This window comes from Pseudomonas sp. ZS1P83 (genome assembly GCF_054897825.1).
In genome coordinates this window covers 4,050,660-4,281,345 of sequence record NZ_CM142706.1, presented here as the reverse complement: position 1 = coordinate 4,281,345, position 230,686 = coordinate 4,050,660, and the positions used below count along the sequence as shown (strand labels likewise).

The following is a 230,686-nucleotide window of genomic DNA, read 5'->3' as shown; positions in this document are numbered from 1 at the left end:
GGCACCGATCAAAACTGGATGTCGCTGGGTGTTCGCCCGGCTTATGCGATCACCGAGCAGTTCAAACTGGTGGCCGAATTGGGGCACGATCAGGTGGAGGCTACGGGCGGCACACGCAAGCTGAGCAAGTTCACCTTCGCCCCGACCTGGTCACCCAAGGGCCCTGAATTCTGGGAACGCCCCGAGGTGCGTCTGTATTACACCTATGCGAGCTGGAACGAGGCGGCCAAACGGGCCGCCAATGAACTGGCGAAGGGGGCGGCATTGTCCGACACCGGCGCCTTCGGCACGGCGCGACACGGTTCGAACGTCGGATTGCAGGTCGAGTACTGGTGGAAATAAGCGATGCTGTCGGAGCCTCGCGCTCCATCGGCACTTCAAAGAACAAAACAGCAGGTGACGTCATGGCCACACCCCAACATTTGCAACTGCTCGCGCCGCTGTCCGGCGTGCTGATGCCGCTGGATCTGGTGCCCGATCCGGTGTTTTCCAGTCGCGTGATCGGTGACGGTTTATGCATCGATCCCACTTCAAACACCTTGTGCGCGCCGCTGGCCGGGGTCGTCAGCAATGTGCAGGCCAGTGGGCACGCCGTCAGCATCACCGACAACCACGGCGTTCAGGTGTTGATGCACATCGGGCTCGACACCGTGAACCTGGCCGGCCAGGGCTTCACCCGGTTGGTGGAGGAAGGCCAGCGGGTTGAGGCGGGGGAGGCCCTGATCGAGTTCGACGCCGATTTTGTTGCATTGAATGCCCGCAGCCTGCTGACGTTGATGCTGGTGGTCAGCGGTGAGCCGTTCACTTGGCTGACACCGCAAACGGGTTGGGTAGAAAGAGCTCAGCCGCTACTGAGTTTGAATCCCGTCGAGCAGACAACTGATGAGCCGGTGCCGGAAGAGGGCGAAGCACTGTTTTCCAAACCGGTGACACTGGCCAACCCGAACGGCTTGCACGCCCGTCCTGCTGCGGTGTTTGCCCAGGCGGCGAAAGGTTTTTCGGCGAGCATTTACCTGCATAAACAGCAGGCAAGTGCGAACGCGAAATCCTTGGTGGCAATCATGGCGTTACAGACGGCTCACGGTGACGTTGTGCACGTCAGCGCGGCCGGCCCGGATGCTGAAGCGGCGATCAAGACACTGGCCCAATTGCTGACCGCCGGATGTGGCGAGACGGTAGCCGCCATGGCAGAGGTTGAGACGATTGAAGTGTCATCGCTGAACGTTTTGCGCGGAGTCTGTGCCTCGGCGGGTTCGGCGTTTGGCCAGGTTGCGCAGATCGCCGAACAAAAGCTTGAAGTGGGCGAGTTCGGCGTCGGTCCGCAGGTTGAGCGAGAGCATCTGTCTCGGGCCTTGGCCGAAGCGGTGCTGGCCTTGCAGCAGCTGCGTGACAACGCCACCGGAGATGCTCAGGCAGAGATTTTCAAGGCGCACCAGGAACTGCTTGAAGACCCGAGTCTGCTGGATCAGGCCGAGGCGCTGATCATCGAGTGCAAAAGTGCCGGGTTCGCCTGGCGCGCGGCCACCGAGTCGACGGCAACCTTGTTCAAAAGCCTGGGCAATGCCTTGCTGGCGGAGCGAGCGGCGGATCTGGCCGATGTCGGCCAGCGCGTGCTCAAGTTGATCCTCGGCATACAGGATCAGGCGATGGAGCTGCCGGAAGGGGCGATCCTGATCGCCGAACAACTGACGCCGTCACAGACCGCCGGGCTCGATACCCGCAAGGTACTGGGTTTCGCCACGGTCGGTGGTGGCGCTACCAGCCATGTCGCGATCCTCGCTCGAGCGTTCGGTTTGCCGGCGATCTGCGGGCTACCCGTTCAGGTGCTGGCGCTGGCCAACGGCACCCAGGTGTTGCTCGACGCCGACAAGGGCGAGCTGCATCTGGACCCGGATGTGGCGGCAATCGAGCAGCTGCAAGCCAAGCGTCAGCGCCAGCAGAAGCGCCATCAACATGAGCTGGCGCACGCTGCGCTGGCGGCGTGTACCCGCGATGGTCATCAATTTGAAGTGACGGCCAACATCGCCTCGCTGGCTGAAGCGGAGCAGGCCGTGGCACTGGGAGGCGAGGGCGTCGGTTTGCTGCGTTCGGAGTTTCTTTATCTGGATCGAAATCATGCGCCGAGCCATGACGAGCAAACATCAACCTACAGCGCCATCGCCAGGGCGCTTGGGCCGGCGCGTAATCTGGTGGTGCGTACACTGGATGTCGGCGGTGACAAACCCCTGGCCTATGTGTCGATGGCCAGCGAAACAAACCCTTTCCTCGGCATGCGCGGGATTCGTTTGTGTCTGGAGCGCCCGCAGCTGTTGCGCGATCAGTTCAAGGCGATCCTGAGCTGCGCCGGGCTGGCCCGCCTGCACATCATGCTGCCCATGGTCACGCAGCTGTCGGAGTTGCGACTGGCCCGGCAGCTGCTAGAGGAAGAGGCGCTGGGATTGGGCCTCACTGAGCTACCGAAACTGGGGATCATGATCGAAGTGCCGGCAGCGGCACTGATGGCCGACCTGTTTGCGCCCGAAGTGGACTTCTTCTCGATCGGCACTAACGACCTGACCCAATACACGCTGGCCATGGATCGCGATCATCCGCGCCTGGCCAGTCAGGCCGACAGCTTTCATCCGTCGGTGCTGCGGCTGATCGCCAGCACCGTGAAAGCTGCCCATGCCCATGGCAAATGGGTCGGTGTGTGCGGCGCCATGGCGTCCGAAACACTGGCGGTGCCGCTGCTGCTGGGACTTGGGGTAGATGAACTGTCGGTGAGTGTGCCGCTGATTCCGGCGATCAAAGCGGCGGTTCGCGAAGTGGATCTGCTGGACTGCCAGGCCATCGCCCAGCAAGTGCTGGGCCTGGAAAGCGCCGAGCAAGTGCGCGAGGCGTTGCGGCTGTATCACGAGGCGACGGTCGATACTTCACGGGTACTGGAGAACTGAGCATGTTCGAGAAAATGCAGCGGGCGTTCTGGAAAGCGTTGACCCCGGATCTGATAGCGGATGAGCCGAAGGTGGGTGTTCAGCCTGTTTCTGGTCTGGTCCCGGATGTTGTATCCGCGCTGGGCGGTGTGGATAACCTCAAGTCGCAGCAGCCCGTGGCGCTGACACGGGTGCGGGTGGAATTGCGGGATGTGGGGCGGATGGATCGGCAGTCGTTGACGGCGGCGGGAGTGCCGGGAGTCATGATGCTGGACGATGGGATCGTGCACCTGATCACCGGTCTCCCGCACTGATCGTTCCCACGCTCTGCGTGGGAATGCCGCCCGTGACGCTCCGCGTCACTCCCACCGGGGACGCAGAGCGTCCGTTGATGCATTCCCACGCGGAGCGTGGGAACGATCGCCTCTTGCGGCCTTCTCCTGCGGCCATCCGCCGCGCTGCCCTTACTGTTTCTCAACCGCAGGTGTATCGTATTCGCCTTTTGCGGGCCCTTGGCCTGTCGCTGATACGTGAGGTAGTTGAGTTCATGTCCTTTACCCGTCGCCAAATCCTCGGTGGCCTGGCCGGTCTTGTTGTCGTTGGTGTCGGAGCGGGGGGCGCGTCGCGGTACTGGCTGGGCAAGATGGCCGACGCCGACGCGGGCCATGACTATGAGTTGATCGCCGCACCGCTGGACGTTGAACTGGTGGCCGGGCACAAGACCGAAGCCTGGGCGTTCGGCCCGTCGGCGCCGGGCACCGAGTTGCGGGTGCGTCAGGGCGAATGGCTGCGGGTACGTTTCATCAACCACCTGCCGGTCGCCACCACCATTCACTGGCACGGCATCCGCCTGCCGCTGGAAATGGACGGCGTGCCTTACGTCTCGCAACTGCCGGTGCTGCCGGGCGAATATTTCGACTACAGGTTTCGCGTGCCCGACGCTGGCAGCTATTGGTATCACCCGCACGTGAACAGCAGCGAAGAACTCGGTCGCGGTCTGGTCGGTCCGCTGATTGTCGAAGAGCGCGAGCCCACTGGGTTCAAGTACGAGAAAACCCTGAGCCTCAAGAGCTGGCACGTGGATGAGGAAGGCGCGTTTGTCGCGTTCAGCATTCCGCGCGAAGCCGCGCGTGGCGGCACGGCGGGGCGCCTGTCGACGATCAATGGCGTCGCGCAAGCGGTGATCGACTTGCCCGCCGGGCAGATCACCCGCGTGCGCCTGCTCAATCTCGACAACACATTGACTTACCGTCTGAATATTCCCGGCGTCGAAGCGCAGATCTATGCGCTGGACGGCAACCCTATCGAGCCGCGCCCGCTCGGCAAGGAATACTGGCTCGGTCCCGGCATGCGCATCTGCCTGGCGATCAAGGCACCGCCGGCCGGTGAAGAATTGTCCCTGCGCAATGGCCCGGTACGCCTGGGCACATTCCGCTCAGTGGCCAATACCGACGCGCCGACCGAGTGGCCGCCGGCGCTGCCCGCCAACCCGGTGGCAGAACCGGACCTGGCCAAAGCCGAGAAACTCAACTTCAATTTCGAATGGGTGGGTTCGGTGTCAGTCAACGTCGACAACGGCAAGCCACCGAGCCTTTGGCAGATCAACGGCAAGGCCTGGGACATCACCGACAAGACCTGTGCCGACCGCCCGATTGCCAAGCTCGAAAAGGGCAAAAGCTACATTTTCGAATTGAAGAACATGACTCAGTATCAGCACCCGATTCACCTGCACGGCATGAGCTTCAAAGTCATCGCCTCGAACCGGCACAAGGTGATTCCGTACTTCACCGACACTTACTTGCTGGGTAAGAACGAGCGCGCGCAAGTGGCGCTGGTGGCGGATAACCCGGGGATCTGGATGTTCCACTGCCACGTGATCGATCACATGGAAACCGGCCTGATGGCCGCCATCGAGGTGGCGTGATGCGTCAGATACGCCCCGCCGCAATCATCGACCGCAGCCGTGATCGTGACTTCATGCGCGAAGCGTTGGCGCTGGCCGCCCAAGGCGCTGCGCTTGGCGAAGTGCCGGTGGGGGCGGTGCTGGTGCAGGACGGTGAAATCATCGGCCGCGGCTTCAATTGCCCGATCAGCGGCAATGACCCGAGTGCTCACGCCGAGATGGTTGCGATCCGGGCTGCCGCGTTGGCGGCCAGCAACTATCGTCTGCCCGGCAGTACGCTCTACGTGACGCTTGAACCGTGCAGCATGTGCGCCGGGCTGATTGTGCATTCGCGGATTGTGCGGGTGGTGTATGGGGCGCTGGAGCCAAAGGCCGGGATTGTGCAGAGTCAGGGGCAGTTTTTTACCCAGAGCTTTTTGAATCACCGGGTGCTCTATGAAGGCGGGGTGTTGGCCAAGGAGTGCGGGGCGGTGTTGAGCGAATTCTTCAAGGCCCGGCGGGCAACCCGTTAGATCGCTTTCGCGGGCAAGCCTCGCTCCTACAGATTTCGGTGAACCGTAGGAGCGAGGCTTGCCCGCGAAGCTTTTACTTACGAGCGACGATGACGGCGCGCATCGGCGCCGGCAATCCTTCAACCGTCTTGCTGTGATCTTCCGGATCAAGGAAATCGCTCAGCGACTGATACTTCATCCATTCCGTCCCGCGCTGTTCCTCGACCGTGGTCACGCTCACGTCCACACAGCGAACATCCGTGAACCCGGCCCGGCGCAGCCACAGCTCCAGCGCCGGTACCGACGGCAGGAACCACACGTTACGCATCTGCGCATAACGGTCTTCCGGTACCAGCACCTGCTGCTGATCGCCTTCAATCACCAGCGTCTCCAGTACCAGCTCACCGCCTTTGACCAGGCAATCCTTCAGCGCCAGCAAATGCTCGATCGGCGAGCGGCGGTGATAGAACACACCCATGGAAAACACCGTGTCGAAGCCTTCCATGTTCGGCGGCAGGTCTTCGAACGGGAACGGCAGGTGCCAGGCATTGGGCTCGGACAGGTAACGCTGCACGGCCTGGAACTGACAGAAGAACAGCCAGTTCGGGTCAACGCCAATCACGCTGTCGGCACCGGCGCCGAGCATGCGCCACATGTAGTAGCCATTGCCGCAGCCGACATCGAGGATGCGTTTGCCCTTCAGATTCAGATGCGGTGCGACCCGCGACCACTTCCAGTCCGAACGCCATTCGGTGTCGACATGCACGCCAAACAGATCGAACGGCCCTTTGCGCCACGGCGACAGACCCATCAGCGCGGTGCGCATTTGCGCGCGGGTTGCGTCGTCGCAATCGGTGTCCAGCGTCAGACCATTGAGCAGGTCGACTTCGCTGGGCTGAATCTTCGGCAAGGCGTCCAGCGCACTCTGCCAACGCTCCAGGTCGCCATGACCCTTTTCCATTTTCTTGTCGAGTTGTGCTTGCAGGGTGTTGGCCCAGTCAGCCAGCGGCGTGCCGGACAGACGGCGGGCGAGGGGGGACAGATCAATCATGGCAAGGCAATCAACGAGGCAAAGTTAAGACACTGGAACCACGGCACGACTTTCGAGAACCCGGCGGCCAACAGGCGCTCGCGGTGTTCTTCGAGGCTGTCGGGCTTCATGACGTTTTCGATGGCGCTGCGCTTCTGGGCGATTTCCAGTTCGCTGTAGCCGTTGGCGCGTTTGAACGCGACGTGCAGATCGGTGAGCAGCGCGTGTTCTTCGAGGTCGTTGAAACGCAGTTTCTCCGACAGGATCAGCGCGCCACCGGGCAACAGCGACTGGCGGATGCGCGAGAGCAACGCGGTGCGCTGCTCCGGGGCGATGAATTGCAGGGTGAAGTTCAGCGCGACCACCGAGGCTGGCTGGAATTGCAGGGCGAGGATGTCGCCTTCGATCACCTCCACCGGCAGCAGCTCCTGGAACATCGAGTCCTGACCGTTGAGGTATTCGCGGCAACGCTCGACCATCGCCGCAGAGTTATCCACAGCGATTACCCGGCAGCCGTCGGTCCGTACGTGACGGCGCAGGGCTTGAGTCACGGCGCCGAGAGACGAGCCCAGGTCGTAGAGCACGCTGTTGGGCTGGGCGAATTGCGCGGCGAGCACGCCAAGGTTTTCAACGATGGTCGGATAACCCGGCACCGAGCGCTTGATCATGTCCGGGAACACCCGCACCACGTCCTCGTTAAAGGCGAAGTCGGGCACCTGGGCCAAAGGCTGGGCGAAAAGGCGATCGGGTTCTTTGCTCACGGCGGTTCCAGCGGCTTCGGTTGAAAAGGCCGGCATTTTAGCCAAATTGACGGGGGGATGCTCGGGTTGTCTGATGTGGTGAGGGGATTTATCCCCGTTCGGCTGCGTAGCAGGCGCAAGGCTTTGATCCTGGGGTCAAAGGTTCAGGGACTGCTGCGCAGTCCAACGGGGATAAATCCCCTCACCACAGATAACCCGCCTCACCGTAGATGAGGATAAATCCCCTCACCACAAACTCAGCGCGGTTTTAGGGTGAACGCCGACCCCGTGATTCCCCACTGCCCCAGCCAGTAGCTGAGGATTATCACGTAAGGCGCGGCATGAAACGGTGCGACGAATCGATTGATGCCAATCACGCTGTCGGAAAACACAAACGCCACCGCGCCCGCCGCCGCCAGCAGCGCTGAACGTTTAGGTACATCGGTGCCCAAGCGAGCCAGCGCCCGCCAAAGCATGGCGCTGATGGCCAGGCCGTAGACGATGACCGGGATCAGCAACGGACCCAGCCCATTGGAAACCAAGATCCCCAGCAATACCGCGCCGACGCCCAAAGCGATGATCAGGGGCAACAGCGCCAACCGCCGGCAATCACTCAAGTAAGCCTTCAGATACGCCAGGTGGGCGACCAAAAAAGCCCCAAGACCCAACACAAACAAATCCCCCGGCCACGCCAGCAGCACGTCGCCGAGCAGGGAGAAAATCAGCCCGAGGCTGATCCAGCGTCGATATTCGGTGGGCGGTGCGTCGTGCAACCAACCGAGCAGGGCAAATATCGGCAGCGGTTTGACCAGCAGGCACAGCAGCGCTGCGTGCACGCTCACGCCGTAGAGAAAGGTCACCGCGCCCATCAGCGCCAGAATCAGCCAGCCCACGTTCAGTTAACCGAGATGGCGCAGTCGAAGGTTTCCACGGCCGGAACTTCCGGTGCCCATGGCTGTGAGTAGGTCAGGCGCAAACGGCCAGTACCAGCGGCGAAGGACTGGAAGCGCCAGGTCGAGATGCCGGCGCTGCCGACGATCCCCGCATCTTCCGAGTTGCTGTAGACCTCAGGGCTGAGCGCGCGCAATACGCCACCGGCCGAATCCTGGATTGCCCAGCGGTAACCCGTGGTCGGGTTGCTTGGCAGGGTCAGGATCAGGTTTTGCCCGCTGTGCAGTTTCACCGGGCATTCGCTTTGTTTTTCCACGGTCACGTTCTGTTTCGGTTGCGTGGCGCAAGCGGCCAGCAAGGAAAGGGCGAGGGGGACAAACAGGCGGGTGGGGGACATAAGGTCAGTGGCTCCGGCATTCACGACGAACGGCGAGCATAACTGAAGATGAGGCAAAGTGTGACAGGGTGGATGATCGTTCCCACGCAGAGTGGAGCGTGGGAACGATCAGGTTAGGGAGTCAGAACAATATCTTCGCAACATCCGCAAAGCGTTTGGCGAAGTGCACGGTAATCCCTTCCTTCAGATAATCCGGCAACTCTTCAAAGCTTCCACGGTTTGGCTCCGGCAAGATCAATTCGAAGATCTTCTGCCGCCGCGCAGCAATCACCTTCTCACGTACGCCACCAATCGGCAGTACATGCCCGGTCAGCGTCAGTTCGCCGGTCATGGCCACGCCTTTTTTCGGGGCCTGATTGCGCGCCAGCGAAAGTAGCGCGCTGGCCATGGTCACGCCAGCGCTCGGGCCGTCTTTCGGGGTGGCGCCTTCCGGTACGTGCAAGTGAACGAAGGCTTCGTCGAAGAACTTCGGATCACCGCCAAACGACTTCAGATTGGAACTGACGTAGCTGTACGCAATTTCCGCCGATTCTTTCATCACGTCGCCCAATTGCCCGGTGAGTTTGAAGCCCCGGTTGAGTGTGTGAATCCGCGTGGCTTCGATCGGCAGAGTCGCGCCACCCATGCTGGTCCAGGCCAGGCCGGTGATGACACCGGTGCCGGACAGTACCTGCTCGTTGCGGAATACCGGATGGCCGAGTGAGGCTTCGAGGTCTTTCGGGCCGATTTTGATCACCGCTTTTGGCTCGTCGATCAATTTCACGACGGCCTTGCGCACCAGTTTGCCCAGCTGTTTTTCCAGCTGCCGCACGCCAGCTTCACGGGCGTAACCGTCGATCAGGGCTTTCAGCGCGGTGTCGCTGATGGCCAGGCTACCTTTCGATACGCCGGCCTTTTCCAGTTGCTTCGGCCACAGATGACGCTTGGCGATGGCGATTTTTTCTTCGGTGATATAACCCGACAGGCGAATCACTTCCATCCGGTCCAGCAACGGGCCGGGAATCGAATCCAGGGTGTTGGCGGTGCAGATGAATAGCACTTTCGACAGGTCCAGACGCAAGTCCAGGTAGTGGTCGAGGAATTCGACGTTCTGTTCCGGGTCGAGGGTTTCCAGCAGCGCCGAGGCTGGGTCGCCCTGGTAGCTCTGGCCCATTTTGTCGATCTCGTCGAGCATGATCACCGGGTTCATCACTTCGACGTCTTTCAACGCCTGCACGAGTTTGCCCGGTTGCGCGCCGATGTAGGTGCGGCGATGGCCCTTGATCTCGGCTTCGTCGCGCATGCCACCGAGGCTGAAGCGGTAGAACGGCCGGCCGAGGGATTCGGCGATGGATTTGCCGACACTGGTTTTACCCACGCCCGGTGGACCGACCAACAGCACAATGGAACCGCTGATCTCGCCTTTGTAGGCACCGACCGCGAGGAACTCGAGGATGCGGGCCTTGATGTCGTCGAGGCCGGCATGGTGTTTGTCCAACACTTTGCGGGCGTGTTTGAGGTCGAGTTTGTCCTCGCCGAACACGCCCCACGGCACTGATGTCGCCCAGTCGAGGTAGTTGCGGGTGACCGCGTACTCCGGCGAACCGGTTTCGAGGATCGACAGCTTGTTCATTTCCTCTTCGATGCGTTTTTGCGCTTGAGCCGGCAGGACCTTGTCTTCCAGGCGCTGCTCGAATTGCTCGATGTCGGCGCTGCGATCGTCCTTGGTCAGCCCCAGCTCTTGTTGAATGACCTTGAGTTGTTCCTTGAGGAAGAACTCGCGTTGATGTTCGCCGATCTTGCGGTTAACTTCGGCTGAAATTTCTTTTTGTAGACGCGCGACTTCGACTTCTTTGCGCAGCATCGGCAGAACTTTTTCCATGCGCTTGAGCATCGGCACACAGTCGAGCACTGCTTGCAGCTCGTTGCCGGTGGCCGAGGTCAGGGCCGCAGCAAAGTCGGTCAGCGGTGACGGGTCGTTGGGGCTGAAGCGGTTTAGGTAATTCTTCAACTCTTCGCTGTACAGGGGATTGAGCGGCAGCAATTCTTTGATCGCGTTGATCAGCGCCATGCCGTAGGCCTTGACCTCGTCGGTCGGCTCGGTGGGCTGGTGCGGGTATTCGACTTCGACCAAATACGGAGGGCGATGGTGTTTGAGCCAGGTTTTGATTCGTACGCGGGTCAGGCCTTGAGCGACGAATTGCAGTTTGCCGTTTTCGCGACTGGCGTGATGCACCTTGACCAGAGTGCCGTAGAGCGGCAGGACCGAGGTGTCGAAATGACGCGGATCTTCCTGGGGCGTGTCCATGTAGAACAGGGCCAGGGAGTGGTGATCGGATTTGCTCACCAGGTCGAGGGTTTCAGCCCACGGTTCTTCATTGACGATGACCGGCAGCACTTGGGCCGGGAAGAACGGGCGGTTATGGATCGGGATGATGTAGACCTTGTCCGGCAGGTTCTGGCCTGGCAGGGCGAGGTCTTTGCCGGTGGAGTGGTGTTCGGCGTTCTCTGGGTCGGCGTATTCGCTCGGGTCTTCGGGGAATTCTTGCTGGTCGCTCATGGGGCACCTGCGCAATGGGGTATGGGTCTTAGATGGGGCAGGTGGGGGGTGGTTTCAATGGCTCGGGATATTTCTGGGTGTGTGTTCAGGGTTTGGACATGTTTGACTTGGCGGCCTTTGGGCCGACCAGGTTCACTTGTTCGGTGTACATATCCATTTCTGCGGTAACGGCGGCTGGCGGTTTCGTCCTTACGACGAGGCACTTTTTTCAAACGCCAAAAAAGTACCCAAAAAGGCTCGCCCCGAGCGTCCGGCCCCTCGCTTAGGCTCGGCGTTCCTTCGTTCCGGCATTCATCTGGGGGCATCGCCTCCGGTCGGCTGCGCTTCGACCTCCTCTCGATGTGTTCGACTTCGTCGAACGGCGCTGCGCGCCTGCCCCCCAGATGAACACCTCCACTCAGCCTCCCGAAGGGGCGGGTGAATCAAGATCAAGCGCTGCAGGCGAGCTAACGCTCGGCCTGTTGAGTGGTGAGAAACGGGGCGGTGTACGCTGCTCTGCTTGTTTTTTTGTAGGAGCGAGCGGTGCGGCGATCCGACTTGCCCGCGAAGGCGGCCTGACAACCGACCGATTACTTGCAGAGGTGCACCAACCTTGTGGGAGCTGGCTTGCTCGCGAAGGCTGTTTAACATTCAGCATTGAAGTTGCCTGACACACCGCTTTCGCGAGCAAGCCCGCTCCCACATTTTGTTCTGTGGTGTGGCAAAAATGGCGGCCACAAAAAAAGGCGACCCCCTCACAGGGGTCGCCTTTCCTTTAACCGCCGCTAAAACCTACTCGGACAGTTTGTACGCAATCACATAGTCACCTTGCTTGGTGCCCAGCGAACCGTGACCGCCCGCAACGACCAGCACGTATTGCTTGCCGTCCTTGCCGGTGTAGGTCATCGGCGTGGTTTGCGCGCCGGCTGGCAGGCGACCTTCCCACAATTGCTTGCCGTTTTTCACGTCGTAGGCGCGCAGGTACTGGTCGAGGGTGCCGCTCAGGAAGGCGACGCCACCGGCGGTGGTGAAGGTGCCGCCCAGGCTAGGCACGCCCATGCTCAGCGGGATCGGTACCGGCGAGCTGTCACGCACGGTGCCGTTTTTGTGTTTCCAGATAATTTTGCTGGTGGTCAGGTCGACCGCTGTCACGTAACCCCAGGCCGGTGCTTGGCATGGCAGGCCCATTGGCGACAGCAACGCTTCGAGGACGACGCCGTATGGCGCGCCTTTGTTTGGCTGCACGCCTTCGGTTTCGCTTTTGCGTGGGCCTTGGGCGGCGATTTCGGCGGCCGGGATCAGTTTCGATTTGAACGCCATGTAGTCCGGGTTCATGAAAGCGATCTGACGCACCGGGTCAACCGAGATACCGCCCCAGTCGAACACACCGAAGTTGCCTGGATAAACGATCGAACCTTGCAGCGATGGCGGGGTGAACGGGCCGTCGTAGCGCAGGGATTTGAAGTCGATCCGGCAGATCAGTTGGTCGAACGGGGTGACGCCCCACATGTCGCGTTCTTTCAACGGCGGCGGCATCAGGTTCAGGTCGGATTTCGGTTGGGTCGGCGAGGTGTGATCACCTTCGACAGCACCTTGTGGCACTGGCACTTCGTTGATCGGCACGATCGCTTGGCCGGTGCTGCGGTCCAGTACGTAGATGCTGCCCTGCTTGGTGGACGCGAGTACCGCTGGCTTCACGCCGTCAGCGGTTTTCAGGTCCATCAGGGTTGGCTGGCCGCCGACGTCCATGTCCCACAGGTCGTGGTGGGTGAACTGGAAGTGCCAGCGCACCTTGCCGGTGCCGATGTCGAGCGCGGTCAGGCCGGCGGCGTGGAGCTCCGATTCAGGTGTGCGAGCGCCACCGAACTGGTCCGGAGTCTGGTTGCCCATCGGCAGGTAGAGCATGCCGAGTTTTTCGTCGACGGCGAACATGGACCACATGTTCGGCGAGTTGCGGGTGTAGACCTTGCCTTCGGCAATCGGCGTGGTGTCGTCCGGGTTGCCGCTGTCCCAGTTCCACACCAGTTTGCCGGTGTGCACGTCGAACGCGCGGATCACGCCGCTTGGCTCGTCGGTGGAAACGTTATCGGTGACGTGGCCGCCAATCACCACTAGGTCTTTAGTGACGGCTGGAGGCGAGGTGGAGTAGTAACCACCGGCGTTGAAGCCGCCGATGTTGGCGCTCAGGTCGACCTGACCACCGTTACCGAAGTCTTCGCACATCTTGCCGGTGTCGGCGTTCAGGGCGATCAGACGGGTGTCGGCAGTCGGCAGGAAGATCCGGCGCGGGCAGACGTTGCTGACCGGCGCAGGGCTGGCAGTGCCCGTCGGGCTTTGCTTGGAAGCGTAAGCGGCGTCATCGTGATACGTCACGCCACGGCAGGTCATGTGCGCCCAACCCTTGAAGTTCGCCGCGTTTTGCGTGGAGAGCTTCGGATCGAAACGCCAGAGTTCCTTGCCGGTGTCCGGGTCCAGCGCGATCACCTGGCTGTGTGGCGTGCAGACGTAGAGCATGCCGTTGACTTTCAGCGGGGTGTTTTCGGCGGTGGTTTCGCCCGGGTCGTTCGGCCCAGGCAGATCGCCGGTGCGGAAGGTCCAGGCCGGAACGAGCTTGTTCGCGTTCTGCGGGGTGATCTGCGCCAGTGGCGAGTAACGATCGCCATGGGCGCTGCGGCCGTAGGAGTTCCAGTCACCGTCGGACATGGCCGGGGCGGTGTTGGTCATGCCCGGCACGCTGTCGCGGTCCAGTTGGCCTTTGATTTCACCTGGGTTGGTGAACTGGCTGGCCAGCGCGGCGACACCGGCAATCGCCACGGCAGCGCTCAGCGCACCCGTGCCGACCGGATTGAACTCACCGCGATGCAGCGGGCGGCGGACCCACGGCAGCAGCATGACGATACCGATGGCAAACAACATCGCCAGACGCGGTACCAGTTGCCACCAATCGAGGCCGACTTCCCACAGGGCCCAGACGGTACTGGCGAACAGCACCACTGCGTACAGGCCCAGCGCAGAACGGCGGGCAGCGATCAGCAGCCCCCCGGTCAGCGCCAGGCCGATACCGGCCAGCAGGTAATACAGCGAGCCGCCGAGCATGCTCAGCTTGATCCCCCCGGCCAGCATGGCCAGGCCCATCAGCAGAAGCAGGATGCCGAGCAGGCTCGGCAGCAGACGGCTTCGACTCAAAGCACCATCAGTGCTCATAGTGTGGTTCTCCGTGACGTTTTAATTAGTCCCGCGCAAGTTCACTGTAGAAGACGATCCTGTGCGGGCATGGTTCATATAAAAAAGGTTCGGTTGATGCAGTCCCTGTAGGAGCGAGGCTTGCCCGCGAAGGCGGCGTAACATTCAACATAGATGTTGGTTAATAGATCGCCTTCGCGGGCAAGCCTCGCTCCTACAGGGGTTTTGCGGTGTTGGTCAGAAGGACGACTGGATCTTGATACCGCCAATCAGCGCGTCATCGACCTTGTCCACGCCGCCGGGGTGGCGGATGTATTGCAGGTTCGGGCGCACGGTCAGCCAGTTCGTGACGTGCACGCCGTAATAGAGTTCGGCGCTGTATTCGGTGTCCTGCGGTGGCAGGAAGGACGGATCGTTGTAGTCGAAGACGGCGCGGGCCTGATTGGTCGCCTCGGCGTTCTTGCGATAGGCCGGGTTGACGTGGACCCGGGCGAGGGCAAACCCGATATCGTCTTTGGCGCGAGCATCGAACAGGCCTTTGTAGACGACGCCTGCCTGGACGTAGTTGTCGATGGCGTTGGTCTTTTTGTCGTGCATCGTGCCATTGGCGAACACGCTCAAGCCGCGGGAGTTGTCGCTGGCGCGGCGGGTGATTTGCTGCTGCACACCCAGCCACATGCCGTGCTTGCTCGACGCGCTGCGGTACGCCTCGCCACTCAGCGCTGCCGGCTGGCCGTTGCTGTCCTTGTAGGCATCAGTGGCCTTTGCGTTGCTGTAGTAATAACCGGCACGGTATTCACCCGGCAGGCCATTGAGCTTCGGCGACCACACCAGCTCCACCGGCAAAATCGCGCCCTGGGTGCCGCTACCGCTGAGCTTGAAGCCATTGCCGCGATCGAGGTTCGACGGGTTCTGCTCATACGCTCCGATCTGCGCATACAGCTCTGGCGTCAGGTGATATTTGACCCGCATCGCCCACTGGCTGACCGGCCAGTTGTACCAGATGCCACCGACCCAGTTGCCGACCTGCGAGCCGCAGAACGCCAGGTTCTGGAAGTCGCAGGGGAAGCTGTTGAAGTCTTCGCCTTCACCGAAGCGGCCGACTTTGATGTCGAGCTTCTGATCGAAGAATTTTTGCTGATACCACATCTGCGTCAGGCGCCAGGTCTGGCCACGGCCCCAGACTTCCTGTGCCGAGGTGAAACCGCCGACCCGTGGGTCGTTGATCCGGTCGTTGCTGATGTTATTGCCGTTGCGCTCGGTGATGGTCAACTGAAACTCGGCGTCGTCCCAGCCCAGAATTTTCTGCAAGTCCAGATGGGTGCCGAGGCCGAACTGGTCACTGTAGCGAGCGGTGCGGTCATGGTCGTAACCACCGTGCAGATTGCTGCCCATTTCGCCGGTGTAATCGACTTTGAAGTCGTAACCTTTTTCCGAAAGTTCGGTGCGCGTGCCGTCCCAGTCGCCAAGCATCCACGGCGACTCGCTATCGAAGGCCGGAGCGGCCTGGGTGCAAGTGGCGAGGCCCAACGCGGTGAATCCGCCGATCAGGTTCAGGGCTTTTCGACGAGCAATAGCGGTGCAGACAGCGCTGTCTCGCGGAGTTTCAAAATAAGGCATAGGAGAAGTAATTCTGGGTCTTTTTCTGGGAAGTGAACTGAAGCGACGGTATGACGCGGGCAGCGGAAGCGTTTCAGCTTGACGGGCGCAAGGATAATGTCCTGTTACAAATAGAGAAAGCGCTTTTAACGAGATGAATTCTTTCGTATTCGGTAACAGTGCCGGGAGGCGATCTTTGAGGGTTCACCTACATTTAACTGACAGCACACAGATCGCTTTCCACCAACGAAGCCCTCGGCTAAGGTGCGCGGCTTCTTTACCCTTTCTACGCTCGAAGGCCCGGCATGACCGAACAGAACAACAACCCACTGCACGGCGTGACGCTGGAGCAAATCCTCAACGCGCTGGTTGAACACTACGAATGGTCGGGGCTGGCCGAGCGCATCGATATCCGCTGCTTCAAGAGTGACCCGAGCATCAAGTCGAGCCTGACATTCCTGCGCAAAACCCCGTGGGCACGGGAGAAGGTCGAGCGCTTGTATGTGAAGTTGATGCGCACCAAGCGCCCGGTCTGAATATGGTCAACCCACCGACGCCAGGTTCCGTCGTGAGGCGTCGTGTTGTTGCAGTGGCTGCGGTGCTGGGCTGGGCCGGTCTGGCCATTCAGCTGTACCTGATTTTCTACTCACGCTGGACCCTGGCGGCCAGTCTGCTGGGTGGACTGGTCAGCTTCTTCAGCTATTTCACTGTGCTGACCAATACGCTGGTGGCGACCGTGCTGACCTGTGAACTGACGTCCCGCGAGTCGGCAGCGCGACGCTGGTTCTTGCAGTCGTGGGTGAGCAGCGGGATTGCCGTGAGCATCGCCTTGGTCGGCCTGGCGTACAACGTTTTGTTGCGCCATTTATGGCATCCGCAAGGCTGGCAATGGCTGGCCGATGAACTGATGCATGACGTCATGCCACTGCTGTTTCTGGCTTATTGGTGGTTCTGTGTGCCGAAAGGCACGTTGCGACTGCGGCATATCGCTGCGTGGGTGATCTATCCACTGGTGTACTTCGCGCATGCGTTATGGCGCGGGCATCTGCTGGCGGTTTATCCCTATCCTTTCATTGATGTCGCCAAGCTGGGTTATCCACAGGTGTTCGTGAATGCCGGGGGGTTATTGGTGGGGTTTGTGGTGGTTGCATTGTTGTTGATCGCTCTTGATAGATGGCACGCTCGAAAGTGAACACTCATTGTGGCGAGGGGGCTCCTGTGGCGAGGGACTTGTCCCCGTTGGAGTGCGAAGCGCTCCCAAAATCTTCGACAGCAGCCGAGGTTTTGGGGCTGCTGCGCAACCCAACGGGGACAAGTCCCCTCGCCACAGGAGCCCCCTCACCACAGGAAACCTGGCAGGCACAAAAGCTGCGGTCACTCTTCGTCGCTGCCATCCAGCCGCCAATAGCCGACGGCTTTGACGAACGGCTCGTTAAGCCCGTGCTCATCCAGTAACACCCGGCGTATCTGCCGCGACACTTTGCTCTCGGTCGCCACCCATGCATACAGATTGCCGCTCGGCACTTGCAGCTGTTTCACCGTCGTCAACAGGCTGTCCTTGCCCCCCTCGCGCAGTACCCAGATCACATTGACCTGCGCGGCGCTTTCCAGACGTTGCTGCTCGGCGCCGTTCTCCACTTCCACGATCACCAATGCCCGGCGATTGGCCGCCAGGCCTTCGAGACGACGGGCGATGGCGGGCAGGGCGGTTTCGTCGCCGATCAGCAAGTAGCTGTCGAACATGTCCGGCACGATCATCGAGCCGCGTGGCCCGCCGATGTGCAGGAACTGGCCGGGTTCGGCCTGCTCTGCCCACGTCGAGGCAGGGCCGTCGCCGTGCAGTACGAAGTCGATGTCCAGTTCCAGCGTGTTCAGGTCGTAACGGCGCGGCGTGTAGTCACGCATCGCCGGCATCGGACCGTTGTCTTTACCGGCACCGAGCACCAGGGTTTCCAAGGCTGCTTGTTCCGCCGCGGTTTGTGGGAAAAGCAGTTTGACGTGGTCGTCCGTACCGAGGCTGACGAAGCCGGCCAACTCTGGGCCGCCCAGCGTGATGCGGCGCATGCGCGGTGTCAGGTCGACCACCCGCAACACTTCCAGACGACGGCGTTTGATTTCATGCATGACACGGTGAATGGATTGCACGATCACTTCAGTCATTCGGCTTTCTCCGGTGCGGGTTGAACGACAGGACCATCGACGATGGCTTTGGCGGTGTTGTTGAGCAGGTCGCGCACCCGCAGGATTTCTTCCGGGCTCCAGCGGCCGTGATGCATCTGCAAGGCGTGACGCAAGTTGTGCACCGCCTCGTGGATCTCGGCTGGACGATCATGGCCGCGCAATGAGCGCTTGCTGACCTCGATGCGCATTCGCACGCCGTCCAGCGCAATGGCCTGATCGGTCAACGACAGACGTCCGACGTCGGTGATGCTGTAGCGCTTTTTGCCGCCCTCGGCGTCGCCCAGAATCATTTCGCTCTCTTCCAGAAACGTCAGGGTCGGGTAGATCACGCCGGGGCTGGGACTGTAGGCGCCGTCGAACATGCTTTCGATCTGGCGGATCAGGTCATAGCCGTGACACGCCTGCTCGGCGATCAGCGCCAGCAGCAACAATTTAAGATCGCCAGGGGCGAAGACACGAGGGCCGCGACCGCCGCGCTCCCGGCCGGGGCGTTTCTCGAAGCCGTCGCGACCGTCGCCGTGCTCGCGGTGGGGGGCATGGGGGTCTCTCATTTTTATGATCTCTGTCGTGTTTAGATACAACTTAAGATATATCTTAAGGCGTAGACAAGGCTTTTTTGTGGGACTCGTCTTTCAGTCGACGAGTGGCGGGTACCTTTGAACATCAGATTCTCGGATACGCCAAGCAAATTCTTTTCATAGGTAGACTGCTCGATAAATTAAAGTTATTGCTCTATTTTTAATTGAGTTTATATTCTAAAAAACTTCAAAGTCCCCTGATCACTAGTTGGAATTGCTGTATGGTTTTTTAGCTGAAACTGTATGTAGGGCGGAACTTACAGCTGCTGTTTTGTAATTTGATTTGTTGCTCTTTTTTCTTTCCAGTCATGGGGTTCTTTAACTACGTGTTTATAGGAAGTTGCCTGCTTACATTCCAGAACGAACAGTCGATCATGCCCCGGCGTTGAAAGTCCAAACCAATACAACCCTTCACCGGGACGTGTTGTTTGAACTATCAATGAACCGATCCTCTTCTAGAAAACAGGTACTGAACGATGTTCAAGAAATTCGCGATTGCTGCTCCATTGGCTGTTCTGGCACTGGGCTCCTCCATGGCTTTCGGCGCGGGCGAAGCTCGTCACTCCATCAGCCTCATCGCCCACGTACCCACCAACGGCTTCTACGTGGTGCCGACCGACCCTGACCTGGTCAACAAGGACCAGGACATGAGCTATCTGCCGAGCACCGGCAAGATGGGCGAAGTCAACGGCTTCTTCGACGTGCGCAACAACAACGGTTCGGTTTCCGCCAGCCTGGAGAGTCTACCGAAGCTGATCGCCGGTTCCACCGCGATCGATCTGCAAGTCTCGTTCAACAACAAGGTCCTGACCACGACTCCGCAAATGGTAGTGGGTCAGGCAGAGTCCGACGTCAACTTCCGCGCACCACTCAATATCAAGGCGGTGGGTACTACCTTCGAGCCGGGCGATTACACCGGTGCCGTGGCAATGATCTTCGACGCTGTCACCCCTTGATCGAACGATCAGGCATTAAGCGCTAACTTTTATAAGTAGCGTTACCCGGCGGACAACCTGAACGGCTTGTCCGCCGGACTCCAACGTGTTCGTAATCAGAGTAAGAGTTCATGTTCCCGATGACACCCATCGCGGTCGCGCTTGCGCTGTTGTTTTGTGCCAGCGCAATGGCGGCTCCTGTTTCCGCCGGTACGACACCGCGAAGTTTGTTGGCGCAGGCCAAGGGTTTGCCGGCGGATTTCGAGGAGCATTTTTTTGATGTGCCTCTGGCTGTACGGGTCGAACTCGATCAACAGCCTCTCGGGGAAGCCATGGTGGTGTTGTCCCGTGATGATCGCATCACCCTGCTCGAATTCACCGACACCAGCGAAAACCGTTACGGCCCGGCCGAGCGGGAGAAGTGGGCCAGTTATCTCAAGCCCGGCGTGCCGTTGGGTGCGTGCACCGGTTCCTGCCCTGATCAGGTGCTGGCCGTGCACTACAACCTGGAAAACTCGCTGGTCTCGATCCTCACCGAAAACGCTGAGCGCGACCTGGAGGCCAAGCGTTATTTCGAGCAACCCTTGGGCGGCAGCAGCGGCCTCATGGTACGCAACCAACTCAATCTCAATGGCGGCCAGCAACAGGATCTGGGCGGGCGCTTCGGGCTCGAAGCCAGTGGCAGCCTGGGCAACTGGAGCCAGACGTTTAACATGCAAATGGCCCGCCTCGGTGGCCCGGATGACAAGCTTTACCACGCGGTGCACGAGCTTTACACCCAGCGCGAACTGCAAGGCAGTTTCCTGCGCATGGGCTATTTCACCCCCAACTCCGAAGGGCTGACCCGCCAACCGCGCACGTTTGGCACCAGCCCCGACACGGCAGTCGGCGTCATGTACGGCAGCTCCGACAGCCTGGCGATCAACAGTCCGATGCCGAGTGTCTATCCGATCTATGTCACCGCCAATCGCCAAGGCTCGGTGGAGATCTATCGCGATGGCTTGCTGATCAACACCCAGTCGGTACCCGCCGGTTTGCAGACGCTCGACACCCGGCCGCTGTCAGGCGGAATCTATGAAGTGGAAGTGCGCTTGATCGAAGACGGCCAGATCACGTCGACCACCCGTGAGTTGGTGTACAAGCCCAACAACTGGCGCAACCTCGACGAGCGCTGGCGCTACAACCTGTTTGCCGGTGAAGAAAGCAAACTGCTCAGCAACTGGGATCAACAGGCCAGCGGCAGTGCCACGGCCGGGGCTGCGGTCAATTATCTGTTGCACCCGCGAGTGATTGTCGGCGCGTCGGCGCGACAGATTCGCGAAAAAATGCAGTACGGCACCTCCATCGACTGGACGCTGGCCAACCAGATAAGCCTGTACGCCAACGTTTACCAGACGCAGGATCATGGCACCGGCCTGGATCTGCAAAGCCTCTACAACTATGGCGCCGGCAGCCTGGTCGTCAGCCACAACCGCAGCTGGCTCGACACCACCGATATTTACGACACCCTGCCGGACGGCACCCGGGTACGGCAACGCAATGTCTTCGTCGGCGAGACCAGCAACTCATCCCTGGCGCTCAATCATCGGATCAGCAGCAAAACCTCGATCAACGGCCGTGTTTCCCACAGCGAGGGCAACACCGAAGGCGTCGGCCTGGACCTGGGCTGGAACCAGCGCACTGTGCTGTTCGGCAGCGATGCCAACTGGCGCTTGTCGCTGTTCGATCGGCCGGGCAGCTTCAGCAGCGGCGATGCGCGCAATCGCGGCGTCGACTTGAGCATCAACCTGGCGCTGGGCGCGCCGGGCCAGCAGATTACCGGCAGCATCGGCTCGCGCACCGACCGCGACGGCGGCCGCGACAACAACGCCTCCATCGGCTGGCGCAAGGATTTGAAGGATCACGTGTTGCAGAACGTCTCGGTGACAGCGCTCACCGATACCTATGGCTTGGGCATGACCAGCCTGGCCAACTTGCGCACCGACGCCATCAACGGCGACGGCTTTATCCAGCGTTCGTCCTACAACGGCAACTTCACCGGCGGCCTGAACGTGGACAGCACTCTGGTCATGGGTGGCGAGAAAATGGTGTTGACCAGCCAGCATGAAATGCGCGGTGCCGGACTGATTGTCGACGTGGAATCGGACATCGATGACATCGCCCTGCGCGCCGACGATTACAGCGGCGGCAGCGCGGCATTGCGGCCGGGGCGCAACTTCATCCCGATCACCGCCTACCAGAACAGCTCGGTGAGTTTCGACTTTGAAGGCAACCACGTGCCGGCCGCTACGATTGAACCGGCGCGCACCCGTTACCACCTGAACAAGGGCGGGGTGGAGTACCGCAAGGTCCGCGTGATGAAAACCCTGACCGTGCTCGGCCGGCTGGTCGACTCGCAAGGGCAGCCGCTCAAGGGCCATCACGTGATCAACCACGCCAGTCGCGGGGTGACGGAAGTGGACGGCTTCTTCTCGATGGAAATGAACGCCGGCTCGCCGACTTTGGAAGTGCGCCAGGGCAATCAATTGCTCTGCCAGTTCCGCCTCGATGCAAGCCGTCACCGCAGTGAAAACAACGTGTTGATGATCGGAGACTTGCGCTGCACGCCGGACACTCTGGCGGACGTCACGACCACCGAACAGAAGGCGGGTTGAGCATGAAGGGTCATGCAATCAATAGACGGAATCGAATAATGCAGAAGTATTTTTGGTGCCTGGGGCTGTTGGCGGCGCTGGGCGCCCCCTCGGCGCAGGCGGTGAATCAGGAAATCCGGGCGTTGTTTCAGCCGGATCCTTCTCAGCCGAGCAAAAATGTGTTTGTAAACAAAACGCCGAACAGTGGGTATTGCGCGATTTATCCAACAGAGTGTGCCACCAGCGGCATGTTCAGCATCCAGATCCCGGTTCGGTTCGATTCCCAGCGCGCCATGAACCCAGGCGAAACTCTTCAACTGAGGGCACCGGCCAACTGGCGACGCCTGACCGTGACCAATGCGGAAACTCAGGAAACGGAAACCGTTGAAGTGCGCATCACCGGCTTGGGCTCCGAGTACATCCTCAGTGACGATGCCACCGCTTTGACCGGTGAATCAGACAACCTTTTAGCGCATCGGGCGCTTTGGAAGGAAAGCAGCTGGGTTAATCCACCGCCGCCCTGTCAATACACCGGTGTAGGGGCCCTCGTTCCTCGCGCCTACCGGTTTTTCTGGAAAACGCCGCAAGAGGCGCTTTGCACGAAGACCACGCAGTTCCGCATTCCGGGCATTTCTTTCAACACCATCGACATCGCCTATGAAATGCGCACACCCAATCCCCTCAGTATGTCGTCGGGGCTGTACACCGGGTCGTTGACCTACACCCTCGGCCCTCAAGCGGATTTCATGTTCGGGTCGTTGATGTACCCGGATGATGCTGCTCTAACTCTGGACTTCGTACTCGACGTTCAACACACCCTGAAGGTCGACCTGCCGCCGGGCGGTGACAAGGTCTCGCTGGAACCTGCGGGCGGCTGGCAGCAGTGGATAGAGGGTGGTCGCAAGCCCGACAGAATCTTCCGCGACCAGATGTTCTACCTCTCTGCCTCGTCGCGCTTCAAGGTCATGATGCAGTGCCGCGATTCGCTCGGTGGAGAACGCTGCCGGATGTTTGGAGGAGGAAATGTCACTGACGTGACAACTCGTCTGACGCTGCCTGCCGGGATTACCTTCAGCGGTTATCCGGTGGGTCGCTTCCCGTTACAGCACAACGTCTGGATGGGGCCATTCCAGCCGAGTCACTATGTTAATCGCCAGGCCGGGACGCTGCATTTCGAAATCCCCAAGGATTCAATCGCAAGGCTGTTGCAGTCAGGCATGAGCGCCTCGCTTTATACCGACATCACCATCATCTGGGATTCGGAAGTTTGAGTTGCGAATGCCGGGTTATCTATTTTTTACAGGATTGAAGACGATGAATCGTGTGTTCTTACTGTGGGCGCTCAGCCTGTTTTGCAGCATGGTGCAGGCCGGGCCGCAGATCAATGTCGGCACTGTGTATGACTATCTGGATGCGGACAAAAGTACTTACCTGAAACGAGTGTTCAACAGCGGGGACAGCACCGCGTTCGTCAAGGTCAATGTGCTGGAAATTGTCTATGACGCCGACGGCACAACCCGGGAAATTCCGGTCGAAACCGCCACCGATGGCGCCTCGCGCAACGGCGTGATGGCCAGCCCGGCGCGGCTGATCGTGCCGGCCCAGGGCATGCAGGGCACTCGGTTGTTGTACATGGGCGAACGTGACCGCGAGCGTTACTTCCGGGTGCGCTTTGTGCCGGTGGTGCCAGAAAAGGAAGATGACTTTGTGGTAACCCAGGAAGAACGCGAAGACTACAAAAAGAGCTTGTCGGCCGGGGTTAACCTGATGACCGGTTTCGGCACGATTTTTTTCGTGCGGCCCAAGGACGCGCGATTTGAGACCGCCGTCAACGAAACCGCCAGTCGCTACGAACTGCGCAACAACGGCAACACAGTGGTGATCGTCGATGAGTTCAAAAGCTGTTCATTGGCGGAGGAAACCGATTGCGGTCCGACCACCAAGCATCATGTACTGGCCGGCAAGACGTTCGCCTTCGATAAGGAAAAGGGCCGTGAATATCGCTTCGCTCTGATCGAGGGCGGTGCGAAGAAAAATCTCACCATCGTGAGCCGATGACGACTTTTTGCGAAGCAGAGGGCAGGTAATCGATATGATCAAGCAATGTGCTTTCTTCGCGCTGACGGCAATCGCCGGGCTGATGGACTCCGTGGCGTGGGCAGCTCGGGAGCAGCACACCTTTCAGCTGTTTCTGGAAGTCCCGAACCGCTCGTTTTACATCATGCCGACGGAACCCGGCTGGATACATCAGCTGCAGCGCCTGGACTGGAACCCAGTCACCTCGGAACTGAGCACCGTGCGCAAGTATTTTGATGTGCGGCATGCATCCAGCGCCATCCAGGCGCGCCTGGAAGACTGGGCCTATCTGTCCAACGGCAGGCCAGGCGAAAACCTTAATTTACGGGTCATATTCAATGGCGTGATTTTGCTACCCGACGCTGCTCCGAAGGATGTCGTGTCGCAAGAGGATGCGGCGACCGGTGTTCGCGTTTTACTCGAGATCATTCCGCTAAAACCGTGGATGGGTTATCGGCCGGGCGATTACAGTGGCAACGTTCTGTTGATGTTCAATGCCAAAACACCGGGCGCATGAATGTCTGCATCAACGGGTACCCCTGATGCACAGGCATCAGGGGTGTTTGCGTTTGAACCTTATGACGAGGATTTTTGCAGTGCCTCGCGCGTCAGCCGCCTGCTCAGCTCTTTTTCCTGATAACCAATGTCGTTCAGCAATTGGCCATAAACCTCATCGCTCATCGCTTGCTCGACGAGCACGCTACTGTCGGCGATATCCAGTTGCCTGGCCAGGTTTTGAAGATGCCGTTTGAGGTTCTGTCTGTGCGCCGTCGACCCTCCCTTGGCGATGACCCAGGCCTGTTGGCTTTCGCGCAGTTGATCCAGTAGTTCTGACTTCTGTTCGTAGAGCCGGGTGTTGCGCGTGAATTCGTTTGGATAAGTATCACGCAGGTATTTTTCCCAGAACGGCAGCTCAATCATGTCATTGATCAAGCCATCGCCGACTTCCATCGACATCACCGTGTCGAAGGCCGTATTGAGGGTTTTGCCGCTGACGCCCGCTATCGGGCGGAACAACATCGACTCCGACTGCCAAGGTAAACCGAGGCGTTGGGCGAGGCCGGTTTCATAGGCGAGAAATACCTCCACTTCATCAGGATTGCCTTCGCGACTGGAGAAATCAGCGCGCGCGATGTCTTCCACCCGTGCGAGGCGAGCGGCGCCTTTTGCAAGAGTGGCCAAGCTGTTTTCAAGGTCCTCGGTCGACGTCGAAAAGGCATAGGCTTCGGACACCAGCACCTTGATGCCCATGTGGTTGAACACCTGCGCACCGGCATCGGCGCAGGTGGTGGGCGCCGTCGCCATTTCAAACAGGTCCTTGCACAACCCGGTGTCCAGGTCAATGGCCTCGATCATCCGCCAGACCCGACTGCTGAGCTGGTCGCGCCTTTCACCGCCGGCCCGGTAATCGGCGCCGAGTGTCTGTTTCTGGATCAGCTCAAAAAAGCCCTCGGAGCCAGGCTCGCTCATCAGGTCGTGCCAGGCTTCTTCCCGGAAGGTGCCCAGCCCGGAGACGTTGTTACTCCACCATTCGGAGTCGTCCTTCATGGGCCATTGGGCGATCGCGTCCAATGCTCCCTGGGCATAGGCTTGCTCAGGCGAAAGGCCGACAGAGCGCCGATATTCCTGGAACACAACCTTATTGGTGTCAGAGAGATCCCATTGATGCACGCGGGTGCGCGCCACGATCAAGGCATCGTGGGAGCCCGGCACCACGGTCGGGATTTCACTGATCGGGTTTTGCTGCAGATCCAGAAAAAACCCCCGGGGCCGAGGCTTGTTGAATGGCCCGAGCCCGAGGACGCCCTGGGGCCATGTGGTAGCGCCCGTGTTGCTCAAGCACAGCACTTTCAGCCTGGGCATGCGTTCAACGTTCGGAAGCAGGCCCAACGGCGGATTGTCATCGAGCCTGATGGTTTCCATGCGGGTCAGATTTTTCAGGCGCTCGACATCCGCTGCTGTCAACGTGATCTGGTTGTCGATCAGGCGCAGGGTTCGAAGGAAGTGCATCTGGCCGATGCCTTCGGGCAGTTGTTTCAACTCACAGGCCCTGGCACTCAGCTGCCGTAGATGCGGGAAGTCCTTAAGCAGGCCGGAAGCCTTTGCGGAAAAACGTGTGCGGTCCAGATTCAGGGTGTCGATCTGATCAAGGTACGGTTTGAGATTCGGCAGCTTTTTCCACCACCGCTCAAGGCTGACGGGAAGCAGCTCCACCGACAGGTCCAGCGCATACCCGCCCTCGGCAGTGATACTGCGCTCGCCGAAGACCGTCGCCTGTCGCTGGAAACACTCGATCAGTCGATCGCAAATGTGCAGTCCGCCCTTGTCGCGAAAGGACTGGCTACCCGGCCCCCAGCCTTCAGGTTGCTGGAATCGCCATTGATTGAGCAGCACCTTGAGATCATCCAGCTCGCGTTCCAGTCGTGTCAGTGTCTGATGCCCTTGTTCTTCCGGGCCGAGGGAGCGGACAAAGGTGCGGGTCTCGCGCTCGCTAAAATGCGGATACAAATCCTCCACCCGTTCAGTGAGCGTGGTCGCCGATCTGGACAGCGTCGGGCCGCGCAACAACAGCATGTCTTCGACTACCGCGATCCTGCGGATCGGCGGCTCGGCCAGCGCGGTACGGCGTGCGACGGGTGTATCGGTTTTGGCCATCACCCATTGCTTAAGAAAAATGCCCTGGCCTGGCCGGTAGCCCAATTGCACCCGTTTATCCGCGGGCACGGCCTGGAGGACCGCTTCGTAAAAGTCCTGCGCTTCACTGAGTGGGCGATTGTCGCCATCCCTTATTTCATACCGGCCCCTTTCATCCCGGATCAGCACGCGGACCGTCGACGCGTCCTGCGAACCGACACTGCACCGCAGCGGCCCGATGTCTGAGGCATCACGCACTTCGAGCCGTAGCTCATGGAAGGTATCGGAATGCAGTTTCAGCGCGTTCAGAATCAGGTTTTCCGTTTCCGGCACCCACTGCACTGCGTCCTCGAACCCGGCGTAGGCATGGTTCGTTCGTGCCTCGAAAGCGGCTTCACGGGCGCGGACTTTAATGCTTAATGGCAGCTGACGCTCCTGGGCCATGCGCTCGAGGTCAGCACCTTCGGCGCGGCTCAACAGGATTTTTGCCGCACGGGTGGGCAACTCGGGAAAGGCTTCGCGAATCAGCTGGACCTCAGGATCGGCGGTGGCCTGTGCGCCTTGATACAAGTAATTGAAGACATCTGCATTACGGCGTTGTGCTTCATCAGCCAAGCGATTGCGCAGTGCTTGGACCTGTTCGGTTCTGTCGAATGTCCCACCGAGCAAAGCCTCGAGCTGCGGGGCATCGAGAAAGTCGACCAGGCTTTGCGCAAACTGCTCGCTCAAAATGTGAGAAAGGCTGGTGGACAGGGTTTGCTCGCCGGTTGCGGTGGCATTGCCGTACTGGTGGAAAGGCCCTGTCAGATCGGCATTTTGATAAACCTTCAGTGCCTTTTCCGAAGGCCAGCCATCCAGGTAAGTCGCCATCGGGTCGAACCAGTAGGATGAGGGATCGAGCGCCTGTCCTGTTCGAATCCGTTGAATGGTTTCGCCGATCAGCCGCTGGATTTCCAGGCGTCCAACGCTGTCTTCCAGAAGCGGCGGCGGGGCCGTGTGGTCGACGTACATCTTGCGCAACGCGCCCTCTTCAGTGCCGCTGATGATGCGCGCGTTTTCCAGCTCGGCGTCGCTGAAGGCATCGACACTGTGGCCGAGGCGCCGCATCAGTGTCGGTCTATCCCAGGTCCGCGGGTTCTCCGCTTCGTGGGTCCAGGCGCCGAGACCGTTGTGTTGCAACTCGGGCCTATAGGCATTCGGGCGTTCCGGATGGGTGACGCGGTAGTCGCCGGTTTTTGCATCTTTATGCACGGCGAAATGCTTGTCGTCCAACGGTAAAACTGTTTGCCCTTCGTGGGCATGCAGGCCCAGTTTGTCGGGCCTGGAGTCGGTCGCCAGGGTCAGATCCGGCCGCTCGTAAGCCTTGAGATCGGGATGCCACAGTCGTGGCTCACCATTGGGAAGGGTCACCGGTTTCATGCCTTCGACCAGCGGCGACAGTTTCAGCCTGGCAATCTCTCCGATCTTCGCGCCTGCGGCAAACAGGGCCAATTGAACGATGTCCGTGACCACGCCGACGACATGCTCGGCGGCTTCAATCCGCAGCCCTTCGGCCAGGTCAACAATGCCTTCGATAACGTCGCTGGTGATCTGATACGCGGTGTACACCATCATCAATTCCCCCACGCCGGGGACGAACGGTGTGACGACCAGCAACGCCACATTGAAGATGTCCGAAACTATTTTCTTGAAGTTGTCCCACCACGCCCAACGTGCATTGCGATCGGTATCGGCGGTGGACACAGCGATGTGTTGGGCATCATTGAGGATTTTGTTCAGTTTTGCCTGGTACTGGTGTTCCCAAAGGTCGACTCTGATCGGCGTTGCGCTGAACTGCAGATGAACGGCGTTTTTCGGAACTTTCCTCCAGTTCGGTAGCGGGTCCGTTGTTGCTCTGTAATGCCATTTCACATCGAACAGGCGTTGTTGCAGTTCGCCGAAAAAATGCCCTCGTTGCATCTGATCAACGAACCGGCTGAAGTACTGGCGATAGCTCATGCCGGTGGAAGAGATGACGGCATTGTCGCGCAGTTGCCGGGTCAGTTCGCTCATGAAAGCGCTGGTCGAGGGGTATTCCTTGAGCGGGTGCTCCGGGTCTTGCGGCACGTAAGCGATGACTGGCACGACACCGCGATGCTGCTCCAGATCCGGGGCGATCAGCACGATGCCTGTCAGCCGGCTGTCCAGAATGTACAGTTCAGCGAATTGCATTGCCCTGCCGTTATGCAGCAGCTTGCGCTGGCCGTCGAGCATGTTGAGGATCAGGACGCGGGCGCCGAAGTCGATATCTCCGGTCATTACCGCCTGTTGAACCGCTGCCTTGAAGGCCGCTTTCTCGCTATCTGTGATCCAGCGCTGCAACACATACTGCGCAACGCCATCCCTGGGCCGCAGCTGTTCTTCCAGGTATTGGCTGTAGTGCGCGCCGATGTCCAGTTCGCGGCACAAATTCTGAAACCCGGGGATAGACATCTTGCGTTTGATCGGCAACACGGCGAAGTGCCCACGGGAATCGGGCTGGCTGATGAATTCCGAGTCTGGTTCACACGTTTCGTTTCGGGCGAAGTTGTGCAGCGCGGCATCGAGCAGCGATACGGTTCGCGTGACGAACCCGTCGTTCGAATCGATGATGTACCAAGGATTTTTTTTGGGTAGATAAAGATGCAAGTAAGTAGTTCTTACATCGACCTCAACACCGAATTGTTTCTTCAGCGCGTCGGTAAGTAACGGCTCGGCGAACTGGTAAATGTTTTGCAACTTGTCGAGGAAACGGTCGATCTTGTTGCGAGAGGACCAGAGTTCGAGGTTGGCATTTTGCAAGTGCGCGTGATCGCGGTCCGCGGCTGTCTTGATCCATGGCGCCGGCGTTGTTTTCGTTAGGGCCAGCTGTCTGACGCTTCGCAACGGAGTGTTCTTGAATGTGGGGTGAATCCGGCTCTCGATGAACGCGTAATGACGACCTTTATTGTCGGCTTGCGACAGTTCAGACGTACTTCCTTGTAAGTCAGGCATGCTGTTGATAAACCTTGGGCATTAATGGGAGTCATCAGCCTAACGCCCGAGGCTCAAAGTAAAAGTTCGAATTACAGCTGCTTAGTAAGCGTTCGTCCCCACAACGCATTGGAATTATCAATGCCGAAAATAATTAATTACCGCCCCTTTTTTATCCGCGGCGAGCTACCTCGACCGGCAGGCATTGCGTATGAGTACCCGGTTGCAGATACGGCGTCAGAATCGGCGCCATGCCCTTTAGCACCTGGACCGGCAGCGCCGAAGTGAATTTGAACGCCTCCGCCGTGCGCCCGGGTACGAACGCGGTCAAGGTGCCGAAATGGCTATCGCCGATGTAGAACACGAAGGTCGCCGTGCGGTTGATGGATTTCGAGCTGAGAATCCGTCCGCCCGAACCGATGGCTTCAATGCGGTTATCCCCGGTCCCGGTTTTACCGCCCATGGCCAGCGGTTTGCCATCTGGCGTGATGAAACTGCCAGAAACACGTTTGGCCGTACCGGCATCCACCACTTGCGACAAGGCTTCGCGCATGGCCGTGGCGACCTCGGACGGCATCACCCGTTTACCGACATCCGGGTCATTGATCAGTTTGGTTTCATACGGCGTGTTCGCCGCGAAGTGCAGGCTGTCGATACGCAGGGTCGGCATCCGCACGCCGTCATTGAGAATGGTGCCGATCAGCTCCGCCAATGCCGCCGGGCGGTCGCCGGAGCTGCCGATGGCGGTGGCCAGCGACGGCACCAGGTGGTCGAACGGATAACCGACTTTCTGCCAGCGCTGGTGAATGTCGAGGAACGCTTCGATCTCTAGCATGGTGCGAATGCGGCTGTCGCGCGCCCCTTTGTGACGGCTTTTGAACAGCCAACTGTAGACTTCCTGACGTTCGAACTGACTGGCTTTGACGATCTGGCTCCACTTGGCATCCGGGTTGTTCAGCAGGTAGCCCATCAGCCAAAGATCCAGTGGGTGAACCTTGGCGATGAAGCCCTGATCCGGCAAGTCGTAGGCGCCAGGGCTGTAATTTTCGTAGAGCCGTTGGAGGCGCTCGTCCGTCAGTTTTTCGGTGAGCTTGGCGCCTGCGAGGTGTGAACGCACGAAGGTGTTGAAGCTTTCCTGACTGGCCTGTGGCAGCAGATAACGATGCACGGCGGCCATGCGAATCGGCGTCGGGCGCATGCTGTCGAGGAAGGTTTCGAGCCGCGCCTGGGTGTCCTTGTTTTTGTACTTCTTCCAGAACTTCAGCAGGAACGACGTGCCTTCGCTGTCGGCGAAAGAGGCCAGGTATTCCTGACGCCGAGGGTCGCGATCGTCCTTGAGCAACTCGGCACTGCTGTTGGGGCCGGAGTAGGTGGTGTAGCGCACCAGATCACGCATCAGCCGAATGAATGGCAGGTTGATCGATTCGCGCAGGGCATCGCGCAGCGTTGGCAGGCGGCCGTTGTCTTCTTTGCGGAAGTTCACGAACGTGTGTAATCCACCGCCGGTAAAAAAGGCTTCGCCGGGGCTGGCGGAGTATTTGCGGTCCAGCGCGGCACCCAGCATTGCCGGCAGGTTGCGGTCTTTATTCTGGATCAGGTAATCGACGGCCCAGCGACTCAGACGGTCCTGGTCTGGGACGTCGACTTTCTTCAATTCCGGTACGGTCATCTCAGCGTACTTATCGTGCAGCTCGGCGATGATTTGCAGATAGGTCGTCAGCACGCGCATTTTTGCGGTGGAGCCCAGTTCCAGCTTGCTGCCTTCATTGATATCGAAAGGCTGATCGGTGCTGTCGGTCTGCACCCGCACCCGCGAACCGTCCGGGGTCAGTTCGAACAGGGTGAAGCTGTAGCGTACTTGCGTGGTGCTGGTGGGCGTCAGCAGGCGTTCGCCCATCAGGCCAATTTGTGTCGCAAAAACCGGGTCGGCCAAATGCTTGAGGTATTCGGTGACCTGGGTTTGCAGATCGCCCTGCAGCGTGCTGGTGGCCGAGAGATCGAGACGATCGAGATCGTACAGCGGCCGATTGAGCAACCCGCCCAATCGACTGCGCGCCACACTGATGCCTTTGTTGGTTTCGATCGGTTGAATGGTCGGCTGGGTCTGCCAGTCGCGGTAGGTCACTTTGCTGGCCAGCGCCGCTGCGGCGAGGGGCGCATCGATCACGCCGTTCTGTGCCAGCAGGCGAATGTGGCTATCGGTGAGGTCGGCCAGCTCCTCGTGACCCTTGGTCAGGTAATGGGAAGGGCGGCGCTGGGCAATCATCAACGAGAGCATTTCACGAAGCGCCAGGCCTTTTTCCGACATGCTTTGCGGATCTGTCGCGTTGCTGGCCAGCCGTTCGTTGGCCTTGTTGAAATCGGCGCCGTACCAAACGCGCAAACCTTCGGCCATACCATGCACTTCACCGTGGCCCGGTACGGCCGACAGCGGCACGCTGTTGAGGTAATCGCGAACCACGTTCTGCCGGGCTTCGAGGGTCTCCGGTCCGGCCTGATAGGCGCGCACGCTGGCAGAAATCATCTGGCGGATTTTTTCCGCGCCCGACACGGTCAAGCCATCGGGCGAATGCCGGTACTTCTCAAGTTGAGTCGCCAGGGTACTGCCGCCCGCCGACTGGCCTGGCAGGTGCAACAACTTGGCGACCTGGGACCATGCCGCCATGCCGAACCGCGGCCAATCCACCGCGGGGTTGGCCCGGGGCTGACGGGGATCGAGCAGGAAGCGGTTTTCGATGAACAGCAAACTGTTGACCACTACGGGTGGGATAGCCGCAAAGCTTGAATAAAGTTGTTGTGGGTATTTGTACTGGTAAAGCGGTGCCGCTCGGCAATCCGTGATCGACAATCCAGCCTGGATTTTCTCCGCGTAGGGCACGAAAAAGCCCTTGTCGGTGTAGTCCATCAGCCTTTGGGAAAACCGGGTTTGTGACGCAACAACGTAATCGCGCTTGATCAGACGCGGCAGGAATTCATCCAGGGAGCTGTAGCCCAGACGCAGGTCAAAAGGCCCGGCGCCGGGATAACGAATGGCGTCACTGGGGCCGCGTTGCATGTCATAGGTCAGGGAGGTGGCAAATTGGCTGACTTCCCGGGATTGAAATTTCGAGGTGCGCATTTCCTTGGCGGCAGCCAGACCCAGGACAATCAGAATAATCAGCAACAACAACCAGAAAGCCCCCCAGCCGTGTTTCGTGCGACTGCTACGAGGTTTTTCAGGTAAAGGCGCTTCATCCACACGTTCAGTCGGGACCACATTTTTACTCGAATCGGTTTGCCATAAAACGCCCATAGTCGACTGATCCATTCACGCAGATTGATCGGACTTGTCTGAAGCTTAGACGGTGGTTGGCGATGGTGAAAAAATTGTGATCCTCCAAATGTCGTGGATCCACTTTGACCTGTGGCGAGGGGATTTATCGGAACGCCGCACCGCCCCGTCCGGCTGCGCAGCAGTCGTAAATGCTTCAAATGCGGTCTTTCTGAAAGGGAAGAGGGGCTGGTTTGGGGCGGCTGCGCCACCCAACGGGGCGGTGCGGCGTTCCGATAAATCCCCTCGCCACAACGCTTCCCTCGTCACAGAAATTGAGGAGGCCTGAAAGGGTTGAAGTAGAGCCATCTCCGTGTAAATACTGGTTGGATAGGAACATGACGACGCACCATTACCGTGCAATACTCCGCGCCGTTTCAGTGACGAATAATCCTGCATAACCCAGGTAATGCCCCTCCGTAAACCGCGCTCTTCCCGAGAGTTCTCGCTGAATGTTGTGGTTTATAGAGTGAAAAGCCCTGTAGGAAGCTTTTTATACTGCACGCCCCGCTGATCTTGCAGGTTTTGTCCTACAAGACGGGTTTGCTCACGAAGCAGGCCCGGTTTCTCAGAAGCAATGGCTTACCGGTCAGCGCTTCGTTACTCGGTGGTCATATCCAATAACAAGACGAGGTTGTACCCCTATGCCAGTCGGCAATCACCTGCCCCACGGCGAGACCGCTCAAGGCGGCCCGCTCAAACGCGAACTCGGCGAACGGCATATTCGCTTGATGGCGCTGGGCGCTTGTATCGGCGTCGGCCTGTTCCTCGGTTCGGCCAAGGCCATCGAGATGGCCGGTCCGGCAATCATGCTTTCCTACATCATCGGCGGTCTGGCGATTCTGGTGATCATGCGCGCCCTCGGCGAGATGGCGGTGCACAACCCCGTGGCAGGCTCCTTCAGCCGTTATGCTCAAGACTACCTCGGCCCCTTGGCGGGCTTCCTGACCGGCTGGAACTACTGGTTCCTGTGGCTGGTGACTTGCGTTGCGGAAATCACTGCGGTGGCGGTGTACATGGGCGTCTGGTTCCCCGATGTGCCGCGCTGGATTTGGGCACTCGCCGCGTTGATCAGCATGGGTTCGATCAACCTGATTGCGGTGAAAGCCTTCGGTGAGTTCGAATTCTGGTTCGCCCTGATCAAGATCGTCACCATCATTGCCATGGTGGTCGGCGGCATCGGTGTGATCGCTTTCGGTTTCGGTAATGACGGCGTGGCGTTGGGGATTTCCAATCTCTGGGCTCATGGCGGCTTCATGCCCAACGGCGTGCAAGGCGTATTGATGTCGCTGCAGATGGTGATGTTCGCCTACCTCGGTGTCGAAATGATCGGCCTGACCGCCGGTGAAGCGAAGAATCCGCAGAAGACTATTCCCAATGCGATCGGCTCGGTGTTCTGGCGGATTCTGCTGTTTTACGTTGGTGCGCTGTTCGTGATTCTGTCGATCTACCCGTGGAACGAAATCGGCACTCAGGGCAGCCCATTCGTGATGACCTTCGAGCGCCTGGGTATCAAGACCGCCGCCGGCATCATCAACTTCGTGGTGATCACCGCCGCACTGTCGTCCTGCAACGGCGGCATTTTCAGCACCGGTCGCATGCTCTACAGTCTGGCGCAGAATGGCCAGGCCCCGGCCGGCTTTGCCAAGACCTCGAACAACGGCGTGCCGCGTCGCGCCTTGCTGCTGTCTATCGGCGTGTTGTTGTTGGGCGTATTGCTCAACTACCTGGTGCCTGAGAAAGTCTTCGTCTGGGTGACGGCGATTGCCACCTTCGGCGCGATCTGGACCTGGGTGATGATCCTGCTGGCCCAGCTCAAGTTCCGCAAAGGCCTGAGTGCCAGCGAACGTGCCGGCCTGAAATACAAGATGTGGCTGTACCCGGTCAGCTCGTATCTGGCGCTGGCGTTTTTGGTGCTGGTGGTCGGCCTTATGGCGTACTTCCCGGAAACCCGCGTAGCACTGTATGTAGGCCCGGCGTTCCTGGTATTGCTGACGGTGTTGTTCTACGTGTTCAAGCTGCAACCGACCAATGTGTCGCAAGGTGCGGTGCGTTCGGCTTCGTAAGGCGTAACGCCTGAAATGAAAAAGCCCCGGTCCATTGGCCGGGGCTTTTGCATTTCAGGCTGTCGCGGTTTGCATTGATCGATTCAGGCGTTTGTTGAAATCCAGCCACGCGCCCAGCAACGCCATCAACCCAACCCCCAGCACTGCGCTGGAGACTTGCATCACAAAGGCATCGCCGCCCAACGAATTGAGCATGTCCGCCAAGGGCGCCAACAGCACGCCGAGGCAGAAAACTTCCAGTGAGTAGCGCCCCATGCGGCAGCATTGCTGCGCCAGCCAGTTTTGCGTCCAGCCGTTGCCGGGCAAGAGCCTGGCGGTGACATAGGCCAGCGCCAGGAAGTGCAGCAGCCGGACCGGCGACAGATCGGTCTTGCTGATCGGGTACAGCAGGTTGCTCAGGCTGGCTGGCATCACGGCATCGTGTATTTCCGGCCACCGCCAGGAGATAGTAATCACGCCGGTAACCACCACGTACACCGCCGCGCTGACAAACAAGGGCTGGCGCAACAGCGGGCGAGAGTCGGGCAACCGTGGGCGCTGCCAGTGAATCGCCGCAAAGCCGCCGAGGACAAACAACAGTTGCCAGGTGACGGGGTTGAAGTACCACACACCGTCCTTGATTGCCGCAAGGTTCCAGCCAAACCGCGGTGCCAGCAGGTACACCGCCAATGATACCGCTACGACCGCCCACGGCTTGCGCACCAGCAACGGCAGGACCAGTGGCAATCCCGCCAGCAGCACGATGTACAGCGGCAGCGGGTCCATCAGGTTCGGCTTGAAGCGCAGCAGTAACTCATCCGTCAACGCTTGCTGAGGGTTGGTGATGAAGTGACGCAGGCCCATTTCTTCCACCAGGTCGCGGGTTTCCACATGGCTGTTGGCGAAGAACACGATGCCCATCAGCATGGCCAGCAGGAAAATATGGACCACGTAAAGCACCCAGGCACGCCGCAGAATCTTCACGCAGGCGATCAGGTAACCCTCGCGCGCAAGGATTTTGCCATAGGCCAGAACGGCCGCATAACCGGCCAGGAACACGAATATTTCTGCGGCGTCGCTGAAACCGACGTTGCGCAGGGTGATTTGGCCAAGGGGGTTGTGAGGCACGTGATCCCAAAAGATGAAGATCAGTGCCAGGCCGCGAAAAAAGTCGATTCGGTGATCGCGCTCAAACGTCATGACGGCGGGCTCGTGAACGGATGTTGAAATAAGGAGTAGCCGAAGGCGCCAAAAGGTTACGCGCCGCACATCGGCGGCGCGCAGGGTGGCGTGATTCGCAGGCAATTGCAAAAACCGGGGTATTACGGGATGTCTCCTGGAATGGCGGTGGCCCTACCGCTGGTCACAAATAACCGCTGGTCTGAAAGGCCATCAGACCTGTGATTTCTGACAGTAGACAGGTTCAAAATTTTATGACGTGAAACGGGAGAGTCACCATGAGGCTCTTGTGGAAAGGATTTTCCAGCTACACGGTGGTTGGTGTCGCCAACACGCTGATCCACTGGCAAATCTTTTTCCTGCTGAGTGTGGGGGCTGACTTGAGTCAGGCTGTCAGCAACCTGGCAGCCTTCTGCGTTGCCGCCTCGTTTTCCTTCTACATGAACGCGCTTTACACCTTCGATGCCAAAGCGTCGGTTGGCGGCTATCTTTTGTTTCTGGGGGCCATGGGAGGTTTGAGTCTGGGTGTCGGCCATGCAGGAGACGTGTGGAAACTTCACGGTCTGCTGACAGTGGCCATGTTTTCGGCGTTGAGCCTGGTGCTTGGCTTTCTGTTTTCAAAGTACGTGGTCTTTCGCGAGCGTAACGCATGAAAGTCTCGTTAATCGTTCCGGTATTCAATGAAGAACAGGCGATCAGCCTGTTTTATCAGGCAGTGCGTCGCGAGTTGAGGCTTGACCCAGCAGAGGTCGAGATCGTGTTCATCAACGATGGCAGTTCCGACCGCACGGCTGATGAGGTCAAGGCCCTGGCGCAAGCCGATGATCAGGTATTGCTGATCAACTTCTCGCGCAATTTCGGCAAGGAACCGGCGTTGTTCGCCGGCCTGGAATATGCCACCGGCGATGCGGTGATTCCCATGGATGTGGATTTGCAGGATCCGATCAGCGTCATCCCGCGGTTGATCGACCAATGGCAAAAAGGCGCGGATGTGGTGCTCGCCAAGCGCCGGGATCGCAGCGCCGACAGTTACCTGAAACGCCACAGCGCGTCGCTGTTCTACCGTGTGCTGAACCGTATCGCTTACACCCGGATCGAAGAAAACGTCGGGGATTTCCGGTTGATGGATCGCAAGGTAGTCGACGTTATACGTGCGCTTCCCGAGCATCAGTTGTTCATGAAGGGCGTGCTGTCATGGGCCGGGTTCACCACCGTGGTAGTGGAATACGAGCGAGCTGAGCGAGTGGCGGGCACCAGCAAGTTCAATGGCTGGAAGCTCTGGAACCTGGCACTGGAAGGCGTGACCTCATTCAGTACGGTGCCGTTGCGCTTATGGACTTACGTCGGTGGCGGTATTTCGATCTTCGCGGTGCTCTACGCGGTGTACATGGTGCTGGACAAGGTTTTCTTCGGCAACAGCGTCCCCGGTTACCCGTCGTTGATGACGGCCATTCTGTTTCTCGGCGGCGTACAGCTGATCGGCATCGGCATCCTCGGTGAGTACGTCGGCCGAATCTACATCGAAGCCAAGCATCGGCCGCGCTACATAGTCAAAGATGTCGTCGGCGGCAAAGACCGGCTCGGGTTTTAGCATGGGCAGGTTCAGCGACTTTTTCAGCAAGGAACTCGGACGCCGCCAGGTCTGGCTGTTTTTTCTGTTGGCGACCTTTGTGTATGTCGTTCCGCTCATCCTCGCGGACTATCCGTACATCGATGACAACTGGCGATCGTTGTCGGCCGGTACGGCCTGGGCGGGACAGGGGCGACTGTTCACCGAGCTGTTCTACAACCTGCTCACCTTCAGCGATGCCGCGCCGAACATTTTCCCGTTGCCGCTATTGATCGCCACGCTGGCCATGGCCGCGGCGTTGACGAGCCTAACGTTTCATTACTACCCGCAACCGACGATTGCTTGCTGCCTGGTGCCGTTGCCGCTCTGGTACAACCCGTTCTTTCTGCAAAACCTGTCCTATCAATACGACGGCCCTGCCATGGCTTTGAGCCTGGTGGCGGTCATCTACGCCATCACGTTTCGTCACCCCTCGCGCATTTTGCAGTGGCTGGTGCCGTCCTTCCTGGTTGCGTTGGCGATAGGGCTGTATCAGGTGACCTTCAATGTGTTTCTCGGGTTGTTTTGCCTGGAGGTGCTCAGGGGCGCCAATGACAAACTGGCCTGGCCGCAGTGGTGCGGTTTGATCGGCTGGAAAATCGCTCAGGCCTTCCTGGGCTGCCTGATTTACGCCGTCAGTGCTTATCCGTTCACTCAACAGAATCGTACCCTGCTGCTGAACTGGACAGCCGAGCCGTTGCTGCAACTGCACGTCAACATCGCCAGGGTGCTGGAAAAAGTCGTGCTGCTGTTTCACGGCGGATTTGCCTGGGTGTTCGCCGGATTGTTGCTGTGTGCCATTGCCGGCGCGGTTCGCCTGGGGCTCAACGTCGTGGCGCGTCAGGACAGCACAGCGAACAAAATTCTGATCGGCCTGATCTGCGTGCTGGCATTACCGGTAGTGACCTTGCTGGTGTCGGGTATGGCGCTGTTTTTCCGGGACTTCAATGAAGGGGCCAGGACGCTGATGGGCTTCGCGGTCCTATTGGTGCTGTTGTTCTACTTGAGCCATCTGGCGCTGGCACGAATCCACGAACGGCTGCCGCTGTTGCTGGTGGTTCCATTGTTGGCGATGCTTTCGCTGTCGTATGCCTATGGACGGGTGCTGACGGTGCAGAAAGCCTTCGCGTCCAGCGCACTCTTTAGTCTTGAGCACGACATCGCGTCGAATCGACAGCTGCGCGAAGCCAAGCGCATTTACATGTCGGTGACCTATTCTGACCACTGGCTGCTGGGGGCGGCGGGCTCGTTCAAGCAGATGCCGGTGTTGCACTATCTACTGAACATCGACTTTTTCATGCTGGCCGAGAACCTGCCGAAAGTGGGCATCACCAACGTGGTGGCGGAGAGAGAGCGACGTAACGCGACCAAGGTGGGTTATCAGGGTTATCCACCGGTGGTGGAGAACCCGTACTACCGGATTTACATGCTGGGTGATTACGGTTTTATCGTCATGAAAGAGCCGGCCCCGATCAAGGCGCTTCGCTGGTGAAACGCGATGACGGGGCCGCGGGGTTCAGGCCGCCGCGACTTCGTTGGGCTCAAAACTATCCGCCCGCGCCATCTGCCACATCCGCGAGTAAAACTCGCCATTCACTTCACCGGTCAGCAACTCCCCCGGTTTCAAGAACACATACAACTGCGAGAACAGTTTGATCTCGGTCGCCGACATGCGCCGTACCAAGTGCTTGGCCGATTGATCTCGCGAATGCGGTGTGTCAGCCAACATCAATGTTGAATGTAATGGCCTCTTCGCGAGCAAGCTTTGCTCCTACAGAAAAGCGGTGTGTCAGGCATTTTGCGCCTGGAGAAATATCGAAAACAGCTCGGACTGGGACTTGATCCCCAGTTTGCTGTACATGTGTTTCTTGTGGACTTTCACGGTTTCGACAGAGATTTCCAGTTTGCGGGCGATTTCTTTACTGGAGCAGCCGCTGAGCATCAAGCGCCCGACATCCAGTTCCCGCGCGGTCAATTGCGCGCCTTTGAGTTGTTGCACCGACGCTTCCAGCTGCACTCGCCAGTCGGCTTGCGGCGGTGCTGGCGCGAGGGCCACGGTTTCGTTTATTTCGTAGGGCAGGCGCTGGCGCAACAGGCCGAGCACCCAGGGCTGGATCAGTGACAGCAAGGCGATCTGCTGTCCGCTGAAACGCTGCTTGCTGCCCAGTGACAGGCACAACGTGCGGTCGCCTTCGAGCTGGCAATTGAACTGGATTTCATCGGCCACCACATTCAGACGAAAGTAGCGCTGGTAGTACTCGGTCAGCTCGAAATGCTCCGGCGCCACTTCCGACAAGCGATAGAGCCCGGTGCGCGACTGCTCGCGACAGGCGATGTAGAACGGATCGAGAAGATACAAACCGCGCAGATAGTCCTGGAACAATTGATCAGGACTGCCGTCCGCGCCCGGGCATTCGGCGAACACTTGCGGGTGCTGATCGGCGCTGAAAAGCAGCGCCACCCAGCTGTCGAAGGTCACGTACTGATCCAGCAACCGTACAAGCTGGGTCCAGAAATTGGGCTTGTCGAGGGCGTCGATCAATTGCCCGACCGAGCGGTGCCACGCGATGTCGTCTAACGAGAGTGTCATGCCTCTACCCCTATCGGGTTACCCCAGCGGCGTGATTCCCCGGCCGCTGGCTTGCTGCGCATACTGGCGCACAGACACCGACCGGGCAATCTTTCTGCCAGGCATCAAGAACAAGGAATACCCATGAAAGTCGAACTCGCCCAGTTGGCGGGCCGTGACAACGACACGGCATACAACCTCGAACGCGCTCTGAAGGCGATCGCTGCCTGTGCTGACGATACACAGCTGATTGTGTTTCCCGAAACCCACTTGATGGGCTTTCCGTCCCTCGAGGCTTTGGCCGAAACCGCCGAACCGCTGACCGGCCCGACCGTCAGCGCGGTGCTGGCTGCGGCCCGTGAACGCAACATCGCCGTGGTGATCGGCATGGCCGAGACCGACAACGGCCGCTTCTACAACACCACGTTGCTGATTACCCCCCAAGGTATCGCGCTGAAATATCGCAAGACGCACCTGTGGGCCTCGGATCGTGGTGTTTTTGAAGCCGGAGACCGTTACGCCACCTGCGAGTGGAACGGTGTGCGGGTCGGCCTGCTGATTTGCTACGACATCGAATTCCCGGAAACCGCCCGTGCCCTGGCGCAATTGGGTGCTGAACTGCTGATCGTCACCAACGGCAACATGGACCCGTACGGCCCGACTCACCGTACGGCGATCATGGCCCGCGCCCAGGAAAACCAAGCGTTTGCGCTGATGGTCAACCGGGTAGAAGAGGGCGATGGCGGGTTGGTGTTTGCTGGCGGCAGTGCGCTGGTGGATCCGCTGGGGACTTTGTTGTTCGAGGCTGGACGGGAGGAAGGACAGTTTGCGGTTGAGCTGGATCTGAATCAGCTGACGATGGCGCGGCAGGATTATCGGTATCTGGATGATCAGCGGCTGCGGTTGCCGGGGGAGATTGTTGAGCATGCCAATGGACATAGGGAGTTACTGATTCCTGCACGTTAACCGTTAACCCGATCGTTCCCACGCTCTGCGTGGGAATGCAGCCCGGGACGCTCCGCGTCCCAAGAGCGGACGCAGAGCGTCCATTGAGGCATTCCTTTGCGGCGCGTGGGAACGATCACGCAACACCCGTAATTTTTGCCGAACTCGGCTCTGCCATAAATCTAATAAATTCGGAGTAGTCGCTCATGGCTCGTTTGCAACGCACCCTGTCATTGGGTTCGGTGGTGCTGTTCGGCATCGCCTACATGACGCCGATCATTGTGCTCGGAACCTTTGGCATCCTCGCTCAATCCACCGCCGGCATGGTGCCGGCCGCTTATCTGGCGGCGCTGGTGGCGATGTTTTTCACCGCCATGAGTTACGGCCGAATGGCCTCGGCGTTTCCTGTCGCCGGTTCGGCCTATAGCTATGTACGCAAAGCGATCAGCCCGAAACTCGGTTTCATCGCCGGTTGGGCTGTGCTGCTCGATTACCTGTTCCTGCCCATGGCGATCTGGCTGATCGGCGCGGCCTACCTTAACTCCGCCTTCCCGGCCGTGCCGCAGTGGATCTGGGTGCTCGCGTTCATTGGCATCACCAGTGCGATCAACATCGTCGGTCTGAAACTGGCCAACGGCATCAACGCGTTACTGATGCTAGTGCAGTTCCTGGTGCTGATCGCCTTCGTTGCGTTGTGCGTCCATTACGTCGGTGGCGATGCGAGCACGCCATTGTGGTCGGTCAAACCGTTCTTCAACGGTGACATGCAGATGCCGCTGATCAAGAGCGGTGCAGCCATCGCCTGTTATTCATTCCTGGGGTTCGACGCGGTCAGTACCCTGACCGAAGAAACCCGCGACCCGCGCCGCACCATCCCGCGAGCAATCATGCTGATTACCCTGATCGGTGGATTGATCTTCGTCAGTGTGTCGTACTTCGTGCAGATCGCGCATCCGTCGTTCCAGTTCGACAGCGTCGACTCGGCGGCCTATGAAATTGCCCGCAACATCGGTGGTGACCTGTTCGTGTCGATCTTCCTGATCGGCCTGATCGTCGGCCAGTTCGCGTCGGGCCTGTCGGCTCAGGCCAGCGGCTCGCGACTGTTGTTCGCCATGGGCCGCGACGGCGTGCTGCCAAAATCGTTCTTCGGCACCTTGCACGAACGCTTTGGCACACCGGTCAACAGCATCCTGTTGTGCGCCGTGGTCGCTTTGCTGGCATTGAAACTGGATGTCACCACCTCGACCTCATTCATCAACTTCGGCGCGTTCCTGGCGTTCAGCCTGGTGAACCTGTCGGTGATATTTCATTACTGGATCGGCGGTGAGAACAAAGGGCTGCGTGAATTCGTGTTGTTCCTGTTGTTCCCGTTTATTGGTCTGGTGGCGGATTTGTGGCTGATGGTCAGCCTCGATCACCTGGCGATCTATCTGGGTTTGAGCTGGTTGGCGATTGGCGTGGTGTACCTGGCGGTGCTGACCGGCGGCTTCCGTCGCCAGCCACCGGAGATGGATTTCCAGGAGGCTACTTAGGCGGGAGCGGTTTGGATTGATGAATCGGCAATTCGACCCGAAAGGTTGTTCCCACGCCAACCTCACTGCGCACCGTAATATCCCCCCGGTGTTTTTTCACGATGCCATAGGACAGGGACAACCCAAGCCCTGTCCCTTGGCCCACCGGTTTGGTGGTGAAAAACGGGTCGAAGATTTTCTGCAGGCAGTCCGGCGCAATGCCGGAGCCGGTGTCTGCAACCTCGATCCACACCGTTTCAGCTTCAAGTCCGGTGCGCAGGGTGAGGGTGCCGCGTTCCGGGCCGATGGCCTGGGAGGCGTTGACGATCAGGTTCATGATCACCTGATTGATTTGCGAAGGCAGGCATTCGATGTCGGGCAGGTCCTGATATTCCTTGAGCACATCGGCCTTGTACTTGAGTTCGTTGGCGACAATGTTCAACGTCGATTCGATGCCCTGTTGCAGATTGGCCCACTGCCATTCCTGGTTGGAGTCGACCCGGGAGAAGTCTTTCAGGTCCTTGACGATCTGCCCGACCCGGTTGATGCCGTCCTTGGATTCCTTGATCAGCAGCGGAATGTCCTCGCGCAGGAACTCCAGCTCGACCCGTTCGCGCAGTTGGTTCAAACGCTCGATAAGTTCGCTTGAGCCGATCGCCTCTTCCGCATCCCGATAGGCGTCGAGCATTTCCTGTAATTGTTTGAAGTAGCCATCCAGGGTGCCGAGATTGGAGGAAATGAAGCCGATGGGGTTGTTGATTTCATGGGCGACGCCGGCCGCGAGTTGCCCCAATGAGGCGAGTTTTTCCGATTGCACCAATTGGGTTTCAAGCTGTTTGCGCTCGTCGATTTCCCGCTGCAATTCAACGCTGGCCTCTGTGTACTGCCGGGTTCGCCGTTCGACCATTTGCCCTAAATGGTCCATTTGCACGCTGGCCCGTTCGGTCATGTCCCATTTGGTCAGCAGGGTGTTGGCCATCTGCTGGACTTCAATATTGTCGAACGGCTTTTTCAGGATCAGCAGCCGGTCATGCGCCTTCAAACGGTCCAGCAGTTCATCCCAGGAATAGTCGGAAAAAGCGGTGCAAACCACCACCTGCAGGCGCGGATCTGCTTGCCACAAATATTCGATGGTTTGCGCGCCGTCCCAGCCTTCAGGCATGCGCATGTCGACAAAGGCCAGGGCGTAGGGGCGGTTTTCCTGCAAGGCCCACTTGAGTTTGCCCAGCCCCTCCTGCCCGCCGTACGCCGAATCCAGTTCGAACAGGGCGCTGGCGGATTTCACTTCGTTGCCGAACAGCGTGGCCTCCATTTCGTCCAGTTCGACGGTCTGCTCCGGCGTGGGCGTGAGAATCTTGCGGAAGTCCACGTGAATGGACGGCGTGTCGTCGATCAGCAGAATGCGTCGGTTCGAACGCTCGCTCATGCTTCCACCGGTGCGGCTTTCAGAGGGATCCGCAACGTGAACAGCGCACCCTTGCCCGGTCCGTCGCTATGGGCGGTGAGGTGGCCGTTCATTTCGATGGCGGCCAGTGCACAGCTGTGCAGGCCGAAGCCGTGACCTTCCTTGCGGGTAGTAAACCCGTGAGCAAAGATCCGCGTCATGTTTTCTTCGGCGATGCCTTCGCCGTCATCCTTGACGCTGACTTGCAGGGTTGTGTCATCGACGATTTTGACCCCCAGGGTCATTTGTCGCGGGCGGTTGCTGAGTTCGGACATGGCGTATTTGGCGTTGCTGATCAGGTTGATCAGGATCAGCAGCAAACGGTGTTTGTCGCCCATGACCTGCGGCACATCGCTGTATTCCTTGACCACCATGACGTGGTGTCGGGTCAGCGCGCCGGAGTTCATGCGCAGGGCGTCCTCCAGCAATTCGCTGATGTGCAGCGGTTCCATCAGGCTGTTGGCGCCCGCGTAGGACTGCTGGGTGGAGACGATGTCCTTGATGTGGTCCACGCTTTTGGTCAACTGGGCCAGTTCGTCGGTCATGCCTTGTTGTTCAAGGGCAATGGCCTCCACCAGTTGATTCAGGTAGCCGGGCAGCAACTTGCCTTTCGCGTCCTCGGTCAGAAAATCGCCGAGGTCGCCTTGATGTTCGTTGATCAGCTGCATGGCCTTGCCCAGGCCCTGCGCCTTGCTACCGCGCAGTTTGCGGGTCACCAGGTCGGCCGAAATGTTCACGCTGTTGAGCACGTTGCCGACGTTGTGCAGCACATTGGTGGCGATCTCGGCCATACCGGCCTGGCGCGCGGTGTCGAGCAGTTCACTCTGGGTATCCCTGAGCTCGCGGGTGCGCTCCTCAACCCGCAGTTCCAGGTCGTCATTGGCGGTGTGCAGGGCTTTGTTGACGCGATTGATCACGGTGAAACTGCGCATCAGGTGAATCGCCAGGTACACCAGCAGCAACACCAGCAGCACCGAAAACAACAGCATGTAGAAGTGATAGCGCTGGTCGACCGCATAGGTCCGCTGCTGATCGGTGTTGAGCAGGTTGGTAATATCGTCCAGGCGTTCGGCCACGGGAACGGCTTCGATGTTTTCCAGCAACCGATTGACCACGGGTTGTTCGCGCAGGATCAGCGCGATGTGGTTGCTCAGAATATCGATCGGGCTGTGGAACGGCTCCGGCAGTCGTTGTTTGTTCACCCCCAGTTTGTTCAGCCCGAGCAGGATGTCGGCGGCTTTGTCATCAGAGGTGACCTGAGCGAACTCCAGGCTGCTGAGCAGCAAGTCATACGTGTCGGTGGCGATGTTATGAAGTTGCAGTTGGTCCTCATCCACCAACCGGGCCAGCTGTTCCTGAATGTCGTCCTCGGCGGTGGGCAGGAACGCCAGCGAGTTGCGCAGCACGGCGTTGTGCGACTTGAACTGCTCCACCAACCGGGTCTTTTCCTGAATGGCGGTCAGGTAGGCATCATGGCTGGCGCGCCAGGTAGGCGATTCGTTGCGGCCGTGGTTCGACGCCATCGTGTCGAACCGCTCCCACAGGTTCGTCACCTCGGTCAGCGGTGCGACCAACGGATCGTAGTTGTGACTGATGGCGACCCTGGCCTTGAGGATTTCGGTTTCCCATTGCGCGTTCAGTTGTTTGATCTGGCCGATCAAGTCCCGGGATTCGGTGTAAGTCGTCGTCTGGTTCGAATTGGATTTGAGGTATAGGAACAGCAGCACCGAAGCCAGTATCAGGGCCACGACACTGAGCAACGCCAGGTTGCGGCGGTTAGATGTTTTCATAAGGGCTTGCCTCCCCATTCACTGGTCAGGGTCTGGAGGAATTTGATGATCAGCGTCTTGTCGTCGGCAGAGGGAATACGACCGAGCTGAAACGTGAACATCACGTCCACCGCCTCTTCGAGGGTCTTGACCGAACCATCGTGAAAGTACGGCGCGGTCACGGCGACGTTGCGCAGGCTCGGGACCTTGAACACGTTGCGGTCCTCTTCGTCCTTGGTGACCAGATAGCGGCCCAGGTCGGCTTCGGTGGGGTTGCCCCTGTTCTTGAAGTAGTCGCCCATGACCCCGAACTTCTGGAACATGTTGCCGCCGATGTTTACGCCCTGATGGCAGGCGATGCAGCCGTAATCCTTGAAGCGTTGGTAGCCGTACTTTTCATCTTTGGAGAGAATGTCGGTATCACCCAGCAGGTATTGGTCGAAACGCGAGTTGGCGCTGATCAGCGTGCGTTCGTAGGTGGCAAGGGCGTTTTGCACATTGTTCATGGTCACGCCGTCCGGGTAGGCGTTGACGAACGAGGTCTGATAAACCGGATCGGCGTTCAGCGTCTGCACCACATGCTCCCAGTTACTGCCCATTTCACTGGAGCTCTGCACCACTCCGTGGATCTGGGTTTCCAGGGTGTCGGCGCGACCGTTCCAGAATTGCCGGAAGTTCAGGCTGGCGTTGAACACGCTGGGGGTGTTGATCGTCACCGGCAGGCCGGCGAAACCGATGGAGAACGCCTTGTCGTCGGCCCCGCCGTTTTCCAGTCGGTGGCAACTGGCGCAGGACAGACTGCCGTTGACCGACAAGCGTTTCTCGTTGAATAACTGGCGGCCGAGTTCGACCCGCAGCGGATTCTGCTGTGGCACCGCCGGCAGTGGTTTGAGTGGTTCATCCAGCGGCGCGGCACCGGCGCTCAAGCAGAGTCCGAACAATGGCACCAGAAGCAGGCGGTGAAAGGAAGGCGACATCTGATGATTCCTTGGCTGGAGGCCTGTGTGTCGTTGCGCATCGTTCACATGGCTGCGGATGAAGAGGGCTTCACCGACCCCAGATACCGGACGAACGCTTCCGGCTCCACGGCTTTGCTGAAGTAGTAGCCCTGGCCTTCCTCGCATTGATGGGCCTTGAGGAAATCCAGTTGTTCGAGGGTTTCCACCCCTTCAGCAATGATGGTCAGCTTGAGGCTCCGGCCTAGGCTGATGATGGCGCTGACGAGGGCAGCGTCGTTGCTGTCGCTGCTTAAGCCGCGAATGAATGACTGATCGATTTTCAGCACATCGATGGGAAAACGCTGCAAGTAACTCAGGCTGGAATAACCGGTACCGAAGTCATCGATGGCCAGTCGCACGCCCATGGCCTTGAGCCGGGTCAGCGCGGTCACCGTGGTTTCGACGTTCTGCATCAATATGCCTTCGGTGATTTCAAGCTCCAGCAAGGCCGGTTCCAGACCTGTTTGTTTGAGTGTCTGTTCGATGCCGTCGACAAAGTCCCGCTGACGGAAGTCGATGGCCGAGATATTCACCGACATACAGATTTTCGGCAGCCCTGCGGCCTGCCAGGCGCAGGTTTGTCGGCAAGCCTCGGCGAGCACCCATTTGCTCAACGGCACGATCAAACCGCTGTCTTCGGCTACACCGATAAATTTGGACGGGTAGATCAGACCGTGCCCCGGTTTTTGCCAGCGGATCAGCGCCTCGGCACCGACCACTTGGCCGCTGCCCAGGTCCAGTTTGGGTTGGTAATGCAGGACAAATTCGTTGCGCTCCAGCGCTAGGCGAATGCCAGACTCGATGCTTTGCTGATCCCGGGCGCGCTGGTTCATGTCGTCGATAAAAAAACTGTAATCGTTCGGGCCGCTTTCCTTGACGTTGCGCATCGCGGTTTCGGCTTTCTTGATGAGCGAGATGGCATCGAGGCCGTCCTCGGGGTAGATGCTGATGCCCAGGCTGGCGGTCACGCACAGGTCGTGGCCGGCAATGTGCTGAGGCGCGCGGATGGCATTCAAGAGTTTTTCGGCGATGCCCTTGGTCTGCTGAGGGTGGCGGACATCGGCGAGGATCACCACGAATTCGTCAGAGCCGTAGCGAAATACCGAATCGGACTCGCGAATAGTCGCCACCAGATTGCGGCCTACCTGTTTGAGCATCTCGTCACCGGCCGGATGGCCCAGGGCGTTGTTGATGCGCTTGAAGCGATCGAGTCCCAAAAACATCACGGCCAGTTGCTTGTCATGACGCCGGGACAGGGCCAGAGACTGGTTCAGCCGGTCACCGAGCAACGTGCTGTTGGGCAGCTCGGTCAGTACGTCGTACTGCAACAGGTGCGAAACCTTGAGCAATTCGTGGACCCGCGCCTCGATGGTTTTCTCCAGGTTCAGGACCTTCATCGCTGCGTCCTGCGCCATCTGCCATTTCCAGGTCAGGGCACTGGCCATCTGGCGGATTTCCAGGCTGTCGAAGGGTTTTTTCAGCACCAGCAACTGGTCGCCGAACTCCAGCCGTTCGGCCATGTCTTCCCAGGTGTAATCGGAATAGGCCGTGCACAATGCGATTTGCAGGTGAGGGTCGGCCTTCCACAGTTGTTCGATGGTTTCCAGGCCGTCCCAGCCCGGTGGCATGCGCATGTCGGTGAACGCCATGGCATAGGGGCGACCTTCGGCCAGTGCGCGCGTGACCAGTTCGAGGGCTTCCTGGCCCTGGTAGGCCGAGTCGAGCTGGAACGTCAGCCGATCAAGCTGCACGGTGCCGAACAGAGCTTCTTCAGCACCAGCCAGGGTCTGTTCGCCTTCGGTCTCTGGGCCAAGAATCTTGCGAAAATCCTCATGAATCGAGGGCGTGTCGTCGATGATCAGGATGCGCCGATTGGTCCGTACGAAAGGCGTTTTCATCCTTTGTCCTCCGCGGAGCGTGGCGGGTTGTCCAGAATCTGCCCGATGTCGTGGTTGGGGGGCAAGATGCTGCCGGCCTTCAGCAGCTCGGCGGCCTGCTGGCTGCTGACCGCTTTGCTGAAGAAGTAACCCTGAGCGTTCATCGGTGAACCGGTGGCCATCAGCGAGCTGCGCTGCTCCTGGGTTTCAACGCCCTCGGCAATGATGCCGATCCCGACTTCACGGGCAAAGTTGATGATGGCGCGCAGGGTGGTCGCGCTGGCCGGATCGTGGGCGGCGGTGTCGATGAAGGCCTGAGCGAGTTTCAGGTGATTGACCTGGTAGGTCTTGAGATAGTCGAACGAGGAATACTCGGTGCCGAAGTCGTCGATGGCGATCTTCACCCCCAGCTCACGCAGTCGCGGCAGCACATCGTTGTGGGTCCATTTGGTCTGGGCCAACGTCGCTTCGGTGACGTCGAAGCGCAGGTCCCAGGGGCAGATTTCCCAGCGCGCGGTGGTGCGCAGCACGTCATAGATCAGCTCGGGACCACTTTTGAGTTGGGCCAGGGACAGTTTGATCGCAATGACCGGTGGCGCCATGCCTTCATCGCGCCATTGGCGCATTTGCTGGCAGGCGTGATCCAGCACCCAGTGACCGAGCGCGACGATGGTGCCGGTCTTCTCCGCGGCGGGCAGGAACGCCGGGCCTTCCAGTAAACCGCGCTCGGGGTGGTTCCAGCTGACCTGAGCTTCCATGCCGAGGATTTTGCCGCTGCTCAAGTCCACTTCCGGCCAGTAATGCAGTTCGAGTTCATCGTGTTCGATGGCCGCTCTCAAGTCGTTGGCGATGGTCATGCGTTCGACCACCTCCTGATTGATCTCCTCGGAGTGGAAGTGGTACTGGTTGCGGCCCTTTTCCTTGGAGCGATACAACGCCATGTCGGCCTGGGTCAGAAGGCCGTCGGCGCTGGTGCTGGCCGGGCTGTAACTGCTGATGCCGATACTGACCGAGACCCGTACATCATTGCCGGCCAGGGAGTAGGGCAATACCAGCGTATCGCGGACCTTGGCGGCCAGGGCCGCGGATTCGGTCGGGTCGCCGACGTCCTGCTGCAAGATCGCGAACTCGTCACCGCCGAGACGGGCGACCACATCGTTTTCGCGCACACAGGCCTTGATCCGGCGGGCAACCTCTTGCAGCAACAAGTCGCCCACCGGGTGGCCGAGGGTATCGTTGATGCGCTTGAAGTGATCCAGGTCCAGGTAAAACATGGCGAACGGTGCCGCCCCCCGACGAGCAGCGGCGAATGCCTGATGCAACCGTTCGATCAGCGTCGCACGGTTGGCCAGCCCGGTCAGCCCGTCGGTGCGGGCCAGCAGGGCGATTTTTTCCTCGGCCAATTTACGTTCAGTGATGTCGATAATGATGCCTTCGACTTCCAGCAAACGGCCTTCATCGCCGCGCACCGGGATGTAGCGGTTTTCGACCCAGCGCCAGTCACCGCTGCCGGTGCGCATCCGAAACTCGATGGAAGCGCCCGCCGCATGACGGTCCAGCACCCGGGCCATGGCGGTGTCGACCTTCGTTTGATCATCGGGATGGATCAGTTCCCGGGCCCAGTTGGCCGAAGCCACCAGGTTCGCTGCGACGTGGCCGTACTTGGTGATGTTGTGCGAGATATACATCAGCGGAAACGACGGCTCGCCCCGCAGCCGATACAGAATGGTCGGGCTGTTCTGCACAATGATGTTGGCATCGGACAGCTCCCGTGTGCGCTCCTCGACCGCCTGTTCCAGCAGCGACATTTTCAGCGCCGCGTCTTCGGTCATTTGCCACTTGGCGGTCAGTGCACTGGCCATCTGGCGGATTTCGATGGCATCAAAGGGTTTTTTCAGAATCAGCAGGCGATCGCCCAGTTCCAGGCGTTCGTCGATGTCTTCCCAGGAATAGTCGGAATAAGCGGTGCAGAGCGCCACTTGCAGCTTGGGATCGACCTGCCACAGCCGTTCGATGGTCTCCAGCCCGTCCCAGCCCGGCGGCATGCGCATGTCGATGAAGGCCATTGCGTAAGGCATGTCGTTGGCCAGCGCCGTCTCGACCTTGTCCAAGGCTTCGAGGCCCTGAAGCGCCGAGTCGAGTGTGAAGCTCTGCAGCGACAGCGCCGCAGGGGTGCCGAACAGGGCTTTTTCGGCGCTGATCAGGCTGTCGTCCTCAATCGAGGGTGGACTGAGGATCTTGGTGAAGTCCGCATGAATCGAAGCGGTGTCGTCGACGATAAGAATCCGTCGATTGGTCCGTGCCAGCAGCGTATTTATCGTCATACGCTGGTACCGGCAGCAGTGTGGTGCGGTTTATTCATAGGGGGCATCCTTTCCCTGATCACCTGGCCGAACGTACAGATATGGATCCGAGTCAGCTGAGCATAGTTCGCTGTCCAGCACTTCGCGCAACTCAATGAGCTGATTCATTTCCGTTGAGGGGGTGAAAATCATCTAGCCTGTAGGTCAGGCTCCGGCAATAGGGGATGTTTGCCCCGGGACCTGCCACAACGATGTGCCCGTTTTACTTGAGGTGACGCCATGGAAGAGCAACTCCCCACGACTTTGTACGATAAACCCAAGGTGCTGCTGGTCGATGATGAGGAGTCAATCCTCAACAGCCTGCGTCGTCTGTTACGCAGCCAGCCCTACGAATTGCTGCTGGCCACCAGCGGTGCCCAAGCGCTGGAGATCATGGAGCAACACGCCATTGACCTGGTGATGACCGACGCACGCATGCCCAACATGGACGGTGCCACGCTGCTGGCTCATATCCACCGGCTGTACCCGACGACCACCCGGATTCTGCTCACCGGCTACGCGGACATGCCGACGATCATCAAAGCCATCAACGAAGGGCAGATTCACCGCTACATCAGCAAACCCTGGAACGACGAGGAAATGCTCCTGACCTTGCGCCAGTCTTTGGCTCATCAACATTCCGAGCGCGAACGCCAGCGCCTGGAGCAGTTGAACCGGCAGCAGAACGCTCAGTTGAAGTCGCTCAACATCACCCTGGAAAAACACGTCGCCGCCCGTACCGCCGAACTCCAGCAGACTGCCGACATGCTCGACCTGGCCTACGAAGAGCTCAAGCGCAGCTATGTCACCGGCACCGAGGTGTTCTCGCTGCTGGCCAACTTGCGCCTGCCACCGGCCAAACAGACCAACCGCCAGATCATCGAACTGGTGCGGGTGTATTGCAAACTCCACGAACTGGACGAGGGCACGAGCCGCGACTTGGCCATGGCCGCGGCGCTCTACAACATCGGCAAGCTGAGCTGGACCGACAGCATGATCACCGCGCCCGCGGACCTGCTGCACCACAATGATCAGGAGCGTTATCGCGGTTATCCCAAGCAGAGCGAATCGCTGTTGATGACCCTCGACCCGATGAAGGACGCCGCTCGTCTGATTCTTCATCATCAGGAGCGCTGGGATGGCAGCGGTTTCCCCGACCGGCTCAAGGGCGAGGCAATTCCGTTCGGTTCGCGCCTGCTGAAACTGGCGGTGGATTTCATCGAGTTGCAGCGCGGACTGATCCTCGAGCGGCAGATGAACAGCGATGAGGCTCTGGTCTACATCCGCAGCTATGCCGGGCGGCTCTACGATCCCGAACTGGTGGAAGATTTCATCCAGGTCTGTGCCGCGTACCTGAGCGATGTCTCGTTGGCCGATCCGTCGGTCAAGGTGCTGACCACACGGGAAGTGGCGGCGGGCATGATCCTGGCGCGCAACCTCAATGCCGACAACGGCATGCTGCTGCTCAATGCCGGCAAGGTGTTGAACGGGCCGCTGGTAGAGAAGTTGATCGCCTTCGAAGCCATGGAGGGCGCGAAATACAGCATTTTTGTGAAAATGCCGGAAGAAGAGGAGACAGCGCTGCTGGAGCGCGCAACGACATAGACGTTGGCGCAGGATGTGATCTTTGCGGGGTGACGAAGCTGCGGCGGCCATGGGATCCTTGCGCTTTTTCCTCAAGGCCAATCCTGATCCATGACGCTTTCATCCGCTGCCTCGCCCCGTCTCATCCGCATCGCCGCCGCCCTGTTGATCGGCCCGGACGGTCGCATACTGTTGGTCCGCAAGCGCGGCACCGAGGCGTTCATGCAGCCAGGGGGCAAGATCGAAGCCCATGAGCAACCTGTCCACGCCCTGGCCCGTGAACTGGAAGAAGAATTGGGCTTGGTCATCGATCCGGCACACGCCACCTACCTCGGACAATTCTCGGCACCGGCCGCCAACGAGCCGGGTTTTGTCGTCCAGGCCGAACTTTTTCAGCTGACCATCGATTCAGCGGTAGCACCTGCGGCGGAGATCGAAGAGGTGCGCTGGATCGACCCGGCCACCGACGGCGATGTCACGCTGGCGCCATTGACACGGGACCTGATCCTGCCGTTTTATCGAACCTCGTTAATGATCGCCTGATCCTTTCCCGAACGCTGATTTCATAAGAGCAAGGACTGCCCATGATCCCGCTTCAAGACTTGCTGATCTTCGCCGCTGCCGCATTGCTGATGGTGCTGACGCCGGGGCCGAACATGATCTACCTTATTTCCCGTTCGATCTGCCAGGGGCGCAAGGCCGGCGTGACCTCCTTGCTCGGTGTGGTCGCGGGATTTTTCGTGCACCTGTTCGCGGCCGCTGCCGGTTTGACCGCCGTGTTTCTGGCGGTGCCGATGGCCTACGAAGTGCTGAAGTGGGCCGGCGCACTGTACCTGGTGTGGTTGGCCTGGCAGGCCGTCAAACCGGGTGCGTGTTCACCCTTCGAGGCACAGCAGTTGCCGCCGGATTCGTCCCGCAAATTGATCACCATGGGCTTTCTGACCAGCGCCCTGAACCCGAAGATCGCCGTGTTTTATTTATCGGTGTTTCCGCAGTTCATCACCCCTGAGCACGGTGCAGTGTTCACTCAGAGCATCATTTTGGGCCTGACCCAGATCAGCGTCAGTTTCACCGTCAATCTGCTGATCGCGCTGTTCGCCGCGGGCATCGCCTCCTGGTTCGTCAACAACCCGACCTGGCTGGCGGTGCAGCGCTATTTCATGGGCTTCGTGCTGTCAGCGCTGGCGTTGCGACTGATGCTTGAACAACGACGGATGGCTTGAACATGTGGATTGAGCGGCTTGATGCCAGTCACGCCCTGGATTATCGGGCGCTGATGCTCGAAGCCTACGACCTGCACCCCCAGGCGTTTACCTCCAGCGTGCGCGAACGCTCAGTGATGCCGCTGAGTTGGTGGGAATCACGCCTGGCCAGCAAGCTGGACGTGGTGTTCGGCGCATTCGAAGACGGTGAGTTGGCGGGCATCGTCGGCCTGGCCTTCGAACCTCGGGAAAAGGCCCGGCACAAGGCGACATTGTTTGGCATGTACGTGTCCGGCAAGGTCCGGCAGCGCGGGTTCGGTTATCACCTGGTGCAAGCTGCCCTGGCTGAAGCGCAGATCCGTCAGGGCCTGCGGCTGATCCAGCTGACCGTCACCGCCGGCAATGAAGCCGCGTTCAACCTGTACCAGCGTTGCGGCTTTATCCAGTTTGGTCTCGAACCTTTGGCGGTGCGGGTGGGCGAGGACTACTTCGACAAGATCCATATGTGGCGGGAGATCTAACCCACCACGATCAGGTAACGGCGTTTCAGCGGACGGCGCTGACTCCATCCAGTGTCGAGAACGACGTGTCCTTGGCCGTCAGCAAAAAGTCCCGCATGTATGGCGCATCCAGCATGTCGGCCCGAATCCCGGCGTACAGCGTCGCAAACAAACCCTTCTCGCCCAGCCGCTTGGCCTTCACATAACCCCGTGAGCTGTATTCATGCAGCGCCCAATGGGGCATGCCGCACACGCCGCGACCGCTGGCCACCAATTGCATCATCATCACCGTCAGTTCCGACGTGCGGACCTGAGCCGGCTCGATATCGGCCGGTTCGAGGAAGCGGGTGAAAATGTCCAGCCGATCACGTTCCACTGGGTAGGTGATCAGCGTTTCGGTGAGCAAATCTTCCGGAACGATGTAGGCCTTGCTCGCCAAACGGTGCTGGTTGGCCACCGCGAGCATCGCTTCGTAGGTGAACAACGGCACGTAGGTGATCCCGGCCAGTTCCAGCGGATCGGAGGTCACTACCAAATCCAGATCGCCACGGGCCAGCGCAGGCAACGGGGCGAAGGAGAACCCTGAGGCCAGGTCCAGTTCGACTTCCGGCCAGGCATCGCGGAACTGGTCGATGGTCGGCATTAGCCACTGAAAGCAACTGTGACACTCGATCGCCATGTGCAATCGCCCAGCGGTGCCACCGGCCAGCCGTGCGATATCGCGCTCGGCACCCCGCAACAACGGCAGGGTGGCGTCGGCCAGTTGCAGCAGGCGCAAACCGGCGCTGGTGAAGCGCACCGGTTTGGTCTTGCGCACGAACAGCGGCATCCCCAGCCGTTCCTCAAGCTCCTTGAACTGATGGGACAGGGCGGACTGTGTCAGGTGCAGGCGGTCGGCCGCATCCACCAGGCTATCGGCTTCGCGCAAGGCGTGCAGGGTCTTCAGGTGACGGATTTCAAGCACCGGGGGCTCCATGAGGAAAACTTGTGATCAACACGAAAAGGTTGAGTTTGTCTCATGTTGGGTTGGCTGTCGACAATAGGGCCATGTTTTACGACATCTTTGTATTGGGAGAAACTCATCATGGCTCTGGCCCACACACTTGGTTTTCCACGCATCGGCGCGGACCGCGAACTGAAAAAAGCCCTCGAATCCTACTGGAAGGGCGATCTGGAACAGGACGCGCTGAAAAGCGTCGGCCGCCAATTGCGCGCCACCCACTGGCAATTGCAGAAAGACGCCGGCATCGACCTGCTGCCCGTGGGCGACTTCGCCTGGTACGACCAAGTCTTGACCCATTCCTTGACCTTCGGTGTGATCCCCGAGCGTTTCGACAGCGCCAAGGATTCGCGCGGCTTGCCCACCCTCGACACCCTGTTCGCCATGGCCCGTGGCGCCACGGCTGCCTGCTGCGGCGGCGAACACACTCAAGCGCAATACGCCCAGGAACTGACCAAGTGGTTCGACACCAACTACCACTACCTGGTCCCGGAGTTCACCGCTGACCAGCAGTTCAAACTGAGCTGGGAACAACTGTTCGACGAAGTCGACGAAGCCAAGGCCCTGGGTCACAACGTCAAACCGGTGATCATCGGCCCACTGACTTACTTGTGGCTGGGCAAGGCTAAAGGCAACGACTTCGACAAGCTCGATCTACTGGAGCGCCTGCTGCCGATCTATGGCGAAATCCTCGGTCGCCTCGCCGCCCAAGGCGTGGAGTGGGTGCAGATCGATGAACCGATTCTGACCCTCGACCTGCCACAGGCCTGGAAAAACGCCTTCGAACGCGCTTACCACATCCTTCAATACTCGCCGCTGAAAAAACTCGTGGCGACCTACTTCAGTGGTCTGGAAGACAACCTCGGCCTGGCTGTCAGCCTGCCGGTGCAAGGCTTGCACATCGATGCCGTGCGCGCTCCGGATCAACTCGGTCAGGTGCTGGACCGTCTGCCGACTTACAAGATTCTTTCGGTGGGTTTGGTCAACGGCCGCAACGTCTGGCGCTGCGAGCTGGAGCAAGTCCTCGCTCAATTGCAACCGGCCCAGGAACGCTTCGGCGACAACTTGTGGGTCAGCAGTTCCTGCTCGCTGCTGCACAGCCCGGTGGATCTGGATCGCGAAGACAAACTCGACCCTGAGTTGAAAAGCTGGCTGGCGTTTGCGGTGCAGAAGTGCGGTGAAATCGCCGTGCTGCGCGATGCCCTCAACGATCCGCAATCGCCCAAGGTGCAAGCCGCCCTGGCCGAAAGCCGTGCCATTCAGGCCAGTCGCACCGAATCGCCACGTATCCACAACGCTGAGGTGCAGGCGCGCATCAACGCCATCGGCGCAGCGGACAGCCAACGCCATTCGCCGTTTGCCAAACGCATCGAGCAGCAGCGCGCGCGGTTGAAACTGCCGGCATTCCCGACCACGACCATCGGCTCGTTCCCGCAGACCGGTTCGATTCGTCTGGCGCGGCAAGCGTTCAAGCAAGGCAAGCTGTCGGCCAACGACTACACCGACGCCATGCACAGCGAAATCCGTCACGCCGTGCAAGTCCAGGAACGACTGGGGCTGGACGTGTTGGTGCACGGTGAAGCCGAGCGTAACGACATGGTCGAGTACTTCGCCGAGCAACTGGACGGCTACCTGTTCACCCGTTTCGGTTGGGTGCAGAGCTACGGTTCGCGCTGCGTGAAACCGGCGATCATCTACGGCGACCTGAGCCGCCCGACCGCCATGACGGTCGACTGGATCACTTATGCACAGAGCCTGACCGACAAGGTCATGAAGGGCATGCTCACCGGCCCCGTGACCATGCTGATGTGGTCGTTCCCGCGCGAAGACGTCTCGCGCAAAATCCAGGCGCAGCAGTTGGCGCTGGCCCTGCGTGACGAAGTGGTGGACCTGGAAACCGCTGGCATCAAGATCGTGCAGATCGACGAAGCCGCCTTCCGCGAAGGCTTGCCGCTGCGCCGTGCGCAATGGCAGGAATACCTCGACTGGGCGGTAGAAGCCTTCCGCTTGAGCGCATCCGGTGTGCGTGACGAAACGCAGATCCACACCCACATGTGCTACAGCGAATTCAACGACGTGATCCAGTCCATCGCGGCCATGGACGCCGACGTGATCACCATCGAGACCTCGCGTTCAAACATGGAGTTGCTGGAGGCTTTCGAAGCGTTCGACTACCCGAACGACATCGGCCCGGGGGTCTACGACATCCACTCGCCACGGGTGCCGGACACGGCCGAGATGGTCAAGTTGATGAGCAAGGCCGTTAAACGGATTCCCGCCGAGCGGTTGTGGGTCAATCCGGATTGCGGGTTGAAGACTCGAGGCTGGCCTGAGACTGAGGCGGCGTTGGTGAACATGGTGGCGGCGGCAAGGCAGTTGCGTAGTCAGTTGGCCTGATTTGATCTGATCGTTCCCACGCAGAGTGGGAACGATCTTCTGTGCGAATACGACCGTTCAGCACTCTTCATCAAACTGTCACGCAACTGTGGCAGCGCGCTTGAACAAACTTCATCAGACTCGCGCTCTACTGGGGTTCTGCGTTTCGGTGTTTTTCATGCGTGCACGATTTTTATCCACAGCGGTTTTCCTGGCCGCGCTGTTGTTTGGCCTGCCGTCCCTGGCGGCGTCTCGTTGCGATATCAATGTTCCGACCGAGCGGGTCGATCTGGCGCAGGTGAGCCTGGCGTACCAGAGCATTGGCCGTGCGTCCGACCCAGCATTGCTGCTGGTGATGGGCCTGGGCGGTCAGTTGATTCACTGGCCGGATGAGGTGGTGATCGCGCTGTGTCAGCAGGGGTTTCGGGTGATTCGCTATGACAATCGCGATGTCGGCCTGTCGACCTGGCGGCAAGCGCCCATCGACGCCAATCTGACGTTCGAAGTGCTGCGCTACAAACTCGGTTTGCCGGTGTCGGCGCCGTACACCCTGACCGATATGGCTGATGATGCATTTGGATTGATGGATGCGTTGCACGTCGAGCAATTTCACGTATTGGGCGCGAGCATGGGCGGGATGATCGCCCAGCATATGGCGGCGATGGCGCCGCAGCGGGTCGAGAGCCTGACCTTGATCATGACCAGCTCCGGGGCCGAAGGCTTGCCGGCACCGAGTGCGGCGTTGGTGCAGTTGCTCGCGCGCCGTGGTGCGCCGAATCGCGAAGCAGCGCTGGAGCAACAAGCCGATTTGCTGGCGGCGCTGGGCAGCCCGACGGTGAGCGATGATCGGCAGGGGCTGCTGCATCAGGCAGCGCTCTCTTATGACCGTGCGTTCAACCCCGAAGGCGTAAAGCGCCAGATCATGGCGATCCTCGCCGAGCGCAGTCGTGTCGCGCTGCTTAATCAATTGCGGGTACCGACGCTGGTGGTGCATGGCACCGCCGATCCGCTGTTGCCGGTGATGCACGGCGTACACCTGGCGGCGCATATCCGCGGCAGTCAGTTGAAGCTGATTCCGGGGCTGGCGCATCGTTTCCAGGAGGCGTTCAAGGCGCCGCTGCTGGCGGCGGTGTTGCCGTACTTGCAGACCCACCGCGAGGACACCTCGCATTGGGCACAGATTGATCCGGTGGCAACCCCGAACCTTCTCTAATCCACAGGGGTAGTGGAACAGCTGCCACCTCGGCCTCGTCGGGTGTATCGTTCAAACTTTCCGGCGCAATTCAAGCCTGCGAGGTGAATGATGAGTACCCCCCTGAAGATCGATTTCGTCAGCGACGTGTCCTGCCCCTGGTGCGTTGTCGGCCTCTACGGCCTGACCCGAGCGCTGGATTTGCTGGGCGACGAGGTGCAGGCCGAGATCCGTTTCCAGCCGTTCGAACTGAACCCGAAGTTGGGGCCGGAAGGGCAGAACATCACTGAACACATCACCGAAAAGTACGGTTCGACCCCTGAGCAATCGCAGAAGAATCGCGAGATGATCCGCGCGCGTGGCGCCGAGGTCGGGTTTGCCTTTCGCACGGATGGCAACAGCCGCATCTACAACACGTTCGATGCTCATCGCTTGCTGTTCTGGGCGGGGCTCGAAGGGTTGCAGTTCAATTTGAAAGAAGCGCTGTTCAAGGCGTATTTCACTGATGGCGGTAATCCGTCCGACCCTGGTCAGTTGGCGCAGATTGCGCAAAGCGTTGGGCTGGATCGGCAGCGGGCCGAGGCGATTCTGGCGTCGGACGAGTTCGCCAAAGAGGTTCGTGAGGAAGAGCAGTTGTGGCTGTCGCGAGGCGTCAGTTCGGTGCCGACCGTGGTGTTCAACGGGCAATACGCAGTCAGTGGTGGCCAGCCGGTGGAGACCTTTGTCGGGGCGATTCGGCAAATCATGAGCGAATCAAAAGGCGGCACGGTGAACGGCTGAGATCATTCCCACGCTCCGCGTGGGAATGCCTCTAGGGACGCACCGCGTCCAGTGACGCGGAGCGTCACGGGCTGCATTCCCACGCGGAGCGTGGGAACGATCAGCTAGGCGTCAGCCGTGAAGGCGGACCCACACTGAAACCAGAACCGTCGCCGCCATCAACCAAGCCACCGCCGCCACCGCCAACGAAGCCTCCAACCGCATCCGGTCCACCATCACGTACAACGTCGCCAAGTAGATGAAGTAAGGAATAATCGACCACATCCCAAACACGATGGTGGTCTTCAAGTCCTCCACCGAACGTCCCTTGCCGACGATGTAATGAGCAATCAGCGCAAAGGTCGGAAACAGCGGCACCAATCCGGCGATGTAATAGTTTTTGGTCTTGGCCAACGCAGCCAGAATCACCACCACCGCCGCGCCCAGTGCCGCTTTGAGAATCAGGTCCATCAGTGGCTCAGCCCGTACTTCTTCACTTTGTCGAACAGCGTGGTCTTGGCCATGCCCAGTTCCAGACTCGCCTGGGTCAGGTTGCCGCCGCTGCGTTGCAAGGCATCGCTGAGCAGGTTGCGTTCGAAAGCTTCTACCGCTTCGGCGAAGGCCAGGCCCTGATTGCTACCGCTGGCGCCGGACTTCTTGAAGGCCGGCAGGCCGAGGGCAAAGCGCTCAGCGACGTTGCGCAGTTCGCGCACGTTGCCCGGCCAGTCGTGGCTCATGAGATTCGACAGGGTCTGGTTGTCCAGGTCCGGCACCGCGCGGTCGAAGCGCAAGGATGACTGCTGCAGAAAGTGTTCGAACAATTGCAGGATGTCTTCGCGTCGTTCGCGCAGTGGTGGCAGTTCGAGGGTCACCACGTTCAAGCGGTAATACAGGTCGCTGCGAAACTCGCCAGCCTTGCTCGACGCATCCAGGTCGGACTTGGTCGCCGCGATCACCCGGCAATCCACCGCCACGCTCTGGTTCGAGCCAAGACGTTCGAGGGTGCGCTCCTGCAACACCCGCAGCAGTTTGATTTGCAGCGGTAGCGGCATGCTTTCCACTTCGTCGAGGAACAGCGTGCCACCGTCGGCGTGTTCGATCTTGCCGATCCGCCGTTTGCCCGCGCCGGTGAAGGCGTTGGCTTCATGACCGAAGATTTCGCTTTCGAACAGGTTTTCCGGCAGGCCACCGCAGTTCAGCGCGACAAACTGTTTGGAGTGCCGTCGACTGAAGTCATGCAGGCAGCGCGCGACCAACTCCTTACCGGTGCCGGTCTCGCCTTCGATCAGCACGTTGGCTGACGTATCAGCGACGTTGGCGATCAATTCCCGCAGGTTTTGCATGGCGGGTGAGCGGCCGATAATCCGGCCTTCGAGGGAATCCCGTTCCGCCAGTTGCCGACGCAACGAAGAGACTTCCCGCGCGAGGCTGCGTTGCTCCAGCGCACGGCGCGCCACGTCGACCAGACGTTCGGGGGAGAAGGGTTTCTCCATGAAGTCATAGGCGCCTTTTTGCATCGCGCCGACGGCCATGGAGATGTCGCCGTGGCCGGTGATCAGTACCACCGGCAGGCTGCGGTCGCGGGCCTTGAGTCGGGTCAGCAATTCCAGGCCGTCGATGCCCGGCAGGCGGATGTCGCTGATGACGATGCCTGCAAAATTGTCGCCGACCCGCTCCAGCGCTTCTTCGGCGCTGCCGACGCCCACGCAGGGAATGTCTTCCAGGGTCAGTGCCTGTTGGCAGCCGAGCAGCACATGGGGGTCGTCTTCGACGATCAGCACACTAAGGTCGTTGTTCATATTGGCTCGGCGTGAGTGGGGCTTACCAACGGTAAACTGAGGACGAAGGTGGTACCACCGCTGGCCGGGTGTTCGACACCCAGATGACCGCCGGTGGCAGCGGCCAGGCTCGCTGACAGGGTCAGGCCGAGGCCCAGGCCCTGTTCGCCGGGTTTGGTGGTGAAGAACGGTTCGAATAGATGTTTGCGTGCTTCGGCGTCGATGCCGTGGCCGTTGTCGCGTACACGAAGGCGATATTTGCCATCGAACTCTTCGCCTTCGAGCCACAATTCTGGCAGCGGCTGCGCCTGCATGGCGTCGAGCGCATTGCCGATCAGGTTGACCAGAATCTGCTCGAGGCGGGTCTGGTCGATCTGCACTTGGAGATTGGCGAAGTTTCGGTGCAGTTGCAGATGAGCGCTTTCCACGCGACCACCGAGCAGCTGCAAGGCCGCATCCACCGCTTTGCCGAGGCTGGCCTGACCTTTGTCGTCGCCGCGGCGAGCAAACGAACGCAGGCTGGCGGTGATCCGACCCATGCGGTCGATCAGTTCGTTGATGGTCTTGAGGTTGGTGCTGGCAACGTCCAGCTGGCCACGCTCAAGGAAACGCACGGTGTTGCCGGACAACGTCCGCAACGCTGCCAGTGGCTGATTCAATTCGTGGGCGATGCTGGTGGACATTTGGCCGATGGCCGCGAGTTTTCCGGCCTGCACCAGTTCATCCTGGGCACGGCGCAAGGTCTCTTCGGCCTGACGGCGTTCGCGGATCTGACTCTTGAGCCGTTCATTGCTGGCGCGCAGATCGGTGGTGCGTTCGGTAATCCGACGCTCCAGTTGACTGTTGGCTTCCTGCAAGGCTTCCCGGGCGGCGAGGCGCGTGGCGATCACCTTGCGCCGCTCGTTCCAGGCGATCAGCAGGAATGCCACCAGAGCAAACGCCACCGCCACCAGAATCCCTTGATTGATCGCTTCACGCCGCAAATCCTGCAGGGGCGTGAGCAACGTGAAATTCCACGGGGTATCGCTCAAAGGGCGGGTTTGCGACAGGTAGCTGATGTTCTCTTCATCGGACACGAGTTCGCTGTTGGCGGGGAACGTCAGTTTTTCCTCACCTTCGGCTAGTTGTTCCCGGGCCAGCGGCTGCAGTTCGTTCAGTGGAAACCAGTAGTACTGAAGGCTGCGCGCCAGTTTTTCCTTGGTCTCGTCGCTCAATGGCACAACCGATTTCAGCCGTCGTGCCGGATCGCTCGAAAGAATGATGATGCCGTTCTCGTCGCTGACGAAAGCTTCCAGCCGCGCACGCTGCCAGCGTTCTTCCATGGCTTCGAGGCGGACTTTGACCACCGCGACGCCGATGATCTTGCCGTGTTCTTCCAGGCCATGAGCCAGGTAATAACCGGGCTCGCCGTTGGTGCTGCCGATGCCGTAAAAGCGCCCCGGCTGACCGCGCACGGCGTTTTGGAAGTAGGCGCGAAAGGACAAGTCTTCGCCCAGGTAACTGTCGACATCGCGCCAGTTACTGGTGGCCATGACGCGACCGGTGGTGTCCATCACATAGATAGCCCGACTGCGGCTGCGCCGGTTCAGGCCTTCGAGGTATTCATTGACCGTCTGCCGGTGTTCCGGTGACGGGTCGGCCAACAGCTTCGAAACACTGGATTCGAGTTCCAGCAGGCTGGGCAGGTAGGTGTATTTGCTGATCTCGCTCTCGACGGCACGTGCGTGCAATTCGAGTTGACGCTGGCCGTTCTCGCTGAGGCTGCGAATTCCGTAGTGTTCACTGACCCAGTAGCCGATGTAACCCAATCCGATCATCAGGGCGATGACCAGCGGCGGGAGGAACAGATGGCGAATCAGACGGGGTTTCACGGCGAGTGATGGCGGCGCGGCGCGATAGAGAGTGGGGTCGCATTTCATCACAGATGCCTTGGGTCAACCACAACACAAATCTCCATATACCCACGGGCCCCTTGTTGGAGCTGCTGTATGGTGATCCGTAGGAGCCAGGCTTGCCGGCGAAGGCGCTCTTAAGGACGCCTTCGCCGGCAAGCCTGGCTCCTACAAAAGCGGTTCACTCCCACAAGCCCGCTCCCACATTTGGGGCGGTGCTGTTCTTAGTGCTGCAGAATCTTGTTGAGGAAGTGCTGTGTACGCTCGGCGCGGTGGCTGATGTCGCCGAAGAAATCCTCTTTCTTGCAGTCTTCTATGATTTTGCCCTGGTCCATGAAGATCACCCGGTCCGCCACTTTGCGGGCGAAGCCCATTTCGTGGGTCACGCACATCATGGTCATGCCTTCGTGGGCCAGTTGCACCATCACGTCGAGTACTTCGTTGACCATTTCAGGGTCGAGCGCCGAGGTCGGTTCGTCGAACAGCATGACGATCGGGTCCATCGCCAGCGCGCGGGCAATCGCCACACGCTGTTGCTGTCCGCCGGAGAGCTGGCCCGGGTGCTTGTGGGCGTGGGCGGAGAGACCGACACGCTCAAGCAGTTGCAGGCCTTTCTTGGTGGCTTCTTCCTTGCTGCGACCCAACACCTTGATCTGCGCGATGGTCAGGTTTTCGGTGATGGTCAGGTGCGGGAACAGTTCGAAATGCTGGAACACCATGCCGACGCGCGAACGCAGTTTTGGCAGGTCGGTCTTCGGGTCGGCGATGGATGTGCCATCGACCACCACGTCGCCTTTCTGGAAGGGTTCCAGGGCATTAACGCATTTGATCAGGGTGGATTTGCCGGAACCGGACGGCCCGCACACCACAATCACTTCGCCTTTTTTGACCTCGGTGCTGCAGTCAGTCAGTACCTGGAAGTCGCCATACCACTTGTTGACATTCTTGATAGAGATCATACGGCAAACCTTTTTTGCAGACGCTTGACCAGCAGCGAGGCGGCAAAGCTGATTGTGAAGTACGTGAGCCCTGCGAAAATCAGGAACTCATTGGAGCGGCCGATGATGTCGCCACTGGCACGCGAGGCATTGAGGAAGTCCACCAGACCGACCGCGTAGACCAGCGAGGTGTCCTGAAACAAGATAATGCTCTGTTGCAGCAGCAGCGGGGTCATCTTGCGGAACGCTTGCGGCAGGATGATCAAACGCATCATCTGGCCATACGTCATGCCCAAGGCTTGGGCAGCACCCATCTGGCCCTTGGAAATCGACTGCACGCCGGCCCGGACGATTTCGCAGAAGTACGCCGCTTCGAACATCATGAACGCCACGATGCAGGATGCGAACGCGCCGATCGGGGTGTCTTCGCCGGTGATCCAGCGGAGTACGAATGGCACCGCCAGGTAGAACCAGGTGATGACCAGCAGCAGCGGGATCGAGCGGAAGTAATTGACGTAGGCGCCGGCAATGTTCGATAGCCATTTGCTGTGGGACAGGCGCATCAGTGCCAGGATCGTGCCGAGGATGATCCCGCCGGACACGCCCAGCGCCATCAGTTGCAGGGTCATGACCATGCCGTTCCACAGGCCCGGCAGGGACGGGATGATGCCCGAGAAGTCGAATTCCATCATTTACCCCCTACGGAGATCAGGCCCGGTACGGCAACTTTCTTCTCGACCATACGCATCAGCAGCATCAGGCCCATGTTCAGCGTGAAGTAGATCAGGGTCGCCAGGGTGAAGGCTTCGAACAGGTTGGCGGAGAATTCAGCGGTTTGTTTGGTCTGCGCGAGCAACTCCATCAGACCGATCAGCGAGGCCACGGAGGAGTTCTTGAACACGTTCAGGAATTCCGAGGTGAGCGGCGGAATGATGATCCGGTAAGCCTGGGGCAGCAGCACGTTCCAGTAGATTTGCGGCAGTTTGAAGCCCATGGCGCGAGCGGCGGCTTCCTGGCCGAGTGGCAACGCCTGGATGCCGGTACGCACTTGTTCGCAAACGCGCGCAGCGGTGAACAGGCCCAGGCAGACGACGACGCTCAGGTAGGCCGAAGTGGTCGGGTTCAGGTCCTGTTTGTACCAATCCTGCAGGTTCTGCGGCAGCAGATCGGGCACCAGGAAGTACCAGATGAACAGCTGAACCAGCAGCGGCACGTTACGGAAGAGTTCGACGTAGCAGGTCGCGATGCCCGATACGATGCGATTCGGCACGGTGCGCATGACACCCAGAACCGAGCCCAGCAGCAGGGCAATGATCCAGGCCACGACGGCGATGGCGATGGTCCAGCCCAAACCGGAGATGTACCAGTCGAGATACGTCTCGCTACCCACGCCGGTGGACTTGAAGAACACGCCCCAGTCCCAGTTGTAATTCATTAGGGTCTCCCCTCAGATCGTTCGATATACAAATGCCCGCCTGGGGAAGCTCCGTTCCCGCCCGACCAGGTGGCCTGTGTGGTCAGTTCTGTCAGCTCAACTTCGGCCCCGGAAGTCCATTTTCCGCGTTGCTGTTCCTCGCCATAGCGGGCTATGACTCGTCACAGCGCCTTGGATATGAACTTCCGGCACCGAATTTGAGCTAACGAACTGACCGTACAGGCCACTACGGTCAGGCACACACGAGCGGCTCGACAGCCACCGGTTCGAGTGTTTCCAAAAATGCCAGCAGGGAGTGACTATCCCTGAAAGGGCAGTGGCCCTCTCAGGAGATAAGGTTAGTCAGAAATCAGGACTTCTTGTCGTCAGCCGCTTTATCGGTCGGATTGGCGATCAGGGCCTTGAGCTCGTCGCTCATCGGGAACATCAGGTTCAGGTTTTTTGGCGGAATTGGCTGCATGAACCATTTTTCGTAGATCTTGTTGATCTCGCCGGACTTGTAGGTCGCAACGATCGCGTCATCCACAGCCTTCTTGAACGGCGCGTCGCCCTTGCGGACCATGCAGCCGTAGATTTCGTAGGACTGTGCAGTACCGGTTACGGCCCAGTCATCCGGCTTCTTGGCCTTGGCCATTTCACCGGCCAGCAAGGCGTCGTCCATCATGAAAGCAACGGCACGGCCCGATTCCAGCATCTGGAAAGATTCGCCGTGGTCTTTGGCGGAGATCACGTTCATGCCCATCTGCTTGTCGGCGTTCATCGACTTGAGGATGCGCTCGGACGTGGTGCCGGCGGTGGTCACGACGTTCTTGCCTTTCAGGTCGGCGAAGTCTTTGTAGGACGAATCTTTCTTGGCCAGCAGCTTGGTGCCGATTTCGAAGATGCCGACAGAGAAGTCAACTTGCTGCTGACGTTCTACGTTGTTGGTGGTGGAGCCGCACTCGACGTCCACGGTGCCGTTCTGCACCAGCGGGATACGGGTTTGCGAGGTGACCAGGTTGTATTTGACCTGGAGGTTCGGCAGGTCGAGGTCTTTTTTGATGGCTTCAACGATTTTCAGCTGGATGTCGTGGGAGTAGCCAACCGGTTTGCCGGAAGCGTCCGCGATATAGGAAAACGGAATGGAAGCGTCACGATGCCCGAGGGTGATAACGCCGGACTCTTTGATCTTCTTCAGGGTGCCGGTGAGTTCGGCGGCGAAAACTGGCGTGCTGATCAGAGCGGCAGCAATGGCTGCGCCCAGGATATGGGGAACGATGCGCATCAAATTTTCCTCGACATTGTTTTTATATGGAGCCAGTTCATCGGCCCTTCTTGTGCATCGAATGCCTGCCGGCTCCCGAAGGGTTAGCACCGTGGACATTCGTTCAAGAGTGTAGAGCATGACTCGTGCCAGGCTGGGTCAAATAGATCAAGCTATTGATTTTTAAGGGGATTAATTATTAATGGTGCAGATTTTGACGTTGGCAAATCCGGTTAACCGAATCGACTGACAGGTCGCGTTCGGAAAACCGAATGGTGTCTGGGGCTGCTAACGCCCTATCGGCTAGATTAGAGCCAGTGATACCAGAATCAGCTTTCCTGGCTTAGCGGCGTTTCATGCAGGTAGATCCATTGGGCGTTGTGGTGATGGATGGCAATGATCGCCACCGAAACCCGTGAGCTTTCGCGCTGGTTGAGGCGATGGGTTTCCTTGTAGCGGATCGCCACGCTGTCGCCTTCTTGCCAGACCGTCTGTAGGTCGCTGATGGCAATCTCCAGGCCTGGCTTGGCGCCGACCGCCCCCTTGAACATCTGTTCGACCATCGCCCGGCTGACGATGGCGGCTGAAGGGGTGACCATGGTGAAGTGCTCGGCGAATGCCGACATCAGCGGCTTGAGCGCGGCCTGCCCCTTACCGTTTGCGTCGGTGAACAGGGTATGGATCAGCTCGTGCACGTGATGAATGCTGTGGTGCGCCTGTTCAACTATTGTGTTGTGCATGACAGTCCTTTTGAGTGTTCAACTGGCTCAGTTGAAAGAGTGGGAACAGGCCCACCAGCGCGGCGATGGCGAAGGTCACGTGGTAGGCCTGGGTGGTATCGAAATGCTTCAAGAGCAGGTTGAAAACCATCAGGAAGAGGGCAGCGCCGATGCTGAATGACATCTGTCGGTTGATGTTCCAGATGACACTGGCCTTGTGGGTGTCATTGCCCTCAAAGTCCATCAACGACGTGGTTTGTGCTGTGTTGGCACCGATGCCGCCGCCGATTCCCATCAGGCTGTAGGCGATGACAATCACCAGAAGGTCTGAGGGATCGTTCACCAGTAACAGGGTGGCAATGCCGACGCTGTGCAACAACATGCCGAGGGCAAACAGCCGCTTCGCGCCCATCCGGTTATAGACCCGGCCACAGATCAGCATCGCGATGAACGCGCCGATGGCGTACAGGATCATGAACATCCCTGTCAGTCGGGCGCTGAAGTGCAGGGTGTTTTGCAGGAAGAAGATGCTCATCAAATTGACCCCCGTGAACACACCGGGAATCGCGTAATAAATAGAGATGGAGGTGCTGAGTTTTTTGCTTCTGAGCAGGCTCAGTTCAATGATCGGGTTTTTGCAGGTGCGGTAGTGCAGCCCATACAGCACGACGAAAGCAACGCCGGCCATGACGAAGAGGGCGGCCAGCCATGCCGTAGCGTCGCCGCCATACAACGACATGCCCATCAGCAGGCTGCCGAGTGCCGCGCTGACCAACAGCAAGCCCTTGATGTCGGGCCTGGGCAAACTCGTCGGCCGCGCTTCGTTGATCCAGAACCAGGACAGCAATGCCGCGATCAGCGAGAACGGGATGTTGCTGTAGAACACCCAGCGCCAGGAGCTGCTGTCGACGATGATGCCGCCGATGGTCGGTGAAATGGCGGGCGCTATCAGGGCAACGGCCATGACCAATGTGGATATTTTCGCCCGCTGCTCACCCTTGAACAGGTTGAACGTCAGCGCCTGGCCGACTGGAATCAACAGGCCACCGCCAATCCCCTGGATAAAGCGCCAGATCACCAGTTCGTTGAAACTGTTGGCCAGCCCACATATCCACACGGAGCCTGTGAACACGATCATCGAGGCGGTGAGGATTTCCCGACTACCAAAACGACCGGCCAGCCAGGTGCTGACCGGGATGATCAGCGTCAGCCCCAGAATATAAGCATTAGCCACCCAGGCAACGTCTGAAGTACTAACGTGCAACGCCGCCGATATACTCGGTAATGCGACCGCCGACATAAAGATGTTAATGCAGTCTATAAAAAAGCCGATCAGAAATATCAGTGCAACTTTGTAGCGGTAGGTCATGTTGTTTCCCCTTTGCCGCAAAGCATAGGGACGGTGGACGTGAACTGTCGATACGACTATCCTTGAAACAATGTTTGACAGGATTTAACAGTGAATCATATGGCTATGCATACTCATCTTAATAGGGTCCAGACATTTCTGGCCGTAGTCGATTTTGGTTCTTACACCAAGGCTGCCAATTATCTGAGCATCAGCAAAGCCATGGCCAGCCTGCATGTCAAGGCGCTGGAGGACGTGCTGTCAGCGACGTTGTTGATTCGAAATACCCGAAATATATCCCTCACCGAAATCGGCCAGGACTTTTATGAAGCGTTCAAAGGTATTGTCGCGGATATTGATACTGCCTTTGATAATGTATTAAAAGGGCATAATCGGGTTTCCGGTAAACTGCGCTTCAGTTCCACCAGTGAATACGGTGAGGCGTATATTCTGCCGTTGATTCCGCAATTTATAGAGCGCTATCCGGAGATAAAACTCTGTTATAACTTTAACGCGTCACTCAATGATCTGGTGGCGGAAAAGTTAGACCTGGTTATCCGTTTAGGCAACTTGTCGGACTCGGCATTCAAGAGCCGTAAGCTGGCGGATTATGAAATTGTCCTGGTGGCTACCGAGGCGTTTCTTGCGCGTCACCCGGTGCAAAATCCCCAGGACCTGAATTCGGTGCCGTGGATTGCCAATAGCAACCTGCAGGCACCGACTCAGTGGACGTTGCGTCATCCGCAATTGGGGACTGTAGAGATCAACGGGATCAATCAGTTTGAATCCAATTCCTCCACGGCCATTCGCTCCATGACGTTGTCGTCCCTTGGGGTCTCGGTGCTGCCCGCGTGGGTGGTCAAGGACGACATAGCCAGCGAGCGGCTGATCCGCCTGTTGCCCGACTATTCGCTGCCCGCGCAGTCCGTCAACGTGGTGTTTCCCAACAACCCGCATTTGCCTCACAAATCGAGGGCGTTCATTGATTTCCTGTTGCTGCATCTGGCGCAATGAGCACCTACAAAAAAGCCCCTGAATCGTGAGATTCAGGGGCTTTTTAATCGGATTCCCGATCAGGCCGCTTCGATCTTGCTGCGGTTCTGTTCGACTTTGTTCAGGTAATCCGCAAGCTTTTCCTGTTCCGCCGGGGTGGTGAACAGCCCCAGCTTGCTGCGGCGCCACAGAATGTCGTGCGCTGTGGTCGCCCACTCTTCGCTGCACAGGTAATCGACTTCGCGGGTGTAGAGACCGCCACCGAGGTGTTCGCCCAGGTCGCTGAGATTTTGCACGCCTTCAAGCATGCGCCAGGTACGGCTGCCGTAGGTAGTGGCCCAGCGGCGGGAGATTTCGGTCGGGACCCAGTCGAACTTGTCGCGGATCAGCGAGCTCAGCGCCTGCGGGGTAGTCATGTCTTCGCCGCCCGGCAGGGTAGCGCTGGCGGTCCAGCGTGGCTTGATGTCTTTGAAGTACGGAGTCAGTTGCGCCAGTGCCGACTCGGCCAGTTTGCGGTAGGTGGTCAGCTTGCCGCCGAACACCGACAGCAGCGGCGCTTCTTCGCCAGTGCCCGACAACGCCAGGGTGTAGTCGCGGGTGACGGCCGACGGGTTGTCGGATTCGTCGTTGCACAGCGGACGAACACCGGAGTAGCTGTGCAGGATATCGTCGCGGCTGATGCGTTTCTTGAAATGGGAGTTGACCACTTTCAGCAGGTAATCAGTTTCGCCTTCGGTGATTGCGACTTTCGCCGGGTCTCCGGTGTATTCGCGGTCGGTGGTGCCAATCAGGGTGAAGTGGTTCAGGTACGGAATGGTGAACACGATGCGCTGATCTTCGTTTTGCAGAATGTGCGCATGTTCGCCTTCGTACAGTTTCGGCACGATCAGGTGGCTGCCCTGGATCAGACGGATGCCGTACGGCGATTCCATCTTCAGGTCATCCCGAATGAACTTGGCGACCCATGGGCCAGCGGCGTTTACCAGTGCCTTGGCACGAATCGAAAACAGACTGCCATCGGCGCGTTCCAGGTGCAGGTGCCACAAGCCCTTGGTGCGACGAGCGCTGACGCAACGGGTCTGGGTGTGAACGTGGGCGCCTTTTTCGCGGGCGGCCATGGCGTTCAGTACCACAAGACGAGCATCGTCGACCCAGCAATCGGAGTATTCGAAGCCTTTAGTGATTTCGCTTTTCAGCGGACTGTCCGGGCCGAACTTCAGGCTTTTCGAGCCTTCGAGCTTTTCCCGCTTGCCGAGGTGGTCATAAAGGAACAGGCCGGCGCGGATCATCCAGGCCGGACGCAGGTGTGGGCGGTGCGGCAGCACGAAGCGCATCTGCTTGACGATGTGCGGGGCCTTGGCCAGCAGCACTTCGCGTTCGGCCAGGGCCTCGCGCACCAGGCGGAATTCGTAATGTTCGAGGTAGCGCAGGCCACCGTGGATCAGCTTGCTGCTGGCCGACGAGGTGTGGCTCGCCAGGTCATCCTTTTCGCAAAGAAAAACCGAAAGACCGCGACCGGCGGCATCCGCTGCTATCCCCACGCCATTGATCCCACCACCAATGACGGCGATGTCGTAGACCTCAGCGAGAGGGGGCGTAGGCAAGGTAGAAGTGGGCATCGGCTGGCCTCGGGCTTTTATGATTTTCGGTATTGGAATTCGAACATTAATGTTCATTTGCGAAAATGGTAGCCCATAAAGCCGCGCACGGCCAGTCAACTTCGATTGAAAATACTGATCGAAGGGCGGTTAAAGGAAAATTTACGAACATTTAAGGAGTTGCGAAGAGCAACTGTGGCGAGGGGATTTATCCCCGTTGGGGCGCGAAGCGCCCCTAAAACCCGCGGGCACGGTTTATCAGGTATACACCGCATGCGATGGTATACGACTGCTTCGCAGCCGAACGGGGCGGTGCGACGTTTCGATGAATCCCCTCGCCACAGGGGAGGGGTTAAACGACTTCGAGCCGGATCTTGTGCTGACTCAGCAACTGCGCCAAGGCCGGTACAGGTTGCTGATCGGTCACCAGACAATCGATCAGGCTGATAGGGCCCAGGCGAATCATGGCGTTGCGCCCGAATTTGCTGGAGTCAGCTGCGAGGATGACCTTTCGGGCATTGGCGATGATCGCCTGGGATACCCGAACTTCCTGATAGTCGAAGTCCAGCAGGCTGCCGTCTTCATCTATACCGCTGATGCCGACCAGGGCGAAATCAACCTTGAACTGGTTAATGAAGTCGACACTGGCCTGACCGACCACACCACCGTCACGCCGCACATTGCCACCGGTCAGCAGAACGTCGAAGTCGTCCTTGGCACTGAGCATCGAGGCCACGTGGAGGTTGTTGGTGATGATTTTCAGGTGATTGTGATTGAGCAACGCCCGGGCAATCGATTCGGTGGTGGTACCGATATTGATGAACAGCGAGGCATGATCGGGGATCTGCGCGGCAATGGCTTCGCCGATACGCTGTTTTTCATCGCGCATCTGGTCGGCCCGCATGGCGTAGGCGGTGTTTTCGACGCTGGAATCGTAAGCGGCGCCACCATGGTAGCGACGCAACAAATTAGCTTCCGCAAGCTGATTGATATCGCGGCGGATGGTTTGCGGTGTAACGACGAACAGCGTAGCCATCTCCTCGATGCTGACATAGCCGCGTTCGCGGACCAGTTCGAGGATTTGCTGCTGACGGGGAGGCAGATTCATGGGGCTTCCTTTGGGCTGCCGTGCAAAAATTTGCCCATGATGCCGCAGGAATCTGCTCCCTACCAGTTAGAACCCTATCTGGATCCTGTTGTTGGCTTATTCGGCGCCCTCGTGCGGTTCCCAATCTCGGGTGCGGCTGACGGCTTTTTTCCAGCCGGCATAAAGTTTTTCCTTCGCGGTTTCGTCCAGGGTCGGCTCGAATTCACGCTCGATCACAGCCTTGCCACGCAAGTCGTCCAGGCTGCCCCAGAAGCCACAGGCCAGACCGGCCAGGTAAGCCGCGCCCAGTGCGGTGGTTTCGCGCATTTGCGGACGCTCGACCTGAGTGCCGAGGATGTCGGCCTGGAACTGCATCAGGAAGTTGTTCGCCACCGCACCGCCGTCCACGCGCAGGGATTTCAAGCGTTCGCCGGAGTCCTGTTGCATGGCGTCGAGAACGTCGCGGGTCTGGTAGGCAATCGACTCCAGGGCTGCACGAATAATGTGATCCACACGTACGCCGCGGGTCAGGCCGAATAATGCACCACGGGCATACGGGTCCCAGTACGGAGCGCCCAGACCGGTAAAGGCTGGCACGAGGTACACGCCGTTGCTGTCCTTGACCTTGTTGGCGAAGTATTCAGTGTCGTGGGCGTCGTTGATGATCTTCAGTTCGTCACGCAGCCACTGAACGGTAGAACCACCATTGAACACTGCACCTTCCAGTGCGTAAGCCACTTCGCCGCGCGGGCCGCAAGCAATGGTGGTCAACATGCCGTGCTTGGATTTCACGGCTTTGTCGCCGGTGTTCATCAGCAAGAAGCAGCCGGTGCCGTAGGTGTTTTTCGCCTGGCCAGGCTCGACGCACATTTGGCCGAACAGGGCCGCTTGCTGGTCACCGGCGATACCGCCAATGGCGATGCCGCTTTTGGTGTGGCCGTAAATTTCGGACGAGGATTTAACCTGCGGCAGCATCTCGCGCGGAATATCCAGCACCTCCAGCATCTTCGCATCCCACTCCAGCGTGTGGATGTTGAAGAGCATGGTGCGCGAGGCGTTGGTGTAGTCGGTGACGTGTACTTTGCCGCCGGTAAATTTCCAGATCAGCCAGCTGTCGATGGTGCCGAACAGCAGTTCACCCTTGCGCGCACGCTCGCGGCTGCCTTCGACGTTGTCGAGGATCCACTTCAGCTTGGTGCCGGAGAAGTACGGGTCGGTGACCAGTCCAGTGGTGTCGCTGATGTATTGCTCGTGGCCATCACGCTTGAGTTGCTGGCAGATCTCGGTGCTGCGGCGGCACTGCCAGACGATCGCGTTGTAGATCGGGCGGCCGGTGGTCTTGTCCCAGACCACCGTAGTTTCGCGCTGGTTGGTGATGCCGATGGCGGCGACCTGGTCGTGATGCAGGCCGGCTTGAGCCAGGGCCTCGACCATCACGGCGCTTTGGGTGGCGAAGATTTCCATCGGGTCATGTTCAACCCAGCCAGCTTGCGGGTAATGCTGTGCGAATTCGCGCTGGGCGGTGCAGACCACGTTCGCGTCGCGGTCGAAAATGATCGCGCGGGAGCTGGTCGTACCCTGATCGAGGGCAATGATGTAGTTCTTATTCTGAGTGTCGGTCATGTCGATTGCCTTGGACGAAAAAAGGGAGTGAGGTCCGGCGCGCGCTCTTATGGGCAGGATCGCGCGCCAACGGTATCAAGAAGTTCTTGGTTTGCCGTCAATGGCCGGTGCTGCTTCCTTTGTAGCAGGTATGGCACTGGGCAGATGACGGGCAATCAGCCCGCGATAAGCGGCAGCACCGAGGCAGGCACCGACAATCGGTGCAAAAATCGGAATCAGGAAATACGGGATATCGCGTCCCCCGGTGAAGGAAATTTCACCCCAGCCAGCGAAGAAAGTCATCAGTTTAGGACCGAAGTCACGCGCCGGGTTCATCGCAAAACCGGTCAGCGGCCCCATCGAACTGCCAATCACGGCAATCAGCAGGCCGATCAGCAGCGGAGCGAGCGGACCCTTTGGCAAGCCATTGTTGTCGTCGGTCAGGGACATGATCACGCCCATCAGGATGGCGGTGATGATCACTTCAACCAGGAAGGCCTGTGCCGTGGACAAGACCGGGTTGGGGAAGGTGGAGAATACCGATGCCAATTCAAGGCTGGCCTGAGTACCACGAACCATGTGGTGTGTTTGTTCGTAATCGAAGAGTAAATTGCTGTAAAGCGTGTAAACCAACAACGCTCCACAGAAGGCACCCGCTACTTGGGCAAGAATATAGAAAGGCAGTTTGCGCTTTTCGAAGTCAGCGAAAATGCTCAGGGCAATGCTGACGGCGGGATTGAGGTGAGCCCCGGAAACGCCGGCGGTCAGGTAGATTGCCATGCTCACGCCGATGCCCCAGATGATGCTGATTTCCCACAGGCCGAAACTGGCGCCCGCGACTTTGAGCGCGGCAACACAACCGGTACCAAAAAAGATCAGCAGTGCAGTGCCCAGGAATTCGGCCATGCATTGGCTCGAGAGTGACGGTTGTTGTAAAGCAGTTGTCATTGAAAACCTCGTTTTTGTTGTTGTCTGGCGCTTTGTCATCAGGGGCAAAGCGCGATTTTCACCGAGGCAGAATCCCCATCCTGTTCTCGGTCTGCTGCTGGGTGCTGCGGTAAGGCATTCGTACAGTATTCACATTCGAAAAAATATAGACAAGAAACGCTGCTGTCAAAGGTCGAAAGTGAACTGTCAGTCACAATCGAACTATTAGTCAGGTGAATGACCACATCGTTCACGCGGCACGCTGAACGTGGACGAACGGCGGAAGGCGCGGCCAAGCCTTTGAAATAGCGCCGTAATAGAGCCTTTTATTGATCAATGACCTAGAATTCGGTGCAGTATTTTTCTTCTGTCGCCGAGCTTGGAGCTGCCATGACCCCCGCATTGGATTTGTTGAAAAAAGTTCGTGCCGAACATCGCGTGCACAGTTACGAACATGATCCGAAGGCAGCGTCCTATGGGCTGGAGGCCGCGGAGAAACTGGGATTGGACCCGGCTCAGGTATTCAAGACCTTGCTGGCAGCCAGTGAGAAAGGTGAATTGCTGGTGGCCGTGGTGCCAGTCGTCGGAAGTCTGGACTTGAAGGGCCTGGCTCATGCTGCGGGCGTGAAAAAAGTCGAAATGGCCGATCCTGCCGCTGCGCAACGATCCACCGGTTACCTCTTGGGCGGGATAAGCCCGCTGGGACAGAAAAAGCGCTTGCGCACCTTCATTGATAATTCAGCTCAGCCTTTCGCCAGCATTTTTGTCAGCGCGGGGCGACGTGGGCTGGAAGTCGAATTGGCACCCGCGGTGCTGGCCGAACATACCCAGGCGAAGTTCGCTGATATCGGCCGCGCCTGACGAGGGCTATCGGCCCGGCGCTGTATGGTGCAAATTAACGGGCTCTGTCACTGGTGCCGCGTTGTCGGCAGCTGCATGCTTGGTGACATGACATAGGGAGAAGGTTATGCAGCTTGAATTTCACCAGGTTGATGCGTTCAGTGATCGGCCGTTCAGTGGCAACCCGGCGATGGTCTATCGCCTCGATGCCTGGCTTGCCGATGAGTTGATGCAGAAGATCGCCACCGAGCACAACCTCGCCGAAACCGCCTTCGTGGTGCGCGAAGGGCAGGGCTGGCGCATTCGCTGGTTTACCCCGACCACCGAAGTGCCGTTGTGCGGTCATGCGACCCTGGCCAGCGCTTACGTTCTGTTTGAAATCTATAAAGAGCCGGTCGAGCGACTGGACTTCGTCTGCAAGTCCGGCCCGCTCAGTGTCAGCCGAGAGGGTGAGCGCTTGTGGCTGGACTTCCCGGCCATCGTACCGTCGGAAGTGGGCGTTACCCTGGATGTCGAGCGCGCGTTGGGTGTGGAAGCGGTTGATGTGCTGGGGTCGAACGAGTTGTTCGTGGTGCTGGAATCCGAGCAGGCGGTGCTCGAATGTCAGCCGGACATGGCGGCGCTGGCGAAACTGCCGTGGCCGGGGGCAATTGTCACGGCCAGGGGCAGCAAGCATGACTTTGTGTCCCGCTACTTCGCCCCGGCGATCGGCATCAATGAAGACCCGGTGACCGGTTCCACCCATTGCAGCCTGGTTCCGTATTGGTCGAAACGCTTGGGCAAGTCGAGCCTGACGGCTTATCAGTGTTCGGCGCGGGGCGGGGAGTTGTTCTGTCGACTGGAAGGGGATCGGGTGAAAATCGGCGGGAATGCGACGCTCGTTGCGAGTGGAAAATTATTACTCGGATGATTTCTCTGTAGGAGCGAGGCTTGCCCGCGAAGGCGTCGTGTCAGTCGACATCTTCATTGGCAGGCCTGACGCCTTCGCGGGCAAGTCGGATCGCCGCACCGCTCGCTCCTACGGATTCGGGTATCAGTTAGTACTGCTGTAGCGGCGGACGCCGGACTCGACGACCGGAATCTGCGCCGCCGTACTGCCCGATGCCTGGAACAACACTAGATGTTCCGCCGCGACACGAATACCGACCTCCGAACCCACCTGATGATCAGCATGACTCGGAAATATCGACTCAAGCTGTGCGCCCGTCGGTAACTGCAAGCGATACAAGGTCGACGCACCCTGGAAAGACTTGCCGACGATCCGCGCTTTCAAGTCGTTGTCGGGTGCATAAACGATATCGTCCGGACGCAGCAACACATCCACCGCACCGCCAACCGGCCAGGTGTAGGCACGATTACCGCGTAACTCTCCCAATTCGGTTTGCACCGACTCGGGGCTGCTCAGCTGACCGCGGATGAAATAACCCTGGCCGATGAAACTGGCGACAAACGGCGTCACCGGTTCGTGATACAGGTTGTAGGGCGTGTCCCACTGCTCCAGACGACCTTCCTTGAAAACCCCCACATGATCGCTCACCGCGAAGGCTTCTTCCTGGTCATGGGTCACCAGAATCGCGCTGGTGCCACGGGCCTTGAGGATGTCGCGCACCTCATGGCTGAGCTTGCGTCGCAACTCGCCATCAAGGTTGGAGAAAGGTTCGTCGAGCAGCAGCAGTTGCGGTTCCGGTGCCAGGGCGCGGGCCAGTGCGACGCGCTGCTGTTGACCGCCGGATAGCTCATGCGGGAAGCGCTTGCCGAGGTTTTTCAGATTGACCAGCTCCAGCAACTCTTCGGTGATGCGATCTTTCTGCGGATTTTTACGGATCCCGAAGGCGATGTTCTCGGCCACGCTCAAATGCGGAAACAGTGCGTAGTCCTGGAACACCATGCCGATCCGGCGTTTCTCCGGGGCGAGGGTGAAGCCGGCGCGGGAGATCGTCTCGCCCGCCAACTGGATTTCACCTTCGTGCACCGGTTCGAAACCGGCAATGGCCCGCAGGGTGGTGGTTTTGCCGCAACCCGAAGAGCCCAGCAGGCAGCCGATGTCGCCGGCATTCAAATGCAGGTTGAGGTTCTGCACGACCCGCTGGTCTTGGTAGCCGCAGGCGAGGTTGCGCAGGTTAAGCAGTAATGGATGGCTCATGCGTGGTGGTACGCCGGTTCGACGAGAAACTCGAGCAGGGCCTTTTGTGCGTGAAGACGGTTTTCGGCTTGATCCCACGCGACGGAGCGTTTGTCATCGAGCAAGTCGACGCTGATTTCCTCGCCACGGTGGGCCGGCAGGCAGTGCATGAACAGCACGTCTTCAGCGGCCAGGTCGAGCAGGGCGCGGTTGACCTGGAACGGTGCAAACAGCTTCAGGCGTTTGGCGGTTTCCTCTTCCTGGCCCATGGAGGTCCAGACGTCGGTGCTGACCAGGTGGGCGCCGCGTACGGCATCCTTCGGATCGCGGACGATGGTGACCCGATCACCCGCCTTGGCCACGAACTCAGGGTTGGGTTCAAAGCCTTCCGGGCAAGCGATGCGCAACTGGAAGTCGAACTGCATCGCCGCTTCTATATAGCTGTTGCACATGTTGTTGCCGTCGCCGATCCAGGCCACGGTTTTGCCCTGGATCGAGCCGCGGTGTTCGAGGAACGTCTGCATGTCGGCCAGCAACTGGCACGGGTGCAGGTCATCGGACAGGCCGTTGATGACAGGCACGCGGGAGTTGGCGGCGAATTCGGTCAGGGTGCTGTGGGCAAAGGTACGGATCATCACGGCGTCGAGCATGCTCGACATCACGATCGCGCAGTCGCCGATCGGCTCGCCACGGCCCAGTTGCGTGTCACGCGGCGACAGAAAGATCGCCTGGCCACCCAGCTGGATCATGCCGGCTTCGAACGAAATACGAGTGCGGGTCGACGACTTCTCGAAAATCATCCCGAGCACGCGGTTTTTCAAAGGCTCGAACAGTACGCCGCGGTTACGCAGGTCTTTGAGCTCAATGCCTCGGCGGATCACGCTGACCAGCTCTTCGGGCGTGCAATCCATCAGGGAGAGAAAGTGCCTTGCGCTCATCATTGACTACCTTTTTGCAACAGACCGCAGATACTCAAAGCCTTGTTTAACTGAAAAACGGGCGAGACCTGCGGCGTAAGCCGCACGGGGCGACGAAATAGGGGAAGGCGCGATCTTATAATTAAATGTCGCGTCTTACCAATAGGGCTACGGTTTTTAGGGGATTTCAGAGGGGCTACGGGATGACCGCAGTAGCGCTTTTGAAGCCTGTTTCCTGACAGCAGCCCGTCATTTGTACACTGGGGTCGCGGGGCTTTGCAATCAAACGGGGTGGGAACGGCATAGCAGCGGTCGGTTTCTGACCTGTCATTCGACGCATTTGTGCTCAGGATCGATCGATGTGTCTGGTCTGAAACATTTGCTTATACAAGGTGGCGGGTTATAACTAACCCACGAACGACGCAGGAAGCCTTCGGAATGGAATCGAAAGAACAACAGTTAATGGAATTACTTGGCCTTACGGCTCGCTCACTGACCCACCTCACCGCGTCCATGACTTCGATGTCCTTCGAGTTGATGCGCAGTGAAGACGAAGTGACCAAGGCCGCCGGCCGGCGGATGATTGACCGCATGGCAACCATCAGCACCGGGCTCGACGAGCACTGGCGCCTGATTGGAGAACTCACCGGAGTTCATGTCGCTCAAGAACAGATCGAAACCGTTCAGGAGATCCAGTTGCAGAGGCCACCGAGGCTGCCGCCGGACTGATGCCCAGCGGTCATCGGCTGGCCTGATGGTCGCCGATTCACAAGACGAACGTCGCTGGCGCAGCAGTGGGTCAGGCGCCATAGTTTTGTTCCCGCGGCCGATATTGCCCGCCCAGAACAAATACAGAGACTGGCCATGACCAAGACTCTCCATCACCGTGCGTGCCACTTGTGTGAAGCCATCTGCGGCCTGACCCTCGAAACCACCGAGGTCGAAGGCGCGGTGCAGATCACTTCGATCAAGGGTGATTCTCAAGATACCTTCAGCCGCGGACACATTTGTCCCAAGGCTGTTGCCCTGCAAGATATTCAGAACGATCCGGATCGTTTGCGTCAGCCGATGCTGCGGGTCGGCAGCGAATGGCAACCCATCGAGTGGGAAGAGGCCTTCAGCCTTGTCGCCGAACGGCTGGCAGCGATTCAGGAGCGTCACGGGCAGAACGCGGTGGCGGTCTATCAAGGCAACCCCAGCGTGCACAACTATGGGCTGATGACCCACAGCAATTACTTTCTCGGTCTGTTGAAAACCCGCAACCGGTTTTCTGCGACCTCGGTTGACCAACTGCCCCATCACCTGACCAGCCATTTGATGTACGGCCATGGTTTGCTGTTGCCGATCCCGGACATCGATCACACCGATTTCATGCTGATCCTCGGCGGCAATCCACTGGCCTCCAATGGCAGCATCATGACCGTGCCGGATGTGGAGAAGCGCTTGAAGGCCATTCAGGCGCGCGGCGGCAAAGTGGTGGTGGTTGATCCGCGTCGCAGCGAAACGGCAGCGATTGCCGACCAGCATCTGTTCGTGCGCCCGGGTGGCGATGCCGCGTTGTTGTTCGGGCTGCTCAACACCTTGTTTGCTGAAGACCTGACCCGCGCCAGTCATTTGCCGGTGGAGGGTCTGGATGAGGTGCGGGAGGCGGTCGCCAGTTTCACCGCCGAGGCCATGAGCCCACTTTGCGCAGTGCCTGCCGAACAGATCCGCCAACTGGCGCGGGACTTTGCAGCGGCGCCGACGGCGGTCTGTTACGGCCGCATGGGTGTCTCGACTCAGGCGTTCGGTACGCTGTGCCATTGGGTCGTGCAGTTGATCAATCTGGTCACCGGGAACCTTGACCGGGTGGGTGGCGCGCTGTGCACCGAGCCGGCGGTGGATCTGGTGGCGTCCACTTCAGGCGGGCATTTCAATCTGTGGCAGAGCCGGGTTTCCGGGCGTCCTGAATATGCTGGAGAATTGCCGGTGTCGGCACTGGCCGAAGAGATGCTCACCGAAGGGGAAGGGCAGGTCCGCGCGCTGATTACCGTGGCGGGTAACCCGGTGCTCTCGACGCCCAATGGCCGGCAACTGGAACAGGCACTGGACGGTTTGGAGTTCATGGTCAGCATCGACCTGTACATCAATGAAACCACGCGTTATGCCGACCTGATTCTGCCGTCCACGTCGGCCCTGGAAAACGATCATTACGACACGACTTTTAATATGTTTGCGGTGCGTAACGTCAGTCGGTTCAACCGCGCGATCCTGGCCAAGCCCGAAGGAGCGTTGCATGACTGGGAGATCTTCGTGGGGCTGGCCAAGGCCTTTGCTGCGAAGACTGGCAAAGCATTGAAACCAACCGTCGCTCCGGCGCAGATGATCGATCAGGGCCTGCGGATGGGGCTGTATGGCGACGCTTCGAAACACAAGCTATCGCTGGCGACGTTGTTTGATCACCCTCATGGTGTCGATCTTGGGGCATTGAAACCCAATCTGGCTCCACGTCTGAAAACGGCTAATCTGCGAGTCCAGGCCGCGCCTGCCGTGATCCTGGCTGACCTCGCCCGCTTTGCGGCGTTGCAAGCACCGGCCGCCGATGAGTTGCTGATGATTGGCCGCCGTCATGTGCGCAGCAACAATTCGTGGATGCACAACTACCACCGCCTGGTGAAGGGCAAGCCGCGCCATCAATTGCTGATGCACCCGGATGACCTGGCCAGTCGTGGGCTCAAGGACAGGCAGCGAGTGCGGGTCAGTTCGCGAGTCGGTGTGATCGAAGTTGAAGTGCTCGGCAGTCTGGATATGATGAAAGGCGTGGTCAGCCTTCCCCACGGTTGGGGCCATGCACGGCCGGGTGTGCAGATGACAATTGCCAGTGGTCAACCGGGTTCCAGCGCCAATGACTTGACCGACGAGTGTCAACTCGATGAGTTGTCGGGCAATGCAGCGCTGAACGGTGTGCCAGTGACCGTGGCGGCGGCTTGATCAAGTCTGTCGGGGAGACCGAGCAGGGGGCTCGTGTTTCCGTTACAATGCGCCACCGTGCCGACCACTGAGTCGGAAAGTTCAGCCGAGGTGCTCCATGGATATCATCGAAACGATTAAAGAGCAGATTGCTAACAACACCATTCTGCTTTACATGAAAGGCTCGCCGAATGCCCCGCAGTGTGGCTTCTCCGCGAAAGCCGCGCAGGCCGTGATGGCGTGTGGCGAAAAGTTTGCTTACGTGGACATCCTGCAGAACCCGGAAATCCGCGCCAACCTGCCAAAGTACGCCAACTGGCCAACCTTCCCGCAGCTGTGGGTCGGTGGTGAGCTGGTCGGCGGTAGCGACATCATGACCGAGATGGCTGCAGACGGTTCGCTGCAAACCACCATCAAGGCTGCTGTCGAAGCTGCTGCTGCCAACAAGACTGAAGCCTGATCCGCTTTTTGTAGGAGCGAGGCTTGCCCGCGAAGGCGTCTTACCTGAAAGACCGCTTTCACGAGCAAGCTTCGCTCCAACAAGAACGAAGGCACAAAAAAGCCCCGCCTCTTTAAAAGAGTGCGGGGCTTTTTATTGTCTCGAGTTTAGCGGGCGCTAACTTACTCTTCGCCCATCTGCGATTGCAGATAGTTCTCAAGACCGACTTTATCGATGAGGCCCAGTTGAGTTTCCAGCCAGTCGATATGTTCTTCTTCGGATTCAAGAATATCTTCAAGCAGTTCACGGCTGCCGAAGTCGCCAACGGTTTCGCAGTGAGCGATGGCTACTTTGAGATCAGCGTGACCGGTGCGTTCGATACGCAGGTCGCACTCAAGCATTTCCTGGGTGTGTTCGCCGATCTGCAGTTTGCCCAGGTCCTGGACATTCGGCAGGCCTTCAAGGAACAGGATGCGCTTGATCAGCTTGTCCGCGTGCTTCATCTCATCGATGGATTCGTGGTACTCGTGCTTGCCAAGCTTGTTCAAACCCCAATCTTCGTACATGCGTGCATGCAGGAAGTATTGATTGATCGCGACCAGCTCATTGGCAAGGATCTTGTTGAGATGCTGGATGACTGTAATGTCGCCTTTCATGATGGGGTCCTGCCCTGTATTAGCTGTCTATAAGGCAGAGTCTGAGCCGCGTAATTAAGAGTGTCAAACCTAAGTTATTGAAACTTAAATGAAAATTAATCGGAATAAGAATGTTTGTGTTCCGCGTCTAGAGCGTAAGCGCTTGATTTTCAGGCATAAAAAAACCGGACATCAAGTCCGGTTTTTTGAATTAGGGTATTTACGCGGCAGTAAATTCTACGGGATAGGGAATCGCGGATTGAGCCGATTGCAATTTGGTCAGGGTTTCGCGGACCACATCCTTGGCAAGGCAGGCACATTTGCCGCATTGGCTGGCTACGCCGGTGGCCTGACGGACTTCTTTATAGCTGCAGCAACCTTCATAGATTGCATCGCGGATTTGACCGTCGGTGACGCCAGTGCAGAGGCAGACATACATAAGTGAAAACCGTCGCTGGTTGTGACTCAATTGCGATGGATCTTAATGTTAACGAGAATGATTGTCAAAGTGGTTTCTGAAAGCTTTTGTCGGGGCTGACGAACGGTTTCCCCCCAGCGTCGATCACACAGGAAAACCTATCGACCGCATTTCCCTTGGCAAAAAAACCGTTAAGGACAGGTCAAAAACGCAGTGTATGATGGCCGGTCCTTGCGAAGCGGGTTCGTGTCACAGGGCTGTCGCCTGAAGGTGGCAGGCTGATGCGAGCCCAGTTCTTCACGTTATTACACCAGGAGATATCCAATGAGCGTACTCGTAGGCAAACAAGCCCCTGACTTCACCGTACCGGCCGTACTCGGTAATGGCGAAATCGTAGACAGCTTCACCCTGTCGTCGGCCATCAAAGGCAAATACGGCCTGGTGTTCTTCTACCCACTGGACTTCACCTTCGTTTGCCCGTCCGAGCTGATCGCTCTGGACAACCGCATGTCCGACTTCAAGGCTCGCAACGTTGAAGTGATCGCTGTTTCGATCGACTCGCACTTCACCCACAACGCTTGGCGCAACACCCCGGTCAACAATGGTGGTATCGGTGAAGTTCGCTACACCATGGCTGCCGACCTGAAGCACGAAATCGCCAAGGCCTACGACGTTGAGTCCGAAGGCGGCGTGGCTTTCCGTGGCGCATTCCTGATCGACGACAAAGGCGTTGTCCGCTCGCAGATCATCAACGATCTGCCGCTGGGTCGTAACATTGAAGAGCTGATCCGTCTGGTCGACGCTCTGCAATTCCACGAAGAGCACGGCGAAGTTTGCCCTGCCAACTGGAAAAAAGGCGACAAAGGCATGACTGCTTCGACCGAAGGCGTCGCGGCTTACCTGACCGAGAACGCTGCTGCGCTGTAAGGCACGTTTGAGGCATAAAAAAAACCGGCCGTTGAGGCCGGTTTTTTTATGGATGGAATAATCCCGACGACGATCAGTCGTTGTAGTCTTCCCAGCCGCCCATTTGTTTCCAGCGATTGACGATGCCGCAGAACAGCTCGGCCGTCTTCTCGGTGTCGTAGCGAGCCGAGTGGGCCTCACGTCCGTCGAAGTCGATATCGGCTGCCTGGCAGGCCTTTGCCAGTACGGTTTGGCCGTAAGCCAGACCGGCCAGGGTTGCAGTATCGAAGCTCGAGAACGGATGGAACGGGTTACGTTTCATGTCCAGGCGCGCGACGGCGGCGTTGAGGAAACCCAGATCGAAGCTGCTGTTGTGTCCGACCAGAATCGCCCGTTTGCAACCATTGGCTTTAAGCGCCTTGCGGATGCCGCGGAAGATATCGGTCAGCGCTGCTTCTTCACTCACTGCCATGCGCAGCGGGTGATCGAGTTTGATCCCGGTGAATTCCAGGGCAGCCGCTTCGATGTTCGCGCCTTCAAAAGGCTCTACGCGAAAGAAGTAGGTGTGGTCAGGGTACACAAACCCTTTTTCGTCCATGCCGATGGTGGTGGCGGCAATTTCCAGCAACGCGTCAGTGGCAGAGTTGAAACCACCGGTTTCAACGTCGACAACGACTGGCAGGTATCCACGGAAGCGTTCAGCCATCGGGTTGCGCGAACCACCTCCACCGCCTTGACCTTCCTGTTCGTCGTCGAAATGGTCTTCACTCACGCGTGTTCCTCCAGCAGGCGCCAGCGCAGTTTTTCACCGGCGCGCAGCGGGATTACGGTCAGCTCGCCAAATGGCAGGCTGGTTGGGGCGGTCCACTCATCGCGGACCAGGGTGATGCGATCGGTGTTCACCGGCAGGCCGTAGAAACGCGGGCCGTTCACGCTGGCAAAGGCTTCGAGCTTGTCCAGCGCGTTGCGTTGTTCGAAGGCTTCGGCATACATCTCAATCGCTGCATAAGCGGTGTAGCAACCGGCACAGCCGCAAGCGGCTTCCTTGGCGTGCTGGGCATGGGGCGCCGAGTCGGTACCGAGGAAGAACTTGCCGCTGCCGCTGGTGGCGGCGTCGAGCAGGGCTTCCTGATGGGTGTTGCGCTTGAGGATCGGCAGGCAATAGAAGTGCGGCCGAATCCCGCCCACCAGCATGTGGTTGCGGTTGTACAGCAGATGATGCGCGGTGATGGTCGCGCCAACATTGGCCGAAGCTGCGTTGACGAACTGCACGGCGTCAGCGGTGGTGATGTGTTCGAACACCACTTTGAGCGTCGGGAAACGCTCGACCACTCGACGCATGTGCTCATCGATGAAGATTTTTTCGCGATCGAAAACGTCGACATCGCCACGGGTGACTTCACCGTGAACCAGCAAGGGCATCCCGACTTCGGCCATGGCCTCGAGTGCAGGGAAAATCTTGTCGATGCTGGTGACACCGGAGTCTGAGTTGGTGGTCGCGCCGGCCGGGTACAACTTGGCGGCGTGAATGAATCCGCAGGCCTTGGCCTCGCGGATTTCTTCGGGCTGTGTAAGGTCGGTCAGGTACAGCACCATCAACGGTTCGAAGCGACTGCCGGCCGGGCGTGCAGCGAGAATCCGCTGGCGATAGCCGTCGGCTTCAGCGGTGTTACGCACCGGAGGTACCAGGTTGGGCATGATGATAGCGCGACCAAAGGTGCGCGCGACATCCGCGACTGTATTGGTCAACACAGCACCATCGCGAAGATGAATATGCCAGTCGTCGGGACGCAGCAGGGTCAGGCGGTCGGACATGAGGGGATTCCAGGCGGGTCAAACTGAGGGGAATGCTACCGGAAAAGACTCTGTCAGGCACTCGCTATCAAGTTTTGCAGGAAGCTTCCGATATCCAACAGGTATGCCGTAAACATGTGTGTGTCGGTCTTTTTGTTGTAGAAGCCAGTGGAGCCTCCCGTGCGCCAGCGTTATTTAGCCTTGCTCAGCGTATTTGCCAGCCTTCCTGCGATGGCGCTCACTTTCCAGACCCGCCTGGAGAGCATCGAGTGGACGGTCGAAGGAGACAAGTTCGAGTGCCGCCTGACTCAGCCGATCACCGATTTTGGTTCCGGCGAGTTCGTGCGCCGCGCCGGCGAGCAAGCGACGTTTCGTCTGACGGCCTACAACGCGATGATCGGCGGCGGGTCGGCCACCTTGCTGGCGGCGGCTGCACCCTGGCAGCCGGGGCGTGGCGACATTAACCTCGGTTCTGTGCGAATCGGCAGTGGCGATGTGCTGTTCAATAGTTCGCAAGTTCAGGCCGGGCGTTTGATCAGTGGCCTGATGGATGGCCGCAGTACGGTTGTTCGACATTACTCTGGCGATGGCCGGATGTCGGAAGTGCGTCTGTTGCCGGTCAAGTTCAGCAAGGCTTTCAACGACTATCAGGGCTGCGTGGCAAAACTGCTGCCGAAGAATTTCGAGCAGGTCAAACAGTCCGAGATTGGCTTCCCCGGCGAAGGCATCGATCTTGACGCGCGGGCCAAGGCTCAGTTGCAGGTGATGCTGGATTTCATGAAGGCAGATCCGACGGTCAACCACATCGAACTCGATGGCCACTCCGACAACAGCGGCAACCGCCTGACCAACCGTGACCTGTCGCGCCGCCGGGCTCTGGCTGTCATGGACTTCTTCAAGGCCAACGGTATTCAGGAATCGCAAATCACCCTGCGCTTCCACGGCGAGCGTTATCCGTTGGCGCCCAATACCAACACCGCCAACCGGGCGAAGAACCGTCGGGTCAATGTCCACCTGGCGCGGGTTGCGCCCACCGAAAAGCCAGCCCCTCAGTCCACTGCATCGGCAAGCGCCGCGTCGACCTCCTGAACCCGCTGTATTCGTCGCCCACTCGACATAATCTGTCGCTTCGTCGTCATAAGCTGTCGCGCCTCTGTAAATTATCCTGCATGACCGGTAGACTTGACGGCTTTCCGTAGAACCCCGTGGAGTGATGGCATGGCGGACGTAAACAAGGTCGTTCTGGCGTATTCCGGCGGCCTGGACACTTCGGTGATCCTCAAGTGGCTGCAGGATACTTATAACTGTGAAGTCGTGACCTTCACCGCTGACCTGGGTCAGGGCGAAGAGGTCGAACCTGCACGCGCCAAGGCACAGGCCATGGGCGTGAAAGAGATCTACATCGACGACTTGCGCGAAGAATTCGTGCGCGATTTCGTTTTCCCGATGTTCCGCGCCAACACCGTTTACGAAGGCGAGTACCTGCTGGGTACTTCCATCGCTCGTCCGTTGATCGCCAAGCGCCTGATCGAAATCGCCAACGAAACCGGCGCAGACGCCATTTCCCACGGCGCCACCGGCAAGGGCAACGACCAGGTTCGGTTCGAACTGGGCGCCTACGCCTTGAAGCCAGGGGTGAAAGTGATTGCTCCGTGGCGCGAATGGGACCTGCTCTCCCGTGAAAAGCTGATGGATTACGCTGAAAAGCACAACATCCCGATCGAGCGTCACGGCAAGAAGAAATCCCCGTACTCGATGGATGCCAACTTGCTGCACATCTCCTATGAAGGCGGCGTGCTGGAAGACACCTGGACCGAGCACGAAGAAGACATGTGGCGTTGGACCGTCTCTCCGGAGAAAGCTCCCGACAAAGCGCAGTACCTCGAGCTGACCTACCGTAACGGCGACATCGTCGCACTGGACGGCGTCGAAATGACCCCGGCTACTGTGCTGGCGACCCTGAACCGTATCGGTGGCGAACACGGTATTGGCCGTCTCGACATCGTCGAGAACCGTTACGTGGGCATGAAGTCCCGTGGCTGCTACGAAACCCCTGGCGGCACCATCATGCTGCGCGCTCACCGTGCGATCGAATCGATCACCCTGGACCGCGAAGTGGCTCACCTCAAAGACGAGCTGATGCCGAAATACGCCAGCCTGATCTACACCGGTTACTGGTGGAGCCCTGAGCGTCTGATGCTGCAACAGATGATCGACGCGTCCCAGGCCCACGTGAGCGGCGTTGTTCGCCTGAAGCTGTACAAGGGCAATGTGATCGTCACCGGTCGCAAGTCCGACGAATCGTTGTTCGACGCCAACATCGCGACCTTCGAAGAAGACGGCGGCGCTTACAACCAGGCCGACGCGGCGGGCTTCATCAAGCTCAACGCCTTGCGCATGCGTATTGCGGCGAACAAAGGCCGGAAGCTTTTCTGAGACTTTTGAAGCCGTAGCGGAACGACCGTAGTGGAACGACGGTAGTGAAACGACGGTAATGAGAGTTGTGGCCTTGTCGGTGACAAGGCCACACATCTGAATAGGGATTCCTGCCGGACATCGTTTTACCAGCGTTCTTTTTGTTTCTGTAATACCTCCCTTCTGTTTCCTCTCTCTGAATGCTCTTCAAGCGTTACCTGCTGCGTGTCAGGTAAAAAGCGTGATCAAGAATCGTCAGGCCACGTGAATTCAAATTGTAAGCAATGCAGAGCGTTGGGCCGTTGCGGCTCTTTGTCTGTTTTGAATGCTTGATGGCGCTTTCCTTCAGCAATACCTCCGAATCGGTACAGGTGAGAAACACGATCACTTGCGCAGGGCTTCCCTGTGGGTGCAGATTTTTTTCAATCCAGGCGCCGAATTCCATTTTTTTGTTTAGCCACCGCGCATCGACGATGTGCAGGCTTTTTAGTGGCTCGATCAGGCACACGTGCTGTAGAGCCGAGAGGCTTGTCTGAATTCCGATCCGGGCGGGAGGGTCCTTCAGGTTATCGGGCCGCTGACCGCGATCAGCGTTGTCCATCACTTTTATAAAATGCTTTCCTTTCCCAAAATCGGAGGGCGCGTACAGCGACCGGTAGTTGAAGTTAAGTGTGGCGAAGAAAAGAAAAAGCAAATAAAAGGGAAAACTGATCAGGAACCAGACATAGAGCTCCCGCTCCTTGTTGTCGAGAAAGGGCAATGAGACGGCGGCCGATGTTTCAGAAATAGCGGCAAATATGGCAATAACTGTCATGGGGTTGACGATTTTTTTCTTTGGTTGGTTCATGTTTTCTGCTCATGGAAGTGTTGTCTCTTCTTGATTTGTTAAAAGTTTTTGGTTTTGATTTTAATAGCTAAGTGATTGGTATTTTTGTTTGTGTAGTGCTCCTTTAAAGTTTGGGTTTCAATGGTGTGATAGTAACGGTATTGAGTGTGGAACGGATATATCTATTCTTGATGTTTTAGGTGGTGCTGGGTTGAGTCTATTTTTGAATTGTTGCCTGGTGTGATTTTTTATTAATACTTGAAACTCAGTGTTTGTGGTATGGGTTTTCCAGTGGTAAATATCAGTTACTCTTAAGCGTAGCTCAATAGTCGGAGTTCGTCGGATCGCTTTCAATGGACCCTGTAATTTGGTTTTTTGGTTGTAAATCGAAACAATAAAACTGCGGAAAATATAAATACCTTCAGGTCGATAACGTTTTTAACCTCCGGTGTTTTTGGATATGTTGTAAGACAAATCTCTAATGTCTGTAGGGAATGTCTCTCGGTGCAGGTGGCCGAGGGGGGCGGCATGCTATGGATGAAACGACTAGGCTATTGTGCGGGCTCTAAAAATTCGAACAGCGAAAATTGGACTTGCCCATGAATAAAGTGCTGATCGTGGATGATCACCCCGTCATTCGTCTTGCGGTACGAATGCTGATGGAGCGTCATGGCTACGAAGTCATTGCAGAGACAGATAACGGCGTGGACGCGTTGCAACTTGCCCGTGAGCATATGCCGGATATTGTCATCCTGGATATTGGAATACCGAAACTTGATGGGTTGGAAGTCATCGCGCGTTTAACATCGACTGCAATGCCCATGAAAGTACTGATATTGACTTCCCAGGCACCTGGGCATTTTTCCATGCGTTGTATGCAATCGGGTGCCGCCGGGTATGTCTGCAAACAACAGGATCTCACCGAATTACTCAGTGCAATAAAGGCAGTATTGTCAGGCTACAGTTACTTTCCGAATCAAGCCTTGCATACCGTACGTTCCAGTTTAGGGAACGCCAGTGAGGCCGATATGGTGGATCGTCTGTCAGGACGGGAAATGATGGTCTTGCAACAGTTGGCCCGAGGCAAGACCAACAAGGAGATTGCCGATGGAATGTTCCTCAGCAATAAGACTGTCAGTACTTACAAGACCCGCCTGTTGTTGAAACTCAATGCTCGCTCTCTGGTCGACCTGATCGAATTGGCTCAACGCAATGGTTTGGTGTGACTGCCTCAGCGTTTGACGAGGCGCAATGAGCGGGGGCATCAGGGCTCGGCACTTAGTAAAAAGCCTCCGTTTCGGGAGGCTTTTAGGTGTCATGGATCAAAATCGTAATCGGCCAATTGCTTTTGCAGTCGGCGCTCCTCCAACAGATTGTCGATGGTACGGCGTTTGCTCAGGTTGGTCTTCGCCACTTCAACCACCGGCTCAGCGTCATCAGCCTCAACGGGGGTGAAGTCGTCTTCTACGTCCAATTGCTCTTTGCCAGTGCTCATAGTGTTACTCCAGGCTAAGACTGCCTTTGGCGCTCCTTATAGCGATAATCTCCCGGCGGGTAAAAAAGATTTTTTCAATCGATAAATCAAAAAACCTAATAGCGCCTCAATCGTCCGAAGTCTTTTGCTTGTATTCGCACAAGTCTTCGATCCGGCAACTGCCACAGCGAGGCTTGCGGGCCAGGCAAACGTAGCGTCCGTGGAGGATCAGCCAGTGATGGGAGTCGAGCAGATATTCCTTCGGCACGAATTTCATCAGTTTTTTCTCAACCTCGACCACATCTTTGCCTGGAGCGATGCCGGTACGATTGCTGACCCGGAATATATGCGTGTCAACCGCCATGGTCAGCTGACGGAATGCGGTATTGAGCACCACGTTGGCGGTCTTGCGGCCGACGCCAGGTAGCGCTTCCAGCTCTTCACGGGTTTGCGGCACTTCGCCTCCATGACGTTCCACCAGCAAGCGACAGGTCTCGATCACGTTTTTCGCTTTGCTGTTGAACAGGCCGATAGTCTTGATGTATTCCGACAGTCCCTCGCCACCCAAGGCATAAATCGCAGCCGGCGTATTGGCCACCGGATAGAGTTTGGCAGTGGCCTTATTCACGCCGACATCGGTCGACTGGGCCGAGAGAATCACAGAGATCAGCAATTCGAACGGCGAGGAATAAGCCAGTTCAGTCTTCGGTTCCGGGTTGTCTTCGTGAAATCGACGGAAAATTTCCAGACGTTTTGCGGCATTCATGGGCAGTGCATTTCCTCGAAGGCGGTCAGTGTGAGGGTGTCGAGCGGGTCCAGGCCTGACGTGCGGCGATCAGCAGTCCCAGCAGAATGAATCCGCCTGGGGCCAGGGTGGCCAGGCGCAAGCCACCGTCGGCGGTCAGTACCCAACCTTGCCAGTCCGCTTGCGCAGTGCCAGCCAGCCATGGCAGATGGCTGCCGAGTGTCCCGTTGCCGATGAGTTCGCGCAGCAAGCCAAGGCCTGCCATCAACGCGCCGAACAAGCCACACAGGCGCAGGCGATCACGCCGGGCGCTCTGGAAAAAATCGGTGTTTTCCAGCACGACGCATTGCAAGGCGATCAATCCTGCATACAGCCCCACATGTTGGTGCCATTGCAGCGACCAGAGTTGCGCGGCGAGTTCCGCGCAGCTGGTCAGCGTGGCCGCCAGCAGGACGCCGGCAAGCAGGTGTGTCACCGGGAGAAGTCGGGATCGCAAGGCGCCCATGCACACACCAAAGGCATTGATCACTACGATGAACATCAGCCACAAGCCCAAAGCGGACACCAGTGAGTCCGTGGCGCCGATCAGCGGTGCGAGCATCAGCGAGTTCTGCAGAGACGATGACTTATTCATGTGGGCGACTCCCGATCAACTGTTGCCGGCGTTCATCGAAGTAGCGCAACGCGTCATGGATGGCGTTGATCACTGCTCTTGAAGTAATGGTCGCCCCCGCCAATTGATCGAATTGCCCCTGATCCTTTTTCAAGGCCCAGCCAGCATCGGCGGGTTCGGTTCGAGATTTACCGACAAACACCTGAAACCAGGCATTAGGCCAGTCGGCAATCTTGCCACCCAGCCCCGGGGTTTCTGATTGCTTGAGCGTTTTGACGCCAAGCAACTTGCCGTTTGCGTCGATGGCGATCAGCAATTCGATGGCGCCCTCATAGCCTAAGGTCTGGCTGCGCAGCAACACGGCGCTGGGTTGGCCAGTCTTGGTCGCCAGATAGCCACCCAGCAGCGTGCTGTTGGCCAATTCAGTGTTTTCGAGGGCGAGCGGCTGTTCCAGCGGCTGATTGTCATAGTGCTCGACGGGAAGCAGATCCAGCAGGTTACGGCTGTCGATCAGGCGCTGTTCGGCCGCAATGCGCGGCGCGCTGATGTGCTGGACCAGGTACGTCACACCAATCCCTAGTCCTGCCAGTAAAACCAGGACCACAGCGCTCGATGCTCGGCTCATGGCGCACCCCGTTCCTGTCTGGAGGCGACAAACCGCTCCAGCGCCGGCACACAGAGGTTCATCAACAGCACGGCAAAGGCTACGCCGTCCGGATAACCACCCCAGGTACGAATCAGGTACGTCAGCAGCCCGACGCCCACGCCGAAAAGCAGTCGCGCGCCAGGGCTTTTTGCGCCAGACACCGGTTCCGTGACGATGAAGAATGCACCCAGCATGCTCGCGCCCGTGAGCAGATGAAACAGCGGCGAGCCATGGGAGTCGGAGCCTGAGCCGTTCCAGCACAGCAGACTGATGACGAACAGGCTGGCGAGCATGCCAACCGGCGCATGCCAGCTGAACACCCGTCGTTGCAGCAGAAACGCGCCGCCCGCCAGAAAGGCCAGGTTGACCCACTCCATGCCTCGGCCGCCGAAGTGACCGAACGCCGGGTTAGCGGCAAACAGTTCGTCCATGGTCAGGCTTTTGTTGATCCGCAGGCTGTCCAGCGCCGTCGCTTGGACCCAGGCATCCGGCGTCTGGCTGAGGCTGAGCCCAAACACCTGCTGTAAGCCGCCGAGCAGGTCCAGTCCATGGGATGACGGCCAGTGGGTCATCTGTTGGGGAAAGCTCACCATCACGAGGGCGAAGCCAAGCATTGCCGGGTTGAATGGGTTCTTTCCTACGCCGCCATACAGGTGTTTGCCGAACACCATCGCGAACACCGCGGCACAGACCGACAGCCACCACGGGCAATAGGGCGGCAAGGCCAGTGCCAACAGCGTTGCGCTGACCAGTGCGCTGCCGTCGGTCAAGGTCGGCTTGAGCGGTCGCTTGCGCAGCTGCAATACGGCCGCTTCAACGGCCAGTGCGGTAACACCCGTCAGAATCAGGTTGATCAACACTCCCCAGCCATACAGCCAGAACAACGCCAGCATCCCCGGCACGGTGGCCAGCAATACCAGCTTCATGGCCTGCTGAAGGCGCTCGTCGACCGATTCAAGGGGCGACATAGGCATCCACCTGACGCTCGGCTTCATTGACCGCGAGGTCCAGTGCTTCGATCTGCTCAGCCGGCGCTTCGCTGGCTTGGGCTTTCTTTAGTTCGGTGCGGCGCATGGCCAACTGGATCTTTGCCCGATTCAACTGCGCATTTTTCGCCGGAACGACGGGCGCCGGGGCTGGCGGTGCAGCGCTTTCCAGCTTCGCCAACGCCTGTTCGGCAGCCTCGAACTGTTGTTGCAGGACGATCAGTTGCGACTGCTGTTCGAAGGTCGGCGGGTGCCCGAACGCCTTGAGAGACTTGTTCAGTTGCGCCCGACTCATTGCCAGATCGATCTTGGCCTTTTTCAACGCCGTATCCGCATTGGCTGCCTTCTGTGCGCGGACTCGCTCAAGAGCGGCCTGAACCGGGTCGAGCGTCGCCACCTCACTGTGCTGGACGGCGCGCTGGGCTCGGGCCTGACGTTCGGCGATTTTCTGTTCTTCTTCACGACGCAGGCGAGCGTTGCGTTGTTCGAATCGGCGCCGCGCGTGATTGCGCTTGGCCGTCCGGGCGCGTTGTTCCTCAACGCTAAGCGCCAGGCCGCCGACAATCGGTAGCACCGTGGCCAGCGGCAACGGCCGCATCTCGATGCAATCCACCGGGCAGGGCGCCACGCACAGGTCGCAACCGGTGCATTCATCGACGATCACCGTGTGCATCAATTTCGCCGCACCGACAATGGCATCCACCGGGCAGGCCTGGATGCACTTGGTGCAGCCGATGCATTCGGCTTCGCGGATATAAGCGATCTGCGCCGGTGCCGAGCCGCGACTGACGTCCAGTTCCAGCACCGGCACTTTCAACAGCTCGGCCAGGGCCGCGATGGTTTCGCTGCCGCCCGGCGGGCATTTGTTGATCGGCTCGCCGCTGGCAATGCCTTCGGCGTACGGTTTGCATCCAGGATGGCCGCACTTGCCACATTGGGTCTGCGGCAAGAGGGCGTCGATGCGTTGAATCAGACTCATGTTTTGATCAGTCCACTGAATCCGAGAAAAGCCACTGCAATCAGCCCGGCGCCGATCAACTCGATCGGCAGGCCACGAAAGGGCAGGGGGATATCATTATCGAGTGTGCGTTGGCGCAAGTCGCTGAACAGGCTCAGTACCAGCCAGAAACCCAGCCCGGCACCCAGGCTCAGGGTCATGGCGTGGAAGAGTCCTTTGTCGTCTTGAGCGTTGAGCAGCGTCAGGCCGAGTACGCCAGCATTGCCCAGCAGCAAGGGCCAGAGGCCATCGAACGCAAGCTTTGGAAGTGACCGAGAAAGCACTTTAAGCAGCGGGCCAATCAGCAAAACGCTTAAAGGCAGGAATACGAAAAGGCGCAGCGATGTCAGCTCCAGCGGGATCAGCAGCCAACGGTAGGCCAAGTAGCCCAGCGTGCCGACGATCAGCATCAAGCAAGCCGTCGCAAGGCCCAGCGCGTGGACCTGCCGATGCTCGTTGCCCAACAGCGGATCGACGCCCAGCGGCCAGTGCAACACGAGGTTGTTGATCAGGGCTGCACTGATAAACGTAAGAACAATTTCGGTCATGATCGTGCCGACAAGAACGGGGCTTTTTAACAGAGCGGTTTAAAAAGCTTAGGCATTATCCGGCAAGGACGGAGGGTGGGCCAGACATGAAAAATCCCACAGTCGCGCCAGGCACGACTGTGGGATCGATTTGCTGCACAACCTTACTTGATGCGCTGACCTGGCTTGGCGCCGCTGTCAGGGCTGAGCAGGTAGATTTCTTCACCGCCAGGGCCGGCCGCCATCACCATGCCTTCGGAGATGCCGAACTTCATTTTCCGTGGCTTGAGGTTGGCGATCATCATGGTCAGACGACCATTGAGCTTGGACGGATCTGGATAAGCGCTCTTGATTCCGGAGAACACGTTGCGTTGCTCGTCACCGATGTCCAGGGTCAGGCGCAGCAGTTTGTCAGCACCTTCCACGTGTTCGGCCTTGAGGATCAGGGCGACGCGCAGGTCGACAGCGGCAAAGGCATCGAACTCGATCTCTGGCGACAGCGGATCCTTGGCCAGTTCGCCATTGCCGACAGGCGCAGTTTCACCGGTGTCGGTCTGGCTGGCGGTCAGGTCTTCTTTCGAGGCGTCGCTCATGGCTTGGACTTTCACCGGGTCGATACGGGTCATCAACGGTTTGAACTCGTTCAGCTGATGGTTACTGAGCAAGGTGGCGTGGTCGTCCCAGGTCAGCGGCGCGACGTTCAGGAACGCCTCGGCGTCGGCGGCCAACAACGGCAACACCGGCTTGAGGAAGATCACCAGCTGGCGGAACAGGTTCACGCCCAAGGCGCAGATGGCCTGGACTTCGTCCTGCTTGCCTTCTTGTTTATTCAGCGACCACGGCGCCTTGTCGGCGATCCAGGCGTTGGCACGATCCGCCAGGCCCATGATCTCGCGCATGGCACGGGCGAAGTCGCGAGCCTCGTAGGCGTCGCAGATGCTCGGCGCTGCGGCGAGGAACGCTTCGGTCAGTTCCGGCGCGGCATTACCCGCCACCAGCACACCGGCGTTGCCTTTATGGATGAAACCGGCGCAACGGCTGGCGATGTTGACGACTTTACCGACCAGGTCGGAGTTGACCTTCTGCACGAAGTCTTCGAGGTTCAGGTCGAGGTCGTCGACGCCGCGGCTCAGCTTGGCTGCGTAGTAGTAGCGCAGGTACTCCGGCGACAGGTGGTCCAGATAGGTCCGGGCCTTGATGAAGGTGCCGCGGGATTTGGACATTTTCTGACCGTTGACGGTCAGGTAGCCGTGCACGTTGATGCCGGTCGGTTTACGGAAACCGGCGCCTTCGAGCATGGCTGGCCAGAACAGGGCGTGGAAGTTGACGATGTCCTTGCCGATGAAATGGTACAGCTCGGCGGTGGAATCCTTGCCCCAGAACGCGTCGAAATCAAGTGCAGGCGTGCGGTCGCAGAGGTTCTTGAAGCTGGCCATGTAGCCGATCGGCGCGTCCAGCCAGACGTAGAAGTATTTACCCGGCTCGTCGGGGATTTCGAAGCCGAAGTACGGCGCATCGCGGGAGATGTCCCACTGTTGCAGGCCGGCGTCCAGCCATTCGGCGATTTTGTTCGCCACGGCCTCTTGCAGGGTGCCGCTGCGGGTCCAGGCTTGCAGCATTTCCTGGAAGTCCGGCAGCTTGAAGAAGAAGTGCTGGGAATCCTTGAGCACCGGAGTGGCGCCAGAGATCGCCGACTTCGGATCCTTCAGGTCAGTCGGCGCGTAGGTCGCGCCGCATTTTTCGCAGTTGTCGCCGTACTGGTCTTCGGTGCCGCATTTCGGGCAAGTGCCCTTAATGAAGCGGTCGGCCAGAAACATTTTCTTTTCCGGGTCGAAGTACTGAGTGATCGAACGCGTGGCAATGTGCCCGGCATCGCGCAGCTTGAGGTAGATCTGGCTCGACAGCTCACGGTTTTCTTCGGCGTGAGTGGAGTGGAAGTTATCGAAGTCCACCAGGAACTCGGCAAAGTCGGCGCTGTGTTCAGCCTGGACGTTGGCGATCAGTTGTTCCGGGGTGATGCCTTCCTTTTCCGCGCGCAGCATGATGGCCGAACCGTGGGCGTCGTCGGCGCAGACATAAATGCATTGATTGCCGCGGTGCTTCTGAAAGCGCACCCACATATCGGTCTGGATATATTCCAGCATGTGGCCAAGATGGATCGAACCATTGGCATAGGGCAGGGCGCTGGTGACGAGGATCTTGCGTGGCTCGGACATGGGGCTCGGCTACTTGATGAAACGGAGGTCGGCCACTATAAAGCGCCGGCGCATATTTTTCACCCCGTGACCTGAAGGCTTATTGTTGCAAAAGAGCTTTTCGTGGCGAGAGGATCTTGTGGTGAGGAAATTCTGTGGCGAGGGGATTTATCCCCGTTCGGCTGCGCAGCAGTCGTAAACCATCGCACACAATGTGCCTGATACTCCGATGTAGTCGATTTTCGGGGCGGCTTCGCCACCCAACGGGGATAAATCCCCTCGCCACAGACAGCGCTTCAGCCACAGTATTCTGTTCGCCACAAATGAGTGTCCGGCGTAGGATACCCGCCTGATTTTCCAGTCTTGCTATCGGAGTTGCCCATGAGCGTCGTCAATCGCGCAGCGGTGGAAGCCGTCCTTCGCCAATACACCGACCCCTACCTGAACCAGGACCCGGTCAGCGCCGGGTGCGTGCGCGGCATCGACATTCAGGGTGATCGCGTCAGCGTCCAGCTGGAGCTGGGTTACGCCGCAGGTCTGTTCAAGAGTGGCTGGGCGCAGTTGCTGCAAATGGCCATTGAAGGGCTGGACGGCGTGACCATCGCCCGCGTCGAGATCACCAGTGTCATTGCCGCGCACAAGGCTCAAGCGCAGATCCCGGGGCTGGCCAACGTCAAGAACGTGGTGGCCGTGGCGTCCGGCAAGGGCGGTGTGGGCAAATCAACCACCGCCGCCAACCTGGCCCTGGCCCTGGCCCGTGAAGGCGCCAAGGTCGGGATCCTCGACGCGGACATTTACGGACCGAGCCAGGGCATCATGTTCGGCATCCCCGAAGGCACCCGACCCAAGGTCAAGGATCAGAAGTGGTTTGTTCCGATCGAGTCCCACGGTGTCGAAGTCATGTCCATGGCGTTCCTGACCGACGACAACACGCCAATGGTTTGGCGCGGGCCGATGGTTTCCGGTGCCTTATTGCAACTCGTCACTCAAACCGCCTGGGGCGACCTCGATTACCTGGTTATCGACATGCCACCAGGCACCGGCGACATCCAGTTGACCCTGGCGCAGAAAGTCCCGGTGGCCGGCGCGGTGATCGTTACCACGCCGCAGGACTTGGCGCTGCTGGACGCACGCAAAGGCGTGGAAATGTTCCGCAAGGTCAACATCCCGGTGCTGGGCGTGGTGGAAAACATGGCCGTGCACATCTGCTCCAATTGCGGGCATGCCGAGCATCTTTTCGGTGAGGGCGGTGGTGTGAAACTGGCCAACCAGTACGGCGTCGAGCTGCTGGCTTCCTTGCCGCTGGCGATGGCCATTCGCGAGCAGGCCGATGGCGGCAAGCCAACGGTGATCGCCGAGCCGGACAGCCCCATTGCGATGGTTTACCAGGAACTGGCCCGCCATGTCGGCGCGCGGATCGTGTTGCAGGAAGCGGCGACACCGGCGATGCCGAATATCACAGTCAGCGACGATTAAACCGCTTTTGTAGGAGCCAGGCTTGCCGGCGAAGGCGTCTTCAAGGCCGCTTTCGCCGGCAAGCCTGGCTCCTACAAGGGCCGTGGTGTGGCTTTAGATCCGCAACCCGCCATCCAATTCCAGAATCCGACCGGTGTAGTAGTCGTTCTCGAAAATGTAGGCCGCCGAATGGGCGATCTCTTCAGTCTTGCCCATGCGCTTGAGCGGAATCGCGGACGTTATCTTCTCCAGCGCCTCAGGCTTCATGCTTAGCGTCATCTCGGTTTCGATAAAGCCCGGTGCAATGGCCGCCACACGAATACCGTAGCGTGCCAGTTCCTTGGCCCAGGTCACGGTCACTGCAGCGACACCCGCCTTGGCGGCGGAGTAGTTGGTCTGACCGACGTTGCCAGCGCGGGAGATCGACGAGATATTAATGATCGTGCCACTGTTGTTCAGCTCGACCATTTTGGCCGCGACTTCACGGGTGCACAGGAATACGCCGGTCAGATTGACGTCGATGACCGACTGCCACTGGGCCAGGCTCATCTTGGTCATCTCGCCGTCCTTGACCTTGATGAGCAGGCCGTCGCGCAGAATCCCTGCGTTGTTGATCAGGCCATGGATCGCGCCGAAGTCTTCGGCAACCTGGGCAACCATGTGGGTCACTTGCTCTTCGTTGGCGACATTGCACAAATAAGCGCGAGCATCGACACCTTTTGCCTTGCAGGCGGCGACAGTGTCGTCGAGTTTTTCCTGGTTCAGGTCCACCAGCGCCAGTTTCGCGCCCTTAGCTGCGAAATACTCAGCCATGGAACGGCCTAAACCCTGGCAACCGCCAGTGATAATGATTACTTTGTCAGTGAGTTTCATTCGCATGCCCCAATAGCAGAACAGAGGAGTGGTTTCCTTACGATAGCCTCTCAATCTGCACCTGATGGGCCTGGCTGCACATGAGAACTGCCCCGATGGCGAACTGGGACTATCCCCAGGCACCTGTCCGTGTTATCGACGGATTCTATATAAGGAGTCATAAATTGAGCGTTGAAGCGGCCAAGAATGCCCGAGAATTGCTTCTCAAGGAATACCGTGGAGTGCTCTCGACGCACTCTAAGGCGATGCCCGGTTTCCCGTTTGGCTCCGTGGTTCCGTACTGTCTGGATGAACAGGGCCGGCCGCTGATCCTTATCAGCCGTATCGCCCAGCACACGCATAACCTGCAGAAAGATCCAAAATGCTCACTGTTTGTGGGCGAGCGCGGGGCCGAAGACGTGCAAGCCGTTGGTCGCCTGACCTACCTCGCCGAAGCAGAAAAGCTCGAGGACGAGGCAGCCATCGAAGCGGCGGCTGATCGTTACTACCGCTATTTCCCGGATTCGCAGAGCTACCACAAGGCCCACGATTTCGATTTCTGGGTGCTCAAACCGGTACGCCACCGTTACATCGGTGGCTTCGGCGCGATTCACTGGGTCGATCAGTTGACCCTGGCCAACCCATTCGCCGGAAAGGTAGAAGCGAGCATGGTCGAGCACATGAATGCCGATCACGCCAAAGCCATCGCCCACTACGTCGAGTTGGCAAGCCTGCCGAAAACCGAGCCGGCACAATTGGCGGGTATCGACACTGAAGGCATGCACCTGCGCATTGGTCAGGGACTCTACTGGCTGCCGTTTCAAGCCTCGTGTAATACGCCGACACAAGTGCGCGAAGCCTTGGTTTTGCTGGCTCACGCCGAGCATTGGCCGAAAAATGAAGTGGCCGACGCTTGAATTCACGAATCGGCGACGTCATCTAGGGAACACTGGCAAGGCATTCTTGCGTTGAGGAACCATTTGATGCGCCCTTTTTTATTGCTCTTTGTACTGTTCCCGGTGTTGGAGCTGTTCGTATTCGTCAAGGTCAGCGGGGCGATCGGGTTTTTCCCGGCCCTGCTGCTGGTCATTCTCGGCTCGATGCTCGGCGTGTTCGTGCTGCGTATCGCCGGTCTGGCCACTGCGCTGCGTGCTCGTGAAAGCCTGAACCGCGGCGAGCTGCCGGCCCAGACCATGCTTGAAGGTCTGATGCTGGCGCTGGCGGGTGGTCTGTTGATCCTGCCGGGCTTCGTCACCGACGTGCTGGGTCTGATCATGTTGCTGCCGATCTCTCGTCGACTGTTGGCCAATAAAATGCGCCAGCGTGCCGAAGAGCAGGCGATCCGTCAGCGTGCGTTCGCCGATGACCTTCAGCCGCGTGGCGGTCCTGCGCCGCGTGAGCCGCTGGGCCGTGAGCCCAACGTGATCGAAGGCGAGTTCGAACATCGCGATTCCAAGTAAATCGTTTCATCTGCACGGCACCTTCGGGTGCCGTGTTCGTTTTCGGGGCATGGACGTAAAAAATTTCGATCCCCACCCTTGTAATAAGCTTATGCGCCCTTATGTAACGGTCACCGCAAGGTTTCTGGCGATTGCGCCAGACAGACTTCCGCGTCTCGCTTGTCGAGCCGCACCCGGCACCGCCGGATTTGTTAAACCCGCCGGGAATACACCGGCCGATGAAAACCACAATTAGGAGAGATCGACAATGAAGCTTCGTCCTCTGCATGACCGCGTCGTCATCCGTCGCAGCGAAGAAGAAAAGAAAACCGCTGGCGGTATCGTCCTGCCAGGTTCGGCTGCTGAAAAAGCCAACAGCGGCGAGATCCTCGCCGTCGGTACCGGCCGCGTGCTGGACAACGGTGAAGTGCGTGCACTGGCCGTGAAAGTGGGTGACAAGGTTGTGTTCGGCCCTTACTCCGGCAGCAACACCGTGAAAGTCGACGGCGAAGACCTGCTGGTAATGAGCGAGAACGAAATCCTCGCTGTTATCGAAGGCTGATTCCCCGCTCATTTTCCCGCTACTACAAAGTATTTAAGGAATATCGATCATGGCTGCTAAAGAAGTTAAATTCGGCGATTCCGCCCGCAAGAAAATGCTCGCCGGTGTCAACGTCCTGGCTGACGCAGTAAAAGCGACCCTGGGCCCTAAAGGCCGTAACGTGATCATCGAGAAGAGCTTCGGCGCTCCGACCATCACCAAGGACGGCGTGTCCGTAGCCAAAGAAATCGAGCTGAAAGATCGCTTCGAAAACATGGGCGCGCAGCTGGTCAAAGACGTTGCCTCCCGTGCCAACGATGACGCAGGCGACGGCACCACCACCGCTACCGTTCTGGCTCAATCGATCGTCAACGAAGGCCTGAAAGCCGTCGCTGCCGGCATGAACCCGATGGACCTGAAGCGCGGTATCGACAAAGCGACCATCGCCATCGTCAAAGAGCTGAAAGCCCTGTCCAAGCCTTGCGCTGACACCAAGGCAATCGCTCAGGTCGGCACCATCTCGGCCAACTCCGACAACTCCATCGGCGACATCATTGCCGAAGCCATGGAAAAAGTCGGTAAAGAAGGCGTGATCACCGTTGAAGAAGGCTCGGGCCTGGAAAACGAACTGTCGGTTGTTGAAGGCATGCAGTTCGACCGTGGTTACCTGTCCCCATACTTCGTCAACAAGCCAGAGACCATGACTGCCGAGCTCGACGGTCCGCTGATCCTGCTGGTCGACAAGAAAATCTCGAACATCCGTGAACTGCTGCCAGTACTGGAAGCTGTTGCCAAAGCAGGTCGTCCACTGTTGATCGTGAGCGAAGACGTTGAAGGCGAAGCCCTGGCGACTCTGGTTGTGAACAACATGCGCGGTATCGTCAAAGTGGTTGCCGTCAAGGCTCCAGGCTTTGGTGACCGTCGCAAGGCCATGCTGCAGGACATCGCTGTCCTGACCGGCGGTACCGTTATCTCCGAAGAGATCGGTCTGAGCCTGGAAAGCGCTACCCTGGAACACCTGGGTAATGCCAAGCGCGTAGCCGTAACCAAAGAAAACACCACCGTCATCGACGGCGCCGGCGTTGAAGCTGATATCCAGGCTCGCGTTCTGCAGATCCGTCAGCAAGTGGCTGACACTTCGTCCGACTACGACCGTGAAAAACTGCAAGAGCGTCTGGCCAAGCTGTCCGGCGGCGTTGCAGTGATCAAGGTTGGCGCTGGTTCCGAAGTTGAAATGAAAGAGAAGAAAGCCCGCGTTGAAGACGCCCTGCACGCTACTCGTGCAGCCGTTGAAGAAGGCGTGGTACCTGGCGGTGGCGTAGCGTTGATTCGCGCTCTGCAAGCCATCAGCGAACTGAAAGGCGACAACGCTGATCAGAACGTCGGTATTGCTGTACTGCGTCGCGCTATCGAATCGCCACTGCGTCAGATCGTTGCCAACTCCGGCGACGAGCCAAGCGTAGTCGTCGACAAGGTCAAGCAAGGCTCGGGTAACTTCGGTTACAACGCAGCTACCGGCGAATACGGCGACATGATCGAAATGGGCATCCTCGACCCTACCAAAGTGACTCGTTCTGCTCTGCAGGCTGCGGCGTCCATTGGTGGCTTGATGCTGACCACCGAAGCCATGATCGCTGATGCTCCGGACGACAAACCAGCTGGCGGCGGCATGCCAGACATGGGCGGTATGGGCGGCATGGGCGGCATGATGTAAGCCAGCCTTACCCTGTACGAGCTTACCCCTATAAAAAACCCCGCCTGCGATAAGCAGGCGGGGTTTTTTATTGCCCGTCATTCAAGTCAAGGATCAGGCGCTGACCGTTTCTGCCTGGGTCAGTCGATCAGCCTTGGAAGCCGGGCGATAAAGGATGTAGTAGTAAGACCCCAGACAAATCAGCCAGCAGAAAATCGCCGTCCACACATTGTGCGAAAAGAAGTGCGCGCCCTGCATCATTCGACTGATGGAAAACACCGTGCCCAACGCGAAAGCGAACACAAACGCCTTGCGTGCCAGACGCGGACGACGGTCACGCAGGGCAAAGAACAGCGCAAACAGTGTGAAACCGGTCGCCGCATGACCGCCGGGCCAGCAACGGCCAGGTTTATCGGTGTGCGGGCGAGGGCTGAGCAGTTCACTATAGGTTTCGTGACCGCCGAACTGCTCAAGGCTCCACGGGCATTGAACGGCCGTCACCGCTTTGACTGGCGTGACAAAGGAAGTCGCCAGAGCCATAGACAACACCAGGCAGCCCAGTTCCCGTTTGATCGGTTTGAGCCTGTCCATGAAAAAGGAGGCGATGAAACCGAAGATGGCCAACACCGAAAAGGCGATGACCACTTGCTTGGCGCGGTCATGCAGGATGTTTTCGAGAAAGTAACTGTGCCGTCCGATGAAGTCGCCCGCGACCGGGTCATAAAGCAGTGTGGCAAGGTCCATGTCCAGGGACGTCAGTTCGAGCAGCACCAGAATGATCGCTGCAACGGCGGGAACACCCAGGCACACCCAAAAGTTGAGTGGGCGAGAGATGGGACGGACAACGGTTGATGACATGACGGATCCTGAGCAATAGAAATAGCCCCGGGGCATCAGCCCAGGGCTACTCGGTTAATGTTGGCTGACTTGGTCGGTGCCCTCCTTGGGCGCCCTCCAGCCAAGCAGCTGTTGCTTGAAGCCATAACTGGCGGTTTGGTAATAGGTGATCGCTCGGGTGATCAGTGGATCATTGGCGGTGGCCCGTGACTCGCGGCTCTCGGTCAATGCCTCATCGTGTCGACGCAGCCCCTGGCGTGGACTCAGGATCGCCAGATTTTTGCCGTCGAACAACCCGAGATGCTGATAATTGCCAACCACCACTCGCGGGGGCAACGGATTATCTTGCAACAGGTTACGCCCGAAGAACGTCGACTGATAATCCAGATTCAGCAAGCCCAGTAAGGTGGGCGCCAAATCGATCTGGCTGGCCAGTTGCGCGGTCTCCCGGGCATCGATCAGTTTCGGTGCATAGATGAACAGCGGAATCTGATAGTTGCTGATCGGCAAGTCCTCTTTGCCTGCACTGCCCGCTGTGTGGTCAGCGACGAAGACGAAAATTGTATTGTCGAACCAGGGCTTTTTCCGCGCCTGATCGAGGAACTGGCCAATGGCGTAGTCGGTGTACTTCACCGCTCCGTCGCGTCCGTTACCGGACTTGATGTCAATCCGGTTGTCCGGATAGGTGTAAGGACGATGGTTGGAAGTCGTCATCAGTTGCAGCAGAAACGGCTGTTGCTTTGCGTAATCGGCATCGGCCAGTTTCAACGTCTGATTATAGAGATCTTCGTCGGCCATGCCCCAGGCGTTCTTGAAGTGAATCTCTGCTTCATCAACGCTGCTTTGGTCGACCACACGGTAACCGTTGCCGCTGAAGAACGCGTTCATGTTGTCGAAGTAACCGCGTCCACCATAGACGAACACGCTGTCGTAACCCACAGCGCTGAGTTGTTGGCCGAGGCTGGCAAACCCGCTTTCACGGCCCACGCGCTTGACGATCGAGCGTCCCGGCGTTGGTGGGATCGCCAGGGTAATGGCTTCCAGGCCACGATCGGTGCGAGTGCCAGTGGCGTAGAAATTATTGAAGTACAGGCTTTGCTTGCGCAGGGCATCGAGGTTCGGTGTCAGGTTGCGCTCGTCGCCGTTGCTGCCCATGTATTTGGCACTGAAGCTTTCGATGGTCACCAGCACGATATTGGGTGTTCGCGCAGTGCCGGGATTGTCGATCATCCGACGGATGTCTTGCGGGTCTTCGCCAACAAAGCGGGCATTGGGTTCGCTCAACTCGGCGCGAATCTGCTGTGCAACGACCGCGGGCGGCAGGCTGCTGTAGAACTGCGGGTAATCCAGTTCATTGTTTCGGAACGCGGCGAAGAACTGATACGGGCCATTGCTCGCCAGTTCATTCTGGTAGGCATTGCCGCCCTGAGCGCGCGGCGCATCCTGGCTGAGCAGTTGCAAACTCAGGCCGGTGACGAGCAACAGACCCAACGCATTCAACAGGCGCCCGCGCAGTGGCGGCAACGGTGCGTCCAGCGCCGCATTGAAAGGTTTGCGCAACGCAAAGCTCAAGGCCACAGCCAGCACTGCGAGCATACTCAGCAGTGTCCCGATCGGGTAAGACTCCAACAGGTTATTCAGTACCTCATCGGAATACACCAGGTAGTCGACGGCGATGAAGTTGAAACGAACACCGAATTCATCCCAGAACAGCCATTCGGCCACCGAGGTAAATAACATGGCGAACAGACTGACGGTCAGCAGCCCCTGAAGAAACCAGCGATGGCCTCGGCGACGCCACAAGGCCGGCGGGCAGAGCAGCACGTAAAGGCCCATGGGCAGTGCCGCGTAGGCAATGAAACCCAGGTCGTAGAGCAGGCCAATACCAAAAACCAAAAGAAAACCACTACCGGCCTCATCCAGATGAGTGAGCAGCAGAACCGTTCGGGTCAGAGAGAAAATGACTAGCCAGGCAATTGTAATGAGCAGCAGAAAACGCATGGGAGCAGTCTTGAAAACGTCCATTGTGATGACATTCCTTATATCAATTGCGCGAGAGTGTCGCCCGGTCACTGTAATTACGTTGTGAACCGATAGTGAAAAACATGTTAACGCCTTCATTTAGTTGAGTGAATTAATTCTTGCGTTTCCTGGCCCTAGCCCTCAGACACACTTGGCCTTAAGCTGCGCGGGCCAAGACGGCCGTTACTGTGTACGGAGTAGATACCCATGCGAATTCTATTGGTTGAAGACAACCGCGATATCCTGGCCAATCTGGCCGATTACCTGGGGCTCAAAGGCTATACCGTGGATTGCGCGCAGGACGGTTTGTCAGGCTTGCACCTGGCGGCCACCGAGCATTACGACTTGATCGTGCTCGACATCATGTTGCCTGGCATCGACGGCTACACCCTGTGCAAACGCCTGCGCGAAGACGCGCGCCGAGACACACCGGTGATCATGCTCACCGCTCGCGATCAACTGGACGACCGGCTGCAAGGCTTCAAGTCCGGCGCCGATGACTACCTGATCAAACCCTTTGCCCTGTCTGAATTGGCGGCGCGCATCGAGGCTGTCATGCGTCGCGCCCAAGGTGGCGGCCGCCGCACTTTGCAGGTCGGTGATCTGAACTATGACCTCGATACCCTGGAAGTGACGCGAGAAGGACGTCTACTGAAACTCAACCCGGTGGGCCTGAAGTTGCTGGCCGTATTGATGCAGAAAAGTCCTCACGTACTGCGCCGCGAAATTCTCGAAGAGGCGCTGTGGGGTGATGACTGCCCGGACAGCGACAGCCTGCGCAGCCACGTCCATCAATTGCGCCAGGTGATCGACAAGCCGTTCGCCAAACCGTTGCTGCAAACCGTGCACGGTGTGGGTTATCGCTTGGCCGAGGGCCGTGATGGAGTTTAAACAGAGCCTTGCTCAACGGATCATCATCGCCTTTGCACTGATGAGCGCACTGGTCGCGGGAGCCTTTGCCATGGGCATTGTGGCGACCGTGCACCTGGTGGAAGAAAAACTGATTTCGGCGGGGCTGGGCGGCGATTTACAACGTCTGTTGCTGATGGACAGTGTGTCGGACTGGAGCCACCGTCCCGAGCCGGACCAGCTGTTCTATTTCAGCGGCGGGCCTGGCGACTTCAATTTGCCCAAGGACCTGCGGCACCTGGACCCGGGCTTTCACGAAGTGTTTCGCGAGCAGCTGTCGTATCACGCGATGGTGGAAGTCGTTGACGGGCGGCGCTACGTGCTGTTGCAGGATCAGAGCGATTTCGAAGAGCGTGAACGGGTGCTGTTTGCCGTGGTGCTGGTCGGCTTCGTCCTGAGTCTGGCGTTGGCGGTGTCTCTTGGCTGGGTACTGGCGCGCAAAGTGATGGCACCGGTGGTGCGACTGGCACGTCAGGTACGTCATCGTGATCAATTATTAGGTCTGGCGCCACCGCTGGCACCGGATTACGCCGCTGATGAAGTGGGCGAGTTGGCCGTGGCCTTCGACGCCACGCTCGGGCGCTTGCGCCAGGCGTTGACCCGCGAACGGTTGTTCACCAGTGACGTCAGTCACGAGCTGCGCACACCCTTGATGGTGCTGGCCAGTTCCTGCGAGCTGCTGCTGGAAAACCCCGGCATCGATCAGCGTGGACGTGCTCAGGTCGAGCGAATCGCCCGCGCCTGTGAAGAAATGCGCGAGCTGGTGCAAACCTTCCTGATGTTGGCCCGTGCACAACGTGAAGACGCCAGCATGTCGCCCCAGCAAACCGTGAACCAGATAGCCGATGGACTGCTCCATCTGTGGCGCGAGCCGATCGAGGCCAAGGGGCTGGCGCTGATCGTTGAGCCGGGCAATCCGGCAAACACCTGCTACAACGCAACCCTGCTGCACGCGGTCATGGGCAACTTACTGCGTAACGCGCTGCATTACACCGAGCACGGGTTCATCCGCCTGACCCTGACAGCCACGGGTTTCATCGTCGAGGACAGCGGCGTGGGCATTCCAGAGGAAAAACGCGAGGCGATGTTCGAGCCCTTCGTGCGGGGCAGTGAGAAACGCGGCGAAGGTCTGGGGCTAGGGCTGTCGCTGGTGCAGAGGATCTGTGAAAACCAGGGTTGGAACGTCAGCCTGACCAACATGGAACCCAATGGATGTCGTTTTCAGGTGGAGTTGTATTCGTCGGATGTGAACTGATCGACCTATTGCACCGCAGTAGCGTGGGGCAATCATTATCGTCCTGTAAAACCTCGAGAGAATTCGAGATTTTACAAAACATTTTTTTCACAAAGGTATGACCTGACGCTGACATGGCGCTACCTATCGTGGGGGCCATCAGCGGCTCAGGAGACCTTGATGATGGACGGCCCGATCAAACTTGATTTTTCGGAAAAATACGATGATCAACACGCTCAACGATACCTGCTCAAACATAAGGAGAGCCTTGGCCGCCGTCTGTCCCACTGGCGTGAGGAGCAACTGGCACGCAAAGCGCTGTCACTGGTCGATGAGCCGGGTCTGATCCTCGATTTACCCTGTGGTGCGGGACGTTTCTGGCCATTGCTGGCGGAGAAAACCAATCGAGCCATCATCGGGGCTGACAACTCCGAGTCGATGCTGAAGGTTGCCATGCAGGCGCAACCTGCCGATGTGGTGAAACGGGTACAACCCTTGCACACGTCTGCATTCGACATTGCCCTACCTGATAACGCCGTCGACAGCATTTTCTGCATGCGTTTGCTCCATCACATCGGTGAAGCCGAGCATCGACTGACTATTTTGCGTGAGTTCGAGCGCGTCACCCGCGACAGCGTGATCCTTTCTCTGTGGGTGGACGGCAATTTCAAAGCGTGGAAACGCAAGCGCGCCGAGAAAACCCGTGGGCAGCAAGGTTACCAAAATCGATTTGTGTTACCGGCGGCTACGGTTGAAAAGGAATTCGAGCAGGTGGGTTTCCGTATCGAGGAACAACTGGACTTTTTACCGCTCTATGCCATGTGGCGGGTCTACGTATTACGCAAGAGGTAACAGAATGGCAGTGCAATGTGCAGCAGAAACGGACGTCGCTCCTCAGGTCCGCTTCGACTATTTCTGGAATCAGCGCGGTGAATGGGTAGAAGAACCCAACGTCCGTCGCGGAGGAGAAAGCGGCGTGCAGCGCGTCGTGAGCAGCAATGGACAGCTGCTTTACGTTAAACGCCAGACCGGGCATATCTATCGCAGCTGGCTGCACCCGTTCGGTCGGCCGACGGTGTTGCGCGAGCGCGATGCGCTCACTGGCATGCACCTGCTCGACGTTCGTGTTCCGGAGATCGTTTTCTGTGGTGCTCAGCGCGATCCTGTTCACAAATGGCGCGCATTGCTGGTGACCAAGTCGCTGGACGGCTTTGAGGAAATCGAGCATTGGTACGCTGGCGGCGGTCGCGAGCGTCACGGTGAGGCCGTGCATGATCGAGTGTTGAAGGATCTGGCCGAGAATCTGGCCCGGATGCACAAGGGTCGCTGGCAGCATAGCTGCCTCTACAACAAGCACGTATTCGTGCGCGTCACCGGCGAAGGCGAGGCTGCCAAAGTCGAAGTGGCGATGATCGATCTGGAGAAATGCCGGCAGCGTTTGACCGCCCGTCGCGCAGCGGTCCATGACATGAAGCAACTGCGTCGCCACTCGTCATTCAGCACGACGGACTGGCAGAAACTCGTCTATTTTTATGAGACGGCGTTTGGCAGCGCTATCAAAGGTTTATAGCAATGAAACTCGAAATTGCACGAGCTGGGTTTTTGATAGGAGCTTTGGCAGTTGCTTCACTGGCGGTGGCGGCTTGGGAGCAGCCCCGCACGCAAGTCCTCAGTTCAGTGAATGGCGACGCGCACTGTCCGTTGCCACGCGTTGCCAAGGCATCCGTGGCATCCCAACCCGATCATGATTTATTGCTGTTCATGTTCGGACTTTCTCAAGGATTGAGGCCGCAAAGTTGAACAGATTGAAGCCCAAATAAAAGGCCTCGCCAACCGCGAGGCCTTTTTTATGGCCGGCTACAAAGCTCTTATGTCTTATCGGATTTGGCCAGCACCGTGTAAACACATGGCAACACGAACAGCGTAAACAACGTCCCGATCGACATCCCCGTGGCGATCACCGTGCCGATGTCGAACCGGCTGACGGCACCGGCACCCGTAGCGATGATCAACGGCACCATACCGAACACCATCGCAGCAGTGGTCATCAACACCGGACGCAGACGAATGGCCGCCGCTTCCTCCACGGCTTCGCGCGGCGAAAGGCCTTTGTCCTTGCGTAACTGGTTGGCGAATTCGACGATCAGGATGCCGTGCTTGCTGATCAGCCCGATCAACGTCACCAGGCCGACCTGGGTGTAGATGTTCATGCTCGACCAGCCCAGGAACAGCGGGATCAACGCGCCACAGATCGATAACGGCACGGTTACCAGAATCACCAGCGGATCGCGAAAGCTTTCGAACTGGGCGGCCAGTACCAGGAAAATGATCGCCAATGCCAGGGCGAAGGTGACCCACAGCGCACTGCCTTCCTGGACGTATTGCCGTGATGCGCCGGCATAGTCGAAGGCATAACCCTGCGGTGCTTCTTCCAGAGCGATCTGGTGCACGGTGTCGATGGCTTCACCCATGCTGACCAGCGGCACCCCGGACAGGATGCCCGAATTGAGTTGCTGGAACTGGTTCAACTGCCGTGGACGCGCCCGGTCGCTCACCGTGATCAGGGTCGACAGGGCCAGCAATTCACCTTGGGTGTTCTTGACGTAATAATTGTTCAGCCAGTCGGGGTTATCCCGGAAAGGCCGTTCGACCTGAGCGATGACTTTGTAGCTGCGACCTTCAATGGTGAAACGGTTGATCTCAGCCTCACCCAGCAAGGTCGCAAGTGTCCCGCCAAGATCCTGCATGGAAACACCCATCTGTGCGGCCTTGGCGCGATCGATATCCACCACCACTTCGGGCTTGTCGAACGCCAGGTCGAGGTCGACGAAGGCGAACTTGCCGGATTCCATTGCCCGTTTTTTCACCCGGTCGGCCACTTGCAGCAGTGACTCGTAATCGTTGGCGGAATTGATGACGAACTGAAACGGCAGCCCCTCGCCGGTGCCGGGCAGGGAGGGCAGGTTGAAGCCGAAGATCTGCAGCCCGGCAATGCTCTCCAGTTTGCGCTGGACCTCGGGCAGGATTTCCATCTGAGTGCGGCTGCGTTCGTTCCACGGTTTGAGCAGGAAGCCGCCGATTCCCGATTGCACGCCGTTGAAGCCATTGATCTGGAACGACGAGTAGTACTCGGGAAACGTCTTGAAGATCGTGACGAACTCGTCGGTGTAGGTGCTCAGGTAGTCGAGGTTGGCCGGTTGCGGGGCGTTGGCGATCATGAAAATGATGCCTTGATCCTCGTCGGGCGCCAGTTCCGATTTGGTGAACGTGAGCAGCACCGGAATCAGGCACAGCACGATCACCGCGAACACCAGCACCACCGGCCGGGTGTTCAGGGTTGCGTGCAGCATGCGTTGGTAACGGCGCTTGAGGCCTTCGAATATCAGGTCCAGCCGATGGGCCAGGCCGCTGGGATTTTCGTCGTGCCGCAGCAACAAGGCGCACATCATAGGCGACAGGGTCAGGGCGACGATGCCAGAGATCACCACCGCCCCGGCCAGGGTCAGGGCGAACTCCTTGAACAGCGCCCCCGTCAGGCCCGTCAGGAAGCCGATCGGCGCATAGACCGCCGCCAGGGTGATGGTCATCGAGACCACCGGCATGGCGATTTCTCGGGCGCCTTCGATGGCCGCATCCAGCGGCGTCTTGCCTTCTTCAATGTGCCGGTGAATGTTCTCCACCACGACGATGGCGTCGTCTACCACCAGGCCGATGGCCAATACCATCGCCAGCAACGTCAACAGGTTGATCGAGTAGCCCATCATCTGCATGAAGAACATCACGCCGATCATCGACAGCGGGATGGTGACCACCGGGATCACCACCGAACGCAGCGCACCGAGGAACAGGAATACCACCACGATGACGATCAGCACCGCTTCGAACAGTGTTTTGATCACCTCGTTGATCGATGCCTGGATGAACAGCGTGGCGTCGTAGGCGATTTCACCTTTGAGGTTCGGCGGCAGTTGGGCTTCCAGGTCCGGCATGATCTTGCGCACTTCCTTGATCACGTCCAGCGGGTTGGCGCCAGGTGTGGCCTTGATGCCGATGTACACCGAAGGCGTACCGCCGAAAGAACTGATCGAGTCGTAGTTCTCCGCGCCCATTTCAACGCGCGCAACATCGCTGAGCAGCACGCGACTGTCGCCCTCGACCTTGAGCGGGATCGCGGCGAAGGCTTCAGCGGATTTGAGCTCGGTGTTGGCGTTGATGCTGGTGACGACGTACTCGCCTTTCACTTCGCCGGCGGCGGAGAGGAAGTTGTACTTGCGCACCGCATCGGTCACGTCGCTGGCACTCAGGCCGAAACCGGCCAGCTTGACCGGGTCCAGCCACAGGCGCATGGCGAACACCTGGTTGCCGAGAATCTCGGCTTCGGCCATGCCCGGCAGGGTCGCCAGTTTCGGCTGGATGACCCGCGACAGGTAGTCGGTAATCTGCGGGTTGCTCAGCTCCTTGCTGAAGAAGCTGATGTACATCAGTGCCGAGGCGTCGGCGGCTTCCTTGCTCAGTACCGGGTCTTCGGCGTCCTGGGGCAGCTGGTTTTTCACCTCGTTGGCCTTGGCCAGCAATTCGGTGAACAAGCGGTCGCTGTTGGCGCCAATGCGGGCGTAGATCGAGATCACCGAGAAGTTCTGGCGACTGACCGACGTCATGTAGTCGATACCCTCGGCGCTGGCCAGACTCTGTTGCATCGGTTGGGTGATGTAGCCCTGGATGGTCTCGGCGTTGGCCCCGGGGTAAGCGGTGGTGACCGTGATCAGGGCGTTTTCCATTTGCGGATATTGGCGCAGCGGCAACTTGCTCCAGGCCTGGAAGCCCAGCAGCACAATCAACAGGCTGACCACGGTGGCGAGCACCGGGCGGCGGATGAACGGGTCGGTAAACGCCATGGGGATTCCTTGATCAGTCAACGCGAGGCTGACTGCTCTTCTCGGCTAGTGTCTTGTCGTCGCTGATCGCGATATGTGCGCCATTGTCCAGTTTGATCTGGCCGGCCGTGACCACTTTTTCACCGTTCTGCACGCCTTTGGTAATCATCACCAGGCCATCGCGGCGCTCGCCGGTTTCAATGAAACGCCGTTCGGCGATCAGAATGGGCTCGCCCTTATCGTCCTTTTCGACGCTGCCGTCTTCGGCTTTTTTCTGCGCGACGACATAGAGCGAATTGCCGTACAGCGTGTAGGTGATCGCGCTTTCCGGCACGACGATGCGCGGCTGCGGGTCGGGCAACAACACTTGCAGGCTGGCGAACATCCCCGGCAACAATTTGCCGTCGGGGTTGGACAGGGTCGCGCGGACTTGGACGTTGCGAGTGCTGTTTTCGACTTTTGGGTTGATTGCACTGATGGTCCCGGGGAAGTTCTGCGCCGGGTAAGCCGAGACAATGATCTGCACCCGTTGGCCGATGGCGATCTTCGGCACCGACTGCTCGGGCACGAAGAAGTCGACGTAGAGACTGCTGAGGTCTTGCAGGGTGGCGATCATGGTGCCGCTGGCCACGTAGTCACCGACGTCCACCTGACGAATGCCGATGGTTCCGCTGAACGGCGCGACGATGCGTTTTTTCTCGAGCGAAGCCTTGAGCTGATTGACCGTGGCCTTGTTCTTTTTGAATACCGCCGAGAGTCGGTCGAATTCGCCTTTGGAGATCGCCTGGCTGCCCACCAGCTGGCTGCCACGGTTGTAATCCACTTGGGCCAGTCCGAGGTCGGCGAGGGCGGTTTCCAGCAGCGCGGTTTCCACGGCGCTATCGAGTTGGACGATCGGCTGACCGGTCTTGACCTTCTGCCCCGACTGGAATTGCACATCGGTGACGGTGCCGGCGATCTCCAGGCTCAGGTCGACGCCTTGCAGCGCCTTGAGGGTGCCGACGGTCGGCAGGCGGGCTTGCCACGGCCGTTCGGTGGCGGTGGCCACAGCGACACTGAGCGGCGGTTTCGGCGCAGCAAAGCCCTGAATCATCGTGTAGATGGAGAAGGCTTTGTAACCGGCCAGGACCAGCACGATCAGCAGAACAACACCCAACATGACCAGCATGCGGCGACGCAGCATATTTCCACTTCCTTGAAGAAAATCAGGTGAGACAGTCGGGCACATTACTCCGAGAGTGGCAGTGAATCCAACTGCCACTTATTACAGGATGGCGCAAAACCTGTAGGAGCGAAGCTTGCTCGCGAAAGCGGTGTGTCAGTCAACTGAAATACCGACTGATACATCGCTTCCGCCAGCAAGCTCGGCTCCTACAAGGGCAGGGCGAGATCAGATGAGATGCAGGTGGTTGTCCCAGAGCCCTGCGGGAAGCTCCAGTGGTTTTGCAACCAAATCTGTCTGGCGGCAATCGTAGTAGCGGCATCGCCCCTGACCCGAGGTCACGACAAAGCCATCGGCTACCGCACCGACCCCGGCGCAATCGGGAAGCGGCGCGTCGAGGCGCACTTCACCGCTGTCCAGGTCCCAGATGAAAAAGCGGTTGCCCCGTGGCGCGGTCAACGCGACCAGGCGCAGTTCGCTGTGCACCGCGACGCTGGCGGTGTAATGCCCCATGGCCTGCAACTGATGCTCAGGCACCGCAAAGGCCACGAATGGCTGGCCGGGCCGCTTGATCGCCAGCAGCTCCGAAGACTCGTGAGACGGCCCCATGAACTGCTGGCCGGCGACGATGGTGCCGTCGCTGGCAATCCCCAAATGACGCACGCTGTTCATCTGCTGGGCGAGGGTTTCCTTGCTCAGCAGGGTGCCGTCGCGTTGCATCAGCACCAGGCTCGGTTCCATGGCGTTGAGGTTCATTTCGACGCGGCTTTCGGCCTCGGTGCGAATGCCGCCGTTGGCGACCACCAGAGTTTCACCATCGGGCATCCACGACACCTGATGCGGACCGACGCCGTGGGTGGGGATCTCGCCGCTGTGGATAAGTCGCTCGCCTTCGAACTTATACACACCCAGCAAGCCACGACCCGGATCTGAGGTGTCGTTCTCGGTGGCGTACAGCCAGTCGCCGCTCTTGTGAATCACCGCGTGACCGTAGAAGTGCCGGTTCGGCCGTGAGACCACGGTTTGCAGCAGCGTGCCGTCGCGCAGGTGGATCAGATAACTCTCTGTACCAGGACGACGGGCGACGAACAGCGCAATCGGCAGCGTCGGGTGGTTGATGATGTCGTGACAACGCTGGCCGACCTGGGTGGCAAACACCCGGGTGCCGTCCAGCCGATACCCAACGGCATAATGTTTGCCGTCGGTATCGTCCCGCGCCGAGAGCAGCAGCGGGCTTTTGCCCTTCTGCTTGAACAGCGTCCAGCCGCCAAGTGTCACCGCACCCAGCAGCAAACTACCTAACGTCAGAGCCTGGCGTCGCAGCATGGAACTTGCCCTCATCAGTCACCGTCGTTGGCGTTGAAGCCCAGTTGGATGCCCAGCGCCTTGGCCAGTTCGCCTTCGTGCAGGCGGTGGACGACGTTTAGGCTGTCGTAGAGATCGTTGAGTTGCTGGCGACCGGCGTCATCGCCGAGCATTTCGGTCAGCGAGCGCTGGTTGCTGGCGAACAGTTTCAGGGACGCGGCGTAAGCGGCGTCGATCTTGTCGGCCAAGGGTTTTTGCTCGTTCGACAACAGACCGCGCAGGCCTTTGTTGTCGACACCGACCCAGACGGTTTGCGCCGCGGCCAGGCTGGCTTCCAGACCTTGCAGCGAGGATTTGCTGCGCCAGGCATCGGCCTGGAACGGCTGAGGAATGCCCTTGCTCTGACGGCCCATCGGCGTGCCGAGTTTTTTCTTCAGGGAGTCCAGCGCGGTGACTTGCACGCGCAGCAGGTCCGCGATCGCTTCGTGGGAGTCGGCGTAGCGCTGGTTGGGGAATTTGCTCATCTGAGCGAGCATGCCGTCGTTGGTGTTCCAGCGCGACAGGATCTCTTCGGCCAATTGCTTCTGACGCTCGCCAATGGCGCTCAGCAGCGGGCAGTACTTGGCTTTCTGGGCGCTGTCGGCCATGTCGATCTTGCTGTCGAACAGGATGTATTCATAGGCGGAGAGGCCCTGAACCACAACGCTGGACTTGGTCAGGGCGGCGGCATCGATCTGCGGCTGCGCGGTGACCAGTTGCTCGACCTGACGGCCCACGAGGTTTTTCTTGTCCGGCCAGAACTGCACCTGCCACGAACGGTTGCCCTCGGCGAGCGGGCCAATCAGCAGCGGTTGCAGCTCGGCCCAGGCTTTCTGCGCATGCAGGAAGTCGGCACGGGCGGTTTCGAGGTTTTCCTTGCCTTCGCAGAAGGCCAGGGCGCTGACCGCCAGTTGACGGTCGGCTTCTACCCAGCGGCTGTAGGTCGGCAGGATCACTTGCTTGGCGATGGCCGCCGAAGTAACGGCCTGTGGATCCTGAGGCGAACAGGCGCCCAAGGCTAGCGCGGCAAGGCTGGTGAACAACAATTTGGGACGGAACATGTCGGGCTCCCGCTATGGAATACGTATTAAAGGGAATTCAAAAACGCCAGCAACGCAGCGCGCTGCTCGGCATTGAAAGACAAAACCTGTTGCTGCGCCGCTGTTGCTTCGCCGCCATGCCAGAGCACGGCTTCGAGCAGATTGCGGGCGCGGCCATCGTGCAAAAACTGGGTGTGGCCGCTGACTGCCTGCGTCAAACCGATGCCCCACAACGGCGGGGTGCGCCAGTCGCGGCCACTGGCCTGGAATTCGCTACGGTTGTCGGCCAGACCGTCGCCCATGTCGTGCAGCAGCAGATCGCTATAAGGGCGAATCACTTGATTGGCCAGTTCAGGTTCGGCAGCGTTGACGGCGGTGGTGTATTTCGGGGTATGACAGGACTGGCACCCGGCCTGGAAAAACAGATTCTTGCCGGCCAGCACGTCGGGAGCGCTGACATCGCGGCGGGCCGGTACGGCGAGATTACGGCTGTAGAACAGCACCAGACGCAGGATGTTATCGCTGACTTCCGGCTCGCCATCCGGGCCATTGCCGTTGGGCGCCTGCTTGCAAGCAGTTTGCGTGTCGGTGCAGTCATCAACAGGTCTCAGGCTCGTGGTGAGGCCCATGTCACCGGAAAACGCATGAACATTTTGTTGATTGAGGTTCGGTTGCCCGGCCTTCCAGCCAAATCGCCCGAGGACGGTTTTTTGCTGCACGTCATCCCAGACCCGGTTCGGGCGTCCGGCGATGCCGTTTTTGTCTTTTGCCTGAGCTTGTGCATTGGCCAGGATCGCCTCGTCGGGAATCGCTTCCAGCAGGCCCAGGCCAATCATCGGCGGTGCGACGCGCGCCGAGAAACGGGTATCGGGGTGCATCGGGCCGTAGCCGAGCTGGGTGATCTGCAACGTCGGCTTGCGCAACTCGACTTCGGTGCCGTCCTTGAAACGAATCGGAACGGGCGTGTAATCGACACGTACTTTGCCTTCCGGGACAACACCGGGCACGGCCATGTCCTGGAATTGTCCGCCGTAGACCGGCTCCGGGACGACACCGAGTTGCTCGATGACGTTGGCATACGCCGGCGCATCGGGAATCGACAGGCGCACCAGCATCGACACGGCGTTCTGCGCATCAGGCGTGGGCGGATGACCGCGGCCGTCCTTGATATGGCAGTTCTGGCAAGCGTTGGTGTTGAACAATGGGCCGAGGCCATCCCGGGCGGTGGTGGTCGACGGGGCGATCACCCAGGGACTGCGGAAAAAGCTGTTGCCGACGCTGAAGTCCACGCGCCGTGACGGCGGCAGGTTGGCGGACGGCAGGGAGAATGAGTTCTGATCGGTCTTGCGCACGGTCGCGCTGCCACCGGACCGGGCTTCACCGGGTTCGGCTTTGGTAAAACGCGGGGCGTCATCGCAGGCACTCAGGCCCAGGGCCAGCAGCAGTGCGGACAAGCGAAGAGGCAGCGAGGGCATCAGACATCCTGCAAGACGAGCAAAACAAGGGCGCAAAGTCTAACAGGGCAGGGGAGTTTGAATAAGAGGAATTATCGTTTGCTTGATGTGGGGCAGGTTTTCACAGAAGACCGATGCGCGGCCATCGCGGGCAAGCTCGCTCCCACAGGGATTGTGTTCTGGTGGGCATGAAAAAGGCGACCCGAAGGTCGCCTCTTTGTCACTCAGGCAGCGTTGATCAGAATTCGTGATCAGCGTTGTCCGGGTTCAGGTCGCTGATGCCCAGTTTGCCAGCGGCTGCTTCGATCGAACCGGTTTGCTTGACCAGGGAAGCGATAGCGTCGCGCACGATCTGGTTGCCAGCCGTGTTGCCGGCGGCGATCAACTGGTCGTAGTGCTCACCCTTGTTGGCGTGATCGACCATGACTTGAAGCTTGGCTTCGGTGGCGGCCAAGTCGGCTTTCAGCGCGGTGTCGGCTACCGGGTCGGCTTTGGCGACCAGGGACGACAGGCTGGCGCCGGTCATTTTGGTGCCGTCGACGCGGGTGTATTCGCCCAGGTACACGTTACGAATGCCTTTTGCATCGTAGAAGTGCGAGTTGTGGGTGTTGTCGCTGAAACAATCCTGTTCGTCTTCCGGGGAGTTGGCTTCCAGGGAAACCTTCATGCGCTCGCCCGCCAGTTCGCCCAGGGACAGGCTGCCCATGCCGAACAGCATTTTGCGCAGACCGCTTTCGGCAGGCTCGGCTTCCAGGGTGGCGCGGTAGTTGTCGGCCACGTTCGGCTTCCAGTTACCGACCATTTCTTCCAGGTCGCTGACCAGCAGTTGGGTCACGGACTTCAGATAAGCGCGACGACGATCGTTATGACCGCCGGTTGCGCCTTTGCCTTCCAGGTAGTCGGAAGCTGGGCGGCTGCCGGCGCCAGGGCCGGTGCCGTTCAGGTCCTGGCCCCAGAGCAGGAATTCGATGGCGTGGTAGCCGGTGGCAACGTTGGCCTCGGAACCACCCAGCTCGTTCAGGCTGGCGAGTTTTGCCGGGGTGATGTCTTTCACGTCGACCTTGTCTTCGCCGACCTGAACTTGAGTGTTGGCGATGATATTGGCAGTGGCGCCCGGGTTACCCAATGCGTGCTCGTAGGATTTGTCGACGTAGTCGATCAGGCCTTCGTCCAGTGGCCAAGAGTTCACCTGACCTTCCCAGTCGTCGATGATGGTGTTGCCGAAGCGAAACACTTCGCTCTGCAGGTAAGGCACGCGGGCAGCAACCCAGGCAGCCTTGGCGGCTTTCAGGGTGTCGGCGTTCGGCTTGGCGAGGAAGGCGTCGACAGCGGTTTGCAGGGTCTTCGCGGTAGATTCGGCATCGCTGAAAACGGCGAAGACGATGTCGGCGTAATGCGCGACAACGGCTTTGGCAGCTGCTTCGTCGACTTTACCGGCAGCGGCAGGCGCAACGGCCGGGGCTGTGGTGCTGGCGGCTGGAGTCGGCGCCTGCGCAGCGGCAGCTTTGTCATTGCCTTCGCAACCGGCGAGGGAAATAGCGATGGCCAACAGACTGGCGGTAGCCAGAGGCATACGAATCATGGCGAACATCCTGCTTCGAGAGGGGGTGGAGTGGCGCAGCAAGCGCGCAAAACTGCGACATAATGCAAATCTTTCGCATTATGTGTAAAGGGTTGTGCTTGGAAATATTTCTTATTCGCGCGGGAGTTGTGTCGTAGATCTAGAGATCGCAGCCTCGTTTCACTCGACAGCTGCTACAGAGTGAAACGAGGTTGCGATCTTGTGATGTTTACAAAATGGCCGCGTTACTGCGCTGAGCCTGTTTCAGATACGCGCTCAATTCCCGCGCCGGCAGCGGCTTGCTGTAGAGATAGCCCTGACCTTCGTGACAGCCTTCGGAGATGATATAGGCCTCTTGCTCGGCGGTTTCCACGCCTTCGGCAATCACCTGCATGCCCAGGCTCTTGCCCAGCTGGATGATGGCCCGAACGATGGTCGCATCGTCGTCGTCATCGAGCAGATCCTGAACGAAGCTCTTGTCGATCTTGATCTTGTCCAGCGGCAGGCTTTTCAGATAGCTCAATGACGAGTAACCCGTGCCGAAGTCGTCGATCGCGATCAGAGCACCGGAGCGGCGCAGGCTGAGCAGGTGCTGGGCGGCCGTGCTGATGTCTTCCATCAGGCCGGTTTCGGTGACTTCCAGCTCCAGGCTGCGGGGCGGCAGGCGATACATCTGCAGCAGGTTGTTGACCACCCGTGGCAACTCGGCGTGGTGCAGCTGCACCGTGGACAGGTTCACCGCCATGCGCAGGTCGACAAAACCCTGGTCATGCCAGTCGCGCAATTGCTTGCACGCCTGATCCAGCACCCATTCACCGATGGCGATGATGGTGCCGTTCTGCTCGGCCAGGGGGATGAACAAGTCTGGCGGAACCAGCCCGTGCTCTGGATGCTGCCAGCGAATCAGCGCCTCGACACCCACCACCCGGTGATCGCGATAGCTGATCTGCGGCTGGTAGACGAGGTACAACTGGTTACGGGCCAAGGCGTCGCGCAGGTCTTTTTCCAGCTCGCGACGTCGGCGCATCTCGGTGTCGACGCTGGCGATATAGAACTGATAACGGTTGCGCGAGCGAGTTTTGGCCAGGGTCATGGTCTGCTCGGCTTTTTGCAGCAGTTTCTCGGTGCTGTCACCGTCCTCGGGGAACAAGGTGATGCCGATGGTGGCGCGCAGGCGAATCTCTTGATGGTCGAGGGCGAACGCCGCTTCCAGGTCATCGAGAATGCTTTGGGCCAGTTCGGCCGCTTCGTAGGGTTGTTCGATATCGGCCTGAACCAGGGCGAACTGGTCGCCACCAAGGCGGGCGAGGGAGCCGAGGCGTCCGCTGTGAGCTCGCAGGCGATCGGCGAGGGCTAGCAGCAGTTGGTCACCGGTCTGGTAGCTGAATTGTTCGTTGATGCCCTTGAAGTCGTCCAGGCCGACTACCAATACCGCGACCCGACGTTGCAACTTGCCGGCGTCTACCAGGATTTTGTCCAGTTGCTGCTGCAATTGCTGGCGGTTCGGCAGACCGGTGAGGAAGTCGTACTGGGCCATGCGAAGCAGGCTGTTTTCCGCTTCGTGGCGCAAATGGGTGTTGCGCTCGATGGACGCGAGCAACTGGTTGGCGGTGCTGATCCAGATCCCCAATTCGTTCTTTTCATGCCCCTTGAGCAGCGGGATTTTGTGTTCGCTGGGGCGGTCCGGATTGATTTCCGTGAGGTGCTCGATGATTCGCGACAGCGGCTTGGTCAGCAGACAGTGATAGACCAGGTACAGCACCAGCCCCATGGCCATGGCACGCAATACGCCGGAGATGAATATGATCACCGAACTGACGATGAAACCCTGGCCGTAGGTGGCGGTGTCGAGCGTAATGCTCAGGTCGCCGTAATACTCGCTGTAAGGGCCGCGACCCACCAGTTGGGTGGTGAAGGTGCGTTCCTTGCCGAGGATCAGGTCGGTCAGCCAGCGACTGTCGGAATGCTGCAACTCGCGAGACTTTTGCGCGAGCATGGCTTCGTTGGGATGGCCAATGGAGGCCTTGCGCACCGCGTCGTCTTGAAACAGGCCTTCGATCACCTGCATGCCCATCTCGCGGTCCAGGCTGTAGACGGCCTGGGTCGAGGGGTCGCGGAACATGTCGAGGATGCGTTGGGCATCGCTGGCCACGGCCTGGCGTGTTTTATAGGCATCGAAAACGATCTGCGCGCAGCTCAAGACCACGCCGACGATCAATGCCGACAGGAGCACGACCCGGAGCAACTTCACCGACAAGCTGTTCTTGAGTTCCAGCTTCAAAGAGTCATTCCTTGTTCCGTGCGGGTAGCGTCAAGTTGCCATGAGTATTGGCAATCCCGTGATGGCAGTCAAAGGGACAATCAATCACATAGGGTTTTGCCTGTGGCTTGGCCGAAATGCTTTCGTTTGGAGTATTTGCGCTATTTGTACTGTGTCGGTTGTTGAGTCCTTCAACTTGAGGGGGATTTGGACTTATTTTCCGTTTGGTTGATGTTAGACGGCTGTAGCGTTGGGGCAAGGGGCTCAACGCTGGTTTCATCGTGGGAAATTGCCCTGGTTTCTGCGGATGTACCTTGAGCCGTTGTAGGAGCTGAGCTTGCTCGCGAAGACGGCCTGACAGCCGACTATTCACTTTCTGCCAAACATCCATCCCGTGTGGGAGCGAGCTTGCTCGCGATGACGGCAGCACATTCAACATCTTTGTGACTGACAAATCGCTATCGCGAGCAAGCTCGCTCCCACAGGTCCGCTTTTATGTTTATTGAACTGTAAAAACGCCAGACCTTTCCCACGCAGTTTTCAGGTTGCCTGTCGGAAGCGGGGTCAATAACCTTTGGCTGTCGCTGAACACTCAGCGATCGGGTGTGAGAACCCGGCAACTTATGGTCATACAGAGCCCGTACACGCATAATTGCCGCCAGCTTATCCTGTCGTAAATGCGTTATGGCGGCTGTGTGCGGGCAGACTTTTGTCTGGCCCGGGTGTCCATAACCGGTTTTCTCACCCCGCACATAGCTGCCACCTCTCCACCGCGTGAGAACGGTAAGTGGTGGCCCTCAACGCGTGAGGAGTTTTTCTATGGATAAATTAATCCCAGACCCACCCTACAGTCCGAGCTCCATGTTCATGATTTCCCCGGGCATGGACACCGAATCCCTCCTGGCCCACGCCTGTGAGTCATTGGCTTCAGCCAACGTCATGGCGAGTGATTTCGCCACCTACCTGACCGGCTCCCAGCGCAGTACGGCGCTGGCCATTGCGCAGATCATCATGCTGGCGGACTTGGCGGTGAATCGCGCGTTGGATAACATTGATCCGCAGGAATAGGCATTCAGTCAGTTCTACTGCGTCATCGTTCTTCGTGAGCAGGCCTGACAGGCAACACATTTCCAGCGCCCAAAAAAAACCCGGCAAAAGCCGGGTTTTTTTGACTGGCGTCGATCTTAAGCGGTGAAGGTTTTACCTTCGAACTGCTCAGCCACGAATTTCCAGTTGACCAGGTTCCAGAACGCTTCGACGTATTTTGGACGAAGGTTGCGGTAGTCGATGTAGTAAGCGTGTTCCCAGACATCGCAGGTCAGCAGCGGGGTGTCGCCGTTGGTCAGCGGGTTGCCGGCGCCGATGGTGCTGGCCAGGGCCAGGGAACCGTCAGCCTTTTTCACCAGCCAGCCCCAACCGGAACCGAAGGTGCCGATGGAAGTCTTGCTGAACTCTTCCTTGAACTTGTCGAACGAACCGAAGGCTGCGTTGATCGCGTCGCCAAGTGCGCCGGTTGGTTGACCGCCGGCGTTTGGCGCCAGGCAGTTCCAGTAGAAAGTGTGGTTCCAGACCTGAGCGGCGTTGTTGAAGATGCCACCCGAGGAAGACTTGACGATTTCTTCCAGAGTCTTGCCTTCGAACTCGGTGCCTGGCACCAGGTTGTTCAGGTTCACGACGTAGGTGTTGTGGTGCTTGTCGTGGTGGTATTCCAGAGTTTCCTTGGAAATGTGCGGCTGCAAGGCATCGTGTGCGTAAGGCAGCGGCGGCAATTCGAAAGCCATGATGATTCTCCTAATCAGGTCAGTTGCGGTGAGCGCAAGGCCGATCACGGGCGGCCAGACAAGCGCCGGGGAGTTTGTACTCTTTGCGGCGCATCGGATCGGATCATAGCACCGGGGGTGCGGCATAACCACGCAACAACTGTGTGGGATAGAGGTTCCAGAGCCTTTTGGAATAATCAGGAGGTGACGATTAATTGAAAGGCCACTGTGAACATCATGACCGCCACCAACAGATCAAGGATTCGCCAAGTGCTTGGCCGAGCCAACCATGGCGCCAACCACGCCGCGCCGAGCGCCAGGGTGAAAAACCACAGCAACGACGCACTGGCCGCCCCTGCGACATAAGCGCCGGGCTCTGTTTGTTGTGCACCGAGGGAGCCGATCAACAGCACGGTATCCAGATAAACATGCGGGTTGAGCAACGTCACGGCCAGCGCGCTGAGCATCACCGCGCGCAGCGAACGCACGGTCTGGTTTTCACCTTGTTGCAGGCTCAGTTTCGAGCAGGCCCGACGCAACGCCAGGCTGCCATACCAAATCAGAAACGCCGCACCACCCCAACGGGCGATTGCCAGCAACGACGGGTTCTGCGCCAGCACCGTCGCCAGGCCGAATACCCCGGCGGCCACCAGCAAGGCATCGCAGGTCACGCAGAGTGCCGCCACGGGCAGGTGATGTTCGCGCCTAAGGCTCTGAGCCAACACAAACGCATTCTGAGTACCGATCGCCATGATCAGCCCCGCGGCCACCAACAGGCCGTTCACATAACTTTGCCACATAAGATGTTTACTCCGCGTTGGCCGCCAGATTCCGCAAAACGTGCAGGGCGCGTTCGGCATCGGCCTGGCCGACGAATAAATGGTCGTGGTAATAGCCGGCAATCACGTTGCAACTGATGCCGGCCTGGCCTAATGCCGTGGCGAACGCGGCGGTCAGGCCGACCGCCTCGAGGGCCGAGTGCACGTTCAAGGTGATCCAGGCCGCGACGTAATCGAAACTGAAGCCCGCCTTCTCGGCGTGGGAACGTTCCAGAATCACGGTCAGACCTTCCTGCTCGCGAAAGCTGCCGACAATTTCAAGGCCTGCTGGCAACTTGCCGTCGCGCAGGGTGCAGAACACGTATTCGCCGACGTTAAGTTGCGGGCTCATGCTGCGCAGCAGGGTTGCCAAAGAAGTTTCGCCAGCCATGTCGATGATCCTTGTTCAAGAGTTCTTGCTGGCCATTCTCCGGTGCAACGCTGTATAAGAAAAATCAATCATGCTGATCGCTCATTAGGAAAACTGATGTTCGACTATAAATTGCTTTCCGCCTTGGCCGCGGTGGTCGAGCAGGCCGGGTTCGAACGTGCTGCGCAGGTGTTGGGTTTATCCCAGTCGGCGATCTCTCAGCGCATCAAATTGCTGGAGTCGCGGGTCGGTCAACCGGTGCTGGTGCGGGTTACACCGCCGGCGCCGACCGAAATCGGCCGAAGACTGCTCAACCATGTGCAGCAGGTGCGTTTGCTGGAACGAGACTTGCAAACCCTGGTGCCGGCACTCGACGAAGAAGGCCTGCCGGAACGTCTGCGCATCGCTTTGAATGCCGACAGCCTCGCCACGTGGTGGGCCGTGGCGGTCGGGGATTTTTGTGCGCAGCAGCATCTGCTGCTTGATCTGGTGGTCGAAGACCAGACCGTCGGCCTCAAACGCATGCGCGCCGGTGAAGTCGCGGCGTGCGTCTGCGCCAGTGAGCGACCGGTGGCCGGCGCGCGAAGCGTTTTGCTGGGGGCCATGCGCTACCGTGCGTTGGCCAGTCCGGCGTTCATTGCTCGGCATTTTCCTGAAGGTGTGCGCGCCGATCAGTTGTCGAAAACGCCTGCGCTGGTCTTTGGCCCGGACGATTTCCTACAGCATCGCTACCTCGCGTCCCTCGGCGTCGATGGCGGATTCGAACACCATCTATGCCCCTCGTCCGAAGGCTTCATCCGCCTCTCAGAAGCGGGACTCGGTTGGGGCCTGGTGCCTGAACTGCAAGTCCGCGAGCAACTGGAGCGCGGCGTATTGGTGGAGCTTTTGCCAGATAAGCCGATCGATGTGCCGCTGTACTGGCATCATTGGCGCAATGGCGGTCAGTTGCTGGGATTACTGACCGACCAGTTGGTACGCTCGTCAAAGCAATGGCTGGTGCCGTTGGACTGATGGGCAGCGTCAAGTCCTCACGCCCTACGCAATATGCAAAACGCAAAACGAAATATTCGGAGCAATTCATGAAGATTCTGGTCACCGGCGCAAGCGGCTTCATCGGCGGGCGCTTTGCGCGTTTTGCTCTGGAGCAAGGCCTGGACGTGCGGGTCAACGGTCGCCGGGCCGAAAGTGTGGAGCATCTGGTGCGCCGTGGCGCCGAGTTCATCCAGGGAGACTTGAGCGACCCGGAATTGGCGCGCGACCTGTGTTCAGACGTCGAAGCCGTGGTGCATTGCGCCGGCGCGGTCGGCTTGTGGGGGCGTTATCAGGACTTTCATCAAGGCAACGTGCAGGTCACCGAAAACGTGGTCGAGGCCTGTCTGAAACAGCGGGTCCGGCGACTGGTGCACTTGTCGTCGCCGTCGATCTACTTTGATGGCCGCGATCACGTGGGACTGACCGAAGAACAGGTGCCCAAGCGCTTCAAGCATCCCTATGCCGCGACCAAATACCTGGCCGAGCAAAAAGTTTTCGGCGCTCAGGAGTTCGGCCTCGAAACCCTGGCCCTGCGCCCGCGTTTCGTGACGGGGGCCGGCGACATGAGCATCTTCCCGAGGTTGCTGAAAATGCAGCGCAAGGGACGGCTTGCCATCATCGGCAACGGCCTGAATAAGGTTGATTTCACCAGTATGCAGAACCTCAACGAAGCGTTGCTCAGCAGTTTGCTGGCCAGCGGTTCGGCCTTGGGCAAGGCCTACAACATCAGTAACGGCACGCCGGTACCGTTGTGGGACGTGGTCAATTACGTGATGCGCAAGATGGAAGTCCCACAGGTCACCCGCTACCGTTCCTACGGTTTGGCCTACACCGTGGCGGCGCTCAACGAGGGGGTGTGCAAGGTGTGGCCCGGTCGTCCCGAACCGACCCTGACGCGACTGGGCATGCAGGTTATGAACAAAAATTTCACCCTGGACATCAGCCGCGCCCGGCATTATCTGGACTACGATCCCAAAGTCAGTCTCTGGACCGCCCTCGATGAATTCTGCGGCTGGTGGAAGGCCCAGGACATTCGCTGACGGGCAGGTTAGAGCCGCAACACTGAACCGGTTTCGGGGTTGAGGGTCAATCGATGCGGCAGTGGGGGTTATACTGCGCCGCATCAAGCCATCACCGCGTTCCACAAAGGTTGACTCAATGTCCATGCGTAACGATGCCAACGACGACTTCGACGATGTACCGAGCCTGCGTGCCAAAAGCTTCGACGACGATGATTTTCCGACCAGCGCTCGAACCTCCGTACATTCCCGGACCGCGCCAGTAGTCAACGTCAAAAGCGCGAGCACCGGCCCGCTGTGGGCGCTGGTCGGCGCCTTGTTCTTTGCTTTTGCAGGCCTTGCCTGGTGGAGCTTTCAGCAGCTCTCGCTGATGGAACAGCAATTGGTGGCGACCCAGGAAAGTTTCGCGCGTATCAGTGAAGACGCGGCGGGGCGCTTGCAGGACATTTCCGGCAAGGTTGTAGCCAGCCAGACCAATGTCAGCAGCGACAGCGAAGCCTTGAAGCTGCAAATCAAACAGCTGGAAAGCAAACTCCAGGATCAAAGCAAACAGCAGCAAGGCGTTGTCGGCCAGACCACCGAACTGGACAAGCGTCTGGCGCAGATGACCGCACAAACCACCGATCTGGATAAGCGCCTGGCGCAGATGACCGCGCAAAGCACTGAACAACAGACCACCAACACTCAATTGCAGGCGCAGGTCAAAGTGCTGAACAGCGAGTTGGCCGCGCTGAAAAGCGCGCCGGAGGACACCAGATTCGACGCGCAACTTAAAAGCCTTGGCGCCGACATCGTTGCACTGAAGAAACAAGGCAACCCGAGCGCCGCCATCGAGCGTCTGGAGCAGGAAGTCATTGTCCTCAAAAGCCAACAGGACAACCGCCCGGCCGCGACGCCAGGCGGGACCAACACCGCCGAATTCGACGCTTTCCGTGGCCAGGTCACCCGCAACATCAACACCCTTCAAGCGCAGATCCAGAATCTGCAGCAGCAGCTTCGCGCTCGGGGGCAATAGCCCTCCACCACAATTTGATCGTTCCCACGCTCTGCGTGGGAATGCCTCAATGGACGCTCTGCGTCCGCTTCGGCAGGGACGCGGAGCGTCCCGGGCTGCATTACCACGCAGAGCGTGGGAACGATCGGCGGAGGGGTTATAGGACTTTGTCCTCACGCCCACGCAACACCCTATTCGGCATCGCAATCGCTGCCGCCAGCCCCAGCAGCGATACCGCCGCGCTGACCATCAACAAATGCCGAAAGGTCAGCAGCAGTTCGGCGCGCAAGGCGTTTTGCGCATCCCCCTGCGCGGCGTTCAAGCCGTCGAGCAGCACATTCCCCGAACTGCCCTCTGCAATCATCGAAGAGCCTGCCAGGTGAGCGAAACTTGAGTCCTGCAACAACGCCAACAGCAGTGCTGACATCAACGCCACACCCACCGCGCCGCCCAGTGAGCGAAACAGGTTGGTGGTGCTGGTGGCGACGCCGATATCCCGCTGTTCCACCGAGTTCTGCGTTCCGACCAGGGAGGTCGGGAATTGCATGCCGCTGGCGATCCCGCTGAGCAACATAAACAGACTACTGAGCACAACGGCCTGGGGAGGACTGAACGCCATACCGAGAATCGCGATCGGCATGAGCAGGGCGCCGGTCAGGATCATCGGTTTGTAGCGTCCGGTCACTGAGGTCCGGCGGCCGGCGAAATAGGCGCCGATCGGCAAACCCATCGCCAGCGGCAACAGGTGCAACGCGGCGCTGTCGGCCCCGGCGCCGGTAACGCTCTGGAAGCGCAGCGGTATCAGCACAATCAGCGAGATCGCCTGGAAACTGGTGAAGAAAATCGTGCACCAACACAGGATCGCATGGCGGTTGGCGAACAAATGCATTGGTAACAACGGCTCCCGCGCCCGGCGTTCATGCCAGACGAACAGCGCCAATACCAACACCGCACAACCGAGCAGGCCCAACACGTGTGCACTGCGCCAAGAATGGCCCTGACCGACCTGGGTGATGCCCAGCAACAAGGCGGTCAAACCGATGATCATCAGCAATGTGCCAAGGTAATCGATGATCGGTTTGCGTTGTGGCACTGGCAAACCCACCAACGTGCGATTGGCCACCAGCCAGGCACCGAGGCCCAACGGAAGATTGATCAAAAACACCCAGCGCCACGACAAGTACTCGGTCATGTAGCCACCGAGCACCGGGCCGGCCACGCTGGCCACGGCGTACATGCTGCTGAAATAACCTTGATAACGACCGCGCTCCCGGGGTGGGACGATGTCACCGATGATCGCCTGGCTGACCGAAATCATCCCGCCAGCACCAATGCCCTGAAGAATCCGCGCCAGCACCAGTTGCTCCATGCTCTGGGCCATACCGCAGAAAAACGAAGCAATCGTGAACAACCCCATGCCAAACAGCATTAACGTGCGGCGACCGTACAGATCGCCCAGTTTGCCGTAGATCGGCACGGCCACCGTCATCGCCACCATGTAGCCGGAAATCACCCAGGCCAGCAGGCTGACATCCTTGAATTGTGCGGAAATGGCCGGCATCGACACGGCGACGATGGTCTGGTCCAGCGCGCCCAGAAAGATCGCGAGCATCAGGGCGATCAACACGCTGCGAATGGCCGGTTTGGGCGTTTCAGGCTGGTTGAGATTGGTCACGGGTTAAAACCTGCGGGCAGTGATTGACCCGCAAGAGCAAGGCGAGCGGGGATGCTCGCCAGTGTAGGTCGGTAGCAGGCTATTCGATAGCCTCATAAGGAAGGCCGACGTAATTTTCTGCAATGGTTTTTCTGCCGGCCTCGGAGTCGACGAAGTAAGCAAGTTCCGACTCGGCGATGCGCTGACTGAAGGCGTCGTGATCATCGAAGCGGTGCAGCATCGAGGTCATCCACCAGGAAAATCGTTCGGCTTTCCACACCCGGCGCAAACAGACCTCGGAGTATTTCTCCAATAAATCCACGCGGCCTTCTCGGTAAACCTTCAGCAGAATAGTGAACAGCGTACTGACGTCGCTGGCCGCCAGGTTCAGGCCCTTGGCGCCGGTGGGCGGGACGATATGCGCGGCGTCACCGACCAAAAACATCCGCCCGTACTGCATCGGTTCAACGACAAAGCTGCGTAACGGCGCGATGCTTTTTTCGATGGAAGGTCCGGTGACCAACGACTCTGCCAACGCGCAAGGCAGACGGGACTTGAGTTCATCCCAGAAGCGTTGATCGGACCAGTCCTCGACTTGATCAAAGGCAGGCACCTGAAGGTAGTACCGGGTGCGGGTCGCCGAACGCATGCTGCATAAGGCAAAACCGCGTTCGTGGCGGGCGTAGACCAGTTCTTCGTGAACGGGCGGCGTGTCAGCGAGGAAGCCGAGCCAGCCAAACGGGTAGATCCGCTCAAAGACTTTCAGGCACTCGGCGGGAATCGACTGCCGAGTCACGCCATGGAAACCGTCGCACCCGGCGATGTAGTCGCAATCGAGTCGATACAGCTCGCCGTCCTTTTCAAACGTCACGAACGTCTCTTCGGTTTTCATCCCATGGGGAACGACGTTGCCTGCTTCGTAAATCGTCTGCGCACCGGCCTCCCGACGAGCGGCCATGAGGTCGCGGGTGACCTCGGTCTGGCCGTAGATCATCACCGTTTTGCCACCGGTCAGGGTTTGCAAATCGATGTGTACCCGGCGCCCGTCGAGAGCCAGTTCGAAACCTGCGTGGACCCATCCCTCGGCGTCCATGCGCTGCCCCACCCCGGCTTGGCGCAACAGCTCTACCATGCCTTGTTCGAGGACGCCGGCACGGATTCGTCCGAGCACATAGTCCGGGGTCTGGCGTTCGAGAATGAGGGTGTCGATGCCGGCGTTATGCAGCAATTGGCCGAGCAGTAAACCGGAGGGGCCAGCGCCGATGATGGCGATTTGAGTTTTCAGCGTTTTCATTGTTTTAAGGACTCGCAAGCGCCACGCGACCAAGGCCGGTGAATTATTTTTATGGATGGAGTGCTTGCATTTTTCCCCCGCGAGTCTGTCAATTGAAGGGGAAAACTGAGCCGATACCTGTACATTCTGCCAATCGGTGCGATTATCGCCCGCTACCCTCCGAGGCCTGGATTGAAGTGATGAACAAGCCTGACCTACCTTCGATTCCAGTGTTCAAGCTCTACGGTGAAAGCCTGGATTGGCCGACCCCGGACTTGCTGCACTGTGAAACCATTTCCAAACGCAGCCGCGAACATCAATGGGAAATCAAACCCCACCGCCACGCCGATTTGTGCCAGTTGCTCTTCGTATTCAAAGGTCAGGCAGAGCTTGAAATCGAAGGCAAACGTACGCAACTGACCGAGCCGGCGATCCTGGTTTTGCCGCCGTTATCGGTGCATGGCTATCGGTTTTCCGAGGATGTCGAAGGGTTTGTGGTGACCTTGGCTGCGCCGCTGGTCGCCCATCTTCAGGCGCAACTGGGCAATGCCGTGAACGCCCTGGCTCAGGCCGAGAGTTATCCTGCGGGCAAGGAAGGCGAATACCTCAACAGCCTGTTTTCAGCGCTGCAAGACGAATACACCGGCCACCAACCGGCTCGCGAAATGCTCATGCATTCGCTGGTCAGCGTGATCATGGTGTGGGTTAGTCGCCAGGTGATTTCCCGCCGCAACGCCAGCCAGCGTCCGCAGCGTGCCCGGGAATACCTCAACGGTTTTATCCAACTGGTAGAAGAGACCTATCGCCAACACGTCAAGGTCGAGGACCTGGCCCATCGGCTGGGGATTTCCGTGTCCCACCTCAACGGCACGTGCCGTGAGCTGGCGGGACAACCGGCGTTGCAGATCATGCATGAGCGTCAGTTGCTGGAGGCCAAGCGCTTGCTGACTTACACCAGCATGACCATTTATGAGATGTCCGATGTATTGGGGTTCTCTGATCCGACCAACTTCACGCGCCTGTTCCGGCGTCGAGTGGGGATCTCGCCCAAGGCATTTCGCGACCGTTTGAAGGCCGATCAGGACAACGAGGCCTGATCCCCTTCGTTACCGGAGGGCGTTGAGGGTCGCATTGTGGGGAATGCAGCGCTCGAAGTTGCAGCTTGCGTATTCACGGGGCAGTTGTCGCAACTGCTCGACACGCCAGGCCGCTGTGCCATACAGCGCGAGCGTGGCCGCGCAGGTGATGAAAATGGCGAGGTATCTTCTTGTTTTGATGTTCATGGCGTTGACCTCTGAACGAATACCCTTCGGTACTACTTTCAGCATAGGTCAGCGCCAGTGAGTTGCCACCAAAGCGGCGTTTGCATGTAACCCCGTATTCAGAACGCTGATGTCCCCTTGTGGGAGCGAGCCTGCTCGCGAATGCGGTTAATCAATCAACAATGATGTTGACTGACCCGCCGCATTCGCGAGCAGGCTCGCTCCCACAAGGGGATACGGTTACAGGCCGATATCCCACGCCGGTTCTTCCGGAAATCTGAGCACTAGAAAATCCAGCATGCTGCGCAGTGTCGCCGGCATGTGTTTGCGTGAGGCATACACCGCGTAAACATTCATTTGCCGAGGTTCGGCGTGGGGGAGCAGGCGGATCAGTTCGCCGCTGTGGATATGCACGCCGGCTTGATAACTGGGCAGCATCGCCACCCCGGCGCCGGCCATGGCCGCGCGCAACAGTGTGCTGGCTTCGTTGGCGCTGATGTTGCCCTGCACCGGCACCGACACCTGCTCACCGTCCTCCTCGAAATGCCAAAGGCTTTTGCCGAAGTAGGAGTGGGTCAGGCAATTGTGCTGGCTGAGGTCCTCGACCCGCAGTGGCGTCGGGTGCTCGAGCAGGTAAGCGGGGGAGGCGCAGATCACCGAGCGGCAGACCGTCAGCCGCCGCGCGATCAGGTTCGGGTCCAGGTCGTTGCTGGTGCGAATCGCCAGATCGATGCGCTCATCCACCAGGTTCACCGTGCGGTCGAGCATCTGCATGTCGATGCTGACGCCGGGGTAACGTTTGACGTAAGCGGTCATGGCATCCGCCAGTTGTGCCTGACCGAACGACGTGCTGACGCTGATCCGCAGCAGGCCGCGTGGCGCATCGTCCGGTTCGCTGACGGCGGCTTGCATGTCCGTGGACAGGTCGAGCATTTGCCGACAACGGGGCAGGATTTCACTGCCGGCGGCGGTCAGGCTCAACTTGCGTGTAGTGCGGTGCATCAGGCGTGCGCCGACCCAATCCTCCAGCTCCGCCAGATAGCGCGAAACCACTGGCCGCGACAAGTCCAGATGATCGGCAGCGGCCGACTGGCTGCCGAGGTCAACCACCGTGACGAACACCCGCATTGCTTGTAGACGATCCATCATTTGCTCACTTTCAGAAACAAACTATGTTGCAGCATCGCATTTTTTGTACTGAGTCATGCAACTAAGCTCTGTCCCATCGCCAAGCATGGCATTCGGACAACGGAGCAACAGATGATCGGCTTCACCTCGCTTAAACGTATTTTGCTGGCCACCGCCACCCTCGGTTTCGCAGCCCACGCAGCGGCGGCATCGACCCTGACCCTGGATGTCTACAATCCGGGCGACAAGGCGATCTTCCCGGTGACCTCGGTGTTGGTCAGCGGCGAGAAAGACGCGATTTTGGTGGATGCACAATTTGGCAAATCCCAGGCCGAGCACGTGGTCGAAAAAATCCGCGCCAGCGGCAAGCAACTGACCACCATCTACATCAGCCACGGCGACCCGGATTACTACTTCGGCCTCGACACCCTGACCGCCGCATTCCCCAAAGCCAAAGTGCTCGCCTCGCAGCCGACCGTGGATCACATCAAAAAAACCGTCGACGGCAAACTGGCGTTCTGGGGCCCGAAAATGGGCACCGACGTACCGGCCAAAACCATCGTGCCCGATGTACTGAAGGGCGACAGCCTGATGCTCGAAGGGCAGAAGCTGCAGGTGGTGGGTCTTGAGGGCAAGCAACCGGACCGCACCTTTGTCTGGATCCCTTCGATCAAGGCCGTGGTCGGTGGCGTCGTCGTCGCAGAAAATATTCACGTGTGGATGGCCGACACCCAGACGCCGCAATCCCATGCCGATTGGCTGACTACGCTGCACGCCATCGAAACCTTGAAACCGACAACCATCGTGCCGGGTCATTACCTGGGTGAGAGCGCCCGTTCACTGGCCGCTGTGCAGTTCACCGCCGATTACATCAAGGCTTTCGACGAAGAAACCGCCAAGGCAAAAGACGCCGCCGCGCTGATCGCCGTGATGAAAAAACGCTACCCGACATTGGGTGAAGAAAGCTCGCTGGAACTGAGCGCCAAAGTCGCCAAGGGCGAGATGAAGTGGTAACCCGATTCACCCATTCACACTGATCCACACTGGAGAACGTCATGAGCAAGATCGCAATCATTGGTGCCACCGGTCGTGCCGGCAGCCAACTGCTGGAAGAAGCCCTGCGTCGTGGTCACAGCGTTACGGCCATCGCCCGCGACACCTCGAAGATCGGCCAGCGTCCCGGAGTGGTCAGCAACAATGTTGATGCGCTCGACGCCGAAGCCTTGCAAGCGGCAGTCGCTGGCCATGACGTGGTGATCAGCGCCGCGCACTTCACGACGCTTCCTGCCAGCGCCGTTGTCAGTCCGATGAAAAAGGCCGGCGTGAAACGTCTGCTGGTGGTGGGCGGTGCCGGTTCGCTGTTGCTGCCGGACGGAACCCGCGTCATCGACAGCGAGGGTTTTCCGCAGGAGTACAAGGCTGAGGCGGGTGCAGGTGCTTTGTTTCTTGAAAACCTGCGTCAGGAAAAGGAGCTGGACTGGACCTTTTTGTCGCCGTCGGCGGAGTTTGTTGAGGGTGAGCGTACGGGCACGTTTCGGATCGGCAAGGATGAATTGCTGGTGAGCAGTGCAGGGCGGAGCTGGATTACCTTCGCTGATTTTGCCATTGCGATGCTGGATGAAGTGGAAGTGCCGAAGCACGCTCGGCAGCGGTTTACAGTCGGGTATTGAGTTCACTGATCGTTCCCACGCTCTGCGTGGGAACGATCAGTTACTCGGCATCACCGCGCCTGTGCCTGCTCCACCAACCACCGCATCAGTTCCCTCAACTTCGGCGAAGGCCCGGGTTTCTCGGGAAAAACCAGGTAATACGCCAACCCTGTCTTCACCTTCAAGTCAAACGGCATGACCAGCCTCCCGGCACTCAAATCATCGCCAATCAACGACCAGTCCCCGATCGCCACGCCGGTCCCTTGGGACGCCATCGACATCGCCAAATCCAGCGTTTCGAAATGCTGACCCTTGCCGACATTGCTCAGACGAATGTCAGCCGTTGCCAGCCAGGCCTTCCAGTCCCGTTCATCCCGGGTCGGGTGCAGCAGCAGGTGCTGCTCCAGATCCTCCGGCGTCAGCAGCGGCACCGTCCCGTCGAGCAACGGCCTGGAACAGACCGGCGTCAGCTGTTCATCAAACAGGTGTTGGGACACTAATGAACCGTCCGGCGGTGCACCGTACATCACCGCTGCATCGAATTGCTCGCGATGAAAGTCCACTCCGTGTTTGACCGTGGTGGTTAATTCCACCGGCACGTCCGGGCGCTCCCTTTGCCACTGCAACAGCCGCGGCAATAGCCAGCGCATGACACACGTCGGTGCCTTGAGTTGCAGGGTTTCGCGCTTCTCGCCGATCTGCTCCACCGCCTCGTCGATCAAGCCGAAAATCTGCTGCACCCGTGGCAGCCACTCCCGTCCTTCGGCGGTCAGGTCAAGGCCTCGGGCCTGGCGGATGAACAGTTCATAACCCAGATGTTCTTCCAGCCCGGCGATCTGCCGACTCACCGCACCTTGGGTGATGTACAGCTGTTCGGCAGCCCGGGTGAAGTTGCAGCACTGCGCGGTGATCAGAAAAGTGTGCAGCGCCGGCAGGGGGGGCAGTCGTTTCATTGGGATCCAAGGTATGACGTGAGGACATGGCTAGTATGACTTTTTATCCATTGTTGCGGCTACGTGTCGCCCGTTCCAATGAGGCCATCCCTGGACCTGCCCACTCATCATAAACACTGCGCAGGCCCGGCGTCTCAAACGAACAAGAAGGGCAAAGACATGGCGACGTGCGGCGAAGTATTGGTCAAGTTACTCGAAGATTACGGGGTCGAGCAGGTGTTCGGCATTCCCGGGGTTCACACCGTGGAGCTGTATCGCGGGCTGGCCCGTTCGAGCATCAACCACGTCACTCCGCGTCACGAACAGGGCGCCGGTTTCATGGCCGACGGTTACGCTCGCACCAGCGGCAAGCCGGGTGTGTGCTTCATCATCACCGGCCCTGGCATGACCAACATCACCACCGCCATGGGCCAGGCCTACGCCGATTCGATCCCGATGCTGGTGATCTCCAGCGTGCAATCGCGCAGCCAGTTGGGCGGCGGTCGCGGCAAGCTCCACGAGCTGCCGAACCAGAGCGCATTGGTCGGCGGCGTGGCGGCGTTCTCCCACACCTTGATGTCCGCGGCTGAATTGCCGGGCGTGCTGGCCCGTGCTTTTGCCCTGTTCCAGGCCGGTCGTCCGCGTCCTGTGCATATCGAAATTCCGTTGGACGTGCTGGTAGAAGAAGCCGACGACCTGCTCAGCAGTCTCCCGGTGAACATCGACCGCGCCGGTGCCTCGCCGAGCGCTATCAGCCGCATGACCGCGCTGCTGGCCGGTGCCAAGCGCCCACTGATTCTCGCCGGTGGCGGCGCCATCGATGCCGCCGCCGAGTTGACTGAACTGGCCGAACTGCTGGACGCCCCGGTGGCCCTGACCATCAACGCCAAAGGCATGCTCGAGTCCAACCATCCATTGCTGATCGGTTCGACCCAGAGCCTGGTCGCCACTCGCGCTCTGGTGGCCGAGGCTGACGTGGTCTTGGCGATCGGCACCGAGCTGGCCGAGACCGATTACGACATCACCTTCGCCGGCGGTTTCGAGATTCCCGGCGTGCTACTGCGTGTGGACATCGACCCCGACCAGACCGTGCGTAATTACCCGCCGAAGGTCGCGTTGGTGGCCGACTCGCGCAACGCGGCTCAAGCCTTGCTGAGCGAACTGTCCCATCACTCGCTGGCCGAGCGCCGAAACGATTGGGGCCAGGTCCGTGCCGCACGCTTGCGAGACGAACTGGCCGCCACCTGGGACGCTCCGACCCTGGCCCAGACCCGCTTCCTGGAAACCGTCCTGCACGAACTGCCAGACGCGGTATTCGTCGGCGATTCGACCCAACCGGTGTACACCGGCAACCTGACGTTCAACCCGGAACGTCCGCGTCGCTGGTTCAACTCGTCCACCGGTTACGGCACCCTCGGTTATGCCTTGCCGGCGGCGATCGGCGCCTGGCTCGGCGGTAGCGTCGAAGGGGGGGGGCGGCCTCCAGTGGTGTGCCTGATTGGCGACGGCGGCCTGCAATTTACCCTGCCGGAACTGGCCAGCGCCGTGGAAGCGCGCACCCCGGTGATCGTCCTGCTGTGGAATAACCAAGGCTACGAAGAAATCAAAAAGTACATGGTCAACCGCGCCATCGAGCCGGTTGGCGTGGACATCTACACCCCGGACTTCATCGGTGTCGCCAAGGCGCTGGGCTGTGCAGCCGAAGCCATCAACGGTGTCGAGCAACTGCGCAGCGCACTGCGTGCCGCCGCCGATCGCCAGGGCCCGACCCTGATTGAAATCGATCAGACTTCGTGGATGAAGGCGGTGTCGAAATGAGTTTCCGCATGACTTTCCCAACGGCCCTCGACGGTCTGTTCATCGATGGCCAATGGTCGGCCGGCAATGAACATTTGCGCGTGATCAACCCGGCGACCGAAGCCCTGTTGACCACCGTTAATGGTGGCGATGAGCGGGCGGTCGATCAAGCCGTCACTGCTGCGACCAACGCTTTCAAGCAATGGTCGAAAACCACCGGCGCCGAGCGCGGCGCGATTCTGCGCAGAATCGCTGCGGGCGTGCAGGCCGGTCGCGAACAGTTGATGCACTTGCAGTCGAGCAACAACGGCAAACCACTGTTCGAAGCGGCCATCGACGTCGATGACGTGATCGCCACGTTCGAATATTACGCAGGTTTAGCCGAAGGTCTCGATGCCAGGCAGGACAGCAATGTCGAGTTGCCAACCGACGATTTCAGCGCTCGTGTGCGCCGTGAACCGTGCGGTGTTGTCGGTTTGATCGTGCCGTGGAACTTCCCGATGGTCACCACCGCCTGGAAACTCGCCCCGGCCCTGGCCGCGGGTTGCTGCGTGGTGCTCAAGCCGTCCGAAGTGACACCGCTGCCAGAACTGGAACTGGCGGCGATCATCGCTGAGGCCGGTCTGCCCAAGGGCGTGTTCAACCTGGTCTGTGGCACTGGCCTGGCCGTCGGCGCGCCGTTGTCGACCGATCCGCGCGTGGCCAAGATTTCCTTCACTGGCAGCAACGCCGTCGGCGTGCAGGTCATGCAACGCGCGGCGGAAACTGTCAAAGGCGTGAGCCTGGAATTGGGCGGTAAATCCTCGCTGTTGGTGCTCAAAGACGCCGACATCGAACTGGCCGTGGAAGTGGCCTGTGGCGGTGGTTTCTTCAACGCCGGGCAGATGTGTTCCGCCACCAGCCGTGTGCTGGTCGCTGATGAACTGGCGGACGAATTTCTTAGTCGTTTGGAGGCTCGCGCCGAAGCCATTCGTGTAGCCGACCCGTTCGATCCGAACGTGGAAATGGGCGCACTGGTCAATCAGGCGCAATATCAGCGCGTGCTGGGCCACATCGATCGCGGCTTGAGTGCTGGCGCCAAGCTGATATGCGGCGGCAATCGTCCGGCAGACCTGCCGCGCGGCTATTTTTTGCAGCCGACCATTTTCACCAACGTGCCTCTCGACAGTGCGTTGTGGTGCGAAGAGATCTTCGGGCCGGTGATCTGTGTGCGCAGTTTTGCCTCTGAAGCCGAGGCGATTGCCCTGGCCAACGACAGCCAGTTCGGTCTGGTGGCCAGCGTGGTCACTCGCGACGCCGAAGCGGCAGATCGGGTCGCTAACGCCTTGCAGGCGGGGCTTGTGTGGATCAATGCGCCGCAAGTAATCTTCCCGCAGACCGCCTGGGGTGGCTACAAACAGAGCAGCATCGGCCGCGAGTTGGGGCCGTGGGGTTTGCAGGCTTTCCAGGAAATCAAACATGTGATTCGGGCGGTCTGACGGCTCGAAAACGGTCAGTACATGCTTCTTGATGAGGCATGCACTGACGTCATGGCTACAATGAGTTTTTTTCGATAGTCAGGTGTGTTGCACGACCTCAGGATGAACCGGTCGGTTCAGCTAAAACCCTTTGAAACCGGGGGCTTTAAGCCGATCTGACCGCGCTGATGCAACGGTTGCGACCAACCTCATACTTACAAAAAAAAAGGGAGTCCTTCATGGGCGAGCATGATCTAAACAGACGTCAATTCATTAAAACCGTAGGCGTGGCGTCGGTAGCTGCGGCGGCTATGAGCATGCCCTTCATCCGGGCCAATGCCAGCGACACGCGCTTTCAGGGCAAGACTCTGCGCTTGCTGACCTGGTCCGATGACACGGGCCTTGCTGCACTGCGCAATATCGCGGCAACCTTCGAGGACAAGTACGGCTGCAAGGTCATCGCTGACCGCACCGGCAGCACCTCGGAAATGGTCGCCAAACTCAAGGCCGCTGGTGATCGTCCGCAGTACGACATCATCACCCTGGCCGGCGTAGGCGCCGAAGGGCTGGCCGCCGCCGGGCTGCTGGAAAAACCCGACCTCAACCGCATCCCCAACCTGGTCGATGTACCGGAAAAATACCGCACCGGCGCCAATGGCCACGGCATCGGTTACCTGCTCTGGTGCAACAGCCTGATCTACAGCACCCGCACCGTGAAAGAAGCGCCGCAGAGCTACGCCGCCCTGTGGGATGCCGACCTGTCGCCGAACATCTTCCTGCCGCCGCCGAACTGGACCGAAGCGATGGACCTGATCATCATCGCCGCCAAACTGGCCGGTGGTGACGAACACAACATTGAACCTGGCTTCAAGAAACTCGCCGAGCTCAAGGATCGCGTGGTGACCCTGGGTGAAAACCCGAACCAGATCGCCGAACTGTTCCGCACCGGTTCCCTGGACATGGGTGGCCTGTACGCGCCGGCATTCTTCCCGAAACAGATCCGCGACCCGGCTTACGGTCTGGGCGCTACGTTCGGCATGAAGGAAGGTTTCTACACCGACTTGATGCTCTCGGTCATGCCGAAGAATCGTCCGGGTGACACCGACCTGGTCTACGCCTTCATCAACCACTCTCTGGACCCCGTGGTGCAGGGCAAGATGGCTGAAGACATCTACAACGGTCCGGTCAACGCCAAGGCGATCATCTCCGCTGAAGCGCGCAAGAGCCCGTACATCCTCACGCCGGAGCAGATTGCCGAGAAAGCGATCATGCACGACAACGCCTTCCTGGCCACCGTGCATGACCAATGGATTCGTCGTTACACGGAAATCTTTTCTTCCTGATCTGAATCGCAGGGAGGTTCTTCGAACCTCATCGCGGGCAAGCCTTGCTCCTACAGGAGCAGCGCCGTACCTGTAGGAGCATGGCTTGCCCGCGATCGAGTGCGCAGCACTCGCCAAGATCTTCCATTGACGAGACCCTTGCTATGGAACACCAACCTCTGACTCATCCGGTCGCCGCCGCTCCATTGCGCACCAATCGGGGTGTTTCGCCGACGACGCGTGCCTGGTTTTTCCTCTCGCCGTCGATGCTGTTTCTGGGCGTATTGATCGCCGCCAGCCTCTTGGTCCTGCGCATGAGCGTGGGCACCAAGGGCGCGGAATGGACCGGGTTCAGCCTGGCCAGTTACGCCCAATTGCTGGAACCGTATTACCTCAAATCCTTGTTGCTGACCCTGCGTCTGGCGATGATCAGCGCGGTGATCGCGGTCGTGCTGGCGATTCCGGTGGCCTACACCATGTCGCGGCTGACCTCGCCGTTTGTGCGACGGATCTTCCTCGCCGCGGTGCTGCTGCCATTGCTGGTCAATCTGCTACTGCAAAGCTACGGCTGGCTGGTGATTCTCGGCCCGGGTGGAATGCTCAATCAGGCACTGATGGGACTGGGCCTGATCAAGCGCCCGATCATGCTGCTGTACAACCAGAACGGCGTACTGATGGGCCTGGTGCAAACCGCCTTTCCATTGGCCGTGCTGCCGATTGCCAGCGCCATGCGCGGTGTCGCTCGCACTTATGAAGAAGCCGCTGCAACCCTGGGCGCGAGTCGCTTTCAGGTGTTCCGCCAAGTGGTATTGCCGATGAGTATGCCGGGGATCATCACTGGCGCGACGTTGGTGTTCGCCTACAACGCCAGCAGCTTTGTGGTGCCTTTGCTGCTCGGTGGCCGACGCGTGCCGATGCTGGCCGTGATGGTCCATGACCAGATCGCCCCGTTGATGAACTGGCCCGCCGCCTCCGCTGCCGGTGTGGTGTTGATTGTCACCACGCTCGCGATCATGACCTTGTCCGAATACATCACTGGCCGTCGTCGGCGCATGCTGGAGGCTTCGCAATGAGCTCTGTGATCAAGAAACGTTATGGGCTGCTGCCCGGCGAGACCGGCAAGTTTGCCGGCATCCTGTCGGGCTTCATCCTGTTGCTGGCGGTGTTGCCGATCCTGACGATGATCGTCATGTCGTTCAGCGGTGCGTCGAACCTCGACTTCCCGCCGAGCAGCTACAGCCTGCAATGGTACAAGGCCGCCTGGAATACCTTTGTGTCGCCGGACTCAAGCGATGTGCTGAGCCTCGGCAAAGCCATGACCACCAGCCTGATGGTGGCGTGCCTGACCATGGTATTTGCAACGATTGTCGCGGTGCCGGCCGCTTACGCGCTGACCCGTTGCGAGTTCCGCGGCAAAGCCGTCGCGCTGCAACTGATGTCGTTGCCGTTGGTGTTTCCGATGGTGGTGTTGGGGCTGGCGTTGCTGCTGGTGTTCGACAGCCTGCCCTTCCAGATGACCACCTCGCGGCTGGTGATTGCTCACGTGATCCTGGCGTTACCGTTTGTGGTTAAGAACTGCACCGCAGCGATGCTCTCCATCGGCAGTGAAGTCGAAGAGGCCGCGCAGATGCTCGGTGCTTCGCCGACCCGGGCGATTATCGATGTGGTGGTGCCGCTGATGAAATCGGGGATTCTGGCGGGCATGCTGCTGGCGTTCATCGTCTCGTTCAACGAATTCACCGTGACCTATTTCCTCTACACCATCGACGTGATGACCGTGCCGATCTGGATGTACAGCCGCACCGTGTCTTCGCTCGACCCCACCGTTTTCTCGTTTGCCGTGCTGATCGTGCTGATCGACTTCGTCCTGATCTGGGCGTTGGAGAAGCTGGTCGGTGAAGGTGGCGTTTCGTTCTGATTCTTGAGGTGCTGCATGACTGGTCTGATTCTGGAAAACGTCGAGAAATACTACGGCTCGGCCTGCGCGGTAAAAGATGTAAACCTGCATTTGCCCGAGGGCAAACTGGTGTGTTTTCTCGGCCCTTCGGGCTGCGGCAAAACCACTTTGCTGCGAATGATCGCAGGGCTCGAAACCCTGAGCGGCGGCGAGATTCGCCTGGACGGTGAAGACATCGGCCACACGCCGGCGCATCAGCGCAATTTCGGCATGGTGTTTCAATCGCTGGCGCTGTTTCCGCACATGACGGTGGGGGAGAACATCGCCTATCCGCTGAAACTGCGGGGTGTCAGCAAGGCTGATCAGCAGGCGCGGGTGGTGGAGTTGCTTGAGCTGATTCAACTGCAGGAAATGATTGATCGCCCGGTGGCAAAACTCTCCGGCGGTCAACGCCAGCGCGTTGCGATTGCCCGTGCGATTGCCTCGCGGCCCAAGATCCTGTTGCTGGACGAACCGCTGTCGGCGCTAGACGCCAAGTTGCGCGAGTCGATGCAGGTGGAAATCCGTCAGCTGCAACAACGCTTGAACATCACCACCATCATGGTGACCCACGACCAGCGTGAAGCCATGACCATGGCCGATATCGTGGTGGTGCTGGGTGAGCATCGGGTGCAGCAAGTGGGCACGCCGATTGAGATTTATCGGCACCCGGCCAATGAATTCGTCGCGGACTTCATTGGCTCGGGGAATATCTTTCCGGCCACGGCGCTGGGTAACGGGAAGATTGGGTTGCCGGGTGGCGATGCGCTGGAAGTGCCGATCTGCAGCAGCATTGTGGTGGGGAAGAAAGTCAAAATGCTGATTCGCCCTGAAGACCTGCAACTGTCGCATCCACAGGCGACGGTGGGGAATCGGTTGCTCGGTAAGGTGACGTTCGTGCGCGATATCGGCGCGACGATTGAAACCACCGTTGAGTGCTCCGGGGTTTCGTTTACAGCGTTGAGTACGCCGTGTCAGGGTTTTGGGTTGAGCATTGGCAATCCGGTGTCAGTGACATTGCCGGCTGAGGCGTGCCGCGTACTCAGCGCCTAAAAACACCACCAACCCTGTAGGAGCGAGCGGTGCGGCGATCCGACTTGCCCGCGAAGGCGATTTCATATTCAGATAGATGTTGACTGACACGACGCCTTCGCGGGCAAGCCTCGCTCCTACAGGGGGCGTTTCAATTCAGCTACACGGTCAACCGCAACCGCGCCAAATCCCGGAGCGGCGGCGCCCCAAACAACCGACTGTACTCCCGGCTAAATTGCGACGGACTTTCATACCCCACCCGATACCCCGCCGCCGAAGCCTCCAACCCTTCCGCCAGCATCAACCGCCGCGCTTCTTGCAGTCGCAGCTGCTTCTGATACTGCAACGGACTCATCGCCGTCATCGCCTTGAACCGGTGATGCAACGTCGACACGCTCAGGTTCACTTCCTTCGCCAGATCATCGATGCGCAGCGGCTGTTCATAGTTGCCGTTGAGCCATTTGATCGCCTGGCTGATGCGGTGGCTTTGGCTGTTGGCGATGGCGATTTCATACAGCCGATGCCCCTGTTTGCTGCGCAACAACCGATAGAGGATCTCCCGACGAATCAGCGGCGCGAGCATGGCAATGTCTTTCGGGGTCTCCAGCAACCGGGCCAGTCGCAGCACGGCGTCGAGCATGGCGGTGTCGATTTGTTCGACATACAGGCCGCGACCGGTGGGGCGGGTCGGTACCCCCAAGGGACCGGCGTCGGCAATCAGCGCGGTGATTTCCGCCGGGTCGATGTCCAGCCGCACGGCGAGGATCGGTTCCTCGGGCGAGACGTTCACCACTCGCCCACTCAGCGGCATCGAGACCGACACCACCAGGTAATTCAGCGGGTCGTAATTGAAGTATTCGTCCGCCAGCCTGACCTCTTTGCGCCCCTGGGCCATGATGCACAAGGCCGGTTGGGCAAGTACTGGGGCGAAGTTATGGGATTGGCTATGTCGCGACATGAACAGCGAGCCGACGGCAGTCGCATAACAGCCATCCTCCTGGGTGTTGCGGCGGATGATGGCGGCCAGCTCCGTGCGCTGTTTCTCCATGTCGGCGTCCAGCGGGGCTTGAAAATGATCGAGCGACGACATGCTGGGCATCCTCGGTGAGGCGTTGGTAATGAGCTGAGCTTAAGTTTGTGCAAGGCACAGCGGTAGACACATCCTGCCCAAAGCTTGCCTGATTCTGCACGGGGTTGAAGCGTTGCGCTGCCATGGCAGCGCATGGTCAGGAAAACTTGCTTGAAAGTCGTGTTTCAGCCCTGTAACAGCATTTACTCGTTGTTAAAGGTGCGGGATGCAGCCTCGCAGGATTGTGCAACAAGCCGGCAGGAATCGACTAACGGCGCGGCGTCCGGGCGCTTAACCTTGGATCCTGTCGCAGCCCGTCCCACGGCTGCCACTCGAGTACCTGGGAGGGTTAAACATGTCTACGCAGATCCCCGTCAGTCATATGGCCTTTGTCCGTGCCCGCGTCGGGCGTTCAGCGGAGCTCGGTGCGCGCCTCAGCGCTTTGATCGAGCCGTCTCGCAGCGCACCGGGCTGCTTGAGCTTTGCCCTGCAGCATTCGCAATGCGATGCCGAGTTGTGGCTGGTGTCCGGTTTCTGGGTCAATCAACAGGCCATGACCGCTTACTTCAGCACCCCGGCCATGGATATCTTTGCCGAGCTGGTCCAGGAACGGGTGGTCAACAGCCTGGATTTCCATACTTTCAAGGATGTCTCGGTGGGGCAGGTGCTCGATCACCCGCAGGCACCGGTACACAAACTGGCCGGTTGAGGGTTTAATGGCTCCACTCTCAATTAGCCAGGATGCGCGACATGGCACGCAAAGCCTTTGACATCTTCGAAGCCGTATCTGCCGTAGTACCTCGTGAAGGCGGTTATTACGCCGCAATCGCCACCAAAGCCATCGGTGGGTCGGGTGCGCCGCGCTTTCATAAGCTGCTCGAAGAGCAAACCTTCAAAACTGCCCGAGATGCCGATGAAGCCGCCGCACTGGAGCTGACTCGCCTCAAAGGCGTCAGCGAAGACGGCGACCTGATCTGGTAATTACCTTTTTGCCTCAGGGCGATACATCTTGAACAACGCCTCTGGCCCCAGCTGGAAATAATCCGCTGGCCCACCGCCGCGCAGAATCGGTTCTGCCGCGGCGGTGTCGTACACGCCATCCTTCAATAGCCACTTGGCGATATGCACGGCGACCACTTCGCCGAGAATCAGCCAGCTCGGCACCACTTCACCGTCCGCCCGCTGCAACTGAATGATCTGCGTGACCTTGCACTCGAAGGACACGGGGCTTTCAGCAACCCGTGGCACCTGAATGATTTTCGACGCTACCGGCGTCAGCCCGGCCAATTCGAATTCGTTGGTGTCGGGCGGGACCATGGCGCTGCTTTGGTTCATCCGCTCGGCCAGTGGCCGGGTCGCCAGGTTCCAGGCGAATTCGCCGGTCTGTTCGATGTTGTTCAGGCTGTCTTTGCGCCCGACACTGGAAAAACCAATGATCGGCGGAATGTAGTTGAAGGCGTTGAAGAAGCTGTAAGGCGCCAGGTTCAGGCGGCCATTGGCATCCTGAGAGGAAATCCAGCCAATGGGACGCGGGCCAACGATGGCGTTGAACGGGTCATGCGGCAGACCGTGGCCGTTGGCGGGTTCGTAGAAATGGATATCGTCGGGCATGAAGTGAATTCCTGGGCTGCATTCTGGATGCGCCAATAGTGCAAGGACGAACACCTAATATCCAGTCGCCGCTATCCCTTGTAGGAGCGAGCGGTGCGGCGATCCGACTTGCCCGCGAAGGCGATTTTAAGTTCAGCATTGATGTTGGCTGACACGACGCCTTCGCGGGCAAGCCTCGCTCCTACGAGGACGGGACACGGTACAAAGAAAAGGGGCAGACCCGGCTAAGGTCTGCCCCTTTTTTTGTGCCGCTTGCGGACTTAGTCCGTCTCGATCCGCGAATGCTTGCGGGTGTCTTTCATGGTCACGTAGACCAGCAACGACACGGCGATACACGCAGTGACGTACCAGTAGTAACCGGTTTCCATGCCGATGCTTTTGAACCACAGCGCGATGTATTCAGCGGTGCCGCCGAAGATCGACACGGTCAGCGCATACGGCAGGCCGACGCCCAATGCACGAATCTCTGTCGGGAACAGTTCGGCTTTGACCACCGCGTTGATCGAGGTGTAGCCGCTGACGATGATCAGCGCCGCCATGATCAGGAAGAACGCGCCCCACCAGGTCTGGACCGTGTGCAGGGTGGTCAGGATCGGCACGGTGAAAAGGGTGCCGAGCACGCCGAAGGCAATCAGGATCGGCCGCCGACCGACTTTATCCGACAACCCGCCAATCAGCGGTTGCAGGCACATGAACAGAAACAGCGTAGCCGCCGAGATGCTGGTGGAATCGGTGATGCTCATGCCAACGGTGTTCACCAGGTATTTCTGCATGTAGGTGGTGTAGGTGTAGAACGCCAGGGTGCCGCCCATGGTCAGGCCGACCACGGTCATCAGTTCCTTCGGATGGCGCATCAAGGTGCGCATCGCGCTTTCTTTCTTCTCTTTCTTGACCTTGTTGAACGACTCGGTCTCTTCCATGCCACGACGCAGATACAACGCCACGACTGCACACAGCGCGCCGATGGCGAACGGGATGCGCCAGCCCCAGGCATACAGCTGCTCGGTGGTCAGGGTCTGTTGCAGCACGATCAGCACTGCCAGGGCGATGAGCTGACCGGAGATCAGCGTCACGTACTGGAAGCTGGAGTAGAAACCGCGACGTTCCTTGGTCGCCATCTCGCTGAGGTACGTCGCCGAGGTGCCGTACTCGCCACCGACCGACAGGCCTTGCAGCAAACGGGCGAAAATCAGCAGGATCGGTGCACCGATACCGATGGTTTCATAATTGGGGCTCAGGGCGATCAGCAGCGAGCCGAAGCACATCAGATACACCGAGGCCATCAACGCACGTTTACGACCGGCGCGGTCCGCGTAGAGGCCCATCAGCCAGCCACCGATCGGGCGCATCAGGAAGCCCACGGCGAAGATCGCAGCGGTGTTCATCAGCTGCGCGGTGGAGGACCCGGCGGGGAAAAAGGATTTGGCGAAGTACAAGGAGAACGCGGCGTAGACGTACCAGTCGTACCACTCGACCATGTTGCCGACAGAGCCGCTGAAGATCGATTTGATGCGACTGGCAGTGGTTCTTTCTTTGGCAGGCGAAGCTGCCGACCCAAGAGGCAGGGTTTGTGAGTTATCCATGACGGATCCTTCATTTAATTGTTTTTGTGGAGCGCGTTGAAACGCAGCCTGCTTGGGCTATAGCAGGAGGTGTGCCAAGGGGAGGAGGGCCGGTTTAGAGGGGGGTAGGGCGTGTTGTTGAGCGGAAACCCGCTTATTAACGTTCGTGCGTGAGCGGAAAACCGCTTATTCGACTCGTGGATTTGCTTTGTCAGTACCGGCCCATTCGCGAGCAGGCTCGCTCCCACATTTGAACTGTGTACACCGATCCCTTGTGGGAGCGAGCCTGCTCGCGAAGAGGCCAGTCCAGGCACTGCAAGTTCAACTGTCTTGCACGAACATCTCGCGGGTCAGTCCATGCCGCTGCATCTTTTCATTAAAGGTCCGGCGCGGCAGTTGCAGCTCTTCCAACACCGCTTTCACATCGCCCTTATGCCGGGTCAACGCCGCGCGCAAACAATGTGCTTCAAACGCTTCCTGCTGCGCCGCCAGCGACTGCCCCGGATCAATTCCCACCGGTTCCGGCTCGCCCAGCCCCAACACCTGACGTTCGGCAACATTCGCCAATTCGCGCACATTGCCTGGCCAGTCGTGGCTCAGCAGATGGCTCAACTGCGGACCACTCAGCGGTGGAAAGCTGCGCCCCAAACGCTCGGCTGCGTTCTGGGCAAACGACTCGAACAACAACGGAATGTCTTCACGCCGTTCGCGCAGCGGCGGCAGCCGCAACTCGGCCACGTTCAACCGATAGGCCAGATCTTCGCGAAAGCGTCCGGCCCGGGCTTCGTCCAGCAAATCGGGTTTGGTCGCGGCGATGATTCGCAAATCCACGCGGATGCTTTGATTCGAGCCCAACCGCTCCAGCTTCTGCTCCTGCAACACCCGCAGCAATTTCACCTGCTGGGCCAGCGGCATGCTTTCGATCTCATCGAGAAACAGCGTGCCGCCATCGGCGTATTCGAGCTTGCCGATGCGTTTGCCCGACGCGCCGGTGAACGCGCCGCTCTCATGGCCAAACAACTCGGCCTCGAACAACTGCTCGGGAATCGCCGCGCAGTTCAGCGCCACAAACGGTTTGTCGGCGCGTGGCCCGAAATCATGCAGGCAACGCGCAACCAGCTCCTTGCCGCTGCCGGTTTCACCGCGAATCAACACGTTGACCGGCAGCGTCGCCAAGTCCAGCACTTGCCGGCGCAGCGTCTGCAAACCACGGGATACGCCGAGCAGCGTCGCATCGAGTTTGGCGCGGTTATCTGCCTGCTCGTGCAAGGCGCGGTTTTCCAGCACCAGTCGCCGCTTGTCCAGCGCCCGGCGCAGACTGCCGAGCAGGGTTTCGGGGCTGAAGGGTTTTTCGAGGAAGTCGTAGGCGCCATCGCGCATGGCCTCGACCGCCATCGGCACATCGCCGTGGCCGGTCAACAGAATCACCGGCAAGTCGGCATCGCGGCGCTGAACCTCGGCCAGCAGTTCCAGACCGGTCATGCCAGGCATGCGCACGTCGCTGAGGATCACGCCGGGGAAATGCTTGGGCAGCTGCGCCAGGCATTCATCGGCGCGGCTGAACAACTGCACCTCGAAACCCGACAGGCTCAGCCATTGTTCGACGGCGCTACGAATACTGCTTTCGTCGTCGACCACCATCACTGCATTCAGCATGAACCAGGCGCCTCCAGGTCGATGGGTAAAGTCACGGTGAACACCGCGCCGTTTGCATGATTGTCGGCGCTCAGGCGTCCGCCCGATTCATGAACGATGGCAAAGGATACGGCCAGCCCGAGGCCCAAGCCATCACCCACCGGTTTGGTGGTGAAGAACGGATCAAACACGTTCGCCAAGTGCTCCTCGGCAATGCCGCCACCGTTGTCGGTGACCGTCAGGCGCCAGAGTTGTTCGTCGGCTTCGAGACGGATTTCCAGGCGCTTGCAGGGTTTGTCCTGCAGGGCGTCCAGGGCATTGCGCAGCAAATTGATCAGCACCTGTTCCAGACGAATCGCGTCGCCACGCACCCACGCCGGGCGCGTCAGGTGCAGCACCGTGCTGACCTGTTCATCGCGCAACCGTGTGTCGAGCAGCTGCAACGATTGGTCCACCACCGCCGCCAGGTCCAGGCGTTCGCGTAAACCGCTGGGGCTTTTGCGGGCGAAGGTTTTCAGGTGACCGGTGAGGGCGGCCATGCGCGTCAGCATCTCATCCACCGGCCTGAGCGCCTTGTAGGCGTCGTCGACCCGGCCGTGATCGAGCAACAGCCTCAGAGTAGCAAGCTGCATACGCTGGGCGGTCAACGGCTGGTTGATTTCATGGGCCAGCGCGGCAGACATCTGGCCGAGTGCGGCGAGTTTGGCCGATTGCACCAGGCCGTCTTGAGCGGTGCGCAGGTCGCGAGTGCGTTCTTCCACCAGTTGTTCGAGCTCTTCGCGACTGCGCTGGCGCAGCTTGGCCAAACGCCAGCGCTGATTGAGAAACAGCAACAAAAACACCACCGCCAGCCACAGCCCGGCAGCGGCGAGCCCGGCGTTGCGACTGTCTTCGAACGCGACTTGCGGGCGACGCAGCAGATGCAACGTCCAGCCCTCAGTGCTCAGCGGCAGCGATTCCCACAGGTAATTAGCCGTCCCGTCAGGCCCCACGACCCGCGTCAGATCACTGTTGTCGTCGAAGCGCCGAACCGAACGATACTCAAGCGGTGTCAGCGGTTGTTTGTCGTATTGGCGGGTAGCCTTGAGTTCGGCGTGATCGCTGTCACTCAGCGGTTTCAACAAGCGATAGCGCCAGCCCGGCTGGTTGGCGATGAAGATAATGCCGCGCGCATCACTGACCAGCAATGTGTCGCTGCCCTGACGCCACTCGCGCTCCAGTTCCGGAAACTCGAGTTTCACCACCATCGCGCCGAGGAACTGGCCGTTGTCATCGGTGACCGCGCTGGACAGGAAGTAACCGGGAATCCCGCTCGTCACGCCCACCGCGTAAAAGCGCCCGGTGCCCTGGGTGCGGGTCTGGCTGAAGTAGGGGCGGAAGCCGTAATTGTGGCCGACATAACTGCTGGGCAAACGCCAGTTGCTGGCGGCCACGGCCAGGCCGGTGCTGTCGAGCAATTCCAGGGTCGAGGACTGCGCCGCGCCGTTGATCTTTTCCAGTTTCAGATTGAGCGCCGCTTGCTGTTCGGCGTCGACAGGGCCGGCCAGCGCCGAACGCAACTGCGGATCGAGCGCCAGTACGGCGGGCAGGGCGCGGTAGCGGTCGATCAGGGTGTGCAGGGACGTCGCGTATAGCGCCAATTGTTGATTGGCACGGGCAGCGTCTTCCACCAAAGCCTGACGCTCGGCGTGACGGATTGCCAAACTGGCCGCAAGGGCCGCGCCGGCGAGGATCAACAGGGTATACAACGACAAACGCACGGTACGGGAAGTCGGCAGCATGCTGGCGTAAACAGGTAGAAAGTCGGGCGGGCACCATAGCATGGTGTGCCCGCTGGAAGAGACAAGGGGCGCCAGAAGATATGTCGCCCCTAATGCCTACTTGTTAAAGACGGGTGCTCTGCACGGAAGCAGTACTGGAGCGCTGCGAGTTCAGGCGCGGAATGCGGCTTGGTTGTCCTCTGCGCAAGGTGTTGTTAGTGGAACTTTGAGAGAAAACCGAGCTTCGACGCGAGGACGCGCCGCTCGCACTGTCGATTGCAGGCCTCAGATTTTGAATTTTCTCGAGCATCTCCATGGTGTTCCACGTAATGCCTATCAGGCTTTCGACTTCCAGTACCTGCTCATGGAGCGAGTCCTGCGCCTTCTTTGTCACGTTCTCTAACAAACGTTGCTCGGCAGTCAGTCTGTTGATTGTGGTTGTCATTTCAGCGGCCTTGGCTTTTTTTTCACCTTTTTCCTTTGTTCCTCTGAGCTCCTCGACATAGCCGCCGACTATCGGGCCTAACACAGCTCCGGCCAATGCCCCGGCAAGGGTTACGCTGGCGTTAATCATGCCAAAGGTGCGGTTAGCCGCTTGGGTCACGTCGGCGGGGGGGAGGGAGCCATCCCCCTGTGGATCCCAAGTGCCAGGAGGTGACCAACCCGGGTTAAACACAGTTGCGTTTACCAGGGCCTGTGTGGCGGCGGTGAGAATTGTCGCAACGACCGCCGCGTTAGCAGGCCCCGAGGTCGCAACCGGAAGTAAGGCTAACCCGACTTTCGAGTTAGCGGCCCACAAAGCAGCTCGCTTCAACCGTGAGCCCACAGGCTCAGGTTCAGGCGGCAGCGTGCCGGGGGGATTCTCTCCGGGATTGTCTACAAGCACAGGGCCAGAGAGACTCATCGTACTGCCTGCAATCGAGCTGGTACGGGACGACGATGCAGAGCTTATCGAAATGGTGGTTTGTTGAGGGGGTTGAGGGGCTTGGGTTTTGGTTCCCCCCGTGTCATCAACAAAATTGATCGGGTTGTTCCCCACCATCCGGTACACATTCAACCCGTCCACAACCCCCAGCGGATCCGGGTTGATCCACCGCTCCAACCACGGCGCCAAATACCTCAGTCCGTAATACACCAGACCACTGGCGTCCTGCTCCTTGGCCGAATAACGAATGGTTTTATAGTCGGCCTCCACTGTTGAACGAGCCGCCCACCAGGCCGTCCCGCCATAAGGGTAGTAACCTTCGTGGCTGATGATGGCGGCGTTTTTGTCCAGCTCCAGGGTACTGGAACCCAAATGATCGTTGAGGCTGTAGCGCAGTTGATCGGCCTCGATAAGGTCGGGTTTGCCCTTGACCCAATGCAGGCAACGTACATTACCGTAGCCGAGGGGCACGCTGATGACGTGGAGTTCTTCGCTGTCGTCCAGGGTGCGGATTTCCACGTTGGGCAAGTAACGCGCTTCCCGGCGATGGGCCACGGTTTTGGCCTGCGCGAGGTGGACTTTGCGCACTCGCGCGCCCTGGCTGTCGTAGCGGTAGTACTCACCATCGTTAGCGGCATTGTCGCGGTAGACGTTGATCAGTTCCTGTAACTGATTGCGCCCGTCCCAGGTTATGAGCTGCGTGCCGGGCATCAGGGTTTGCAGGTTGCCGTTACGGTCGAAGCGGGTCTCGAAGTCCGGATCCGGGTCACCTTCCTGCCAGGGCACGGCGCGGTTGCTGTCGTCGGCGACGCGCATCGTCCGGGTGTAGTGGTTGCCTGAGCGCTGGTGGCGCAGCACGGTGAGATTGCCACCCTCGTCGTATTCGTATTCCTGGGCGTAGTTGAGCAGCAGGCTCGGATCGATAGGGCTGATCAGGTCGGGCAGGCCCGGGCGAACGCTCGCGCCAACGGCTTCACGGCCACTGGCACGGGTGAGTTGGTAAAGGCTGTCGTAGGTGTAGGTGGTTTCGGGCGCTACCCGCTGATTGTCGAAATACCCCACGGTCTGAAGGTGGTCCATCAGCAGGGAGATGTTGCCCACGGGGTCGTAGCTGTAGCTCAGGTTCTGCAACGGGTCTTTGCCCGGGGCTGCCGCGCTCAGGTGTGACAGTCGGCCGCTGTCGGGTTCGAAGGTGGCGAGGGTGGTGACACGGTTGCCGGCAGTCTGGCTGAGTAGCTGGCCTGCCGCGTTGTAGTCCGTGGCCGTGAGCAATTGCTGGGCGTCCTTGTCTTTCACGGTCAACTCAATAGCGTGGAGTTGGCCGGCGCGGCTGAAGCTCCAGCGTTGCTGATGGTCACCGGCGTCGGTCTGGCGAATCAACTCGCCCAGCGGGCTGTAACGCTGGCGGGTGATGTAACGTTTGTCGGGCTCCAGCAAGGTGTCTCGTGCAGCCTCATCCAGGGGCCAGTCGGCCATTTGCACATCGGGCAGAAAACGCCGGGTCTGGCTGATCACCTCACCGGTCAGGGCGTGTTGATCGAGCAGCAACACCCCGGCCGCATCGTCATGGCGTAGCAGTTGGCCACACTGGTTGCGGGCGGCGAACTCGGCGGCATCGTTGGCGTAGCTCAGGCGTTCCAGGGTCTGCGAAGGTTGCCCGTTGGTCTCTTCATGAACGGCCACAGGTCGCCGTTGCTCGTCGTACTCAATGCGCCAATGACTGCCTCGGCCATCCCAACTTTCCACGGCTTGCTGTGCCTCGCCCGGCAAACCCAGGCGCCATCCGGCGTCCACGCTGTCGGTGCACAACGCCGCCCCGGACAGGCAGTAAATGCTCACAAGGTTGGGCACCTTCAAGCGTGGGTCGTGTTGCGCCACCTGCCTTCCTGCTGTGTCGTATTGCTGGCGGGTGATGTGCGCGACGGGGGCATCGATGACCACTCGACGCAGATAACTCACTTGGCGCACGGGCAGGCCACGGCTGTCGGTGACGCTCAGGGTTGGGGTATGGCGATGGACACTGTTCATCTCACGGTCCGTTTTTTCCGCTGCGTGGGTGGCGGGTCAAACAAGTCGTTTTCATCGAAGGCGATGGTGTACCAGCAGCGATACCGCTGTTCCCGGCGCAATGGTTTTAGTTCGGAGTGTTCTCCTTGCGGCATTTTTTTCGCCAGTACGGTGTGTGTCGGCCGGCCGGCGGCGTCGTAGAACTGTTGATCGTGGTAACCGGATTCGCGGATCGCCTCGTCGTTAATGTAGCGGTACGCGTTCGCGAAATACGGTCGATAAATCCGCACCGTTTCTCCCTTGTTGTTGTACTCGACCCGTTCGCTGACCCGCCAGCGCCGCGTCGCATGTGCTTCCTTGGGGCGTCCTGCTTCGTCGAGTTCCAGCTCGCCCTTGTCGCTCGCCACCCAGGCCATGCCTGGTTCGACCTCCTGTTTGGCTTGCAGGGATCGGCCGAAGCCATCCCAACAGGCGATGGCCACACGGATTTGCAGTTCGGGGTCGCCGGGGTAACGATCGGCCTGCAAGGTCGCGACATGCATCGGTTCTCGATGGGCCTCGTCAATGTAATTCTGAAGCAGTTGCTCGTAGGGCGAAGGCGCTTCCAGGGTTTCGAGGTGCAAACGGGCGCGGGTGCAAATGTGGCCGCTGGGCAGCACAAAGCCTTCAGTGCGAGCCCAGGCCAGCCAGGGTTCCAAAGCAGTTTTTGGAACTTGGCCCATCCAGCTGAAAGGGGCGGAGAAAGTCGCCGTCGCGTAGTCGCCGATAGCGTCCTAGGGCGCGGCGATGGCAGTGTCTGGGCTCCGGTCAGCCGGTGGCTGGTACTCGGCAAGCGGTTCGAAACCCACCTCGACGCCCAATTCGGTGCCATGAAAACTGGTCACCAACACTTCACCAAACGCGTTGTAACGGGCTTCCTGGATATTGCGGTTGGGATCTTCAATGGCCGCAGGCAGGAACGTGCGGTAGTCGGTGTCGAGGATTTTCGTGGTGCAACCGTCCGGCAATGTAACGGCGGTGCTCAGGCACCAGTGCTTGTCGTAATTGACGGTGGTGATGCCGTGGCTCTTGGTTTGCTGGAATTTTTCAACGTTATAAAACCCCGCCAGCTTGTGGTAAGTGGGGAATCCTTTGCGTACCGACCATAAGTAGTTCTTGGCGTCGGTCGGATCGTCCGGTTCGCCCGCTTCGGAATCAGGCAAGAACCACTCCATGATGTGGTAACCCACCTCGGGCGACAGGAGCTTTTCCTTGAGGTTGAACGGCATGTGGCCGTCTTCGTCCTTGAGCTTGTCGTAGGCATTCAGGGCGGTGACATCCAGTTCGGCGGTTTCCTGATAGTCGGGGCAAGCCTGGAAGATGATATTTACCGGATCCGGGTCCAGCAGGTCACCGGTGGCGGGGTTCTGGTAGCGTTGCAAGGACAGGCCGGTCATCACTGCTTGAGCTGCCCATTGCCCCTCGTCTTCACTCTGTTCAAGAAAGTACTGATAGTGGATGTCCTCAGGTTTGAGTTCATCCTTTTTCAGGACCAGCGCATTGCTGCGCTGGCGGTAAGGTAGACCCAGACGCCAGCCTTGAAATGCTTCGAGATTGTAGTATTCGGCCTTGACCTGGGTCAGGTACCAACATTGTTGGGCGTCGTCATGGGCATCCACCCACCACGTGTTTTCGTAACACTCATCACGCTCATCACGCTCATCACCGGGTTCGCAGACGATAAAGGGTGGCGTGTCATCGACGGTTTTTCGCCTGGCGTAATGCACCGTAAACCCATGGGTCAGCGCGCCAAATTTGTCCCACGCAAGATTGATCGTGTGCTGACACATCGGGTCGTCGGCGAGTTCAGGTTCGTACTGGTAGGCGATGCTTTCCAATGCCAGAGGATGCAGCACGGCATACGGCTGGTGGTCACCTTTGGGCCTCAATTCACGGATCAGAAAACGGTTCTCTGCCACCGTGTAGGGCACGGCGATTTCTGGATCATCGTCGGCGGCAAAGACCTCGGTTCGCAACACTGAACCACTCAGGGCACGGGCCATTTCACGGGCAAGTGATTCGTCGGGGACGATAGACCGACCGGCCGCGTCATTGAGGTGGTATTCGTGCAGCAGGGTTTCGCGCAGATCCACGGCTTCGGGGTCGCCTGCGTAGTAATCGTCCTCCCGCATGTCCACGGCTTTGCCGGTGTGGAACCAGGTTTTGCTGAGGATCGGTGCGGTGAAGCCAACGCTTGCCCGTTCGACGTCCGAGGCTTCGGTGTCGGTTTGCAGCAGCAGGCCGAAGCCGCGGAACTCACGCTCGAAACCGTCGTAAAAGCCTTTGCGATAGGTGAAGCACTGGGTCAGTAGATTGCCGGTGATTTCGTCGAGCTGGGTCTGCTGGCTGACCAAGTGCATGGCGAACGGAAGGTGTGATACCGGGGCTTTGCCAGCCGCGATCAGCTCGGCCTTTTCATCTAGCCATTCCTGGGCCGAGCTGCGATAGGACACGCCGGTGGCGGTGCCCATATTGTTGTAGGTGGCATTCACCAAATAAGGCTTGGCCTTGACGAAATCGTAGCGCCAGTGCCTGGGTGCCATGTGTGGCACGGTCAGGATCAGGCTGGAACAACCGAGCCCTTGCAGGTCGGCGATGCTGACCTGACAGAGCCGGTCGTAACGCACGCCCGTGGGCCACGGTATGTCGACCGATGTCAGATCGAAGCCGTTGCCGCTGTTGTTCATGAACACCCGGAAATGGTCGGATTCCAGGTAAATGAGGTCAGCGGCGCCCGAACCATCGAGGTCCGCCAATTGCACTCGTGAGGCGTCGAACTCGGCGTAGTCGAAGGGTAGGGCGCCGAGTACGAAGCCTTTACCAAATCGCCCATGACCCAAGTTCGGCCAGCATTTGACCTCGTTGTGACGGATACGGATCAAGTGCTGCTGACCGCTGCCCAGCACATCGCTGAAAGCCACCAATTCGGTCTGGGCATTGCTCAGTAACGGCAGTGAATCGTCATCGTGGGGCACATCGGTGCCGTTGGCGAACCCGACCTCTCGACGGCTGGCATACAGGCGCACGCTACGAGGGCCGATCAGGGCCAGGTCGGTCAGGCCGTCGCCCACCAGATCGGCCAATTGCGCCATGGGATGAAAAAACTCCGTGGGAAATGCCGCATAGGCCACGAAGTTCGACCAGGTGCGGTCGGGATTGAGGGTGAAGAAACCGGACAGGCCGGGACTGGCGATCACCCAGTCGAGCTTGCCATCGCCGCTCAGGTCGCTGAGGGACTGGCTAATCGGCTTGCTGCTATCGGCCATCGGAATGTGAGGCAATTGCCCCCAATTGCCGTAACGCACAACGTCATCGTCAGTCTCGGCGCGCACGGGCTCGCGGTAATACCAGGTCTTGTCACTGCGAAACAGCACACCGGGCATCCCTTCGCCATACACGTCCACCAGCTGATAATGTTGCCCGTCATTGAGGCCGGGCATGTCTGGAAACTCGCTATAACAATCGCGCGCCGGATCGAGCTCGAAGGGGTTGTAGACGAACTCCATGGGCGGGCGACTTTCCATCTGGCCCTGATTGTCATAAGCCTGGATGTGGGCGGCGGTCAGATGGTTGTAACCGAGGGGGCTCTGGCGGTGTTCGAGCAGCAGGCGCTGGACCAGCACCGGCTCGGCGCCCAACTCTTCGACAAACTGATGAAACATCAGCACCTGCCGGCACAGACGACGAGTGCCCAGTTCGAAACCGTAGGCGTAGTTCCAGAAGGGATCGCTGCGTACTTGCCAGTCGTTGACCGGCAGATAGGTGGGGACTTGCGTCAGGTCTGCACTGCGTTCGCCGTAATCGAATAGCAGGTGGAAATGCCATTGCACCTCCTTCCAGCCATCGACACCCCATGAATACAGGTCCGCGGATGCCACGGCGTTGCCGTACAAGACCCGGTGCAGGTAACGCTGCGCGCGGTAGTCGCGAAATTGTGGGCCTTGCGGCTCTTCGACTTCAGCCTGGTACTCATACACCACATGCTCGCCGCGCAGGTTGAGGCTTTCATCGATCATCCAGACGCCGACATGGGTTTTGTCGTTCGGATCGGCCCGGCGCGAGGCTTCGGTTCTGCCATAGCAGTGCAGGCTGCCGTCGGCACTGTGGATCAACCAGAACCCCGCCGGGTTGTCGGGATTGTCGATGTTGGTCCAGTGCTCGATCAAATCAAAGGAGCCTTCGACCCGCGGCCAATAACGCACGACACGATGGTTACCCAGATTTTTAACGTCGTTGTATTCGGACACCTCTCTGAAGAGAATCTCGCCATTGTCACCCCTCTCGGGCATCCACACATCACCGCCGGGGCCGACCACCAGGTCGCTGCCGTCATACCTGGGCACACCCTTGGTGGTGCGCAGGGTGATGGCGTTGATGGTCATTCGCCAGCCGATACCGAACGGGCTGTTGCCCACATCGCTGCTGTAGCCAAGACCCAGGGCGGGCGCCATGCCCCGGATGGGCGCGTTGCTGATCGGCAGCGGCAGCTCCAGCGACGCCGCCCCGCTGGTGCCCACCGCGCCCCAGCCTTTGCCGATGCTTTGGATCGCGCCGCCCCCTTTGGGCAGGGACGGTGCATTGATTTCGAGCGTGCCTTGTTGTTCCGTGGCCATCGGGGTATCCACCATGACAGAGAGTGCAACCAGTGCGTTCAATTTATCAGGCGTGGTTGTTGCTGTGACCTGTCAGATCTGACAGGTCGATGGCCTTTTCTTAGAACAAATTAATACGCCCCTGAACACTTTTGATTACGTTTTGTCAGGCATAAAAAAACCGGCCTGTTGTTACCAACAGGCCGGTTTTTCGCTGCGCCAGGGCGTGCTTACTGCACTTCCACCGCCAGGCTTTCACTGATCTTTTTCTGCCAGATGGCAGGACCGGTGATGTGTACCGACTCGCCCTTGCTGTCGACCGCAACAGTTACAGGCATGTCTTTCACGTCGAACTCGTAGATCGCTTCCATGCCCAGTTCGGCGAACGCCACCACGCGGGATTTCTTGATGGCTTGCGCCACCAGATAAGCCGCGCCGCCGACCGCCATCAGGTAAACGGCTTTGTGGTCCTTGATCGCTTCGATCGCGGTAGGGCCACGCTCGGATTTGCCGATCATGCCCAGCAGGCCGGTTTGCTCCAGGATCTGACGAGTGAACTTGTCCATCCGCGTGGCCGTGGTCGGACCGGCAGGGCCCACCACTTCTTCGCGCACCGGATCAACCGGGCCGACGTAGTAGATGAAGCGACCTTTCAGGTCCACCGGCAGGGTTTCACCCTTGTTCAGCATCTCGACCATGCGCTTGTGCGCAGCATCGCGACCGGTGAGCATCTTGCCGTTGAGCAGGACGGTTTCGCCCGGCTTCCAGCTCTGCACGTCTTCAGGCGTCAGGGTGTCGAGGTTGACACGACGAGCCGATGGGCCGGCTTCCCAGACGATTTCCGGGTAGGCGTCCAGCGGTGGCGCTTCAAGGGATGCCGGGCCGGAACCGTCGAGCACGAAGTGCGCGTGACGGGTGGCGGCGCAGTTCGGGATCATGCACACCGGCAACGAAGCGGCGTGAGTCGGGTAATCCATGATCTTCACGTCGAGCACGGTGGTCAGGCCACCCAGGCCCTGGGCGCCGATGCCCAGTTGGTTGACCTTCTCGAACAGCTCCAGACGCATCTCTTCGATACGGTTGGACGGACCGCGCTTTTTCAGCTCGTGGATGTCGATGGATTCCATCAACACTTCCTTGGCCATCACCGCGGCTTTCTCGGCGGTGCCGCCGATGCCGATGCCGAGCATGCCCGGTGGGCACCAGCCGGCGCCCATGGTCGGAACGGTCTTGAGCACCCAGTCGACGATCGAGTCGGACGGGTTGAGCATGGCCATTTTCGACTTGTTCTCGGAACCGCCGCCCTTGGCCGCCACGTCCACTTCCACGGTGTTACCCGGGACGATGGAGTAGTGGATCACGGCCGGGGTGTTGTCCTTGGTGTTTTTACGAGCGCCCGCCGGGTCGGCGAGGATCGAGGCACGCAGGACGTTTTCCGGCAGGTTGTAAGCCCGGCGCACGCCTTCGTTGATCATGTCGTCCAGGCCCATGGTGGCGCCATCCCAACGTACGTCCATGCCCACGCGTACGAAGACGGTGACGATGCCGGTGTCCTGGCAGATCGGGCGGTGGCCGGTGGCGCACATCCGCGAGTTGATCAGGATTTGCGCCATCGAATCGCGAGCTGCCGGCGATTCTTCACGCAGGTAGGCCTCGTGCATCGCCTGGATGAAATCAACGGGGTGGTAATAGGAAATGAACTGCAGGGCGTCGGCAACGCTCTGTATCAGATCGTCTTGCTTGATCACGGTCATGAGTCGCGCTCCTCTAAAAGACGGGAACATTCAATAAGGTGCTTGCAGCTTGGGTGTATCGGTCGGTTGCAAGCACCTTTCAAGGCACGCCGGAGCTGCTGGCGCGACGCTAAAAAGGCGCGGCAGTATAACGCGCCTCGGTGGCGGGCACACCCGCCGACAGTCAATCTCGTGGCGAGGGGATTTATCCCCGTTCGACTGCGAAGCAGTCGCCCACCCGACACACGCGGTATACCTGACGCACCGAGGTGCCGCTTCGGGGCGGCTTCGCCACCCTACGGGGATAAATCCCCTCGCCACAGGTCATGGTTTTGACGCCAGTTTTCCGCCCTGAAAATTGAATGGTCATTTATCAGGCACGCTACTACAGTGGCATTCGGTCTGTAGAGTAGGACACTCAAGCAGCCTTCTTTCGCACGGTGAGTCAACGATTGACCCATAACGCCATCCAACGCTTGTTACTCAAACGCTTTGCCCTCGCAGCCGGCACCTACGCCCTGGCTTTGCTGCTGCTGTGGCTGGCGTTTTTCACGGGTCATTACGAGCAACCCCTGGCCAATGTGGCCATCGGCAGTGCACTGGTGGTGATCAGCCAGGCAGCGTTGTTTGCGGTGTTTTACAGCGGCTTCAACCTGCGTTTTTCCGACCCCAGCCTGACCGAAGCGCAAGTGTTGCTGGGGCTGGGCTGGCAAACCTGGCTGATCGCCCATCTGGATGAGGCTCGCGGCGCGTTTCTGGTGTTCTACGTGCTGATTCTGCTGTTCGGGTTGTTTCATCTTTCGCGCCTGGCCTTTCTCCGGTGCGCGCTGTTGGTGTTCGCAAGTTTCAGCGCCATCACGTTGTGGGAGGGCTACCAATTCCAGCTACCCGACCCGGCGCTGGCCGCGTTGCAGGTGTGCGTGCTGCTCATCGTGTTGGTCTGGCTGGAGCTTTATGCCCGTTACGTCCAGGACTCGCGTCAACGCATGCGTCAGCGCCGATTTGCCTTGCAGGCGCATCAGGACACCCTGCGCGGGATGATGCGCCAGCTCGAAGACCTGGTGGCCACCGACGAACTGACCGGGCTGTTTAATCGCCGACATTTCCTGCGCCTGGCCTCCCGTGAGCTCAACGCCATGGACGCCGATGTCGTGCATGGCCTGGCGCTGATCGACCTCGACCATTTCAAACGGATCAACGATGTACACGGTCATGCCGCTGGTGATCAGGTGCTGCAGGCCTTTGCCGCCGTGGCCAGCGCTTGCTTGCGTGAGGGTGATGTTCTGGCCCGTTATGGCGGCGAAGAATTTGTCGTGCTGTTGCCCGATTGCAACGCCGAACGCCTGACCTCTTGTTGCGAGCGGTTGCGCATTGCGTTCACCGATGTCGAACTGGTCGGCCTCAACGTCAGCCATCTGAGTTTGTCGGCGGGCATGACGTTGCTGGAACTGGGCGACGATCTCGACGATGCCTTGCAGAGCGCCGATCAGGCGCTCTATCGCGCCAAGCGTGACGGTCGCAATCGTTGCGCGGCGGCGTGGGAAAACGTCGATGCCTGAGTTACGGGTCGGCGAACGCCAATGGTCGGTGGCGGCGGGCAGCAATTTGCTCGACACCTTGAATCAGAACGGCGTGTCTGTGCCCTACAGCTGTCGCGCCGGCAGTTGCCATGCCTGTCTGGTGCAATGTGTACAAGGGCTGCCCAGCGACAGCCGACCCGATGCCTTGAGCGCAGACCAACGTCAGCAAGGCTGGCGCCTGGCGTGCCAGTGCCAGGTGGTCGAGGACTTGCAGGTGCACACCTTCGATCCGCAACAGGACGGCCGCCCGGCCGAGGTAGCGGCTGTCGATTGGTTGAGCGCCAGCGTGTTGCGTTTGCGCCTGACCCCTCAGAGTCCTTTGCGCTACAGCGCCGGGCAGCATTTGGTGTTGTGGGCGGGCAACGTGGCGCGCCCGTACTCGTTGGCCAGCCTGCCGGATGAAGACCGTTTTCTGGAGTTTCATCTCGAGTGTCGCCAGTCGGGGGAATTCAGCGATGCTGCCCGTCAATTCAAGATCGGCGACTCGATCCGTCTCGGTGAGTTGCGCGGCGGGGCATTGCATTACGACCCGGACTGGAATACCCGACCGCTTTGGTTGCTGGCGGCCGGCACCGGGTTAGGCCCGTTGTTCGGTGTCTTGCGGGAAGCGTTGCGACAGGATCACCAAGGCGTTATCCGTGTTATTCACCTGGCCCATGATGCCGATGAGCATTATCTGGCCAAACCGCTGCAGGCCATGGCGGCCAGCCGCCCGAACCTGAGCATCGAGCTGTGGACGGCGGCCGAGTTGCCAGAGGTTTTAGCGCAACTGCGGCTTGTTTCCCGGCAAACCCTGGCCTTACTCTGCGGTGCCCCCGACAGCGTCGATGCCTTTGCCCGGCGCTTGTACCTGGCGGGATTGCCGCGCAATCAACTGCTGGCGGATGTCTTTGTGCTCCGTGGTTGAGCGCTGATTTTCGATGTTGTCAGCGTTTTTCAACCGGCATTGATTCTCGCGGTTGATCGTTCCCACGCTCCGCGTCACTAGTGTCCGGTAAAAAACGAGGGGGGAGCTTGCTCCCCCTTGCTGTTGGCGGCTGTGAGGCATAATCGGTTTTTTCAGACTCGATTTTGACTTATGTTTTCCAGCACCCGTTTAAGCCAACTACTCAGTGCGATCCCGCGCCAGTTTTTCCAGCAATCCATCGAAACACACCAAGCTGATCGCTACGTCAAACGCTGCACGACCTGGCAATTGCTGGTGACACTGATCAGCGGCCATTTGACCCGAGCCTCAAGCCTGCGATCCTTGGCGACTATCTCCGAAAATTTCGGCCCGCATAGCTACCATCTTAATGCCGGCCCTATTGCCCGCTCGACAATGTCCGATGCCTTGAACAAGCGTGACTACCGGCCATTACAGGACCTTTGTGGGTACCTGATGAGCGCCGTCAGCCGCCAGCAGCGCAAGGAGGTCGGGGCCATGGTTAGCCTGATTGACTCCACGTCGATCACCTTGCGCGGACCTCACTTCGATGGCTGGACAGCCGCGACGAAAACCCGCATCACCCAAGGCCTCAAAGTGCATGTCGGGCTGGATCTGGCGCAGCTGGCCCCGGTGTACGTGAACATTACGCCTGCCAACGTCAACGACCTGAGCGATGCACTGGAAATGCCGATCCAGACCGGCATGACGTATGTTTTCGACAAGGGCTACTGCGATTACAACTGGTGGCACGAGTTGCAGACCAAAGGTGCTTTTTTCGTCACCCGCCTGAAGAAAAACGCCAATATCAAAGTGCTGCATGAGCACTCGACCGTGACTGAGCAAAGCTCGGTCATGACCGATGAAGTCGTCCAGTTTGGCAAAAAGCATTTGGCCGGCAAACGCCTGAACGACTATTGGGAAAAGTCGGTAAGACGCGTCGTGGTTGAGCGCGAGGGGCATGCGACGCCGTTAGTTCTGGTGACCAACGACTTCACGAGGACAGCTGAAGAAATCGCGTCCTTGTACAAAGATCGTTGGCAGATCGAGCTATTTTTCAAGTGGATCAAACAACATCTGAAGCTCAAACGCTTTTATGCCTACTCCGAAAATGCGGTGCGTTTGCAGATTTACAGTGCCTTGATCAGCTATCTGTTACTGCAAATACTCCATCGTCGCTCAGGATTTACCGGCTCGTTGTTCGAACTGACGGTTCGCATAGTTCATGTCCTGTTTGAACGGCCCGGAACCCCAGTATTGAGGGATCGACGAAGGCAGGAGCGAGAAAAGTTGAAGGCTGCCCAAGGCAGCCTTCAACTATGAAGCATGTTTACCGGACACTAGTGACGCTCCGCGTGGGAATGCAGCCCGGGACGCTCCGCGTCCCTGGAGCGGACGCGGAGCGTCCGTTGAGGCATTCCTTTGCTGCGCGTGGGAACGATCATCAAAAACCAAAAGCCCCGCCATTCACATGGCGGGGCTTTTGTTTTTCAGCGCATCGTCACTCAGACCATCGGGTCGCCAACGTGCAGGATTTTCATGCCGTTGGTGCCGCCGATGGTGTGGTAGCTGTCGCCCTTGGTCAGGATGACCCAGTCGCCTTTCTCCACAACGCCCAATTTAAGCAACTCGTCGATCGCGGCCTGGCTGACTTGCTCAGGCGGCAGCGAAGCCGGGTCGAACGGTACGGTGTAGACGCCACGGAACATGGCCGCGCGGGCCTGGGTTTCGCGGTGTGGGGAGAACGCGTAGATCGGCACCGAGGAACGGATGCGCGACATGATCAAAGGCGTGTAGCCACTTTCGGTCAAGGCAATGATCGCTTTCACGCCCGGGAAGTGGTTGGCGGTATACATGGCCGCCAGCGCGATGCTCTGGTCGCAGCTTTCGAAGACCTTGCCGATGCGGTGGCTGGAGGTCTTGCTGGTCGGGTGCTTTTCAGCGCCGATGCAAATGCGCGCCATGGCTTGCACCGCTTCCAGCGGGTAAAGGCCGGCAGCACTTTCAGCCGAAAGCATCACGGCGTCGGTGTAGTCGAGCACGGCGTTGGCCACGTCGGACACTTCGGCACGTGTCGGCATCGGGTTCTGAATCATCGACTCCATCATCTGGGTCGCGACGATCACAGCCTTGTTGTGGCGGCGTGCGTGCAGAATGATTTTCTTCTGAATGCCCACCAGCTCGGCGTCGCCGATTTCCACACCCAGGTCACCACGAGCCACCATGACGGCGTCGGATGCTTTGATCAGCGCGTCGAGGGTGTCGTCGTCGGCCACGGCTTCGGCGCGTTCGATCTTCGCCACCAGCCAGGCAGTACCGCCGGCTTCGTCACGCAGTTGACGGGCGTATTCCATGTCGGCGGCGTCACGCGGGAAGGACACGGCGAGGTAATCGACTTCCATCTCGGCAGCGAGCTTGATGTCGGCCTTGTCTTTCTCGGTCAGGGCTGGAGCGGTCAGGCCGCCACCGCGACGGTTGATGCCTTTATGGTCGGACAACGGGCCGCCGATCAGCACGGTGCAATTCAGCTCGGTGGCATTGGCGGTATCAACGCGCATGACCACGCGGCCGTCGTCGAGCAGCAGCTCGTCGCCGACGCCGCAGTCCTTGACCAGGTCCGGGTAGTCGATACCGACGACGGTCTGGGTGCCTTCGGTCAGAGGATGGCTGGTGGAGAAGGTGAATTGATCACCAATCTTCAGCTCGATCTTCTTGTTGGCAAATTTGGCGATACGGATTTTCGGGCCTTGCAGGTCACCCAGCAGGGCGACGAAGCGGCCGTGCTTGGCAGCGAGTTCACGCACCAGCTTCGCGCGAGCCTTGTGCTCGTCGGGGGTGCCGTGGGAGAAGTTCAGGCGGGCGACGTCCAGGCCAGCCAGAATCAGCTGTTCGAGAACTTCCGGCGAGTTACTGGCCGGGCCAAGGGTAGCGACGATTTTGGTGCGACGGACGGACATGCATAGACTCCTGAGTTCAAGCGCTGAGTGAGGCTACTATGGTCCGAAGTTGTAGTCATTGTTCGTTTGCACTACTTATTCGTTTATATCTTTAAACGAACAATCTTGAAGATTTCCGCCAACGGGTCGATACAGAGCTCAAGACAGGAGAACCCCCATGCGATTCGTGCTCATTGCCGTCCTTTTCCTCAGCGTCACGGGCTGCACCCGTTGGTCGATGAACCATCATTTGAATAACGCCTACAGCGCCTATGACCGCGGCAACTGCGAGCAAGTAACGCTCGAATTGTCAAAAGTCGAACGCGCCAGCCGCGCGCGGCCTTATGTGTGGCCGGAAGTGTCAATGATGCGCGGGCTGTGTCTGGAGCGTCAGAAACTGTTTGTCGATGCGGCTCAAACCTACCAGTTCATCATGGCGTCTTACCCGCAAAGCGAGTACGCCTACCGCGCCCGCGCCCGCCTGGAAACCTTGCAGTCACTGGGCCACTATCCGCTGCGCAGTGCTGCGGTCGTGCGCCCGACCCGGTTCTGATTAAAGGGGTCATTCAAAAGCTGGCCCACTTGCGGTGGTGAGCTATAGTCGAATAGTTCGGTTTTAGAGCCTTGCCTCTAAATCGACGTAACACCTGTGATCGGCAGGAGTGAGCGGCAGCGGTTTTTGTGGACTGTCGCACCGGGAGCGGGGAGAGCGCGCCTATGTCTATGCCTTTCTATAAGAAATAGAAGCAGAAATAGAAGCAGGCCCGTTCCGAAGCATTAGTGCGGCCCTGCTTAAGGGCCTTGCTGGGCCAATTGCGCATGTTCACTAACCGCCGGATCGAGCGGCATCAATTGCCGTATTTTCTAAGAGTGTTCAACAGCATCACCGACAAACCTATCGGTTTTCTGGGCAACGTGTCCGAAGACGGGCTGATGCTGATCAGTCAGTTGCCGATGATGATCGGCGCCGATTTCGATTTGCGCCTGAAAATCCCCGCCAGCGATGGCTGCATGCAGGTCATTGATCTTCAGGCGTGTTGCCTGTGGTGCCATGAAGACACGACCCCTCACCACTATGACGCCGGGTTCAGCCTGCAACGGGCGCCGCCGGAGTATGGGCAATTGGTGAGTGCGCTGAAGCAGTACTTCAGTTTTCAGCCGTTGCCTGCTTCGGCCTGAAATTCTGCGGCGCCGTTGCAATCGCCATCGCGAGCAAGCTCGCTCCCACAGTGGTTAGCGTTGTTCACAAAAAAAGTGTGTTCACCGCAGAAACCTGTGGGAGCGAGCTTGCTCGCGATAGCGTCAGTGCAGACAACAGCAACCAAATGGCTGAAACACTACGCCGTACCGATCGCCTGCTCGTTCTCCAGCGACTTCTCCACCAGCAACAACCCCAACTCACTCAACTGATAAATCGCCATCGCCAGATGTCGCGGTTTGTCGTCCAGGCTTTCGGCCAGATCCAGCAGCAGAATGCTGACCGACGAAAAGGTTTCGTAGGTCTGGATGGCAATGGCTTCGGGGTTGGCATCGGGGGAGACGGTGAACATGTTCATGGCACGGTCCTGGGATGAGCGGAGGTGGTCGATGTCGGGGGGATTAGGTGTTGGTTTGAACATGGTAAATCTCCTTGTTGGGGCTGCCACCGACTCGCGACTAAACGAGGGGTGGCGGCTGTGCGCAGGTTAGTCGACCGGGAGGAGATATGAAAAACCGGCGCGCCCGAGGGCGCCCTGCGCACAGCCACCATCAAGTGCGGGGATAGGGATTACCCGACTGGATGACGCTTATGCACATTCATATCACCTCCGGGCGACTAAACCCGATCGCTGATTGGCAGCGACGCGGATCAAGTTACGGGGCGCGGGCCGAAACCATTGGTCGATTTGTCTTTTGGCCATAACCTGGTCACCGCAGAAAGAGGTGTGGTTGAGTCAGACGGTCACCAGCACGATACAGTTAAGCTAACCTCTGTATACACACAGGCGCCGGCCGATAATACTTTGGTTCAATATGTTTTCGCCGACCGAGAGTATCCTGTGATAACCGACATTCAGGGTTATGCCGAGCATCACCAATATATCGATGGAAAATTCGTAGTCATGAATCCTTACGATGGAAGCGAAGTCTGACAGACGTTCTGCCCCGTTGAACCAACGCCCTTTTTGATAAAAGGGCGTTTTTTTCACGCTAGATTCCAGACTTCTTCCACTTCAGATATTGCATGACCAGCTCAGCTCCAAATGCATCGGGGCGAGCGTCCAGACTCAGCACCCCATCCCCTTCCATTCGTTTATAAAGTTCAGCCCGCGCATTTAAATAATCTACGGTTGCGGAGTAGACCAGTGCTTGCGGGAGCGTCTGCACCGGTGTCTGGCGCAACGTGTCGAGCACCTCTTCGCGCAGACTGGCCACCAACACCCGATGCCGGGTGCTCAGCCTTTTGACCGCAATTAGCAGTTCTTCATCATCCTCATCCCGCAGGTTGGTCACCAACACCACCAGCGCTCGGCGTTTCTGGCGGGCTAATAGCTGGTTGACAGCGGCCTGATAGTCGGCAGGGCGCTGGGTGCTGTCGAGGTCGTAGACGGTATTGAGCAGCACGCTGAGCTGGCCGGTGCCTTTAACCGGCGCGAGGTAGCGCGGTTGGTCACTGGCAAACGTACTCAAGCCCACCGCATCGCCCTGGCGCAGGGCGACGTAGCTGAGCAGCAAGCAAGCATTCAGCGCATGATCGAAATGCGACAGTTCATCGTCCTGGCTGCGCATGCGTCGGCCGCAATCAAGCATGAAGATGATCTGCTGATCACGTTCGTCTTCGTATTCACGGGCGATGGGCGTGCGGTGGCGGGCCGTGGCTTTCCAATCGATTTGGCGCAGGCTGTCGCCCTCGCGAAATTCGCGCAGTTGATGGAATTCCTGACCCTGGCCCCGTCGTTGGCGCTGGTGTACGCCGAGCTGGCTCAGCCAGCTATCCACCGCCAATAGCTGGCCGCCGTAGAGTCGGGCGAAGTCGGGGTAGACGCGGGTGTTGTCGGTGACGTTAATCAGGCGTTTGTCCGACCAAAATCCCATCGGACTCGGCAGGCTGATTTCGCAGTGTTCGAAAGTGAAGTGCCCACGTTTGAGCGGGCGCAGGCGATAGCCGATCCGGCTGTGTTGGCCGGGCTGCAGTTCGACTGACAACGGCAGGTTTTCAAAGCTCAGCCCCTGCGGTACGTGATCGAAGATCTGAATGTGCAACGGCTGGTGGAAATCATGCTCGACCTCCAGTCGTACTTCGCCCCAACGACCGAGCGCCAGGCTGCCGGGCATCTGCCGTTTTACGCGGGGCGAGGGCTGGCGTTTGAGGCGCGCGGCATCCAGTGTCGCCAAAACCAGCAGCGCCAGCAGCAATCCCCAGTTGATCGACGACAGACTGGTGGGGACTTCAACGTCCAATGCCCGCATAGTGCCCAGCACAATGCCGATGGCCAGCAGGATCGCCAGCCAGATCAATAGCAGGCGCGAAGGTTTCACAGACGCGGCGCCGGCACTTGATCGAGTAGTTGCTTGAGCACCTGATCGACGTCCAGCCCTTCAATGTCCAGCTCCGGCGCAATGCGCACACGATGGCGCAGCACGGCCAATGCGCAGCCTTTGATGTCATCCGGAATCACGAACTCGCCACCGCGCAGCAGCGCCCGGGCTCGGGCACAACGCACCAGTGCGATGGATGCGCGTGGCCCGGCGCCGAGGGTCAATCCCGGCCAGGTTCGGGTGGTGCGGGCCAGGCGCACGGCGTAATCGAGCACCTGATCGTCCAGCGGCAAATCGCTGGCAATGCGTTGCAGGGCCAGCACGTCTTTGGCTTGCAACACGGTGCGCAGCGGTTGCACGTCGAGCATGTCGGCGCGGGTCGAGCGGCTGACCTGGCGGACCATGTTCAATTCTTGATCGGCGTCGGGGTAATCCATGCGCACCTTGAGCATGAAGCGGTCGAGCTCGGCTTCGGGCAGTGGATAAGTCCCTTCCTGTTCGATGGGGTTTTGTGTGGCGAGCACCATGAACGGTTGCACGATGGGCAGGGCGCGCCCTTCGAGGGTGACTTGGCGTTCCTGCATGGCTTCGAGCAGCGCGGCCTGGGTTTTCGCCGGGGCGCGGTTGATCTCGTCAGCGAGCAAAAGGTTAGTGAACAACGGACCTTTGCGCAGTTTGAACTGCTCGGTTTGCAAGTCGTAGACCGCGTGCCCGGTGACGTCGCTGGGCATCAGGTCGGGGGTGAACTGGATGCGTGCGAACTCGCCACCGAAGCAGCGGGCGAGGGCGCGCACCAACAAAGTTTTGCCCAACCCCGGCACGCCTTCGAGCAGCACATGGCCGCCAGCGATCAGGGCGGTGAGGACGTCGTCGATCACGCTGTTCTGGCCGATCACGGCTTTCTGCAATTCGGTTCGCACCGCCTGGGCCAACTGACTGGCGCGCTGGCGTTGCTGGGCGGCGTGGGATGGCACGCCGGGCTCGATCTGTTGACTCATAGCTTCCGGAGCCTTGCTAACTGTTAAATGTGTTTTATCTTCCATAAATAAGTCACTTACCTAATTTAACTTTTTCTATGTTTTTTACGTGCGTAACGAGTGAGTGACTGCCAATCTGCATAAGTGCAATTCCATAGTAACCTCTCATTTTGAGCTCGTCTGAAGTGGAGGTTAGGCCTGATCAGTCATTTGCATCGGATCTGACCAGCACGCTTCGTAGCAATGACCGGCAGAGAACGACCCCTAGCTGCCCGTTGGGGTGTCTAGGACATTGAAGGCGATTCACAACCCAGCACAAAAGCTTCACGTTTTACCTCTTTTTAACCAGACCGAAACACATAATCCGCTCTTTTTCATCTCATCCGAAAAACTCAATCGGATGTGCGCCCCCGTACGATCGGCTATCGCCTTGACGATGGATAAACCCAGTCCGGAGCCTGTTTCATCGGTTCCCAAACTGCGGTAGAACGGATCGAACACCAGCATTTGTTCTTCTGCGCTGATGCCTGGACCGGAGTCCTTGACTTGAAGGATCACTGTCTCCTGCGCCAACTCGACCGTCAGGTCGACTCGTCCGTCAACGGGGGTATAACGGATAGCGTTGTCCACCAGATTCTTGACCAGGATTAACAGATCCATTTCGTTGATAGTGACCTGTACGTCTTCGATGCTTTCAACACCGATATCGATGTGCTTGCGCTCTGCCAGCGGCAGTAAGTCCTCCAATACCCGTCGATAGACTTCATGGACTGAAACTGATGTCTGTGATCGATCCGAACTCGATTGTGCAGCCGCCAGGGTCAGCAGTTGATCGATTAGTTTCCTACTGCGTTCTATCCCGCTGGACAACGGCAGAAAACGTTCATAGGCCAGCGCCGACATTTCTGTGGCTGACAGTCGCTCGGCTTGTAGTGATAAAGCCGTCATTGGAGAACGCAGTTCGTGGGCTGCGTCGGCGATGAAGCGACGCTGGGCTTCCATGGACTGCGCGACGCGCGTCAGCAATCGATTGATGGCCACGACGAAAGGACGGATCTCTGTCGGCAGGTGGTTTTCATCGATAGGGTGCAGCGCCTGATTATCGCGCTGATCGATTTCGTCCGAGAGGGTCGCTATGGGGCGGAACAGTTTGCGCACCAGATCGCCCACCACCAGCAACAGTACCGGAAACAGAATGAGAAACGGCAACAGACTGCGCCAGGCGCTCTCGCGTGCCTCTTTGTCGCGCACGTCGGCTTCTTGGGCGACAACAATGCGTTCGCCACGGAACGTGGTTCTGACCAGCACGCGAAAGTTTTCGCCTGCGATGTTCATGGTCGACAAGCCATCGGCCAGCGTTGTGGGGAAGGGCAGCGGTATTGTTGCGTCGTCATTGCCGGTCGCTTTGCTGCTGTCAGTCAGGTATTGCACGATGACCCTGGATTCTTCGTCGTCGCCAACGATCTGTTCTCCCGCGGGATAGCGCAGGGTCATCTGCTGCCGTTCAAAAAGAACGGCCACTTGACGCAGGGTCTCGTCCTGCATTTCGTGTGCCTCGTTGAGCGCAGAGACGAAAGCGAAAAAACCGGCCAGCACCGCCACGATCAGGATGGCCAGCGACAGCGTTACAGACAACCGTAACTGTACCGAGTCGCTCAAGCGTTTTTTGAAACCATCCATCCCATTCCCCTGACGTTTTTGATGACATGGTTACCCAATTTTCGCCGCAGTGCGTGAATCAGAAACTCCACCGCGTTGCTTTCCACTTCATTGCCCCAACCGTAAATGCGGTCTTCAAGTTCGCTGCGCGAGAGAATGGCTCCAGGCCGGATCAACAGGGCCTGCAGCAGGGCGAACTCGCGGCTCGAGAGCTGAACATCGGGGGTTTCGGCGGTGGAGGCTTGTTTGGATACCAGATCCAGCGACACCACGCCGTTGTCCAGCAATGACTGGGCGCTGCCGCCTTTACGGCGTAACACAGCGCGCATGCGGGCCAGCAGCTCCGCCATGGCGAAGGGTTTGAGCAAGAAATCGTCAGCGCCGCCGTCGAGGCCGCGCAGGCGATCATCAAGGCCATCCCTCGCGGTGATGATCAGTAGTGGCACTGGGTTGTTGCGGCCGCGAATGCCATCGAGCACATCGAGCCCGTCTTTGCCGGGCAACCCGAGATCAAGCAGCACCAGGTCATAGGCTTGGGTTTCCAGTGCCGCAAGGGCGGTGAGTCCGTTTTTCACCCAGTCGGTGGCGTAGCTCGCATCGTTCAGCGCGCCCTGGATGGCATCACCAATCATCGGGTCATCTTCGACCAGCAAAATCCGCATGTCCCGCTCCGAAAAAAAGGCGCGGCGGTCATGACCGTCGCGCCTGTATTGAAGCACCTGAGCCGGCGTTTGTCCGCCGCCGGATCAACGCAATGTGCGGCTGTTGGTCACTGCTTGCCCTTCATCGAATCGAAGGCTTTCAACAGATCATCCATCGCTGCCTTGCAATCGCCCTGCTTCGGCGTGCTGGCGCGCAGGGCGGCGAGTGCACGGTCAATGGCTTTGTCCAGCACATGCCAGTCACTGGCAGCGCGGGGTTTGATGCCGGCTTCGGCGGAGTCCCAAGACGTTTCCAGATCCTTGATGCGGGTTTTCGCCCCGGGCAGGTCGTTTTTATCGACGAGCGCGGCGACATCGGCGGCGATGGTACGGAACTCGGATAGTTCACCCAGTTTTGAACCGGACTGGGCGGATGCGCTCACCGAAGTGGTCGGCGTGCCAGCACCGGGTTTGTCGGCAGGTTTCGAGCAGCCGGCGGCGACGCTGAGCAAAAAGATCGACGAGACGATGGCAACGTGGCGAATGGCATTTTGAAGTAAACGCATGACAAATCCTTGATTGGCTTTTGAAGGGCTACTGAGTGACGATTTTACGGTTGCCGACGCTGATTTGCGCGACCGCAACCAGAAGTACAATGACGCACAGGAAGATAGCGCTGGTCCAGGCGGCGCCCATGCCGAGGCCGCCGTAGGTTTTGGCCTGAGTCAGCAAGTCGCCGAGGGAGGCGCCAAACGGACGGGTCAGGATGTAGGCGATCCAGAAGGTAAGCACCACATTGCCGCCCAAGCGCCAAGCCACCAGGGTCGCAGCGATCAACCCACCGAAAATTACGGCGCCGAGGGTGAAGCCCAGGCCCACCGCTTCAGTGGCCAGGTCGCCCGCTGCAGTGCCGAGGGCAAAGGTGCAAAGCACGGTCGTCCAGTAAAAAAGCTCCCGTCGCGGGGTGACGATTTCGCGGATCGACAGGTTGTGCTCCACCCGGTACCAGACCAGGAAGTTGATCGCCAGCAGAACGGAAAAGACCGCCGTGCTGGTATACAGGCTGATGTTGAGCATGTCGGTCATGATGTCGGTGATTTGTGTCCCGACGATGCTCACCAGCACCACGGTCAACCAGTAGATCCAGGGCGTGTAGGCCTTGGTGCGCAGTTGAAAGCACAACGCGAGCGCCAGCAAGACGGCCATGCCGATGCTGGTCCAACCGGCGCCGAAACCGGCATCTACGGCCAGAAAGTCCGCGCCAGTTTCACCCACTGTAGTGGACAAAATCTTGATCACCCAGAATGACAGCGTCACCTCGGGTACTTTGTTGAGCCATCCAGCTTTTTCGGGATTCATGTGTGGGTAGCCTCTCCTGAGCGGCGCTGAACTTGCGCAGGGGAGAAGATACGTAGCGAAACTTAGCTGAGACTGAGGGACGGTGATGCGATTGCTACAGTTCCTTTGCCGGGTAAATCGCTGGAGGCACTACTCCGGATTTGGGGACGCTTTTTATGACTTCCGCAGCCTACTAAGGAGGCTGGCATGCACAATTGTCTGAAACGGAACCGATTGGTAGCTTTTGGCCGATTTCTGCCTGTCGCGACTGACCGAAATCCACACAACCCATTGCAGACATTGACAGTGGTCGAGGTTGACCGCCCCTGTCGCTGCATAGCAGCTTGCCAGTCAAAATTATCTCGCCATTACGATGATGCCAGGATGCGGAAACCCCCAGTCATGGATTGCCCGGTTTTGGGATGAGTTGTTGCGAGCCACCCGTTCCGTATTCAGGGTGCGCTTTGGTGTTTGCGATCACTCACTATAGGTGGTGTGGCGTGCGAAACAGGCCGGAACTGTCTGGGCTCAATGTCCATATTCAACGTAGGGGCCCAAGTAGAAACCTTGCGTATCCCAGTTGATTCGATAAATCACTTCTTTCCCTGGCTTGATGTTGGCCGCGACAGTTTTTATTGCGACACCAGCACACAATCCAGACTCGGCGAGCCCGGTGCCGAGGTTCACTTCACCGGCAGGCAAAACGAAAGATGCCTTCTGACCGGGACCTATCTTGGCTGCGCGCTGACCATCAATGTAGAACACGACGTCACATCCCGAACCGACAAACCCGTCATCACGGAGAATGGTCAGGCGTCCCGGATCTTTCGTACCCTGGCTTTTGAACACGTACATCTCATTGGCGGGCACTGGCCGCGCTTCAGAAACCCGCATAGGTGATGTTGCGCAACCGCCCAAGGCCAGCAAGAGCGCCCCCGTTTCGATAATCCTTCGCATAATTTTTCCCTCCTGAAAAAGGGCGAATGTATCAGAGCGTCATACTGCTTTGCTTCATAAAGCCATTCGCCAAAAACACCATCGCCAAGTACTACCAAGAGTGTCTGCTTTTGGCCGATTGTTGCCTGTCACGAAGGGCAGCAGTCGACCCAAACCGGTCAGTCGTGACAGGCAGAAAACGCCCCAGGCTGTGAAAAAACGCGGGCACAGTCTTGAAGACTGCGTTGCTACGTAAAGTCTGTTGGCGCTTGGTTGATCAGCAGACCAAAAATTTGTGTAGAAACGCGATTTTCGTCCCGATCCTTGCAGTCAAACCTGCTCTTAGGCCCCATTGTGTGTCCGGGGCCGAGCGGCCAATTGCGAGCGGGGCGTCAAGATGCCCAAGGCAACCGCCACGATGAAGAGCGCCGGCACGTCACCTGCCAAGTGCCCCATTTGCCCCGGCTGGGTGACCGCCTGGACGGCCATGATTCCTCCGTGTACGGCGCTAGACCACACGGTGAACCAGATTAGGCTCAGATTGGTTAATGGATCACGTGCGGCCAGGATCAAGAACACGCCAAGTGTGGCGTAGATGCCAACGATCATCATCGGGTAGTCCGAGTGACCGACGTGCCAGGCCCAGCCGGACGGCCAGAACAACATAAATGGGTAGAGAGCAAGGCACGCGAGGCCAGCCAAAACTAGAACGACGCGCAAATACCTGAGTCGATCAACTACGGTCATGGCGAACTCCTCTTTGGGCCTAACTCTAAATTGACTCCAAGTGGGGTGATAACACCTTCACGGGCTTGGTGGATAACATTCCTTGTGCCGCCACCTTCGACAGCCGCCAGTGATAGCAGCGTATCCCACTGTTTGCGCACGCAATGATTTTGAAAGGCTTCGAGGGCATCTGCCGCCCGCGCGGTTGAGTTCACTGACAGCTAGCCACTGGGTAGCCGATCGACGAGGAAGTCCACTAAAGTCTTCGCCCTTCGGATCGGCGTGCCAACGGTAGTGATCTGAAGAAGCGACTAAAGGTTGTGTTGGATCTCCAGCAGCCTGAACGTCACTTTTCCGCCCTCGGTGGGATAGCCGGTGTTGTCCTGCACATACGCACCCGCTTTGAAATACAGTGGTTTGGTCTTCCAGCTCGGGTCGATGGTGGTTCTCCAGTTGTTTCCTGCTGCGCTGATGCCCAGCGCGCCCTTCGGGCTGAGGTGGATCTGGTAGGAAAAGTTGCGGTCGAGCGGAACACCCGTCGCAATGGTAATGACCTGGCCCTCTTCATCGTCGGGGCGCATGCGCACCTTGACGACAATGTTTCCCGTCGAAGCCGACGTTTTGTATTGGTATTCCAGCTTCACCATGGGGTTGTTGCTGTCCTTGTTGTGAATCTGACCAATCACGATCTTGCCGGTGCTGGGCACCTGATTGACGGTCAGACTCGCCCGCAGAATGTTATCCGCCGCTGAATACTGCCAGTTGCGCAGCGTTCCATCGCTATAGGTTTCCCGCAACTCGCTGCGCGGGTAAATAGCGTTGGCCGTCCTGGAACCGGTCACAGGTGCCCAGAAGGAAAGGGTAGCGGCTTCAGAACTGAAATACTGGTCCTTGAAGCCTTGCGCCAGTCGAGGCGTTTCTATGGTGGCCGGTGGGCTGCCTTCAGGGATGCTCAAATTCCAGGTGGCGAGGTCGATCATGTCAATAATCCTGTATGCGGGGAATGTTGCGGCCACAGTTGCGCTCGAACCGACGCTATTGAGCTGTGTCAATTGGGTTTGCTGATCAGGAAATCCTTATGGCGGTAGATTGACGTCAAATGTTCGTCGAGGTGGTTACTGCAGGCTTTGTGCCTAAGGGGGTCACCGTTAGTCGGCTATTTTGGAGGTTGATGGAACTAATCCAGGTTTCTGAGCGGCAGCTTAGGGGCCTAAGCCATCAGCGGTGGACGGGTCGGCCAGGACGAGTGCATGCACTGGATGAAGAACACGCGCAGAATCCGGTTCTGAATAACCGGCGCGCCGAGCTATAAAGACAGGAGACCGCTCATGAGCCACCGCAGCAATTTTGCGCTGTTGAGCTTTGATCCGGCGTTTGCGTCGTTGCGCGATGGCCTTTCGGCCGCTCAGCAGATTGACGACACACTCTGGGTGGCGAACGACGAAACCACGAGCCTGGAACGCCTGAAAATCCAGGATGCTGCGCCCGGCGGCGTCGTAAGGTGCGACGAGCACCAATCGTTTCCGCTCCTGGACTATCTGGATCTGCCCATACCGAAACAAGACGCCGAAATCGATATCGAGGGCTTGGCCTATGCCCCTGACAGTGGTTACCTCTGGGTGGTGGGCTCCCATAGCCTGAAGCGCAAGAAGTCCGAGGCCGGCACTTCTGCGCAGAAGAATATCAAGCGCCTGTCGACGGTCGAGGCGCACGGCAATCGTTTTCTGCTGGCCCGCATCCCTGTGGTGCAGCAGAACGACAGCTATGTACTCGCCAGGAAAGTGGATGCCGATGGACGTACAGCGGCGCAGCTGCAGGGCAACGAAGTCGGTAATGGCCTGACCGCGGCCATTGCTGAAGATCCTCAGCTACGCGACTTCCTGCGTATCCCGGGTAAGGACAACGGCTTCGATATCGAAGGGTTGGTGATGATCGGCTCGCGCCTTCTGCTGGGGCTGCGTGGACCGGTGCTACGCGGCTGGGCCGTGTTGTTGGAGATCGAACCCGAGCTGAACGACGCCTCGTCTGACACGCTGGTGCTGAAGAAGATCGGTCCGGATGGGCGCCGCTACCGCAAGCACTTCTTCGCGCTCAATGGCCTGGGCTTGCGTGACCTGTGCACCCGCGGTGACGATCTGCTAATCCTGGCGGGCCCCACGATGGAGCAAGACGGTCCGGTAACGGTCTTGCGCTGGCGCGGCGGTTTCGCGTCCGACGAGGAAAGCATGGTCTTCACCGATCAATTGGAGAAGGTGCTGGAGGTGCCTTTCGGGCAAGGCAACGATCACGCTGAGGGCATGTGTCTGTTCCAATCGGGCGAGCCGCCTGGGGAGGTTCTGATGATCGTCTACGACTCTGCGGCGCAGAGTCGTAAACACGGCGATACGGATGTGGAAGGGGACCTGTTCATCCTGGATTAGCCACGCACATCGACGTCAACGCGGCCTGTAGATCAGTTTGCCTGGGGCTTCATTGTCTTCGGCGACTGGATGGCCCGGACCGCTTCTGGCCGAAAGTTGTCAGTTACGAATGATCCAGCAGACGTCCTTCGAACCTAATTTCACCTTTAGGGGCGTCGCCTTTACAGACGCATTCCCATCTCGAAAGCACGAGTCTCAAACCCGCACTCTGTGTACATGCGAGCAGCACGTGCATTGAACGGCCAGACCGACAACCTCAAGTCCTGAGCGTCATTTTCGATTGCCCAGTTTTTAACGAGCTGAATAAGCCTGCGTCCAATACCTTTCCCCCAAAATTGCTCGGCAACACATACCGATCCGATGCGAACAACATTCAGCGGTTGCATCAGTGGCCCAGAGCTTGCCGACAGGCTGGCAGTAATGAAGGCTGCGGCCTGGTGACCGACATTCGCGATGAATACAACCTGACCCGGTTTCTCGAAAAGACCTGACCAATGAGGAAGGTCGCGCAAAAAGTCTTGGGTGGCAGCCGCGTAAATATCGGGACGGGCAGCGTGGTGCACTGCGTTAAGCAATTGTCCCAACTCACACATGCTCAATGCGTCTTCTACCGTTGCAGCTCGGTAAGTAATGGCTTCGTCCATGATGTGCAACTCTCCTTGATTGTGTGGGTCTTCAACCGTTTGTCAGGCGTACAAGCCATACCCTGCCGCGATGATCAGCGGAGAAACCAGCAGCGTTGCCCAGAACCCCGATTTTGGAACAGCAATGACGCAAATGATCGAGATCATAAGCACATAGTTGCCAACCATTTTAAGTAGCGCGAGATCGCCAACGGCTACGGCGTGAATCGCTGTCTGCCCAGCGAGCATAAAAAGCGGCCCCAGCATGGTAAACCAGAGGGCAGTACGCCGATCTTCGTGCGCTTTGAATTGGTCAACGAAGCCAGAATCTACAGCGGCGGCGAATGCTGTTTTGAACTTGATGATACCGAATGGAATATGGAGGACGCCCAGGGCGAACAGGGTCCATGCGACGATGTTCGACATGTCTTATATGCTCCGTGACGGTAAGGTTGGCTTAGACGTGGTCACGGCAAATGCGACATTGCTCAGGGAGAAACGCAACATGGGTGACGGCAAGGACTGCTGCTCGCAAACGAAGCTACCCATTTGCCATCACCGTGTCCACCGTCCACTTTTGACCGTTCTCTACCAGTCATCACCGGCATCAATCGACTGTGGATTCAATCGGTCGACGCAACAGACTGGCTAAATCGATCAGTCCCTTTTAACCATTGCAATAGGTGGGCGGCACGGTAGAGGCAGCAATGTCCCACGTCAGCATTATCTGGGTGATGGCCGCATCAATGACCCCATGCTGCGTGTTATCCCGAGCAAGGATGGAAATACCCTGCAAGAAACTGTCGAACACCGTAGCCATCGCGGGCGCGTAAATATTGCCCGGCAACTGACCGTCACTGACACCCCGCTCAACACACGCCAAAATCCCCGCGCGAGTGCGGGCGCGAGATTGGGTCAGGGCATCGACCACCCGCGCATTCTCTGGGCTGGGCGCGCTCATCATGCCGAGGGTCACCATGCAGCCCTTGGGATGGCCTTCTTCACACTGCATGCGCGCCGACTGGCGCAGCGCTGTCTCGATGGCCTGGCGTGGCGGCAGGCTATCGTCCCACAGGCATTCGGTGACCTGGGCGAAGGTCGCCAGGTAACGCTGCACACACTCATCAAACAACGCTTCCTTGGAACCGAACGCCGCGTAAAAACTCGGCGCGGAGATCCCGCCACCGAGTCCGGCTTTCAACTGAGCGAGGGAGGTCGCGTCGTAGCCTTGTTGCCAAAACAGGTGTAAGGCCTGTTCCACGGCGTGGTCGCGGTCGAAGGTGCGGGGGCGGCCCATTTGCGCCATTTCAAGGCTCCTCTGAATGACGAGATAAATACTAGTCGATACATAAGTCGTTGACAACAAGCGCTGACTGCCCTCAACATTTGTATCGATCAGTATTTAAATCTGAAATCCTCGCTCAAGGAGTCTCCCGTGACACCCTCAATCACCTTATCGGCAGCGCCCGACCGCCTACCCATCGGCGCGTTGCTTGCTCTGGCCATGACCGGCTGCATCTGCATCGTCACCGAAACCCTGCCCGCTGGCCTGTTACCGCTGATCAGTGAAGGCCTGGCGATTTCCCCCTCCATGGCCGGCCAGATGGTCACCGCTTACGCTCTGGGCTCGGTGCTGGCGGTCATCCCCATGACCATCGCCACCCGCGGCTGGCGCCGCCGTAACGTGCTGCTGCTGACCATCGTCGGTTTCTTGCTGTTCAATTCCATCACCGCGCTGTCATCCCATTACGGCGTGACTCTGGTAGCGCGCTTCTTCGCCGGTGTCGCGGCGGGGTTGGCCTGGAGCCTGCTGGCCGGCTACGCACGCCGCATGGTTGCGCCCCATCAACAGGGCAAGGCGCTGGCGCTGGCCATGGTCGGTACACCGATTGCTCTGTCCCTGGGCGTTCCCCTCGGCACCTGGCTCGGCGGCCTCGTGGGTTGGCGCACCACCTTCGGCATCATATCGGCCCTGACCCTGGTGCTGATCGTCTGGGTACTAGTGAAAGTCCCTGACTACCCACCCCAAGCTGCGCACCAGCGCATATCGCTGCGCGTCGTGTTGACCACGCCGGGCGTACAACCTGTGCTAGCGGTGGTGATCAGCTGGATGCTGGCACACAACATTCTCTACACCTACATCGCACCGTTTGTGGCGTCGGCGGGGTTGGGGGATCAAGTGGATTTGGTGTTGTTGGTGTTTGGTATTGCGGCGTTGGTGGGGATTTGGGTGACTGCCAAATTGGTTGAGCCATTGTTGCGCAAGACTGTGTTGGTGAGCTTGGCAGCGTTTGCGGCGGTTTGCGTGATGTTAGGTTTTTTGGGTAGCGTGCCTGAGGTGATCTACATCGGCGTGGCGGTTTGGGGGTTGAGCTTCGGTGGGGCGGCGACGTTGCTGCAAACGGCACTGGCGGATGCGGCCGGAGATGGGGCGGATGTGGCGTTGTCGTTGAATGTGGTGGCCTGGAATAGCGCGATTGCGGGGAGTGGGGTGGTGGGTGGGGTGTTGCTGGATAGGTGGGGCGTCGCCTCTTTTCCATGGGCAATGGTGGTGTTGGTGGGTGTGGGGTTTGCAATTGTCTGGAGCGCTCGGGTTCACGGCTTCAAATCGGGCCCGCGTGCGGCTGGCAGGCCTGCGGTTGCGGGGCACTGAACCACATGAAAAAGCGCCTATCTGAAGGGGCGGCCTTAAATCGATAGCAGCTTTTTGATCGATTTCTGACATCTGTAAAGGGTCGTTATCGACCCTAAACAGACACCCTCACTCTCATGAACTTGTAGAGTCAGAGCTGAAGCCCTCGACTTCGTTACTTCGAACAGGCCACAAGGTAGTCGGCCTGCGAGTCACGAAGAGGGTGCGCTATGTTGAGTGCATGCTTGATGACCCGGAGTTCCTGGTCCGTGAGCCGTTTCCTGCCAAATTCATAGTAGGACCCCCCTGGATCCATGTGCACTGAAAAAAGTCCGATTATATCGTCATCGACTTCTTCGAGAATCAACTCCATATAGGCCTCGTTCACGGTATTCGCCGTTAGATAGGTGAATCCATCGACAGCCGCGCTTCCATACCAATTCACTTCATCCCACATCAGAAAGTTCCCTGGGGCGCTTCCAATACCTTGTAGATGCCGAGACGTCGGGTCTTCCTGAAGCGCTTTGAGTACAGTCAGAAATCGCTCGCAAGAAAGGATGTCGAGTTCGTACTTGCGTTTACCATAGTGGGTGGGATGTATCGCTGCTGCTGAGGGCTCTGAAGCTTGAACTGCGGCAACTACATTTGCTTTTAAAAGATGGCTCAGCGCAATTTCCGAAGGTTGTTCACTCCAGCCATTCAAGTCGGAAACGGGAGGGCACCAAATTAGCAGTACAGTTTCGCCGGCCCGCAAACGGTCATTGTTATCAAAATATGCAAATGTGTTTTGGCCCACAGTCGGCAAAATGTCATTTAGGCAGGTGACCGCAGCGCTGTGGTCAACGCCCGAATCCCGAGACCAGAATGTCGGGCGGTAGGTTTTCATCTGGTAAAGCTCCCTTGTAAAACCCAGTCACTTAAGCGATGCGATCTTAGTCTCAGGGTACCGCTTTCTGTTGGTTACATATGTCTGCTTCTTGGCCGTTTTCTACCCGTCGCGAGAGGCAGAAAACGACCCATAGCTGCCAGTCATCAATGTAAAAAGGGTTGTCACCAGTCTGTCTAACTTACTAACGTTCAGCCCATCAAATAATAGAGCCAGGATGCATCCAGCGCTCAAGGTAGGTATCGGGTATACATATGACGTTATTTCAAATTTACAGCGGTTTGACTTTGGTGGGCTGGTCAGCGCTTGAAGATGGCGATCCTTCAATGGGCGTTGCCACTGGCCAGTTCAAGCCAGCCGAAGCGTACGATGTCATCAAAAATGAGTGTCGATCCAGCCGTATTGAGCAATCTTCTCTCGGCCTTTCTGTACAAACAGCCAGCGGTGTGACCATCCCATGCGCGGGCGTGAATATTTCGGATTATTCGCAAGAGCTTGGAGATGGCTGCATCGATATCACTATCCTGGGCGTTCCTCATCCCCTATATGAAGAACTGTTTCCCCGACAGGTGGGGGTGTACGCGAGTCAATTTGATAACCAAACGAAATCCGGAGGTTTATGGGGCGTTGAATCCAGAGGCTGCGCACCCTTACAAAAAGTCGCATTGATAGCGATTTTTCAGTCGCAAAAGTCGATTCGTACAACGCTTCGTCAAAGGCACCACGAGCAAGAAAAGCCCCGGCGCTGTAGGCTCGGGCTTTGCCGAAAAATGATTGATGACGCTCATCTGAGCGCTCAACGAGTTTGAAGTATTGTTCATCCATTTCAGCGCACAGGGCATCAAGTCGTTCAGGCTGATGCCTGGCTAACAACAAGCTCATTTCGTCTGGATCGATTCCCGCCTCGCGGGTTGCCCAGAGAACGATGCGAGTCGTAAATTGCTTGCGTTCGGAGTGGGCCTGCGCCTCTAGCACACGCTGAATGTCAGGAAATCTCATCGCTAATCGTGAGGACATATTCTATCCAACTTGAGTGGAAACTGTTGACTCGCCGGGGCGCCAAATGAGGCTGGTCTGGTTGAATGAACCGCTTCTGTTCGAGGTGTTTTGCCTTAAATCGCATCGGCCAGGCATTGTCGGTACAAAACTCCAGAGGTCGACCTGTGTGCCGACAAAGTGGAGTGAAAGCAGGGTACCTAATGAGGCGCAGATGATAGCAGGCAACGCTTCAAAATTTTGTCCGGTATGTGGATACACCGGGCTGGAAGAGCCTCCGTACGACGAGGTCGGTTGCTCTTCGTTTGGCATCTGTCCATCTTGCGGTACGCAGTTTGGCTACGATGACGCAACATCTACCCATGCTGATTTGCGGAAATTATGGATATCCAAAGGAATGCTTTGGTGGAGCAAGGCTCAAGCGTCGCCGAGGGATTGGGATCCGGTCAGTCAGCTAAAAAAAGCGGATAAACGCATTAGTCCCTAGTCAAAACGCGGTCGTGAGCCGTTTGTAGTGAGTGTCTCCTTATGGCCGTTAGGTGCCTGTCAGGAGGTGCAGCATCCGACCCTAGACGGGCATTCATTTCTGTTTTTCACCGTGGCGAGCTAACAGGACCTGCCCATCCCAATCCGCATCTGCCGTTCCTTCGGGTCGAGAGCGGAACTGCCCACCGTCAAGAGCGGCAGCCAGTGTGCTTCGCGGTGCATTCGCATCGGGCTGTGTTGACGTCAAGGTGACGAGGGATAGTGGATGATAGAAACGCTCCTCGACAACCGAGCCAATCCACAGCGGCATAGTTCGCCCGTTTGTGAGCTCGAAATCGACGATCCACACTCGAAGCACCAGCCGCGAACCGTTACGTGCGTCAGCGCTATGCGGTCGAACGAGAGTCAGCCTGGGAAGGCGACCACTGGCGAACAGAGGAATGACCGGAAGATCGCCAGGGTCAACCTGGGTGGTAAGCCAATTCAGGGTATTCAACAGTGTCCATGCCGTCGAGGTACGCCATCCGTTGCGATGCAGGACATCTTGCAGGTCCTGCAAGCCACCGGCCCACTGGAACGTCAGTGGCTCATTCGTCTCGCCAGTCAGATCGATACGCCGCACCGGCAGCTGCTGCCAATCCGACGCCCACCAATCGGTGGTGGCCATGGTCAACGTCCCCACCTTGACGACATAACGACCGCTGTCCGTCGCATGGCTGCGATAGATATTGAAGCCGCCGGCGAGGATCAGTGCCGCACATCCGAGGGCGAGCAGCCCCCCTGACCCAATGCGCTCAGCCTGCCGCCGCAGGTAGAACAGGCTGAGCAGCGCCAGCCACGCGGACCCGAATGCCAGTCCTCCGAGCACGTCGGAAAGCCAATGCGCACCGAGGTAGAGGCGCGAGAATGCAATCAGAAATATCAGGGTGGCTGCGCCAAGAGCGACCGCGAGCCGCCGTGCCGGGCGGATATCACGCGCGATGAGAAAGGCGAGGAAACCGTATAGCACGACATTGATCGTGCTATGGCCGCTAGGGAAGGAAAAGGCACTCCACCCGGAATAGAGAAGCTCTCCAGGGCGAGTTCGATACAACGCTACTTTGATGACAATGTTCAGCGCCGAAGCGCCGGCGATTGCCACCAGCCAATAGGCTGCGGTACGCCAGGCGCGTTTCCACATGAGCCACAGCAAGACAGCAATCGTGACCGCCACCACGACCTTGGTGTCGCCGAGTTCTGTGATGGCAATCATCACCGCATCGCCTGGTGTTGTGCGTAGATCCTGGAGCGCGCGGTATATCGCGCTATCTGCAAGCAGCAATGGGTCACCGCTCACGACGTCTTCAAGGACACCGAAGAAAAGCCAGGCTGCACCGACGAGAAGGACCGTCGGCAGTGCGAGAGCCCGCGCTTCGGGCCGTGAAGGATCGAGCAAGCTGGTGAGTCGCCGGCTCAGCCAGGTGTCGTGGGTGCCGGCCCAGCTCCGCAACCGCTGTATTGCGACGATGAGGTAGGGGATGCCGCGATGCAGCGTCCAGCGCACGATATGCAGGACCACCCAGCCCGCCGCGACTAGAACGACCAGCAGGATCGCGAGCGGTTTTGCAGCAGCCCCGAGAATGCTGAACGTCGCGCCGACGAGCACACCGGGCAGGATATGCGACGGAGCCCAGGCGAGCGCCGACACGACATTGACGGCATAGAACCGACTGACCGCCATTCCCAGCGCGCCGGCAAGGAGCGGAACGAAGGCGCGGACGCCCGGTGTGAAGCGCGCGAGAAAGACACTTTTGTCGCCATGACGGGTGAAAAAGGCTTCGCTGCGCTGAATCAGTTTGGGGTGCCGGTTCAGCGGCCAGAGACCAAGAATCTCGCGGTGGTATCGGTGCCCAAGCCAGAACGAAAGACCATCACCCGCGATAGCGCCGGACGTGGCGGCGATCAGCAACGGCCAGAGCAATAATATGCCGCTCGGGACCAGGGTGCTGAGCGCGAGGATCACGGCGGTGCCGGGAACGACGACACCGATGATCGGGATTGACTCGGAAAGTGCCAGGAGAAACACCGCCAGATAGGCGACATGCGGGTGCGCCGTCAGGAACTCGATGATCGATGAGATCAAGGACGTCATATTTCGCGGGCTGCCTATAGAATATCAGTGATGAGGCGATCGACGCGCGTGTCTGCAATTCCCGGCTGCACAATCAGTTTGCGCAACAGACTAAGCATAGCTACTCATTTGCTATCGCTCCGTCCACCGGCTGCTTTTGGCCGTTTTATGCCTCTCACGCCTGACCAGTTTGGGTTGCGGAGCCAACCTGTCTTCACTTTGGCGTGTGCTGCTCAAGCCGCATGCAAGCGGTGTCCAATGCGAATGCAATGCCTAGGAGCCTGTCGGGCTTAGAAAAATCAGGAAACGCTACGTGCTTTCTAAGCAGGTCACAGACGCTTGTGATGCCTAGAATTCACGTAGCGCTCAATTTTATGGTTGTTTTTTGCTCATTATCGGGCTTTTCGCAGAAAGTCCGGTAGGCTCCTAGAGCTCGCGCATGCGCTGCACCGCAGGTATTCGCGTATCGCGTAACGCCCCCAGCACGGCGATGACAATCGACACCAACGCTAGGAAAATCAGCGCCCCCAGATAGCTCCAGGGTATCTCGAGGCTCAGCGGTGGAGGATCGAACACGCCGGTCAGCAATTTGACGAGCATCCAGGCCAAGCCGAGTCCCGTGAGCACACCCCAGCTGGTACCGGCAACAAACTGCAGCAGTGCCTCGCTCCAGATAAAGGCGCCGAGCTGCCGTGGCTTGGCGCCCAACGCCGAGAGTATGGCGAAAGTACGACGCCGTTCAGCCAGGCCGAGGGCCAGCATTAGCCCGCAGGCGGCGGTCACCATCAGTACCGCGAAACTCAACTCCAACTGCGCAAGCCCGCGAAGGTCGATGGCCGTCAGGCCCGAGGCAATCAATCGGCGTGCCTCGCCGAGGTCACTGACCTTGCTGCCTGGCAGGTCGGCGACCACCTGCCGGGCAGCCTTGGCCAGCCCCGCGAGATCCGTCGCATCGCTGCGCAGCAAAACGATTTCAGCGCCCTGCGCGCCTGACTGCTGGCTCACATAAGCCGTATTGGCGACCAGGAAGGAGTCATGGGGGGCCGTCGGGAACTCCCGGACCAGACCGATAAAGTGGAAGCGTACGCTGTGGTATTGATGGTCGGCTTCGTTCTGCAGTCGCAGGTTAAGTTCGTCGCCAAGCTGCAGCTGGAAATCCTGTGCGGTTTCTTCCGAGACCAGTATGCCGTCCGGCGTCTTTGCCAGCAGTTCAAGTGAGCTCTCGGCACTTGCGCCTTGAAAGTAAGCGTCGGCTAGCCGCGTTGCCTCACCGATATACAGGGGATCAATACCGTAAAGATCCTGCAGATCGTTGCCGACATAGGCATAACGGTGCTGCATCGGCTGTGCGGCCTTCACGCCTGGCAGCCGCTCCAGTTCATGCAGGCGGCTGGATGCGGGGGCCTGTGCGGTACCTGTGACAGTGACGTCGGCCCCATTGGTCAATTCAGCGTCGACCCGCGCCTGAGCGTTGTAAGTGGTATTGAAGATTGCCGTCGAGGTGGCAAAGGCAAAGCCCAGCGCAGCCAGGACAATGCCCTGCGTCACACGCCGGTGCTGCTGGCTGATAGAGGCCGCTACCAGATCCGCCAACGGTCCGGCCAGCGTGCGCAGCAGACGCGCCAGCGGTCGGCGGCCATGTTGCAGGGCGAACGTGCAGAGCCGCAGGACCAGCAGTCCCATCCCTATCCAAAACAGCAGAGGCGCGAGGAAGGCCTGGTAGTCGATCTGGGCTGTCGGCACGCCTTCCGGTGCCAGCACCAGTTGGTAACCGCTGCTCAAGGTGCGCCAAAAAACCACGCCCGCCAACGTCAGGCAGATCAAGTCCAGACCGATGCGCTGCCAAATCGGTGGATGCCCTTGCACGTGGCTCATGCGCGCTTGCTTAACGGTGACCTGCCGCAGGTCGTGCCAGGCTGGCAGCAGGACGGCCGACAGCGCCAATAGCAGGCCGATCAGGGCGGCCAGGCCAAGCCAAAAAACACGGGTTGCCTGGAGCAGTCCTCCCGTCAACAAGAGTGGCGCCCACAACGCGGCCATCGCCACGCCGATAATGAGTCCACCGACCCCGATCATGGCGGCCTCGGCCGCGGCCAGCCAGAGAATGTCGGCAGCCACGGCACCGCGTATGCGCAGCAGCGCTTGTTCGCGCCGACGCCGTTCGCTGCCGGAAGCCGCTACGGCGAGGGTGAGAAACACCGCCAGCAGGCAACCCGGTACGCCAAGGAACAGAAACAGGACCCGGGCATAGAGGGCATCACCGCGTACCGCGTCGAGCCGCGCCGTCAGATTGTCGGCGAGCCCCCCACGCCCCGCGATACGGACTTCCAGATTGCGCGCCGCCCCCTGGCTGAAGACAAAAGCCGTGTCAGGGGAATCCGGCAGCTGGCTGCGTTCGAGGGCGATGTGCAATTGCAGGCGCACGGAGTCCGGCCTGACCTGCGCTTGCGGATCGAACAGTGAATGCCAGAGTGGCAACGGGAGCAACAGCACATTGTCTGGCGGTGCCTGGGGGGCGGCCCCGGGCGGTACACCGATGGCCTGAAACAGGGAGTCGGCGGTGGGCAGGTCAACCACCCCGCTAATCCGCACCTCGGCGGCTGCCAGCCCAGGCCTTTGGAGGGTCACCAGGTCGCCGGGCGCTATATGCAGGTTGGCCGCGGTTTGCTGGGCGATGAGAACGCCCTCGCCGGTACCGACCAGCAGCCGGAGCTGGCCCGGAAAGTCCCGGGCATAGTCGCCCCCCAGGCCTAGCACCTTACCGGCACCAGTGGTTTGTACCGTGCCGCCCGCCTGCGCCTGCAAACCCTCCACGCTGGCATACCCGACCGTCTGTTGACGGCTGACACGCGCAGCCTTGGCGACCGCCTGGGAGATATCGGCAAGTGCCTCCCCCGGTACCAGCTGCAGCTGCCAGTCCACCGGGATATCCCGGACTGCCCGGGCAGTCATACTGGCACCACTCTGGGCGATAAAAGCACCGAGCAGGGTCAACAGCGCTACCGTGAGGGCGACGCCGGCCATACTCCCGGCGAGTCGTCCTCTGCGTGCGCGGAGCAGGCCGCCGAGCCATAGCCAGATCATACCGAGCTCGCGGGTCGTTCGCCGCTGCTGAGCCGGCCATGCTCCATGTGCCAATGGATGTCCATCCTCGCGGCGATGACCGGGTCGTGAGTGGCAATCAGCAAGGCACATTCGCTACCGGCCAGGTGCCTGAACAATGCGTCGAGCAGAGCCTGTCCGCTGACCTGGTCGAGTTGCCCGGTGGGTTCGTCGGCCAGGATCAGTTGCGGTTCTCCCACGATCGCTCGGGCCATGGCGACGCACTGCATCTGCCCGCCGGACAGCGTCTGCGGCAATTTGTCGGCCAGCGCGAGCAGGCCAAAGGTGTTTAGCGCAAAGGCTACCCGGGCGTCGCTATCCTTGCCATGTCCGGCCATCAACAGGGGCAAGGCAATGTTTTCGGCAACGCTGAGAGAGTCCAGCAGGCTCGGGGCCTGGAACACCAGGGCAATTTTCTCTGGCAGCAGCGATTCGACCGGTCCCAGCGTCGGCCACGTGAGATTTCCGCAGCTGGGTTGATCGAGCCCGGCGAGCAGATGCAGTAGCGTCGATTTGCCACTACCGGAACGACCCACCAGCGCTATCCGCTGACCGGGCCATATGCGCAGAGTCGCCGAACTCAACGCCACCACCGCCTCCCCGGCCTGCTGGTAGCTGCGCCCGAGGCCGTCGGCCTCAATCAGCGGCGAGGTCATTGAGCAAGCATCCATCATTGAGTTGCAACAGCCTGTCGGCCTGGCTGGCGAGCGCACGGCTGTGGGTCGCGATCAACATCGAGCAGCCCTCGCGGCAACGGACTTTCAGGTAGTCGAGGATGTTCGCCTCGGTCACCCCATCCACTTCGGCGCTCGGTTCGTCTGCCAGCAATATCGCTGGCCGAGTGCACAGTGCCAGCGCCAAGCCAGCGCGGGCCAGCTCGCCACCGGAAAGCTGCGACGGGCGGGCTTGCAAGTGCTGAGCAAGCCCCAGGGTCTGTAGCATGGCATCGATCCCGACCCGTTCGTGCAGGCCCGCAAGCTTCAGTTGCAAGCGCAGATTGCGTTCCAGAGTGAGGTGTTCGAAAAGATTGCCCGTCTGCATCAGGATGCCGATATGCCGCGTCCGCAAGCCTGCGCGTTCACGCTCGGGGCGCCTGGAAATACGTTCCCCCATCACTTCGACGATGCCGCCATCTGGGTCGTCCAGTCCGGCCAGACACGCCAGCAAGGTGGACTTGCCGCTACCGGAGGGACCCATGACGGCGACGAACTCGCCGGCTGCGATCTGCAGGGACACGCCCTTGAGTGCCGCCGTCTCGACGTCGCCGTTATGGTAGAAGCGGTAGAGCCCGTTAGCCGAAAGAGGCAGCATCTCAGTTCCAGCGTAATGAGTTGGCCATCAATTGCCATTGATCGGCATTGTCAGCACCCACTGGGGCCGACAGATCGAGCGCGGCCTGTCGGCCATCGTGATGGAACAGGTAGCGTTCGTGCTCCAGGCGCAACTGACGGTGGGTCACGGGGTTGGCTGACGAGTCAGAGGTGTAGCGGATGCGGATAGCCGGCCCGCCCTTGAGCGTGACGCTCTGCACTTTGCCCGGTTCGACTTTGTCGCCGGCCTTGACCAGCGCCGGTACCTCAACGGCCTTCGCCGACTCAACGCTGGGTGCGGTCGCCACCTGAGTAAGGCTCAGGTCAACCGCATTGAACTTGTCGGCGAAACGCGCGCCGTCATCACGCTCGCTTCGCGCCCAACCCTCGGGAACCTTGAGCGAAAGCCCAAGCGGTGATTGATAGCTGATAAAAACCTGGGAGTCAGGAATGTCGCCTGGAGGATTTTTTTCCTGTTGAGCGGCAGAAACACCGGAAGATGCCAGGCAAAATACCGCCACCATTGCCATGAGGCGCTGCCCGATGGCGAGTCGTGGGGAGTGTCGAATGCTGCCTTTCATGCTGGCCTCGGCGCGCAAGCTGATGGGCAGGCGACCAAGGATGTCGCCCCTCACAAGCGTAGGTGACTTTCGCTCTGTTGGCCTTGGTGACGTTTTGATAAGTGCTTGGGCGTCTAGCCGATAACAAGATATCTTGACGATTAAAAGTTAATCTGCGGCCAGGAGCGACTTGATCTCGGCCATGCTCAGGAACTTGGGCAGGGTCTTGTGGCTACGCGGCATCACATCGTTTGCCATGGCCTTGCCGCCACTGGCATCGACATGCGCAAGGAAGCTCGCTTCACGCTTTACGGTGCGTTCTTCAAAGGCGAAGGGCAGGCGTTTCACCCAACCCTCCTTGAGCGCGTACTCGTAGAACTTACAGATGTAAGTCAGACGCTGGCGAGTGGTATTTGGTGCCAATTCGCACGTCACCAGGCAGTAGTCCCGATAGGCCGCCACAAGGCTCTTTGCCTCGCCACGATCAACGTCGCGCCAGTCCATCTCATGGGTTTGGAGAAAGCTGAAGAAATCGTAAAGAGCGCGTCCGGTACTGGGCCAAGATCGCTTAGAACCGATAGCCCCGCGAAGCAGGTAGTGACGAAAGAACTGATTGGCCGGGACGCAACTCTCCATCGACTCCCAAAGCAGAATGGGAAACTCCGGATAGGGTTGCCCAGCGATCACCAATTCCTCAGTAGCCCACACAAGCTCCATCTGCCGTCCTCTGCACTAATCAGAAACCCAATCACTCTGTCTGCTCTGACCAGTTAGTGCATTAAATAGACCCTAAAACACCTGAGCTTCTAAGTGTCTGTTTCTAATAAACAGGTATCTAACGCTTTCCAAGTACCAGATCATAAGGCGTTCCTCAAGGTTTGCAGGTGGGCGACCTGGCGGCTGAATTCAGCACTGGACAGCCGCTGTTTCGGTCGCGGGCTCATGTCCTGGCTGATAGCGCGTGTGGGTTTGCCGGTCAGGCGTGCGAGCACCAGCCATTGCTCGGCAACGTTCAATTGTTCGAAACCGGGGTGACGGCGCCGTACACGACGCAGAATGTCTTGTTGCAAGGCGTGTAGCAGGTGCTGCTGCCCGTTGCGGCGCAACATGAAATCGGCGCTGGCGCGCAGGTGCTCCTGAAGTTGCCGGCGACCTTTCGGAGCAGGTTCCAGCAACGGACCATTGCGCACCCCGACATGCCAGAGCGCAAGACCTATCAGGGCGATGAGTGCGACCAACGCCTGAGGGAAATTACGCAGGAGCAAGGTCAGCAGACTGTCGTGATCGGTGTTGAACAGAAGGGTTATGCTCGTGTCCGCGGTCAGGTACCAGAGCAGCCAGGCGTTGTCGTATTGGTCGATGGCCGGGGTTTTCCACAGGTCGGCGTCGGTGACCACGGTGATCGAACCGAGCCCGTGGTTCAGCTGCATCATGTGCGTGGCCTTGCCACTGTTGGCCCAGGCTTGCGCGAGATTTTTCGGGTCTTCGAGATGGAACGCGGTATCGAAGCTGGCGTAGGCCGGTGCGCCTTCGTCTTCCAGATACAGCTTGGTCAGTTTGGGGTAAGGGTCGTCGCTATTATTGGGCGGCGGGTCCTTGAGGTCTTTGCTCAGCGACTGGTGCAACTGCACTCGGTCGAGCAGCAGGTCATTGCTCTGGCCGGTCTTTTCATCCCAAAGCGACTGGGCGACAAACAACAGGCGCCCGCCGGCCCGGGTCCAGTTCATCACTTGATCAATCTGGCGCGGCGTCATGTTGTAGCGATCTGCGAGCAACAACAGAGTGTGTTGACGAGGATCGAGGGTGGGCAGGATATCGAGGTCGTTGGCGTGGTTGATGGTCAGGCCCTGTTTGCGCAGGAAATGCTCTGCGGCCAAATAGGGATTGGCCTGGGCTTCGGGCGACGGGCCGTGATCGATTTCTGCTTGATAGGGTGTGGCTTTCAGGTACAGATAAATAGTCAGCGCGCCCACCAGCAGGGCGATGAACGCACCGACCGAAAGCCACAAACGCCGGTTCAACGGATCGCTCCCGGGCCGAACAACGCGCGCCAGCCGTCACAGAGTTCCTGCTGTAAATGCGCCGGTGGCAGGCGATGCCCGTAGGCCATGTTCTGCCAGTGCCTGGTCAGGTTTTTGCTGAAGGCCAACAAGGCAGGTTGTTGCAGTTGCTCGACGCGCTGAAGAACTTCACCTTCGGTGTCGGCGGGTTTGAGCGCCATGTTGAAATCGTGCAGCAAGTGACTGAGCAGGGCGCGATAGAGCAACCCGAGGGCGTCTCGGGGATTGGTCTGCCAGAGGCTTTCGGCGCTGGCTGCGATGTCAGCGGGCAGGGTTTCGCGATTCAGGTCCAGACCGAACGCTTGCTGCGGCAATGGGCGTGCGACTTTACGGTTTAACGCCGGCCTACGGCTGACGAACGCCTGCAACCAGTCGCGGTAACGCCAGATCAGCAAGCCGATGGCACCCAACACGGCGCCCCACAGCAGCACTTCAATTAAAGTGGCCAGAAAGCCAAAACGCTGGCTGTCGAGCAGACTAGCCAGGGCCTTCAGCCATTCAGGTGTTTTCCCGTCATCCGGTGTTTGGGTGTCGGGTTGGTCTTCGCCAAACCGATAGCGGGTCACCGTTTCCTTGTTCTTGAACGGGGGCTGATCGAGAATTTTCTTGATGCTGTCTTTGGACGCCTGACTGGTCAGCGGTTGATCCAGCAGACGAGGGCTGTCCGGCGTGATCACCGGTTCGTCGGCCCAGACGTTTGGTGCGACCGGCACCAGCATTATCGCGGCCAGCATCAGCGTGACCGCCGTGGTGTTGAGGCGTTGGCGCAATCGGCGGAACACCAGTTCGATGTCCCAGGCTTCCAGCACCGTGCGCCGATTCAGATAAAGGCTGAAGCCGCAGGCCACATAGATCGGTTCCCAGACAATCAGCACCAGCACGTAAAAGGCATTGGTCAGGTGTTCCAGCCAGCGCCAGTCCTGTGTGGCGGCGGCGATCAAGGTCTGCCAGCTCCAGTCGAGTTCGACCTGTTGCGGCAAGAACATATAGAACAGCACCATCAGGCCGATCCATAACGCGCTTTCCAGATGCACGCCGATGATGGTCAGCCACTGCGCCGCGCCGGCGTTGCGCTGTAGCAGCACCCGCAAACGCTGTTGTCGTGCCTGACCCTTCAGGCCTTCGAGTTGCACCACCGGCATCACAAAACTGCGGCTCAGGCTCAACCGTCGCCAGGTCAGGCTGGCCGGCAATTGTGGCTTGAGCAGGCGTGGCCATTGGCGCAGCGCCTGTTTCAATGTGGGCGTTTCACCGAACATTACTTTGGAAAGGATGTACAACGGCAGTCGCTCGAACGCCGGTTTCAACCACCAGAAGATGAACACGGCGAGGGAGGGTGAGTCCCACAGAAACAAGGTGAGCAGCGCGAAGATCGGCAAGGTGATGATGGCCCAACTGGTCATCAGCAATCGTCGATGACGCTGGCTCAGCAGCACGCCCAGGTCCATGGCTTCCCAAGTGGTGCGCGGGCGGATCACGACCGTGGCGTCACTCAGGCGCATGGCGGGTTCGTCCGGCAAACAGCAGATAAGTCGCCACCAACAACCAAAGCGCCGCGCCGACCAGATATTTGGTCATTGGCGCCGGCGCGGTCATCGACGACCAGTAGGCTTCGATAAAGGCGGCAATCAGCAGAAACAACATGACGCCGCAGATCAGCAACACGCTTTTGCGTGCCGCCAGTCGCAACGCTTCGGCACGGGGCAGGCGTCCCGGTGCGATCAATGCCCAGCCCATTTGCAGGCCGGCAGCACCGGCCAGCGCAATGGCGCTCAGTTCGAACGCGCCGTGACCGATCACGAACGACCAGAAGGTTTGCCCGAAGCCGATGTGCGTCAGGTGCCCGGCCACCGCGCCGATCATCAAGCCGTTGAAGAACAGGAAAAACGCGCTGCCCAGACCAAACAGCAAACCGCTGGCAAACGTCTGAAAGGCGATGCCAATGTTGTGCATGATGTAGTAACCGAACATCACCCAGTCTTCGCTGGCCGCGCGTTCCGCCGAACGTCCCAGGTGACCGGCGTCGGGGTCGTACATGCCTTGCATCTCGCTGACCTGCTCGGCCGGGATCAGGTTGTAGACCAGGTCCGGGAACAGATACACCAGCAGCGCGAAGCCGATCAGGCTGCCAAAAAACATCAGGCCGGCGGCGAGCACAAAGCGCCATTGTTCGCGCACCAGGCGCGGGAAGTCGGCAAGGATAAAGCTCACTATGTTGGCGCCCAGTCGACTGCGATGCCGATAAAGCTGTTGATGCCCTCGCAGCACGTGTTGCTGCAAGGAGTCGATCAGGAAACTGCTGTAGCCGCGTTCCTGAGCCAGTGCCAACTGGTGACAGAGCCGTCGATAGTCTTTCGGGAAACTGGCGATCCGTGAGGTTTCCTTGCCTCGCTCCAGCTGGTCGAGCAACAGGGAAAACTGCTCCCATTCGGCCTTGTGGCGATTTTCGAAAAGGCTTTGCTTCATGCGGGCCCCAATAAGCCACGGGCGATGCTGTTGAGTTCCGCCACAGCGCGTGGTGCGCAGACCTGCAACGGTTGGGCAAGGATGGACGCAAGTTCGTTCGTCCGCGCTTCGGAAAGTTCGCCCTGGCGTTCGGCAAACCCGAGAATGGCGCGTTGCTCGGGCAGCGTCAGGGCAAAGGCCGGGCGCCGAGGCTGGACGTCGGGCAGTTGCGGTCGGGTCAACGGTTGTTCGCGGTAGATCACCAGCGTGCCGGCGGCCAGGTCGCCGAGGCGTTTGAAGGTGGGGTGTTGCAGGCAGCTGATGGCCCCGAGGAAGTAGCCGAAGGGAAGCATGTCGACGAATCGCAGCAGGTTGCGCAGCAGCGAAGCGGACCAACCGATCGGGGTGCCGTCGTCCTGCACCACGCGCAGGCCCATCCATTGCTTGCCTGGTGAACGACCCTGATTGAGCACTTCGAATAGCACCATGTACCACCAGCTCACCACGAACAGCAAAATCGAGCCAAGTCCTGCGCCAAGTTTTCCGAGAAACGCCAACACAATAAACAGCAGGCCCAGAACCAATCCGCGTAACCCAAGGTCGATGGCGAACGCCAGCGCACGAACCATCAACCCGGCCGGGCGCAGTGGCAAGTCGATGCCTTCCGGCGTTTCGACTTGATACCGCGTATCCAGTGGCGCGGACAGCGTCGCTTTCCTTGGCAGTGCTGTGGTCTCGAGCATGGGCAACCTTAATGTGGCCTGTTCGCGATTCGATGTCCGGCCGATGCTAGCAGCCTCTCGGGGGGGAAACGACATATCTATGTATTGCACGGTGCGTGGTCAGAGGTGATTGAATGACAAGATTACTGGCCGGGGCGGGATGTGAACGCCTAGACTTCGCCGATCTTCAGTTCAGGAATAGCCCGTGACCTCGATCTTCTGGTACGACTATGAAACCACTGGCATCAACCCCCGTTGCGACCGCCCGCTACAAATGGCGGGGATTCGCACTGACTTCGATCTCAATGAAATAGACGAGCCGGTCAACCTTTACTGCCAGCCCAGTGCAGACATCCTGCCCCATCCGGCGGCCTGCGCGATCACGGGTATTACCCCCGGCCGACTGGCCGAGCAGGGCCTGAGCGAAGCCGATTTCATGACCCGGGTACATGCCCAACTCGCTGCGCCCGGCACGTGTGGGGCGGGGTACAACACGTTGCGTTTCGACGACGAGATGACCCGTTACAGCCTGTACCGAAACTTTTTTGACCCTTACGCACGTGAGTGGCAGGGCGGTAATAGCCGCTGGGACCTGATTGATGTGGTGCGTGCAGCGTATGCCTTGCGTCCTGATGGCATCGTTTGGCCGACGGATGACGAGGGGCGGATAACGCTCAAACTCGAACGCCTGACCGCCGCCAATGGCATTGATCACGGAAATGCTCACGAAGCGCTGTCGGACGTTCGCGCCACCATCGCCCTGGCGCGGCTGATCCGGGAAAAACAGCCAAAGTTGTATGACTGGTTGTTTCAGTTGCGCGGTAAACAAAAGGTGATGGATCAGATTCGGCTGTTGCAGCCAATGGTGCACATCTCCGGGCGATTCTCGGCGGCGCGCAGTTATGTCGGTGTGGTGCTGCCCTTGGCCTGGCATCCGCGCAACAAGAACGCTTTGATTGTCTGTGACCTGCACCTGGATCCTCAGGGCTTGCTCGATCTTGATGCCGACACCTTGCGTCAGCGGCTGTATACCCGCCGCGATGACTTGGCCGAGGGCGAGTTGCCGGTGCCGCTCAAACTTATCCACATCAACAAATGCCCGGTGGTGGCGCCGTTGTCGGTACTTCGTTCTGAAGACCAGCAACGTTTGGGGCTGGATATGTCGCTCTACCAAGCGCGTGCGCTGCGGCTAAGTGACGCACAAAAAGTTTGGCGAGATAAAGTTCAGGCGATTTATGCCAACGAAGACTTCACCTCGAGCCAAGACCCTGAGCAACAGTTATACGATGGTTTTATCGGTGATCGGGATCGGCGTCTATGTGAGCAAGTCAGGTCTGCCGACCCTGCTCAATTAGCGCAACAACAATGGCCTTTCGATGATGAACGCTTGCCTGAATTACTATTTCGATATCGCGCCCGCAACTTCCCCGATACGTTGAGTTTCGAAGAGCAAGAGCGCTGGCGAATATTCTGTCAGCAACGTTTGTCAGCACCCGAATGGGGGGCGCCAAATACGCTGGACACTTTTGTAGAGGCCGCAGCCCAATGGAGCATTAGTGCTACATCGTTTCAGCGGGAGGTGCTCAATGAATGGCAGAATTATGTCCAGGAATTGCGCAAACGATTGAGTCTTTGAAAACGAACATGTCCGGGGCTGAACATCAGGCATAAAAAAACGCCAGCATCTGCTGGCGTTTTTTTTGTCGCGGATGAGTCTGCGACAAGCACTGCAGCTTAGCCCAGCAGGGTAGCCCAGCCTTCAACCACGTCACCGCCCCACTTGGCTTTCCACTCTTTCAGCGTTTTGTGGTTGCCACCTTTGGTTTCGATGACTTCGCCGTTGTGCGGGTTTTTGTATTGTTTAACTTTGCGAGCACGCTTGGTGCCAGTAGTTTTTACTGCGCCGCCGCGTGGTGCTTTGCTTTTGGACTCTGGATCCAATAGCGCGATGATGTCACGCAGAGACTTGGAGTATTCGCCCATCAGGGTGCGCAGTTTGCCTTCGAATTCCAGCTCGGTTTGTAGTTTGTCGTCTTGGGACAGGTTCTTCAAACGGGCTTGCAGCTCTTTGATAGCTTCTTCGGTGGCGCGATATTCGTTGATCAAGGACATGAGGATTACCTTATGTTGGGGCGCTGGATGGCAGGTGACAGTGCGGCAATAATAGTCAGGGTGTTTCATCAAGTAAACATTAACCGGAGTTTTATTTAAATTAGTTACGGTGAGTAGGGCATAAATTGCAGGTGTAGTTAAATAGTGCGATGCAGTCATCACAGATATTCACAATTGGAGACTTGAAGATGGGCAACAGGAACACCATCGCGCGGGTAGCGGGTGCTGCCAAAATCTCTGTCGCGCACCTTCGTGCCAGCCAAGACGTCATCAATACTGCAGTTTTGCTGCGCAATCGCTAGAATGGCCGCCTTTGCGAAGTTCTGGAGTTTGACCCTCATGCGCACTTTTCGGCTGGTGATTGCTTGCCCGGACCGCGTCGGCATCGTTGCTAAAGTCAGTAACTTTCTGGCGTCACATAACGGCTGGATCACTGAAGCGAGCCATCACTCGGACAATCTCAGTGGATGGTTCTTCATGCGTCACGAAATTCGTGCCGATTCGCTGCCCTTCGGTATCGATGCCTTTCGCGAGGCGTTTGCACCGATTGCCGAAGAGTTCTCCATGAACTGGCGCATCACCGATACCGAGCAGAAAAAGCGCGTAGTACTGATGGCCAGTCGCGAGTCTCACTGCCTCGCCGACTTGTTGCACCGCTGGCACAGTGATGAACTGGATTGCGACATTTCCTGCGTGATTTCCAACCATGACGATTTGCGCAGCATGGTCGAGTGGCACGGGATTCCCTATTACCACGTACCGGTCAATCCGCAGGATAAAGAGCCGGCCTTCGCCGAAGTATCACGCCTGGTCAAACAGCACGATGCCGAAGTGGTCGTACTTGCCCGTTATATGCAAATCCTGCCACCCGAGTTGTGCAGCGAATATGCTCACAAGGTCATCAACATTCATCACAGCTTCCTGCCCTCGTTCGTCGGAGCCAAGCCGTATCACCAGGCATCGCTGCGTGGCGTAAAGTTGATCGGCGCTACTTGCCACTACGTGACCGAAGAGTTGGATGCCGGTCCGATCATCGAACAGGACGTCGTTCGCGTCAGCCACAGCGACAGCATTGACGACATGGTGCGTTTCGGTCGGGACGTCGAGAAGATGGTGCTGGCCCGTGGTCTGCGTTATCACCTGGAAGATCGGGTGCTGGTGCACGGCAACAAGACCGTCGTGTTCTGACAGCCACACAGTACGGTTGATCGTTCCCACGCAGAGCGTGGGAACGATCTGTGTAGAGCGAGGACATGACCATGGCCGATCCACTGGACAAAGCCACTTCCAGGGCACCCGCCACGTTGGGGGAGGGCTGTCTGAGTCGCTACGACCCGGATGACATGAACCCCGAAGACGGCACGGAGTTTCCCGGTGCTGCCGAGTTGTGGGAACAGTTGCAGCAAGAACCTGATGACAAGCCTACGCCTGCTTGAACTTCATCAACTTCTTCAGCAGCGGCCGCCCGAGCATCAGCAAAAACACCGGACCACCCACCACCAGGTAGAAGTAATAGGTCACCGCCCGCCAGATCAGAATCGCCGCTGCCGCAATGGATTTTCCCACCATCGGCGCCAGCAGCGCCGCCGAGGTCAACTCCGCCGCCCCGGCACCGCCCGGCAACAGGCTGAACTGCCCCGCGCTCAGTGAAAGCATCTGGATCAGAAAGCTCCAGACCCACTGCAAATCCGCCCCTAGCCCGCGCAACGCTAGATACAGCACGCTATAACGCAGGAGCCAATGCAGGCAGGTCAGGGCAAACACCGTGATCAACGTCTGAAAGGGCAACTTTAGCGTGTCAGCAAAGGCCGCCAGGAAGTGCAGGAGTTTTCGCGCCCACCGCAGGCGCGTGGTGGTTTTGACATTGAGGCGAGCGAGCAACCGACCGCTCATGCGAATCAGCATTCGATGGTAGCGGGCAACCACCACACAACTGAACAACCCGCCGAACATCGAAAGGGCGCTGACGGTCAGCAGCCATTCCATGCGTTGGCTGAGGTGCTGGAACAACGCATAAATCAGGATCCCGCTCAGCGCGCAGAGAAAAAACAGTAAATCGCTCAGCTGATCCATGGCAAACACCGCGCTGCCTCTGGCCGGACGCACGCCGCTGTGCGCCAACAGCGTCATGATAGTCAGCGGGCCGCCGCTGCCGCCGGGGGTGGCGCAATAGGCGAATTCGGCGGCCATCACCACCCCGAGACTTTTGAGCGGGCCCACCTTGTCGCGCTGATCCCCGAGCAACAGGCGCAAGCGCATCGTGTTCAGCACCCAGCACAGCAGGATCATGCCGAACATGATCAGCAGCCATTTCAGCGGGAAGCTTTGCAGCCGATCCCAGGTTTCGTTTCCGCCCAGCAGCGATGGAATCAGCACTGCAGCGAGCAGCGCGACGAGCAGCAGAATCGCGCGACTCATGCGGCGTGAACCCTACGGTCGCTTTGCAGCGCTAGCCAGCGTGCCTTGGTCATCGGCACACGACCCTCGTCGAGCAAGCGCTTGAGGGTTTGCAGCCAGTAAGTGCGCGAAAACGCATGGCGCATATCGACCGGGTGCAGGCCAAGGCGAATCACCGGTGCGTGCCGCCAGCGTTGTTCGCGTTGATCGCTGACGAGCTTCGACACCCCCCGGCGCCAGGCACTGCGCGCACTCCAGACCAGGCCTGGAGCATCAACGGCGCTGAAGTCCGGCAGACGATACAGATGCTGCGGATCGCTGGTGTAACTCAAGGGTAACTGGCGCAAGGCCTGGCGCGTCCCTTCGCTCATCAGCCAGGCCGGGGCGACGAAACCCTCCAGCGGCCAGTTATAACGGTGGAACACCTCGATGCCGGCGCGCAGGCGGGCAAGGGCGGCTTCTTGAGACAGGCTGTAAAACTCGCCTTCGTGGGTGTAAATCCGGCGCATGAACCAGTCTCGTGGGGTAGTGGGAGTGGGCTCTTCATCGCAATGAAAGTAACCGTGCAATGTCAGTTCGTCACCTCGGGCGATACGACGGGTGAGCAAACGTCGAAATCCCGGATGCTCCTCCAGATCGTTGTGCTTGTGGAAATTCGGCACCACCAGCCAGGTCATCGGCACCTCGCCCAAGGCATCGACGGCATCGACAAAGGGTTGATAATCGGCCCAGGTTTGCGGTGCGACGTCGTGCAGCACGAGTAACAGGCTGGGCGGGTTCATGGGCTCAAACATTGGCGGTCAGCGGCCAGTGGCTGCCGAGTACGGCGTGATAGTGCCGCAGCAGGCTGTTGACCACCGTGTCCCAAGAGTAATGCTGTTCGACATGGCTACGGGCCTGCTTGCCCAAAACGACGCTGCCCAAGCTGAACAGTTCGCGGACCGTGTTGGCCATCGCCAACGGATTATTCGGCGGGCAGAGCAGGCCGCATTGATCGGTGATGATTTCCTGAAAGGCCCCGGCCGCCACGGCCACCACCGGAATGCCACTGGCCATGGCTTCTAGAATCACCAGGCCGAAGGTTTCCTGATCGCCGGCATGCAGCAGCGCATCGGCGCTGGCCATCAATCGCGCCACCTGTGCCGCCGGACAGAACTCACCGACCACGGTGACGTTGTCGGGCACTGCGGCCGGCATCGACGAACCTACCAGCAGCAGGTGATAGCGTCGGCCCAGGCGTTTCATGCAGTCGAGCAGCACCGGCAGGTTTTTTTCCTTGGCGCCGCGCCCGGCGAAGATCAGCAAATGAGTGTTTTCATCGATGCCCAATTCGGCCCGCAGACCCGGGTCCCGGGCATTGGGATGGAAGGTGTGCAAGTCGACGCCCAGCGGTTGAACGAAAACGTTCTTCACTCCCAACCCGATCAGTTTGTCAGCCATGACCTGGCTTGGCGCCAGAACCCGATCGAAGTTGCCATAAAGCTTGCTGACATAGGCTTCGACGTTGGTTGTGACCCAGTTGCCCATGCGATTGCTGACCAGCAGCGGGAGGTCCGAGTGATAAAAGCCGACCACCGGGACATCGAGTTGCCGCCGGGCGTCGAGGGCCGCCCATGCGGTGAGGTAGGGGTCGCCGACCTCGATCAGGTCGGGCTGTAAATCCTGCAGAACATTGCGCCAGGGCGCGAGACGGAGGGGGAAACGATAGCCTTTGCCGAAGGGCAGGGCGGGGGCCGGAACCGTGTAAACGCCATCCTGTTCACTTAAGTTAGCCCCAGGGATCAGCAGACTGTGGCGAATGCCCGGCTTGATGCCCAGGCGACGGTGTTTTGCATCCAGATAAGTGCGCACGCCACCGCTGGCAGGGGCGTAGAACATGGTTATGTCAGCGATATGCACGATGAACATCCCTCCGGTCCGTTGTTCTCCCTTTGGTTGACCTTTATGAAGGATAGATGTTCGGTTCGGTGTCAGTGAGGTTTGTGGTGACTGATAGGACGCCTTCGCGGGCAAGCCTCGCTCCTACGGGTTCACGCTAAACCCTGTAGGAGCGAGGCTTGCCCGCGATGAGGCCAGTTCAGACACTAAATACGGAAACTGCCTACCAACTGCTTAAGTCGCGCCGCCTGTTGCTCAAGATCCGAACACGCACGCAACGTCGACTGCAGGTTTTCCACCCCTTCCTGATTCAGTGTATTGATCTCGGTAATGTCGACGTTGATCGATTCCACCACGGCAGTCTGTTCCTCAGTTGCCGTCGCCACCGACTGGTTCATCCCGTCAATCTCGCCAATACGCAACGTCACACTATTCAGCCGCTCGCCGGCCAGGTTGGCGATTTCGACGCTGTCCTGACTGTGGCGCTGGCTCTCGCTCATGGTGCTGACGGATTCACGGGCGCCGACTTGCAGCTCCTCGATCATGGTCTGCACCTGTTGCGCCGATTCCTGAGTGCGGTGCGCCAGGTTACGAACCTCGTCTGCAACCACGGCAAAACCACGTCCGGCCTCGCCGGCACGCGCCGCTTCGATGGCTGCGTTGAGCGCCAGCAGGTTGGTTTGCTGGGAGATGCTGGTGATCACTTCGAGAATCTGCCCGATGTTCACGGTTTTGCTGTTCAGCGATTCAATATTGGTGCTCGAGGCGCTGAGCATGCTTGACAGCTGATTCATCGCGACAATGCTGCGGTCCACCACTTGCTGGCCGTCTTCGGCCAGGCTGCGGGCATCGCTGGCCTGACTCGATGCTTGTGCTGCGTTACGGGCGATTTCCTGAGCGGCGGCGCCGAGCTGGTTGATCGCCGCGGCCACGCTGCTGGTGCGCGAAGCCTGTTGGTCGGAGTTGAACATCGACGAGTTCGATGCAGCCACTACACGCAGTGCCACTTCGTTGACTTGCCCGGTGGCCGACGACACTTCGCGGATCGAACCGTGAATGCGTTCCACGAAACGATTGAACGCGGTACCGAGGACACCGAATTCGTCGTTGCTCTGGATGGTCAGGCGTTTGGTCAGGTCGCCTTCGCCATCGGCGATGTCTGCCATGGCGCGGGTCATCACGTGCAGCGGCTGGATCAGGATGCGGATCAGCATGCCCAAAAGGGCGATGATGATGGCCACGCCAATGACCGTCGCAACGACCGCCGAGGCACGGAATTCGCTGAGCATCGAGAAGGCTTTGTCTTTATCCACCGACAGACCGATGTACCAGTTGACCGATGGCAGGCCTTTGATGGGGGTGAAGGTAACGATGCGGGTCTTGCCATCGACGTCCACTTCACTGAAGTCACTGCTGATGCGTGGGGTATTTTTCGGGTACGCCTCGCTCAGGGACTTCATCACCATGGCTTTGTCCGGGTGGACCAGAATCTTGCCGTCGGCGCTCACCAGAAAGGCGTAACCCATGCCGGCGAAGTCGCGGTCGCTGAGGGTGTCGATCAGGGTTTGCAGGCTCAGGTCGCCGCCCACCACCCCCACGCTCTGCCCGGCTTTTTTCGAGGCGGTGGCAATAGAGATGATGGTCTGGCCGGTGGCCGCGTCGATGTAAGGTTCGGTCAGGGTTGCGGTGCTACTACTTTCGGCGCCTTTGTACCAAGGGCGCACCCGTGGGTCGAAGCCATCGGGCATCTTCGCATCCGGGCGGATGGTGAAGTGGCCAGTGGCGTCGCCCAGGTAGGACGCCATGAAGGTCGACGTCAGGGCTTTCTGCTCAAGCAAGCTGGAAACGGTGGCCTGTTCGGGGTTGATGGCGATGTTCTGTGCGAGGTTGTCGATCAACAGAATACGGCCGGCCAGCCAAGTCTGGATGTTGTTGGCGGTGACGTCTCCCATCTCATTGAGGTAGTTATCCAGGTCTGCGCGAATGGCGTTGCGCTGCAAATAATCGTTGTACAGCGTGAACGAGGCGAAGGTGGCAATGACGATGAGGGCGGCAGCAAGCAGGATTTTATGGCTGAAGCGCAGATTTTTGTTCATGGCTCGGGGTGTCCGCTAAGGTCTCATTGTTCGGGGTGTGTTGCTGTTAATTCGCGCAAAATGGGTGCGCAATGGAGCGAGTCGATAATTCCTGCTCTCCATGGGAATGTCGGACCTTGCTTTCAGTTGGGTCTCTCGCTTATTTCTATCGGCCGTAAAGGATCAAAGATTAACCATGGGTGACCAAATGCCTGATTCATTGAAACTCGTTATCGGTGCCGATCTCGCCGGGCAGCCGATTGCCCAGGCCATGCGTCTGGCGAACCGTCATGGTTTGGTCGCGGGCGCTACCGGGACGGGCAAAACCGTCACCTTGCAACGGATGGCCGAAGCCTTCAGCGATGCCGGCGTGGCGGTGTTTGCCGCCGATATCAAAGGTGACCTGTGCGGTCTGGGCGCCGCCGGCAATCCTCAAGGCAAGATCGCCGAGCGGATTGCCGGGATGCCCTGGCTGAACCACACGCCTCAAGCGTATCCGGTGATCCTGTGGGACATTCACGGTCAGTCCGGTCATCCACTGCGTACAACTTTGAGCGAAATGGGGCCGTTGTTGCTGGGCAGCCTGCTGGAACTGACCGACAGTCAGCAGTCGACGCTGTATGCCGCCTTCAAGGTGGCGGATCGTGAAGGGCTGTTGCTGCTGGACCTCAAGGATCTGAAGGCACTGCTCAATCACCTGCGTGACAACCCCGAATTGCTCGGTGACGACGCCGCGCTGATGACTACCGGTTCCAGTCAGGCGCTGTTGCGGCGGCTGGCGACCCTGGAGCAGCAGGGCGCAGAAGCGCTGTTCGGTGAGCCGGCGCTGCAACTCGAAGACATTCTGCAGCCGACCGCCGAAGGTCGCGGGCGCATTCACTTGCTCGATGCCAGCCGTCTGGTGCACGAAGCGCCGAAGGTCTACGCGACGTTCCTGTTGTGGCTGCTGGCCGAACTGTTCGAGCAACTGCCAGAGCGCGGCGATTCGGACAAACCACTGCTGGCGCTGTTTTTCGATGAAGCGCATTTATTGTTCGCCGGTACGCCAAAGGCGTTGCAGGATCGTCTTGAGCAGGTGGTGCGACTGATTCGCTCGAAAGGCGTTGGTGTGTATTTCGTCACCCAATCGCCGGGCGACTTGCCGGATGACGTGCTCGCTCAGCTAGGGCTGCGCATTCAACATGGCTTGCGCGCCTTCACCACCAAGGAGCAGAAATCCCTGCGAGCGGTGGCCGAGGGCTTCCGGCCGAACCCGGCGTTCGATGCCTTGTCGGTGCTGACCGAGCTTGGGATCGGCGAGGCGCTGGTCGGCACGTTGCAGGACAAGGGCACGCCAGAGAGGGTTCAGCGGGTGTTGGTTGCGCCGCCGCAATCGCGCATCGGGCCACTGAGCGAAGCCGAGCGTGCGGCGTTGATCGCCAGTTCGCCCTTGCAGGGACGTTATGACAAACCGATCGATCGTGAGTCGGCTTATGAAGTGCTGATGGGGCGCAAAGGTCTGGCGCCGGAGCCCGAAGCAATTCCGGGCAAGGGTGCACCAGAGGAACCGAGCTTCACCGACAAGGCCGGGGACTTCCTGGGTACGGCGGCAGGGCAAGCGCTGAAATCGGCGATGCGCCAGGCGGCTAATCAACTGGGCCGACAGTTGGTACGCGGGTTGATGGGTTCATTATTAGGCGGCAGCAAACGCCGCTAAATAACTTGTAGGAGCGAGGCTTGCCCGCGAAGAGGCCCTTAAGGGCGCCAAAAGCTTCGCGGGCAAGTCGGATCGCCGCCCGCTCGCTCCTACAGGATTTGTGTCAGGTTTTGGGTTTGGCGTGCGCCGCCAACCGCTCCAGCGCCGCCCGCAGATTCGGATCGCTAATGCCATCGGCCGTGGCCTGAATGGTCGCGCCTGCGTCCGTCGACAAACTGATGGTATGGCCAGCCGCCCCTTGCTGGACCGTGGGCGGTTGAACCTTGAACAGAATCCGCGTCAAACTGGCAAACTCATCAAACATCTGCAATTGCCGTTGCAGACGTTTTTGTTGATAGCGCAGACGGGTTGCCCAATGACCGTCGGTCACTATCAGCAACAAACTGCCTTCGCGCCACGACGCCACATGGCAATGCTCGCGGGCAGCGGGCTGCAATTGGCTTTCCAGCAGACGTTGTAAATGACCCAGGCGCTGAGCGTGGCCGAAGATGGCTTTCAGCGGTTTGGCTTCGCGAAGCAGAACGGCGGGTGCTCTGGCCGTAAGAGGGCGAAATGCCATGATCAGACACCTGAAGTAACAGAGCCGCCATGGTAGCAGAAAGCACCACAGGCACCCGACCCATTGCTTTGCGAGCGCTTTACCCATTAAATCAACAAGTAACTTGTGCCGTGAATGGCTTGAAGTTCAGCAAAAAGCCCTTATTTTAAGTGAGCCCCGTCACAGCGCTGTGCCAGCATCGTGGAATAACGCCACTTTCCTCACCATCGTTTCCGGGTAGAATGCTCGTTCGCATGCGGCCATGAGGGCTGCACGGGCGACTCACGGGGCCGCCCTCCATCCCTTTAGTGTGGAAGATCCTGCCGATATGTTTGCGCCTTTGTTAAAGAAACTTTTTGGAAGCAAGAACGAGCGTGAAGTCAAACGCATGCTCAAGACGGTGCAACTCGTCAATGCCTTCGAAGAGCAAATGGTGGCCCTTTCGGACGATCAATTGCGTGCCAAGACAGATGAGTTCAAGGCCCGCATCGCCAAAGGGGAAACCCTCGACAAACTGCTGCCAGAAGCCTTTGCGGTCGCCCGCGAAGCCGGTAAGCGCGTCATGGGTATGCGCCACTTCGATGTCCAGCTGATCGGCGGCATGACCTTGCATGAAGGCATGATCGCGGAAATGCGTACCGGTGAAGGCAAGACCCTGGTGGCAACACTGGGCGTTTACCTCAACGCGCTGTCCGGCAAGGGCGTGCACGTTGTGACGGTGAACGACTACCTGGCACGTCGTGACGCCAACTGGATGCGTCCGCTCTACGAATTCCTCGGGATGACGGTCGGCGTGGTGACGCCGTTCCAGCCGCCGGAAGAGAAACGTGCAGCCTATGCTGCCGACATTACCTACGGCACCAACAACGAATACGGTTTCGACTACCTGCGCGACAACATGGCGTTCAGCATGGAAGAAAAATTCCAGCGCGAACTCAATTTTGCCGTGATCGACGAAGTCGACTCCATCCTCATCGACGAAGCCCGTACTCCGCTGATCATTTCCGGTCAGGCCGAAGACAGCTCCAAAATGTATGTCGAGATCAATAAACTGATCCCGCAGCTGGAACTGCACGTCGAAGAAGTTGAAGGCGAAGTCACCAAGGCTGGCCACTACACCGTCGACGAGAAGACTCGTCAGGTCGAGCTCAACGAAGCCGGTCACCAGTTCATCGAAGATATGCTCACCCGCGTCGGCCTGCTGGCTGAAGGCGAGAGCCTGTACTCGTCACATAACCTGGGCCTGCTGACCCATGTTTATGCCGGTCTGCGTGCGCACAAGCTGTTCCATCGCAACATCGAATACATCGTGCAGGACGGTCAGGTTGTCCTGGTCGACGAACACACCGGTCGTACCATGCCGGGTCGCCGTCTGTCCGAAGGCCTGCATCAGGCTATCGAAGCCAAGGAAAACCTGAACATTCAGGCCGAAAGCCAGACCCTGGCCTCGACCACGTTCCAGAACTACTTCCGTCTGTACAACAAGCTGTCCGGCATGACCGGTACCGCTGACACCGAAGCGTTCGAATTCCACCAGATCTACGGTCTGTCGGTGATGGTTATCCCGCCGAACAAACCGCTGGCGCGTAAAGACTACAACGACCTGGTGTTCCTGACCGCCGAAGAGAAATACGCGGCGATCATCACCGACATCAAGGAATGCATGACCCTGGGCCGTCCGGTACTGGTGGGTACTGCAACCATCGAAACTTCCGAGCACATGTCCAATCTGCTCGAGAAGGAAGGCATCGAACACAAGGTCCTGAACGCCAAGTTCCACGAAAAAGAAGCCGAGATCATTGCCCAGGCCGGTCGCCCAGGCGCACTGACCATCGCCACCAACATGGCCGGTCGTGGTACCGACATTCTGTTGGGCGGTAACTGGGAAGTGGAAGTGGCAACCCTGGAAGACCCGACCCCTGAGCAGATTGCCCAGATCAAGGCCGACTGGCAGAAACGTCACCAGCAAGTGCTCGAGTCGGGCGGTTTGCAGGTTATTGCGTCCGAGCGTCACGAATCGCGCCGCATCGACAACCAGCTGCGTGGTCGTGCCGGTCGTCAGGGTGACGCCGGTTCCAGCCGTTTCTACCTGTCGCTGGAAGATAGCCTGATGCGCATCTTCGCCTCTGATCGGGTGAAGAACTTCATGAAGGCCCTGGGCATGCAGCCTGGTGAAGCGATCGAGCACCGCATGGTGACCAACGCCATCGAGAAAGCTCAGCGCAAGGTTGAAGGCCGCAACTTCGACATTCGTAAGCAACTGCTCGAGTTCGACGACGTCAACAATGAACAACGTAAAGTGATCTATCACATGCGTAACAGTTTGTTGGCTGCCGACAACATCGGCGAAACCATCGCCGACTTCCGTCAGGACGTGCTCAACGCGACTGTCAGCGCACACATTCCACCGCAATCGCTGCCTGAGCAGTGGAACGTGGTCGGTCTGGAAGCGGCGTTGCAGAGCGACTTCGGTGTGGCGTTGCCGATCCAGAAATGGCTCGACGAAGACGACCACCTGTACGAAGAAACCCTGCGCGAGAAGCTCATGACCGAGTTGCTGGCCGCGTATAACGAAAAAGAAGAGCAGGCGAGCGCCGAAGCGCTGCGCACCTTCGAGAAGCAAATCGTTTTGCGTGTGCTCGACGACCTGTGGAAAGATCACCTGTCGACCATGGATCACCTGCGTCACGGCATCCACTTGCGTGGTTATGCGCAGAAGAACCCGAAGCAAGAGTACAAGCGCGAGTCCTTCACGCTGTTCTCCGAGCTGCTGGATTCGATCAAGCGCGACTCGATCCGTGTGCTGTCCCACGTCCAGGTTCGTCGCGAAGATCCGATCGAAGAAGAGCAACGCCTGCGTCAGGAAGCCGAAGCATTGGCAGCGCGCATGCAGTTCCAGCACGACGAAGCACCGGGTCTTGAGCAACCGGAACTGCTGGGTGAAGAGGTCGATGTCGCCCTTGCCACCGCTCCGGTACGCAACGAACAGAAGCTGGGCCGTAACGAGCTTTGCTATTGCGGTTCGGGCAAGAAGTTCAAGCATTGCCACGGGCAGATCCAGTAAAACCCGTTTCATACGCTGAAATACCCGCGCCGCGACCGGCTAATGCCGTCGCGGCGTTTTGCCATTTAAACCACCGTTCTTCCTGAAAGCGGTGCTGACATCATTTATTAAGGAGCGCACTCATGGCTGTTGGTCTTGGTCCTTTGCCAACGTTGCACCCGGTTGCCGGTTTTGAACTCGGTATCGCCTCGGCTGGCATCAAGCGCCCGGGGCGCAAGGATGTCGTGGTCATGCGCTGTGCGGAAGGTTCCACGGTCGCTGGCGTGTTTACCCTGAACGCCTTTTGCGCCGCTCCCGTGATCCTGGCCAAGCAGCGTGTTCAAGGTCCGGTGCGTTACCTGCTGACCAATACCGGCAATGCCAACGCCGGCACTGGCGAACCGGGCCTTGCCGCTGCCGAGCGCACGTGCGCCAAACTGGCCGAGCTGACCGGCGTCGACGCCAGCCTGGTGCTGCCGTACTCCACCGGTGTCATCGGCGAGCCGCTGCCGGTCGAGAAAATCGAAGGCGCGTTGCAAGCGGCTATCGACGATCTGTCGGTCAACAACTGGGAAGCTGCCGCCACCGGCATCATGACCACCGATACCCTGCCCAAAGGCGCCAGCCGCCAGTTCCAGCATGACGGCGTGACCATCACCGTCACCGGTATCAGCAAAGGTGCGGGCATGATCCGCCCGAACATGGCGACCATGCTTGGCTACATCGCTACCGACGCCAAAGTTGCCCGCGACGTGCTGCAAAACCTGCTGCTGGACGGTGCAAACAAGTCGTTCAACCGCATCACCATCGACGGCGATACCTCGACCAACGACTGCTGCATGCTGATTGCCACCGGTCAGGCGGCATTGCCGGAAATCACTGAGGCCAGCGGTGATTTGTTCGCGAAGTTGAAACAGGCCGTGTTCGAAGTCTGCATGGACGTGGCCCAGGCCATCGTTCGTGATGGCGAAGGTGCGACCAAGTTTGTGACCGTTGAAGTCAACGGCGGCGGCAATCACCAGGAATGTTTGGATGTCGGTTACACCGTGGCTCACTCGCCGCTGATCAAAACCGCACTGTTCGCCTCGGACCCGAACTGGGGCCGCATTCTGGCCGCCGTGGGCCGTGCCGGCGTACCGAACCTGGACGTGAGCAAGATCGACGTGTTCCTCGGTGAAGTGTGCATCGCCAGCCGTGGTGCTCGCGCATCGACCTACACCGAAGCCCAGGGTGCGGCCGTGATGCAGCAGGAAGAAATCACGATCCGTATCGAGCTGGGTCGCGGCGATTGCAGCGAAACCATCTGGACCACCGACCTGTCCCACGAATACGTGAAGATCAACGCCGAATACCGTACTTAAGACCGAGTCGCTCCCATCGCGGGCAAGCCTTGCTCCTACAGTTTGTGTCGTTCACACCATCCGCGAACAACATCAACCGTGTAGGAGCGAGGCTTGCCCGCGAAGACGGCCGACCAGACACCAAAAAATCTGGCCTGTACCCCCTCATCAAAAGGTCCCGAACATGAGCCTTCACCTGATCATCGGCGACAAACTGCTTTCCTCCTGGTCCCTGCGCGGCGCGTTGGCCCTCGACTTGGCCGGCGCCCCTTACACCGAAGAACTGATCAAGTTGAACCAGCCGGATACGCGCGAGCGCCTGCTCAAGCACTCGCCGACCGCGAAAGTCCCGCTGCTGAAAACCGAACACGGCATCATCGCCGACTCCCTGGCGATTGCCGAGTATCTGGCAGAGCAGTTTCCCGACGCCGGTCTCTGGCCCAAAGACATCGCCGCCCGCGCCCAGGCCCGTTCGGCCTGCGCGCAGATGCACAGCGGTTTCTTCGCCATGCGCGGCAACATGCCGTTCGACCTGAGCCACGACGCTGCGCTGTCACCGACGCCGACTGACGTCCAGGCCGACATTGAGCGCATGTTGGCGTTGTGGGCCGAGTGCCGCGCTGCCGCCACCGAAACCGGTCCGTTCCTGTTTGGTGGCGCGACCCTGGCCGATGCCTTCTTCGCACCGATCGCCGTGCGCCTGCGCACCTATCAGGTGAGGCTGCCCGCAGCGGACGCGGCCTACGTCGAAACCATCTACCAATGGCCAGCCTTCAAGGCCTGGCAGAAAGCGGGTCTGGAGGAAGTAGAGCGGTGAAACGAGTCCACGTAGCGGCCGCTGTTATCCGTGATAGCAGTGGCAAGATCCTCATCGCCCGTCGTGCCGACACCCAGCACCAGGGCGGCCTGTGGGAATTTCCCGGCGGCAAGGTCGAGGCAGACGAGTCCGTGACAACGGCTCTTGGCCGTGAGCTTCACGAAGAGTTAGGCATTGTCGTCGATGTCGCGCGACCGCTGATCAAGGTTCAGCACGACTACCCGGACAAACAGGTGTTGCTGGACGTTTGGGAGGTTTCGGCCTTCACCGGCGAACCTCACGGCGCCGAAGGCCAGCCTTTGGAATGGGTCGCGCCCCGTGATCTGTTGAATTACGATTTTCCGGCGGCCAACCAGCCGATCGTCGCTGCTGCACGTTTGCCTGCCGAATACCTGATCACCCCCGAAGACCTGGAAACCCCGGCCTTGCTGCGGGGTATTCAAAAAGCCATTGCTGGCGGCATCAAGCTGATCCAGTTGCGGGCACCCAACGGCTACGATCCTAAGTACCGCGATCTGGCGGTGGACGCGGCGGGGCTGTGTGCCGGCAAGGCGCAGTTGATGATCAAGGGGCCGTTCGAGTGGCTGGGCGATTTCCCGTCCGCCGGTTGGCACATCACCTCCGCGCAACTGCGCAAGTACGCGGCGGCTGGTCGCCCGTTACCGGCGGCTCGCTGGTTGGCGGCGTCCTGCCATAACGCTGAAGAGCTGGCGCTGGCCGAGCAGATGGGCGTGGATTTTGTGACCCTGTCACCGGTGAAGCCGACGCTGACTCACCCGGGTGCTGAGCCGTTGGGCTGGGAACAGGCTGCAATGTTGATCGAAGGATTCAGTAAACCGGTGTTTTTGCTCGGTGGAGTGGGGCCGGTGGAGCTTCAGCAAGCCTGGGAATCGGGTGCACAGGGTGTGGCGGGGATTCGGGCGTTTTGGCCTGAGGCTTAGCACCCGAGCATTCCCACGCTCTGCGTGGGAATGCAGCCCGGGACGCTCCGCGTCCCATCAAGAGCCGAACGCGGAGCGTCCGTTGAGGCATTCCCACGCAGAGCGTGGGAACGATCAGTTAGAGGGTTTCGCCGCCGGCTGCCAAAGAATCTCGGCAATTCCCTGACGCTTGGCAATCAACCGCGCCACTACAAACAACAAATCCGACAGCCGATTGATGTACGCCAACCCAACCCCGGCCAACGGTTCGACTGCATTCAAATGCTGACACCGCCGCTCCGCACTGCGCGCCAGGCTTCGGCAGACATGGGCCTGGGCAATCAGCGCCGAACCACCCGGCAAGATGAAATTCTCCAGCGGCCCCAACTCTTCATTCCACACATCGATCGCGGTTTCCAGACGTTCGATTTCTGCCGCGTTCAGCGCCTGATACACCGGCATCGCCAACTCGCCGCCCAGATCAAACAACCGATGCTGGCAGGGCGCCAATACCTCGATCACTTCGTTCAAACCCGGATACTCGCTACTTTCCGCCGCCAACCCGGCCAGTAACACACCCACCTGGCTGTTCAGCGTATCGACCTCGCCAATGGCTTCGATTCGCGGATGGTCCTTGGGCACGCGGCGGCCGTCACCCAGCCCGGTTTCGCCTTTGTCGCCAGTGCGGGTGTAAATCTTCGACAAGCGAAAGCCCATGGTTACCTCGATAGCTGATTGAGTTCTTGAGAGATGAGCGGCGTGCCGGCCAAGGGCAGGCGCAACGTGAAACACGTGCCTTGGCCCAGGGTCGATTGCACCTCCATCTGACCCTTGTGGTTGTTGGTGATGATGAAATAGGAAACCGACAGGCCAAGGCCGGTGCCCTGACCGATTTCCTTGGTGGTGAAGAACGGCTCGAAGGTGCGTTTGCGCACGCTTTCGCTCATGCCGATGCCGTTGTCCTCAACCTGGATTTCCGCCCAGGGCGGGTTCAGTTTGGTACGCAGAATGATCCGCCCCGGCTCGCGGTCGTCCTCACGTTGGTGAATCGCCTGAGCGGCGTTTTTCAGCAGGTTGAGCAGCACTTGTTCCAGTTCGTTGGCGGTCCCGGGAACCGGGCCCAACGCTGGATCGAACTGGCGAATGATCGCTTGGCCCTTGAAGTCGAAACCGATCGCCAGGTCGAAGTCGTTGCCGGCGATGTCCACCGCCTGATCGATCAGTGCCGGCAGGTCGCACGGAGCCATTTGCCGGGTACTGCGGCGGCTGAAGCTGAGCATGTGAGTAACGATCTTCGCTGCCCTGGCCCCCGCCTGTTGAATGCCATCGAGCAACTGCGGCACTTCCCGCGCTTGCAGGTACTGGTTGACTGTCGAAAGTGCGATGCCGACTTGCTCGGCCTGTTCGAGGTTCTTCGGGAGATCGGGTGACAGGCGTCGGCGAATGTTCTGCACGTTGTGCAGGATCGCGCCCAACGGGTTGTTGATCTCGTGGGCCATACCCGCGGCGAGGCCACCGACCGAGAGCATTTTTTCCGACTGCACCATCATTTCCTCCAGGGACAGGCGCTGGGTGATGTCGTCGATCCGGATCACCACACCGCGCCCGGCACCACCCATCAGCGGGTAGAAGGTCAGGGCGTAGTGCTTGGGTTCTTCGTCCTTGAGCCACGTCACCCGCTCGATCTTGGCCACCGTGTGTTGCTCGACGGTTTGCTTGAGTTGCGGCAGGAACGGCTTGAGCGGTTCGAAAGCGAGAAAAATCGGCTGGTTCAGGGCTTCATCGAGGCGTGTGCCAGACAGGGCGCTGGCCTCCTGATTCCACTGGGTCACGTAAAGCTGCTCGTCGAGGGCGATCAGCGCCGACGGCATGGAGTCGATGATGCTGTTGAGGTAGTTCTGGAAGCCGGTGAGTTTCTTCTCAATCTTGCTGCGCACCTGGACTTCGAGCTCCAGTTTGCGATTGGTATGGCGGGTTTCTTCGGCGAGGCCCTGGGCCTGGTCATAAGCGGCTTGGGAATCGTCCCGGGCCCGCTTGAGTTGCTGCTCACGGGCTTCGATCCGCGAGAGCATGGTGTTGAACGCCTCAGCAAGGCTGCCGATTTCGTCGTGGTTGCCGCGGGAGGCGCGCAGGGCGTAGTTCTCTTCGCGGGTCACTTGCCGGGACAACTCTTCGAGCTGGTGGATCGGCCGGGTAATAAGGCGTTTGATCTGCCGGGCAATCACCAGCCATAGCAGCACGCTGAAGATCAGAATCCCGAGGCTGGCGGTGAGGGTGCCGGTATAGAACGCCATCGGCAGTTCGCTGCTGGCGACCAGTAACAGGTGGCCGGGCGCGGTGCCGGGGCGGGGCAGGGTGACCACTTGATTGCTGCGAAACTCGGTGGCTTGCCAGGATTCGATGTGCCGGTAACGCTCTGGCAGGTTCAGTTTTTCGCCCTGCTGCAACTGCGCCAGACGCTCCCCCTTGCCGTTATAAAGGGCCGCCGCGCGCAGCGGTGAATAGCTGTTGAGTTCATTGAGCAGGCGTTCGGCGCTTTGCGGTGACTGCAACGCTTCCGACACCAGGCTCGGGTTGGACACCAGTCGCCCGATGGTCTGCAAGGCTTGAGGTGCCATGCTTTCCTGGGAAATGTAGTACGCGGCGCTGATAAAAGTCAGGTTGGCGACCAGCAGGACGGTGGTCAACAGCACCAACAGGGCGGCCAGCAATTTTTGGCCGACCGGAAGGTTTTCAAGGCGCTGGCGCAATAGCATCAGGTTCATCGCTGAATAGGAACAAGTGGCCAGCGTAGCCGCTGCTCAGTCGCTGGGCAATCCAAGGCTGTGCAGATGGGCGATCAATCTTGACTCAAGCTGATTGAGGTGCGGCAGGTTCAACTGATGCCTCGTGGCGACTTTGCAGGCATGGCCCAATAGATAGCTGATCTCGGTCCGACGCTGGGCCGCGACGTCCTGGTACATCGAAGAGTAATTGGCGGCGGTCGCGTGAATCACCCGTTCGACTTCCTGTTGAAGGTCCTCGGCCGCTGCTGGCTGACCGCATTGCTCAAGTAACTCGGTCAGTTCGACGCAGAGGGTGGCGACTTCGCAGTGGTGTTCCTGTAAACCGCCATTACGGCAATCATGGAGCACGGTCAGCGGATTAATCGCACAGTTGAGCGCCAGCTTTCGCCACAACCTGGTCAGAATGTCGGTGCTCCACTCGTGGGGAATACCGGCGGCGCTCATGTCATCCAGCCAGATCGGCGCCACAGGATGCCCGACATCCCCCAGCCAGGTGTAACCGTGGCCGGCAAACACTACGCGCCAGTCGCCATCGCGAAAGGCGCCTTCGGTGCTCGACGCGCTAATGCAGCGTGCCTGCGGCACCTGCGCAGCAACAGCGTCCTGGCTACCAAGACCGTTCTGCAACAGAATTAACTCGGCGTCGGGGGCGAGGCGCGGCGCCAGTTGGGCTACGGCTTTCTCGGCATCGTAGGCTTTGCAGGCCACCAGCAGGCGGTTGATCGGTTCACGGCTGTCGGGTGTCTCGGCGGGCACCGGATAGCACTGCGCTTTGCCGTGCTCGACCAGTGTCAGCCCACCCGCCGCCTCATACGCCTTTAAGCGCGCACCGTCCCGCACGATTAGTCTGACCGGCACATTTGCCCGCGCCAGACGCGTGGCCCATAAAGTGCCGAGGCTGCCAGCGCCCAAAACATGCCAGGTGGTGGACATCAGCTTTTTGCTCTGTTTATCGCGCGCATGGGAGGCTCGCAGTGAATGATGGGAAAGACCCGTTATAATCAGCGCGGATTTTAACCGCAAGCCAGGCGTGCTCCATCGGCGCGCCTTTTATTGGAGAGATTACATGCCGTCGTTCGACGTGGTATCCGAACTGGACAAACACGAAGTCACCAACGCGGTCGAGAACGCCGTCAAGGAACTCGATCGTCGTTATGACCTGAAAGGCAAAGGCACCTTCGAGTTCAAGGAAAAGGACCTGACCGTCAACCTGACCGCTGAAGCCGATTTCCAGCTCGAAGCGATGATTGAGATCCTCAAGCTGGCCCTGGTCAAGCGCAAAATCGACGTTCAGTGCCTTGAAGTCAAGGATGCCTATGCGTCGGGCAAACTGATGAAGCAGGAAGCGGTCCTCAAGGAAGGCATCGACAAGGAGATGGCGAAGAAAATCGTCGCTCATGTCAAAGACGCCAAGCTCAAGGTTCAGGCTGCCATTCAGGGTGAGCAAGTGCGCATTACCGGCAAGAAGCGTGACGACTTGCAGGAAGCTATTGCAGCCCTGCGCGCCAAGACTTTCGATTTGCCGCTGCAGTTCAACAACTTTCGCGACTGACCTTTCAGTCGGGAACCCTGTGGGAGCGAGCCTGCTCGCGAAAAGCGGTGTGTCAGTCACCATTAATGTTGAATGACACACCGCTTTTCGCGAGCAGGCTCGCTCCCACCCGGAATGTGTGTAATCCGGTGGCATTTTTTGCCCCTTACTTGTTTCGCGTGCCGTATGGCCGGAAATCAGGAGAAAGAAGATGGATTTGAATGCTGAAGTGGACAACCTGGTCAAGGCGTCCCAAGCCTGGCTTCCGATGATCATGGAATACGGCAGCCGCGTGCTGCTGGCGGTCATCACTCTGGCCGTCGGCTGGTGGCTGATCAGCAAAGTAGCGCAAAAGCTTGGCGGGTTGCTGGCGCTGCGTAACGCCGACCTGGCGCTGCAAGGGTTTATCAGTAGCCTGGCGAACATTATTCTCAAGGTTCTGCTGATTGTCAGCGTAGCGTCGATGATTGGTGTTGAAACCACTTCGTTCGTCGCAGCCATTGGTGCGGCCGGTCTGGCCATCGGTCTGGCCTTGCAGGGCAGCCTGGCGAACTTTGCTGGCGGCGTGCTGATTCTGTTGTTCCGCCCGTTCCGCATTGGTGACTGGATCGAAGCCCAAGGTGTTGCCGGCACGGTCGACAGCATTCAGATCTTCCACACTGTGCTGCGTACCGGCGATAACAAAACCATCATCGTGCCTAACGGCAACTTGTCGAACGGCATCATCACCAACACTAACCGTCAACCGACGCGCAAAGTTGTGTTTGATGTGGGTGTGGATTATGAAGCGGACTTGCAGAAGGCCCGAGAAGTGTTGCTGGACCTGGCCAAAGACGAGCGTGTTTTGGCTGAGCCGGCACCTCAGGCAGTGATTTCTACTCTGGGTGATAGTTCGATCACTGTTTCCCTGCGAGTGTGGGTCAAGACGGCGGATTACTGGGACGTGATGTTCATGTTCAACGAACAGTCCCGTGATCGGTTGAAAACAGCGGGTATTGATATTCCGTTTCCACAGCGGGTAATTCGTGTGGTTCAGGAAGCTGCGGTGCAGTAAAGCAACAAAAAAGGCCCATCCGAAGATGGGCCTTTTTTTGATTACCGCGAACTAACTTTCGGCAATTACAGAACCGAAATCGGGTAGTCGACGATCAGACGGAACTCTTTGATATCGCCTTCGCCTTCGTCGGCGTTAGCAGTGTGCCAAGCCTGGCGGATACGGAAAGACAGATCTTTAGCCGGGCCAGTCTGAACAACGTACTTGGCTTCAAGGTTGGTTTCGTGGTGTTTGCCATCCGAACCATACAGCGGGTTACCGTCACCGTCACGGTACTGACTGTTGGCAGCAAGACCAGTGCCGTCGATGTTCCAACCTTTAACGTAACGGGTCATGAAGCTCAAACCTGGAACGCCATACTCAGCCATTTTCAGGTCATAACGAACCTGAGCAGACTTCTCGCCAGGGGCGCTGAAGTCAGAGTACTGGATGGAGTTGGCGAGGAAGATCGAGTCGCCGCCGCGGTTGGTGGCACCACTGTGACCACCTACACCGATGTAGTCGAACGGCGTGTCGCCGTTAACTTTCTGGAACGCCAATGTAATGGTGTGTGCTTTCAGGAACGAGAAAGCCGCTGCCAGGGAGTAGGCGGTGTTGCTGATGTCGCCGACTTTAGCGTCACCGGTATCGGTGGTGCGGTAGATGTTACCGTCCAGGTTAACCGACTGATCGCCACCCATTGGGATGGTGTAGTTCAGGTTGGCGTAGTACTGGTTCCAGATGTCTTCCAACTTGGCGCCGTACAGCGATGCGCTCAGGTTGTCGGTGATGCCGTACTTGCCACCGAAATAGTCGATGGAGTTGGCTTCTACACCAGCGTAGGTTGCATACAGGCCGCCGTTACGAGCGTTCTTGTCCTGGCTGGTCGCCGAGTAGAAGTGACCGGCTTCGAGGTCAAGGTCTTTGATTTCGCTGCTCTGCAGTTGGAAACCGCTGGCAGTTTGAGGAAGGACACGGGAACCGCCAACAGCGAACACTGGAGCAGTGCTTGGCTGCATGTCACCGACTTTCAGCTCGGTTTTGGAGATGCGGAATTTAGCGGCTGCGCCGGCTTTACCCTGGCTGTCGTTGACGTCGTGGGCATAACCGTTGGCCTTAACGGTGTCGCTACGGCTCATGTTACCCGTACCGGAAGTGCCATCGCCGCCATCCAGTTTGACGGCCAGGTAACCGAACGCATCAACGCCAACGCCAATAAGACCCTGGGTGTAACCGGAGTTAAAATTGCCCCAAATGCCCTGGGTCCAGTCTTTTTGGTCGTGGCTGCCATTTTTGCGGTCACGGTTGAAGTAGTAGTTGCGAAGATTCAAGTTCAACTTGGAGTCTTCAACAAAACCCTTGGCTTCAGCCTGGTCACTTACAAAAGGTGCGGCCGTAGCCAATTGAGTACTGGCTGCTGCTGCAACTGCCAGTGCGATCATGCTCCACTTCATCACGCGCATCGTGATTTGCTCCTTTGGTTTTTAGAAGAGTACTGCCGTCCCACCTGATTTATTATCTGGGCGGCTCTTTCTTTTTGTGTCGGCGCAAACTTATATCACGCCGACCATGTTGGCGATACTTGCGCATCTAACCTTTCAGCTTCTTTACGGCTCTGTCGCAAACGGCTTGGTAGATGTCGCAAATTTACAGCCCCGACGCAAGCGGACTGACAACTTTTAGCGTTGTTTTCCAGGGCCTGAGCATCGGTAAAAAGAGTCCCTGGTGAAACGCTTGAATCTCCATCGGGCAACCCTGCCACTGTTTTTATTTGCCTTAAGGCTTCCACTTCCAGCGGACGCTTTAGAGGCGATGTGGGTGTGAATGCAACAAGCGTGCACAAATCAGAATCCTGCTGGTTTTTTTTCTGAATGGTTGCTTGTCACTGTAAAAATCTCATAAAACAGGGGTGCTCGAGCACGTTTTGTTCGGGCTTGACGCCATGGTTTGCATCGTGTTGCACCCTTACGGCCGGCTGCATGACAACCAAAAACGTTACCGGTTCACCCCACCAGTGAGTAAATGGCGGATACCTGACCGACTCAGCGTAGACGAAGTGTGCGGTTTTGGTGCAAAAAATTTTAATCGCTGTACTAAATTCATACAGAGCGCCCGTTTGCCAAACACGAAGGCTTCATTGTTTATCAGTCATTTCAGCGTTTTTGTGTGGCTGCTGGTGCTGTAATGGTGCGTCCTGATCGAAAACGACTCATGTCGGGGCGCGTGCCCGGTCGTTTGTAGGTCCTGAGGTGGCTTCGACAAGGGATCGTCGTGAAGCCTGCGACGTTCGCAGGTATGCTGCCGTCCTGTCGCTTGGTGCGCCGTCTCTCGGGATGGGCGCTAAGCTGAAAAATGATGACCAGGCGGGAGTGCGCGCAGTGTTCGCTTTAGATCCACGACTTCAACAAGACACGTTACCGATCGGGGATTTCCCGCTCTGCCGGTTGCTGCTGTCCAATGATTCGAGCTACCCCTGGTTCATTCTGGTGCCACGCCGCGAGGATATCAGTGAGATATTTCAGTTGGGTGTCGCAGATCAACAGCAGCTGTGGCAGGAAACGACCGCACTGGCGGAAATGCTCAAGGACTCGTTCTACGCGGACAAGTTGAATGTCGCGGCCCTGGGTAACGTCGTCAGTCAATTACACATGCATGTGATTGTGCGCAAGCGTGAGGACGCCGCCTGGCCAGCTCCGGTCTGGGGTAAACACCCAGCCAAGCCTTATAGTGCAGAGCAGATCGCGGCGATTCGCGAGCGGTTGCGCCTGGTATTAACCGATGGTTTTACGTTTCTGGAGGGTTGAATCATGAGCCTGGAAGATCGCGTTACCGATTTGGAGAGCCAGTTGGCGTTTCAGGATGACACTATCCAGGCGTTGAGTGATGTGCTGGCGACGCAGCAGCGTGCCGTTGAGCGTCTGCAGTTGCAAATGGCGGCATTGCTCAAGCGGCAAGAAGAAATGGCCGGCCAGTTCGAGACGTTTGAAGAAGAGGCGCCACCGCCGCATTACTAAATGGCATGTAATAAAAAACCGCGAACAGCCAGGCTGTTCGCGGTTTTTTTTTAGCCTTGAATCAGCGGCGCGGCAGTGCGGCGATCACATCTTCGGCTTGCAGGCCTTTGTCACGATTCATGACGGAGAACTCCACGCGCTGGCCTTCGACCAGGACGCGATGACCTTCGCCACGAATGGCCCGGAAATGCACGAAAATATCATCGCCGGAGTCACGGGAAATAAAGCCGAAGCCTTTGGACGTGTTGAACCACTTGACGGTGCCAGTATCGCGGTTGCTCATGTCATAGCTTGGCGAGGCGGCGGCCGGTGAAGATTTGTAGAAGCTGATGGCCAGGTGCAGAAGAACCGCAATCAGTGCAGCAACCAGGCTGAACAGAACGGCAGGTTGACCGGCAATGACCGGCATCGGCGCAATCAGCGTCAGGGTTTGCAGGACGACGGTCAGAACCAGCAGGGCGCTGACCAGGTTTTGCAGTTGATGACGCGGGCCTTTGTTCCAGTAGGGGATAACAGGAGCGAGGGTGAGGTTGAGCAGGCCGAAAAAGGCCAGGTACAGCGCATCGGGTTGTTGCAGGTAAGGTACGGCTTCGGATTGCAGGCTAGGGATGAAGGACAACAGCAAGGCTGCTGCGCCCATTAGCAGGTGGACAATTTTCAACATTTTGAGTAACTCACGTTAAGACGGATCACAAGGAAGAGCTGATTGAGTACGGTTCGCTTCAGAACAATAAGAGGCGGTGGACACGTACCCGGTACCAGCCTATGCGCGCCCCCCGGAAAATAGGCGGTAGCGACACACTGCCTATTTAACAGCAAAGCCTGCGGCTACTCAAATCAGGCAGTCCAGCGGTGCACCTGAGGGTCGATTTGTCGCAGGCAACCGGATAATCCGGGGTCGATTCAATTGCCGAGCGAATTCGCGCTCTCGGATTTCCTGCCCTGCGTGGATGCTGCGGTCCCTGCTGGACCAGTAACAATGTCGGTGCGCGGATGGCGTCCATGAGGTGTTGTTCGCGCCCTGTCTTCCCGTCACTTTAAATGTCTTTCTGTTGAATGATATTGCGCCTGGGAGTGTAGGAAATTGTCTGGAGTAGGACGGTCTCCATGATCGCCCTTCAGTTGTTGGCTTATCCTACGTTGATGGTCATAAAGTCATCTGGATATAACTTTGCGCCTGCGTTTTTATAGAGCAACAGCTTGTTGCTCTTATAAAAAAGCAAGGATGACAAAGGAGTGTCAACGATATGGTTTACGAAGGCAGGCGAAGCGAGGGGATGGGCGGTCCAGCCAAGGATGTAAGGATCGATCCATTTGTCAGCGAATTTGATATGGGCCTGGCCCAGCCTTTATCCCGGTCAGTGCGGCTGAATGGCTTTGCGACCTGTTTGCGGCTGGAACAGGTCTATTGGGATATTTTGGGTGACATGGCCAAGGTCAACTGCTGTACGGTCAGTGCGCTGTTGTCCCATGTGGACCGCGAGGTGCATTTGCGTCACGGTGGGGTCAAGAACTTCACCGGGCTGGTGCGGGTTGTGTGCGTTGTGCACAGCCTGAAGGAAGGCGGCTGCGTCGCCATGCCTTAGCCACCCGCGGTGGAAAGGGCAGAGTGTCGGTCTGTGCAGTCTTACGGCTGCACAGGCTGCATTTAATGGATATAATCCCGCTCTTTGCCGCAAAACCCTGCGTGTGCGGTAGCAATCTGATCGCCGAGACAACCCCCATGCCGATGTACGACTATCAATGTGCTTCCTGTGGTCATCAGTTGGAAGCCATTCAAAAGATCAGCGCAGCACCGCTGGTCGACTGCCCTGCCTGCCAGGCGCCAGAGCTTAAGAAGATGCTGTCCATGCCGGGCTTCCGCCTCAGCGGCAGCGGCTGGTACGAAACCGATTTCAAGACCGGTTCCAAGAAGAATCTGGCCGGCGGCGACAAAGCTGACTAGGGTCTGGAGCCTGAGTTGAACGACACGTGTGAGCTCTTGCAACATCCAACACCTTTATAAAGGGCAGGATGTACCCAAGGTCTCCAACCGAATTTCGAATTACGAGAAGTGAAACCACTACCATGATGCGCAGCCATTATTGCGGCCAACTGAACGAAAGCCTGGAAGGCCAGGAAGTTACCCTTTGTGGATGGGTCCACCGTCGCCGTGACCACGGTGGGGTGATTTTCCTCGATATCCGTGATCGTGATGGTCTGGCCCAGGTGGTGTTCGACCCGGACCGCGCTGAAACCTTCGCCGCCGCCGACCGTGTGCGCAGCGAGTACGTCGTCAAAGTGACCGGCAAGGTACGCCTGCGTCCGGCCGGTGCCGGCAACGCCAACATGGCGTCGGGCATGATCGAAGTGCTGGGCTACGAGCTGGAAGTATTGAACGAAGCGGAAACCCCGCCGTTCCCGCTCAATGAGTTCTCCGACGTCGGCGAAGAAACCCGCCTGCGTTATCGCTTCATCGACCTGCGTCGTCCGGAAATGCTCGAGAAGCTGCGTCTGCGTTCGCGCATGACCACCAGCATCCGTCGTTACCTGGACGAGAACGGCTTCCTCGACGTCGAGACGCCGATCCTGACCCGCGCCACGCCCGAAGGCGCTCGCGATTACCTGGTGCCGAGCCGTACCCACGCCGGTTCCTTCTTCGCCTTGCCGCAATCGCCGCAGCTGTTCAAGCAACTGCTGATGGTTGCCGGCTTCGATCGCTACTACCAGATCGCCAAGTGCTTCCGCGACGAAGACCTGCGTGCCGACCGTCAACCTGAATTCACTCAGATCGACATCGAAACCAGCTTCCTCGATGAAAAAGACATCATTGGCATCACCGAAGGCATGATCCGCAACCTGTTCAAGGAAGTGCTGGATCTGGAGTTCGGTGAATTCCCGCACATGACCTTCGAAGAAGCCATGCGCCGTTACGGTTCCGACAAGCCGGACCTGCGTAACCCGCTGGAACTGGTGGACGTTGCCGACCAACTGAAAGAAGTCGACTTCAAGGTGTTCAGCGGCCCGGCCAACGACCCGAAATGCCGCATTGCCGCCTTGCGCGTTCCTGGCGGGGCGAGCATGCCGCGCAAACAGATCGACGACTACACCAAGTTCGTCGGCATCTACGGTGCCAAGGGCCTGGCGTACATCAAGGTCAACGAGCGCGCGAAGGGCGTCGAGGGGCTGCAATCGCCTATTGTCAAAAATATCCCTGAAGCCAACCTCAACGTGATCCTCGATCGTGTTGGCGCGGTCGATGGCGACATCGTGTTCTTCGGCGCCGACAAGTCGAAGATCGTCAGCGAAGCGCTGGGTGCATTGCGGATCAAGGTCGGCAACGACCTGGACTTGCTGACCTGTAAGTGGGCGCCAATGTGGGTCGTCGACTTCCCGATGTTCGAAGAGAACGACGACGGCAGCTTCACCGCCTTGCACCACCCGTTCACCGCGCCGAAGTGCACTCCGGAAGAACTGGAAGCCAACCCGGCGACCGCTTTGTCCCGGGCCTACGACATGGTGCTGAACGGCACCGAGCTGGGTGGCGGTTCGATCCGTATCCACCGCAAGGAAATGCAACAGTCGGTGTTCCGTCTGCTGGGTATCAGTGAAGCGGAACAGGAAGAGAAATTCGGCTTCCTGCTCGACGCCCTGAAATACGGCGCGCCGCCGCACGGTGGTCTGGCCTTCGGTCTGGACCGTCTGGTGATGCTGATGACCGGCGCCCAGTCGATCCGTGAAGTGATCGCCTTCCCGAAAACCCAGAGCGCCGCTTGCGTCATGACTCAGGCACCGGGTGTTGTAGATGCCAAGGCATTGCGCGAACTGCACATTCGTCTGCGCGAAACGCCTAAGGCGGAGTAAGGCTGACCGTAAAGGCGCATCCTTGCGGGATGCGCCTTTTCTTTAGGTCGAGATTTTTTGTTGCTGGCCGACGCTCAGCGTTTGGTGGGCAATGTTTCAAAGAAAATTCGGAGCGAGTTATGGCGGGTCATTCCAAGTGGGCGAACATCAAGCACCGCAAAGAACGTCAGGATGCCAAGAAAGGCAAGATTTTCACCAAGTGGATTCGTGAGCTGACCGTTGCTGCCCGTCAGGGCGGTAGTGATCCGGGTTCTAACCCGCGTTTGCGTCTGGCGCTGGACAAGGCCCTTGGCGCGAACATGAGTCGCGACATCATTGATCGCGCGGTCGCCCGCGGCGCTGGTGCTGCCGACACCGACGACATGGTCGAACTGACCTACGAAGGTTACGGCCCGGGTGGTGTTGCGGTGATGGTCGAGTGCATGACCGACAACCGCAATCGCACCGCAGCTGCTGTTCGCCATGCGTTCAGCAAGTGTGGCGGCAACCTCGGGACGGACGGTTCGGTGGCTTATCTGTTTGAACGCAAGGGGCAGATTTCCTTCGCGCCAGGCGTCGATGAAGACGCGCTGTTGGAAGCGGCGATGGAAGCCGATGCCGATGACGTGGTGACCCACGAAGACGGTTCCATCGACGTGTTCACCTCGTTCGCTGGTTTCTACTCGGTAGGAAACGCCCTGGAAGCGGCCGGTTTCAAGGGCGATGACGCGGAAATCGTGATGCTGCCGACCACCAGTGCCGAACTCGATCTGGAAGGCGCCGAGAAGGTTCTCAAGCTGATCGACATGCTTGAAGACCTGGATGACGTGCAGAACGTTTACTCCAATGCGGACATTCCTGAGGCGGTAGCTGCGCAGCTCGGTTGATTGATCTGCAATACTCTTGAAGCCGGAAGTGCAGGCCGTGATGATTTCACCGCCCCGCACGTCCGGCTTCTGCCTTTACGCCGTGCAAGTGTTTGTCGGCGGGCATCATTTTTGAAGCTGCAGGCGTTATGACTTTAATTCTTGGTATCGACCCCGGTTCGCGCATTACCGGTTATGGCGTGGTGCGTGATACCGGGCGTGGCTGCGTGTACGTGGCGTCGGGCTGCATTCGCACAGGTTCCGGCGAGCTGCATGAGCGCCTGCAAATCGTCTATCGCGGCGTACGCGAAGTTATCCAGACCTATGGCCCGGTGACCATGGGCATCGAAAAGGTCTTCATGGCGCGTAACGCCGACTCTGCGCTGAAACTTGGCCAGGCCCGCGGCGCAGCTATCGTTGCCGGCGCGGAAGAAAGCCTGGAAATCGCGGAGTACACCGCCACCCAGGTCAAGCAGGCAGTGACCGGAACCGGCGCGGCGAATAAAGAACAGGTGCAGATGATGGTCATGCACATGCTGAAATTGACCAGCAAGCCGCAAATCGATGCCTCGGATGCTCTGGCCATTGCCATTTGCCATGCTCACACCCGTTCCAGCCTGTTGCCCCATGGACTGGGCACGGCACGCAGTCGTGGCGGGCGCCTGCGTCTCTGATAGCATCAGCAATCATTTTTTATGGAGTGAGGGTTTTGCGCCTGTGTCGTCGGCGCAAAACCCTTGCTCTGTCAGTCGCCAGCTGCTGAGCTGGCCAACGCTCAAGGATCTGAAACGTGATTGGACGCTTGCGCGGCACTCTGGCTGAGAAACAGCCGCCGCACCTGATTCTGGATGTAAACGGTCTGGGGTATGAGCTGGAGGTGCCCATGACCACGCTTTATCGCTTGCCGTCGGTCGGTGAACCGCTGACCTTGCACACCCATTTGGTCGTACGCGAAGACGCGCAGTTACTCTATGGCTTCTTCGGCAAGCGCGAGCGAGACTTTTTCCGCGAGTTGATCCGTCTCAATGGTGTAGGACCGAAATTGGCCCTGGCCCTGATGTCGAGCCTGGAAGTCGATGAGCTGGTCCGCTGCGTGCAGTCCCAGGACACTTCGGCACTGACCAAGGTGCCAGGCGTGGGCAAGAAGACTGCCGAGCGTTTGCTGGTGGAGCTCAAGGACCGCTTCAAGGCTTGGGAGACTGTGCCGACGATGTTCGCCTTGGTGCCAAACCAGCCGGGTGGGCCAGAGGCAGCTCCGGTCGCTGCCGCCGAAAATGACGCGGTCAGCGCGCTGATTTCCCTGGGCTACAAGCCGCAGGAGGCCAGCAAGGCGATTTCTGCGATCAAGGAGAAAGGTTTGAGCAGTGAAGACATGATTCGTCGTGCCCTGAAGGGAATGATTTAAGTGATTGAAGCTGATCGTCTGATTGCCGCCACGCCTGGCCCTCGTGACCGCGAGGAAGTCCAGGATCGGGCGATTCGTCCTGTCAGCCTGGCCGAGTACATTGGCCAGCCGACCGTTCGCGAGCAAATGGAGTTGTTCATCCAGGCGGCCCGTGGGCGCAATGAATCCCTGGACCACACGCTGATTTTCGGCCCGCCGGGCCTGGGTAAAACCACCCTGGCCAACATCATCGCCCAGGAAATGGGCGTGTCGATCAAGAGCACCTCGGGCCCTGTGCTGGAACGCCCGGGTGATCTGGCTGCGCTGTTGACCAATCTTGAGCCACACGACGTGCTGTTCATCGACGAAATCCATCGGCTCTCGCCAATCGTCGAAGAAGTGCTGTACCCGGCCATGGAAGATTTCCAGCTAGACATCATGATCGGCGAAGGGCCGGCCGCGCGTTCGATCAAGCTTGATCTGCCGCCGTTCACCCTGGTCGGCGCGACGACGCGAGCGGGGATGCTGACCAATCCGTTGCGCGACCGTTTCGGGATCGTCCAGCGTCTGGAGTTCTACAACACCGCTGACCTGGCAACGATTGTCAGTCGTTCGGCGAGTATCCTCGGCTTGCCGCTGGACCCGGAAGGCGCCTTCGAAATCGCCCGCCGTGCCCGTGGCACGCCGCGAATTGCCAACCGCTTGCTGCGCCGGGTTCGGGATTTCGCCGAAGTTCGCGCCAATGGCCACATCACCAAACCGATCGCCGACCTGGCCTTGAACCTGCTCGATGTCGACGAACGTGGCTTCGATCACCAGGATCGACGCCTGTTGTTGACCATGATCGAGAAGTTCGACGGCGGGCCGGTCGGGGTCGACAGCCTCGCTGCAGCCATCAGTGAAGAGCGCCACACGATTGAAGACGTGCTGGAGCCGTACCTGATCCAGCAGGGCTACATCATGCGTACGCCGCGGGGGCGGGTGGTGACCCGGCATGCGTACCTGCACTTCGGTTTAAACATTCCGACACGTATGGGCGAGATGCCCGTGGTAGACGAGTTCCTCGATGCCGTGGACGATTAATAACCTTTACGCGCTGATTTATTCGGCGTTTGTGCGGTCCCAGGACCGTACTTTCGCCAGAAAGCCGTGAATCAATGAAAAACAGTTGCCTGGCCGGATTGGCAACCTGAGGAGTAAGCACTAGAGTATGCGCGCGCAAAACGGGCTTGAGCCTTTCGCACTTCGTTGTCGCGTTTATTACGAGGACACCGATGCGGGCGGCATCGTGTATTACGTTAATTACCTCAAGTTTATGGAACGGGCTCGAACCGAGCGGCTCCGGGAGCTGGGCTTTGCCCAGTCCCAGCTTGCTGGGGAGGACCTGTTGTTCGTCGTGCATTCCAGCGAAGCGCGTTACCACGCGCCGGCGCGACTGGATGACGAGCTGCTGGTAAGCGCTGAAGTAATCGAATTGAACCGTGTCAGCCTGCGCTTCAAACAGCAGGTCAGGCGAGCCACGGATAATGTGCTGCTCTGCGAAGGGCAGTTTTTGGTGGCCTGTGTGCGCACTAACAGTTTGAAACCCCGGGCCATTCCCGAAGCTCTACGTGCGGCCTTTGCCGACGTGAGCGGCGCGGGTACACACTCAAAGCAGGAGATAAAGCGTGGAAGCTAACGTCGTCGACCATTCCTCCATGTGGAGCCTGGTCAGCAATGCCAGTATCGTGGTGCAACTGGTAATGCTGATCCTGGTAGCCGCATCGGTGACCTCATGGATCATGATCTTTCAGCGCAGTAACCTGCTGCGCGCGGGTCGACGTGCCCTGGAGAGCTTTGAAGAGCGCTTCTGGTCGGGTATCGACCTGTCAAAACTCTACCGTCAGGCCGGCAGCAACCCTGATCCGGATTCGGGCGTAGAGCAGATTTTCCGTGCCGGTTTCAAGGAATTCTCCCGTCTGCGCCAGCAGCCAGGTGTTGACCCGGAAGCGGTCATGGAAGGTGTAGCCCGCGCCATGCGCGTCGCCATTTCCCGCGAAGAAGAAAAGCTCGAACAGAGCCTGCCGTTCCTCGCCACCGTCGGTTCCGTCAGCCCATACATCGGTCTGTTCGGTACGGTCTGGGGCATTATGAACTCCTTCCGTGGTCTGGCCACTGCCCAGCAAGCGACCCTGGCCACCGTGGCTCCAGGCATCGCCGAGGCACTGATTGCTACCGCGATCGGTCTGTTCGCCGCCATCCCGGCCGTTATCGCTTACAACCGTTTTGCCGCTCGCAGCGAAACGCTGATCAGCCGCTACTACACCTTCGCCGATGAATTCCAGGCGATCCTGCACCGCAAAGTGCACACCAGCGAAGAATAAGCAGGTAATTTCCAATGGCTTTAATCGCTCGAGCTCGCAAAAAGCGCAAGCCGGTCGCCGAGATGAACGTGGTGCCTTACATCGACGTGATGCTGGTACTGCTGGTCATCTTCATGGTGACCGCGCCGATGCTCAATCAGGGCGTGAAAGTTGATCTGCCCAAGGTTTCCAGCGAAGCCTTGCCGCAGGACAACAACACCCAGGTCCTGACCATTTCGATCAAGGCTGACAAGACCTATTACTGGAACCTTGGCAGCGAAGTCGATACTGAAAAGCAGCAAGACAAGGCAATGACCTTGCCGCAGATGACTGACGCCGTGACCAAGATCATTCGCGCCGGTACTGAAGGCGGCAAGCGTACCCAAGTGTTCATCCGCGGCGACAAGACCGTTGATTACGGTTCCGTCATGGGCGCCATGGGCGGGTTGCAGAAAGCCGGAGTCGGTAACGTTGGCTTGATTACCGAGGCGCCCTGATGCAGCAACAGCGAGAGCCAACAGCCTCGGAAAGCTATTTCTGGCCTAGCGTCT

Annotated in this window: 200 protein-coding genes and 4 pseudogenes (2 of these 204 only partly in view); 92 read left to right on the top strand and 112 right to left on the bottom strand. The window is 58.9% G+C overall.

Going from position 1 to position 230,686, the window contains the following annotated elements; translation table 11 throughout:
* From ACYZT0_RS20320 to tadA, 5 genes are all read left to right on the top strand, one after another.
* Window positions 1-342 carry the 3' portion of a carbohydrate porin gene (locus ACYZT0_RS20320; RefSeq protein WP_462042717.1) on the top strand. It extends 882 nt beyond the left edge of the window, so only the last 342 of its 1,224 coding nucleotides appear in the window; the start codon falls outside the window, past its left edge; its stop codon occupies window positions 340-342.
* A gap of 62 nt (window positions 343-404) precedes the next feature.
* On the top strand, window positions 405-2,933 hold the full coding sequence (gene ptsP, locus ACYZT0_RS20315) for a phosphoenolpyruvate--protein phosphotransferase (protein WP_462042716.1): 2,529 nt from the start codon (window positions 405-407) through the stop codon (window positions 2,931-2,933).
* Window positions 2,934-2,935: 2 nt separating this feature from the next.
* Complete coding sequence (locus tag ACYZT0_RS20310; protein WP_462042715.1) at window positions 2,936-3,226, top strand: PTS transporter subunit EIIB; 291 nt, start codon at window positions 2,936-2,938, stop codon at window positions 3,224-3,226.
* 233 nt (window positions 3,227-3,459) lie between these two features.
* On the top strand, window positions 3,460-4,836 hold the full coding sequence (locus ACYZT0_RS20305; RefSeq protein WP_462042714.1) for a multicopper oxidase family protein: 1,377 nt from the start codon (window positions 3,460-3,462) through the stop codon (window positions 4,834-4,836).
* Window positions 4,836-5,327: a tRNA adenosine(34) deaminase TadA gene (tadA, locus tag ACYZT0_RS20300; RefSeq protein ID WP_462042713.1), complete on the top strand. Its 492-nt coding sequence runs from the start codon at window positions 4,836-4,838 to the stop codon at window positions 5,325-5,327. Before ACYZT0_RS20305 ends, tadA begins: the two co-directional genes overlap by 1 nt.
* Before the next feature lie 73 nt (window positions 5,328-5,400).
* Here the strand turns inward: tadA and cmoB are convergent, their stop codons facing one another.
* The 7 genes from cmoB to ACYZT0_RS20265 all read right to left on the bottom strand — a co-directional run bounded on the left by cmoB (window position 5,401) and on the right by ACYZT0_RS20265 (window position 15,685).
* Window positions 5,401-6,357 carry a tRNA 5-methoxyuridine(34)/uridine 5-oxyacetic acid(34) synthase CmoB gene (gene cmoB / locus ACYZT0_RS20295; RefSeq protein WP_462042712.1) on the bottom strand — a complete coding sequence of 319 codons (957 nt, stop codon included), beginning with the start codon at window positions 6,355-6,357 and terminating at the stop codon, window positions 5,401-5,403.
* A complete protein-coding gene (cmoA, locus tag ACYZT0_RS20290; RefSeq protein WP_462042711.1) occupies window positions 6,354-7,133 on the bottom strand; it encodes a carboxy-S-adenosyl-L-methionine synthase CmoA in 780 nt (259 codons plus the stop codon). Before cmoA ends, cmoB begins: the two co-directional genes overlap by 4 nt.
* A gap of 200 nt (window positions 7,134-7,333) precedes the next feature.
* A complete protein-coding gene (locus tag ACYZT0_RS20285) occupies window positions 7,334-7,969 on the bottom strand; it encodes a lysoplasmalogenase (RefSeq protein ID WP_462042710.1) in 636 nt (211 codons plus the stop codon).
* A 2-nt stretch (window positions 7,970-7,971) separates the two neighbouring features.
* On the bottom strand, window positions 7,972-8,364 hold the full coding sequence (locus ACYZT0_RS20280) for a protease inhibitor I42 family protein (RefSeq protein WP_462042709.1): 393 nt from the start codon (window positions 8,362-8,364) through the stop codon (window positions 7,972-7,974).
* Window positions 8,365-8,485: 121 nt separating this feature from the next.
* Window positions 8,486-10,903: an endopeptidase La gene (gene lon, locus ACYZT0_RS20275; protein WP_462042708.1), complete on the bottom strand. Its 2,418-nt coding sequence runs from the start codon at window positions 10,901-10,903 to the stop codon at window positions 8,486-8,488.
* 771 nt (window positions 10,904-11,674) lie between these two features.
* Entirely contained in the window at window positions 11,675-14,086 is a 2,412-nt protein-coding gene (locus ACYZT0_RS20270; RefSeq protein WP_462042707.1) for a glucose/quinate/shikimate family membrane-bound PQQ-dependent dehydrogenase, read from the bottom strand.
* Window positions 14,087-14,302: 216 nt separating this feature from the next.
* Complete coding sequence (locus tag ACYZT0_RS20265) at window positions 14,303-15,685, bottom strand: carbohydrate porin (protein ID WP_462042706.1); 1,383 nt, start codon at window positions 15,683-15,685, stop codon at window positions 14,303-14,305.
* Window positions 15,686-15,969: 284 nt separating this feature from the next.
* Here ACYZT0_RS20265 and ACYZT0_RS20260 point away from each other — a divergent pair, with 284 nt between their 5' ends.
* Entirely contained in the window at window positions 15,970-16,200 is a 231-nt protein-coding gene (locus tag ACYZT0_RS20260) for a VF530 family protein (protein WP_007944895.1), read from the top strand.
* A gap of 2 nt (window positions 16,201-16,202) precedes the next feature.
* A complete protein-coding gene (locus ACYZT0_RS20255) occupies window positions 16,203-16,856 on the top strand; it encodes a Pr6Pr family membrane protein (RefSeq protein ID WP_462042705.1) in 654 nt (217 codons plus the stop codon).
* 182 nt (window positions 16,857-17,038) lie between these two features.
* On the opposite strand, the gene ACYZT0_RS20250 is transcribed toward ACYZT0_RS20255, so the two are convergent.
* Together ACYZT0_RS20250 and ACYZT0_RS20245 are read right to left on the bottom strand one after the other, a co-directional pair.
* Window positions 17,039-17,824: a siderophore-interacting protein gene (locus tag ACYZT0_RS20250; protein WP_462042704.1), complete on the bottom strand. Its 786-nt coding sequence runs from the start codon at window positions 17,822-17,824 to the stop codon at window positions 17,039-17,041.
* A complete protein-coding gene (locus ACYZT0_RS20245; protein ID WP_462042703.1) occupies window positions 17,821-18,396 on the bottom strand; it encodes a PadR family transcriptional regulator in 576 nt (191 codons plus the stop codon). The genes ACYZT0_RS20250 and ACYZT0_RS20245 overlap by 4 nt, the downstream gene beginning before the upstream one ends.
* Before the next feature lie 503 nt (window positions 18,397-18,899).
* Between ACYZT0_RS20245 and ACYZT0_RS20240 the strand changes: the two genes are divergently transcribed.
* The 5 genes from ACYZT0_RS20240 to ACYZT0_RS20220 all read left to right on the top strand — a co-directional run bounded on the left by ACYZT0_RS20240 (window position 18,900) and on the right by ACYZT0_RS20220 (window position 24,584).
* On the top strand, window positions 18,900-19,379 hold the full coding sequence (locus tag ACYZT0_RS20240; protein ID WP_462042702.1) for a CS1 type fimbrial major subunit: 480 nt from the start codon (window positions 18,900-18,902) through the stop codon (window positions 19,377-19,379).
* 110 nt (window positions 19,380-19,489) lie between these two features.
* The gene (locus ACYZT0_RS20235; RefSeq protein WP_462042701.1) at window positions 19,490-22,012 is read left to right on the top strand and encodes a CS1-pili formation C-terminal domain-containing protein; all 2,523 of its coding nucleotides are present in this window, start codon (window positions 19,490-19,492) and stop codon (window positions 22,010-22,012) included.
* Window positions 22,013-22,050: 38 nt separating this feature from the next.
* Complete coding sequence (locus ACYZT0_RS20230) at window positions 22,051-23,262, top strand: hypothetical protein (protein ID WP_462042700.1); 1,212 nt, start codon at window positions 22,051-22,053, stop codon at window positions 23,260-23,262.
* Between the two features lie 43 nt (window positions 23,263-23,305).
* On the top strand, window positions 23,306-24,049 hold the full coding sequence (locus ACYZT0_RS20225) for a molecular chaperone (RefSeq protein ID WP_462042699.1): 744 nt from the start codon (window positions 23,306-23,308) through the stop codon (window positions 24,047-24,049).
* Window positions 24,050-24,083: 34 nt separating this feature from the next.
* Window positions 24,084-24,584, top strand: coding sequence for a CS1 type fimbrial major subunit (locus tag ACYZT0_RS20220; protein WP_462042698.1), 501 nt, complete (start codon window positions 24,084-24,086; stop codon window positions 24,582-24,584).
* Between the two features lie 59 nt (window positions 24,585-24,643).
* Here ACYZT0_RS20220 and ACYZT0_RS20215 read toward each other — a convergent pair whose 3' ends face one another.
* Both ACYZT0_RS20215 and ACYZT0_RS20210 read right to left on the bottom strand, forming a co-directional pair.
* Window positions 24,644-29,713: an NEL-type E3 ubiquitin ligase domain-containing protein gene (locus ACYZT0_RS20215; RefSeq protein ID WP_462042697.1), complete on the bottom strand. Its 5,070-nt coding sequence runs from the start codon at window positions 29,711-29,713 to the stop codon at window positions 24,644-24,646.
* A gap of 151 nt (window positions 29,714-29,864) precedes the next feature.
* Window positions 29,865-32,984 carry a transglycosylase domain-containing protein gene (locus ACYZT0_RS20210; RefSeq protein WP_462042696.1) on the bottom strand — a complete coding sequence of 1,040 codons (3,120 nt, stop codon included), beginning with the start codon at window positions 32,982-32,984 and terminating at the stop codon, window positions 29,865-29,867.
* A gap of 662 nt (window positions 32,985-33,646) precedes the next feature.
* Between ACYZT0_RS20210 and ACYZT0_RS20205 the strand changes: the two genes are divergently transcribed.
* Complete coding sequence (locus ACYZT0_RS20205) at window positions 33,647-35,068, top strand: amino acid permease (protein ID WP_462042695.1); 1,422 nt, start codon at window positions 33,647-33,649, stop codon at window positions 35,066-35,068.
* A gap of 54 nt (window positions 35,069-35,122) precedes the next feature.
* On the opposite strand, the gene ACYZT0_RS20200 is transcribed toward ACYZT0_RS20205, so the two are convergent.
* Window positions 35,123-36,247: an OpgC family protein gene (locus ACYZT0_RS20200; RefSeq protein ID WP_462042694.1), complete on the bottom strand. Its 1,125-nt coding sequence runs from the start codon at window positions 36,245-36,247 to the stop codon at window positions 35,123-35,125.
* Window positions 36,248-36,504: 257 nt separating this feature from the next.
* On the opposite strand from ACYZT0_RS20200, the gene ACYZT0_RS20195 reads away from it, so the two are divergent.
* Genes ACYZT0_RS20195 through ACYZT0_RS20185 form a run of 3 tightly spaced genes read left to right on the top strand, consistent with a single transcriptional unit; the run spans window position 36,505 to window position 39,327 of the window.
* Window positions 36,505-36,879, top strand: coding sequence for a GtrA family protein (locus ACYZT0_RS20195; RefSeq protein ID WP_282375304.1), 375 nt, complete (start codon window positions 36,505-36,507; stop codon window positions 36,877-36,879).
* Window positions 36,876-37,817 carry a glycosyltransferase family 2 protein gene (locus ACYZT0_RS20190; protein WP_462042693.1) on the top strand — a complete coding sequence of 314 codons (942 nt, stop codon included), beginning with the start codon at window positions 36,876-36,878 and terminating at the stop codon, window positions 37,815-37,817. Before ACYZT0_RS20195 ends, ACYZT0_RS20190 begins: the two co-directional genes overlap by 4 nt.
* A 1-nt stretch (window position 37,818) precedes the next feature.
* Window positions 37,819-39,327, top strand: coding sequence for a glucosyltransferase domain-containing protein (locus tag ACYZT0_RS20185; protein WP_462042692.1), 1,509 nt, complete (start codon window positions 37,819-37,821; stop codon window positions 39,325-39,327).
* A gap of 24 nt (window positions 39,328-39,351) precedes the next feature.
* Here ACYZT0_RS20185 and ACYZT0_RS20180 read toward each other — a convergent pair.
* Window positions 39,352-39,537: pseudogene (locus ACYZT0_RS20180) on the bottom strand (FMN-binding glutamate synthase family protein); the annotation flags it as partial.
* 87 nt (window positions 39,538-39,624) lie between these two features.
* Window positions 39,625-40,425, bottom strand: a complete 801-nt coding sequence (locus tag ACYZT0_RS20175; protein WP_462042691.1) for a helix-turn-helix transcriptional regulator — start codon at window positions 40,423-40,425, stop codon at window positions 39,625-39,627.
* Here ACYZT0_RS20175 and ACYZT0_RS20170 point away from each other — a divergent pair.
* From ACYZT0_RS20170 to ACYZT0_RS20160, 3 genes are all read left to right on the top strand, one after another.
* The gene (locus ACYZT0_RS20170) at window positions 40,424-40,552 is read left to right on the top strand and encodes a hypothetical protein (protein WP_282375309.1); all 129 of its coding nucleotides are present in this window, start codon (window positions 40,424-40,426) and stop codon (window positions 40,550-40,552) included. The genes ACYZT0_RS20175 and ACYZT0_RS20170 overlap by 2 nt on opposite strands.
* On the top strand, window positions 40,549-41,370 hold the full coding sequence (locus ACYZT0_RS20165; RefSeq protein WP_462042690.1) for a carbon-nitrogen hydrolase family protein: 822 nt from the start codon (window positions 40,549-40,551) through the stop codon (window positions 41,368-41,370). Before ACYZT0_RS20170 ends, ACYZT0_RS20165 begins: the two co-directional genes overlap by 4 nt.
* Before the next feature lie 185 nt (window positions 41,371-41,555).
* The gene (locus ACYZT0_RS20160) at window positions 41,556-42,881 is read left to right on the top strand and encodes an APC family permease (protein WP_462042689.1); all 1,326 of its coding nucleotides are present in this window, start codon (window positions 41,556-41,558) and stop codon (window positions 42,879-42,881) included.
* Here the strand turns inward: ACYZT0_RS20160 and ACYZT0_RS20155 are convergent.
* The 5 genes from ACYZT0_RS20155 to ACYZT0_RS20135 are packed head-to-tail and all read right to left on the bottom strand — an operon-like array spanning window position 42,874 to window position 51,272.
* Window positions 42,874-44,286: an ATP-binding protein gene (locus ACYZT0_RS20155; RefSeq protein ID WP_462042688.1), complete on the bottom strand. Its 1,413-nt coding sequence runs from the start codon at window positions 44,284-44,286 to the stop codon at window positions 42,874-42,876. The genes ACYZT0_RS20160 and ACYZT0_RS20155 overlap by 8 nt on opposite strands.
* Complete coding sequence (locus ACYZT0_RS20150) at window positions 44,283-46,094, bottom strand: DAHL domain-containing protein (protein ID WP_462042687.1); 1,812 nt, start codon at window positions 46,092-46,094, stop codon at window positions 44,283-44,285. The genes ACYZT0_RS20155 and ACYZT0_RS20150 overlap by 4 nt, the downstream gene beginning before the upstream one ends.
* Window positions 46,091-47,050, bottom strand: coding sequence for a cytochrome-c peroxidase (locus ACYZT0_RS20145; protein WP_462042686.1), 960 nt, complete (start codon window positions 47,048-47,050; stop codon window positions 46,091-46,093). The genes ACYZT0_RS20150 and ACYZT0_RS20145 overlap by 4 nt, the downstream gene beginning before the upstream one ends.
* A gap of 44 nt (window positions 47,051-47,094) precedes the next feature.
* The gene (locus ACYZT0_RS20140) at window positions 47,095-48,969 is read right to left on the bottom strand and encodes a putative bifunctional diguanylate cyclase/phosphodiesterase (protein WP_462042685.1); all 1,875 of its coding nucleotides are present in this window, start codon (window positions 48,967-48,969) and stop codon (window positions 47,095-47,097) included.
* Window positions 48,966-51,272: a putative bifunctional diguanylate cyclase/phosphodiesterase gene (locus tag ACYZT0_RS20135; protein ID WP_462042684.1), complete on the bottom strand. Its 2,307-nt coding sequence runs from the start codon at window positions 51,270-51,272 to the stop codon at window positions 48,966-48,968. Before ACYZT0_RS20135 ends, ACYZT0_RS20140 begins: the two co-directional genes overlap by 4 nt.
* A gap of 258 nt (window positions 51,273-51,530) precedes the next feature.
* Here ACYZT0_RS20135 and ACYZT0_RS20130 point away from each other — a divergent pair, with 258 nt between their 5' ends.
* The 4 genes from ACYZT0_RS20130 to ACYZT0_RS20115 all read left to right on the top strand — a co-directional run bounded on the left by ACYZT0_RS20130 (window position 51,531) and on the right by ACYZT0_RS20115 (window position 54,597).
* Window positions 51,531-52,895 carry an HD domain-containing phosphohydrolase gene (locus tag ACYZT0_RS20130; RefSeq protein ID WP_462042683.1) on the top strand — a complete coding sequence of 455 codons (1,365 nt, stop codon included), beginning with the start codon at window positions 51,531-51,533 and terminating at the stop codon, window positions 52,893-52,895.
* A 90-nt stretch (window positions 52,896-52,985) separates the two neighbouring features.
* Window positions 52,986-53,417 carry an NUDIX hydrolase gene (locus ACYZT0_RS20125; protein ID WP_462042682.1) on the top strand — a complete coding sequence of 144 codons (432 nt, stop codon included), beginning with the start codon at window positions 52,986-52,988 and terminating at the stop codon, window positions 53,415-53,417.
* Window positions 53,418-53,458: 41 nt separating this feature from the next.
* A complete protein-coding gene (locus ACYZT0_RS20120; protein ID WP_462042681.1) occupies window positions 53,459-54,097 on the top strand; it encodes a LysE family translocator in 639 nt (212 codons plus the stop codon).
* A gap of 2 nt (window positions 54,098-54,099) precedes the next feature.
* Window positions 54,100-54,597 (top strand): GNAT family N-acetyltransferase, encoded by a 498-nt coding sequence (locus ACYZT0_RS20115; protein WP_462046611.1) that lies wholly within the window; start codon window positions 54,100-54,102, stop codon window positions 54,595-54,597.
* Between the two features lie 25 nt (window positions 54,598-54,622).
* Here the strand turns inward: ACYZT0_RS20115 and metR are convergent, their stop codons facing one another.
* Window positions 54,623-55,540 (bottom strand): transcriptional regulator MetR, encoded by a 918-nt coding sequence (gene metR / locus ACYZT0_RS20110; protein ID WP_131060908.1) that lies wholly within the window; start codon window positions 55,538-55,540, stop codon window positions 54,623-54,625.
* A 120-nt stretch (window positions 55,541-55,660) separates the two neighbouring features.
* On the opposite strand from metR, the gene metE reads away from it, so the two are divergent.
* From metE to ACYZT0_RS20095, 3 genes are all read left to right on the top strand, one after another.
* The gene (metE, locus tag ACYZT0_RS20105) at window positions 55,661-57,973 is read left to right on the top strand and encodes a 5-methyltetrahydropteroyltriglutamate--homocysteine S-methyltransferase (protein ID WP_462042680.1); all 2,313 of its coding nucleotides are present in this window, start codon (window positions 55,661-55,663) and stop codon (window positions 57,971-57,973) included.
* A 157-nt stretch (window positions 57,974-58,130) separates the two neighbouring features.
* On the top strand, window positions 58,131-59,165 hold the full coding sequence (locus ACYZT0_RS20100) for an alpha/beta fold hydrolase (RefSeq protein ID WP_462042679.1): 1,035 nt from the start codon (window positions 58,131-58,133) through the stop codon (window positions 59,163-59,165).
* Window positions 59,166-59,255: 90 nt separating this feature from the next.
* Window positions 59,256-59,924, top strand: a complete 669-nt coding sequence (locus ACYZT0_RS20095; RefSeq protein ID WP_462042678.1) for a DsbA family oxidoreductase — start codon at window positions 59,256-59,258, stop codon at window positions 59,922-59,924.
* 111 nt (window positions 59,925-60,035) lie between these two features.
* On the opposite strand, the gene ACYZT0_RS20090 is transcribed toward ACYZT0_RS20095, so the two are convergent.
* The 9 genes from ACYZT0_RS20090 to ACYZT0_RS20050 all read right to left on the bottom strand — a co-directional run bounded on the left by ACYZT0_RS20090 (window position 60,036) and on the right by ACYZT0_RS20050 (window position 69,277).
* Window positions 60,036-60,365, bottom strand: a complete 330-nt coding sequence (locus ACYZT0_RS20090; protein ID WP_462046610.1) for a GlpM family protein — start codon at window positions 60,363-60,365, stop codon at window positions 60,036-60,038.
* Between the two features lie 8 nt (window positions 60,366-60,373).
* Window positions 60,374-61,702 carry a two-component response regulator AauR gene (gene aauR, locus ACYZT0_RS20085; protein WP_462042677.1) on the bottom strand — a complete coding sequence of 443 codons (1,329 nt, stop codon included), beginning with the start codon at window positions 61,700-61,702 and terminating at the stop codon, window positions 60,374-60,376.
* Window positions 61,699-63,600, bottom strand: coding sequence for a two-component sensor histidine kinase AauS (gene aauS / locus ACYZT0_RS20080; protein ID WP_462042676.1), 1,902 nt, complete (start codon window positions 63,598-63,600; stop codon window positions 61,699-61,701). Before aauS ends, aauR begins: the two co-directional genes overlap by 4 nt.
* 197 nt (window positions 63,601-63,797) lie before the next feature.
* A complete protein-coding gene (locus ACYZT0_RS20075) occupies window positions 63,798-64,532 on the bottom strand; it encodes an amino acid ABC transporter ATP-binding protein (protein WP_461968990.1) in 735 nt (244 codons plus the stop codon).
* The gene (locus ACYZT0_RS20070; protein WP_282481933.1) at window positions 64,529-65,200 is read right to left on the bottom strand and encodes an amino acid ABC transporter permease; all 672 of its coding nucleotides are present in this window, start codon (window positions 65,198-65,200) and stop codon (window positions 64,529-64,531) included. Before ACYZT0_RS20070 ends, ACYZT0_RS20075 begins: the two co-directional genes overlap by 4 nt.
* Window positions 65,200-65,946, bottom strand: a complete 747-nt coding sequence (locus tag ACYZT0_RS20065) for an amino acid ABC transporter permease (RefSeq protein ID WP_462042675.1) — start codon at window positions 65,944-65,946, stop codon at window positions 65,200-65,202. The genes ACYZT0_RS20070 and ACYZT0_RS20065 overlap by 1 nt, the downstream gene beginning before the upstream one ends.
* A 349-nt stretch (window positions 65,947-66,295) precedes the next feature.
* Window positions 66,296-67,210, bottom strand: coding sequence for a glutamate/aspartate ABC transporter substrate-binding protein (locus ACYZT0_RS20060; protein WP_462042674.1), 915 nt, complete (start codon window positions 67,208-67,210; stop codon window positions 66,296-66,298).
* A 308-nt stretch (window positions 67,211-67,518) separates the two neighbouring features.
* Window positions 67,519-67,929: a DUF4440 domain-containing protein gene (locus ACYZT0_RS20055; RefSeq protein WP_462042673.1), complete on the bottom strand. Its 411-nt coding sequence runs from the start codon at window positions 67,927-67,929 to the stop codon at window positions 67,519-67,521.
* Window positions 67,910-69,277, bottom strand: a complete 1,368-nt coding sequence (locus tag ACYZT0_RS20050) for an MFS transporter (RefSeq protein ID WP_462042672.1) — start codon at window positions 69,275-69,277, stop codon at window positions 67,910-67,912. The genes ACYZT0_RS20055 and ACYZT0_RS20050 overlap by 20 nt, the downstream gene beginning before the upstream one ends.
* Window positions 69,278-69,382: 105 nt before the next feature.
* Between ACYZT0_RS20050 and ACYZT0_RS20045 the strand changes: the two genes are divergently transcribed.
* Window positions 69,383-70,270: a LysR family transcriptional regulator gene (locus tag ACYZT0_RS20045; protein ID WP_462046609.1), complete on the top strand. Its 888-nt coding sequence runs from the start codon at window positions 69,383-69,385 to the stop codon at window positions 70,268-70,270.
* Window positions 70,271-70,329: 59 nt separating this feature from the next.
* Here ACYZT0_RS20045 and glpD read toward each other — a convergent pair whose 3' ends face one another.
* The 4 genes from glpD to ACYZT0_RS20025 form a co-directional block, all read right to left on the bottom strand.
* Entirely contained in the window at window positions 70,330-71,868 is a 1,539-nt protein-coding gene (gene glpD, locus ACYZT0_RS20040; RefSeq protein WP_462042671.1) for a glycerol-3-phosphate dehydrogenase, read from the bottom strand.
* A 331-nt stretch (window positions 71,869-72,199) separates the two neighbouring features.
* Complete coding sequence (locus tag ACYZT0_RS20035; protein ID WP_027922833.1) at window positions 72,200-72,955, bottom strand: DeoR/GlpR family transcriptional regulator; 756 nt, start codon at window positions 72,953-72,955, stop codon at window positions 72,200-72,202.
* Between the two features lie 96 nt (window positions 72,956-73,051).
* Window positions 73,052-74,557 carry a glycerol kinase GlpK gene (glpK, locus tag ACYZT0_RS20030; RefSeq protein ID WP_462042670.1) on the bottom strand — a complete coding sequence of 502 codons (1,506 nt, stop codon included), beginning with the start codon at window positions 74,555-74,557 and terminating at the stop codon, window positions 73,052-73,054.
* Window positions 74,558-74,632: 75 nt separating this feature from the next.
* Entirely contained in the window at window positions 74,633-75,484 is an 852-nt protein-coding gene (locus ACYZT0_RS20025; RefSeq protein WP_462042669.1) for an MIP/aquaporin family protein, read from the bottom strand.
* 369 nt (window positions 75,485-75,853) lie between these two features.
* On the opposite strand from ACYZT0_RS20025, the gene ybaK reads away from it, so the two are divergent.
* Both ybaK and ACYZT0_RS20015 read left to right on the top strand, forming a co-directional pair.
* The gene (gene ybaK / locus ACYZT0_RS20020) at window positions 75,854-76,324 is read left to right on the top strand and encodes a Cys-tRNA(Pro) deacylase (protein WP_007971306.1); all 471 of its coding nucleotides are present in this window, start codon (window positions 75,854-75,856) and stop codon (window positions 76,322-76,324) included.
* A gap of 106 nt (window positions 76,325-76,430) precedes the next feature.
* Complete coding sequence (locus ACYZT0_RS20015) at window positions 76,431-77,213, top strand: PhzF family phenazine biosynthesis protein (protein WP_462042668.1); 783 nt, start codon at window positions 76,431-76,433, stop codon at window positions 77,211-77,213.
* Window positions 77,214-77,336: 123 nt separating this feature from the next.
* Here ACYZT0_RS20015 and ACYZT0_RS20010 read toward each other — a convergent pair whose 3' ends face one another.
* Together ACYZT0_RS20010 and argF are read right to left on the bottom strand one after the other, a co-directional pair.
* Window positions 77,337-78,446, bottom strand: a complete 1,110-nt coding sequence (locus tag ACYZT0_RS20010) for an ABC transporter ATP-binding protein (RefSeq protein ID WP_462042667.1) — start codon at window positions 78,444-78,446, stop codon at window positions 77,337-77,339.
* The gene (argF, locus tag ACYZT0_RS20005) at window positions 78,443-79,363 is read right to left on the bottom strand and encodes an ornithine carbamoyltransferase (RefSeq protein WP_462042666.1); all 921 of its coding nucleotides are present in this window, start codon (window positions 79,361-79,363) and stop codon (window positions 78,443-78,445) included. The genes ACYZT0_RS20010 and argF overlap by 4 nt, the downstream gene beginning before the upstream one ends.
* 417 nt (window positions 79,364-79,780) lie before the next feature.
* Between argF and ACYZT0_RS20000 the strand changes: the two genes are divergently transcribed.
* From ACYZT0_RS20000 to grxD, 3 genes are all read left to right on the top strand, one after another.
* Window positions 79,781-80,071 carry a hypothetical protein gene (locus tag ACYZT0_RS20000; RefSeq protein WP_462042665.1) on the top strand — a complete coding sequence of 97 codons (291 nt, stop codon included), beginning with the start codon at window positions 79,781-79,783 and terminating at the stop codon, window positions 80,069-80,071.
* Between the two features lie 135 nt (window positions 80,072-80,206).
* Window positions 80,207-82,312, top strand: a complete 2,106-nt coding sequence (locus ACYZT0_RS19995; protein ID WP_462042664.1) for a molybdopterin oxidoreductase family protein — start codon at window positions 80,207-80,209, stop codon at window positions 82,310-82,312.
* A gap of 97 nt (window positions 82,313-82,409) precedes the next feature.
* Complete coding sequence (gene grxD / locus ACYZT0_RS19990; RefSeq protein WP_007943565.1) at window positions 82,410-82,751, top strand: Grx4 family monothiol glutaredoxin; 342 nt, start codon at window positions 82,410-82,412, stop codon at window positions 82,749-82,751.
* 161 nt (window positions 82,752-82,912) lie between these two features.
* Here grxD and bfr read toward each other — a convergent pair whose 3' ends face one another.
* Complete coding sequence (bfr, locus tag ACYZT0_RS19985) at window positions 82,913-83,386, bottom strand: bacterioferritin (protein ID WP_017340571.1); 474 nt, start codon at window positions 83,384-83,386, stop codon at window positions 82,913-82,915.
* A gap of 199 nt (window positions 83,387-83,585) precedes the next feature.
* Window positions 83,586-83,804, bottom strand: a complete 219-nt coding sequence (locus ACYZT0_RS19980) for a bacterioferritin-associated ferredoxin (protein ID WP_462042663.1) — start codon at window positions 83,802-83,804, stop codon at window positions 83,586-83,588.
* 303 nt (window positions 83,805-84,107) lie between these two features.
* Between ACYZT0_RS19980 and ACYZT0_RS19975 the strand changes: the two genes are divergently transcribed.
* On the top strand, window positions 84,108-84,710 hold the full coding sequence (locus ACYZT0_RS19975) for a peroxiredoxin (RefSeq protein WP_064679479.1): 603 nt from the start codon (window positions 84,108-84,110) through the stop codon (window positions 84,708-84,710).
* Between the two features lie 73 nt (window positions 84,711-84,783).
* Here ACYZT0_RS19975 and rnt read toward each other — a convergent pair whose 3' ends face one another.
* Window positions 84,784-85,461, bottom strand: coding sequence for a ribonuclease T (gene rnt / locus ACYZT0_RS19970; protein WP_462042662.1), 678 nt, complete (start codon window positions 85,459-85,461; stop codon window positions 84,784-84,786).
* Complete coding sequence (gene pyrC, locus ACYZT0_RS19965; RefSeq protein ID WP_462042661.1) at window positions 85,458-86,504, bottom strand: dihydroorotase; 1,047 nt, start codon at window positions 86,502-86,504, stop codon at window positions 85,458-85,460. The genes rnt and pyrC overlap by 4 nt, the downstream gene beginning before the upstream one ends.
* Before the next feature lie 159 nt (window positions 86,505-86,663).
* On the opposite strand from pyrC, the gene ACYZT0_RS19960 reads away from it, so the two are divergent.
* The gene (locus tag ACYZT0_RS19960) at window positions 86,664-87,572 is read left to right on the top strand and encodes a flagellar protein MotY (protein WP_462042660.1); all 909 of its coding nucleotides are present in this window, start codon (window positions 86,664-86,666) and stop codon (window positions 87,570-87,572) included.
* 129 nt (window positions 87,573-87,701) lie between these two features.
* Window positions 87,702-88,919 (top strand): argininosuccinate synthase, encoded by a 1,218-nt coding sequence (locus ACYZT0_RS19955; RefSeq protein WP_462042659.1) that lies wholly within the window; start codon window positions 87,702-87,704, stop codon window positions 88,917-88,919.
* Between the two features lie 193 nt (window positions 88,920-89,112).
* Here ACYZT0_RS19955 and ACYZT0_RS19950 read toward each other — a convergent pair whose 3' ends face one another.
* On the bottom strand, window positions 89,113-89,745 hold the full coding sequence (locus ACYZT0_RS19950) for a hypothetical protein (RefSeq protein ID WP_462042658.1): 633 nt from the start codon (window positions 89,743-89,745) through the stop codon (window positions 89,113-89,115).
* Window positions 89,746-90,323: 578 nt separating this feature from the next.
* On the opposite strand from ACYZT0_RS19950, the gene ACYZT0_RS19945 reads away from it, so the two are divergent.
* Window positions 90,324-90,950, top strand: a complete 627-nt coding sequence (locus ACYZT0_RS19945) for a response regulator transcription factor (protein WP_008155570.1) — start codon at window positions 90,324-90,326, stop codon at window positions 90,948-90,950.
* An 89-nt stretch (window positions 90,951-91,039) separates the two neighbouring features.
* On the opposite strand, the gene ACYZT0_RS19940 is transcribed toward ACYZT0_RS19945, so the two are convergent.
* From ACYZT0_RS19940 to metG, 8 genes are all read right to left on the bottom strand, one after another.
* On the bottom strand, window positions 91,040-91,219 hold the full coding sequence (locus tag ACYZT0_RS19940) for a PA3496 family putative envelope integrity protein (RefSeq protein ID WP_449646064.1): 180 nt from the start codon (window positions 91,217-91,219) through the stop codon (window positions 91,040-91,042).
* Window positions 91,220-91,325: 106 nt separating this feature from the next.
* Window positions 91,326-91,964 (bottom strand): endonuclease III, encoded by a 639-nt coding sequence (gene nth / locus ACYZT0_RS19935; protein WP_462042657.1) that lies wholly within the window; start codon window positions 91,962-91,964, stop codon window positions 91,326-91,328.
* Window positions 91,965-91,989: 25 nt separating this feature from the next.
* Complete coding sequence (locus ACYZT0_RS19930; RefSeq protein WP_462042656.1) at window positions 91,990-92,577, bottom strand: Rnf-Nqr domain containing protein; 588 nt, start codon at window positions 92,575-92,577, stop codon at window positions 91,990-91,992.
* Window positions 92,570-93,181, bottom strand: a complete 612-nt coding sequence (locus ACYZT0_RS19925) for an RnfABCDGE type electron transport complex subunit G (RefSeq protein ID WP_462042655.1) — start codon at window positions 93,179-93,181, stop codon at window positions 92,570-92,572. The genes ACYZT0_RS19930 and ACYZT0_RS19925 overlap by 8 nt, the downstream gene beginning before the upstream one ends.
* A complete protein-coding gene (locus ACYZT0_RS19920; RefSeq protein ID WP_462042654.1) occupies window positions 93,178-94,170 on the bottom strand; it encodes an RnfABCDGE type electron transport complex subunit D in 993 nt (330 codons plus the stop codon). Before ACYZT0_RS19920 ends, ACYZT0_RS19925 begins: the two co-directional genes overlap by 4 nt.
* A complete protein-coding gene (gene rsxB, locus ACYZT0_RS19915) occupies window positions 94,157-95,167 on the bottom strand; it encodes an electron transport complex subunit RsxB (RefSeq protein ID WP_462042653.1) in 1,011 nt (336 codons plus the stop codon). The genes ACYZT0_RS19920 and rsxB overlap by 14 nt, the downstream gene beginning before the upstream one ends.
* On the bottom strand, window positions 95,164-95,733 hold the full coding sequence (locus ACYZT0_RS19910) for an electron transport complex protein RnfA (protein ID WP_462042652.1): 570 nt from the start codon (window positions 95,731-95,733) through the stop codon (window positions 95,164-95,166). The genes rsxB and ACYZT0_RS19910 overlap by 4 nt, the downstream gene beginning before the upstream one ends.
* 143 nt (window positions 95,734-95,876) lie before the next feature.
* Window positions 95,877-97,928, bottom strand: coding sequence for a methionine--tRNA ligase (metG, locus tag ACYZT0_RS19905; RefSeq protein WP_462042651.1), 2,052 nt, complete (start codon window positions 97,926-97,928; stop codon window positions 95,877-95,879).
* A gap of 360 nt (window positions 97,929-98,288) precedes the next feature.
* On the opposite strand from metG, the gene apbC reads away from it, so the two are divergent.
* The gene (gene apbC / locus ACYZT0_RS19900; RefSeq protein WP_462042650.1) at window positions 98,289-99,383 is read left to right on the top strand and encodes an iron-sulfur cluster carrier protein ApbC; all 1,095 of its coding nucleotides are present in this window, start codon (window positions 98,289-98,291) and stop codon (window positions 99,381-99,383) included.
* 93 nt (window positions 99,384-99,476) lie between these two features.
* Here the strand turns inward: apbC and ACYZT0_RS19895 are convergent, their stop codons facing one another.
* Window positions 99,477-100,235 carry an SDR family oxidoreductase gene (locus ACYZT0_RS19895; RefSeq protein WP_462042649.1) on the bottom strand — a complete coding sequence of 253 codons (759 nt, stop codon included), beginning with the start codon at window positions 100,233-100,235 and terminating at the stop codon, window positions 99,477-99,479.
* Window positions 100,236-100,399: 164 nt separating this feature from the next.
* Here ACYZT0_RS19895 and ACYZT0_RS19890 point away from each other — a divergent pair, with 164 nt between their 5' ends.
* The 4 genes from ACYZT0_RS19890 (at window position 100,400) to groL (ending at window position 103,908) form a co-directional block, all read left to right on the top strand.
* Entirely contained in the window at window positions 100,400-101,131 is a 732-nt protein-coding gene (locus ACYZT0_RS19890; protein ID WP_462042648.1) for a HugZ family pyridoxamine 5'-phosphate oxidase, read from the top strand.
* Between the two features lie 66 nt (window positions 101,132-101,197).
* Window positions 101,198-101,674, top strand: coding sequence for an FxsA family protein (locus ACYZT0_RS19885; protein ID WP_201120480.1), 477 nt, complete (start codon window positions 101,198-101,200; stop codon window positions 101,672-101,674).
* A gap of 247 nt (window positions 101,675-101,921) precedes the next feature.
* Window positions 101,922-102,215: a co-chaperone GroES gene (locus ACYZT0_RS19880; protein WP_047532658.1), complete on the top strand. Its 294-nt coding sequence runs from the start codon at window positions 101,922-101,924 to the stop codon at window positions 102,213-102,215.
* 49 nt (window positions 102,216-102,264) lie between these two features.
* On the top strand, window positions 102,265-103,908 hold the full coding sequence (gene groL, locus ACYZT0_RS19875; protein WP_129438004.1) for a chaperonin GroEL: 1,644 nt from the start codon (window positions 102,265-102,267) through the stop codon (window positions 103,906-103,908).
* A gap of 93 nt (window positions 103,909-104,001) precedes the next feature.
* Here groL and ACYZT0_RS19870 read toward each other — a convergent pair whose 3' ends face one another.
* On the bottom strand, window positions 104,002-104,745 hold the full coding sequence (locus tag ACYZT0_RS19870; RefSeq protein ID WP_462042647.1) for a phosphatase PAP2 family protein: 744 nt from the start codon (window positions 104,743-104,745) through the stop codon (window positions 104,002-104,004).
* 54 nt (window positions 104,746-104,799) lie between these two features.
* On the bottom strand, window positions 104,800-106,749 hold the full coding sequence (locus ACYZT0_RS19865; protein WP_462042646.1) for an LTA synthase family protein: 1,950 nt from the start codon (window positions 106,747-106,749) through the stop codon (window positions 104,800-104,802).
* A gap of 204 nt (window positions 106,750-106,953) precedes the next feature.
* On the opposite strand from ACYZT0_RS19865, the gene colR reads away from it, so the two are divergent.
* The 5 genes from colR to ACYZT0_RS19840 all read left to right on the top strand — a co-directional run bounded on the left by colR (window position 106,954) and on the right by ACYZT0_RS19840 (window position 110,689).
* Window positions 106,954-107,637 carry a two-component system response regulator ColR gene (gene colR / locus ACYZT0_RS19860; RefSeq protein ID WP_128872610.1) on the top strand — a complete coding sequence of 228 codons (684 nt, stop codon included), beginning with the start codon at window positions 106,954-106,956 and terminating at the stop codon, window positions 107,635-107,637.
* On the top strand, window positions 107,627-108,910 hold the full coding sequence (locus tag ACYZT0_RS19855) for a sensor histidine kinase (RefSeq protein WP_462042645.1): 1,284 nt from the start codon (window positions 107,627-107,629) through the stop codon (window positions 108,908-108,910). The genes colR and ACYZT0_RS19855 overlap by 11 nt, the downstream gene beginning before the upstream one ends.
* 162 nt (window positions 108,911-109,072) lie before the next feature.
* Window positions 109,073-109,741, top strand: a complete 669-nt coding sequence (locus ACYZT0_RS19850) for a class I SAM-dependent methyltransferase (RefSeq protein WP_462046608.1) — start codon at window positions 109,073-109,075, stop codon at window positions 109,739-109,741.
* Window positions 109,742-109,745: 4 nt separating this feature from the next.
* Window positions 109,746-110,459, top strand: a complete 714-nt coding sequence (locus tag ACYZT0_RS19845) for a lipopolysaccharide kinase InaA family protein (protein ID WP_462042644.1) — start codon at window positions 109,746-109,748, stop codon at window positions 110,457-110,459.
* Window positions 110,460-110,461: 2 nt separating this feature from the next.
* Entirely contained in the window at window positions 110,462-110,689 is a 228-nt protein-coding gene (locus ACYZT0_RS19840) for a hypothetical protein (protein WP_462042643.1), read from the top strand.
* A 68-nt stretch (window positions 110,690-110,757) separates the two neighbouring features.
* Here ACYZT0_RS19840 and ACYZT0_RS19835 read toward each other — a convergent pair whose 3' ends face one another.
* From ACYZT0_RS19835 to ACYZT0_RS19805, 7 genes are all read right to left on the bottom strand, one after another.
* A complete protein-coding gene (locus tag ACYZT0_RS19835) occupies window positions 110,758-113,784 on the bottom strand; it encodes a multidrug efflux RND transporter permease subunit (protein ID WP_462042642.1) in 3,027 nt (1,008 codons plus the stop codon).
* Between the two features lie 13 nt (window positions 113,785-113,797).
* Window positions 113,798-114,946, bottom strand: a complete 1,149-nt coding sequence (locus tag ACYZT0_RS19830) for an efflux RND transporter periplasmic adaptor subunit (protein WP_462042641.1) — start codon at window positions 114,944-114,946, stop codon at window positions 113,798-113,800.
* Window positions 114,947-115,153: 207 nt separating this feature from the next.
* Window positions 115,154-116,251: a DUF1513 domain-containing protein gene (locus ACYZT0_RS19825; RefSeq protein WP_462042640.1), complete on the bottom strand. Its 1,098-nt coding sequence runs from the start codon at window positions 116,249-116,251 to the stop codon at window positions 115,154-115,156.
* A gap of 14 nt (window positions 116,252-116,265) precedes the next feature.
* Entirely contained in the window at window positions 116,266-117,330 is a 1,065-nt protein-coding gene (locus ACYZT0_RS19820; protein WP_462042639.1) for an imelysin family protein, read from the bottom strand.
* A 26-nt stretch (window positions 117,331-117,356) separates the two neighbouring features.
* Window positions 117,357-118,784 (bottom strand): di-heme oxidoreductase family protein, encoded by a 1,428-nt coding sequence (locus ACYZT0_RS19815; protein WP_462042638.1) that lies wholly within the window; start codon window positions 118,782-118,784, stop codon window positions 117,357-117,359.
* A 217-nt stretch (window positions 118,785-119,001) separates the two neighbouring features.
* Window positions 119,002-120,345 carry an imelysin family protein gene (locus ACYZT0_RS19810; RefSeq protein ID WP_462042637.1) on the bottom strand — a complete coding sequence of 448 codons (1,344 nt, stop codon included), beginning with the start codon at window positions 120,343-120,345 and terminating at the stop codon, window positions 119,002-119,004.
* A 208-nt stretch (window positions 120,346-120,553) separates the two neighbouring features.
* Window positions 120,554-122,605 carry a putative bifunctional diguanylate cyclase/phosphodiesterase gene (locus ACYZT0_RS19805; RefSeq protein ID WP_462042636.1) on the bottom strand — a complete coding sequence of 684 codons (2,052 nt, stop codon included), beginning with the start codon at window positions 122,603-122,605 and terminating at the stop codon, window positions 120,554-120,556.
* A 798-nt stretch (window positions 122,606-123,403) separates the two neighbouring features.
* Between ACYZT0_RS19805 and ACYZT0_RS19800 the strand changes: the two genes are divergently transcribed.
* Window positions 123,404-123,652 carry a DUF6124 family protein gene (locus ACYZT0_RS19800; RefSeq protein ID WP_462042635.1) on the top strand — a complete coding sequence of 83 codons (249 nt, stop codon included), beginning with the start codon at window positions 123,404-123,406 and terminating at the stop codon, window positions 123,650-123,652.
* A gap of 116 nt (window positions 123,653-123,768) precedes the next feature.
* On the opposite strand, the gene ACYZT0_RS19795 is transcribed toward ACYZT0_RS19800, so the two are convergent.
* The 3 genes from ACYZT0_RS19795 to ACYZT0_RS19785 form a co-directional block, all read right to left on the bottom strand.
* Entirely contained in the window at window positions 123,769-124,365 is a 597-nt protein-coding gene (locus ACYZT0_RS19795) for a superoxide dismutase (RefSeq protein ID WP_074874062.1), read from the bottom strand.
* Between the two features lie 176 nt (window positions 124,366-124,541).
* Window positions 124,542-125,144, bottom strand: a complete 603-nt coding sequence (locus ACYZT0_RS19790; protein ID WP_462042634.1) for a LysE/ArgO family amino acid transporter — start codon at window positions 125,142-125,144, stop codon at window positions 124,542-124,544.
* A 7-nt stretch (window positions 125,145-125,151) separates the two neighbouring features.
* Window positions 125,152-125,553, bottom strand: coding sequence for an ACT domain-containing protein (locus tag ACYZT0_RS19785; RefSeq protein WP_462042633.1), 402 nt, complete (start codon window positions 125,551-125,553; stop codon window positions 125,152-125,154).
* A 96-nt stretch (window positions 125,554-125,649) separates the two neighbouring features.
* On the opposite strand from ACYZT0_RS19785, the gene ACYZT0_RS19780 reads away from it, so the two are divergent.
* From ACYZT0_RS19780 to ACYZT0_RS19770, 3 genes are all read left to right on the top strand, one after another.
* Entirely contained in the window at window positions 125,650-126,543 is an 894-nt protein-coding gene (locus ACYZT0_RS19780) for a LysR family transcriptional regulator ArgP (RefSeq protein WP_462042632.1), read from the top strand.
* Window positions 126,544-126,611: 68 nt separating this feature from the next.
* Complete coding sequence (locus ACYZT0_RS19775) at window positions 126,612-127,604, top strand: NAD-dependent epimerase/dehydratase family protein (protein ID WP_462042631.1); 993 nt, start codon at window positions 126,612-126,614, stop codon at window positions 127,602-127,604.
* 118 nt (window positions 127,605-127,722) lie between these two features.
* On the top strand, window positions 127,723-128,598 hold the full coding sequence (locus ACYZT0_RS19770; RefSeq protein WP_462042630.1) for an ATPase: 876 nt from the start codon (window positions 127,723-127,725) through the stop codon (window positions 128,596-128,598).
* A 136-nt stretch (window positions 128,599-128,734) separates the two neighbouring features.
* On the opposite strand, the gene ACYZT0_RS19765 is transcribed toward ACYZT0_RS19770, so the two are convergent.
* Together ACYZT0_RS19765 and pobA are read right to left on the bottom strand one after the other, a co-directional pair.
* Entirely contained in the window at window positions 128,735-130,252 is a 1,518-nt protein-coding gene (locus ACYZT0_RS19765; RefSeq protein ID WP_462042629.1) for an MDR family MFS transporter, read from the bottom strand.
* Between the two features lie 79 nt (window positions 130,253-130,331).
* Window positions 130,332-131,516 carry a 4-hydroxybenzoate 3-monooxygenase gene (gene pobA, locus ACYZT0_RS19760; protein ID WP_462046607.1) on the bottom strand — a complete coding sequence of 395 codons (1,185 nt, stop codon included), beginning with the start codon at window positions 131,514-131,516 and terminating at the stop codon, window positions 130,332-130,334.
* Between the two features lie 188 nt (window positions 131,517-131,704).
* Here pobA and ACYZT0_RS19755 point away from each other — a divergent pair, with 188 nt between their 5' ends.
* On the top strand, window positions 131,705-132,601 hold the full coding sequence (locus ACYZT0_RS19755) for a helix-turn-helix domain-containing protein (protein ID WP_462042628.1): 897 nt from the start codon (window positions 131,705-131,707) through the stop codon (window positions 132,599-132,601).
* A 9-nt stretch (window positions 132,602-132,610) separates the two neighbouring features.
* On the opposite strand, the gene ACYZT0_RS19750 is transcribed toward ACYZT0_RS19755, so the two are convergent.
* A complete protein-coding gene (locus ACYZT0_RS19750; protein WP_462046659.1) occupies window positions 132,611-132,832 on the bottom strand; it encodes a hypothetical protein in 222 nt (73 codons plus the stop codon).
* Window positions 132,833-133,006: 174 nt separating this feature from the next.
* Window positions 133,007-133,912, bottom strand: a complete 906-nt coding sequence (locus ACYZT0_RS19745) for a LysR family transcriptional regulator (protein WP_462042627.1) — start codon at window positions 133,910-133,912, stop codon at window positions 133,007-133,009.
* A 114-nt stretch (window positions 133,913-134,026) separates the two neighbouring features.
* Here ACYZT0_RS19745 and ACYZT0_RS19740 point away from each other — a divergent pair, with 114 nt between their 5' ends.
* Together ACYZT0_RS19740 and ACYZT0_RS19735 are read left to right on the top strand one after the other, a co-directional pair.
* On the top strand, window positions 134,027-134,908 hold the full coding sequence (locus ACYZT0_RS19740; RefSeq protein ID WP_462042626.1) for an MBL fold metallo-hydrolase: 882 nt from the start codon (window positions 134,027-134,029) through the stop codon (window positions 134,906-134,908).
* Between the two features lie 41 nt (window positions 134,909-134,949).
* Complete coding sequence (locus ACYZT0_RS19735) at window positions 134,950-135,564, top strand: NAD(P)-dependent oxidoreductase (protein ID WP_462042625.1); 615 nt, start codon at window positions 134,950-134,952, stop codon at window positions 135,562-135,564.
* Window positions 135,565-135,614: 50 nt separating this feature from the next.
* On the opposite strand, the gene ACYZT0_RS19730 is transcribed toward ACYZT0_RS19735, so the two are convergent.
* Window positions 135,615-136,496: a LysR substrate-binding domain-containing protein gene (locus ACYZT0_RS19730; RefSeq protein ID WP_462042624.1), complete on the bottom strand. Its 882-nt coding sequence runs from the start codon at window positions 136,494-136,496 to the stop codon at window positions 135,615-135,617.
* Between the two features lie 159 nt (window positions 136,497-136,655).
* On the opposite strand from ACYZT0_RS19730, the gene ACYZT0_RS19725 reads away from it, so the two are divergent.
* The 6 genes from ACYZT0_RS19725 to ACYZT0_RS19700 all read left to right on the top strand — a co-directional run bounded on the left by ACYZT0_RS19725 (window position 136,656) and on the right by ACYZT0_RS19700 (window position 144,040).
* The gene (locus ACYZT0_RS19725; protein WP_462042623.1) at window positions 136,656-138,293 is read left to right on the top strand and encodes a 5-guanidino-2-oxopentanoate decarboxylase; all 1,638 of its coding nucleotides are present in this window, start codon (window positions 136,656-136,658) and stop codon (window positions 138,291-138,293) included.
* An 8-nt stretch (window positions 138,294-138,301) separates the two neighbouring features.
* Window positions 138,302-139,750 (top strand): aldehyde dehydrogenase family protein, encoded by a 1,449-nt coding sequence (locus ACYZT0_RS19720; protein WP_462042622.1) that lies wholly within the window; start codon window positions 138,302-138,304, stop codon window positions 139,748-139,750.
* Between the two features lie 218 nt (window positions 139,751-139,968).
* Window positions 139,969-141,072: an ABC transporter substrate-binding protein gene (locus ACYZT0_RS19715; protein WP_462042621.1), complete on the top strand. Its 1,104-nt coding sequence runs from the start codon at window positions 139,969-139,971 to the stop codon at window positions 141,070-141,072.
* A gap of 143 nt (window positions 141,073-141,215) precedes the next feature.
* A complete protein-coding gene (locus tag ACYZT0_RS19710; RefSeq protein WP_462042620.1) occupies window positions 141,216-142,124 on the top strand; it encodes an ABC transporter permease in 909 nt (302 codons plus the stop codon).
* Window positions 142,121-142,969 (top strand): ABC transporter permease, encoded by an 849-nt coding sequence (locus ACYZT0_RS19705; RefSeq protein ID WP_309674829.1) that lies wholly within the window; start codon window positions 142,121-142,123, stop codon window positions 142,967-142,969. The genes ACYZT0_RS19710 and ACYZT0_RS19705 overlap by 4 nt, the downstream gene beginning before the upstream one ends.
* 15 nt (window positions 142,970-142,984) lie before the next feature.
* A complete protein-coding gene (locus ACYZT0_RS19700; protein ID WP_462042619.1) occupies window positions 142,985-144,040 on the top strand; it encodes an ABC transporter ATP-binding protein in 1,056 nt (351 codons plus the stop codon).
* Window positions 144,041-144,179: 139 nt separating this feature from the next.
* On the opposite strand, the gene ACYZT0_RS19695 is transcribed toward ACYZT0_RS19700, so the two are convergent.
* Window positions 144,180-145,109: an AraC family transcriptional regulator gene (locus ACYZT0_RS19695; protein ID WP_462042618.1), complete on the bottom strand. Its 930-nt coding sequence runs from the start codon at window positions 145,107-145,109 to the stop codon at window positions 144,180-144,182.
* 334 nt (window positions 145,110-145,443) lie between these two features.
* Here ACYZT0_RS19695 and ACYZT0_RS19690 point away from each other — a divergent pair, with 334 nt between their 5' ends.
* The gene (locus ACYZT0_RS19690) at window positions 145,444-145,797 is read left to right on the top strand and encodes an antibiotic biosynthesis monooxygenase family protein (RefSeq protein WP_462042617.1); all 354 of its coding nucleotides are present in this window, start codon (window positions 145,444-145,446) and stop codon (window positions 145,795-145,797) included.
* A 41-nt stretch (window positions 145,798-145,838) separates the two neighbouring features.
* Window positions 145,839-146,069, top strand: a complete 231-nt coding sequence (locus ACYZT0_RS19685) for a hypothetical protein (RefSeq protein ID WP_462042616.1) — start codon at window positions 145,839-145,841, stop codon at window positions 146,067-146,069.
* On the opposite strand, the gene ACYZT0_RS19680 is transcribed toward ACYZT0_RS19685, so the two are convergent.
* The 7 genes and pseudogenes from ACYZT0_RS19680 to ACYZT0_RS19650 form a co-directional block, all read right to left on the bottom strand.
* On the bottom strand, window positions 146,070-146,699 hold the full coding sequence (locus tag ACYZT0_RS19680; RefSeq protein WP_462042615.1) for a flavin reductase family protein: 630 nt from the start codon (window positions 146,697-146,699) through the stop codon (window positions 146,070-146,072).
* A gap of 260 nt (window positions 146,700-146,959) precedes the next feature.
* Entirely contained in the window at window positions 146,960-148,282 is a 1,323-nt protein-coding gene (locus ACYZT0_RS19675; protein WP_462042614.1) for an MFS transporter, read from the bottom strand.
* Between the two features lie 300 nt (window positions 148,283-148,582).
* Window positions 148,583-149,917: a sigma-54-dependent transcriptional regulator gene (locus ACYZT0_RS19670; protein ID WP_462042613.1), complete on the bottom strand. Its 1,335-nt coding sequence runs from the start codon at window positions 149,915-149,917 to the stop codon at window positions 148,583-148,585.
* Window positions 149,911-151,719 carry a sensor histidine kinase gene (locus ACYZT0_RS19665; protein ID WP_462042612.1) on the bottom strand — a complete coding sequence of 603 codons (1,809 nt, stop codon included), beginning with the start codon at window positions 151,717-151,719 and terminating at the stop codon, window positions 149,911-149,913. Before ACYZT0_RS19665 ends, ACYZT0_RS19670 begins: the two co-directional genes overlap by 7 nt.
* 61 nt (window positions 151,720-151,780) lie before the next feature.
* Window positions 151,781-154,609 (bottom strand): RHS repeat-associated core domain-containing protein, encoded by a 2,829-nt coding sequence (locus ACYZT0_RS19660; protein ID WP_462042611.1) that lies wholly within the window; start codon window positions 154,607-154,609, stop codon window positions 151,781-151,783.
* Window positions 154,606-159,240: pseudogene (locus tag ACYZT0_RS19655) on the bottom strand (SpvB/TcaC N-terminal domain-containing protein). Before ACYZT0_RS19655 ends, ACYZT0_RS19660 begins: the two are co-directional and overlap by 4 nt.
* A 209-nt stretch (window positions 159,241-159,449) precedes the next feature.
* On the bottom strand, window positions 159,450-160,973 hold the full coding sequence (locus tag ACYZT0_RS19650) for a fumarate hydratase (RefSeq protein WP_057960547.1): 1,524 nt from the start codon (window positions 160,971-160,973) through the stop codon (window positions 159,450-159,452).
* 431 nt (window positions 160,974-161,404) lie between these two features.
* Here ACYZT0_RS19650 and ACYZT0_RS19645 point away from each other — a divergent pair, with 431 nt between their 5' ends.
* The 3 genes from ACYZT0_RS19645 (at window position 161,405) to ACYZT0_RS19635 (ending at window position 164,780) form a co-directional block, all read left to right on the top strand.
* Entirely contained in the window at window positions 161,405-162,511 is a 1,107-nt protein-coding gene (locus ACYZT0_RS19645; protein WP_462042610.1) for a GGDEF domain-containing protein, read from the top strand.
* On the top strand, window positions 162,504-163,439 hold the full coding sequence (locus tag ACYZT0_RS19640) for an iron-sulfur-binding ferredoxin reductase (RefSeq protein ID WP_462042609.1): 936 nt from the start codon (window positions 162,504-162,506) through the stop codon (window positions 163,437-163,439). The genes ACYZT0_RS19645 and ACYZT0_RS19640 overlap by 8 nt, the downstream gene beginning before the upstream one ends.
* 171 nt (window positions 163,440-163,610) lie before the next feature.
* Window positions 163,611-164,780 (top strand): IS4 family transposase, encoded by a 1,170-nt coding sequence (locus tag ACYZT0_RS19635; RefSeq protein WP_462041955.1) that lies wholly within the window; start codon window positions 163,611-163,613, stop codon window positions 164,778-164,780.
* Between the two features lie 182 nt (window positions 164,781-164,962).
* Here ACYZT0_RS19635 and pyk read toward each other — a convergent pair whose 3' ends face one another.
* Complete coding sequence (pyk, locus tag ACYZT0_RS19630; RefSeq protein WP_462042608.1) at window positions 164,963-166,414, bottom strand: pyruvate kinase; 1,452 nt, start codon at window positions 166,412-166,414, stop codon at window positions 164,963-164,965.
* Between the two features lie 157 nt (window positions 166,415-166,571).
* Between pyk and ACYZT0_RS19625 the strand changes: the two genes are divergently transcribed.
* Entirely contained in the window at window positions 166,572-166,946 is a 375-nt protein-coding gene (locus ACYZT0_RS19625; protein ID WP_462040567.1) for a tetratricopeptide repeat protein, read from the top strand.
* Window positions 166,947-167,212: 266 nt separating this feature from the next.
* Complete coding sequence (locus ACYZT0_RS19620) at window positions 167,213-167,572, top strand: PilZ domain-containing protein (protein ID WP_462042607.1); 360 nt, start codon at window positions 167,213-167,215, stop codon at window positions 167,570-167,572.
* Window positions 167,573-167,730: 158 nt separating this feature from the next.
* Here ACYZT0_RS19620 and ACYZT0_RS19615 read toward each other — a convergent pair.
* From ACYZT0_RS19615 to ACYZT0_RS19570, 10 genes and pseudogenes are all read right to left on the bottom strand, one after another.
* Window positions 167,731-167,988 (bottom strand): annotated as a pseudogene (locus ACYZT0_RS19615) (DUF6124 family protein); the annotation flags it as partial.
* A 595-nt stretch (window positions 167,989-168,583) separates the two neighbouring features.
* A complete protein-coding gene (locus ACYZT0_RS19610; RefSeq protein ID WP_462042606.1) occupies window positions 168,584-169,912 on the bottom strand; it encodes a DUF58 domain-containing protein in 1,329 nt (442 codons plus the stop codon).
* The gene (locus ACYZT0_RS19605) at window positions 169,909-170,910 is read right to left on the bottom strand and encodes an AAA family ATPase (protein ID WP_462042605.1); all 1,002 of its coding nucleotides are present in this window, start codon (window positions 170,908-170,910) and stop codon (window positions 169,909-169,911) included. Before ACYZT0_RS19605 ends, ACYZT0_RS19610 begins: the two co-directional genes overlap by 4 nt.
* Before the next feature lie 303 nt (window positions 170,911-171,213).
* A complete protein-coding gene (locus ACYZT0_RS19600) occupies window positions 171,214-172,569 on the bottom strand; it encodes an ATP-binding protein (protein WP_462042604.1) in 1,356 nt (451 codons plus the stop codon).
* Window positions 172,545-173,210, bottom strand: coding sequence for a response regulator (locus ACYZT0_RS19595; protein WP_462042603.1), 666 nt, complete (start codon window positions 173,208-173,210; stop codon window positions 172,545-172,547). The genes ACYZT0_RS19600 and ACYZT0_RS19595 overlap by 25 nt, the downstream gene beginning before the upstream one ends.
* 107 nt (window positions 173,211-173,317) lie before the next feature.
* Window positions 173,318-173,755, bottom strand: a complete 438-nt coding sequence (locus ACYZT0_RS19590) for a hypothetical protein (protein ID WP_462042602.1) — start codon at window positions 173,753-173,755, stop codon at window positions 173,318-173,320.
* A 28-nt stretch (window positions 173,756-173,783) separates the two neighbouring features.
* A complete protein-coding gene (locus ACYZT0_RS19585) occupies window positions 173,784-174,548 on the bottom strand; it encodes a COG4705 family protein (protein ID WP_462042601.1) in 765 nt (254 codons plus the stop codon).
* 507 nt (window positions 174,549-175,055) lie between these two features.
* On the bottom strand, window positions 175,056-175,484 hold the full coding sequence (locus ACYZT0_RS19580; protein WP_462042600.1) for a hypothetical protein: 429 nt from the start codon (window positions 175,482-175,484) through the stop codon (window positions 175,056-175,058).
* A 321-nt stretch (window positions 175,485-175,805) separates the two neighbouring features.
* Window positions 175,806-176,210 carry a DUF6632 domain-containing protein gene (locus ACYZT0_RS19575; protein ID WP_462042599.1) on the bottom strand — a complete coding sequence of 135 codons (405 nt, stop codon included), beginning with the start codon at window positions 176,208-176,210 and terminating at the stop codon, window positions 175,806-175,808.
* 290 nt (window positions 176,211-176,500) lie between these two features.
* Window positions 176,501-177,169: a polysaccharide lyase family 7 protein gene (locus ACYZT0_RS19570; protein ID WP_462042598.1), complete on the bottom strand. Its 669-nt coding sequence runs from the start codon at window positions 177,167-177,169 to the stop codon at window positions 176,501-176,503.
* Between the two features lie 348 nt (window positions 177,170-177,517).
* Here ACYZT0_RS19570 and ACYZT0_RS19565 point away from each other — a divergent pair, with 348 nt between their 5' ends.
* Window positions 177,518-178,609, top strand: coding sequence for a DUF3616 domain-containing protein (locus ACYZT0_RS19565; protein WP_462042597.1), 1,092 nt, complete (start codon window positions 177,518-177,520; stop codon window positions 178,607-178,609).
* Window positions 178,610-178,770: 161 nt separating this feature from the next.
* On the opposite strand, the gene ACYZT0_RS19560 is transcribed toward ACYZT0_RS19565, so the two are convergent.
* From ACYZT0_RS19560 to ACYZT0_RS19550, 3 genes are all read right to left on the bottom strand, one after another.
* The gene (locus tag ACYZT0_RS19560) at window positions 178,771-179,253 is read right to left on the bottom strand and encodes a GNAT family N-acetyltransferase (protein WP_462042596.1); all 483 of its coding nucleotides are present in this window, start codon (window positions 179,251-179,253) and stop codon (window positions 178,771-178,773) included.
* Window positions 179,254-179,295: 42 nt separating this feature from the next.
* Window positions 179,296-179,658: a DUF6463 family protein gene (locus tag ACYZT0_RS19555; RefSeq protein ID WP_462042595.1), complete on the bottom strand. Its 363-nt coding sequence runs from the start codon at window positions 179,656-179,658 to the stop codon at window positions 179,296-179,298.
* A gap of 241 nt (window positions 179,659-179,899) precedes the next feature.
* Window positions 179,900-180,538 (bottom strand): TetR/AcrR family transcriptional regulator, encoded by a 639-nt coding sequence (locus ACYZT0_RS19550; protein WP_462042594.1) that lies wholly within the window; start codon window positions 180,536-180,538, stop codon window positions 179,900-179,902.
* A 129-nt stretch (window positions 180,539-180,667) separates the two neighbouring features.
* Between ACYZT0_RS19550 and ACYZT0_RS19545 the strand changes: the two genes are divergently transcribed.
* The gene (locus ACYZT0_RS19545; RefSeq protein WP_462042593.1) at window positions 180,668-181,885 is read left to right on the top strand and encodes an MFS transporter; all 1,218 of its coding nucleotides are present in this window, start codon (window positions 180,668-180,670) and stop codon (window positions 181,883-181,885) included.
* 154 nt (window positions 181,886-182,039) lie between these two features.
* Here ACYZT0_RS19545 and ACYZT0_RS19540 read toward each other — a convergent pair whose 3' ends face one another.
* The gene (locus ACYZT0_RS19540; protein WP_462042592.1) at window positions 182,040-182,750 is read right to left on the bottom strand and encodes a hypothetical protein; all 711 of its coding nucleotides are present in this window, start codon (window positions 182,748-182,750) and stop codon (window positions 182,040-182,042) included.
* Between the two features lie 254 nt (window positions 182,751-183,004).
* Here ACYZT0_RS19540 and ACYZT0_RS19535 point away from each other — a divergent pair, with 254 nt between their 5' ends.
* On the top strand, window positions 183,005-183,559 hold the full coding sequence (locus tag ACYZT0_RS19535) for a hypothetical protein (protein ID WP_462042591.1): 555 nt from the start codon (window positions 183,005-183,007) through the stop codon (window positions 183,557-183,559).
* A 767-nt stretch (window positions 183,560-184,326) separates the two neighbouring features.
* Here ACYZT0_RS19535 and ACYZT0_RS19530 read toward each other — a convergent pair.
* The 10 genes from ACYZT0_RS19530 to ACYZT0_RS19485 all read right to left on the bottom strand — a co-directional run bounded on the left by ACYZT0_RS19530 (window position 184,327) and on the right by ACYZT0_RS19485 (window position 196,562).
* Complete coding sequence (locus ACYZT0_RS19530; RefSeq protein WP_462042590.1) at window positions 184,327-186,363, bottom strand: bifunctional DedA family/phosphatase PAP2 family protein; 2,037 nt, start codon at window positions 186,361-186,363, stop codon at window positions 184,327-184,329.
* A 405-nt stretch (window positions 186,364-186,768) separates the two neighbouring features.
* A complete protein-coding gene (locus ACYZT0_RS19525) occupies window positions 186,769-189,426 on the bottom strand; it encodes an FtsX-like permease family protein (protein WP_462042589.1) in 2,658 nt (885 codons plus the stop codon).
* Window positions 189,423-190,100: an ABC transporter ATP-binding protein gene (locus ACYZT0_RS19520; RefSeq protein WP_462042588.1), complete on the bottom strand. Its 678-nt coding sequence runs from the start codon at window positions 190,098-190,100 to the stop codon at window positions 189,423-189,425. Before ACYZT0_RS19520 ends, ACYZT0_RS19525 begins: the two co-directional genes overlap by 4 nt.
* Window positions 190,081-190,755: an ABC transporter ATP-binding protein gene (locus ACYZT0_RS19515; RefSeq protein WP_462042587.1), complete on the bottom strand. Its 675-nt coding sequence runs from the start codon at window positions 190,753-190,755 to the stop codon at window positions 190,081-190,083. The genes ACYZT0_RS19520 and ACYZT0_RS19515 overlap by 20 nt, the downstream gene beginning before the upstream one ends.
* 1 nt (window position 190,756) lies before the next feature.
* The gene (locus ACYZT0_RS19510) at window positions 190,757-191,335 is read right to left on the bottom strand and encodes a hypothetical protein (RefSeq protein ID WP_462042586.1); all 579 of its coding nucleotides are present in this window, start codon (window positions 191,333-191,335) and stop codon (window positions 190,757-190,759) included.
* A gap of 147 nt (window positions 191,336-191,482) precedes the next feature.
* Window positions 191,483-192,031, bottom strand: coding sequence for a phage integrase SAM-like domain-containing protein (locus tag ACYZT0_RS19505; RefSeq protein ID WP_462042585.1), 549 nt, complete (start codon window positions 192,029-192,031; stop codon window positions 191,483-191,485).
* Window positions 192,032-192,171: 140 nt separating this feature from the next.
* A complete protein-coding gene (locus ACYZT0_RS19500; RefSeq protein ID WP_462042584.1) occupies window positions 192,172-193,335 on the bottom strand; it encodes a DUF4350 domain-containing protein in 1,164 nt (387 codons plus the stop codon).
* The gene (locus ACYZT0_RS19495; RefSeq protein ID WP_462042583.1) at window positions 193,332-194,876 is read right to left on the bottom strand and encodes a DUF4129 domain-containing protein; all 1,545 of its coding nucleotides are present in this window, start codon (window positions 194,874-194,876) and stop codon (window positions 193,332-193,334) included. The genes ACYZT0_RS19500 and ACYZT0_RS19495 overlap by 4 nt, the downstream gene beginning before the upstream one ends.
* Window positions 194,863-195,840: a stage II sporulation protein M gene (locus ACYZT0_RS19490; RefSeq protein ID WP_462042582.1), complete on the bottom strand. Its 978-nt coding sequence runs from the start codon at window positions 195,838-195,840 to the stop codon at window positions 194,863-194,865. The genes ACYZT0_RS19495 and ACYZT0_RS19490 overlap by 14 nt, the downstream gene beginning before the upstream one ends.
* Window positions 195,837-196,562 carry an RDD family protein gene (locus ACYZT0_RS19485; protein ID WP_462042581.1) on the bottom strand — a complete coding sequence of 242 codons (726 nt, stop codon included), beginning with the start codon at window positions 196,560-196,562 and terminating at the stop codon, window positions 195,837-195,839. The genes ACYZT0_RS19490 and ACYZT0_RS19485 overlap by 4 nt, the downstream gene beginning before the upstream one ends.
* Window positions 196,563-196,746: 184 nt before the next feature.
* Between ACYZT0_RS19485 and sbcB the strand changes: the two genes are divergently transcribed.
* Window positions 196,747-198,177, top strand: a complete 1,431-nt coding sequence (sbcB, locus tag ACYZT0_RS19480) for an exodeoxyribonuclease I (RefSeq protein WP_462042580.1) — start codon at window positions 196,747-196,749, stop codon at window positions 198,175-198,177.
* Window positions 198,178-198,275: 98 nt separating this feature from the next.
* Here the strand turns inward: sbcB and mvaT are convergent, their stop codons facing one another.
* Both mvaT and ACYZT0_RS19470 read right to left on the bottom strand, forming a co-directional pair.
* Complete coding sequence (gene mvaT / locus ACYZT0_RS19475; protein WP_007945872.1) at window positions 198,276-198,653, bottom strand: histone-like nucleoid-structuring protein MvaT; 378 nt, start codon at window positions 198,651-198,653, stop codon at window positions 198,276-198,278.
* A gap of 158 nt (window positions 198,654-198,811) precedes the next feature.
* On the bottom strand, window positions 198,812-198,994 hold the full coding sequence (locus ACYZT0_RS19470; protein WP_462042579.1) for a hypothetical protein: 183 nt from the start codon (window positions 198,992-198,994) through the stop codon (window positions 198,812-198,814).
* On the opposite strand from ACYZT0_RS19470, the gene purU reads away from it, so the two are divergent.
* Window positions 198,993-199,841, top strand: a complete 849-nt coding sequence (gene purU / locus ACYZT0_RS19465; RefSeq protein WP_462042578.1) for a formyltetrahydrofolate deformylase — start codon at window positions 198,993-198,995, stop codon at window positions 199,839-199,841. The two genes, ACYZT0_RS19470 and purU, sit on opposite strands and share 2 nt — an antisense overlap.
* 71 nt (window positions 199,842-199,912) lie before the next feature.
* Complete coding sequence (locus tag ACYZT0_RS19460) at window positions 199,913-200,089, top strand: hypothetical protein (protein ID WP_461969145.1); 177 nt, start codon at window positions 199,913-199,915, stop codon at window positions 200,087-200,089.
* On the opposite strand, the gene ACYZT0_RS19455 is transcribed toward ACYZT0_RS19460, so the two are convergent.
* The 5 genes and pseudogenes from ACYZT0_RS19455 to ACYZT0_RS19435 all read right to left on the bottom strand — a co-directional run.
* Entirely contained in the window at window positions 200,076-201,071 is a 996-nt protein-coding gene (locus ACYZT0_RS19455) for a lysylphosphatidylglycerol synthase transmembrane domain-containing protein (RefSeq protein ID WP_462042577.1), read from the bottom strand. The two genes, ACYZT0_RS19460 and ACYZT0_RS19455, sit on opposite strands and share 14 nt — an antisense overlap.
* On the bottom strand, window positions 201,068-201,844 hold the full coding sequence (locus ACYZT0_RS19450) for a DUF2334 domain-containing protein (RefSeq protein WP_462042576.1): 777 nt from the start codon (window positions 201,842-201,844) through the stop codon (window positions 201,068-201,070). Before ACYZT0_RS19450 ends, ACYZT0_RS19455 begins: the two co-directional genes overlap by 4 nt.
* The gene (locus ACYZT0_RS19445) at window positions 201,837-202,958 is read right to left on the bottom strand and encodes a glycosyltransferase family 4 protein (protein WP_462042575.1); all 1,122 of its coding nucleotides are present in this window, start codon (window positions 202,956-202,958) and stop codon (window positions 201,837-201,839) included. The genes ACYZT0_RS19450 and ACYZT0_RS19445 overlap by 8 nt, the downstream gene beginning before the upstream one ends.
* Window positions 202,959-203,134: 176 nt before the next feature.
* Window positions 203,135-203,899 (bottom strand): methyl-accepting chemotaxis protein, encoded by a 765-nt coding sequence (locus ACYZT0_RS19440; protein ID WP_462046606.1) that lies wholly within the window; start codon window positions 203,897-203,899, stop codon window positions 203,135-203,137.
* Window positions 203,900-203,992: 93 nt separating this feature from the next.
* Window positions 203,993-205,024 (bottom strand): annotated as a pseudogene (locus ACYZT0_RS19435) (HAMP domain-containing protein); the annotation flags it as partial.
* 187 nt (window positions 205,025-205,211) lie between these two features.
* Between ACYZT0_RS19435 and ACYZT0_RS19430 the strand changes: the two are divergent.
* Complete coding sequence (locus ACYZT0_RS19430; protein ID WP_462042574.1) at window positions 205,212-206,699, top strand: helicase HerA-like domain-containing protein; 1,488 nt, start codon at window positions 205,212-205,214, stop codon at window positions 206,697-206,699.
* A 103-nt stretch (window positions 206,700-206,802) separates the two neighbouring features.
* Here ACYZT0_RS19430 and ACYZT0_RS19425 read toward each other — a convergent pair whose 3' ends face one another.
* Window positions 206,803-207,258, bottom strand: coding sequence for a DUF721 domain-containing protein (locus ACYZT0_RS19425; protein ID WP_008147416.1), 456 nt, complete (start codon window positions 207,256-207,258; stop codon window positions 206,803-206,805).
* Between the two features lie 307 nt (window positions 207,259-207,565).
* Here ACYZT0_RS19425 and secA point away from each other — a divergent pair, with 307 nt between their 5' ends.
* From secA to ACYZT0_RS19405, 4 genes are all read left to right on the top strand, one after another.
* Window positions 207,566-210,301 carry a preprotein translocase subunit SecA gene (gene secA, locus ACYZT0_RS19420; protein WP_462042573.1) on the top strand — a complete coding sequence of 912 codons (2,736 nt, stop codon included), beginning with the start codon at window positions 207,566-207,568 and terminating at the stop codon, window positions 210,299-210,301.
* A gap of 122 nt (window positions 210,302-210,423) precedes the next feature.
* Complete coding sequence (gene argJ / locus ACYZT0_RS19415; RefSeq protein ID WP_449644841.1) at window positions 210,424-211,641, top strand: bifunctional glutamate N-acetyltransferase/amino-acid acetyltransferase ArgJ; 1,218 nt, start codon at window positions 210,424-210,426, stop codon at window positions 211,639-211,641.
* 163 nt (window positions 211,642-211,804) lie between these two features.
* A complete protein-coding gene (locus ACYZT0_RS19410; RefSeq protein WP_462042572.1) occupies window positions 211,805-212,437 on the top strand; it encodes a glutathione S-transferase family protein in 633 nt (210 codons plus the stop codon).
* A complete protein-coding gene (locus ACYZT0_RS19405; protein WP_462042571.1) occupies window positions 212,434-213,378 on the top strand; it encodes a Nudix family hydrolase in 945 nt (314 codons plus the stop codon). Before ACYZT0_RS19410 ends, ACYZT0_RS19405 begins: the two co-directional genes overlap by 4 nt.
* Before the next feature lie 114 nt (window positions 213,379-213,492).
* Here ACYZT0_RS19405 and ACYZT0_RS19400 read toward each other — a convergent pair whose 3' ends face one another.
* The 3 genes from ACYZT0_RS19400 to ACYZT0_RS19390 are packed head-to-tail and all read right to left on the bottom strand — an operon-like array spanning window position 213,493 to window position 217,076.
* Window positions 213,493-214,074 (bottom strand): cob(I)yrinic acid a,c-diamide adenosyltransferase, encoded by a 582-nt coding sequence (locus ACYZT0_RS19400; protein WP_462042570.1) that lies wholly within the window; start codon window positions 214,072-214,074, stop codon window positions 213,493-213,495.
* A 2-nt stretch (window positions 214,075-214,076) separates the two neighbouring features.
* On the bottom strand, window positions 214,077-216,113 hold the full coding sequence (locus ACYZT0_RS19395) for a sensor histidine kinase (RefSeq protein ID WP_462042569.1): 2,037 nt from the start codon (window positions 216,111-216,113) through the stop codon (window positions 214,077-214,079).
* A gap of 45 nt (window positions 216,114-216,158) precedes the next feature.
* Complete coding sequence (locus ACYZT0_RS19390) at window positions 216,159-217,076, bottom strand: putative 2-dehydropantoate 2-reductase (protein ID WP_462042568.1); 918 nt, start codon at window positions 217,074-217,076, stop codon at window positions 216,159-216,161.
* 133 nt (window positions 217,077-217,209) lie between these two features.
* Here ACYZT0_RS19390 and ACYZT0_RS19385 point away from each other — a divergent pair, with 133 nt between their 5' ends.
* Together ACYZT0_RS19385 and ACYZT0_RS19380 are read left to right on the top strand one after the other, a co-directional pair.
* On the top strand, window positions 217,210-217,695 hold the full coding sequence (locus ACYZT0_RS19385) for a YajQ family cyclic di-GMP-binding protein (RefSeq protein ID WP_462042567.1): 486 nt from the start codon (window positions 217,210-217,212) through the stop codon (window positions 217,693-217,695).
* Between the two features lie 190 nt (window positions 217,696-217,885).
* Window positions 217,886-218,728: a mechanosensitive ion channel family protein gene (locus ACYZT0_RS19380; protein WP_462042566.1), complete on the top strand. Its 843-nt coding sequence runs from the start codon at window positions 217,886-217,888 to the stop codon at window positions 218,726-218,728.
* Between the two features lie 65 nt (window positions 218,729-218,793).
* On the opposite strand, the gene ACYZT0_RS19375 is transcribed toward ACYZT0_RS19380, so the two are convergent.
* Complete coding sequence (locus ACYZT0_RS19375) at window positions 218,794-220,170, bottom strand: OprD family porin (RefSeq protein ID WP_462042565.1); 1,377 nt, start codon at window positions 220,168-220,170, stop codon at window positions 218,794-218,796.
* A 915-nt stretch (window positions 220,171-221,085) separates the two neighbouring features.
* Here ACYZT0_RS19375 and ACYZT0_RS19370 point away from each other — a divergent pair.
* Window positions 221,086-221,511, top strand: coding sequence for an HIT domain-containing protein (locus ACYZT0_RS19370; protein WP_462046605.1), 426 nt, complete (start codon window positions 221,086-221,088; stop codon window positions 221,509-221,511).
* A gap of 3 nt (window positions 221,512-221,514) precedes the next feature.
* A complete protein-coding gene (locus tag ACYZT0_RS19365) occupies window positions 221,515-221,721 on the top strand; it encodes a SlyX family protein (RefSeq protein WP_056741397.1) in 207 nt (68 codons plus the stop codon).
* A gap of 61 nt (window positions 221,722-221,782) precedes the next feature.
* On the opposite strand, the gene ACYZT0_RS19360 is transcribed toward ACYZT0_RS19365, so the two are convergent.
* Window positions 221,783-222,385 (bottom strand): cold-shock protein, encoded by a 603-nt coding sequence (locus ACYZT0_RS19360; RefSeq protein ID WP_462042564.1) that lies wholly within the window; start codon window positions 222,383-222,385, stop codon window positions 221,783-221,785.
* Window positions 222,386-222,968: 583 nt separating this feature from the next.
* Between ACYZT0_RS19360 and ACYZT0_RS19355 the strand changes: the two genes are divergently transcribed.
* The 11 genes from ACYZT0_RS19355 to tolA form a co-directional block, all read left to right on the top strand.
* Window positions 222,969-223,307: a ribbon-helix-helix domain-containing protein gene (locus ACYZT0_RS19355; protein WP_462042563.1), complete on the top strand. Its 339-nt coding sequence runs from the start codon at window positions 222,969-222,971 to the stop codon at window positions 223,305-223,307.
* A gap of 137 nt (window positions 223,308-223,444) precedes the next feature.
* On the top strand, window positions 223,445-223,666 hold the full coding sequence (locus ACYZT0_RS19350; protein WP_010208103.1) for an FmdB family zinc ribbon protein: 222 nt from the start codon (window positions 223,445-223,447) through the stop codon (window positions 223,664-223,666).
* A 122-nt stretch (window positions 223,667-223,788) separates the two neighbouring features.
* Window positions 223,789-225,564, top strand: coding sequence for an aspartate--tRNA ligase (aspS, locus tag ACYZT0_RS19345; RefSeq protein WP_462042562.1), 1,776 nt, complete (start codon window positions 223,789-223,791; stop codon window positions 225,562-225,564).
* 119 nt (window positions 225,565-225,683) lie between these two features.
* Window positions 225,684-226,430, top strand: coding sequence for a YebC/PmpR family DNA-binding transcriptional regulator (locus ACYZT0_RS19340; protein ID WP_462042561.1), 747 nt, complete (start codon window positions 225,684-225,686; stop codon window positions 226,428-226,430).
* A gap of 128 nt (window positions 226,431-226,558) precedes the next feature.
* Window positions 226,559-227,083: a crossover junction endodeoxyribonuclease RuvC gene (gene ruvC, locus ACYZT0_RS19335; protein ID WP_008147379.1), complete on the top strand. Its 525-nt coding sequence runs from the start codon at window positions 226,559-226,561 to the stop codon at window positions 227,081-227,083.
* Window positions 227,084-227,199: 116 nt separating this feature from the next.
* A complete protein-coding gene (gene ruvA, locus ACYZT0_RS19330; RefSeq protein ID WP_462042560.1) occupies window positions 227,200-227,814 on the top strand; it encodes a Holliday junction branch migration protein RuvA in 615 nt (204 codons plus the stop codon).
* Window positions 227,815-228,876, top strand: coding sequence for a Holliday junction branch migration DNA helicase RuvB (gene ruvB / locus ACYZT0_RS19325; RefSeq protein ID WP_462042559.1), 1,062 nt, complete (start codon window positions 227,815-227,817; stop codon window positions 228,874-228,876).
* Window positions 228,877-229,003: 127 nt separating this feature from the next.
* Window positions 229,004-229,471: a tol-pal system-associated acyl-CoA thioesterase gene (gene ybgC / locus ACYZT0_RS19320; RefSeq protein ID WP_348127405.1), complete on the top strand. Its 468-nt coding sequence runs from the start codon at window positions 229,004-229,006 to the stop codon at window positions 229,469-229,471.
* Window positions 229,461-230,156, top strand: coding sequence for a protein TolQ (gene tolQ, locus ACYZT0_RS19315; RefSeq protein WP_017340467.1), 696 nt, complete (start codon window positions 229,461-229,463; stop codon window positions 230,154-230,156). The genes ybgC and tolQ overlap by 11 nt, the downstream gene beginning before the upstream one ends.
* A 23-nt stretch (window positions 230,157-230,179) precedes the next feature.
* Window positions 230,180-230,632, top strand: a complete 453-nt coding sequence (gene tolR, locus ACYZT0_RS19310) for a protein TolR (RefSeq protein ID WP_161807482.1) — start codon at window positions 230,180-230,182, stop codon at window positions 230,630-230,632.
* A protein-coding gene (gene tolA / locus ACYZT0_RS19305) for a cell envelope integrity protein TolA (protein ID WP_462042558.1) crosses the window boundary here: on the top strand, window positions 230,632-230,686 show its start. Its footprint extends 1,025 nt past the window's final position; the window shows 55 of its 1,080 coding nt (coding positions 1-55); its start codon is at window positions 230,632-230,634; the stop codon falls past the right edge of the window. Before tolR ends, tolA begins: the two co-directional genes overlap by 1 nt.

Coding starts and splice junctions, on each gene's coding strand:
- ptsP (WP_462042716.1), top strand. CDS start 405: ATGGCCACACCCCAACATTTGCAACTGCTCGCGCCGCTGTCCGGCGTG.
- ACYZT0_RS20310 (WP_462042715.1), top strand. CDS start 2,936: ATGTTCGAGAAAATGCAGCGGGCGTTCTGGAAAGCGTTGACCCCGGAT.
- ACYZT0_RS20305 (WP_462042714.1), top strand. CDS start 3,460: ATGTCCTTTACCCGTCGCCAAATCCTCGGTGGCCTGGCCGGTCTTGTT.
- tadA (WP_462042713.1), top strand. CDS start 4,836: ATGCGTCAGATACGCCCCGCCGCAATCATCGACCGCAGCCGTGATCGT.
- cmoB (WP_462042712.1), bottom strand. CDS start 6,357: ATGATTGATCTGTCCCCCCTCGCCCGCCGTCTGTCCGGCACGCCGCTG.
- cmoA (WP_462042711.1), bottom strand. CDS start 7,133: ATGCCGGCCTTTTCAACCGAAGCCGCTGGAACCGCCGTGAGCAAAGAA.
- ACYZT0_RS20280 (WP_462042709.1), bottom strand. CDS start 8,364: ATGTCCCCCACCCGCCTGTTTGTCCCCCTCGCCCTTTCCTTGCTGGCC.
- lon (WP_462042708.1), bottom strand. CDS start 10,903: ATGAGCGACCAGCAAGAATTCCCCGAAGACCCGAGCGAATACGCCGAC.
- ACYZT0_RS20270 (WP_462042707.1), bottom strand. CDS start 14,086: ATGAGCACTGATGGTGCTTTGAGTCGAAGCCGTCTGCTGCCGAGCCTG.
- ACYZT0_RS20265 (WP_462042706.1), bottom strand. CDS start 15,685: ATGCCTTATTTTGAAACTCCGCGAGACAGCGCTGTCTGCACCGCTATT.
- ACYZT0_RS20260 (WP_007944895.1), top strand. CDS start 15,970: ATGACCGAACAGAACAACAACCCACTGCACGGCGTGACGCTGGAGCAA.
- ACYZT0_RS20255 (WP_462042705.1), top strand. CDS start 16,203: ATGGTCAACCCACCGACGCCAGGTTCCGTCGTGAGGCGTCGTGTTGTT.
- ACYZT0_RS20250 (WP_462042704.1), bottom strand. CDS start 17,824: ATGACTGAAGTGATCGTGCAATCCATTCACCGTGTCATGCATGAAATC.
- ACYZT0_RS20245 (WP_462042703.1), bottom strand. CDS start 18,396: ATGAGAGACCCCCATGCCCCCCACCGCGAGCACGGCGACGGTCGCGAC.
- ACYZT0_RS20240 (WP_462042702.1), top strand. CDS start 18,900: ATGTTCAAGAAATTCGCGATTGCTGCTCCATTGGCTGTTCTGGCACTG.
- ACYZT0_RS20235 (WP_462042701.1), top strand. CDS start 19,490: ATGTTCCCGATGACACCCATCGCGGTCGCGCTTGCGCTGTTGTTTTGT.
- ACYZT0_RS20230 (WP_462042700.1), top strand. CDS start 22,051: ATGCAGAAGTATTTTTGGTGCCTGGGGCTGTTGGCGGCGCTGGGCGCC.
- ACYZT0_RS20225 (WP_462042699.1), top strand. CDS start 23,306: ATGAATCGTGTGTTCTTACTGTGGGCGCTCAGCCTGTTTTGCAGCATG.
- ACYZT0_RS20220 (WP_462042698.1), top strand. CDS start 24,084: ATGATCAAGCAATGTGCTTTCTTCGCGCTGACGGCAATCGCCGGGCTG.
- ACYZT0_RS20215 (WP_462042697.1), bottom strand. CDS start 29,713: ATGCCTGACTTACAAGGAAGTACGTCTGAACTGTCGCAAGCCGACAAT.
- ACYZT0_RS20210 (WP_462042696.1), bottom strand. CDS start 32,984: ATGGGCGTTTTATGGCAAACCGATTCGAGTAAAAATGTGGTCCCGACT.
- ACYZT0_RS20205 (WP_462042695.1), top strand. CDS start 33,647: ATGCCAGTCGGCAATCACCTGCCCCACGGCGAGACCGCTCAAGGCGGC.
- ACYZT0_RS20200 (WP_462042694.1), bottom strand. CDS start 36,247: ATGACGTTTGAGCGCGATCACCGAATCGACTTTTTTCGCGGCCTGGCA.
- ACYZT0_RS20195 (WP_282375304.1), top strand. CDS start 36,505: ATGAGGCTCTTGTGGAAAGGATTTTCCAGCTACACGGTGGTTGGTGTC.
- ACYZT0_RS20190 (WP_462042693.1), top strand. CDS start 36,876: ATGAAAGTCTCGTTAATCGTTCCGGTATTCAATGAAGAACAGGCGATC.
- ACYZT0_RS20185 (WP_462042692.1), top strand. CDS start 37,819: ATGGGCAGGTTCAGCGACTTTTTCAGCAAGGAACTCGGACGCCGCCAG.
- ACYZT0_RS20170 (WP_282375309.1), top strand. CDS start 40,424: ATGCCTCTACCCCTATCGGGTTACCCCAGCGGCGTGATTCCCCGGCCG.
- ACYZT0_RS20175 (WP_462042691.1), bottom strand. CDS start 40,425: ATGACACTCTCGTTAGACGACATCGCGTGGCACCGCTCGGTCGGGCAA.
- ACYZT0_RS20165 (WP_462042690.1), top strand. CDS start 40,549: ATGAAAGTCGAACTCGCCCAGTTGGCGGGCCGTGACAACGACACGGCA.
- ACYZT0_RS20160 (WP_462042689.1), top strand. CDS start 41,556: ATGGCTCGTTTGCAACGCACCCTGTCATTGGGTTCGGTGGTGCTGTTC.
- ACYZT0_RS20155 (WP_462042688.1), bottom strand. CDS start 44,286: ATGAGCGAGCGTTCGAACCGACGCATTCTGCTGATCGACGACACGCCG.
- ACYZT0_RS20150 (WP_462042687.1), bottom strand. CDS start 46,094: ATGAAAACATCTAACCGCCGCAACCTGGCGTTGCTCAGTGTCGTGGCC.
- ACYZT0_RS20145 (WP_462042686.1), bottom strand. CDS start 47,050: ATGTCGCCTTCCTTTCACCGCCTGCTTCTGGTGCCATTGTTCGGACTC.
- ACYZT0_RS20140 (WP_462042685.1), bottom strand. CDS start 48,969: ATGAAAACGCCTTTCGTACGGACCAATCGGCGCATCCTGATCATCGAC.
- ACYZT0_RS20135 (WP_462042684.1), bottom strand. CDS start 51,272: ATGACGATAAATACGCTGCTGGCACGGACCAATCGACGGATTCTTATC.
- ACYZT0_RS20130 (WP_462042683.1), top strand. CDS start 51,531: ATGGAAGAGCAACTCCCCACGACTTTGTACGATAAACCCAAGGTGCTG.
- ACYZT0_RS20125 (WP_462042682.1), top strand. CDS start 52,986: ATGACGCTTTCATCCGCTGCCTCGCCCCGTCTCATCCGCATCGCCGCC.
- ACYZT0_RS20120 (WP_462042681.1), top strand. CDS start 53,459: ATGATCCCGCTTCAAGACTTGCTGATCTTCGCCGCTGCCGCATTGCTG.
- ACYZT0_RS20115 (WP_462046611.1), top strand. CDS start 54,100: ATGTGGATTGAGCGGCTTGATGCCAGTCACGCCCTGGATTATCGGGCG.
- metE (WP_462042680.1), top strand. CDS start 55,661: ATGGCTCTGGCCCACACACTTGGTTTTCCACGCATCGGCGCGGACCGC.
- ACYZT0_RS20100 (WP_462042679.1), top strand. CDS start 58,131: ATGCGTGCACGATTTTTATCCACAGCGGTTTTCCTGGCCGCGCTGTTG.
- ACYZT0_RS20095 (WP_462042678.1), top strand. CDS start 59,256: ATGAGTACCCCCCTGAAGATCGATTTCGTCAGCGACGTGTCCTGCCCC.
- aauR (WP_462042677.1), bottom strand. CDS start 61,702: ATGAACAACGACCTTAGTGTGCTGATCGTCGAAGACGACCCCCATGTG.
- aauS (WP_462042676.1), bottom strand. CDS start 63,600: ATGAAATGCGACCCCACTCTCTATCGCGCCGCGCCGCCATCACTCGCC.
- ACYZT0_RS20075 (WP_461968990.1), bottom strand. CDS start 64,532: ATGATCTCTATCAAGAATGTCAACAAGTGGTATGGCGACTTCCAGGTA.
- ACYZT0_RS20070 (WP_282481933.1), bottom strand. CDS start 65,200: ATGGAATTCGACTTCTCGGGCATCATCCCGTCCCTGCCGGGCCTGTGG.
- ACYZT0_RS20065 (WP_462042675.1), bottom strand. CDS start 65,946: ATGAATTACAACTGGGACTGGGGCGTGTTCTTCAAGTCCACCGGCGTG.
- ACYZT0_RS20060 (WP_462042674.1), bottom strand. CDS start 67,210: ATGCGCATCGTTCCCCATATCCTGGGCGCAGCCATTGCTGCCGCTCTG.
- ACYZT0_RS20055 (WP_462042673.1), bottom strand. CDS start 67,929: ATGCACAACACAATAGTTGAACAGGCGCACCACAGCATTCATCACGTG.
- ACYZT0_RS20050 (WP_462042672.1), bottom strand. CDS start 69,277: ATGACCTACCGCTACAAAGTTGCACTGATATTTCTGATCGGCTTTTTT.
- ACYZT0_RS20045 (WP_462046609.1), top strand. CDS start 69,383: ATGCATACTCATCTTAATAGGGTCCAGACATTTCTGGCCGTAGTCGAT.
- glpD (WP_462042671.1), bottom strand. CDS start 71,868: ATGCCCACTTCTACCTTGCCTACGCCCCCTCTCGCTGAGGTCTACGAC.
- ACYZT0_RS20035 (WP_027922833.1), bottom strand. CDS start 72,955: ATGAATCTGCCTCCCCGTCAGCAGCAAATCCTCGAACTGGTCCGCGAA.
- glpK (WP_462042670.1), bottom strand. CDS start 74,557: ATGACCGACACTCAGAATAAGAACTACATCATTGCCCTCGATCAGGGT.
- ACYZT0_RS20025 (WP_462042669.1), bottom strand. CDS start 75,484: ATGACAACTGCTTTACAACAACCGTCACTCTCGAGCCAATGCATGGCC.
- ybaK (WP_007971306.1), top strand. CDS start 75,854: ATGACCCCCGCATTGGATTTGTTGAAAAAAGTTCGTGCCGAACATCGC.
- ACYZT0_RS20015 (WP_462042668.1), top strand. CDS start 76,431: ATGCAGCTTGAATTTCACCAGGTTGATGCGTTCAGTGATCGGCCGTTC.
- ACYZT0_RS20010 (WP_462042667.1), bottom strand. CDS start 78,446: ATGAGCCATCCATTACTGCTTAACCTGCGCAACCTCGCCTGCGGCTAC.
- argF (WP_462042666.1), bottom strand. CDS start 79,363: ATGAGCGCAAGGCACTTTCTCTCCCTGATGGATTGCACGCCCGAAGAG.
- ACYZT0_RS20000 (WP_462042665.1), top strand. CDS start 79,781: ATGGAATCGAAAGAACAACAGTTAATGGAATTACTTGGCCTTACGGCT.
- ACYZT0_RS19995 (WP_462042664.1), top strand. CDS start 80,207: ATGACCAAGACTCTCCATCACCGTGCGTGCCACTTGTGTGAAGCCATC.
- grxD (WP_007943565.1), top strand. CDS start 82,410: ATGGATATCATCGAAACGATTAAAGAGCAGATTGCTAACAACACCATT.
- bfr (WP_017340571.1), bottom strand. CDS start 83,386: ATGAAAGGCGACATTACAGTCATCCAGCATCTCAACAAGATCCTTGCC.
- ACYZT0_RS19980 (WP_462042663.1), bottom strand. CDS start 83,804: ATGTATGTCTGCCTCTGCACTGGCGTCACCGACGGTCAAATCCGCGAT.
- ACYZT0_RS19975 (WP_064679479.1), top strand. CDS start 84,108: ATGAGCGTACTCGTAGGCAAACAAGCCCCTGACTTCACCGTACCGGCC.
- pyrC (WP_462042661.1), bottom strand. CDS start 86,504: ATGTCCGACCGCCTGACCCTGCTGCGTCCCGACGACTGGCATATTCAT.
- ACYZT0_RS19955 (WP_462042659.1), top strand. CDS start 87,702: ATGGCGGACGTAAACAAGGTCGTTCTGGCGTATTCCGGCGGCCTGGAC.
- ACYZT0_RS19950 (WP_462042658.1), bottom strand. CDS start 89,745: ATGAACCAACCAAAGAAAAAAATCGTCAACCCCATGACAGTTATTGCC.
- ACYZT0_RS19945 (WP_008155570.1), top strand. CDS start 90,324: ATGAATAAAGTGCTGATCGTGGATGATCACCCCGTCATTCGTCTTGCG.
- ACYZT0_RS19940 (WP_449646064.1), bottom strand. CDS start 91,219: ATGAGCACTGGCAAAGAGCAATTGGACGTAGAAGACGACTTCACCCCC.
- nth (WP_462042657.1), bottom strand. CDS start 91,964: ATGAATGCCGCAAAACGTCTGGAAATTTTCCGTCGATTTCACGAAGAC.
- ACYZT0_RS19930 (WP_462042656.1), bottom strand. CDS start 92,577: ATGAATAAGTCATCGTCTCTGCAGAACTCGCTGATGCTCGCACCGCTG.
- ACYZT0_RS19925 (WP_462042655.1), bottom strand. CDS start 93,181: ATGAGCCGAGCATCGAGCGCTGTGGTCCTGGTTTTACTGGCAGGACTA.
- ACYZT0_RS19920 (WP_462042654.1), bottom strand. CDS start 94,170: ATGTCGCCCCTTGAATCGGTCGACGAGCGCCTTCAGCAGGCCATGAAG.
- rsxB (WP_462042653.1), bottom strand. CDS start 95,167: ATGAGTCTGATTCAACGCATCGACGCCCTCTTGCCGCAGACCCAATGT.
- ACYZT0_RS19910 (WP_462042652.1), bottom strand. CDS start 95,733: ATGACCGAAATTGTTCTTACGTTTATCAGTGCAGCCCTGATCAACAAC.
- metG (WP_462042651.1), bottom strand. CDS start 97,928: ATGTCCGAGCCACGCAAGATCCTCGTCACCAGCGCCCTGCCCTATGCC.
- apbC (WP_462042650.1), top strand. CDS start 98,289: ATGAGCGTCGTCAATCGCGCAGCGGTGGAAGCCGTCCTTCGCCAATAC.
- ACYZT0_RS19895 (WP_462042649.1), bottom strand. CDS start 100,235: ATGAAACTCACTGACAAAGTAATCATTATCACTGGCGGTTGCCAGGGT.
- ACYZT0_RS19885 (WP_201120480.1), top strand. CDS start 101,198: ATGCGCCCTTTTTTATTGCTCTTTGTACTGTTCCCGGTGTTGGAGCTG.
- ACYZT0_RS19880 (WP_047532658.1), top strand. CDS start 101,922: ATGAAGCTTCGTCCTCTGCATGACCGCGTCGTCATCCGTCGCAGCGAA.
- groL (WP_129438004.1), top strand. CDS start 102,265: ATGGCTGCTAAAGAAGTTAAATTCGGCGATTCCGCCCGCAAGAAAATG.
- ACYZT0_RS19870 (WP_462042647.1), bottom strand. CDS start 104,745: ATGTCATCAACCGTTGTCCGTCCCATCTCTCGCCCACTCAACTTTTGG.
- ACYZT0_RS19865 (WP_462042646.1), bottom strand. CDS start 106,749: ATGGACGTTTTCAAGACTGCTCCCATGCGTTTTCTGCTGCTCATTACA.
- colR (WP_128872610.1), top strand. CDS start 106,954: ATGCGAATTCTATTGGTTGAAGACAACCGCGATATCCTGGCCAATCTG.
- ACYZT0_RS19855 (WP_462042645.1), top strand. CDS start 107,627: ATGGAGTTTAAACAGAGCCTTGCTCAACGGATCATCATCGCCTTTGCA.
- ACYZT0_RS19850 (WP_462046608.1), top strand. CDS start 109,073: ATGGACGGCCCGATCAAACTTGATTTTTCGGAAAAATACGATGATCAA.
- ACYZT0_RS19845 (WP_462042644.1), top strand. CDS start 109,746: ATGGCAGTGCAATGTGCAGCAGAAACGGACGTCGCTCCTCAGGTCCGC.
- ACYZT0_RS19840 (WP_462042643.1), top strand. CDS start 110,462: ATGAAACTCGAAATTGCACGAGCTGGGTTTTTGATAGGAGCTTTGGCA.
- ACYZT0_RS19835 (WP_462042642.1), bottom strand. CDS start 113,784: ATGGCGTTTACCGACCCGTTCATCCGCCGCCCGGTGCTCGCCACCGTG.
- ACYZT0_RS19830 (WP_462042641.1), bottom strand. CDS start 114,946: ATGCTGCGTCGCCGCATGCTGGTCATGTTGGGTGTTGTTCTGCTGATC.
- ACYZT0_RS19825 (WP_462042640.1), bottom strand. CDS start 116,251: ATGCTGCGACGCCAGGCTCTGACGTTAGGTAGTTTGCTGCTGGGTGCG.
- ACYZT0_RS19820 (WP_462042639.1), bottom strand. CDS start 117,330: ATGTTCCGTCCCAAATTGTTGTTCACCAGCCTTGCCGCGCTAGCCTTG.
- ACYZT0_RS19815 (WP_462042638.1), bottom strand. CDS start 118,784: ATGCCCTCGCTGCCTCTTCGCTTGTCCGCACTGCTGCTGGCCCTGGGC.
- ACYZT0_RS19810 (WP_462042637.1), bottom strand. CDS start 120,345: ATGATTCGTATGCCTCTGGCTACCGCCAGTCTGTTGGCCATCGCTATT.
- ACYZT0_RS19800 (WP_462042635.1), top strand. CDS start 123,404: ATGGATAAATTAATCCCAGACCCACCCTACAGTCCGAGCTCCATGTTC.
- ACYZT0_RS19795 (WP_074874062.1), bottom strand. CDS start 124,365: ATGGCTTTCGAATTGCCGCCGCTGCCTTACGCACACGATGCCTTGCAG.
- ACYZT0_RS19790 (WP_462042634.1), bottom strand. CDS start 125,144: ATGTGGCAAAGTTATGTGAACGGCCTGTTGGTGGCCGCGGGGCTGATC.
- ACYZT0_RS19785 (WP_462042633.1), bottom strand. CDS start 125,553: ATGGCTGGCGAAACTTCTTTGGCAACCCTGCTGCGCAGCATGAGCCCG.
- ACYZT0_RS19780 (WP_462042632.1), top strand. CDS start 125,650: ATGTTCGACTATAAATTGCTTTCCGCCTTGGCCGCGGTGGTCGAGCAG.
- ACYZT0_RS19775 (WP_462042631.1), top strand. CDS start 126,612: ATGAAGATTCTGGTCACCGGCGCAAGCGGCTTCATCGGCGGGCGCTTT.
- ACYZT0_RS19770 (WP_462042630.1), top strand. CDS start 127,723: ATGTCCATGCGTAACGATGCCAACGACGACTTCGACGATGTACCGAGC.
- ACYZT0_RS19755 (WP_462042628.1), top strand. CDS start 131,705: ATGAACAAGCCTGACCTACCTTCGATTCCAGTGTTCAAGCTCTACGGT.
- ACYZT0_RS19750 (WP_462046659.1), bottom strand. CDS start 132,832: ATGCTGAAAGTAGTACCGAAGGGTATTCGTTCAGAGGTCAACGCCATG.
- ACYZT0_RS19745 (WP_462042627.1), bottom strand. CDS start 133,912: ATGGATCGTCTACAAGCAATGCGGGTGTTCGTCACGGTGGTTGACCTC.
- ACYZT0_RS19740 (WP_462042626.1), top strand. CDS start 134,027: ATGATCGGCTTCACCTCGCTTAAACGTATTTTGCTGGCCACCGCCACC.
- ACYZT0_RS19735 (WP_462042625.1), top strand. CDS start 134,950: ATGAGCAAGATCGCAATCATTGGTGCCACCGGTCGTGCCGGCAGCCAA.
- ACYZT0_RS19730 (WP_462042624.1), bottom strand. CDS start 136,496: ATGAAACGACTGCCCCCCCTGCCGGCGCTGCACACTTTTCTGATCACC.
- ACYZT0_RS19725 (WP_462042623.1), top strand. CDS start 136,656: ATGGCGACGTGCGGCGAAGTATTGGTCAAGTTACTCGAAGATTACGGG.
- ACYZT0_RS19720 (WP_462042622.1), top strand. CDS start 138,302: ATGACTTTCCCAACGGCCCTCGACGGTCTGTTCATCGATGGCCAATGG.
- ACYZT0_RS19715 (WP_462042621.1), top strand. CDS start 139,969: ATGGGCGAGCATGATCTAAACAGACGTCAATTCATTAAAACCGTAGGC.
- ACYZT0_RS19710 (WP_462042620.1), top strand. CDS start 141,216: ATGGAACACCAACCTCTGACTCATCCGGTCGCCGCCGCTCCATTGCGC.
- ACYZT0_RS19705 (WP_309674829.1), top strand. CDS start 142,121: ATGAGCTCTGTGATCAAGAAACGTTATGGGCTGCTGCCCGGCGAGACC.
- ACYZT0_RS19700 (WP_462042619.1), top strand. CDS start 142,985: ATGACTGGTCTGATTCTGGAAAACGTCGAGAAATACTACGGCTCGGCC.
- ACYZT0_RS19695 (WP_462042618.1), bottom strand. CDS start 145,109: ATGTCGTCGCTCGATCATTTTCAAGCCCCGCTGGACGCCGACATGGAG.
- ACYZT0_RS19690 (WP_462042617.1), top strand. CDS start 145,444: ATGTCTACGCAGATCCCCGTCAGTCATATGGCCTTTGTCCGTGCCCGC.
- ACYZT0_RS19685 (WP_462042616.1), top strand. CDS start 145,839: ATGGCACGCAAAGCCTTTGACATCTTCGAAGCCGTATCTGCCGTAGTA.
- ACYZT0_RS19680 (WP_462042615.1), bottom strand. CDS start 146,699: ATGCCCGACGATATCCATTTCTACGAACCCGCCAACGGCCACGGTCTG.
- ACYZT0_RS19675 (WP_462042614.1), bottom strand. CDS start 148,282: ATGGATAACTCACAAACCCTGCCTCTTGGGTCGGCAGCTTCGCCTGCC.
- ACYZT0_RS19670 (WP_462042613.1), bottom strand. CDS start 149,917: ATGCTGAATGCAGTGATGGTGGTCGACGACGAAAGCAGTATTCGTAGC.
- ACYZT0_RS19665 (WP_462042612.1), bottom strand. CDS start 151,719: ATGCTATGGTGCCCGCCCGACTTTCTACCTGTTTACGCCAGCATGCTG.
- ACYZT0_RS19660 (WP_462042611.1), bottom strand. CDS start 154,609: ATGAACAGTGTCCATCGCCATACCCCAACCCTGAGCGTCACCGACAGC.
- ACYZT0_RS19650 (WP_057960547.1), bottom strand. CDS start 160,973: ATGACCGTGATCAAGCAAGACGATCTGATACAGAGCGTTGCCGACGCC.
- ACYZT0_RS19640 (WP_462042609.1), top strand. CDS start 162,504: ATGCCTGAGTTACGGGTCGGCGAACGCCAATGGTCGGTGGCGGCGGGC.
- ACYZT0_RS19635 (WP_462041955.1), top strand. CDS start 163,611: ATGTTTTCCAGCACCCGTTTAAGCCAACTACTCAGTGCGATCCCGCGC.
- pyk (WP_462042608.1), bottom strand. CDS start 166,414: ATGTCCGTCCGTCGCACCAAAATCGTCGCTACCCTTGGCCCGGCCAGT.
- ACYZT0_RS19625 (WP_462040567.1), top strand. CDS start 166,572: ATGCGATTCGTGCTCATTGCCGTCCTTTTCCTCAGCGTCACGGGCTGC.
- ACYZT0_RS19620 (WP_462042607.1), top strand. CDS start 167,213: ATGTTCACTAACCGCCGGATCGAGCGGCATCAATTGCCGTATTTTCTA.
- ACYZT0_RS19605 (WP_462042605.1), bottom strand. CDS start 170,910: ATGAGTCAACAGATCGAGCCCGGCGTGCCATCCCACGCCGCCCAGCAA.
- ACYZT0_RS19600 (WP_462042604.1), bottom strand. CDS start 172,569: ATGGATGGTTTCAAAAAACGCTTGAGCGACTCGGTACAGTTACGGTTG.
- ACYZT0_RS19595 (WP_462042603.1), bottom strand. CDS start 173,210: ATGCGGATTTTGCTGGTCGAAGATGACCCGATGATTGGTGATGCCATC.
- ACYZT0_RS19590 (WP_462042602.1), bottom strand. CDS start 173,755: ATGCGTTTACTTCAAAATGCCATTCGCCACGTTGCCATCGTCTCGTCG.
- ACYZT0_RS19585 (WP_462042601.1), bottom strand. CDS start 174,548: ATGAATCCCGAAAAAGCTGGATGGCTCAACAAAGTACCCGAGGTGACG.
- ACYZT0_RS19580 (WP_462042600.1), bottom strand. CDS start 175,484: ATGCGAAGGATTATCGAAACGGGGGCGCTCTTGCTGGCCTTGGGCGGT.
- ACYZT0_RS19575 (WP_462042599.1), bottom strand. CDS start 176,210: ATGACCGTAGTTGATCGACTCAGGTATTTGCGCGTCGTTCTAGTTTTG.
- ACYZT0_RS19570 (WP_462042598.1), bottom strand. CDS start 177,169: ATGATCGACCTCGCCACCTGGAATTTGAGCATCCCTGAAGGCAGCCCA.
- ACYZT0_RS19565 (WP_462042597.1), top strand. CDS start 177,518: ATGAGCCACCGCAGCAATTTTGCGCTGTTGAGCTTTGATCCGGCGTTT.
- ACYZT0_RS19560 (WP_462042596.1), bottom strand. CDS start 179,253: ATGGACGAAGCCATTACTTACCGAGCTGCAACGGTAGAAGACGCATTG.
- ACYZT0_RS19555 (WP_462042595.1), bottom strand. CDS start 179,658: ATGTCGAACATCGTCGCATGGACCCTGTTCGCCCTGGGCGTCCTCCAT.
- ACYZT0_RS19550 (WP_462042594.1), bottom strand. CDS start 180,538: ATGGCGCAAATGGGCCGCCCCCGCACCTTCGACCGCGACCACGCCGTG.
- ACYZT0_RS19540 (WP_462042592.1), bottom strand. CDS start 182,750: ATGAAAACCTACCGCCCGACATTCTGGTCTCGGGATTCGGGCGTTGAC.
- ACYZT0_RS19535 (WP_462042591.1), top strand. CDS start 183,005: ATGACGTTATTTCAAATTTACAGCGGTTTGACTTTGGTGGGCTGGTCA.
- ACYZT0_RS19530 (WP_462042590.1), bottom strand. CDS start 186,363: ATGACGTCCTTGATCTCATCGATCATCGAGTTCCTGACGGCGCACCCG.
- ACYZT0_RS19525 (WP_462042589.1), bottom strand. CDS start 189,426: ATGATCTGGCTATGGCTCGGCGGCCTGCTCCGCGCACGCAGAGGACGA.
- ACYZT0_RS19520 (WP_462042588.1), bottom strand. CDS start 190,100: ATGACCTCGCCGCTGATTGAGGCCGACGGCCTCGGGCGCAGCTACCAG.
- ACYZT0_RS19515 (WP_462042587.1), bottom strand. CDS start 190,755: ATGCTGCCTCTTTCGGCTAACGGGCTCTACCGCTTCTACCATAACGGC.
- ACYZT0_RS19510 (WP_462042586.1), bottom strand. CDS start 191,335: ATGAAAGGCAGCATTCGACACTCCCCACGACTCGCCATCGGGCAGCGC.
- ACYZT0_RS19505 (WP_462042585.1), bottom strand. CDS start 192,031: ATGGAGCTTGTGTGGGCTACTGAGGAATTGGTGATCGCTGGGCAACCC.
- ACYZT0_RS19495 (WP_462042583.1), bottom strand. CDS start 194,876: ATGCGCCTGAGTGACGCCACGGTCGTGATCCGCCCGCGCACCACTTGG.
- ACYZT0_RS19490 (WP_462042582.1), bottom strand. CDS start 195,840: ATGAAGCAAAGCCTTTTCGAAAATCGCCACAAGGCCGAATGGGAGCAG.
- ACYZT0_RS19485 (WP_462042581.1), bottom strand. CDS start 196,562: ATGCTCGAGACCACAGCACTGCCAAGGAAAGCGACGCTGTCCGCGCCA.
- mvaT (WP_007945872.1), bottom strand. CDS start 198,653: ATGTCCTTGATCAACGAATATCGCGCCACCGAAGAAGCTATCAAAGAG.
- purU (WP_462042578.1), top strand. CDS start 198,993: ATGCGCACTTTTCGGCTGGTGATTGCTTGCCCGGACCGCGTCGGCATC.
- ACYZT0_RS19470 (WP_462042579.1), bottom strand. CDS start 198,994: ATGAGGGTCAAACTCCAGAACTTCGCAAAGGCGGCCATTCTAGCGATT.
- ACYZT0_RS19460 (WP_461969145.1), top strand. CDS start 199,913: ATGGCCGATCCACTGGACAAAGCCACTTCCAGGGCACCCGCCACGTTG.
- ACYZT0_RS19455 (WP_462042577.1), bottom strand. CDS start 201,071: ATGAGTCGCGCGATTCTGCTGCTCGTCGCGCTGCTCGCTGCAGTGCTG.
- ACYZT0_RS19450 (WP_462042576.1), bottom strand. CDS start 201,844: ATGTTTGAGCCCATGAACCCGCCCAGCCTGTTACTCGTGCTGCACGAC.
- ACYZT0_RS19445 (WP_462042575.1), bottom strand. CDS start 202,958: ATGTTCATCGTGCATATCGCTGACATAACCATGTTCTACGCCCCTGCC.
- ACYZT0_RS19440 (WP_462046606.1), bottom strand. CDS start 203,899: ATGTTCAACTCCGACCAACAGGCTTCGCGCACCAGCAGCGTGGCCGCG.
- ACYZT0_RS19430 (WP_462042574.1), top strand. CDS start 205,212: ATGCCTGATTCATTGAAACTCGTTATCGGTGCCGATCTCGCCGGGCAG.
- ACYZT0_RS19425 (WP_008147416.1), bottom strand. CDS start 207,258: ATGGCATTTCGCCCTCTTACGGCCAGAGCACCCGCCGTTCTGCTTCGC.
- secA (WP_462042573.1), top strand. CDS start 207,566: ATGTTTGCGCCTTTGTTAAAGAAACTTTTTGGAAGCAAGAACGAGCGT.
- argJ (WP_449644841.1), top strand. CDS start 210,424: ATGGCTGTTGGTCTTGGTCCTTTGCCAACGTTGCACCCGGTTGCCGGT.
- ACYZT0_RS19410 (WP_462042572.1), top strand. CDS start 211,805: ATGAGCCTTCACCTGATCATCGGCGACAAACTGCTTTCCTCCTGGTCC.
- ACYZT0_RS19400 (WP_462042570.1), bottom strand. CDS start 214,074: ATGGGCTTTCGCTTGTCGAAGATTTACACCCGCACTGGCGACAAAGGC.
- ACYZT0_RS19395 (WP_462042569.1), bottom strand. CDS start 216,113: ATGCTATTGCGCCAGCGCCTTGAAAACCTTCCGGTCGGCCAAAAATTG.
- ACYZT0_RS19390 (WP_462042568.1), bottom strand. CDS start 217,076: ATGTCCACCACCTGGCATGTTTTGGGCGCTGGCAGCCTCGGCACTTTA.
- ACYZT0_RS19385 (WP_462042567.1), top strand. CDS start 217,210: ATGCCGTCGTTCGACGTGGTATCCGAACTGGACAAACACGAAGTCACC.
- ACYZT0_RS19380 (WP_462042566.1), top strand. CDS start 217,886: ATGGATTTGAATGCTGAAGTGGACAACCTGGTCAAGGCGTCCCAAGCC.
- ACYZT0_RS19375 (WP_462042565.1), bottom strand. CDS start 220,170: ATGCGCGTGATGAAGTGGAGCATGATCGCACTGGCAGTTGCAGCAGCA.
- ACYZT0_RS19365 (WP_056741397.1), top strand. CDS start 221,515: ATGAGCCTGGAAGATCGCGTTACCGATTTGGAGAGCCAGTTGGCGTTT.
- ACYZT0_RS19360 (WP_462042564.1), bottom strand. CDS start 222,385: ATGTTGAAAATTGTCCACCTGCTAATGGGCGCAGCAGCCTTGCTGTTG.
- ACYZT0_RS19355 (WP_462042563.1), top strand. CDS start 222,969: ATGGTTTACGAAGGCAGGCGAAGCGAGGGGATGGGCGGTCCAGCCAAG.
- ACYZT0_RS19350 (WP_010208103.1), top strand. CDS start 223,445: ATGCCGATGTACGACTATCAATGTGCTTCCTGTGGTCATCAGTTGGAA.
- aspS (WP_462042562.1), top strand. CDS start 223,789: ATGATGCGCAGCCATTATTGCGGCCAACTGAACGAAAGCCTGGAAGGC.
- ACYZT0_RS19340 (WP_462042561.1), top strand. CDS start 225,684: ATGGCGGGTCATTCCAAGTGGGCGAACATCAAGCACCGCAAAGAACGT.
- ruvC (WP_008147379.1), top strand. CDS start 226,559: ATGACTTTAATTCTTGGTATCGACCCCGGTTCGCGCATTACCGGTTAT.
- ybgC (WP_348127405.1), top strand. CDS start 229,004: ATGCGCGCGCAAAACGGGCTTGAGCCTTTCGCACTTCGTTGTCGCGTT.